Raw genomic sequence first — 230,686 nt, forward strand, 5'->3', positions numbered from 1 at the left:
GGGTGGTTCTGGCGATGCGGGAGACCGCGCTGTTCCGGGAGGACATGGAGGCGCTGCGGATGATCCCGCCCGCCTACTACGTCGGCGCCGTCGAGTCGATCCCGGCGATCGCGGAGAAGGTCCGGGCGCTGCTGGACGACGGTGCGGCGTACCGGCTCGACGACGGCACCGGGGACGTCTACTTCGACGTCTCCGCCGCGCCCCGGTTCGGTTACGAGTCCAACCTCTCCCGGGAGGAGATGCTCGGCTATTTCGCCGAGCGGGGCGGGGATCCGGACCGGGCCGGCAAGCGGGACCGGCTCGACCCGCTGCTCTGGCGTGGTGCCCGGGACGGCGAGCCGGCCTGGGAGGGCGGCCCGCTCGGCCCCGGCCGGCCGGGCTGGCACATCGAGTGCGCGGTGATCGCGATGGCGTTGCTCGGGGAGACCATCGACGTCCAGGGTGGCGGCAACGACCTGCTCTTTCCGCACCACGAGTGTTCCGCGGCGCACGCCGAGCGGCTGACCGGGGCGGAGCCGTTCGCCGGGCACTACGTACACGCCGGGATGATCGGCCTGGACGGCGAGAAGATGTCGAAGTCGAAGGGAAACCTGGTCTTCGTCTCCCGGCTCCGGGCCGACCACGTGGACCCGATGGCGGTCCGGCTGGCGTTGCTCGCCGGCCACTACCGCAGCGACCGGGAGTGGACCGACGACCTGCTCAAGGAGGGCACGAAGCGGCTGGCCCGGTGGCGGGAGGCCGCCGCGGCGCCGTCCGGGCCCGCCGGTCCGGACCTGCTGGCCGGGGTACGCGAGCGGCTCGCCGACGACCTGGACACGCCGGGCGCGCTGGCCCTGGTGGACCGTTGGGCGGATGCCGCGCTGGCCCGCTCCGGTGCCGACCCGGCCGCGCCGGACCTGATGGCCGCCACCGTCGACGCCCTGCTCGGCATCAAGCTGTAGCCGGCCTCGAAGGCCCCTCCCCGCCGTCGCCCCGGTGGGCCGTGGACGCGCTCTCGGCGTCGAGCGGTAGCCGCCGCGGACGCCGGCCCGCCGTCAGCCCCGGCGGCGGGGGGCGTTGACGCGGCCCGGACGGGACCTCGGGGCGCCGCTCAGCCGAGTACCAGTCCCGGGTCCGGGTCGGCCTCCGGCGCCGGGCCGGGGACCTGGTACCGCTCGGTCAGCGTGGTCATCGGGCCGGGCCAGGTCGCCTGGGCCACCTCGATCGGCCGGTGACTGGCGTCGTAGGCGACGTGCAGCAGGTGCAGCACGGGCGTGTCCGGCCGGATCTGGAGGATCTCCGCCTCCTCCCGGCTCGGCTGCCGGGCGCTGATCTGGTCGGTCGCCGACACGTAGCGCCGGCCGATCGCCTCCTCGGCCTCCTGGTAGAGCGGCCGGCCGTACGCCTCCATCCGTTCCAGGCTGGTGCCGGCGGCGTCGGCGGTGCGGAACCAGGAGGCGCCGACCTCCACCGGCACCTCCTCGGTGCGCACCAGGTGCCGCCGGACGATCAGCTCGGTGCCGTCCGGCACCCCGAACGCGTCGGCCACCTCGGGTGGGGCCGGTGCCCGGCCGACCTGCACCAACTGCTGCCGGTACCGGGCGGCCAGGTCGGCGTGGTAACCCCGGTGGCCGCCGTACCGGCCCCGGGAGAGGCGGTTGAGCCGGCGCCGGGTGCCCCGGACGTACGTCCCGGAACCCGGCTTGGTGATCAGCACGCCCTCCACCCGGAGCTGGTCGATGGCGCGCTGCACGGTCTGCTTGGCCACCCCGAACATCTCGGCGATGGCCGGGATGGACGGCAGCCGCTCACCGGCCGCCCAGTCACCCGCCCGGATCCGCGCCCGCAACTGCGTGGCGATCTGTCGGTGGGGGAACTCGGCCGCTCCCGGGTTGATCTGCACCGCTGCTCCCGTCCAGGTCGTGAGCCAAGAAAAACAACTAGGTTCCTAGGATGCCGTACCGAGTGTGCGCCGGGCAACCGGAAGGGCGGTCAACCACCGAAACCGAGTCCTTGTTCGGGACGGCCCATCGTCAGTGCCGGCACCCGTCTGCGGCGCTTCCTCCTGGCACACCGCTGCTCACCTGGACACCAGAGGCGCTACCGAGGGGTGATAGCGCCTCTGGTGTCCAGGTCGACGTGGCAGCTATCCGGTAGCGCCGGGAGCGGGGGCTGGGCGGTGGGTGGGTAGGGTGCGGCACGGGGTGTGGTGGTCAGCCGGGGACGCCACAGGTGGAAGCGGGACGGTGTCGCGGGCGGGCGTCACCCGTCCGAGAAAGTCACGCCGGAGTGGCCGGGCCGCCGGTCGGACCCGGTGGCTCGGCCGGCGGGGCAACCCGGGTCTACCAGGAGCCGGCGGTGGGGCCGGCCGAGCCGCCGCGACGGCGCAGGTACTTCTCGAACTCCTGGGCGATCTCGTCGCCGGTCAGCGGCTGGATGCCGGCGTCGCCGACCCGTTCCTCCAGCTCGCGGACGTACTCGCCGAGTTCGGCGTCCTGCTCGGCGGCGGTGCGGACCCGCTGCTCCCACTCGGCGGCCTCCTCGGCCAGGTCCGACATCGGGACGGGCAGGTCGAGCACCTCCTCGACCCGGTGCAGCAGGGCCAGCGTCGCCTTCGGGCAGGGCGGATTGTTGGCGTAGTGCGGCACGTGCACCCAGAACGACACGGCGTCGACCTCGGCCCGGGTGGCCGCGTCGTGCAGCACACCGACGATCCCGGTCGGGCCGTCGTAGCGGGTCGGGGTGAGCTGGTAGCGCTCGGCGGCGTCCTTGTCCGAGGCGCTGCCGCTGATCGGCAGTGGTCGGGTGTACGGCACGTCGGCCAGCAGCGCGCCGAGCAGCACGATCCGGTTGATCTCCAGGCTGTGGCAGAGCTCCAGCACCTGCTCGCAGAAGGTGCGCCAGCGCATGCTCGGCTCGATGCCCCGGATCAGCACCACGTCCCGGTCGGTACCGTCCGGGCTGGCCCTCATGAACCGGGTGGTCGGCCACTCGACCCGGCGGGTCTCGCCGTCGGCCATCGTGATCGTCGGTCGGCTCACCTGGAAGTCGTAGAACTCCTCGGGGTCGAGTTCGGTGATCTGGCGTGCCTGCCACACCTGTTCGAGGTGTTCGACCGCCGCGGTGGAGGCGTCGGCCGCGTCGTTCCAGCCCTCGAAGGCCGCGATCGCGACCGGCGAGCGCAGCACGGGCAGCCCGTCGAACTCGGTCACGCCCTACCCCCAGCGTGCGTGCCACGGCCGAGCCGGGCGGTCCGGTGCCGTGCGGTCGTGCCCGCGATGTGCCTGGTGCTGCCGTCCCTGTTGTCCCTCACGTCCGTCAGCCTACGTCCCTGACTCGGATGCGGCCCGCCGGCCGCGCCGGCTCGGCCGCCGGGGGAGCGCTCCGGGCGGTCAGCCGCCATCGGGTCGGCCCGGACATCCGGGACGGAAGGGGCGATCGTCCGACCGACGTACGTTGCGGAACGCTACGCCTACAACGGGTTGCCGGAAGGCCGTCCGGACTAGCCTGGAGCCGTGCCGACTCCGCTACGTGACGCGCTCGGCGACCGGGTGCTGGTCGCCGACGGCGCGATGGGGACGATGTTGCAGGCGGCCGAGCTGACCCTCGACGACTTCGAGGGCCACGAGGGGTGCAACGAGATACTCAACGTGACCCGCCCCGACGTCGTCCGGTCGGTCCACGAGGCGTACCTCGCCGCCGGGGCGGACTGTGTCGAGACGAACACCTTCGGCACCAACCTCTCCGCCCTGCGCGAGTACGGCATCGAGGACCGGATCACCGAGCTGGCCGAGGCCGGCGCCCGGCTGGCCCGGCAGGCCGCCGACGCGGCGGGCACCCCGGAGCGGCCCCGGTACGTGCTCGGCGCGATGGGGCCGGGGACCAAGCTGCCGACATTGGGACACCTGGGCTACCGGGAGCTGCGCGACGCGTACCGGCGCAACGCGGCCGGGCTGGTCGCCGGCGGCGTGGACGGGCTGATCGTGGAGACCTGCCAGGACCTGCTCCAGGTCAAGGCGGCGGTGGTCGGTGCCCGCCGGGCGCTGGCCGAGGCGGGCCGGGAACTGCCGGTGATCTGCCACGTCACGGTCGAGACCACCGGGACGATGCTGCTGGGCAGCGAGATCGGCGCGGCGCTGACCGCGCTGGAGCCGCTCGGCATCGACCTGATCGGCCTCAACTGCGCCACCGGGCCGGCCGAGATGACCGAACATCTGCGCTACCTGGCCCGGCACGCCCGGATCCCGCTGTCGGTGATGCCGAACGCCGGCCTGCCGGAGCTGACCGCCGACGGGGCCCGCTATCCGCTGACCCCGCAGGAGTTGGCGGACGCGCTCGCGGGGTTCGTGGCCGACTACGGGCTGTCCCTGGTCGGCGGCTGCTGCGGCACCACGCCTGCGCACATCCGGGCGGTGGTGGACCGGCTGGGTGGCGCGGTGGCGCCGCCCCGGACGCCGGAGCCGGAGCCCGGGGTGGCGAGCCTGTACCACCAGGTGCCGTTCGCCCAGGACGCCAGTGTGCTGATGGTCGGTGAGCGCACCAACGCCAACGGCTCCAAGGCGTTCCGGGAGGCGATGCTGGCCGGGGACTGGCAGGCGTGTGTGGAGATCGCCCGGAGCCAGGCCCGGGACGGGTCGCACCTGCTCGACCTCTGCGTCGACTACGTCGGCCGGGACGGCGTACGCGACATGCGGGAGATCGCCGGCCGGTTCGCCACCGCCTCCACCCTGCCGATCATGCTGGACTCGACCGAGCCGGCGGTGATCGAAGCCGGGCTGGAGATGCTCGGCGGCCGGTGCGTGGTCAACTCGGTGAACTTCGAGGACGGTGACGGCCCCGACTCCCGGTACGCCCGGGTGCTGCCGCTGGTCCGCGAGCACGGCGCCGCAGTGGTGGCACTGACCATCGACGAGGAGGGGCAGGCCCGGACGGCCGACTGGAAGGTACGGGTGGCGTCCCGGCTGGTCGACGACCTCACCGGCCGCTGGGGGATCGACGTGCGGGACATCCTGGTCGACTGCCTCACCTTCCCGATCGCCACCGGCCAGGAGGAGACCCGCCGGGACGGCATCGAGACGATCGAGGCGATCCGGGAGATCGCCCGCCGCTATCCCGGGGTCAACTTCACGCTCGGCGTCTCGAACGTCTCGTTCGGGCTGAACCCGGCGGCCCGGCAGGTGCTCAACTCGGTCTTCCTGCACGAGTGCGTGCAGGCCGGACTGACCAGCGCCATCGTGCACGCCAGCAAGATCCTGCCGATGGCCAGGATCCCGGACGAGCAGCGCGAGGCGGCGCTCGACCTGGTCTACGACCGGCGCCGGCCCGGCCACGATCCGGTGCAGCGGTTCATCGAACTCTTCGAGGGGGTGGACGCCGCCTCGGCCCGGGCCACCCGGGCGGAGGAGCTGGCCGCGCTGCCGGTCGACGAGCGGCTGAAGCGGCGGATCGTCGACGGCGAGCGCAACGGGCTGGAGGCCGACCTCGACGAGGCGCTGAGCACCCGGCCGGCGCTGGCCATCATCAACGAACTGCTGCTGGACGGGATGAAGGTGGTCGGCGAGCTGTTCGGCGCCGGCCAGATGCAGTTGCCCTTCGTACTCCAGTCGGCCGAGGTGATGAAGGCCGCGGTGGGCCATCTCGAACCGCACATGGAGAAGTCCGACGACGGCGGCAAGGGCCGGATCGTGCTCGCCACCGTCAAGGGCGACGTGCACGACATCGGCAAGAACCTGGTCGACATCATCCTGTCCAACAACGGCTACGAGGTGGTCAACCTCGGGATCAAGCAGCCGGTCGCGGCGATCCTGGAGGCCGCCGAGGAGCGGGCCGTGGACGCCATCGGGATGTCCGGCCTGCTGGTGAAGAGCACCGTGGTGATGAAGGAGAACCTGGCCGAGATGGCGTCCCGAGGGGTCGCCGGGCGCTGGCCGGTGCTGCTCGGCGGTGCGGCGCTGACCCGGTCGTACGTCGAGGACGACCTTCGGTCGACCTACCCGGGCGAGGTGCACTACGCCCGGGACGCCTTCGAGGGACTGTCCCTGATGGACCGGCTGATGGCGGCGAAGCGCGGCGGCGCCCCGGTGGTGGACGCCGAGCGGGAGGCGGCGCTGGCCGCCCGGCGGGCCCGTCGGGACCGGCAGCGGGCCCGGGCGACGGCGGCGCTGCCGGACCTCTCCGACGACTCGGTCCGCTCCGACGTGGCGACCGACGTCGCGGTGCCGGCACCGCCGTTCCTGGGCACCCGGGTCGTCAAGGGCATCCCGCTGGCCGACTACGCGGCCCTGCTCGACGAGCGGGCGACTTTCCTCGGCCAGTGGGGGCTGCGCGGTTCGCGCGGCGGCGCCGGGCCGAGCTACGAGGAACTGGTCGAGACCGAGGGCCGGCCCCGGCTGCGCTCCTGGCTCGACCGGCTCGCCGCCGACCGGGTGCTGGAGGCGGCGGTGGTCTACGGCTACTTCCCGGCCTACTCCGACGGCAACGACCTGGTGGTGCTCGACGAGCGGGGCGCCACCGTGCGGGCCCGGTTCAGCTTCCCCCGGCAGCGGCAGGAGCGCCGGCTCTGCCTCGCCGACTTCTTCCGGCCCCGGGGCGACCAGCTCGACGTCGTCGCGCTGCAACTGGTCACCGTCGGGCAGCCGATCAGCGAGTACGCCGCGAAGCTCTTCGCCGGTGACGAGTACCGGGACTACCTGGAGGTGCACGGGCTGTCGGTGCAGCTCACCGAGGCCCTCGCCGAGTACTGGCACCGCCGGATCAGGGCCGAGCTGACCCTGCCCGACGGCCGTACCGTGGCCGACGACGACCCGGACGACCTCGCCGGGCTGCTGCGCACCGACTACCGGGGCTGCCGGTACGCGTTCGGTTATCCGGCCTGCCCGGATCTGGAGGACCGGGCGAAGCTGGTCGAGCTGCTCGGCGCGGAGCGGATCGGGGTCCGGCTCTCCGAGGAGTTCCAGCTCGTACCGGAGCAGGCGACCGACGCCATCGTGGTGCACCATCCGGAGGCCAGCTACTTCAACGCCAGGTGACCGGCGGCGGAGAGACGCCCGGTGACCGGCGGAGGTAGCCCGGTAACCGGCGGAGGTAATTGCCGGCGAACCCCGGCGCACTCGGGAACGCCGTGGATAGCCTCCGGATGGAGGCCGAATCCGTCTCGTGTCCGGGCACGGTCGCCGCCGAGGGGGTGCCATGGCCACGTCGTTCACGCTGGACCGGCCGGGCGGGTCGGCGGCGGACGGGCTACCGGTCGCCTCCGCCGCCCAGCGGTGGATCCTCCGGGCGGTCGCGATCTGCGACGACCCGTGCCAGATCTGGTTCGTGGAGCGGATGACCGACCGGTCCGGTCCGGGGCTGCACGACGACGTCGAGGCGCTGATCGCCCGGGGTGCGCTCGCGGACTCGCCCGGCGGCCTGCGGCCCGGCTCGGTCGAGTTGCGCGATGCCGTACGCCGGGGCATCCCGCCGTCGTTGCTGGCCGCGCTGCACAACCGGGCGGCCGGCGTACTGGCCGACGAGGCGCGTGCGGCGGCCGCCGCCGAGCACCTGCTCCGGGTGCTGGAGGTGGCCGGGCGGGTCGACGTACCCCTGGTCTCCCGGCTGGTCGCCGATCCGGCGGTCGATTCGTCGACGGCGGCCGACCTGCTGCTCGCGGCCCGGGCCGGTCAGGATCCCGCGCTCGATCCGGAACTGCGCCGGGACTGGGCGCTGGCCGCGGTCGACCACCTGATGCTGGCCGGCCGGATCGAGCCGGCGCTGGCGATCCTGGGCGACGAGATCGCGGCCGACCGGGCCGGGGCCGGATACCGGGCGTTGCTGCTCGGCCGGCTCGGCGCCTGGTACGCGACCGGCCGGCCGTCGCTGGCCTTCGACTACCTGGACCGGGCCCTGGCCCAGCCCGACCTGCTGCCCGGGCACCGGAGCTGGTTGCTGAGCACGCTGGCCGCGGTGGCGGGCCGGCTCGGTCGGCCGAACCTGGAGTCGCTGCTGGCGGCGGCGGACCGGGCCCAGGCCGACGCGCCGAGCCCGGACGGCGAGATCCGGTTGGCGCTGGCCCGGGCCGGGAGCGCCCTGGCCGGCGGGGATCTGCCGGCCGCCCGGCAGGTGCTCGGTCAGGTCGACCCGAGCGCCCCGGCTGCCCGGGCACAGGCCGCCTTCCTGCGGGCTGAACGGATCGCCTGCCAGCTCGCCTGCGGCGAGTACGACGAGGCCGGCACCGCGCTGCGGTTCGCCGAGGTGGATCTGGGCAGCCTGGGCGGGGCGGCCCAGCCGATGCTGGCGGCGCTGGACTGCCGGCTCCGGGTGGCCGCGGGTGAACTTCCGGAGGCGTCGGCCCGGGCCGGCCTGGCGCTGCGGCGCTGTCCCGCCGGCCAACTCGCCGACGAGGTCCACGCCGAGCTGCTGGCGGTACGGGTGGAGGTGGCGTTCCGGCAGGGCGAGCCGGCGACCGCCCGCGAACTGCTGGCCGGGGTCGAGCCGCCGATGGACTGGCCCGACGCCGTGGCGTGGGTACGGCTGGCCGGTGCCGCCGCTTTCGACCCGGAGCCCGGCCGGCACGCCGGGTTGCTCCGGGCGGCCGTCGACACGCTGGCCCGGTCGGTACGCCCGCTGCTCCTGGTCCCGCAGCAGGCGCCGGCGCTGACCCGGGCCGCGTCGCTGCTCGGCGACCCGCACCGGGCACGGCAGCTCGCCGACCACCTGGTCCGGATCGCAGAGCGGGTGGACAGTGGACTGTGGTGGGGCGTCGCGCAGCACGTCGCCGGCCTGGTGGAGCAGGATCCGGTGCTGCTGCGCGACGCGGTGGCGCAGTTGCGTACCACCTCCGCCCGGCCGGTACTGGCCGACGCGCTGCACGACCTGGCCGGTACGCCGGGCACCGGGCGGGCGGAGGCCCGGCGGGCGGCCGAGGAGGCCGCCGCGCTGTTCGGCCGGCTCGGTGCGACCGGTGACCAGGAGCGGGCGGTCCGCCGCGGGCGAGCCCTGGTGGCGTCGGACCGCCGGCACCGGGCCGGCCGGCACGGCGCCGGGTTCGACGCGTTGACCGCCGCCGAGACCCGGGTCGCCGAACTGCTGGCCGGCGGGGCGACGAAGCAGCAGGCGGCGGCGAGCCTGTTCGTCTCCTTCCACACCGTCGACGCCCAGCTCCGCGCGGTGTACGCGAAACTGGGCGTGCGGAACCGGCTGGAACTGGCCCGCTTGTGGGCCGCCCGGGAGAACCCGACCCGGCCCACCCCGGCACCGTCCGAGTCGGCCGGGCCCACCCCGGCACCGTCCGAGTCGGCCGGGCCCACCCCGGCACCGTCCGAGTCGGCCGGGCCCACCCCGGCACCGTCCGAGTCGGCCGGGCCCACCCCGGCACCGTCCGAGTCGGCGGGGCGCGACTGATCCGGCCGGTGCGGTCCGGCCGGGCCCGGTGCGGCGCCGCCCCGGGTTAGGAGGCGATCGGCCGCTTCGTCCTCGGGATCGACTCGACCAGCGAGCGGGGCAGGTTGAGGGTGTCGGCGGCGACCTGCGGCGGGGTGTTCGCCATCCACTGGGCCAGCGAGATGTCCTCGAACCGCGGGTTGCGGAACATCTCCAGGAACACCAGCGGGTCGCTGCCGGTGTTCTCGATGTAGTGGCCGTAGGCGAACGGCACGTAGCCGACGTCGCCGGACCGGTAGTCGAAGGTCCGGTTCACCCCGGAGCTGGCGAAGACCCCCATCCGGCCGGAACCCGAGATGTAGTACTGCCACTCGTCGTCGGTGGGATGCCAGTGCAGTTCGCGCATCGCGCCCGGCTCGATCTCCACCAGTGCCGCGCAGATGGTGGTGGAGGCGGCGAAGTTCGTCACGTCGGCGATTCGTACCGTGCCGCCGTCGAAGCGCTCGGGCGCCTGGGCGTGCAGCCGGTGCCTGAAGGTACGCGGTACGTCCCCGGTGGGGCTGACCACCCGGTCCGAGTCGAGCGGGGGCGGTACCTGCCCCCGGAAGATGTACTTCTCCTTCTCCGGCAGGTCGGCGAGCTGCTCCGTACGCCAGCCGAAGTTCTTCGCGATCACCTCCTTCGGGGTGTGCGCGAAGAAGTCGCTGATCAGGAAGGTGCTGTTCTCCGAGAAGGCACCGTCGTCGAAGACGAGCAGGAACTCCACCCCGTCGTCGAGAGCCTGGATGTGGTGCGGCACCCCCTTGGGGAAGAACCACAGGTCGCCCTGGGAGACGTCGTCGAGGAAGTTGCGCCCCTCCTGGTCGACCGCGCCGATCCGGCAGCTTCCGGCCAGCACGTACGCCCACTCGGCCTGCTTGTGCCAGTGCAGCTCGCGGTAGGCGCCCGGTTCGAGGGCCATGTCGACCCCGGAGAGCGTGCTGGCGATCGGCAACTCCCGCTGGGTCACCTCGCGGGTCCAGCCGCCCTCCTCGATCCGGGTGTGCGCGTTGGAGAACGAGAACCTCAGGTTGGGCACCGTGCCCCGGTCGGTCGGTGGCGGTACCAGCAGGTCCGGGTTCTGCCGGTCCAGCCCGACGTTGCGGGGTCCGACGTCGAGGCCGCCCGCGGTACCGCGTTTCGGCTCGGGTAGGTCGTCGCGCGACGTTCGGCTCATACCAGTTCTTCCCTTCGTCGACTGATTTCCGGTGGTCGGGTCCGCTGCACGCGCTCGTGCTGCGGCGGCCGCGGGGCGGCCGTGCCGAGCAGAAGCGTCCGCACCAGCGGAGATCCGCCGTGCAGCCCGACGGCGGCCGGGACGGCGAGACAGGTCAGGGCCAGCACCACGACCGTCCAGAGTGGTGCGCCGGTCAACGCGGCACCGGCGGTCAGTACGGTGAGCGCCCCGAGGTTGCGCCGGGTCCGGCCGAGCGGAACGGTCATCAAGCTTCCTTTCGGATGGTCGCGCGGACGCACCCGGCCTTGCGGCGGCGGGCGCGGCCGCCGCTCGGAACCGGACGGAGCGCGGCGGGCCGCGCCGGGCGTGGTGGCCACGGCGCCGGGCGGTGGCCGCGATCCGGGGCCGGGCTCCGGCGGCGGGCTCAGTCGTCGGCGGTTCCGGCCGGAACCAACCCGGCCCGGCTGGTTCCGGCCGGGTTAGTTCCGGCCCGGCTGGTTCCGGCCCGTCCCGACGGGGCGTTGGTCGTCGTCACGCCTTCGGTCTAGCCGGGAAGCGCGGCGACAATCTCACGTGATCGCGGGAAATGCGGCCCGGCGCGGCATCCGGGCCGTCCGGTGCGCGACCTGTTCGACGTCGCCGTGGTCGATGCCGCCGTGGTCGGGCCGGCCGGTGCGCCGGGGGCCGACGCACTCCGCATGACCGGTACCGCGCCGTCCATACTTGTGGCGGGTCTCCGGCCGCTCACCGGGCAGGGTTTGGCCCGGTGCCCGCCCTGGGAAGTGTTCTGGTCCGTCGACCCGTGGGAGGCCGCGATGCGCCCGTTGCGCCGTACCGACCGGTTCTGGCCGCCGCTCGCGCTGATCGTGACGCTGGTCGTCGCGGGCGCCTGCTTCGCCGGCGGGACGGGCGAGGACGATCCGTCGGTGCCGGGCGATCAGGGTACGCCTGCCGCGAGCGGCAGCGCCGGGGCCGACGGCACCATGACGGTGGACGAGTTCGAGCGCGACATCGAGGGTGCGGTGCGGGTCGCCGAAGAGTACTGGACGGGGCGGTTCGAGGCGTCGGGGGAGCGGTTCCAACCGATCCGCCGGATCGTCACCTACCAGCGGGACGGCGAGGTCGACTGTGCCGGCCAGGGGCTGCCGCGCAACAACGCCGTCTACTGCTCGGCGGGCGACTTCATCGCGTACGACGTCAACTGGGCGGTCGCCGCGTTCCGGCAGGTCGGCGACGCGTTCCTGTACTACCTGCTCGGGCACGAGTACGCGCACGGCGTGCAGGTGCGGCTCGGCATCCGGTACGACTTCACCATCCAGCAGGAGTTGCAGGCAGACTGCATGGCCGGGGCGTACCTCGGGGATTCCGTGCGGGACCGGGCGTTGACGATCGAGGACGGCGACCTCGACGAGCTGGGCGCCGGGCTGCGGGCGGTCGCCGACGAGCCGGGCCAGCCGTGGTTCGCCGAGGGGGCGCACGGGACCGCGCAGCAGCGTACCGACGCCTTCTTCGCCGGCTACCAGGGCTCGCTGGACGCCTGCGACCTCGGCTGAGCGACCGGGCGGCCCGACCGGTACGACGCCCGGCCCGCCGGCCCGGCTGAGGCATCCGCCACACTTCCGGGCCGGTACCGGGAGATCGTCGGCCGGCGTTGGCAGGATCGGACCCGGCAGCTCGCGTCCGATCCGGGAGGAAGCCCTGAACAGCCAGCATCTCGCCGCAGTGCTCTTCGACATGGACGGCACGCTGGTGGACAGCGAGCGGTTGTGGGACATCGGGCTCCAGGAACTCGCCGCGCAGTACGGCGGCACGCTCTCCGACGCCGCCCGGCTCGCCATGGTCGGCACCGACATGGCCGTCTCGATGGAGATCCTGCACACCGACCTGGGCCAGCCGTGGCGGGACCCGGCGGTCAGCGCCGCCTGGGTCGATCGCCGGGTCGGCGAGCTGTTCCTGACCGACCTGAAGTGGCGGCCCGGGGCGCTGGCCCTGGTGACCGCGGTACGCGCCGCCGCGGTACCGGCCGCGCTGGTCACCTCCACCCGGCGCGCGGTGGTAGAGATCGCTTTGGAGACGCTCGGCCGGGACACCTTCGACGTGGTGGTCTGCGGTGACGAGGTGGCCGCCACCAAACCGGACCCGGAGCCGTACCTGACGGCGGCCCGGCTGCTGGACGTGCCGATCTCCCGCTGCGTGGCGATCGAGGACTCGCCGGCCGGGGTGGCCAGTGCGCTCGCCGCCGGAGCCGCCGTACTCGCCGTGCCGCACGCGGTGCCGATCGACCCGGCCGACGGGGTACGCCTGCTGGAGACGCTGACCGAAGTCGACCTGGACCTGCTCTCCGGCCTGCTGTCCGCGCTCGACCTTCCCCGCTGACCGCGCGTCCAGCCGGCACCCTGGGGCCTCGCCTATCCCGGCTCGACCTTCCCCGCTGACCGCGCGTCCAGCCGGCACCCCGGGTGCCGCCACGGCTCCCGACCCGCCGGATACCGTAGCCGGAACACGGCCGAAGCGGCGCCTGTGTCCCGGACGCGGCCGGTGGCGTCCAGCAACGGAACGCGCCCCGGCGGTGGCGTCCCGGAACAGAACGCGGCCGGGGGCGGCGCCCGTCCCGACGCCGCCCCCGGCCCTGCTGCCCACGGCCACCCCCACGGCCGTGGGCCGGCCCACTACTCGTGCGCGATCGCGCTGAGTACGTTCAGCCGGGCGGCGCGGATCGACGGCAGCACTGCCGCGATCACCCCGACCACGGCCGCCAGGCCGAGGAAGACGCCCATCTCGGTCCACGGCAGCACCAGGTTGGTGATGCCGTCCTCGCGCAGCGCCCGGACCACAGCGGCGCCGAGCCCGGTGCCGACCGCCACCCCGAGCAGGGCACCGAAGACCGAGATCACCACCGCCTCGACGGTGATCATCCGCATGGTCTGACCGCGCCGCAGCCCGATTGCCCGCAGCAGACCCAGCTCCCGGGTCCGCTCCAGCACCGACAGCGCCAGCGTGTTCACGATGCCGAGCACGGCGATCACGATCGCCAGCGCCAGCAGGATCTGGATCATCGTCAGCAGACCGTCGAGCTGGCCGGCCTGCTGCTCAATGAAGTCGGCCCGGTCGGCGACCGACACCTCGGGGCTGTCCGCGAGCAGCGTCTCGACCCGCGGCATCACCTCGTCGACCGAGGCGCCCGGCGCCAGCTTCAGGTACGCCTGCGTCGGCTGTGGCACCGCGAAGTCGGCCGCCGCCGAGGCCGGGACGACGAACCCGCCGAACAGGTCGGACTCGGCGTAGATGCCGCTCACCGTGTAGGTCCGGGCATCGCCCCGGGACAACTGCACCGGCAGGGTGTCGCCGACCGAGAGACCCCGGTCCTTCGCGGTCTTCGAGTCGACCATGAGCTGGTTGGGGCCGAGCGAGTCGATGCTGCCGGCGGTCGGGGTGGCCCGGTAGATCTCCCGCAGCGCGGGCACGCTGCTGGTCGCGGTGATCCAGCCCTGCTTGCCGCCGATGACCGCGCGGTCGCCGTACAGGCCGGCCACCATGGCCACGCCGGGCAGTCCGGCGGCCTGGTCCAGTACCGCCGGGTCGAAGCTCGGCGGCCGGGGACCGGTCTGCGCCCCGGAGATCACCAGCTCGGCCTGGATGGTGTCCTCGGCCAGCGCCGTGATGCTGCTCTTGGCCGAGTCGAGGATCACCGTCACGCCGGTGACCAGGGCGATCCCGACCATCAGCGCGGCGGCGGTGATCGCGGTACGGCGCGGGTTGCGACCCGAGTTCAGCCGGCCCAGCTTGCCCGGCACCGACCAGGAGAAGAGCCGGCCGAGCAGCCCGACCACCGGGCGGCTGATCAGCGGGGTCAGCAGGGCCACCCCGATGAAGGAGAGCAGCACGCCGCCGAGGATGGTCAACAGGGTGTTGCCCCCGGTGCCGCTGAGGCCGAGTGCCATCAGGGTGCCGCCGAGCGCGGCCACCACCGCACCGGCGGCCGAGATCTTCGTCAGCGGTCGGTCCGGCGTCGCCACGTCCTGCATGGCGGCCACCGGGGGGATCCGGGCAGCCCGCATCGCCGGGAGTACCGCCGCGATGACGGTGACGACCAGGCCGACCGCGAAGGAGCTGATCACCGCGGCCGGCGGTACGCCCAGCCCGGCCAGTTGCAGCCCACCGGCGGTCTGCCCGAAGACGTACGCCAGCAGCGCGCCCACGCCGATCCCGGCGCCGAGCCCGAGTACCGAGGCGACCAGGCCGATCGCGACGGCCTCGACCAGGACCGAGCCGATCACCTGGCGGCGGCCGGCGCCGATCGCCCGGAGCAGCGCAAGCTCTTTGGTGCGCTGGGCGACGATGATCGAGAACGTGTTCAGGATCAGGAAGATGCCGACGAAGAGGGCGACCCCGGCGAAGCCGAGCAGGATGTTGTTGAAGAAGGCGAGTCCCTCCTTCAGCCCGGCGGAGGCGTCCTCGGAGAGTTGTTCGCCGGTCCTGACCACGTAGCCGTCGCCGAGGGTGCCGGCAATGTCGTCGCGCAGCTTCGCCGGGTCGACCCCGTCGGCCGCCTTGACGCTGAGCTCGGAGAAGACACCGGGCTGGCCCAGCATCAGCTCCTGGGCGACCCGCTCGGTGAACGCCACCTCCTGGGCGCCGCCGAGGCTGTCCCGGTCACCGCTGTAGCCGTAGATGCCGACCACGGTGAACTCGCGCTTCGGTTGCAGGGTCAGGATGCCGACCCGGTCGCCGACGGCGAGCTTGGCCGCCTTGGCCACCCCCGCGTTGACGGCCACCTCGTTGTCGGCGGTGGGGCCCCGGCCCTCGCGCAGTTGGACCTGACCGCTCTCGCCGGTCCAGTTGGAGCCGATTTGGGGCGGGCCGACGGAGGTCAGCACCTTGCCGTTGCCGCCGATCACCCGGGCGCCGTCGGCCGCCGCCACACCGGTGGCGCTGGCCACCCCGGGCACCTTACGGACCTGCTCCAGGGTGCTGGCCGGGAAGGTGGCGGCGACCTCCATTCCCTCCATCTCGCTGACGTCGATCTTCGGCTTGGCGCTGACGCCGACGTCGGTGCCGGCGTACGCGTCGCTGAAGACGGTGTCGAAGGACCGGCCCAGGGTGTCGGTGAGGACGAAGGCGCCGGAGACGAACATCACGCCGAGCACGACGGCCAGGCCGGAGAGGACCAGCCGGACCTTGCGGGCGAGCAGGCTCTTCAGAGTGGCGCGCAGCATCAGAGCCCCGCCTCGGCGAGCCCGTCGAGCTTCTTCATCGTGTCCAGCACGGTCTCCGGGGTCGGTTCGATGAGTTCGGAGACGATCTGGCCGTCGGCGAGGAAGATCACCCGACCGGCGTAGGAGGCGGCCACCGGGTCGTGCGTGACCATCACGATGGTCTGCTGGTATTCGGCGACGGAGCGGCGCAGGAAGCCGAGTACCTCGGCGCCGGCCCGGGAGTCCAGGTTGCCGGTCGGCTCGTCGGCGAAGATCACCTCGGGTCGGGAGGCGAGTGCCCGGGCGCAGGCGACCCGCTGCTGCTGCCCGCCGGAGAGCTGGGCCGGGCGGTGGCCCAGCCGGTCCCGCAGCCCGACGGTGTCGATGACGGTGTCGAGCCATTCCTTGTCGGGTTTACGACCGGCGATCGAGAGCGGCAGCAGGATGTTTTCCAGCGCGGTCAAGGTGGGCAGCAGGTTGAACTGCTGAAAGATGAAGCCGACCTTGTCCCGGCGCAGTTTGGTGAGACCCGCGTCACCGAGTCCGGTTACGGCCGTGTCGCCGATATGTATCGTCCCCCGGGTTACCGAGTCGAGCCCGGCAAGGCAGTGCATCAGGGTCGACTTGCCGGATCCGGACGGTCCCATGATGGCGGTGAACCGGGCCCTTTCGAATTCCGCATTCACGCCGCGCAGCGCGACGACCTGTGCCTCCCCGCTGCCGTACACCTTCCACACGTCGTTGGCCCGGGCGGCCATCTGGGCACCTCGAGCTACCGTCGCGGTCACTTTCATCTCCCCCTAGACATTCTTGGTCCGGCCGGACCACCTGGTCCGGCCGGCAGCATCCATCGTCGGCGACCCGGGCAACCCCGGCGTCCGCCCCGCGACGGAGTTCGACGCGGAAAATTCGCTGCGGGTGCGCCCTGATACCGAATCAGGGTTGCCCCTGACTGATATGTGTCGGCGCCGTTAACTCCGCCGGTGTCGGCATCCCGGCGGGCCGGGGTTACGACTCGCCGGTGTTCGCCGATCTCTTTCGTTGCCCGGATCGGTTCGGCATTTCACGGTCCGATTCCTTATCGGGCGGATACGTTTGGTTGCGGCCCCGCTGTCCGGCTCCGGCCGGATCTCGGGGCGGGTCGTACCAGTGTGTCATGATCCGCTTGCGCTGTGCGTCGATCGCCGGAACGTCGATCCGGTCCGCTCCGCTGCCCCCGTTGTCGCGGTCATGTCATCCTCTCCGTCCGCCCGGGCGGCGGAACCTACGCCACCCTCGCCGTACCTGGGAAAAACGGTAGGCGCGGAAAGCCGGCGGGCCGTCGTGCGCCGGGATGGTCTTCGGGTACGCCCCGTGCCCCGGGCCGGTCCTCCGGCTGGACGACTCCACGGCCGGCGGGTCGTACGCCCTCCGGGCCGTCGGGCCTACTCCTCCAGGGTGGTGCGTTGGCCGCCGGCTACGCCTGCCGGACGGCCCGGCCGGAGCACGACTCAGGGTTGGTCGGGCCGGCCCGTCGGGAACGCCGTCGGTCGTGTGCGACCGACGGCGGGACGGTGAAGGGGTGCCGGGAGTTCCGGGATGACGCCGGTCCACGGCTGGAGCGCCACGGTCGCCACCGGCGCCGGGGTGGCGGTCGGCCGGCCGAGCCGGGCTCCGTCGCGCGGACGGCACCTCCACCGACCCGATCAAACCTCCACCGACCCGATCAGACCTTCACGACCCGACCAATCGGGACGGAGCGTGGTGGCGCCGTTACGCGCCGGGCCGGACCAACCCGGTCTCGTAGGCCAGCACCACCGCCTGGACCCGGTCGCGGAGGCCGAGCTTGGTCAGCACGTGCCCGACGTGGGTCTTGATGGTCGTCTCGCTGACCGACAGCACCCGGGCGATCTCCGCGTTGGAGAGCCCGCGGGCCACCTGGACCAGCACCTCCCGCTCCCGCTCGGTGAGCACGCCGATCGCCTTGGGCGGGGTGGCGTCCGGGTCGGGCAGGGTCTCGGCGAACCGGTCCAGCAGCCGCTTGAGGATCCGGGGCGCCACCACCGCCTCGCCGGCGGCGACGGTCCGGATGGCGGTGACCAGGTCCTCGGCGGGTACGTCCTTGGCCAGGAAGCCGCTCGCCCCGGCCCGCAGCGCACCGACGACGTACTCGTCGAGGTCGAAGGTGGTCAGGATGAGCACCCGGACCGGCAGCCGGGCGTCGATGATCGCCCGGGTGGCGGCGACACCGTCCATCCGGGGCATCCGGATATCCATCAGCACCACGTCGGGGAGCAGCCGCCGGGACAGGTCGACCGCCTCGACGCCGTCTCCTGCCTCGCCGACGATGTCCAGGTCGTCCTCCGCGCCCAGCACCATCCGGAACCCGGTACGCAGCAGCGGCTGGTCGTCGGCGAGCAGGACGCGTACCGGCCGGCCCGTCTCCCTGCCGTCACTCATGCCGGCACTCCGCTTCGCTGCGTGCCGTCATGAGGCTTGTCCGCACTGAGCTGGCTGATTCGCTCGCGACGCTCGCTCATGCCGGCACTCCGCTTCGCTGCGTGCCGTCATGAGGCTTGTCCGCACTGAGCTGGCTGATTCGCTCGCGACGCTCGCTCATGCCGCCCCCTTGTTGATCGGCGCGCCCAGTTGCTCCATCGGCATCTTGGCGTACACCCGGTAGCCGCCGCCGGGACGGGGCCCGGTGCGCAGGGTTCCACCGTAGAGGGCCATCCGTTCCCGCATTCCCACCAGGCCGTGCCCCAGCCGCCCGCTCTCCGGCGCCGGTCCCCGGCCGGTGTCCGCGACCTCGACGATCAGCCAGTAGACCCCGAAACTCAACCGCACCTGGGCGGTCGCCGCGCCGGCGTGCTTGAGGGTGTTGGTCAGTGCCTCCTGCACGATCCGGAACACGGTCAGCGCCACCCCGGGGTCCAGCGGGCCCGGCGTGCCGTCCACCCGCAGGGTCACCGGCAGGCCGGCCTCCCTCACCTGCTCCACCAGCGCCTCGATGCCGGCCAGCCCCGGTTGCGGGGACAGTTCGGCGGCCGGCTCGGCATCGGTACGCAGCACGTCCAGCAGCCGTCGCAACTCGCGCAGGGTCGTCCGGCTGGTCTCCTCGATGGTGCCCAGCGCACCGTCGGTGGCCGCCGGATCCCGGGACAGTACCCGGCGCGCCCCGGTGGCCAGTACGCCCATCACGCTGACGTGGTGCGCGACGACGTCGTGCAGCTCACGGGCGATCCGTCGGCGTTCGTCGGCGACGGCCTGGTCGGCCAGCGACCGCTGGTTCTCCTCGGCGACCCGGGCCCGCTCCTCCAGGGCCAGGATGGTGGCCCGCCGGGCGTGCACCGTACGGCCGACGAAGAAGCAGACCAGCGCGAGCAGTACCTGGGTGAAGACCAGGTACGCGGGGGAGGGTTCGGTGAAGTCGGGTGGTGGCGGCTCGACGAGGGCGACGGCCAGGGCCGGCCCCCAGAGCGCCCCGGCGGCCAACGCCGCCTGGCGAAGGGGCAGCAGCGCGGCGGTGGTGTAGGTCAGCAGCACGAAGGTGACCCCGACGGTGACCGGCTGCGCGTCGGCCAGTACCGAGGCGACGAAAATCGGGACGGCCAGCACTACCGCCGTCCACGGAGCCAACCGACGCAGGGCGATCGGGGCGGCGGAGAGGACGCTCCAGAACGCCGTTCCGGGCCACCCCCACGGGGCGACGCCCGGCGGCGCGGTGCCGACGAGTACCGCCTCCACCACGACGGCGGCGACCGCGAGCAGCCCGTCCCGGGCCAGCCATCTGCGCTGCCCGGGATCGAGCCGGATGCGCCGCCAGCTCCCCGGGATCCGGCCGGGGGCCGGCGTCGCGGGGGCATCGGTTCGGGTCATGCTGGCGACGCTAGCCGCTGTGTGGCGCGACAGGTCGTCGCCAGCGGCGACCCTGGGATCCTCCTTCAGGAGGATCCTTGCTCCTCCTGGACGGAGCCGACCCCGAGCCCCGGAGCCGCGTCCGTCCGGCCCGGCCCGTCCGGCTGGCGCGACCCGGTCGACTGGGTCGGCAGCGCCGGGACGCCCGATACGCTCGCCGGAGCCGGAGCCGGAGCCGGAGCCGGAGCCGGAGCCGGAGCCGGAGCCGGAGCCGGAGCCGGAGCCGGAGCCGGAGCCGGAGCCGACCGGGCGCCGGGCCGGGCCGGTGGCGGGATCGGAGCGGTCGGGTCGACCGGCGCGGTCGGTTCCGGGAACGGCGGGGGAGTGCCGCCGAAGGTCGGGCAGTGCGCCTGGTGACTGCACCAGTCGCAGAGCCGGCTCGGCTTGGGCCGGAAGTCGCGGGCCCGGGTGGCCTGCTCGATGGCCCGCCAGAGCGCCAGCACGGTGCGCTCGAACCGGGCCAGCTCCTCGGCGTCGGGGGTGTAGTCGCAGACCTCCGCGTCCTTCAGATAGAGCAGGCGCAGCACTTTGGGCACCACCCCCCGGGTGCGCCACAGCACCAGGGCGTAGAACTTGAGCTGGAACAGTGCCCGGGCCTCGAACGCCTCCCGGGGCGCGCCACCGGTCTTGTAGTCGACCACCCGCAGCGCGCCGTCGGGCGAGACGTCCAGCCGATCGATGTATCCCCGGATGAGCAGTTGGTCGTCCACCACCGTGGAGACCAGGGTCTCCCGCTCGGCCGGCTCCAGCCGACGCGGATCCTCCACCGTGAAGTAGCCGTCGAGCAGCTCGCGGGCCGAGGTCAGGAACTCGGCCGGACCGGCGAGGTCACCGGCGGTGAAGATCTCGGCCAGCTCCGCCTGCTCGGTCACCAGCCGGTCCCACTGCGGCGCCACCAGGTCACCGGCGGCGGCCGGCGTCCGCCGCTCGGCCGGTAGGTCGAAGAGACGTTCCAGCACCGCGTGCACCAGGGTGCCGCGAGCCTGCTCGACACTCGGCCGCTCCGGCAGCCGGTCGATGCTGCGGAACCGGTAGAGCAGGGGACAGGTCTTGAAGTCGGCCGCCCGGGACGGTGACAGCGATGCCGTGACCCGCGACGCGGCCGGGGTCTGGGTCGGGAGATCCGCCGGGGCGCCCGTGGCTGTCTGCGATGTCACCGTCTCCGCCGTCATGTCCGGAAGGCTATGTCACGGGTACGACCGAACCCGGCCCACCCGCCCCGCCATGCGTACCGGCGCCGATCGTCGACGGTCACCCCGGCCGAACCGGCGGGCCCACCCGACGGGATGTTCCGTAGCATCGGAGGAGATGGAGGGAAACTCGCGACCGCGACGCGGCGCTGACCGGCGGCCCGGCCTCACCGTCGGCCGGGTGTTCGGCGTCCCGGTCTACCTCAACCCGTCCATGCTGATCCTGGTGGCCCTGATCACCGTCATGTACGGCGAGTTCGCCCGGCAGCAGCTCGGGTTGTCGCAGCTCACCGGCTATCTCGTCGGGCTGGTTTTTGTGGTCCTGCTGCTCGGCTCGGTGCTGCTGCACGAGTTGGGGCACGCGCTGACCGCCCGTCGGTACGGGATCGGAGTGCGCGGCATCACCCTCGAACTGCTCGGCGGCTACACCGAGATGGAGCGGGACGCCCCGACACCCCGGGTGGACCTGCTCGTCTCGCTCGCCGGGCCGGCGGTCTCCCTGGTACTCGGGCTGGTGGGGGTCGGCGCCACGCTCGCCATTCCGGACGGCACCCTGGCCAACCAGTTCGCCTTCCAGTTCGCCGCCAGTAACGTGCTGGTCGGGCTCTTCAACATCCTGCCCGGACTGCCGCTGGACGGCGGTCGGGCGTTGCGGGCCGGGGTCTGGGCCGTCACCCGGGACCGGCACCTGGCCACCGAGGTGGCCGGCTGGGTCGGCCGGGCCGTGGCGATCGGCACCGCTGTGCTCTTCACGCTGCTGACCTGGCTCGGCGGGCTGCCATGGCTGGGCCTGGCGCTGGTGCTGCTGGTCGCGTTCACCCTCTGGCAGGGCGCCGGTCAGACGATCCGGGCAGCCCGGATCAGCCGCCGGTTCCCCCTCATCGACCTGGCCCGGCTGGCCCGGCCGGTCTTCTCGGTGCCGAGCGGCACGCCGCTGGCCGAGGCGCAGCGGCGCGGGGTGGACGCCGGGCAGCCCGGTTCGGCGCTCGGGGTCGCGGACTCGTCCGGCCGGCTGGTGGCGCTGGTCGACCGGACCGCCGCCGAGGCCGTACCGGTCGAGCGCCGGCCCTGGGTGGCGGTGGACACGGTGGCCCGGGGCGTGGACGGGGTGCCCAGTCTCGCCGTCGGGCTCGGCGGGGAGCAGGTGGTGCACGCGGTGCAGGCCCACCCGGGCGCGCAGTACCTGGTGACCTCAGGCGAAGATGTGGTCGGCGTTCTGCATATCGCCGACCTGGCGCAGCTCCTGGAGCCGAAACGGAAGATGACTCAGTGACCGCACAGCCCACCGCCGTTCCCGCCGTCCCGACCGCACCGGTGCCGGCGCGCCGAGGGCCGTTCCGCCCCGGTGACCGGGTCCAGCTCACCGACCCGAAGGGTCGGATGCACACCATCACGCTGGAGCCCGGGCGGTCTTTCCACACCCATCGCGGCGCGCTGGAGCACGACGCGTTGATCGGATTGCCGGACGGGAGCGTGGTCACCTCGACCGGCGGCACGGCCTACCTCGCGCTGCGGCCGCTGCTCGCGGACTACGTGCTCTCCATGCCGCGCGGTGCGCAGGTGATCTATCCCAAGGACGCGGCCCAGATCGTGACGATGGGCGACATCTTCCCCGGCGCGAAGGTCCTGGAGGCCGGTGTCGGGTCCGGCGCGCTCACCTGCTCGCTGCTCCGGGCCGTCGGCCCGGAGGGCGAACTGCATTCCTACGAACTGCGCGAGGACTTCTCCGAAATCGCCCGCAGAAATGTGGAATCCTTCTTCGGTGGACCGCATCCAGCCTGGAATCTCCGGGTGGGCGACGTGGCAGACTGCCAGGAGTCCGGTTTCGACCGGATTATCCTTGACCTCCTCACCCCCTGGGAGGCGCTCGACATGGTCGAACGCGCGCTGGTCCCGGGCGGGGTGTTCATCGGTTACGTCGCCACCACGCCCCAGCTCTCCGAGCTGGTCGAGGCGCTGCGCGAGCGGGGCGGGTTCACCGAGCCGCGGGCCTGGGAGTCGCTGGTCCGGGACTGGCACGCGGACGGGCTCGCCGTGCGCCCGGACCACCGCATGATCGCGCACACCGCCTTCCTCGTCTCCAGTCGCCGGCTCGCGCCCGGGGTCACCGCGCCGCCGCGCCGCCGCAAGCCCAGCAAGGGCGCCGAGGCGTACGCGCTGCGCCGCCAGGCGCGGCAGGAGGCCGAGGCGACCTCCGGGAGGGCTGCGGAGTGAACCCCTCCCGCCGGAGTCGACGCATCAGCGGGCGTGCCGAGCACGGCGAGGAGACGGCATGAGCGAGCGCAGTGAGCGAATCGGCCAGCTCGGTGCGGATCAGCCTCAGCTCGGCGCGGATGTGCCTCATGGCGGCACTGAGCGCAGCGGGGTGTCGGCATGAGCCGGCCGGCGTTCGGCGGGGGAGATCTGCCGGCCGTGTTCCCGGACTGGTCGCCGTACCGGGACCTGGAGTCGGCCGCCCGGGCGTACCTGCGCGATCCGGATGTCGCGATGGAGGCGCTGACCGGAGTGCTGAACGGCGCCTCGGTGCTCGGCTTCACCCTGGAGCGCTTCGTCAACGAGGTGAACGGGGTCTGGCAGGAGGTGGCGATCTGTGACGGCAGCCGGCTGATCCTCTGGCACGGCGAGGACGTGCCGCCCGACGACGGCCCGGCCGGTTCGATGACCTCGTCGTTGCGGGTGGTACCGGTCTCGACGGTCAGCGAGGTGGGCTGCCGGCGCCGGCTGAGCCGTACGCCGACCGGCCAGATCCGGGTCGACAGCATCGACGTGTACCTGCTGCTCAGCTCGCTCGACGAGGGCGTGCCGGGCGACGACGCGCAGGTGCCGCCCCGGCACGACGCGCTGCGGTTCGGCAAGACGCTCGACGACGGCGGCGCGGGGCAGATCGCCCGGCTGGAGGAGTTCGCCCGGCTGGTCGCCTCGGTGGTTGGCCGTCCCACCCTGTGAGCACCGTCGCCCTGAGAAACGTCCCGTGCTCGTCCGTGGGAAACCTCACGCCCTCGCCGTACCGGACCGTCCCGTCGCCGTCCTTCGCGTCCCGGAATCGTCCGGCCGGCCCGGCTGACCGTTTCCCGGTGCGCCCGGTGTCGGCGCGACGCACCGGGGCCATGCGTGGCGAGGTCGCCGGCGCCGCGACGTGCGGTAGCGCCGCGACGCCGGATCGGGAGCGTGGCGCCGTCAGAACGGCGCTACGGCATGGGAGTACCTGGTCAGCCGCGCCCCGGGGCGCCTGCTGGCAGCGCCGGACGCGGTCGCCGCAGACCCGCCCGGCCCGCCGCGACGGTACCCCGATCCATCGACATCGGCCCCACCGGTCGTTGACGACGTGATCAAGGTTCGGCGACGAGGGTGTTGCGTGGAACCGAATCAGCGTCATAGCGGTTAGTGTTAGGGCAGAACGTTCAAGCCCCCGGGGAGGTGGGACGTGGCACGCAGCGACGACGCGGACTCGCGCGCCGCACGGTGGGAGAAGGAGGCCCACGATCTCTCCACCCAGGTCGCGTTTCTTCAAGAGGAACTCGCTCTGGTGCGGCGCAAGTTGACCGAAAGCCCTCGACACGTCCGGCAGCTTGAGGAACGGCTGGCGGCGACACAGGCGCAGTTGGCTCGACTCACGGAGAACAACGAGCGGCTCGTGAACACCCTCAAGGAGGCACGCGCCCAGATCGTCACGCTCAAGGAGGAGATTGACCGGCTGGCGCAACCGCCCAGCGGTTATGGTGTCTTCCTGGCCCGGCACGACGACGGCACAGTCGACGTCTTCACGGGTGGTCGCAAGCTCCGGGTGGCGGTGTCACCCTCGCTCGACGTGGCGGAGCTGCGCCGTGGGCAGGAGGTCCTGCTCAACGACGCGCTCAACATCGTCGACGCGTTCGGCTACGAGCGGGTCGGCGAGGTCGTCATGCTCAAGGAGGTGCTGGACAGCCCTACCGGCGGTGCCGGCGACCGGGCACTGGTGATCTCCCACGCCGACGAGGAACGGATCGTCCACCTCGCGGAGACTCTCATCGGCGCGCCCCTGCGGGCCGGTGACTCGCTCATGATCGAGCCCCGCTCGGCGTACGCGTACGAGCGGATCCCGAAGAGCGAGGTCGAGGAGCTGGTCCTGGAGGAGGTGCCGGACGTCGACTACGGCGACATCGGCGGCCTGCAGGCCCAGATCGAGCAGATCCGCGACGCCGTCGAGTTGCCGTTCCTGCACGCCGACCTCTTCCGCGAGCACCAACTCCGGCCGCCGAAGGGCATCCTGCTCTACGGCCCGCCCGGCTGCGGCAAGACGCTGATCGCCAAGGCGGTGGCGAACTCGCTGGCCAAGAAGATCGCCGAGCGGCGGGGCGAGGAGAAGCACACCAGCTTCTTCCTCAACATCAAGGGCCCGGAGCTGCTCAACAAGTACGTCGGCGAGACCGAGCGGCACATCCGGCTGATCTTCCAGCGGGCTCGGGAAAAGGCCGGCGAGGGCACCCCGGTCATCGTGTTCTTCGACGAGATGGACTCGGTGTTCCGGACCCGGGGCTCCGGCGTCTCCTCCGACGTGGAGAACACCATCGTCCCGCAGCTGCTCAGCGAGATCGACGGTGTCGAGGGCCTGGAGAACGTGATCGTGATCGGCGCCTCCAACCGGGAGGACATGATCGACCCGGCGATCCTCCGCCCCGGCCGGCTCGACGTGAAGATCAAGATTGAGCGGCCGGACGCCGAGGCGGCCAAGGACATCTTCTCCAAGTACATCCTCACCGGGCTGCCGCTGCACCCGGACGACCTGACCGAACACGGCAACGACCCGCAGTCCACGGTCGCGGCCATGATCGAGGCGGTCGTGCTGCGGATGTACTCGGAGACCGAGGAGAACCGCTTCCTCGAGGTCACCTACGCCAACGGCGACAAGGAAGTCCTCTACTTCAAGGACTTCAACTCCGGCGCGATGATCCAGAACATCGTCGACCGGGGCAAGAAGATGGCGATCAAGGAGTTCCTCTCCTCCGGGCGCAAGGGGCTGCGGCTGCAGCACCTGCTCGACGCCTGCGTCGACGAGTTCCGGGAGAACGAGGACCTGCCCAACACCACCAATCCCGACGACTGGGCCCGGATCTCCGGCAAGAAGGGGGAGCGGATCGTCTACATCCGTACCCTCGTCTCCGGTGGCAAGGGCGCGGAGGCCGGTCGGTCCATCGAGACCGCGAGCAACACCGGCCAATACCTGTAACGGACGACGGCATCTGTGGGCGCCGCGGTAGCGGCGCCCACAGTGCTGTCCGGGATCCCACGGTGCGCCCCCGGAACCACCCGGAGCCGAATCGGGTCGAACGGGCGGTGAAGGCGTACCGTGGCCGTGTCGACACACCGGGCGAACAATCCGGCGGCGGCGCGGACTAGGCTCAACGACATGGGCAAGCGGAGCGAGGCGGCGGCATGAGCGAGCGTAGCGAGCGAATGATCAGGCTCAGGGCGGTCGTGCCTCATGGCGGCACGGAGCGAAGCGAGGCGGCGGCATGAGTGTCCGGCGGATCATGGGCACCGAGGTGGAGTACGGCATCTCCGTGCCCGGCCAGGCCGGAGCCAACCCGATGGTGACCTCCTCGCAGGTGGTGAACGCCTACGGCGCCCGTCCGGAGCTGGCCCGGGGCGGCCGGGCCCGCTGGGACTACGAGGAGGAGTCCCCGCTGCGGGACGCCCGGGGCTTCACCTACTCGGGCGCCGCCTACGACCCGGCGGAGGCACTGGCCGACGAGGACCTCGGGCTGGCCAACGTGATACTGACCAACGGCGCCCGGCTGTATGTCGACCACGCCCACCCGGAATACTCCACTCCTGAGGTGACCAACCCGCTGGACCTGGTCCGCTGGGACAAGGCGGGGGAGCGGGTGATGGCCGAGGCGTCCCGGCGGGCCGCCACCATTCCCGGCACCCACCCGATCCACCTCTACAAGAACAACACCGACAACAAGGGCGCCAGCTACGGCGCGCACGAGAACTACCTGATGCGCCGGCAGACGCCGTTCGCCGACATCGTCGCGTACCTGACACCGTTCTTCGTGACCCGGCAGATCGTCTGCGGTGCCGGCCGGGTCGGCATCGGCCAGGACGGCTCGCAGCCCGGCTTCCAGATCTCGCAACGGGCTGATTTCTTCGAGGTCGAGGTCGGCCTGGAGACGACGCTCAAGCGGCCGATCATCAACACCCGGGACGAGCCGCACGCGGACGCCGACAAATATCGCCGGCTGCACGTCATCATCGGCGACGCCAACCTGTCCGAGATCTCCACCTATCTCAAGGTCGGCACCACGGCGCTGGTGCTCACCATGATCGAGGAGAAGGCGCTCAGCCCGGACCTGGCCATCGCCGACCCGGTGGGTGAGCTGAAGGCGGTCAGCCACGACCCGTCGCTGTCGCACCGGCTCCGGCTGCGCGACGGCCGCCGGCTGACCGCGCTCGACCTGCAGTGGGCGTACTTCGAGCGGGCGCGTTCCTTTGTGGACGAGCGGTACGGCGACGACCTCGACCAGGACACCGTCGACGTGCTCGACCGCTGGGAGGGCATACTCGACCGGCTCGGCCGGGACCCGATGCTCTGCGCCGGCGAGCTGGACTGGGTGGCGAAGCTGCGGCTGCTGGAGGGCTACCGGGAGCGGGAGAAGCTCGGCTGGGCCTCGCACAAGCTGCAACTGGTCGACCTGCAGTACTCCGACGTACGCCCGGAGAAGGGCCTCTACCACCGGCTGGTCAGCCGGGGGTCGATGGCGACGCTGCTGCCCGAGGAGCTGACCCGGGCGGCGATGACCGAGCCGCCGGAGGACACCCGGGCCTACTTCCGGGGCCGCTGCCTCGCCCAGTACGCCTCCGAGGTGGTGGCGGCGAGCTGGGACTCGGTCATCTTCGACGTCGGCCGGGAGTCCCTGGTGCGGGTCCCGATGATGGAACCCGAGCGGGGCACCCGCAAGCATGTCGGCGCGTTGTTCGACCGGTGCGCGAGCGCCAAGGACCTGCTGGAGACGATCACCGGTGGCTGACGCCGGGCCACCCGCCGCCGGCAGCGGCGGTGCCGGAGGATTCGTCGTCCATCCGAGGTAAGTTTTCCCCAGGCGATCGTGGAGGAGGCAGCAGATATGGCTACCCGTGACACCGGCGGTCAGTCACAGTCCGGCAAGGCGCGCCGGGACGAGGAGGTCGACGAGGTCGCGACCGAGGCGAACCCGGAGGTCGCCGAGCGGCACGCGGAGATCACCGAGGACGTCGACGACCTGCTGGACGAGATCGACTCGGTGCTCGAGGAGAACGCCGAGGAGTTCGTCCGGGGCTACGTCCAGAAGGGCGGACAGTAGCCGTACCCGGGCCGGGTCGGACGTGGTCCACCCACGCCGAACCCGGCGCGGTGCGCGGCGGTACGCCTGTGCCGACGCACCGGCGTGGCGGCCGAGCGGGTAGCGCGGGCCCCGACCCAGGTGCCCGGGTGGTGACCGGCCGGCGAACCGGCGGCGGCCGGGGCGCACCGGGCCGTCGCCGTCGGGAGTGGCGCAACACGACGACGACGATCATCGCACCGGGGAGATCCGGGGGATACTCTGCTTCAACCGCAACGGTGGCCTCGCCCGGTTCCCGCGCTGACGCGGGGGATCCGGGCGACGTGATGAGACAGCTGAGAGGGAGCACGTGGCAGCGGCTTTTGATCCAACCGGGCGTCTACCAGACGTGTTCCTCAACGTGGGGACGTCCTCGTTCACCCAGTTCCTGAGCACGGCAGCCCCCGACCTGCTGCCCGGTCGCCGGCCGCTGCCGCCCGGGTCCGCCGGCGAGCTCGTTCCGCACGCCACCACCATCGTCGCGCTGACCACCGCGGACGGGGTGGTGATGGCCGGTGACCGGCGGGGCACCATGGGCAACCTGATCTCCAGCCGGGACATCCGCAAGGTGCACCCCGCCGACGAATACTCGCTGGTCGGCTTCGCCGGCACGGCGGGCATCGCCCTGGAGATGGTGCGACTCTTCCAGGTGGAGCTGGAGCACTACGAGAAGATCGAGGGAGCGATGCTCTCCCTCGACGGCAAGGCCAACCGGCTCGCCGCGATGATCCGCGGCAACCTCGGCGCGGCGATGCAGGGGCTCGCGGTGATTCCGCTCTTCGCCGGCTTCGACCTGGCGGCCACCGATCCGACCAAGGCCGGCCGGATCTTCAGCTTCGACGTGGCCGGCGGACCCTACGAGGAGACCGGCTACGACGGCATCGGCTCCGGCTCGCTCTTCGCGAAGGCGGCGCTGAAGAAGCGGTACCGCCCCGGGCTGAGCACCCCCGACGCCATCCGGATCGCCGTCGAGGCGCTCTACGACGCCGCCGACGACGACAGCGCCACCGGTGGCCCCGACCTGAGCCGCCGCATCTTCCCAGTGGTGATGACGGCCAGCGCGGAGGGCACCAACCGGCTCTCCGACGCCGAGGCGGCCGAGGTCGCCGAAGCGGTGGTCGCCGCCCGGATGGAGAACCCGGGCGGCTGACCGCCCCGCACCACCCGCAACCCGCCGTCGTCAGCAGAACCGGTTAGGAGAACCGCCGCCGTGGCCATGCAGTTCTACGCCTCACCCGAGCAGATCATGCGCGACCGCTCGGAGCTGGCCCGCAAGGGCATCGCGCGCGGGCGGAGCGCCGTGACGCTCAGCTACTCCGGCGGGGTGCTCTTCGTGGCGGAGAACCTCTCCAGCGCCCTGCACAAGGTCAGTGAGATCTACGACCGGGTCGCCTTCGCGGCGGTCGGCCGGTACAACGAGTTCGAGAACCTGCGCCGCGCGGGAGTGCGGATGGCGGACGCCATCGGGCTCAGCTTCGACCGGCGGGACGTCACCGGCCGGGCGCTGGCGAACGCGTACGCCCAGACCCTGGGTGCGATCTTCACCGAGCAGTCCAAGCCGTTCGAGGTGGAGATCTGCGTCGCCGAGGTGGGCAGCACGCCGGAGCAGGACGAGCTCTACCGGATCACCTACGACGGTTCGGTCAACGACGAGCCCGGCCGGATGGCGATGGGCGGGCAGGCGGAGGCGGTCACCGGGGCGCTGCGCGAGGAGCACCAGCCGGACATGTCGCTGGACGCTGCGGTCCGGCTGGCGGTCCGGGCGCTCGGCAGCGTCGGTGGCGAGGGCGGTGCGCCCCGGACCGTCGCCGCCAGCCAACTCGAGGTGGCGATCCTGGACCGGCGGCGGGTCGGCCGTACCTTCCGCCGGATCACCGGTGCCGCGCTGGTCTCGCTGCTGGACGGGGCGCCTGCCGAGGCCGACGGGGGCGAGGCGCCGCCGGCCGAGCCGAAGACTCCGGCCCCCGGCCCGGACAAGCCGGCCGAGTCCGCCGGCTCGGCCGACCTGGAGGGCAAGGCGAAGCCGGCCGGCGGTGACAAGTCGACCAACGGCGAGAAGAAGTCCGAGTAGGACTGCGCCGCTCCGGTCGCCGCCCCGACCGCGTCCGGTCAGGAGACCGGACGCGCACCTTGCCACTCGCCCAGTCGCGCCGCTAACGCGAGCCGGAGCGGATCCGGTCGTCGGCGGCGTGGCTCGGTCGGGCTGGCGGGCGGGCGTCGGCCAGCGTTCCGTCCGGTCGCAGCGCCTCGGCGAGCATCGCCCGCCAGTCCGCCATCGGGGCCAGCCCGGCCCGGGACCACCCGGCGTGCCCGAGCACGCTGTAACCGGGCCGGCGGGCCGGGCGGGGGAACCGGTCGCTGCCGACGGGACGGATCCGGTCCGCGTCGAGCCTGGTCCGGGCGAAGACCTCGCGGGCTAGGCCGTACCAGGTGGTCCGACCGCTCGCCGTGCCGTGGTAGATGCCGGCCGGTGCGGCGCCCCGGTGGGCGGTGGCGCCGAGGTCGGCCAGCCGCTCCGCGAGCGCGTACGACCACGTCGGCTGCCCGAGTTGGTCGTCCACCACGTCGAGGTGTGGGCGTTGGGTGGCCAGCCGGAGGATCGTGGTGACGAAGTTGGGGCCGTGTGCGCCGTACAGCCACGCGGTGCGTACGAGGTATCCGGTCTGCGGTAGCAGCCGGGCGACGGCGAGTTCCCCGGCGAGCTTGCTCCGCCCGTACGCGTTGACCGGCGCGGTCGGGGCGTCCTCCGGATAGGGCCGGTCGGCGTCGCCGGCGAAGACGTAGTCGGTGGAGATGTGCAGCAGCCGCGCGCCGGTCTCGGCACAGGCCGCCGCCAGGTTGGCCACCCCGGTGCCGTTGACGGCGGTGGCGGCCGCCTCCCGCTCCTCCGCGCCGTCCACGTCGGTCCAGGCGGCGGCGTTGACCACGATCCGGTGCCCGGCCACCGCCGCCCGTACCGCCACCGGGTCGGTCAGGTCGACCTCGGCCCGGGTGGCGGCGGTGACCCGCCCCGGGTGCCGGGCGGAGAGCACCGCCACCAGGTCCCGGCCCAGCATCCCGCCGGCCCCGGTCACCAACCAGCTCGGCGGCTCCGCGTCCCGGTGGGCGCCCGGCTGGACGCTCGGCGGCTCTGCGTCCCGGTGGGCGCCTGGCGGCTCTGCGTCCCGGTGGGCGCTCGGCGGCTCGGCGTCCGGCTGGACGCTCGGCGGCTCCGCATCCGGCTGCACGGTCACCGGACGTCCGGCCCGGGTCGCCCGATCTCCTCGCCGCTCAGCCGCGCCTTGAGCGGCTCCCACCACGCGCGGTTCTCCCGGTACCAGGTGACCGTCTCGGCCAGCCCGCGGTCGAGGTCGATCCGGGGCGCGTACCCGAGTTCCTCACTGATCTTGGTGATGTCCAGCGAGTAGCGGCGGTCGTGCCCCATCCGGTCGGCGACCGGCCTGACCCGGTCCCAGTCGGCGTCGCAGGCGGCGAGTAGCCGGGCGGTCAGCTCGCGGTTGGTCAGCTCGGTGCCGCCGCCGATGTGGTAGACCTCGCCCGGCCGCCCCTTGTCCTGCACCAGGGCGACCCCGACGCAGTGGTCGTGCACGTGCAGCCAGTCCCGGACGTTGCCGCCGTCGCCGTAGAGCGGCACGGTGCCGCCGTCGAGCAGGTTGGTGACGAAGAGCGGGATCACCTTCTCCGGGAACTGGTACGGCCCGTAGTTGTTGGAGCAGCGGGTCAGCACCACGTCCATCCCGTAGGTGCGGTGGTAGGCCAGGGCCAGCAGGTCGGAGCCGGCCTTGGCGGCCGAGTACGGCGAGTTCGGCGCCAGCGGGGTCGACTCGGTCCAGGATCCCTGCTCGATCGAGCCGTAGACCTCGTCGGTGGAGACGTGCACGAACCGGCCGGTACGGTGCCGCAGCGCCGCCTCCAGCAGGGTCTGCGTGCCGAGCACGTTGGTGGTGACGAACGGGGCGGCCCGGTGGATCGAGCGGTCGACGTGTGACTCGGCCGCGAAGTGCACGATCACGTCGTGGCCGGGAACCACCTCGTCGAGCACGATCGGGTCGCAGATGTCGCCGACCACCACCCGGAGCCGGGGGTCGGCGCGTACCGGATCGAGGTTGGCCAGGTTGCCGGAGTAGGTGAGCTTGTCCAGTACGGTGACCGCGTTCGGCGCGAGCCGGGGACCTGCGCCGGTCAGCAGCATACGTACGTATTCAGAACCGATAAATCCGGCTCCACCGGTCACGAGGATCCTCATGAATCGGAAAGTCTACGCGCCGTTTGCCGGTCGCACCGTCAGGCCGAGCTGTCGGCGAATTGACTCTCCAACGCGGCTACCACCGGTAGCCTGCGCGAATGCGTGGAATCCTGCTGGCGGGCGGCACCGGCTCGCGGCTGTGGCCGATCACCCAGGCCGTGTCGAAACAACTCATGCCGGTTTTCGACAAACCAATGATCTACTACCCGCTCTCCACGTTGGTCATGGCGGGAATACGGGAGATCCTCATCATCACCACTCCCGGCGACCAGGGGCAGTTCCGGCGACTTCTCGGCGACGGCTCCCAGTGGGGCCTCCGGTTGGAGTACGTCGCGCAGCCGAGTCCGGACGGAATCGCGCAGGCGTTCCTTCTCGGCGAGGAGTTCCTGGCCGGCGATTCGGTGGCGCTGATCCTCGGCGACAACATCTTCTACGGCGCCGGACTGGGCCGGAGCCTGGCCCGCAACGGCGACCCGGACGGTGGCCGGATCTTCGCCTATCCGGTGGCGAACTGCGAGGGTTACGGGATTGTCGAGTTCGATTCCGACGGGCGGGCGCTGTCGATCGAGGAGAAGCCGGAAAAACCCAAGTCCCGGTACGCCGTCCCGGGCCTCTACTTCTACGCCAACGACGTGGTGGAGGTCGCCAAGGGGCTGACCCCGAGCGACCGGGGCGAACTGGAGATCACGGCGGTCAACCAGACCTATCTGGCGGCGGGTCGGCTCCAGGTCACCGCGCTGGACCGGGGTACCGCCTGGCTGGACACCGGCACCTTCACCTCGCTGGTCCAGGCCGGCGAGTTCGTCCGGGTGATCGAGGAGCGGCAGGGCCTGAAGGTGGGCTGCATCGAGGAGGTGGTCTGGCGCAGCGGGCTGATCTCCGACGAGCAGCTCCGCGAGCTGGCCCAGCCGCTGAGCCGGAGCGGCTACGGCGAGTACCTCTTCGGCATCCTCGAGGATCCCGGCCGGTGACCGGTGCAGGACGATCGGCCGCCGGAGTTCCCCCACAACGCCACGGCCCGAGGCTGACCAACTCGGGCCTCGGGCGACTAATCTCCAATCATGGAGCGGCGAATCTTCGGCCTTGAAACCGAGTACGGTGTCACCTGCACCTACCGCGGCCAACGGCGGCTGTCCCCGGACGAGGTCGCCCGTTACCTCTTCCGCCGGGTGGTCTCCTGGGGGCGCTCGAGCAACGTCTTCCTGCGCAACGGTGCCCGGCTCTACCTCGACGTCGGGTCCCACCCGGAGTACGCCACCCCGGAGTGCGACTCGGTCTCCGACCTGGTGGCCCACGACCGGGCCGGCGAGCGGATCCTGGAGGGTCTGCTGGTCGACGCGGAGAAGCGGCTGCACGACGAGGGCATCGCGGGTGAGATCTACCTGTTCAAGAACAACACGGACTCGGCCGGCAACTCGTACGGCTGCCACGAGAACTACCTGGTCTCCCGGCACGGCGAGTTCGGTCGGCTGGCCGACGTGCTGATCCCCTTCCTGGTCACCCGGCAGTTGATCTGTGGCGCCGGCAAGGTGCTGCAGACCCCGCGTGGCGCCGTCTACTGCCTCTCCCAGCGTGCCGAGCACATCTGGGAGGGCGTCTCCTCGGCGACCACCCGCAGCCGGCCGATCATCAACACCCGGGACGAGCCGCACGCCGACGCCGAGCGCTACCGCCGGCTGCACGTCATCGTCGGCGACTCCAACATGAACGAGGTCACCACCCTGCTCAAGGTCGGCAGCGCGGACATCGTGCTGCGGATGATCGAGGCCGGGGTGGTGATGCGTGACCTGTCGCTGGAGAACCCGATCCGGGCGATCCGGGAGGTGTCGCACGACATCACCGGCCGGCGCAAGGTCCGGCTGGCCTCGAACAAGGAGATCAGCGCGCTGGAGATCCAGCAGGAATACCTGGCGAAGGCGACCGAGTTCGTCGAGCGGCGGGGCGGGGACCAGACCGCGAAGCGGGTGGTCGAGCTCTGGGGCCGGGTGCTGCGCGCGGTCGAGACCGGCGACCTGGAGCCGGTCTCCCGGGAGATCGACTGGGTGACCAAGCTCCGGCTCATCGAGCGCTACCAGCGCAAGAACGACCTGCCGCTGTCGCACCCCCGGATCGCCCAGATGGACCTGGCGTACCACGACCTGCGCCGGGGGCGTGGCCTCTACGGGCTGCTGGAGCGGCGCAAGCAGGTGGACCGGATCGCCACCGACCCGGAGATCTTCGAGGCGAAGGAGACCCCGCCGCAGACCACCCGGGCCCGGCTGCGCGGCGAGTTCATCCGGCACGCCCAGGAGAAGCGCCGGGACTTCACCGTCGACTGGGTGCACCTCAAGCTGAACGACCAGGCCCAGCGCACGGTGCTCTGCAAGGACCCGTTCCGGGCGTACGACGAGCGGGTGGAGCGGCTGATCGCGAGCATGTGAGGCCCGGCAGTTAGGCTTTCCCCCGCTATGACGCATCCAGACGGTCGCGACGACGACGAGCACCGGCGCCCCGAGACGATCCGGCAGAACCGGATCGAGCGGCGACGGGCGAAGATCCGGGAGGAGATCGAGCGCAACCGCCGGGGCGAGTACACCGTGCCCACCTGGGTGCTCACCCTCGCGCTCGTCCTGGTCGTGGCCGGCTGGCTGGCGCTGGTCTTCCTGAGCTGACCCCGACCCCGACCGGATTCGCCGAGCGCCCAGGCGCCGGGTCAGCGCAGGCCGGGTCAGCGCAGGCCGGGTCAGCGCAGGCCGGCGGCGTACCGGCCGGCGGCGGCCGCGGCCAGGAAGTAGGCGTGCTCCTCGGCCAGTCCCCGGCCCATCGTCGAGAGCGGGACCGGGCTGGCCCGTAGCGCCTCGTCGAGCCCGTGCACCGGTACCCGGACGACCCGGTGCCGCCGCGCCAGCGCCGCCACGGCCGGCTCGACCAGCGCGGCCAGCTCCGCCGGCAGCTCCGCCGGGAGTACCAGGTCGGCGGCGGCCAGCGCGACCCGGCCGTACGCGGTGACGCTGTGGTGCGACAGCCCCCGGTGCCGGTCCCGCGGGTCGGCACCGGAGATCCGCAGCGAGCCGACCGGCCGGCCGCCCAGCGCGGCGACCGCGTTGACCGCCTCGCCGACGGCGACCCCGGAGAAGCCCCACCGGGTGCCGGTGCCCAGGTTCCCCGGTCCCTGCGCCACGATCGCCACGTCGGCCCGCAGCACGTGCCGGGCGGCGAGCAGCCCGCTGTGCAGGTTCGTCGCCTCCAGGTCGCCCCCGAACGCCTGACCGACGGTGACCGTGCCGGCGAGTTCGGCGCGCAGGCCGTGCAGGGTGCGGGAGAACCAGGCCGGCAGCGCACCGCCGTCGGTCCACAGGTAGCCGATCCGGGCGTCGGGCGCGTCGGCCCGGATCCCCGCCACGATCGCCGGCAGCGCGGAGTGCAGGTCGGCGGTGACCACCGGCAGCCCGCCGAGGTCGTCGGCGTCGACCAGCGCCGCCCGGTGCGGGGAGGCCTCCTCGTCGACACCGAGCAGGATCGGTTGCAGCGGCGTGTAGCGGGCCTTGACCAGATGCCCGGCGTCCCGGGTGTCGACCGTCCGGGGCGGATCCGCCGGCAGCCGGTCCGGCAGCGCCACCACCAGGGCGTACCCGCCGGTGCCGAGCCCCATCAGCAGCGCACCCACGTTCAGCAGCACCCGGTCGCCCGGCTCGGGGGTGCCGACCAGTTCCGGGTACGCCAGCGCCCGTACCGGCGTCCCGTCGGACTGCCGGACGTCGAGTTCGACGGCGCCGTGCCAGCTCCGCCGGACCGCCGTGACCGTGCCGGACCGCCATCGCACCATGGCCGGCAGGGTAACCGGCTACGGCTTGCCGCTCCGGGTCGGGTCGAGGAAGACGTACCGGATCTGCGGGAGGAGGCTCTCCGAGGTGCCGTCCGGATCCGCCACACCGCCAGCCTGGGAGCCGGCCGGGGCGCCGCGCGGGTACCCGCTTCGTGATCCGACACTGCTAGCGTCTGTGTCGTGTCGCGGACCCGTACCGAACGCCTGGTCAACCTGGTGATCTGTTTGCTGTCCACCCGACGGTTCCTGACCGCCGCGCAGATCGCCGCGACCGTGCCGGGCTATGAGCATGATCCGGACGACCCACGTGACCACGAGGCCTTCCAGCGCAAGTTCGAGCGGGACAAGGCCGAGCTGCGTGAGCTGGGCGTACCGCTGGAGACCGGCACGGCCAGCGCCTTCGACGCCGAGCCGGGCTACCGGATCGCCCACCGGGAGTACGCGCTGCCGGACATCCCGCTGGAGCCCGACGAGGCGGCGGCGGTGGGCATCGCCGCGCGGCTCTGGCGGCACGCCGGGCTGGCCGCGGCGGCCTCCTCCGGGCTGGCGAAGCTCCGCGCCGCCGGTGTCGACGTCGACCCGCAGGCCACCCTCGGGGTGGAGCCGGTGGTCACCGTCGACCCGGCGTTCGGGCCGCTGACCGCCGCGGCCCGGGACCGGCGCACCGTCGGCTTCGACTACCGGGTACCCGACGGCGACGCTCCGACCAGCCGCCGGCTGCAACCCTGGGGCGTGGTCTGCTGGCGGGCCCGCTGGTACGTGGTCGGCCACGACCTCGACCGGGACGCGGCCCGCTGTTTCCGGCTCTCCCGGATCGTCGGCGGGGCGGTCCGGATGATCGGTAGGCCGGGTGCCTTCTCCCCGCCGGTCGGCGTCGACCTGATCAGCCACGTCGCCAAGTGGTCCGGTCCGGTGGAGCGCTCCGGCCGAGCCACCGTGCTGGTCGCACCGGGCCGCGCCGCCGGGCTGCGCAGGTGGGCCCGGGAGGTGATCAGCGGGCCCGACGGCGACCGCCTGGTCCTGCCGTACGCCGATGCCGAGTCGCTCGCCGGTAGGCTCGTCGGCTACGGTCCCGATGTCCGGGTGCTCGACCCGCCGGAGATCCGGGACGCCGTGATCCAGCGGCTCAAGGAGATCACCGCCCGGCACGACGAGATGGCGACCGCCCGGGCGTCGGGGTAACGCGGGGCGGACCGGGGTTGGGGCCCCGGGAACTGACCAGAGGGGGGAGCCGGCGTGACTCGTCCGGCGCAACGGTCCGGCGGCGCTGCGCGGACCTCGGCCGACCGGCTGGCCCGACTGCTGAACCTGGTGCCGTACCTGCTGGCACGGCCGGGGATCGAGCTGTCCGAGGCGGCGGCCGACCTCGGGGTGACCGAGCGACAGCTACGCGAGGACCTGGAACTGCTCTGGGTCTGCGGCCTGCCCGGGTACGGGCCGGGCGACCTGATCGACATGGCCTTCGACGGTGACCGGGTCACCATCACCTACGACGCGGGGATCGACCGCCCGCTGCGGCTCACCCCGGACGAGGCACTGGCACTGGTGGTCGCGCTGCGGATGCTCGCCGAGACGCCGGGGATGGCCAACCGGGACGCGATCGAACGCGCCCTCGCCAAGATCGAGAATGCGGCCGGCGAACTCGCCGACGCCCCCGTCGCGGTACGGATGCCGGGGGACAGCGACCGGGTCGCGGCGCTGCACGGTGCGGTGCAGCGGGGCCGGGCGCTCCGGATCACCTACTACGCCGCGACCCGGGACGAGACCACCGAGCGCACGGTCGACCCGATCCGGGTGCTGATGGTCGGCGGCCTGGCCTACCTCGAGGCATGGTGCCGGCGGGCGGAGTCGGTGCGGCTGTTCCGGGCCGACCGGATCGACGCGCTCGTCGAGCTGGACGAGCCGGCCGCACCGCCGCCACAGGCCCGGCTGCACGACCTCAGCGCCGGCATCTTCCGCCCCGACCAGGACCTGCCGCTGGTGACCCTGCGGGTCGGCCGGTCCAGCCGGTGGATCACCGAGTACTACCCGTGCGAGCGGGTCGAGCCGGATCCGGGTGCCGGCGACGCCGGCCGGGCCGGCCGGGAGTGGCTGGTCTCGCTGCGGGTCACCGACCTCGACTGGGCCCGGCGGTTCGTGCTGGGGCTCGGGCCGGACGTCACGGTGGTCGCCCCGGCGGAACTCGCCGACCAGGTACGCGACCGGGCCGCCGCCGCGCTCGACGCGTACGCCACGCTGCCCCCGGACGGCGCACCGGAGGCGGCTGCCCCGCGCCCGGGCGTCGAGCTGGTCCCGGGCGCCGATCCGGCGACCACGGCCGGAAGCCACTAGGCTGGCCGACGTGGTGAAGTGGATCGTGCTCGCGGCCGTCCTCGTCGGGCTCCTGGTGCTGGGGCTGGCGGTCCGCCGGGTGCTGACCCGGCTGCCGCGACTGCAGCGGGCCGCGCTGGTCATGCAACGCCGTCAGGAGCAGGCCGAGGACCTCCAGCGGGTGGCGCTGGCCGTGCAGGACCGGGCCGAGGCCATGCAGCAGCAGGTCGAGACGCTCCAGCAGCGGCTCGTGCTGATCCGCGCCAAGCGCGGCGGCGAAGAATAGCTACGGGGGAGACCAGCCTCGGCGGCGAGGGATAGTCCCTGCTCAGGGCCGTCGATCATGTGCTTGACGGATGCCCCGCGTTGGTCAAGACTTCACCAGCCGGCCGGAAAGTCACCAGCCTGGCGGGTGGCACTCCTCCCCGACGCACGTACGATGGGCCAGGACACACCCCTTCGCTGGACAAAACATCGAACTGGAGCTTCCATGGGCGCCCTCAAGCCGTGGCACATCATTGTTCTCGTGGTTGTGCTGATCCTGCTCTTCGGCGCGAAGCGGCTTCCGGACGCGGCTCGCTCGCTCGGTCGTTCGCTGCGGATCATCAAGGCCGAGACCAGGAGCCTTTCGGAGGACGACAAGGACCTGGCCGAGAAGGCCGACGCGCAGGCGGGTCGCCAGCCGCTGGCGGGTGACACCGTCCACCCGACCAGCGTGCACCAGCCCGGTTACCAGCCGCCAGCGGCGCCGGTCAACGACCCGGTGCAGCGCGTCCGCGACAACTGACCGGAGCCCGTCCCGTGGCCTTCGCCCTGCTGCGCCGGCGCGGTCCGAGCAAGTTCGAGCGAGCCGCCGACGGCTCGATGACGCTCATCGAGCACATCCGGGAGCTGCGCAACCGGCTGTTCTGGGCTTCGCTCGGGCTGCTCGTCGGCTTGATTGTCGGATGGTTCCTTGCCGAGCCGGTCTACAACATCCTCCGTCAGCCGTACTGCCGGCTCGACGGATCTACCGACGCTAACGGGGTCTGCCAGCAGTTCCTCATGCTCGGTCCGACGGACGGCCTGGTACTCAAGCTCAAGCTGGCGTTGTGGGTCGGCCTTGTGGTCGGCGCACCGGTGTGGCTCTACCAGCTCTGGGCGTTCGTCGCGCCGGGCCTGCACCGGCACGAGCGGAAGTGGGCGTACGTCTTCGTCGCGATTTCGGTCCCGCTCTTCGCGGCCGGCGCGACGCTGGCCTACATCGTGGTCGACCGGGGCCTCGAGTTCCTGATCGAGGCCGGCGTGGGCGATCTCGCCGCCGGGCTCGAGATGAGCCGGTACATCGCCTTCGTCACCAACATGATCCTGCTGTTCGGGCTGGGGTTCGAGTTTCCGCTGCTGCTGTTGATGCTCAACTTCACCGGCGTGGTCACCGCCCGCCGGCTGCTGAGCTGGTGGCGGGTCATCGTCTTCCTCAGCTTCGCCTTCGCGGCGATCGCCACGCCGGACCCGGGACCGTTCGGCATGACCCTGCTCGCCCTCTCACTGTCGCTGCTGTACTTCGTCGCCGTCGGGGTGGCGTTCATCAACGACCGGCGAAAGGGCCGTGGTAAGGAGATCTACGCCGGGCTGGACGACGACGAGGTCTCGCCGCTGAATCCGGATCCGGAGCCGGTCACCGCGGGCGAACCGGTCTCCGCAGGCGAACCGGTCGGCACGGTCGCCCCGATCGGCGAGCCGGACCCGATTGCCGCGCCGCAGCCGATCGAGCGGCGTTACGACGACATGACCTGAGTTCACCTGAGCTGTCGAAGGCGGCACGGCGGGCGGTACGGTGCTCGCCGTGACCGCCAACGATCAACTTCCCGGCTCCGTCGCTGCCGGTCGGCTGGCCGACGGCTACCTGGCGGTGCTGGCCAACCCGGCCGCCGGACGGGGCCGGTTCCGGGGACTGCTGCCGGCCGTACTCGACCGGCTCGGCACGGTGGGTCGGCCGGTGCGGCTGCTTGAGGCCGGCACCCCCGGGCAGGCGGACGCGGCCTGTCGGGCCGCGGTCGCGGACGGCGCCGCCGCCGTGGTGACGGTCGGCGGCGACGGCACGGTCCATCTGGCGCTCCAGGCGGTCGCCGGTACCGGCGTCGCCTTCGGCCCGGTCCCGGCGGGCACCGGAAACGACTTCGCGGCCGGCACCGGCTATCCGGCCGATCCGCTCGCCGCGGTCGACGCGATTGCCGCGGCGGCCGCCGCCGGCCGGACCCGTCCGGCGGACCTGGCCCGGATGACCGGCCCGGACGGGACGACCCGGTGGTACGGCGCGGTGCTGGCGGCCGGCTTCGACGCGCTGGTCAACGAGCGGGCCAATCGGATGTCCTGGCCGCGCGGGCCGCGCCGCTACGACCTGGCCATCCTGGTCGAGCTGGCCCGGCTGCGGCCCCGCCGCTACCTGCTCCGGCTGGACGGGGTGGCCCGGGAACTGGACGCGGTGCTGGTGGCGGTCGGCAACTGCCCCAGTTACGGCGGGGGGATGCGGATCTGCCCGACGGCCGACCCGACCGACGGGCTGCTCGACGTGGTCTACGCCGGCCCGATCGGCCGGACGACGCTGACCCGGATCAAGCCCCGGGTCTACCGGGGTACCCACCTGGCGCATCCGATGGTGCACACCCAGCGGGCCCGTACGGTCGAACTCGTCGCCGCGGACATCGTCGGGTACGCCGACGGTGAACGCGCACTGCCCCTTCCGGTGACCGTGACCGCGGTCCCCGGCGCCGTACGCCTGCTGCGCTGATCCGCCGCGCCAGGACACCCTTCCGGCCGGTCACCCGGGGGCGGCGGGGACGCGCCGGTCAGCGGCCGTTCGCGACCGCCAGGTCCACGGCGGCGGTCAGCCCGTTGACCTGCCCCGGCTCGGCCGCCGGCAGCACCAGCACCGCGCAACCGGCGCCTACCGCGCCGGCATCGGCGGGGGTGTCGCCGACCATCAGGGTCCGCTCCGGGTCGACGCCGAGCAGGCCGCAGGCCCGGTAGAAGATCGCCGGGTCCGGCTTGCAGCGCCCGACCTCGTAGGAGAGCACGAACGCGTCGACCAGTTCGGTCAGCTCCCAGGCGTCGAAGATCGGCCGGAGGTCGAAACCGATGTTGCTGACCACCGCCACCGGCACCTTGGCCGCGCGCAGCGCTTGCAGGGTCGCCCTGGTGTCGGCGTACGGGAGCCAGCCGTCCGGGACCACCAGGCGGTCGTACAGGGCCTCGGCGAGGCCGCTCACGCCGCTGTCGACCGTCTCGGCCAGTCCCACGAAGGCGGCCCGGTGGGCGGGGCCGTACAGGTCGCGTTCCGCCCACACCTCGGCCAGGTGCGGGGGGACCCGGGCCGGCAGGGGGCCACCGGCCCGGCCGGCGGTGACCAGGCGGTCGGCCAGCGCCGTCGCCCGGGCGCGGTCCAGCGTCGCCCCGCAGGCTGCGGCGGCGGCGGTCACCCAGGCGACCGGCTCCTCCACCTGGGCGAGGGTGCCGTGGAAGTCGAAGAGCACCGCGTCCACCGGGCGCCGGAGTGGCGCTCCGGGGGCGGGGTCGGAGGTTCCGGTCGACGTACGAGGCTTGGGCGGTTCGGCATGATCCGGCACGTCGTGCACCCTACCGACCGGCTCCCGGGGGGCCGCTCTACGGCCTGCCGACGTGCGACCACCCGGTACGCATTAATCTTGGGTTCATGTCGAGCCCCGCCGAGCGGTACGCAGCGGCGCGCCGCCGGGCCGCGCAGGCCAGCATGTTTCCCGCGCTTGACGAGTTCGCCCAGCAACTGGGGTTCGATCTCGACGACTTCCAGCGGGAGGCGTGCCAGGCGCTGGAGCGGGGCAGCGGTGTCCTGGTCTGCGCCCCGACCGGCGCCGGCAAGACCGTCGTCGGCGAGTTCGCCGTGCACCTGGCGCTGCGCACCGAGGCCGGGGCCGATCCGGGCGGACCGACCCGGAAGTGCTTCTACACGACTCCGATCAAGGCGCTGTCGAACCAGAAGTACCACGACCTGGTGGACCGGTACGGCTCCGACCAGGTGGGGCTGCTCACCGGGGACAATGCGATCAACGGTGACGCGCCGGTGGTGGTGATGACCACCGAGGTGCTGCGCAACATGCTCTACGCGGGCTCGTCGAGCCTGACCGGCCTGGCGTACGTGGTGATGGACGAGGTGCACTACCTCGCCGACCGGTTCCGGGGCGGGGTCTGGGAAGAGGTGATCATCCACCTGCCGGAGTCGGTGACCCTGGTCTCGCTCTCCGCGACGGTCTCCAACGCCGAGGAGTTCGCCGACTGGCTGGTCACCGTACGCGGTGAGACCGAGGTGGTGGTCAGCGAGCACCGCCCGGTGCCGCTCTGGCAGCACATGCTGGTCAACCGGCGGATGTTCGACCTGTTCCACGACGCCGACGCGGCCCGCAAACACGACGTGCACCCGGAACTGCTCCGCTACACCCGGGAGATGCTGCGCCGGCTCGAACTCGGCGACGGTCGTACGCACGGGCCGGGGTGGGGGCGTGGCGGGCCCCGGGGGCCACGCTGGCGCGGGCCGCTCCGGGCCGACATCGTCGAGCGGCTGGACCGGGAGGGGCTGCTGCCGGCGATCCTGTTCATCTTCAGCCGGGCCGGCTGCGACGCCGCCGTGCAGCAGTGCCTCGCCGCCGGGCTGCGGCTGACCACCCCGGACGAGCGGGCCGAGATCCGCCGGGTGGTGGAGAGCCGGATCACCAGCGTCCCCGGCGAGGATCTCGCCGTGCTGGGCTACTGGGAGTGGCTCGACGGCCTCGAACGCGGCCTCGCCGCCCACCACGCCGGGATGCTGCCGGCGTTCAAGGAGGTGGTCGAGGAGCTGTTCGTCCGTGGGCTGGTGAAGGCGGTCTTCGCCACCGAGACACTGGCGCTCGGGATCAACATGCCGGCCCGCTGCGTCGTGCTGGAACGGCTGGTGAAGTTCAACGGCGAGGCGCATGTCGACCTGACGCCGGGGGAGTACACCCAGCTCACCGGTCGGGCCGGGCGGCGGGGGATCGACGTCGAGGGGCACGCCGTCGTCGTCTGGTCGCCGGAGGTCGATCCCCGGCACGTGGCCGGGCTGGCCTCGACGCGTACCTATCCGCTGCGGTCCAGCTTCCGGCCGTCGTACAACATGGCGGTGAACCTGGTCGGGTCGGTGGGTGCCGCGCCCGCCCGGGAGCTGCTGGAGTCCTCGTTCGCGCAGTTCCAGGCGGACCGGTCGGTGGTCGGCCTGGCCCGGCAGGTGCAGCGCAACGTCGAGACCATCGAGGCGTACGGCGCGGAGGTGCGCTGCCACCACGGCGACTTCGACGAGTACTTCGGGCTGCGGTTGGCGATCGCCGACCGGGAGCAGGCGCTGGCCCGGCAGGGGCAGTCGCAGCGCCGGGCGGCCACCCTGGCCGCGCTGGAGCGGCTGCGGGTGGGTGACGTGATCCGGGTGCCGTCGGGCCGGCGGGCCGGACTGGCGGTGGTGCTCGATCCCGGCGTCGGTGGGTTCGGCGAGCCCCGCCCGCTGGTGCTGACCCAGGACCGCTGGGCCGGCCGGATCACCCCCGGCGACTTCACCACCCCGGCCGAGGTGCTGGCCCGGATCCGGGTACCGAAGCATTTCAACCACCGCTCGCCGGCTGCTCGGCGGGATCTGGCCGCGGCGGTCAGCGGTACCGGGCTGGACCGGCACGCCCGGCGCGGCGGCCGGTCCCGGGGCGGTGGCGGCGAGGACGAGCGGCTCAGCCAACTCCGTGCCGAGCTGCGCCGGCACCCCTGCCACGGCTGCCCGGACCGGGAGGAGCACGCCCGCTGGGCGGAGCGCCGCCGTCGCCTGGAGCGGGACACCGCCGAGCTGCGGCAGCGGGTCTCCGGGCGTACCGGATCGTTGACCCGGACCTTCGACCGGGTCTGCGGCATCCTCACCGCCCGCGGCTACCTCTCCGAGGCCGGTGAGGTCACCGACGCGGGCCGGATGCTCGGCCGGATCTGGACCGAGGCGGACCTGCTGGTGGCGGAGTGCCTGCGGCGCGGGGTCTGGGACGGGCTCTCCCCGGCGGAGCTGGCCTCGGCGGTCTCGGTGGTGGTCTACGAGGCGCGCCGGGACACCGACGAGCGCGCCTCGGTGCCCCGGGGGCCGGTGTCGGACGCCGTCGGCGAGACCCTGAAGATCTGGGCCGAGCTGGAGTCCGACGAGGCGGCCCGGGGGTTGGAGGTGACCCGGGAGCCCGATCTCGGCTTCGTCTGGCCGGTGTACCGGTGGGCCCGGGGCGAGGCGCTGGCGAAGGTACTGGCCAGCGGCCACAACCTGGACGGCGACATGCCGGCGGGTGACTTCGTGCGGTGGGCCCGCCAGGTGGTGGACCTGCTCGGGCAGGTCGCGGACTCGGCGGGTGCCTCGGTGGAGCTGCGCGGCACGGCGCGGCAGGCGATGGCGACGATCAATCGAGGCGTACTGGCCTACCACGGCGCGACCTGACAGCCGAGCGTCTCCGGCTCGGCCGTTCAGCCAGCCGTCGTGTTCCGTCAGGTCAGCCGGCACTCCTCCGGGGTTGATCTTTCCGGGCACCCTGCCCGGGGCCCTCCGGCCAGCAGAACCGCCCGAACCACCGTTGTGGCTGGTCGGACCCCAAGTGATCATCATCCGGGGGCGCGGAGCCGCCGTGCGACGGCGCGAGGAGATCACCGAGATGGCCACCATCCACCACTTCCAGTACGGCTGGGTCACGCCCGTGCTGAGCTACGGTCTCGCCGTCCTCGGCTCGTTCCTGGGGTTGCTCTGTGCGGTACGGGTCCGGGAGGCGACCACCCCGGGACGCCGGATCTGGTGGCTGGCGCTGGCCGCGTGGGCGATCGGCGGTACGGCCATCTGGACCATGCACTTCACCGCGATGCTCGGGTTCAGCGTCGCCGGTACCCCGATCCGGTACGACCTGCCGATGACGGTGGCGAGCGCACTGGTCGCGGTGCTCACCGTCGGGGTCGGCTTGGTCGTGGTGGTGTTCGGGCGGGTCGCCTGGCCGCGGATCCTGCTCGGCGGGCTGTTCGCCGGGCTCGGCGTGGCCGCCATGCACTACCTGGGCATGTCGGCGTTGCGGATGCGCGGGCGGATCGACTACGAGATCTCGCTGGTGGCGGTCTCGGTACTGATCGCGGTGGTCGCCGCGACCGCCGCGCTCTGGCTCGCCGTCAACGTACGCGGGACCCGGGCGGTGACCGGCGCCGCTTTCGTGATGGGGTTAGCGGTCAGCGGCATGCACTACACCGGGATGGCGGCGATGTCGGTGCACCCCCAGCCGTCCGCCCCGGCACCGACCGGCGCCAGTGGGGCGAGCCTGCTGCTGCCGATCATGCTGATCGTCATCTTCGTGGCGTTCGTGCTGTTCTACGCGCTGCTCGCCACCCCCACCGCGGACGACCGGGCCGCCTCGGCGTACCTGGCCGACCGCGCCGCCGAGCGGCTGGCCGCCGAGCGGCTGGCCGCCGAGCGGCTGACGGCCGAGCGGCGCGGCACGGAGCAGGCCACCGGGGGCGCGGCCGAGCGCTCCGCCCCGACCGCCGGCCCGGGCCGGCGCTTCAAGACCCGTCAGCCCTTCTGACCTTCCACGCCTCGGCGGGCCGCCCCACCCGACACCCCGGGTAGACGGCACCGGCATACGGCACGCCGGCGGACAACACCGGCCGGCACCTCCGGATCGGCGGCACCGGGCCACCGGCGGGACGCCTCAGGCGGGCACGGTGTTGCCGGCGAGGGCGTCGACCAGCCGGCGGCACGGGCCGGCGAGGTTCCACTGCTCGGCGAGCGCGAGCAGCCGGTCGGGGTCGGCCGGCGCCGCCGGCAGGGTGGGATCCAACGGCGGTAGCGGCACGTCCAGGGCCACCCGGACCACCGTCGGCGCGACGGCCAGGTAGTCCCGGGCGGCGTTCAGCTTGGTACGCAGCCCCGGCGCGAAGCCGGAGGACGGGTCGTCGAGCGCGGCGAGGATGCCGTCCAGGCTGCCGTACCGGTCGACGAGCCGGGCGGCGGTCTTCTCGCCGACGCCGGCCACCCCGGGCAGGCCGTCGCTGGGGTCGCCCCGCAGCGCGGCGAAGTCGGCGTACCCGGCGGCCGGCACGCCGTACTTGGTCCGGACGGCGGCGTCGTCGCAGTCCTCCAGTTTCGCCACCCCCCGGCCGCAGTAGAGCAGCCGTACCGGCCGGCTGTCGTCGATGAGCTGGAACAGGTCCCGGTCGCCGGAGGCCACCTCCACCGGTGCCGGCGAGGTCGCGGCCAGCGTGCCGAGTACGTCGTCGGCCTCGTAGCCGTCCACCCCGATCGCCGGGATGCCGATCGCGGCCAGCAGTTCGAGGATCAGCGGCACCTGTGGGGAGAGGGTGTCCGGCACCACCTCGCCGCCCTCCGGCGCCACCCGGTGCGCCTTGTACGACGGCAGCAGCGCCACCCGCCAGGCCGGGCGCCAGTCGTAGTCCAGCGCGCAGACCAGCCGGTCGGGCCGGCGGGTGCGGATCAGTGTCGCCAGCATGTCCAGGAAGCCCCGGACGGCGTTGACCGGGCTGCCGTCCGGCGCCTTGGCGGCCGATTCCGGGATGCCGAAGTAGGCCCGGAAGTAGAGGCTCGGTGCGTCGATGAGGAGCAGGGGGGGGCTGTCGTTCACCCGGACAGCCTGGCACAGCGCCGCCCGCTCCGGTCGCAGGCCCCGCGACGGCGGGTCGACGGCACCCGCTCCGACCGGTCGGGAGACGCTCCGCCACCGGGTCGGGGGCGACGGTGCCGCGGTGCGGCGACGGAAGCGGCCCGGATCCCACCGCTGGCGTACCAGCCGTCGGATCCGGGCCGCTTCTCGTGTCGCACGCTGCTGCGGTTGACCGGGGCAGGGCCGGTGGGTTCAGCGCCGGACCGGAGTCTGGCGCAGCAGCGGGAAGAGCGCGGCGGCGACCACGAGGTGCATCACGCCCAGCAGGATCTTGGTGTCCACGGTGGCCAGCTCGATGCCGAGCGGCACGAAGGACAGCGCCAGGACCACGGTGGCGAGGACGGCCCAGCTCTGCCGGGCCCGGCGGGTGAAGCGTTCGAGCAGGGCCAGAGTGCCCCAGCCCAGCAGCCCGAACACCGCGGTGATGACGGCGATCTCGGCCACGATCAGCGGGTGCGGCACCGGGTTGCCCGGGGCGGTGAGCACGAAGTCGGTGCCGAAGGCACGCCCGGCCAGGTAGATCACGCTGTTGACCAGCACTGCGGCGCCGACGGCACCGAGCCGGAGCCTGCGGACCCGACCCTTGCCGGCGGCGGCGGTGACGGTCGGGGTGATCGGCTGGGCGGTGGTCATGGTGGTCATCTCGGACTCCTCGGTCTGCGTCGAAGATCTGGTCCCCGGCTCCCCCTGGCGCCGGCCGTAGGAGAACCCTCCCACCGACAACTTTTCTTGTCAAGACACATCAGCTTGTCGGTCTCGGACCCCTTCTCTCATTCCGCCGGGACTTCGCCGGAACGCGGGCTCCGGGGCGCCGGGCGGAGATGTTTTCCGGACTGTCCCGCCGGTCGATCAGGCCCGAACGACCGTTAAGCTAAGGAGGTGGGTGACGAAGACCTCTATCCGCCGCACCGGCTGGCGGCAGCCCAGCAAGCCACTGCCGAAGCCGGCCTGGACGCCCTGCTCATCCCGCCGGGCTCCGACCTGCGCTACCTGACCGGCTACCACGCGCACGCCCTCGAACGGCTCACCTGCCTGGTGCTGCCGGCGAGCGGTACACCCACCCTCGTCGTACCGACCCTGGAGCGGCCGGCGGCCGAGGCGTCACCGGCGCCGCGCACGGGCGTACGCATCGTCGACCATCCGGACGGCACCGACCCGTACCCACTGGTGGTGCGGGCCCTCGGCGGCCCCGTCGGTGCGGTCGGGCTCGGCGACCGGATGTGGGCCGAGCAAGTGCTCGCGCTGCGCGCCGCGCTGCCCGGCACCGCACAGCGGCTCGCCGGCGAGGTGTTGCGGGGGCTGCGGCTGCGCAAGTCGCCGGCCGAGGTGGCGGCGCTGCGGGAGGCCGGCGCCGCGATCGACGCGGTACACGGCCGGATGGCCGAGTGGCTGCGCCCCGGCCGGACCGAGGCGCAGGTCGCCGCCGACATCTCGGTCGGGATCAGGGAGGCCGGCCACGCCACCGCCGACTTCGCGATCGTCGCCGCCGGCCCGAACGGGGCCAGTCCGCACCACGGCACCTCCGACCGGGTGATCCGGGTCGGCGAACCGGTGGTCGTCGACATCGGCGGGACCATGCCGTCCGGGTACTGCTCGGACTCCACCCGCTGCTACGTGGTCGGCACCCCGCCACCCCAGTTCACCGACTACTACCAGGTGCTGCACGCCGCCCAGCGGGCCGCGGTCGGCGCGGTACGACCCGGGGTCAGCGCGGCGGCGGTCGACTCGGTCGCCCGCGAGGTCATCGCGGACGCCGGCTACGGCGCCGCCTTCCTGCACCGCACCGGGCACGGGATCGGGCTGGACGGGCACGAGGACCCGTACCTGGTCGCCGGCAACGAGCTGCCGCTGGAGCCGGGGATGGCGTTCTCCGTCGAGCCGGGGATCTACCTGTCCGGCCGGCACGGCGCCCGGATCGAGGACATCGTGGTCTGCACCCCGGACGGGGTGGAGCGGCTCAACACGATCTCCCGGGAGTTGGTGCGACTATGACGGTCGACCGGATCCTGCCCACCGACGAGGCGTACGAGCTGCTCGACCTCGTCACCGAACTCGCCGACCGGGAACTCGCGCCCCGGGTGGCCGACTTCGAGCGGCGTGGCGTGTTTCCCCGCGAGCTGCTGCGTACCCTCGGCCGGGCCGGACTGCTCGGCCTGCCGTACCCCGAGGAGTACGGCGGCGCGGCGCAGCCGTACGAGGTCTACCTCCAGGTGCTGGAGATCCTGGCCAGCCGCTGGCTGGCGGTGGCCGAGGCGGTCAGCGTGCACACCCTGTCCTGCTACCCGGTGGCCACCTACGGCGGCGAACAGGTACGCAAGCTGCTGCCGGACATGATCGGCGGCGAGTTGCTGGGTGCGTACTGTCTCTCCGAGCCGCAGGGCGGCTCGGACGCGGCCGCCCTGACCACCCGGGCCAGGCGGGACGGCGACGACTACCTCGTCTCGGGCACCAAGGCCTGGATCACGCACGCCGGCAACGCCGACTTCTACAACATCTTCTGCCGTACCGGCGGTCCCGGCGCCCGGGGCATCTCCTGCCTGCTCGCCGACGCCGGCACCGCCGGAATCGTCCCGCAGACCCCGGAACGCACCATGGGGCTGCGCTCGTCGCCGATCGCGCAGATCGCCTTCGACGACGCCCGGGTCCCGGCCGACCGGCTGGTCGGTGCCGAGGGGGAGGGGTTCCGGATCGCACTGTCGGCGCTGGACAGCGGCCGGCTGGGCATCGCCGCCTGCGCCGTCGGGCTGGCCCAGGCGGCGCTGGACTACGCGGTCGGCTACGCCCGGCAGCGGAAACAGTTCGGCCAGCCGATCATCGACTTCCAGGGGCTGGGCTTCCTCCTGGCCGACCTGGCGACCCAGGTGTCGGCGGCCCGGGCGCTGACCCTGGCCGCGGCCCGGCTGCGGGACGCGGGGCGGCCGTACTCGACCGAGGCGGCCAAGGCGAAGCTCTTCGCCACCGACACCGCGATGCGGGTCACCACCGACGCGGTGCAGGTGCTCGGCGGCGCCGGCTACGTGGCGGACCATCCGGTCGAGCGGTACATGCGGGAGGCGAAGGTGTTGCAGATCGTCGAGGGGACCAACCAGATCCAACGACTGGTGATAGCCCGCTCGCTGACCCGCTGACCGCAGTGGTCCTGGCCCGCCGACCCGAGCCTTCCGTGGCCCGCCGGCCGGGCCCGCCGGCCGACGCCGGGGCCGCCCGCAGCTATCGACCTGATAACGTGCGGCGGCGACGCGGCCGGTTCGACGTCGTCCGGACCATCCTTTACCGGTAGGTTGCACGCCGTGGAGGAGACCGATCGGGCCATCGTGGCGGCTCTGGCCGCCGACGGCCGGCTGTCGTACACGGACCTGGCCGAGCGGGTGGGGCTGTCGGTGTCCGCGGTGCACCAGCGGGTCCGCCGGCTGGAGCAGCGTGGTGTGATCAAGGGGTACGCGGCGCGTATCGCGTTCGAGGCGATCGACCTGCCGTTGAGCGCGTTCGTGGCGATCCGGCCACTGGATCCGTCGCAGCCGGACGACGCACCGGACCGGCTGGCCCACCTGCCGGAGATCGACTCGTGCTACTCGGTGGCGGGGGAGGACTTCTACCTGCTGCTGGTCCGGGTGGCCAGTCCGGTGGACCTGGAGCGGGTGCTCCAGGAGATCCGTACCGCCGCGAACGTCACCACCAGGACCACCGTGGTGCTCTCCATCCCGTACGAGAGCCGCCCGCCGAAGCTGCCGGCGGAGTCGAAGCTCAGTTCGGAGCCGGGGACGGCTCGGCTGCGGGCGCTACCGCCCGACCCGGCGAGTTCCACCGCAGGATGACCGGTCGGCCGTGCTCGTAGCCGAGCGTGGAGAGCGTGCCGGTGTCCAGGCGCAGCCGTCCGCCGCCGCTGGCCGGTAGCCCGATCCAGCGCGCCCCGGCCACCCGCAGGCTGTGCCCGTGCGCCACCAGGGCCACGTCACCGGTGTCGAGCAGTGCCGTCGCCCGGGCCAGTACCCGGTCCAGCCGGGCACCGACCCGGTCCGGGGACTCACCGCCGGGGCAGCCGTCGGTCCAGAGCACCCAGTCCGGGCGTTCCCGTCGGATCTCGTCGGTGGTCAGCCCCTCGTACTCCCCGTAGTTCCACTCGCTGAGATCGTCGTCGACCTCGGTCACGCGCAGTCCGGCGAGTTCGGCGGTGCGCAGTGCCCGCCGCCGGGGGCTGGAGAGCACGGCGGCGAAGGTCCGCTCGCCGAGTTCGGCGGCTACCTCCCGGGCCTGCCGCTCGCCGTCCGGGGTCAGTTCCAGGTCGGTGTACGAGGTGTGCCGGTGACTGGCACTCCAGGTGGTCTCGCCGTGGCGGATGAGGATGATCTCGGCCATCCCTCCAGTCAACCACCTCGGCCAAATCCAGCCTTGACCTAGCATCCTAGGATGCCTTACGCGAGGTGGCACGCACCGCACGGCAACACTGAAGCACACGCCTACAGGGAGGGGCCTGTAACCTTTGAGCGCTTCTAAGGCCTTTGCGGCGATTAGGCAGGTTTCATTACACCCTCGTCGGGCAACTCACTTGCGGGCCAGCCGCCGTGAGCGGAGCCATCGAGGTGAGGAGTGCGACATGAGTGCCATGGACAAGATGCGCAACAAGGCGGAGGAGCTGAAGGGCGCCGCCAAGGAACGGATGGGCGACCGGAGCAACAACGAGCAGATGCGTGGCGAGGGCGCCTCCGAGCAGATGCAGGCCAAGGCGAAGCAGGCCGGCTCCAACGTGAAGGAAGCCGGCCGCGACGCCAAGCAGGCGTTCGACCGTTGACGATCGCCCGTGCTCAGTGAACCTTCGTCAACCCTGCTTGCGGTCCCTGGCGGCCGTGGGTGGAAGTCGGGGCGTACGCGTCGCGCTGTCCAGGTTGCGAAAGGTTCAGTGACCGGCCTGAGAGCCGTGCCGGGCCCACCAGGCCCGGCCGGCCTCGGGCAGGGTGTCGATCGGGTCGTAGTAGGCGTACCGCCGGTCCAGGGCGGTGAGGTCGTCCGACTCGATCGACGTACGGTAGTTTTTGGTCCAGTACGAGATGCCGCGTTCGCGGTCGTACTCGGTGACCATGTGCACCCAGCGCTTGCCCACGAAGGGCACGTCGCAGACGATCCGTGGGGTGGCGTAGCCGGGCAGGTAGCCCATCATGTCGTGCTGGAGCGCCTGGGCGTGCCAGACCGGTACCCGCCAGTGTTCGGCGTTCGGGATCATGTCGCACATGTAGAAGTAGTACGGCAGGATTCCCGCTTCCCCCTGAAGCGCGAAGCAGAGGTCGAGCAGGTCGCCGGTGGTCGCGTTGACGCCGCGCATCAGCACTCCCTGGTTGCGTACGTCGCGGACACCGACCTCCAGCGCGGTCTGGGCGGCCCGGGCGACCAGCGGGGTGAGCGACTGGGCGTGGTTCACGTGGGTGTGGATGGCGAGGTTGACGCCGCGCCGGGCGGCGGTCCGGGCGACCCGTTCGAGTCCCTCCACCACCTCGGGCTGGAGCCAGTGCTGGGGGAGTCCGGCGAGTGCCTTGGTGGCGAGCCGGATGTCCCGGATCGTCTCGATCCCCAGTAGCCGCATCAGGTACGACTCGAGGTTGCGCCACGGCACGTTGGCGACGTCACCGCCGGAGACCACCACGTCCCGGACGCCGGGGTGGGCGCGCAGGTAGTCGATGTGCGCGTCGTACCGGTCGACGGGCTTGAGGCGCAGCCGCAGCTTGTCGACGGTCGGGGTGGAGTTGCCGACCAGGTCCATCCGGGTGCAGTGCCCGCAGTACTGGGGGCAGGTGGAGAGCAGTTCGGCGAGGACCTTGGTGGGGTAGCGGTGGGTGAGACCCTCGGCGACCCACATGTCATGTTCGTGCAGGGAGTCGCGGGTGGCGTACGGGTGGGAGGGAAAGTCGGTGCGCCGGTCGGTGGCGAGCGGCAGCATGTAGCGACGGATCGGGTCGGCGCGGAAGGCGTCGGTGTCGATCGGGCCGTCCGGCACCATCGTGTTGAGCATCTGGGGCGGGACCAGCATGGACATGGTGGCCCGGGTGTCCTGGTCGGCGGTGAGGTCGGCGTAGCAGTTGTCGTCGACGGCCTCGCCGAGCACGGCGCGGAGCTGCTTGACGTTCTTGACGCAGTTGGCGCGCTGCCACTGGGCGGATTCCCACTGCTCCCGGCTCACCTGTCGCCAGCCGGGGAAGCGGGTCCAGTCGGGTTCGACCAGGGCGCGGCGGCGGTATTCGTACGGCTGGCCGGTGCTGGGCGCCTCGGCCGGGCCGGGGTGCGCCGGACCGCTGGGGTTGCGGGGGGCGAGCACGGCGGTTGCCGGTTCGACCTGGGTCACGGCGCCTCCTCCAGTTTCGGGTGCCGGTAAGCCTCGGAGCGGCCTGGACCTCGAACGCTACTGGAAGATTTCCCGCCTAGGAAATATCCTGCCGTAAGTTTTCCTGTTCATGGCGGGCTTTGAGGGCTGATGCCCCGTCGGACGGGCCGTCGGGAGGAGGCAGCGGTGGGAACGACGCCGGGAGGTGCGGCGGTCACGTCCGCGGTCGGGTTGCACCGGGTGCGGGAGCCGGCCGGGGTGTTGCCGCAGGCGGCGTACCGGCTGGACGCCCGGGGCGAGATCGCCGCCGACGAGGTCCGGATCCGGGTGGAGCGGCTGAACCTGGACGCGGCGAGTTTCCGGCAGTTGTCGGAGAAGCACGGCGGGGACGGGGCGGCGGTCCGGGCCGAGGTGCTGGAGATCATCCGTGAGCGCGGCAAGATGCACAATCCGGTCACCGGGTCCGGCGGGATGCTGGTCGGCACGGTCGCCGAGGTCGGTCCGGAGTCGCCGCTGCCGGTCAGGCCCGGTGACCGGGTGGCGACGCTGGTCTCGCTGACCCTGACCCCGCTGGCGGTCGCCGACGGGCTCGCCGGCTGGGACGGCCGCTCCGAGCAGGTGCCGTGCACCGGGCACGCGATCCTGTTCGCCCGGTCGATCGTGGCCGTACTTCCGGAGGACCTCGACCCCCGGCTGAGCCTGGCGGTCTTCGATGTCTGCGGTGCGCCGGCGCTGACCTCCCGCACGGTGCGCGGCTACCCGGCGTCCCGGGTGGCGGTGCTCGGCGGGGCCGGCAAGAGCGGCTCGCTGGCGCTGGCCGCCGCCCGGCAGGCGGGCGCCGGCCGGACCGTCGGGGTGGTGCCGGTGCCGGCCGAGCGGGACCGGCTGGTCGCCGCCGGGCTCGCCGACGAGGTGGTACTCGCCGACGCCCGGGACCCGGTGGGGTTGGCGGCGGCCGTGACGGCCGCGTTGGGCGGGCCGGCGGACGTCACGGTGGTCTGTGTCGACGTGCCCGGTTGTGAGCACGGTGCGATCCTGGCCACCGCCGACGGCGGGACGGTGATCTTCTTCTCGATGGCCACGAGTTTCGCCTCGGCGGCGCTCGGCGCGGAGGGGCTGGCAGCCGACGTGACGATGCTGATCGGCAACGGCTACGTGCCGGGGCACGCCGAGTACGCGCTGTCGCTGCTGCGTACGGTGCCCGGAGTGCGCGCGCTGTTCACGGACCGGCTCGCGGCAGACTGATGTCATGACGAACCCCTCGACTCTCTACCGTGGCGGCCGGTTGTACTGTCCGGCCGATCCGCAGGCCACCGCACTGCTGGTCCGGGACGGCCGGATCGACTGGCTCGGTGCCGACGCCGACGCCCCGGCCGCCGACCGGGTGGTGGACCTCGACGGCGGGCTGGTGACCCCGGCGTTCGTGGACGCGCACGTGCACGCCACCGACACCGGGCTGGCGCTGGCCGGGCTGGACCTGTCCGGGGCGCGGTCGGCCGCGGACGTCTGCGCGGCGGTCGCCGGGTTCGCGGCGGAGTTGCCGGCCGACGCGGTGGTGCTGGGGCACGGCTGGGACGAGTCGGGCTGGTCGGACCGGCGGATGCCGGAGGCGGCGGAGCTGGACCGGGCGGCCGGTGGCCGGCGGGTGTACCTGTCCCAGGCGTCGATCCATTCCGCGCTCTGCTCGTCGGCGCTGTTGGCGGCGGTGCCGGAGGTGGCCGGGGTTCCCGGCTACGACCCGGCCGGGTGGCTGCGCCGGGATGCCCACCACGTGGTGCGGGAGTTGGCGTTGGGTTCGGTGACCGAGGCCCAGCGCCGGGAGGCGCAGCGGCTGGCGTTGCGCCGGGCGGCGTCGTTGGGGATCGCGGCGGTGCACGAGTGCGGCGGTCCGGATATTGCCGGTGAGGCGGACTTCACCGGGCTGCTGTCGCTCTCCGGTGTCGACGGTCCGGAGGTGTACGGCTACTGGGGCGAGCTGATGGGTGCGCGGCGGGCCCGGGAGCTGGGTGCGGTCGGTGCCGGTGGGGACCTGTTCGCGGACGGGGCGCTGGGGGCGCGTACGGCGCACCTGTCGGTGCCGTACGACGACGGTGAGCCGGGGGCGTGCGGGCACGGCTACCTGACGGCGGAGCAGGTGCGGGACCATCTGCTGGACTGTGCGGCGCACGGGGTGCAGGGCGGCTTCCACGCGATCGGGGACGCGGCGATCGACACGGTGCTGTCCGGGTTCGCCGGTGCGGCGCAGGTGCTCGGGGTGGAGCGGTTGCGGGCGGCCCGGCACCGGGTCGAGCATGCCGAGATCATGAGCAAGCGGCTGATCGCCGGCTTCGTCGAGTACGGGATCGTGGCGAGCATGCAGCCGGCGTTCGACCGGTTGTGGGGCGGCGAGCGGCGGATGTACGCGTCGCGGCTGGGTGTGCGGCGGTCGCTGGAGTCGAATCCGATGGGTGCGATGCACGGGGTCGGGGTGACGCTGGCGTTCGGTTCGGATTCGCCGGTGACGCCGCTGGATCCGTGGGGTTCGGTGCGGGCGGCGGTGGCGCACTTCAACCCGGCGCAGCGGATGGGCGTGCGGGCGGCGTTCGCGGCGCACACCCGGGGTGGCTGGCGGGCGGTGCCGGCGGGTGCGGGTGGCCGGGATCCGCGGCTGACCGAGGGTGTGCTGGTGCCCGGGGCGGCGGCGACGTTCGCGGTCTGGTCGGTGCCGGCCGGGGTGGACGGTGGACTGCCGGTGCTGGTGTCGGCGAGCCCGGAGGAGCGTGGGCCGGACGATCCGACGCCGCTGCCGACGTGCCGCCGGACGGTGCTGCGCGGTTCGGTGATCTACGACGGGGAGGACGCGTCGTGACGGAACGGTGGAGGGTCGCCGATGGCGCCGGGTAGTGGGGCGGGCGGCAAGCTGGCGCTGGATCCGGCACTGGTCGGCCGGGCCCGGGAGTTGGCCCGGCGGGCGGGGCGGCCGGTGGTGGAGTTGGCCCGGGGGCACACGACCGTGTCGGTGGAACGGGCGGTGTTGCGGCTGGCCGGGGTGACCGGCGCGGATCCGGACGGGATTCCGTGGGTGAACCGGCTGGTCGACGCGGTGGTCGCGGACGTGGGGCTGGCGCACGGGGTGGCGGTGCCGGTCTTCGACGCGGTGCGGCGCGAGCTGGGTCCGGCGCCGGCCGGTTCGGACGTCGGGGCGGCGGTGACGCTGCTGGCCCAGAAGGCGGCGGCCGGGTCGGTCCGGTTCGAGGTGCCGGCGGGCCGGGCGGCGAGGTCGGCCCGGGCGGCGGCGCGGCGGTCGGTCGGCGCCGGGCTGCGCCGGATCGACCGCCGCCGGGCGGAGCGGGACCGGATGGTACGCCGGCACGGCGATCCGGGACCTATCGCTCCGGGTCGCGGCGCGGCGCCAGACGCGCCGAGCCAGGGCGGTCGCCGGCCGTGGATCTATCTGATCGTGGCGACCGGTGACATCTACGAGGACATTCCGCAGGCGCAGGCGGCGGCCCGTGCCGGGGCGGACGTCATCGCGGTGATCCGGTCGACGGGGCAGTCGCTGCTGGACTACGTGCCGGAGGGGGCGACCCGGGAGGGCTTCGCCGGCACGTACGCGACGCAGGAGAACTTCCGGCTGATGCGGGCGGCGCTGGACGAGTCCTCGAAGGAGCTGGGCCGGTACGTGCGGCTGACCAACTACGCCTCCGGGTTGTGCATGCCGGAGATGGCGGTGCTGGCCGGGCTGGAGCGGCTGGACATGATGCTCAACGACTCGATGTACGGGATCCTGTTCCGGGACATCAATCCGGTGCGGACCTTCGTGGACCAGCGGTTCTCCCGGCAGGTGCACGCCCGGGCCGGGATCGTCATCAACACCGGTGAGGACAACTACCTGACCACGGCGGACGCGGTCGACGAGGCGCACACGGTGACGGTGTCGCAACTGCTCAACGAGTACTTCGCGCACGAGGCGGGGTTGCCGGACGCGCAGTTGGGGCTGGGGCACGCGTTCGAGATCGACCCGGATCTGCCGGAGTCGTTCCGGCTGGAGTTGGCGCACGCGCTGCTGGCCCGGGAGTTGTTCCCGGACGCGCCGCTGAAGTGGATGCCGCCGACCCGGCACATGACCGGGGACGTGTTCCGGGGGAATCTGCTGGACGGCTTCTTCAACCTGGTCGGTGCGATGACCGGGCAGAGCATTCTGCTGGTCGGGATGATGACCGAGGCGGTGGTGACGCCGTGGCTGTCGGACCGGGACATCGCCCTGCAGAACGTCCGGTACGTGTTGGGCGCGGCCGGCGGGCTGCACGAGGATTTCGTGCCGGCGCCGGGCGGGTTCATCCAGCGGCGGGCGGCGACGGTGCTGGCCGAGGCGGTGGCGTTGCTGGAGCGGATCGCCGACGGCGGGCTGTTGCCGGCGATCGCGGACGGCACGTTCGGGATCACGAAGCGGCCGGCGGACCGGGGTCGGGGGCTGGACGGGGTGGCGGCGCACGCGGACGACTACTACAACCCGGCGACGGAGCTGCTGGAGGCGGGATCGTGAGCGGCGGTCCGGTGGTGCGGCCGTACGGGGACGCCACCGGGGACGGGATGGTGCAGGTGTCGTTCACCCTGCCGGTGCCGCACGACAAGCGGGCTGAGGGGGCGGCGCTACAACTGGCGGCGAAGATGGGGCTGGACCCGGCGATGCTGGTGCATGCCCGGCAGATGGGTGACGGGTTCACCTTCTTCGTCGTCTACGGCCGGGTGAACCATCTGGTGGACCTGTCGGCGGTGCGGGTGGTGGAGCGGGACTATCCGCTGTTGTCGGCGAAGGAGGTCAACGCCCTGATCCGGCGGCGGCTACGGCGCAAGCTGTCGGTGGTCGGTGCGTGCATCGGCACCGACGCGCACACGGTGGGGATCGACGCGATCCTGAACGTGAAGGGGATCGCCGGGGAGAAGGGCCTGGAGTACTACCGGGAGTTGCGGGTGACGAACCTGGGCGCCCAGGTGAGCGTGCCGGACCTGGTGGCGGCGGCCCGGGCGGAGCGGGCGGACGCGGTGTTGGTGTCGCAGGTGGTGACGCAGCGGGACGCGCACCTGCACAACACCCGGGAGATGTCGGCGGCCTTCCGGGAGGCGATGCCGGCGGGCCGGCGTCCGCTGCTGGTGGTCGGCGGTCCGCGGTTCGACGAGTTGATGACCGGGGAACTGGGCGTGGACCGGATCTTCGGCCGGGGTACCACGCCGGGCGAGGTGGCCAGCTATCTGGTGCACCGGCTGGTGGCCGGCGGCCCGGAGCGGGCGGCGGCGGGCGCGACGGCAACCTCGGGTGATCGGGATCGGTCACCGGGTCGGGGAGTGGAAGGGGTGGGCGGATGACCGACGGGGCGGCGGATCCACGGCTGGGGCTGACGGTGCTGCACCGCCGGTACGTGCCGTACTCGCACGCGCACTATGCCGGCAACCTGGTGGACGGGGCGTACGCGCTGGGTTTGTTCGGTGACGTGGCGACCGAGGTGTGCATCCGGACCGACGGCGACGAGGGGTTGTTCGCCGGCTATGCGGAAGTGCGGTTCCAGGCGCCGATCCGGGCCGGGGACGTGCTGGAGGTGGCGGCGACGGTGGTCCGGGTCGGCAGCCGCAGCCGGACGTGCGAGTTCGAGTGCCGGGTGGTGTGCCGGGGTCGGCCGGAACGGGGTGAGTCGGCGGCCGAGGTGCTCGATCCGCCACTGGTGGCGGTGACCGCCGTCGGCACGGTGGTGGTCCCGCCGGCCGGTCCGGCGGTACCGGCCGGTGGCGGGCCCTGGTAGCGGTGACCTCGTACGCGGTCTGCGCCGACGTCGGCTCCACCTGGACGAAGGTGGCGGTGGTGGATCTGGCCGACGGCACGTTGCTGGCCTCGGCGTCGGTGCGGACCACGGTCGGCACCGACGTGCTGCACGGGCTGGACGCGGCGGTGGCCGAGGCGACCGCCGGGCTGTCCGGGGCCGGATCGGCGCCCTGGTACGTCTGTTCGTCGGCCGGTGGCGGGCTGCGGCTGGCGGTGCTCGGCTACGAGGAGCTGATCACGGCCCGGGCCGGGCACCAGGTCGGGTTGTCGGCCGGCGCCCGGGTGGTGCACGTCGGAGCGGGTCGGCTCGACGGGGCGGGTTTGGCGGCGTTGCGGGCGGCCCGGCCGGACGTGCTGCTGCTGGTCGGTGGGACTGACGGCGGTGACGCGGAGGTGCTGTCCGCGAACGCCGGGCGGCTGGCCCGGGCGCGCTTTCGGGTGCCGGTGGTGGTGGCCGGCAACGCGGTGGCGGCTCCGGCGGTCCGGGATCTGCTGGCCGGGCGCGGCGTGCCGGTGACGGTGGCCGGCAACGTGCTGCCGTCGATCGGGGTACTGGCGGCCGGGCCGGCCCGGGCGGCGATCCGGGAGGTGTTCCTGCGGCACGTGATCGGCGGTAAGCGGCTCTCCCGGGGCGGCCGGTTCGCCCGGCTGGTCCGGGCGGCGACCCCGGACGCGGTGTTGACCGGGGTGGAGTCGCTCGCCGACCGGCTCGGCGGTGATCTGCTGGTGGTCGATGTCGGCGGGGCCACCACCGACGTGTACTCGGTGCTGGTGCCGGACGAGCGGGCCGGTGGTCCGGGGCGGCCGGCGGCCGGGACGCTGTGGCGGGCCCGGACCGTCGAGGGTGATCTGGGGATGCGGTGGAGCGCGCCCGGGGTGGTGCGCGCGGCGGTGGCGGAGCGGCTGCTGTCCCCGGGCGAGGAGGGCCCGTTGGCGGCGGTGGCGGCGACGCTGGCGGCCGAACCGGGCCGGTTGGTGGCGACGGCGGGGGAGCGGGCGGCCGAGCGGCGGATCGCGGCCCTGGCCGCCGTGGTGGCGGTACGCCGGCACGCCCGGGGCGGGGGTGCGGCCGGGCAGCCGGGGCGGGACCTGCGGGACGTCCGGCTGCTGGTCGGCTCCGGCGGGGTGTTCCGGCACGCCGGTCCGGTGGTCGCGGCCGGGCTGCTCGACGGGGTGTCGACCGATCATGCCGGCGGCTGGCCGCTGCCCCGGTCGGCCCGTACGGTGGTCGACGTCACGTACGTGCTGGCGGCGGCCGGACTGTTGGCGCAGCCGCATCCGGTGGCGGCGGCCGGGCTGCTGCACCGGCACCTGCTGGCCGGCTGAGTCGGCTAGCTGAGTCGGCTACCGGGCGGTGTCCGACGGGCCGGCTCACCGGCTACCGGGCGGTGTCCGGCGGGCGAACGGGAGACGAACCGGGGGCGGCGCGGCGCGGCGGATCCCGACACGCCGCCCGAACCGGACGACTGGCCGGGGGCGGTTGACAGTGCCTGGGGGGTACCACGTACCGTCTTTGAGTCCTACAACGGGAAGCGGCTGTTGTTCGCTTCGTCCCTTCGTCCGCTGGCCGAGCGACATGTGTTCGTGTCGTCGCAACGGCCAGGTCCAGCGGGCGGGGGTCGGCGGGGCGGCGCGAACCGGCTGCGGTTACCGGTGCTCGGGCAGGGTGGTGCAGGCGGCCAGTAGACAACGGCCTGACGGGAACAGCCAGTTCACGTCCGGTCGGTCCGAAGGTCGTGTGGCAATGCCCTACCGCACCGGCCGGGGAGGGCCTGGGAGCATCGGGGCGCGGCTTGTCGGCCGCGCCCCGATTTTCGTTCCGGTGCGTCGGCCGCTGTCGCCTTTCGGCTGGTGCCGGCCGCTGTCGCTGCCACGCCGGCACCCGGTCCGGGCGGCCTTTCGACTGGTTCGGTGGGTTCACGCCGTCGGGATTCGATCCGGGAGCGTCGCGGCTGCCGGTCCGGGTGGCCGGGCCGGTAGCCTTCGGCAGGTGGTCTCACCGGCGCCGGGGCCGGTGGCGTTCGAGAAGACGTGAGGCGCGCGTGACAGTGGTGACGGCCGAGCCGACCGAGACTGCCGAGAGCGGGGACCGGCCCGCCGAGCCGGCCGGAAGACCCCTGCCGCGGTGGCTGGCGCTGCCGGCCGCGCTCGGCGCCGGGCTGGTGCTGCTGCTGGCGTTCCCGCCGTACGGGGTGTGGTGGCTGGCGCCGGTCGGGGTGGCGCTGCTGTCGGTGGCGGTGCACCGGCGGCGGATGCCGGCCGGGTTCGGGCTCGGCGCCCTGGCCGGGCTGGCGCTGTTCCTGCCGATGCTGAGCTGGACGAATCTCTACACCGGTAACGTGCCGTGGCTGCTGTTGTCCGGGTTGCAGGCGGCCTATCTGGGGCTGCTGGGGCTGGCGCTGGCGTTCACCGGTCCGCTGGTGGACCGGTTCCGCTGGTCGTGGCCGCTGGTCACCGGGGTGCTGTGGGTGGCGCAGGAGGCGTTGCGCGACCGGACCCCGTTCGGCGGGTTCCCGTGGGGGCGGCTGGCGTTCAGCCAGGGTGACTCGCCGATGCTGCGGCTGGCGGCGTACGGGGGTGCCCCGCTGGTCACCTTCGCGGTGGCGGTGGTCGGCGGGCTGCTGGTGGTGGCGGTGTGGCGGCCGTGGCGGGGGCTCCCGGTGGCCGGCTGGCTGCGCGGGGCCGGGTTCGTCGCCGGGGCGGCGGCCCTGGTGGCGGGCGGTCTGCTGGTGCCGCTGGCCGGGGCCGGCTCGGATACCGCCCGGGTGGCGATCGTGCAGGGCAACGTGCCCCGGATGGGGCTCGACTTCAACGCCCAGCGGCAGGCGGTGCTGGACAACCACGTCGACGCCACCATCGAGTTGGCCGGCCAGGTCGCGCGGGGCGAGGCGGAGCGGCCCGACCTGGTGGTGTGGCCGGAGAACTCCAGCGACGTCGACCCGACCCGCAACGCGTCGGCGGGGCGGCGCATCTCGGATGCGGCGAACGCGATCGGCGCGCCGATCCTGGTCGGCGCGGTGCTGCTCGGTCCGGACGAGGGGCAGGTGCGCAACGCGGGGCTGGTGTGGCTGCCGGGTACCGGCCTGGACGGGTCGCAGATGTACGTCAAGCGGCATCCGGTGCCCTTCGCCGAGTACGTGCCGCTGCGGGACATCGCCCGGATGGTCAGCAAGGAGGTCGACCGGGTTCGCAACGACTTCGTGGCCGGCACCGAACCGGGGGTGCTGCGGGTCGGCGGGGTGACGCTGGGCGACGTGATCTGTTTCGAGGTCGCCTACGACGAGGTGGTCCGGGACACCGTGACCGGTGGTGCGCAGGTGCTGGTCGTGCAGACCAACAACGCGACGTTCAACGTGGCGGAGGCCGAGCAGCAGTTGGCGATGGTGCGGCTGCGGGCGGTGGAGCACGGCCGGGAGGCGCTGATGGCGTCGACGGTCGGTGTTTCCGGGTTCGTCGGGGCCGATGGGCGGGTAACCGGGGCGACCGGGTTCAACACCAGGGCGGTGGTGACCCGGCAGATGCACCTCGGGGAGGCCCGTACGGTCGCCACCCGGGTCGGCCTGTGGCCGGAGGTGGTGCTGCTGGCCATGGCTGTGGCGGCGCTCGCCGCCGCGACGCTGACCCGTCGGCGTCCGCTTCCCGGGGTCGGTACGGCGACGGCCGGCGACCCGGCGGATGCGGAGGAGCGGTGAACGAGTCGAACGGATCGGACGGGGACGGCTATCCGGGGGTGGGCCGGGTGCTGGTGGTGGTGCCCACCTACAACGAGGCCGACAACATCGGGGTGATCGTCGACCGGGTGCACCGGGTGGCGCCGTCGGTGGAGATCCTGGTCGTCGACGACAACAGTCCGGACGGCACCGGGGCGATCGCGGACCGGATGGCGGAAGCGGATCCCCGCGTGCACGTCCTGCACCGGCCCGGCAAACAGGGCCTGGGTGCCGCGTACGTGGCCGGGTTCGGGTGGGCGGCCGAGCACGGCTACGACGCGGTGGCGGAGATGGACGCCGACGGCTCGCACGCCCCGGAGGAACTGCCCCGGCTGCTGGACGCGGCCCGGGACGCGGACGTGGTGATCGGGTCCCGGTGGACGCCGGGCGGTCAGGTGGTGAACTGGCCGTGGCACCGGCAGTTGCTGTCCCGGGGCGGCAACCTCTACACCCGGGTGGCGTTGGGGATGCCGCTGTCCGACGCGACCGGCGGGTACCGGGTGTACCGGGTGCCGGCGCTGGCCCGGCTGGACCTCGACTCGGTCGCCTCGCAGGGGTACTCGTTCCAGGTGGAGCTCTCCTGGCGGGCGCACCGGGCCGGGCTGCGTACGGTCGAGGTGCCGATCACGTTCGCCGAGCGGGAGCGGGGGACGAGCAAGATGAGTCCGGTGATCGTCGGCGAGGCGTTGTGGCGGGTCACGCTCTGGTCAATGGCGGACCGGCGGGTGGCGCCGGGCCGGTCGCGCCGGGACGGTACCGGCGACCAGCGGCTCCGCTGGCCGTGACCGGTGGCGTGTCATGCTGGACGTACGGGGTTTGTGGGCCCGACATCCGGATGGGGTGACATGCGCCGAGGGTTGAGGATCGTGCCACTGGCACTGCTGCTGACCGGGATCGTGGAGGTCGCGGTCTTCGTGCTGCTCGGGCGGTGGATCGGGTTCGGCTGGGCGGTCCTGCTGGTGCTCGCCGCCTCGCTGCTGGGGCTGGCCCTGCTGCGCCGGGAGGGGATGCGGGCCTGGCGGGGGCTGCGGGCCGCGGTCGAGGCTGGCCGTCCGCCGGGCAGCGAGGTCAGCGACGGGCTGGTGGGCCTGCTCGCCGGACTGCTGCTCGCGATTCCCGGCCTGGTCACCGGGGTGGTCGGGCTGTTGCTGACGGTGCCGCTGCTGCGCCGGCTGGTGCGGGGGCAGGTGCAGCGGGTGGCCGAGCGGCGGGTCTCCGCCGAGGTCGCCGGTGACCTGTTCGGGCCGCGCCGGGTGCGGGTCCGGCGGGGCCAGCCGCGACCGGAGGCACGCCCGGAGCCCGCCGACACGGCGCCTCCGCCGGCCGCCCCGGGTGGGGCGATCGAGGGCGAGATCGTGGAGCCGCGCCGGCCCTGACGGTCGGTGACCAGGCGCGTCGACGGCCGGGTGAGCCCTCGCCGACGTGCGCCGGGCTTGCGGCCAGTGGTGGTGCCGCGACGGCACCGCAGTGGTGGACGGCCGAGGGGTGCGGCCGGGACGTGTCGGCGGCCTCGGGGTGGCGCCGGAGACACCACCGCCCCCACGGCGACGCCGTGAGGGCGGTGCTGTGCTGGCTGCCGCGACCGGTCAGGCCCGGCCGCGCCGGGTCCGGACCTCTTCGAGCCGTTCGGCGAGAATGCTCTCCAGTTCGGCGATCGAGCGACGCTCCAGCAGCATGTCCCAGTGGGTACGCGGCGGCTTGGCCTTCTTCTGCTCCGGCTCGCTGCCGTCGACCAGCCGGGCGACGCTGCCGTCGAACTTGCATTCCCAGGTCATCGGCACTTCGGCATCGACGGCGAAGGGCACCTCGAACTGGTGGCCCTTGGCGCAGAGGTACTCTCGGGTCTGTCGCGGGGCAAGCTCGGTGTTGCGGTCGGACTCGTAGCTGACTGCTCCCAGACGGCTCCCGCGCAGCATGCGCTCGCCCATGATCGGCTTTCCCCTCGGTCGTGGTGCGTGTTCTTATCGGTGTAACGACAGGTGCCGGGTGGGCGATTCCCGCCGCCCGGCAGAAACGTACAAGTGGTCAAACGCTCCGAGCGTAGCCGGATCTCCTAAACGGTGATCGAGATCACCGGTGTCGGCGGAGAATTGCCGGGATATGTCGTCTTGCTCCGGCTGTCCGGTCCGGCCCGGCCGCACCGGGACCGGAACCCGTCGGTCACGGCTCGGGTGCCGGTCCGGCGGGGCGGGATCCGGCGGCTGCCGGACGGCCGGTCGACGCGTCGGCGACGGCCCGGGCGCTGAGTCCGGCCAGCGCGGCGGCGAGGTCGCTGACCTGGGTGGAGAGCTGACCGGCCCGGGCCAGGGCCGCGTCCCGGTCGGCTTCCGCCGCCGACAGGCGTACCGTCAGCGCGTCGAGCCGGGCCTGCACGGCGGTCGCGGTGTCCCGCGCGGCCCGCAGCTCGGCCCGGGTCCGCTCCAGGTCGGCAGTCGCGGCGGCGGCCGTGGACCGGGCCCCGGCGGCGTCGGCGGCCGCCCGCTCGGCCTCGGCCCGGAACCGGGCCGCCTCCCCGGCCGCGCTCTCGGCGGCGGCGCGGGCCTCGGCCGCCGCCGCCCGGAACCGTTCCGCCTGGCCGACCGCCTCGGCGGCCGACCGGGCCGCCCGCTCCGACTCGGCCCGGGCCGAGTCGCGGTCCCGGGTCGCCTCGGCGAGTTCCCGGGTCAGCTCGGCCAGCCGCCGCCGGTCGGCGTCCGCCTCGGTGCGCAGCGCCCGCAGTTCCCGGCGGGTCGCGTCGCGGTCCTGCTCGGCCTGGGTACGCAGCGCGGTGGCGGCGCTGGCCGCCTGCTGGGCCGCGTCCCGGGCGGCGAGCGCGGCGGCGGTCTCGGCGCTGGCCCGCTCGGCGGTGCGGGCGGCCCGCTCGGACTCGGACCGGGCGGCGGCCCGGTCGGTGGCGGCCGCGCTGGCCGCCTGTTGCGCCTGGTGCAGGGTGACCGCCGCCGTTTCGGCGTCCCGGCGCGCCTCGTCCCGTTCGGTCTGCGCCGCCGCGATCTGGTGGGCCGCCTCGGCCCGCACCTCGGCGAGCCGGCGTTCCACTCCGGCCGGGGACAGTTCGGCGTGCAGCGCTTCGGCCAGCGCCTCGGTGACCTGGTCGAGCCGGTCGACGACCTCCCAGGTGCGGGCCACCTGTCCGGCCAGCCCGGGTGCGTTGCGGTGCCGCATCCGCTGGTTGCGGGAGGCCCGCTGGCACGCGCCGTCGTTGTCCCGGCAGTACCGGAACGGCCGGCCCGCTGCCGCCCGCTGCGGTACCGGCCGTCCACAGTGGGCACAGGGCCGGGTCTCCGTCGGCGGCTCCGAGGTGGGGTTCTGCTCGTCCATCGCCGGGGAAGTCTAGTGCGGCCCGTCCCCGGCGGCGGCGGGCGGCCGGCCGGGTAAATGCGGTGCCCCGGCCGGCCGAAAGCGGCGATACTGGCGCCTCGTCGGGCCGGTGCGGGACCCGGCCGTCGCGCAAGGGCGTAGAGGCCCGGTGGAGGAGTCGGATGGCACCGCGGCAACACCCCGACTGGTGGCTCGACGAGCTGGCGCACGCCGGACCCGAGCACCTCGACCCGGCGTACGTCGACGGCTACGACCGCAAGGCCGGTCACGACCCCGGCGCCGACCTGGAGATACTGCGCCGGCACGGGCTGGACGGCGACGCCACGCTGGTCGACCTCGGCGCCGGTACCGGCCGGCTCACCCTGGCCGCCGCGGCGCGTTGCCGGCGGGTGGTCGCGGTGGACGTCTCGGTGGCGATGCTGGCCCGGCTGCGGGCCGGCGCCGAGCGGGCCGGGCTGGACAACGTCGAGGTCGTCCGGGCCGGCTTCCTCAGTTACGCCCACCAGGGCCCGCCGGCCGACCTCGTCTACAGCCGGCACGCGCTGCACCAGCTACCGGACTTCTGGAAGGCGGTCGCGCTGACCCGGGTCGCCGGCATGCTGCGGCCGGGCGGGATCCTGCTGCTGCGTGACCTGATCTACACCTTCGAGCCGGCGCAGGCGGCGGAGCAGTTCGAGACCTGGTTGGCCGGCGCGGCCGGGTCGACCGCCGACGGTTGGACCCGGGCCGAACTCGCCACCCACATCCGCACCGAGCACAGCACCTTCAGTTGGCTGCTGGAACCGATGCTGGCCAGGGCCGGGTTCCGGATCGTCGAGGCGAACCCGAGCCGCGACCCGGCCACGTACGCCAGCTACGTCTGCGTCCGGACCTGACGTCGCGATCACAGGCGATGCCGGGACCGGCCCGGGGTGGTCAGCGCCGCTCGGGCTTTGCCGAGCGGGCCATCAGCTCCTTCACCGCGACCCGCGGCGACTTTCCGCCGCGCACGATGTCGACGACCATCTCGGCGATCGGCATCTCGACGTCGTGCCGGCGGGCGAGGTCCAGCACCGACTCGCAGGAGGTGACGCCCTCCGCCGTCTGCCGGGTCGCCGCGACCGTCTCGGCGACCGTCATGCCCCGGCCGAGGTTGGTGCCGAAGGTCTGGTTGCGGGACAGCGGCGAGGAGCAGGTGGCGACCAGGTCGCCCATGCCGGCCAGGCCGGCGAAGGAGAGCGGGTCGGCGCCCATCGCCAGCCCGAGCCGGGTGGTCTCGGCCAGGCCACGGGTGATCAGCGACGCCTTGGTGTTGTCGCCGAGGCCGAGACCACCGGCGATGCCGACCGCCAGCCCGATGACGTTCTTGACCGCGCCGCCGATCTCGCAGCCGACCACGTCGGTGTTGGTGTAGGGGCGGTAGTAGCCGGTGTGGCAGGCGGTCTGGAGCCGCCGGGCGACCACCTCGTCGCGGCAGGCGACGACGCTGGCGGCGGGCTGGCGCCGGACGATCTCCGGGGCGAGGTTGGGGCCGGAGACCACCGCGACCCGGTCCGGTCCGGCGCCGGTGACCTCCGCGACGACCTGGCTCATCAGCTTGGCGGTGCCGAGTTCGACGCCCTTCATCAGGCTGACCAGGACACTGTCCGCGGCGATCAGCGGTGCCCAGGCGGTGAGGTTGGCCCGCAGGGTCTGCGACGGCACCGCGAGCACCACGAACGCGGCGCCCTCGGCGGCCTCCGCCGGATCGGCGGTGGCGGTGATGCCGGCCGGCAGCGGGATGCCGGGGAAGTAGTCGGGGTTGGTGCCGGTGCGGTTGACGGCGTCGACCAGGTCGGGGCGCCGTCCCCACAGGGTGACCCGACAGCCGGCGTCGGCGAGGATCATCGCGAACGCGGTGCCCCAGGAGCCGGCGCCGAACACGGCCATACGGGTGGTCACCGGGGGGCCTCCCTCTTCCTGCGCCGTCCGTGCGCGGCGCGGGTCCGGTCGTAGCGTACGGGGCTGCCGGGTTCGGCCCGTACGGCTGCGCGGGTCGACGGTGGTGCGCCGGGTCGACGTACGCCGGTCATCCGGTGCCGGCGGGCAGATCCGGGGTGGTGCCGCCGGTCCGGGCGACGGGGTCGCCGCCGACCGGGCCGTGGCGGTTCTGGCCGGGCGGGTCCTGGCGGGCCAGGTCGTGGCGGTCGTCGCCGGGCGGGGCCGGTGTGGGGCCGAACAGCAGCCCGAGGTGGGCGTCGAGGGCGGCGACCGCCTGCTCGTCGGAGTAGTGCCGGCCGAGGAGGTGGATGCCGAGCCCGTCGACCAGGGCCAGCAGGCCGGTGGCCGCGTGCACCGGGTCGATCCGAGGTGCCGTCCCGGCGGTCGCCTGTACGGCCCGGATCTGGTCGGCGATGAAGGCCCGCATCTCGTCGGCGCTTCCCCGCAGCCCTTCGGCGATGGCCGGCTTGACGGCGGTGTAGGCGAGGAAGGCGAGGGTGACGTGCCCCTCGAGCCGTCGGGGCTCGTCCAGCGGCAAGATCTGGATCATCAGCGTCCGGACGAGTTCGGCGGGGTTGAGGACCCGACCGGCGGCGGTCACCTCGGCGGTGATCCGCTGCACCGCATCGCGCATCACCATGTCGAGGGCGAAGGTCATCATCTCGTCCTTGGTGCGGAAGTAGTGCTGCACCATGCCGGTCGACACCCCGGCCTCGGCCGCCACGTGCCGGAGGCTGACCGCCTCCAGGCCCTGGGTGGCGGCGAGTCGCATCAGGGCGTCGGCGAGTTGCCGGCGGCGGGCGACGTGATCGGCTCTCCTGGGCACCCCGCCACTTTACATTGCAGTCGTATTGACACGGGGTCGCCGAGCCGATTACATTTCAGTCGTATTGCAAAAGAGGGGAGTCCCTGGTGAACGTGATCACGCTGGCTGAGGCGTCCGCCGGCACGGCGGAACTGGTCGGCGGCAAGGCCGCCGGGCTCGGCGAGCTGATCAAGCTCGGCGAGCGGGTGCCGGAGGGCTTCTGCCTGACCACCGCCGCCCACGACCGGGGCGTGATCCCGGAGGCCGAGGTGGCGGCGGCGTACCGGGCGCTGGGGGGTGGGCCGGTCGCGGTCCGGTCCAGCGCCACCGCCGAGGACCTGCCGTACGCGAGCTTCGCCGGCCAGCAGGACACCTTCCTCGGGGTCACCGGGGCCGACGCACTGCAGGACGCCATCGCCAAGTGCTGGAGTTCGCTGCACACCGAGCGGGCCGTCGCCTACCGCGAGGCCAACGACATCGACGGGCGGACCGTCCGGATGGCGGTGGTGGTGCAGCGCATGGTCGAGGCGAAGGTCGCCGGAGTGCTCTTCACCGCCAACCCGCTCACCGGCTGCCGCACCGAGACGGTGGTCGACGCCGCCCCCGGGCTCGGCACCGCCGTGGTCGACGGCACCGCCCCGGCCGACCACTACGTCCTGGACGGCACCCGGTACGACGACCGCGGCTGCCTCACCCCCGCCCAGCTCGCCGAGCTGCACCGGGCCGGCGAGCGGATCCAGGCCCACTTCGGCACGCCGCAGGACGTCGAGTGGGCGATCGACTCCGACGGCACGCTGTGGCTGCTCCAGTCCCGGCCGATCACCACACTCTTCCCGCTGCCGCCGCCGACCGACCGGCCACAGCCCCGGATCTACCTGGAGTTCGGGCACGTCCAGGGGATGCTCCGCCCGGTCACCCCGATGGGGATGTCCGCGCTGCGGGTGATCCTGGCCGGCATGCTCGGCTCCTTCGGCATCAAGGCCGAGATCGTCGACATCGGCGGCCGCCTCTACGGCGACCTGACCGACCTGGTCCGCGACCCGGCGACCCGCAAACGACTGGTGAAGCTGATGGCGGTGGACTTCGGCCCGCGCGCCCAGGCGGTGGTAGCACACCTGCTCACCGACCCCCGGTTCGCGCCCGTGCCCACCGTCCGGTCCCGCCCGGCCGGGGGTCTCGGCCCGGCGCTGCGTACCGCGCCACGGGCGATCGCCGGGATCGTGGCCGCACTGGCCCGGCCCGAGGCGGCCCGGGTCCGGCTCTTCGAGGAGATCGACCAACTCCGGCAGCGGGCCGCCGCCGAGCCGGCCGGACTGCGTACCGCGGCCGAACGCCTGGACTTCGTCGAGGCCCAGGACCCGTCGACCCGGTACGACCGGATCGTCTGGCCGGTCGTCGCCGGCATCCTGACCGCCGCCCTGCCGGCCGAACTGCTCAAGGGGATCGCCAGCCAGGCCGAGATCCACGCCGTGCTCGGCGGCATGCCGCACAACGTCACCATCGAGATGGACCTGGCGCTGTGGCGGCTCGCCGAGCGGGCCGGCGCACACCGCGACCTGCTCTGCACGACACCGCCGGAGGAACTCGCCGCGCGGTACCGGGCCGGCACCCTGCCGGAGATCGGACTGGCCGCGTTCCTCGACACGTACGGGCACCGGGCCGCCGCCGAGGTCGACCTCGGGGTACCCCGCTGGGCCGAGGACCCGACCCCGGTCTTCGCCTCGATCGCGAACTACCTGCGGGTCACCGACCCGGAGCAGGCGCCCGACCGGCGGTTCGCCCGGGCCGCCGCCGAAGCCGAAGTGGCGCTCGCCGCGCTCGTCCGCCGGGTCCGTCGCCGCCGACCGGTCCGGGGCCGGCTCGCCGGGTTCCTGCTGCGCCGGGCGCGGGTGCTGGCCGGGCTGCGGGAGGCCGGCAAGTTCGCCGGGCTGTATCCGCTGCGGGAGAACCGCCGGCAACTGCTGCTGGTCGGTGCGGAACTGGCCGACGGCGGGCGGTTGGCGCAGGCCGACGACATCATGTTCCTGACCATCCCGGAGGCACGTGCCGCCGTGTCCGACGGGATCGACCAGCGGGCGCTGGTCGCGCAGCGCCGGGCGACGTACCGGCGGGAACTGCGCCGCCGGCACGTACCGGTCGCGGTGCTCTCCGACGGCACCGACGTCGAGGCCGCGCTCGCCCCGGCCACCGCCGCCGCAACCGACGCCCTGCGCGGCGTCGGTGCCGCCCCGGGCACGGCGACCGGCCCGGCCCGGGTGGTGCACGACCCGGCGACCGCACGCATCGAGCCCGGCGAGATCCTCGTCGCCCCGACCACCGATCCCGGCTGGACGCCGCTGTTCCTGACCGCCGGCGGACTGGTGACCGAGACCGGCGCGCCGATGGCGCACGGCCCGACCGTGGCCCGCGAGTACGGCATCCCCGCCGTCATCTGCGTCCCCGGCGCCACCGATACGATCAGAACCGGTCAGGTCATCACCGTCGACGGCGCCGCCGGGACGGTGACGGTGGACCGGGGACGGTAGGCGATCGACGCCGTCCCATCCGGACCAGACGTTGGTCAGCATGCACCCGGCCGGTCGCCGTAGGAGAGGGGTCCACTCTGGACGACGAGCCGACGACGGTGCGGCGGCCGGTGCGGCGGGGCTGGGGCGTCGACGCGCGCGGCCGGTCGGCCTGGCGACGCGGGTGGCTGCCTGCGGCCCTGGCACTGCTGGTCGGGGTGCTGCTGACCGGCCACGCCCTGCTGCCCAACCGGATCGGCCGGCTGGGCAGCCTGCTGGAGACCTTCCTGCCCTGGCTGGGAGCCGCCGTCCCGGTACTGCTGCTGCCGGCGCTGCTGCGCCGCTCGGTGGCCGCCCTGCTCGCACTGGCGCTGCCCGTCACCGCCTGGCTCGGGCTGTTCGGCGCGGCGCTGCTGCCCGGGGACCCAGGGGACGGTTCCGACGGAGGCATCACGGTGGTCCAGCACAACGTCAGCGACACCAACCCCGACCCGGCGGGCACGGCCGGCGCGCTGGCCCGGGTCCGGGCCGACCTGGTCGGGATACAGGAGCTGACCGCACCGGCGATGTCGGCGTACGCGGCGGTGCTGGGCCGGGACTATCCGTACCGTTCGGTGCACGGCACCGTCGGTCTCTGGTCACGCCACCCGCTGCTGGACGACCGGCCGCTGGACATCAGACCGGCCGGGTTCGGCCCGGACTGGAACCGGGGGCTGCGGGCCACCGCCCGGATGCCCGGCGGCGACGTCGCCGTCTACGTGGCGCACCTGCCGTCGGTCCGGTTCGGTCTGCCGGACGGTTTCGGCACCGCCCGGCGCGACGAGAGTGCCGGGCTGCTGGCCAGGGCGATCGACGCCGAACCGCTGGCCACGGTGATCCTGCTCGGCGACCTCAACAGCACCGTGCACGACCGGGGGTTGGCGCCGGTCAGGGAGCTGCTGCCGTCGACCGCCCCGGCCTTTCCGTTCAGTTGGCCGGCGGCGTTGCCGGTCGCCCGGATCGACCAGGTGATGGCCCGCTCGGTGACCGTCGCCGACCTGTGGACACTGCCGGCCACCGGCAGCGATCACCTGCCGATCGCCGCCCGCCTCGGCCGGTGAACCCGGCGCGGCAGAGCGGGACCGGCCGGCTCGGCGCAGTCGCGCTGCTGGTCGGCGGCGGCGCTCTGGTGCCCGAGTGGGCCGGGGCCCGCCGCGCCGAGCAGCCAGCGGGTCGGCCCGCCGTCGACGGCGATCGCGGCATGCCGTCGTCCCGGTCCGCCGGCGGGGTACGTCCCGGGCCACGCCCCGGGTCGGCCGGCTCAGCCCAGCCAGCGGACGTGCCGGAGGACTTCCCCGGCGATCTCGGGTACGGGTCGGCGATCCGTGTCCACGCGCCGGTCGCCGAGCGCGGCATCCTCCAGGGCTTCGGCGTCGGCCGTCGCCTCGTCGGCGGCCTGGCGCAGCCGTGCCGCCGGCTGCCCCGACAGGTCGTCGCCGGCGATCTGCGGGCCCTGACCCTGGCCCCGGAGCATGATCCGCTCGGTCAGCGAGTCGCGGCCGGCGTGCAGCCGACACAGCGTGATCCGCACGGACGGCAGCGCTTCCCGGTACGTCCGCACGGCGTCGGCGTCGCCGACCGGACCGACCACGATCATGCGCCGCAGACCGGTGGCCCGGTAGGTCTGCCACACGGCGGCGAGATTGCTTGCCCGCAGCGGATGGTTGCGCGGCGGTGGGACGCCGGCCGGGCGGTAGAATCCGATCTGGTCGAGGTCGACGAACGCGGTGTGGACTCCGGCCCTGCGGACGGTCGTGTAGATCTCCCAGCCCACCGTGGACTTGCCGACCCCGGTCGCGCCGCAGAGCCACAGGATCTCGCCCGGCCCGGCAGGGTAGCTGGGGTAGGGCCCGGGCGGCTCCGCCAGCGGTGCCGTACCCGGGCTGGTCAGCGCCGGCCAGCCGCCGGTTTCGCCCAGTACCAGCTTGAGTACCTCGGTGATGCTCCGCCCCGTCGTGTCGAGGCAGAGGCCGGTCGGATGGTTGCGGTCCAGGGCCTCCGCGTACTCCAGCACCCGGTCTGCGGCCTCGTCCCCGGCCCGGCCCCGGCCGGCCAGCCGCTGCCGCAGCTCGTGCGGCTCGCAGCGCAGCCGGCACGCCGTGAGCGCCGCGTGCGGAAGCAGGTCGACGTCGATCCCACGGACGGCGTCGACGACCCCCGAGGCGACGAGGCAGCGGGCGCCGGCGGCCCGGACGTTCGCCGCCACCCGGTTGAGGTTGCGGGCCTGCCGCCGGTGCCGACCCGGGTCGGAGGCCGGCTCCGGGGCCCAGTTCTCCGGCGTCGGCGGGGCGTAGCACATGCCCAACTGGTCGAGGTCGACGTAGCCGGTGGGGATCCGGCGGGAGAGCTGGGTGAACAGCTCCCAGCCGATCGTGGACTTCCCGACGGCGGGCGGCCCGTAGAGCCACAGCACCGGCAACGGGGGCGCACTCATCGGCGGGCTCGCCGACCCGTCGACAACGGCGACACCAGGGCCCGGGTCATGGTCGGAAGTATCCTGACCGCTCGCGGCCAGGTCGACCGAATATCCGGTACGCCGCCAGCGTCGTCGTACCCGGGGGCGGCCGCGCCTGCGCCGTCCACGGTGGACGGCTCGTGGCCGGGCCGGAGCGGCTGCCGGGCGCGGCCTGCCGGCGCCGGTCAGGGACGGCGGTGGTGGGTGCCGGTGGTGTAGCCGCTGTTCGGCGCGCTCACCGACCGGCGGCCCATGCCCTGGCTGCTGCCGGGCGGTGTCGCCAGCCCGCTCGTCGGAGCCGTCGCCGACGCCACCTCCCTGCGGACCGCCCTCGGCCCGCTGATCGCGTTGCCCGCGGTGGGCTGGCTCCTGCCTGACCGAGCCCGGCCGGCTCGAAGCGGGCAGCGCCCGGGCGACGACGCCCGCGCGGCAGATGCCCGCGACCGGGAGCGCGTCCCGCCACTGACCGACCTGAGCTGCCTGCCGTTTTGAGGCTTTTACCGCACTGCCCTGCTGATTTCGCGGATAAGTTTCAACTCGCCAGTTCAACGATAGTGTTAAAGGCTATGACCACCGGTATCGAAGACACCGCGCATGTCGTTGACGCTGCCTCTGTCATGCGGCTGCTCCCGGCCCGGCCGCGGCTGCTCGCCCTGGGCGAGCCCGCCCACGGTGAGGACGTTCTGCTCGACCTGCGAAACGAGCTCTTCCGGCAACTCGTCGAGCGAGAGGGCTACCAGACGATCGCCATCGAGAGCGACTGCCTGATGGGTCTGGTCGTGGACGACTACGTCACCTCGGGCAGGGGCACCCTCGACGAGGTCATGGCGCGCGGTTTCAGCCACGGGTTCGGCGCGTCCGCAGCCAACCGCGAGTTGGTGAGCTGGATGCGCGCGTACAACGACGGACGGTCCGGGCCCGAGCGGCTGCGCTTCGCCGGTGTCGAGGGTCCGCTGGAAATCACCGGCGCCGCGAGCCCTCGGCAGGCCCTCACCGCACTCCACGCCTACCTCGCCGCCCGGGTCGACGCCGACCTGCTTCCCTGCAGCGCGGCAACGCTCGACCGCCTGCTCGGCGCCGACGACCGGTGGACCAATCCCGCCGCCATGACGGACCCGTCCCAGTCGGTGGGGCAGACGCCCGAGGCCAAACGGCTGCGGCTGCTCGCCGACGACCTGGTAGCCCTGCTCGACACGCAGACGCCACATCTGGTCGCGGCGTCCCTACAGGACGACTGGGACCGGGCAGGCATGTACGGTCGCACCGCCACCGGGCTGTTGCGGTACCACTTCTGGATGGCCGACACGTCACCGAGCCGCATCGCGCGGCTGCTGGGCGTGCGGGCCTCGATGATGGCGGCCAACCTGCTCGCCATCGCCGAGCGGGGCCCGGCGCTGGTGAACGCCAACAACGGGCATCTGCAACGGAACAAGGGCAGGATGCGAATGGGCGGCCTGCCGGTGGAATGGTGGAGCGCCGGGGCGATCGTCAGCGCCCGGCTGGGCGAGGGATACGCCGTCCTGGCCACGGCCCTCGGCACGATCCGCCACCGCGGTGTGCAGACACCACCCCCGGACACCGTCGAGGGGCTCCTGTACGCACTCCTGGAGGACCGATACGTCGTCGACGCCCGCCGGCTGGCCGTCGCCCTCGGCGACGTGACGCCCGCGCCCCGCGTGTCCCCCTGGTTCGGCTACTCCCCGCTCGACCCGGCCCACCTGGCCAGCAATGACGGGATCGTGTTCGTCAAGGACGCCCCCGAGGGGCAGACATGGTGGCCGGTGGCGTGATCCTCGACAGGTCGTCGACGTCCCGTCGGCGACCGGCGTCGCCGACTACTCGCCGGTGGCTTCAGCGGTCGGGCGGGAGGCGGTAGACGGAGACGTGGGACCGGGATTCGGCGGTGAACTCGGAGCCGGTCCAGTCCGCGTACCTGGACTCCAACTCGAAGCCGGCGAGCTGTGCCATGAGATCCAGTTCGGCGGGCCAGACATAGCGGTGCGGACTGCGGAACACGCGTGCGTGCCGACCGTCGTCGAACCAGAAGTGGTGCGACACCACCTGCTGCCGCAGCAGGTCGTAGGTGTCCAGACCGACGTAGCCGGTTGCGGTCCCGAAGACCACCGCCTGCTGACCCGGCGGGAGCTGGCGCAGCTCAGGCACCCATAGCTCGATGACGAACCGACCACCGGGCAGCAGGTGGCGGGCGGCGTTGCGGAAGCAGGCGACCTGCTCGGCCTGGGAGAGCAGGTTCGAGATGCCGTTGTAGACGAGGTAGACGAGGGTGTACTTGCCACCGGTGGCGGCGGTGGCCATGTCTCCGACCACCACCGGGATCCTCGTCTCGTCGACCTTGGTACGCAGTTGCTCCACCATCGGACGGGACAGCTCGATGCCGGTGACCGGTACGCCGCGCTCGGCGAGCGGAACGGCTACCCGCCCGGTGCCGATGGCGAACTCCAGCGCCGGTCCGGCACCGGCAAGTTCGGCGAGGCGGTCCACGACGGGCCCGAGTACCTCGGGTGCGAACATCCCCCTGCCGGGAGTGTCGTAACCCTGGGCGGCGTCGGCGTCCCAGATCTCCTCCTGTCGCATCTGGCCACAATCGTGACCCGGCCCGTGTGCCGTCCACCGAATTTGCCGGAGTTGCCGCCCGGCTGGACGAGCCACGGACGCCGGTACGAAACGCGTCACCAGGTCCACACCGAACTGGTCGTGCAGGCTGATGCAGGGATTGCCTGTTGAGCCGACGCCCGATCGGGAGAAGGCGCTGGTCACCGGGTGTAGCCGCTCAGCGACATCGACGCGGCGCTGGCCGCCGCGGCGGCCCGGACGGGCCTCAAGGTGGTCGTCCACCCCCAGGGCTGAGGCGCGCCCGTCAGGGATCGACCGTCAGGCAACCGTCAGGTTCGCCGACGCCGGACCGTCAGGCACGGACGGTGTGCTGAGGCTCCTCGACCCACGACCACGGGAGTCTGCCGTCATGGCCGCACTGCTCTACCGGCTCGGCGCTTGGACCTGTCGGCGCCGCCGGACCGTCCTGGTGGCCTGGCTGGCCGTTCTCGTCGCCGCCGGGGCCCTCGCCGGCACTGCCGGCGGCTCGTACGAGGACGACTTCTCGATACCCGGCTCGCGCGCCCAGCGGACCCTGGACACCGTCGCCGAGCAGTTCCCCGCCTCGTCGGGCACCTCCGCGCAGGTGGTGTTCGTCGCGCCCGCCGGCCACCAGGTCACCGAGCACCGAGCCGTCATCGAGCGGACCCTCGCCGCCGCCGCGAAGGCGCCGCAGGTGGCCGGGGTGGTGGACCCGTTCGCCGCGAAGACGGTCTCGCCGGACGGTCGCGTCGCCCTGGCCATCGTGGACTATCAGCAGAAGCGCGCCCGGCTGGAGGGCGGCTCCCTCGAAGCGCTGGAGGACGTGTTCCGACCGGCCCGCGAGGCCGGGCTGCGGGTGGAGGTCGGCGGGCCGGCGTACGCCGACAGCTCCGGCGAGGGTGGCCAGGGCACCGAGACCGCCGGCGTGCTGATCGCGCTGGTCGTCCTCGTCATCACCTTCGGTTCCCTGGTGGCGGCCGGGCTGCCTCTGCTCACCGCCCTGCTCGGGGTCGGCGCCACGGTCGCCGGCCTGGCCACGGCCGCGGGCATGCTGACGCTGCCGACGACCGCGCCGGCCCTGGCCCTCATGCTCGGGCTGGCGGTCGGCATCGACTACGCGCTGTTCATCGTCGCGCGGCACCGGTCGCAGTTGGCCTCCGGCATGCCCGTGGCCGAGTCCACGGCCCGTGCGATCGGTACGGCCGGCACCGCGGTGGTGTTCGCCGGCCTCACCGTGGTCATCGCCCTGGCCGGGCTGACCGTCGTCCGGATACCGTTTCTGACCGCGATGGGACTGGCTGCGGCCGCCGCCGTGATCGTCGCGGTGCTGGTCGCGATCACCCTGATCCCGGCTGTGCTGGGCTTCGCCGGGGGCCGGCTGCGCCCGAAGCCCGGCTCGCGGGCCGTTCGGCGCGAGGCCGCGGATGCCCGGCCCACCATGGGCGTGCGCTGGGTCCGGCTGGTCACCCGCCGGCCGCTGGTCACGACCGTCGCCGTCGTCGCGGCGCTCGGCGTCGTGGCCGTACCGGTGCCGGGGTTGCGGCTCGCGCTCACCGACAGCGGTTCCGCTCCGGCGGCCAGCACGCAGCGGCAGGCGTACGACCTGACAGCCGCCGCGTTCGGACCGGGCTTCAACGGCCCGCTGCTGGTCCTGGCCGACCTGAGGAACGAAGGCGACAAGCAGTCCGCCGCCACGGCGCTGGCCGAGCGACTCGGCGCGGTCGACGGAGTTGCCGCCGCCGGCCGCCCGCAACTGTCCACCAGCGGCCGGTACGCGCTGCTGACGGTGATCCCCGAGACCGGGCCGCAGGACGAACGTACCGAGCAACTGGTGACCGGCATCGAGGCCGCGGGCGGGGAGTCGGTGTCGGTCACCGGCGTGACCGCCATCGGCATCGACATCTCCGAGCTGCTGAGCGCCTCGCTCGTACCCTTCGCGCTGGTCGTCGTAGGTCTGGCCTTTCTGCTGCTGATGGTGGCCTTCCGGTCGCTGGTGGTGCCGCTGAAGGCGACACTGGGCTTCCTGCTGTCGGTCGGTGCGACGCTGGGCGCGGTGGTCGCGGTGTTCCAGTGGGGGTGGCTCGCCGATCTGATCGGGGTCTCGCGAACGGGGCCGGTGATCAGCTTCATGCCGATCATCCTCATGGCGGTGCTGTTCGGCCTGGCGATGGACTACGAGGTCTTCCTGGTCAGCCGCATGCACGAGGAGTACGCCCAGAGCGGCGACCCGCAACGCGCGGTCGCCCAGGGGTTCCGGGCCTCGGCACGCGTGGTCGCGGCGGCCGCCCTGATCATGACTTCGGTCTTCGCCAGCTTCATCCCGGACGGCGACGCCACGCTGAGGCCCATCGCCTTCGCGCTCACGGTGGGTGTCCTGCTGGATGCGTTCCTGATCCGGATGACGCTCGTGCCGGCGGTGCTGGCGCTGACCCGGCACCGCGCCTGGTGGCTGCCGCGGTGGCTCGACCGGGTGCTGCCGAACCTGGATGTGGAGGGCAGGCAGCTCGACCGGCGCTCTTCCGTCGTGATGGTGAGATAGACAACGTGGACCGCATTCTGGTGGTGGACGACGATCCGGGGCTGCGGGAGCTGCTGCTGTCCGCGCTGCGGTTCGCGGGGTTCGAGGTCGAGACGGCCGGCGACGTGCCGGCCGCCCTGGCCGCGGTCGAGGCGCGCACGCCCGACGCGATCGTGCTGGACGTGATGCTGCCCGGCACGGACGGCTTCGACCTGCTGCACCTGCTGCGCTCGCGGGGCGTCCACCTGCCGGTGATGTTCCTGACCGCCCGCCACGAGGTGGACGACCGGGTGCGTGGACTACGTCTGGGCGGCGACGACTACCTCAGCAAGCCGTTCAACGTGGTGGAGCTCGCCGCGCGGCTGGAGGCGCTGCTGCGGCGTTCCCGCCGCGTGCCGCCGGCGGTGCCGGAGGGAGTGCTGCGCTGCGGCGACCTGGAGATGGACGAGGCCCGGCATGTGGTGACCCGGGGCGGGCGTCCGGTCGAGCTGTCCCCCACCGAGTTCCGGCTGCTGCGCTACCTGCTGGCCAACACCGGTCGGGTGGTCTCCAAGGCGCAGATCCTGGACCACGTCTGGCAGTACGACTTCGGCGGCGACGCGGGCGTGGTCGAGCGTTTCGTCTCGAACCTGCGTCGCAAGATCGACTTCGGTGGGCCGTCGCTGATCCACACCGTGCGGGGATTCGGGTACAGCCTGCGGCCGGTGCAGCAGTGAACCGGTCCTCCCGGTGGCGGCTGGCCCTCATCGCGCTGTTCGCCGGACCGGAGGCCGCAGCGATCACCGCCGCGGTCCAGAAGGCGTTCGACGCCCGCCGACGGGCCGAGGACCGGTTGCGCAGTTTCGTCGCCGACGCCAGCCATGAGCTGCGTACGCCACTGGCGACCATGCACGGCTGGATCGACCTGTACGTCCAGGGCGGGCTGCGCGACCCCGACGAACTCGACCACGCCATGGAACGGATGCAGGCCGAGGTGGACCGGATGCGGCTGCTCGTCGACGAACTGGCGCTGCTGGCCCACCTCGACGGGGCGCGGCCGCTGGACCGCGGGTCGGTGGACGTGGTGCCGTTGGCCGGCGAGGTGGTGGACGACGCCCGGGTGGTCAGCGCCGACCGGGCCATCACCCTGGAAGGCGTGGCGGAAGCGGTGGTCGACGGGGACGGCCCGCGCATCCAGCAGGTGCTACGCAACCTCGTCGGCAACGCGGTACAGCACACCCCGCCCGGCACGCCGGTCACCGTCACCGTCACCGCCGAGGACGGCGAAGTGGTGATCGCGGTACGCGACGAGGGCGACGGAATCGCGCCGGAACATCTGCCGCACGTGTTCGAGCGCTTCTACCGCGCCGACCCCAGCCGCAGCCGCGACGGCGGTGGCTCGTCGGGGCTGGGTCTGGCCATCGTCGAGGCGATCGTGGCCGCGCACGGTGGCCGGGCCGGGGTGACCTCGGTGCCCGGGCAGGGCACCACCGTACGGGTCACGTTCCCGGCGACAGCTCGCCCTGCCCGACCGGACCGCTCTGCTGGACCGGCGCGACCGGCCCCGCCCGGTACCGCGCACTGAGCTCGGTCATCGCAGCCGGGCCAGCAGTGGGGTGGCGGCGTCCTCCCTTCTGCCACCGCCGGTCGTGGTGGGGCTCTTGCGCGTTCTGCGCCGGGGTGTGGCTTGCGCGTCCGGTACCGGCATGGGTTTCGGGGTGTAGCCGGGCTGGCCGGGTGGTCCGCCCGGCTACGTCCCGGCTAGTCCCCGGCCATCACGGTGAAGGTGAATCCGGCGGTTGTCGGGCGGCGCAGCGGAATGTCGCACTTGATCCGCCGCAGCACCTCGGGCCTGCTCAGGCCGAGCCCTTGCGCGATGAGCCGATCCGGGCGCACCGGTACCGGATCCTCGAAGAGGACCTCTAACTGGACCGGCCACGCCTCGTCGCGCCGTACCGACGGGGTGTCCAGCCGCCAGGCCCCCGTCCAGTCCAGGGCGAAGCGGCTACGCCGGGCGAGCAACGGATCCAACAACCTGGACGCCACCAGTTCCGGATCGTTGACACGGTAGCCGTGCAGCTCGGCCGGATCGAAGGAACTGACCGGCGTTCGCTCGTGCACCGTGAGCTTGCTCGTCCGATCGCAGGATACGCAGCGGACCAGCAGCCACACGTCCAGCAGCTTGCGGTTGGCGTTGACGCGGAACCTGCCCTCGCCGGTGGTGGCCGACTCCGACCGGCAGTCCACGCACCGCAACGACAGTAGAGGCAGCCTCGTCCGACGGACGACCCAGGGCAGCACGGTATGAGGTGGTGAAGACATGGTCTCTCCAGACCTGACACGAGGCCGTTTGTGCGCGGCCTCAAACGCTGGATGACCGGGCGCGCATGGGCAGCCCGGCAGAGCCGACGGGGACGCCGGCTACAAGTGAGCGCAAGAAGGTGTCAGGTCTAGAGAGCAGGCGGGGTCACGCGGGTTTGTCCTCTGTCCTCACCGGGATGGGGCTGGGGGGCAACCTACGGGAACGCGGAACGAAGGCTCAAACGGTTTTCGACGAGACTTCGTCAGCGCTACCGGGACGCCTCAGCGGGAAGGGGTCGTCGAGGCCCGGCCGGCCGTCCCGGGTCCACGTCGACGTTTCTTACCGGCGCCCAGACAACCCAGGGGTGGGCGGGGTCACTGGATATTGCCGGATTGTCATTACTGGTAATTCATTAATCCCCGTAGCCGGGACCGGAGGGGCGGCCGGAGCGACCGGGACGCGGAACATCATAATGACAGTTCTTTACCGTAAGCGATTAGTCTGGTGTAAGGCGCTTCTCTCTGCGGCCGTACCCGATGTTGATCGTCGGCGGGCCGTCAGCGGTTTCACCCTGGGGGCGGACGCCCGCCGTGCGTCGGCGTCGGCGTTCTCCCGTCCGCCGCACCGTCCAGCGCTACTACCGGCTAGCTGCCTGGACCGACCGTCGAACCGGACCCGGCGTCGGTCTGATCCCCGGTCCGGGGCGCCGCCGACATGGGCACCGTCGGTAGCTGCCCCACCGTCCGGGGTGTTGGTCCGCCGGACGGCCGCCCTTCCCACCGACGTGCTGGTGTCGCTCAACAGAAGCGCCCGGAGGCGGCGAACCCCGGATCCCGCGGCCGGCGTCAATCCATTGCGCGGCCGTAGCTGGCGCGGCCCTCGGCAACCTGGCGTGCTTGCCGTTCGCGCCACCGCTTCTGCGCGTCGCCGTTGCAGCGGCGGCAGACCTTGCGGTAGCGGCCGGTACGGGTGTCGATCTCGCGGTCGTGCCCGTTGCGGCACCGAGGTTGCTGCTTGCGGCTACGACAGTTCTCGGCGTGACTGAGCTGACGCAGATGGGTCGGCTCGATACAGTCCGGCACACCGCAAACGTGGTCGACTTCCCACTCGGGACTGTAGTCGCCGACGAAGACGACGTATGCGGCGATGTGGGCCCATGCCCGACCCGCGATCTTCTGGTGAACGCCCCGCTGGCTACCGTAGCCGCGCACGATGAGGCAGCCGTCGGCCATGCGCACCGAGCGGTCCAACAAGTAGGTCCGGAGCGTTTCCTCGGTGAAGTGGCGGGACAAGCCTCTGATCTGGGAGAGCACGCCGGGAGGATAGCGGGCAGCTCCGATCTTCCCCGTGGCCGGCGGCGATACCCCCGCTGTCCTGGCCCGACCGGCGGCCACCGAGGATGGCGTTCTGCCGGGCGCGCCTCGGCACAAATCCGCGTGGTAGCTGAGAGCCTTCCTCGCATGCTGTCTTCCGAAGTCGTACGCCGCAGGTCGAGCAGCCCCGCGCTGGCAGCCGCCGGGCCCGCCGACTTCACCGAAGCCTGGCTGGACAACCGGCGGCTGTCCGAGCACACCCGCGACGCGTACCGGCGAGACGTCGCCGGCTGGCTGAGCTGGTGCGGGAGCCGAGACCTCGATCCGCTGCGGGCCACCTTCCTCGACGTCAACGCGTACGCCCGTCAGTTGGAGGCGACGCTGGGGCGCCGCAGTGGCCGCCCGCTCACCCCGGCCACCGTCGCCCGCCGCCTCTCCGCCTTGTCGAGCTGGTACGAGTTCCTGGTCAAGCTGCACGCCGTCGAAACCAATCCGGTGGCCGCCGCCGACCGCCCGCGGATCGACCGGGACCACTCCGCCACCGTCGGGTTGACCCCCGACGAGGTCGATGCGCTGCTGGCCGCGGCCGAGGCCGACACTGGACCGACCGCCGTCCGGAACCGGGCCACCATCGCCCTGCTGGCCGATCTGGGGCTGCGGGTCGGCGAGTTGATCTCACTGGACCTGACCGACCTGGGTACCGAGCGTGGACATCGCAGCATCCGCTTCGTCGGCAAGGGCGGCAAGGTCCGTCGCCGCGCCCTCACCCCCGGCACCGCGTATGCGGTGGACGCCTATCTGGCCGCCCGGGCCGCGGCGCAGGGGCTGAGTGTGCCGGAGTTGACCGGTCCGCTGCTGGTCACCGGTACCGGTGCCCGGCTGGACCGGAACGCGGTGTTCCGGCTGGTCCGCCGACTCGCCAGGGCAGCGGGCATTCACGCCTGGGCGAGGCTGTCGCCGCACTCGCTGCGGCACGCGTTCGCCACCACCGCCCGCGCCGAAGGGGTGTCCCTGGAAGACGTGCAGGACGCGATGGGACACGCGGACCCGCGTACGACCCGTCGCTACGACCGAGACCGGCACAACCTCGACCGTGATCCCGCGTACGTCATCTGGGCGGCCCGTGCCCGCCGGAGCGGCCGACGGAACGGGACCGGTGCGGCGAACGTCTCCTGAGGCGCTGGTTCGTCACCGAGAGCAGCCACGATCGTCGCCGGCGATGCGGCGGGCGTCGCCTGGATACTCGCTTGCGTGTGGGTCCACTGCCCAGCATCGTCAACACGGTGAGCGACGTACCCGAGCGGTGGACCCAGGCCAGCGTCTACCCCGACATGTGGACGGATCCCGACGAGGATCCCCGAAACAACGACGGGGTCAGCCCGGACGGTGAGTTGGCGACGCTGCAGGACTTCCTGACGAACTACCGACTGACCCTGAGGATGAAGTGCGAGGGGTTGGACCCGGAGCAACTGGCTCGTCGGTCGGTTCCTCCGTCGACCATGTCGTTGCTCGGACTTCTCCGCCATCTGGCCGAGGTGGAACGGGACTGGCGTAACTGGATCCGGCCAGAGAACCCCGCACCGAAACTGTACGGAGCGAATGACGCGGATTTCGACGGAGCCGTCGCTGAGCAGGCGGTAGTCGACAGCGCATTCGCCGATCTCGCCCGCGAGCAGGCGGCCACCGACACCGCGTTGGCCGCGCATCCGGATCTGGGTGAGCGGGTCGGGAAGGAGAGCTTCGCCGTCCGCGAACTGTGGGTCCACCGGATCGAGGAGTACGCCCGACACTGCGGGCACGCCGATCTGCTACGTGAACGCATCGACGGCCGAGTCGGGCAGTAGAGCCCTTCGGCGGCTTTGCCACGAGCTGTCGCACGGCGGCCGCGGAACTGCTGCTCGGCCAGACCGGCGCGCGTCCGGTGGCGGGGACGCGCATCTCGACGCCGCACCGACACGTACTGCACCGTTCTGCTGGACGGTCTCCATCCGGCGACGGCCTGACGGACGACGACCACCGGCCTCACCGGTCGTTCCGGGGACGGTCAGCGGACCCGAGCACGTGGGCGTTGATCGCGGTAACGAGGGGCCCCAACTCGCTGATCTCGACAACGTCGACCCCGCCCCCGCGCAGGGTCTCCACGCCGTCGCAGTCGGCGAAGAGGAGCGGCTCCCGCAGGGCCAGCACCACCCGCGCGACGCCGGCATCGAGTAGCAGGTCGGTGCAGGGATCCGGCCGTGACCTGCGGGCGGTACACGGCTCCATCGAGGTGTAGATCGTCGCCTCGGACAGGTCCAGGTCGGCGCGGCCGGCGAGCTTGGCCAGAGCGGCTTCCTCCGCGTGGTAGTGCGGATCGGTCTCCCCGGTGTACCCGGTGGCGAGCGCGATGCCGTGCCGGTCGACGATGATCGCGCCGACGGCGTAGTGGGTCGGCGAGAGTGGCGAGAGACGAGACAGTTCGATGGCCGCCCTGAGCCATCGCCGATCCTGTGCGGTGACGCCGTTCATGCCCGCCCATAACGATCCGTCCCGGTCCGTCGCCCACGCCGGGCCGACCAGGTCACCCGAGCCGCCGACGGTCACCACGTCGGCGACGAGGTGCCGATGTCCCGTACCTGCGACGCACGCCCCAACCTCCCGAGCCCTTCGGTGTCCGGCCACCCCGCACTCCGTACGCCCCGGCCGGGGTCGGGGGAGGGGCCTCCGGTTCGATTCGCACACCGCACGGTGGAAGAAGACGACGACGCCATCATGAACGAGATCGCCCGCCGGATGGTCGCCGGGGCGTATGTCCGACGAGGATCAACAGCACGCCGCCGACGCCCGCCAGCACTCGCAGCGGATCGGGCCGAGCAGACCGTCGCGACGTACGAGCCGATCGGGCGGCCGCCCCGGACCGCGACCGTGGCCGGTATGCGGTCCGGGGCGGCCGCTCAGACGTCGCGGCGGCGTACCACGATCAGGGCGACGACGATCGCGACCACCGGCCAGGCGGCGTAGACGATCCACGACCCGGCGACGTCGGGCCGGTAGAAACCGTCACCCGGCGGCGGTACCCACATCGCGGTCAACCGTTGCCATGCCGTGAGCACCATCGCGTGGTTGATCTCGGCGGTCCACCGCGTCCGGATCGAGAAGAACTGCGGCAGCATCAGCAGGGTGAAGATGCCGGTGACCATCGTGGTGGGGGCGTGCCGGATCAGGACTCCGAGGCCCAGTCCGATCAGCGCGCAGACCGTGGGAAGCAGCGCGGACGCGGCCAGGGCGCGCAGCGCGACCGGTTCGGTGATCGATATCGCCGCGTCCCGCCCACTCAGGATGGCCTGGGAGACCGTGAACGCGCCGGTCGCGGCGAGGGTGCCGGCCACCGTCCAGAGCACGGTCACCACGACCGCCTTGGCCAGCAGCACCGAGCCGCGGGCCGGCACCGCGACGGTGGTGGTGCGGATGAGGCCGCTGCCGTACTCGCCGACCACCACGATCGCGCCCGCGCTGATCGCGACGAGGGCCAGCGTCCAGTAGCCCATCAGCGGAAACGCGTCGGAGAGCGCGAACATCGGCTCTCGCTGCGTCTCCGGGCTCATGCTCGGGAAGTCGCGGTAGTCGTCGAGCGCCTCCATCGTGGCGGTGCCGACGACGAAGAGCGTGCTGAGCAGCAGCGTCCAGGGTGTCGAGCGCAGCGACCAGACCTTGATCCACTCGGCGGCGAGCAGGTCACGGAACCGGGCAGGTGGCGCGGCGAGCGCTTCGGCCCGGCGCGCCGGAGTCGGTGCCGAGGTGTCGGTGTCGGTGCTCATCGGGGCTGCCCCGCCAGGTATTCGACGCGGTCGGCGGTGAGTTCCAGGTAGGCGTCCTCCAGTGAGGCGGTCCGGGTGGCCAGTTCGTGCAGGACGAGCCGGTGGTCGAAGGCGAGGGTGCCGATCTGTTCGGCCAGCAGCCCGGTGACGGTCAGCGTGGGTACCTCGGAATCGATCCTCTCCTGCGCCTCCACCCGCGCCCCGGCGGCGGTCAGCAGCGCGGTGAGTTCGACGGCCCGTGGGGTACGCACCAGCACGCTGCGCCGGCCGCTGCCGGCGGCGAAGCCGGCCAGCGACTCGGCGGCGACCAGCCGGCCCCGGCCGATCACGACGAGTTGGTCGGCGGTGTTCTCCATCTCGGTCATCAGGTGGCTGGAGAGGAAGACCGTCCGGCCCTCGGCGGCCAGCCGGCGGAACAGGTGCCGGACCCAGCGCACCCCCTCGGGGTCCATCCCGTTGATCGGCTCGTCGAAGAGCAGCACCGGCGGGTCGCCGAGCAGTGCCGTCGCGATGCCGAGTCGCTGCTTCATGCCGAGGGAGAACCCGCCGACGCGCTGCCGGGCCACCTCGGCAAGGCCCACCTCCCGGAGCACCTCGTCCACCCGGCGCGGCGGGATGCCGTTGCTGCGAGCCAGGGCGAACAAATGTGCCCGGGCGCTGCGTCCGCCGTGCACGTGGTTCGCGTCGAGCAGGGCACCGACGTGCCGCAGCCCGCGCCGGTGGGTCCGGAACGGCACGCCGCCGACCGTGGCGGTGCCCCGGGTCGGCGCGTCCAGGCCGAGGATCATCCGCAGCGTGGTGGTCTTGCCCGCACCGTTCGGACCGAGGAAGCCGGTGACGTGCCCGGGCCGTACCGTGAAGGAGAGAGCGTCGACGGCGGTCTTGCGACCGTATCGCTTGGTCAGGTCGTTGACTTCGATCACGACCGCAACGCTGCCGAATCGGGCGGCCCGGGACATCGGGCCGGCGGCGGCAACCGTCCGGGCGGCGCCAGCCTGCGGGATTACGTCCGTGGACGGATGCCGCGCCGGCCGGCCGGTGGCTAGTCTCGCCGCGTGGACGCCACCCCGCACCTGCTCCGGCCACCGCTGCGGCACCGCCTGCCGGCGGGGCTGCGGACGGCGCTGGTCTGGTGCGGAATCGCCGCGTTCCCCGTGCTACTGGTCCTTACCGTGACAATCGTCTCAGACGGTCCCGACCGCTATTACAGCATCCTGGAGACGATCCCCCGGTACGCGCTGCCGGCCCTGGTGATGGCGCTGCCCGCCGTCCTGCTGCGGCGCAGCCCGCTGGCGACCCTGGCGCTGATGCTGTTCGGGTCGGCGGCGATGACGGTGATGATCCACTCGTGGTACCAGGACTACCTGGCCGACCTCCGGTATCTGCAACTGCTGGCGATCAACCTGGTCGTCGGGTTCGTCGCGGCGACCAGGTCCCGTCGACTCTCGGTGACCGTCGCCGTACTGACGCTCTGCGCCGAGATCATGATCGGCTACCTGGACCTCGGCGACAATGCCGTCTTCCAGCCGGAGATCCCCACCCTGGGAATGCTGGCCACCTGGATGATCGGCAACTCGGTGCGGGCCCGGCGGCGGTACGCCGAGGCGCTGCGGTCGCAGGCCACCACCCAGGCGGTCACCGCCGAACGGCTGCGGATCGCCCGCGAACTGCACGACATGGTGGCGCACAGCATCGGCATCATCGCGATCCAGGCCGGGGTGGGTAGCCGGGTGATCCAGACGCAGCCGGCCGAGGCCGGCGCCGCGCTGCGGGCGATCGAGACGACCAGCCGGGAGACCCTTGCCGGCCTGCGCCGGGTGCTCGGCGGGCTGCGTCAGGCGGACCCGTCCGACCCGGCGCCCCGGGATCCGGCGCCCGGGCTTGCCGACCTCGACCGGCTGGCCGAGGCGACGGCGGAGGCCGGGGTCCGGGTCGAGCTGTGCCGGCGGGGGGAGCGGCGTCCGCTGCCCGCCGACATCGAGCTGTCCGCGTACCGGATCGTGCAGGAGGCGGTGACCAACGTCGTCCGGCACGCCGGTACGCGACGGTGCCGGGTCACCCTCGACTACCGGGAGCACGACCTGCACGTCGAGATCGTCGACGAGGGGCGCGGCGGGCCGGTCGCGGCCAGCGGGTTCGGGATCGCCGGGATGCGGGAGCGGGTCGCTCTGCTGCACGGCGACTTCGCGGCCGGACCGGTCCCCGGCGGCGGTTTCCGGGTGGCGGCCCGGCTGCCGCTGCCGGAGACCCGGGCGGTGCCGGCATGAGCGTCCGGGTACTGCTCGTCGACGACCAGCCGCTGGTCCGCTCCGGGCTGCGGGTCCTCATCGCCGACACCCCCGACCTGTCGGTGGTCGGCGAGGCGGGCACGGGTGCGGAGGCCGTCGAGCTGGCCCGGGCCGTCCGGCCCGACGTGGTGGTGATGGACATCCGGATGCCCGGCATGGACGGTATCGAGGCGACCCGGCAGATCGTGGCCGGTGACGGAGCGACCCGGGTACTCGTGCTGACCACCTTCGACGAGGACGAGCACGTCTACGGCGCACTCCGGGCCGGTGCCAGCGGTTTCCTGGTCAAGGACATGGCCGTGGACGACATCCTCGGGGCGGTCCGGGTGGTCGCCGCCGGTGACGCTCTGATCGCACCGAGCGTGACCCGCCGGCTGATCGCGGGCTTCGTCGAGGCCGCCCCGCCGGCCGCCCGTCGGGTACGCCCGGTCGCCGGGATCACCGAGCGGGAGCGGGAGGTGCTGACCCTGATCGGGCAGGGCCGCTCGAACAGCGAGATCGCCGAGGAGCTGTTCATCACGATGGCGACGACCAAGTCGCATGTGGCCCGGCTGCTGACCAAACTCGACGCCCGGGACCGGGTACAGCTCGTGATCATCGCGTACGAGCTGGGGCTGGTCGCGCCGGCCCGCTGACCGGTCCCCGGTGCCGCCCCGACACACCCGCGCGGATACCTCCGCCGACACCACCGGGCGTACCATCGCGGACATGGCGGACAAGGTCACGCTCAGCCTGAACCCGGACACGCTCGCCCGAGCCCGTGCCGCGGCGAAGCAGGACGGCCTGTCCCTGTCGGCCTGGATCGACCGTGCGGCCCGCAAGGAGGCGCTTCGCGCCGCGGCTCGGCAGCACGAGGCGTGGCTGGCCGCCAATCCGGAGGTCCGAGACGAACTCGACGCCTTCGACCGCTACGCCGACCGGGTCGACGCGGGCTGGTCCGATCTGGCCGGCGCCGCGTGAACCGGGGCGAGATCTGGACCGTCGGCGACCGTACCCAGCAGGCCAGACACCGGGTCATCGTGCTCTCCGGCGAGGGGCACAACGACCGGCCGTCCACCTCCCCGTACTGTGCCCCGATCGTCCGGCAGCGCCGCAGCAGCGAACTTCCGCCGTTCGTGGTGCCGCTGGCCGAGACGGATCCGGTCACCGGGGTCGTGGTGGTGAACCGGCTGCGCCGGGTTCCGGCGGCGGTGGCGGTGGAGCGGGTGGGGATGGCGACCGGCGCGAGCATGGCCCGGATCGGCGAGGCGCTGCGGGACCTGTTCGAGCTGTGACCGCCAGGGCGGGCCACTTGTTCGGTCAGAGCGTCGGGGGGCGCTCGGCGGCGAGCATGACCCGGCGCAGCAGGTCGGAGAGGGTACGCCGCTCGTCCGCGGTCAGCGCGCCGAGCAGCCTGTACTCCTCGTCGCCGAGGATGTCCATCGCGCCGAGCCAGGCGGCCCGGCCCTGCTCGGTCAGCTCGATGTCGACCCGGCGCCGGTCGGTGGCCGACGGTGTCCGCCGGACGAAGCCGCGGGCGACCAGGGCGTCGATCCGGGCGGTGACCGAGGGCGGCGCCAGGTTGAGGTCGTCGGCGAGCTGGGACGGCACCGCCCGACCGTGCCGGCCGGCGAGCGCGTGCAGGGTGTCGAACTCCGGCCGCTGGAGGTCGAAGTCGACCAGCGACTTCTCCCGGACCCGGCGCAGGTGCTGGGCCAGCAGTTTCGCCCGGGTCACCGTGCCCTCCACGTCCGGGTCGAGGTCGGGTAGCACGGGCAGCCAGCGCGCGACGTGCCCGTCGGTCCAGTCCTCCTGGTGCTCCACGCCACGATCCTACGTCGAAGCGGAATTATTCGTTGACGAAAGATTCGGCTTCGAAATAACCTCCGAGCCGTGACCCACCCGCTCCGGCTGCGCGCCTTCCAGTTGCTCTTCCTCGGCCGTACGCTCTCCGCACTCGGCGACGCCGTCGTGCCGGCCGCGCTCGCCCTCGCCGTGCTGCGAACCACCGGTTCCAGCTCCGCCCTGGCCCTGGTACTCGGCTGTGCGATGGTGCCGAGACTGCTGCTGCTCCCCCTCGGCGGGGTACTCGCCGACCGGCTCGATCCCCGGATCGTGGCCATCGGCAGCGACCTGGTCCGCTGCGCCGCCCAGGTCTTCGTCGGTGTCGAACTGCTCGGCGGCGATCCGACCCTGCTGTCGATCGCCGTCGCCTCGGCGGTCGGTGGGGTCGCGTCCGCCTTCGCGATGCCCACCACCTCACCGCTGGTCGCGGGGGTGGTCGACGCGTCCGGCCGGCAGCGGGCCAACGCGGCGCTGGGCGCCGCCCGCAGCGTCACCGGCCTGGCCGGACCGGCGCTGGCCGGCGCGTTGATCTGGGCCGCCGGCCCCGGCTGGGCGTTCGTGCTCGACGGCGCCAGCTTCGCGGTCAGCGCCGCCCTGCTGGCCGTGCTCCGGGTACGCCGGACCCCGGTGCAGCGCCGCCCACTCCTCGCCGACCTGCGCGAGGGCTGGTCCGAGGTCCGCTCCCGCGACTGGTACTGGAGCAGCCTGGTGGCGCACGCGGTCTGGAACGGCGTGGCGGCGGTGCTGGTCACGCTCGGCCCGGCGGTGGCGATCGACCGGCTGGGCGGCGAGGGCGTCTGGGTACTGGTCCTCGAGGCGGGTGCGGTCGGTCTGCTGGTCGGCTCCCTGCTGGCCGGACGGGCCCGGCTGCGCCGGCCGATCCTGGTGGCCAACCTGGGCCTGGCCACGTACGCGCTGCCGCTCACCCTCTTCGCGGTGGCCGCTCCAGCCTGGACCGTGGTGGTCTCGTACGGCGTCGCGCTGGCCGCCCTCGGCTTCCTCAACCCGATCTGGCAGACCGTCGTCCAAGCGGAGATCCCGCCGCACGTGCTGGCCCGGGTCACCTCCTACGACTGGCTGCTCTCGCTCGCCGCGATGCCCCTCGGGTACGCGCTCGCGCCGCTCGCCGCCGACGCCTGGTCGCCCACCGTGCCACTGGCGCTGGCCGCCGTCGCAGTCGCGGTGGCCTGCCTCGGCACCGCCGCGGTCCCCGGGGTGCGGCGCCCGGTCGGCACCGGCCCGCAAGCCGCTCCGGAACCGGCGTCGGTCGCGGCGGTCCGCTGACCGGTCGCCCCGCGCCACCTGCCCGGAGCGGGGAAAACCGCTGGACGCGCCGGCCAGACTGACCGGGTGGGAGACATCCTGACCCTGGGCTGGACGGTCCGCGCCGAGCCCGTCGACGGACCGGTGGCCCGTGCCCTGCTCCGTGACTACTACACCGAGATCGTCGGCCGGTACCATCACCGGCCGACCGACGACGCCGAAATCGACCAGGTGCTGGCGGACGAGCCGAGCGACGACCTGACCCCGCCGACCGGGCTGTTCCTGGTCGGCTGGTACGACGGCGAGCCGGCCGGCTGCGCCGGGGTACGGCTGGGTGACCTGCCGTACGCCGAGGTGACCCGGGTGTTCGTCCGGGCCGGCGCGCGACGGCGCGGGGGCGGGGCACGGCTGCTCGCCGCCGTGGAGGAGGCAGCGGCGGCGTACGGGGCAACGACGATGCGGCTGGCCGCCCCGGCACGACCTGGTGGAGGCCCGGGCGCTGTACGCCAGGCACGGCTACCGGGAGGTGCCGGCCTACGCGGTCTCGCCGTACGCCGACCACTGGTTCGAGAAGCGGCTCGGTTGACGTCGCGTGGTCGGGGTTGACGCCGGAGCCGTGGGCGCGGTAATAAGGAGGAGAACTTGAGTCACCTCGACTCAACTTAACCTTCGGCCAGGAGAACCGAGGAGGATCGACGATGTTGATGCGTACCGACCCATTCCGCGAGATCGACCGGATCGCCGAGCACTTCTTCGGCACCACCAGCCGCCCGGCGGTCATGCACCTGGACGCCTACCGCGACGGCGACTACTTCTACGCGGCCTTCGACCTGCCCGGCGTCGACCCGGAGAGCATCGAGTGCACGGTGGAGCGCAACGTGCTCACCGTCCGCGCCGAGCGGCGCCGGCCGACCGGCGACAAGGTGGAACTCGTCGCCGCGGAACGTCCGATGGGGATCTTCACCCGGCAGCTCTTCCTCGGCGACACCCTCGACACGGACAAGCTCGAGGCGGGCTACGAGAGCGGCGTGCTGACCCTGCGCATTCCGGTGGCCGAGCGGGCCAAGCCGCGTCGGGTCGAGGTCACCGTCTCCGGTGCCGGCCCGCGCCAGATCAACTCCTGATTCCCCGCGTACCACCGACGCGCGCCCGTCCGGTCGACACCTGGACCGGCGCGCGTCGGCCGTCCCGGGCGGCGGCCTGGCCGGGCATGCCGGCCAGGAACAGCGCCAGCGCCTCGTCGGTGGTCGGCCCGGTCCGGTAGCCGTCGAACGACCGGCAGCCGCCGGCCGGATCCCGGTCGGCGACGGGTACTCCGGCCGCGCCGAGCGACTCGACGTCCCGGTGGACCGTCCGGACCGACGCCTGCAGCGCGGCGGGAAGCTCCTGCGCCGTCATCCGCCCGGGCCGACAACAGCAGGAGCGGTGAGACCAGTCGGCCGGCGCGCACCCGTGCACGATTATCCCGGTATTTCCGAGAGTTGGAGATCGCCGGGCGCGTCTTCGAGGTCTCGGGCGAATGGTCTGAAAAACTTTCTCGCGTGTCCCGATCCACCCTGGTTCGCCGGACGACACCCCGATCGGTGTCGATGCCCGCCCCGGCCGACTTCACCGAGGCATGGCTGCGTAACCGTCGGTTGTCCGAGCACACCCGGGCCGCGTACCGGCGGGACATCGCCGGCTGGCTCGGCTGGTGCGGCGGCCGGGCACTCGACCCGCTCGGCGCGACATTCCTGGACGTCAACACGTACGCCCGGGAGCTGGAGTCGAGCGTCGATCCGCGCAGCGGTCGCCCGCTGACCGCGGCCACGGTGGCCCGGAAGCTCTCCGCGCTGTCCAGTTGGTACACGTTCCTCGGCAAGCTCGGGGCGGTGCCGGGCAATCCGGTCTCCGCTGCCGACCGGCCCCGGGTCGACCGGGACCACTCCGCCACCGTGGGCCTGACCTCGGATGAGGTCGACGCCCTGCTCGCCGCCGCCGAGGCCGACACCGGCCCCACCGCGCTGCGCAACCGGGTGGTGCTGGCCCTCCTCGCCGACCTCGGGCTCCGGGTCGGCGAACTGGTCTCGCTGGACCTGACCGACCTGGGCCAGGAGCGGGGGCACCGCAGCGTGCGGTTCGTCGGCAAGGGCGGCCGGGCCCGCCGCCGGGCGCTGACCCCGGGTTCGGCGTACGCGGTGGACGCCTACCTGGCCGCCCGCGCGATCGTGGCCGGGCGGCCGGTGGAGCAGTTGACCGGCGCGCTGCTGGTGACCGCCACCGGCAACCGGCTCGACCGGCACGCCGTGTTCCGGCTGGTCCGCCGGCTGGCCCGGGCGGCGGGCATTCCGGCCTGGGAGCGGCTCTCCCCGCACTCGCTGCGGCACGCCTTCGCCACCTCGGCCCGGGCCGAGGGGGTACCGCTGGAGGACGTGCAGGACGCGATGGGACACGCCGACCCGCGCACCACCCGCCGGTACGACCGGGACCGGCACAACCTGGACCGGGATCCGGCGTACGCGATCTGGGCGGCCCGGGCCCGCCGCCGGAACTGACGCGCCGGGCATTCAGGTCCGCCTGCTCAAGCGCCTTCCGAGCCCCGGGGGCGGTCTTGAACCGGACCTCGGGAGTCCTGGTCCTGGGCCCGCAGGCAGCCGCGGAACGGCTGCCCGGCCGGATCGGTGAGCACCCGCCACCGGTCATCTCCCAGCCGGGCGCCCGGGAGTAGAACTCGGCGTGCCCGCGGGGATCCGGGCTGTCCGGGTTGACCATGACGAGGTCGCCGATCTTTTCCGTGCCGGCCAGCCTGCCCGCCGTACCTGACACCTCCTGTCAGGTACGGCGACCGGGTCCGCGCGCCGCCGGTCTGCCGGGCCCGGGGCGGTTCAGCAGAGCAGGTCCAGTTCGTGGTGTGCCTCCGCCGCGATGTCCGCGCCGCGCAGCCAGCGCCGCCCCCAGAGCCGGGCGGCCACCTCCGCCGTCTCGTCGCCGCCGGCCGCCTGCTCGACCAGCAGGGCGGTGGCCAGCGCGTACGCCATCCGCAGCGCCAGCCCGCGCGCCCCGGCCAGCACCGCGACCGACTCCGGGGTCACCTCGGCGAGCGAGTTCCGCAGTTCCGCCGTCGTACCGGCGAGCGCGTCGGCCAGCGCCGGGTGCAGCCGTCGGGCGGTGTCGGTGGCGGCGTCCAACCGGGCCAGCAGTGGGGTGGCGGCGTCCTCCCGGAGCACCGCCCGGAGCACGTCCAGCGCGAGCACGTTGGTGGTGCCCTCCCAGATCGGCAGCACCTGGGCGTCCCGCAGCAGCCGGGGCACCCCGGTGTCCTCCACGTATCCGGCGCCGCCGAAGCACTCGACGTACTCGCTGGCCGAGGAGACCGCCAGCCGTCCGGTGGCGAGTTTGGCCAACGGCGCCACGATCCGCAGCTCGGCCGCGGCGGCCGGATCCGCGCCCACCTCGACCCGGCCGAGCAGCACGAACGCGTGCCCGGCCAGCGCGAACGCCCCGGCGGCGTCCACCGCCAGGGTGCCCAGGGTGGCCCGGTGCAGCGGTGCGGTGATCAACCGTCCGCCGGCCACCTGGCGGGCGTCGGCGTACGCCAGGGCGTACCCGAGTCCCCGGCGCATGCCGGCCGCGGCCGCCGCCGCGTTGTGTAGCCGGGTCACCACGACCAGGGTCATCGCCCGGCTCAGACCCGGCACGGACGGGTCACCCAGCGGCCAGGCGTACGCGTCGCGCAGCCCGATCTCGGCGGTCGGCAGTGCCCGGGTACCGAGCTTGTCCTTGAGCCGGTGCACGGTGATCCCCGGCGCCGGGGCGTCCCGCTCGGCACCCGGCCCGGCCAGCGGCGAGTCGGCGGCGTAGCGGGGGATCAGGAACGGCACCAGCACCCGGCTGCCCGCCCCGGCGTCCTCCGGGCGGGCCAGCGCGACCGCCAGCTCCGCGTCGGCGGCCGAACAGAACCACTTCTCGCCGGTGAGCCGCCAGGAGCCGTCGGCGGCGGGCCGGCCGGTGGTGGTCGACCGGGCCAGGTCGGAGCCGCCCTGCGACTCGGTCATCCACTGCCCGCTGCTGACCGCCGTCGCCGGGTCGGTGGCGGTGAGCCGGGGCAGCCAGGCGTCCCGGAGCGCCGGATCGACCTCGGGGCGGGCGAGCAGCGCGGCGGCGCCGTCGCTCATCGCCACCGGGCAGGAGAAGGTGGCCGACTCCGGACCGTACAGGTGCAGCAGGGCGTACTGGACGACCCGGGCCGCCGCTCCCCAGGTGCTCCGGGCCTGCACCAGGTACGGCAGCGCGACCACGGCGTGCCGGGCGGCCGCCGCGCGCTGGGCCTGCCAGCCGGCGGAGGTTTCGATCCGGTCGATCCGGGCTCCCCACGGACCGTAGCGGACCAGGGTCGGCGGGTGCGCCTCCGCGTCGGCGTGCGCGGCCCGCAGCGGACCGGTGACGTCGGTGGCGAGCGCGGCCAGCCGGTCCGCCGCGGCGGCGTGCCCGTCCGGGCCGAGCTGGTGGTCCAGCCAGGACCGCAGCAGCCGGTCGCTGAGGTACGGGTCGGCGGGTGGCGGGACCGACTGGACGTAGCGCTGCATGGTCGTCGTCCTCGGGGGGCGAGGGCCGGCCGGCGGGCCGGCGAAGCTGGCGGGGGATGGTCCCGACCGTAGACCACGGCGGCCGGTGGCGCCGACCGAGCCGATCATGGTCGGCGGGTGCCGACCCGGCCGGTTCGGCACCCGCCGGACGCGGCGGCTATCTACCGTCGGTGGCATGGGCTACGAGCTGTCCGGCGGGCGCGGGGGACGGCGACCGCGCCGGCTCCGGGGCGTGCTGTCGGTGGTCGCGGTCGGCCTCTTCGTCTGCTGTGTGGGCGCGGCCGGCCTCGGGGCCTGGAACTACCAGCACGTCCGGCAGTCCTCCGGTGCGGCCCAGCAGGCTGCGGAGGCGTTCCTGCAGGACGTGACCAGCGGCGACGCGGGCGGCGCCTACGACCGGCTCTGCGTCGACACCCGCGAGCGGTGGAGCCGGGACGAGTTCGAGCGGCAGCTCTCGGTGCCACCGACGATCACCCGGTACGCCATCGACGACGTCACCGTCGCCAGCGACCGGGGCCAGCTCCGGGCGACCGCGACGGCGAAGCTGACCCGCCGCTCCGGTGCGGTGGACCGGCGGGAGATGCCGATGATCAAGGACGGCGACGAGTGGCGGGTCTGCGGCGACCCGTTCTGACCCCGGTCGGGCGGGCCGGCTCCGGCGTCAGCGGCTCTCGCCCAGGTCGCCGGAGCGGAAGTGTCGCCGGCAGAGCACCTGGTAGCGCACCTCGGCCGCCTCGACGGTGTCGCCGATGACCACCTGCTCGCCCTGCCGGGCCACCGCGCCGCCGACCACCCGGGCGTTGAGCTGCCCCGGGCGTCCACACCAGCAGAGCACCTCGACCTGGATCCGGGACACCTCGTCGGCGAGTTCGAACAGCCGCTGCGCCGCCGGGAACAGGCAGGACCGGAAGTCGCTGGCCAGGCCGAACGCGAAAACGTCCACGTCGTAGCAGTCGACCAGCTCGGCCATCTGCTCGACGTGCCGCACGGTGTAGAAGCAGGCTTCGTCGCAGATCAGGTAGTCGAGCCGGTCACCCTCGGCCCACCGGCCCCTGACGAGTTCACAGAGGTCGAGGTCTTCGGTGACCTCGATGGCCTCGTGCGCCAGGCCGATCCGGGTGGTGATCTGCGGGCCGAGGGAACGGTCGATCCTGGTCAGCACCAGACCACGCCGACCCTGCCGGGCGTGGTTGTAGTTCATCTGCAGGGCCATGGTCGACTTGCCACAGTCCATCGGTCCCCAGAAGAACTTCAGGGCGGCGCCCTGACGTAACCGGCCGTCGCCGGCGGCGAAGCACGCCTGGGCGAGCGCGGACTCGTCGCCGGCGGACAGGGTCGGGCTGGTGCGGCTGTCGTCGGTCACGGTCGGGGAGCCTAAGCCACCAGGTGTTTCCGGTTCGACCCGCCGTGTCGTTGACCACTCTGGTCGGCCGGCGGTCCGCCAGGCCGCAATTCAACCTGTCGGACCGGGACTCAGCCCGGGCCGGAATCCCCGTTCGGCAGCCGGCGGGTGATCCCGGCCCGCTCGTCCGCCGGGAGCGCCGGCACGAGGTGCTGGTCGACGAGGCGCCGCAGGCCGGCGGCGAGGGCGGGGTCGCCCTGCACCAGGTTCCGCAACCGGCGCTGCCAGGTGTCGGCGAGGGCGCGTTCCAGGGCGGGGTCGCCGGCCTGGCGGGCGGCGAGCACCTCGGCGCGTACCTCGGTCAGGTCGGCGGCCACGTCGTCCGCCTCCCCGGGCCGGACCTGCCGCCAGAAGGCCACCACCTCGGCCCGGGCCGCCGGCCAGCCGGCATCGGCCATCGCGCCGACCAGTGCCATACCGGCCGTCACCTCGATCGGCTCCATTCCGCGCCTCCTGCCCACGTGCCGCCCCGGGCCCACCCTAGGCCAGATCGTGCCGCCGGTCGGCCCGGTCGCCCAGCTCGTGCGGGCCGACCGGGCCGACGTGGCAGCCGGTGGGCCGCGGCGGTGCACTGCCGGTCAGAGCCGTTCCGGCGGGGTGTTGCCGGCGGCGACGATCGCCCGCCGGATCGGCACGGCGGCCAGCAGCACGAACCCGATCACGAAGAACGCCAGCAGCGAGATGATCGCCACCCGGTAGCTCTCGGTCATCCCGTACGCCAGCCCGAACAACAAGGGCCCGAGCCAGCTCGTACCCTTGTCGGAGATCTCGTACAGCCCGAAGTACTCGGCCTCCTTGCCCTTCGGGATCAACTGGCTGAACAGCGACCGGCTCAGCGCCTGGCTGCCGCCGAGCACGATGCCGATCCCGCCGCCGAGCAGCACGAACGGCAGCGCCTGGTTGGCCGGCAGCCGGAACGCGACCGCCAGCACGACGGTCCAGAGCACCAGGCTGATCAGGATCGTCTTCCAGGCACCGAGCCGCTTCGCCAGCGCGCCCATCCCGAGCGCGCCGAAGAAGGCGAGGAACTGCACCATCAGGATGGTCGGCACCAGGACGTCGTCGGAGAGTTTCAGCTCCTCGGTGCCGTACACCGCCGACAGCGAGATCACCGTCTGGATGCCGTCGTTGTAGACCAGGTAGGCGACCAGGAAGAACAACGTCAACGGGTACGCCTTGAGGCTGCGCAGGGTGTGCCAGAGCTGGCGGAACCCGTCGAGCAGTACCGGTCCCTGTGCCGGGCCGGCGACCGGCGGCCGGTTGCGCAGCCGGATCAGCGGGATGGTGGTGAACGCCGCCCACCAGATGCCCGCCGACACCATGCTGTACCGGGCGACCTCGCCGGTGTCCATCCCGAGCGAGTCCTTGAACAGCACCGCCGCGACGTTGATCGCCAGCAGCAGTCCGCCGCCGATGTAGCCGATCGCCCAGCCGATGCTGGAGACGCTGTCACGTTCCTCCGGCCCGGCTATCTGCGGAAGGAACGAGTAGTAGACGACGATGCTCGCCCCGTAGGAGATGTTGGCGACCAGGAACAGCCCGGCGCCGAGCAGGTAGCGGTCGCCGGTCAGGAACAGCAGCCCGACGGTGGCCGCCGAACCGATGTAGGCGAAGAGCGCCAGCATCTCCTTCTTGCGCGGTGACCGGTCGGCGACCGCACCGACCAGCGGCAGCACGAAGACGGTCAGGAACACCGACAGCGACACCATGTACGGGAAGAGCGAGCCGGGCGCGATGTCGATGCCGAGCAGGCTGACCCGCCCGCCCCGGCACGGGTCGTCCGAGGCGCAGCCGGCGGCCGCCTTGGCGATCGAGGTCAGGTACGGGCCGAGGAAGACGGTGATCACCGTCGTGTTGAAGGCCGAGTTCGCCCAGTCGTAGAAGTACCAGCCGACCCGCTCGTGCCGGGTGCTGGGTGGCGCGTCCGGCGCCGTCGCGGGGATGGTCTCGGCCATGTCGGTCCTTCGGTATCGGGGGTCGGGCGGGCCTGGTCCGGCCGACCTACCGATCGGACGGCCAGTGACCGCGGCTCTGGTACGCCTCGCGCAGCACGTCGACGTGATCGGTCATGATGCCATCCACACCGAGGTCGAGTAACTCGTTCATCTCGGTGATGTCGTCGATGGTCCAGACGTGCACCTGGAGACCGAGCCGGTGCACGTAGTCGACGAACCGCCGATCGACCACCTTGACCCCGCGGTAGCGGACCGGCACCTGGGCGGCGACCACCGTCGGCGGCAGCATCAGCCGCCGGTTGGCCAGCGAGGCGAGCCGTACCCGGGCCACCCCGCGCAGCCCGAGCGAGGTGGCGATCTTCGGCCCGGCCAGGATCCGCAGCCGGGCCAGCCGGGAGTCGCTGAACGAGGCGAGCAGCACCCGGTCGCCGGCCCCGGCCCGGTCGACGGTACGCACGGTGGGCGCGACCGCGCCGTCGGCCTTCACGTCGACGTTGAACCGGATCTGCGGCCAGGCGCCGAGTACGTCGTCGAGCCGGGGTACCGCCGCCGCCCCGCCGACCCGGATCGTCTTCAGGTCCGCCCAGCGCAGTCCGGCGATCCGGCCGTGCTCCCCGGTCATCCGGTGCAGGGTCGCGTCGTGGAAGACCACCGGCACCTCGTCGGCGGTGGCGTGCACGTCGGTCTCGACGTACCGGTAGCCGAGCCGGACCGCCCGGGCGAACGCCTCGGTGGTGTTCTCGTCGCCGCGCGCGGCGCCGCCCCGGTGCGCGAACGCCAGCGGTGTCGGCGCGTCGAGGTAGGCGAAGTCCCGGATCACGGTGCGAGTATGCCCGGCCCGGTTGGCCGTGCGGTGACCGGAGGGCGGCGCTTCGCCCCGCCCGACGGGAACTCTTGCCAGCAGTGAACCGTTGTCGACCCGGGACGGCGCCCCGATCTCCGCCGGTGGCCGGCACGGGCCGGGCGGGGAGGCAGAGCAGGGTTCAGTAGGGTCTCGCCATGCGGCTGCTCGCCATCGACTTCGGCACCTCCAACACCGTCGCCGTGGTGCGGGGCGCCGACGGCCCGGCCCGGCCGCTGCTCTTCGACGGCAGCCCGCTGCTGCCCTCGGCGGTCTGCCTCGACCCGGCCGGCACGCCGCTGACCGGCCGGGACGCGTTCCGGGCGGCCCGGCTCGACCCGGCCCGGTTCGAGCCGGCACCGAAACGGCGGATCGACGACGGGGCGGTGCTGCTCGGCGACCGGGAGGTGCCGGTCACCGAGCTGGTCGGCGCGGTGCTGCGGCGGGTCTCGGCCGAGGCGTACCGGCAGCTCGGCGGGGTCGACGAGGTCCGGCTCACCCATCCGGCCCGGTGGGGGGAGCGCCGTCGCAACGTGCTGGTCGCCGCCGCCCGCGCCGCCGGGCTGCCCCCGCCCCGGCTGGTCGCCGAGCCGGTCGCGGCGGCGGCCTACTATCCGGCGGTACTCGGCACGGTGCTGCCGCCCGGCCGGGCGCTGGCCGTCTACGACCTGGGCGGCGGCACCTTCGACGCCGCCGTGGTCCGTCGCACCGCCGACGGCTTCGACGTGCTGGCCGAGTCCGGCCTGACCGATCTGGGCGGGCTGGACTTCGACCAGGCCCTCGTCGAGCACCTCGGCCGGGGCTACGCCGGCGGCCGGACCGAGCTGTGGCACGGCCTGCTGAGCCCGGCCGACGCGGGGCAGCGCCGGGCGCGGGAACTGCTCTACGACGACGTCCGGGCGGCCAAGGAACTGCTGTCCCGGGCCACCAGTGCCGAGCTGCACCTGCCGGCGCTGGACCTGCGGGCGCATCTGACCCGGGACGAGTTGGAGTCGCTGATCCGCCGGCAGCTGCAACAGACGGTGAACTGCCTGGCCCGGACGATCGCCGCTGCCCGGCTGGACCCGGCCGACCTGGTCGGGATCTTCCTGGTCGGCGGCTCCAGCCGGATTCCGCTGGCCGCCCGGCTGATCCACGCCGAGTTGGGCGTCGCCCCGACCACCCTGGAGCAGCCGGAGACGGTGGTCGCCGAGGGAGCCCTCCGGTTCGACGACCCACCGGCCCGGCCCGCACCGGTGCTGTCGCCCGGACCGGCCCTGGGCGGGTCGGCTCCGGCCCCGGTCGGGTCGGCTCGTGATGGATCGGCTCCGGCCCGGGCCGTGACGCGGCTCCGGCCGGCGCCCGCCCAGCCCGAACGGCCGGCTCCGGCCCGGCCCGGTCAGCCCGGGGCGCAGCCGGCCGGCCGGTTCTGGACCGGGACGACCGGACTGGTCTGGACCGGGACGCTGGCCCTGCTGGTGGTCGCCGCGCTCGTCGTGCTGGTCGCGGTCGTCACCGCCGGATCCGGCTGACCCGGGGACAGGCCGGGACGCGACCGGGTCGGCGGTCCGCCCCCGTGCCGGAGGACGGACCGCCGACCCGTCGGGTTGGCGCGGTCAGCCGCGATTTGCGGTCAGGCCGGAGACTCGGTGCGGGCGCCGGCCCACTGGGTGTGGAAGCTGCCCTCGGCGTCGACCCGCTGGTAGGTGTGGGCACCGAAGTTGTCCCGCAGGCCCTGGATCAGCGCGGCCGGCAGCCGGTCCCGCCGCAGCCCGTCGTAGTAGGAGAGCGAGGAGCCGAAGGCGGGGGCGGGCACGCCGGCCTGGGCGGCGTAGCTGACCACCCGCCGCCAGCTGGCGACGCTCTCCGCGACCCCCTGCACGAAGTACGGCGCCACCAGCAGCGTCGGCAACTGCGGGTCGGCGTCGTACGCCTCCCGGATGCGGTTGAGGAACCGGGCCCGGATGATGCAGCCGCCCCGCCAGATGGTGGCCAGCGCCGCCGGGTCGATGTCCCAGCCGTACTCCTGGCTGCCGGCCCGGATCTGGTCGAAGCCCTGCGCGTAGGCGACGATCTTCGAGGCGTACAGCGCCTTGCGGACGTCCTCCACGAACGCGTCCCGGTCCACCTCACCGGTCGGCGCCTCACCGCTGGCGTCGGCGTACGCCCGGGCCGCGGCGGCCCGCTGGTCGGCGTGCCCGGACAGCGAGCGGGCGAACGTCGCCTCGGCGATCCCGGTGATCGGCACGCCCAGGTCGAGCGCGCTCTGCACCGTCCACCGGCCGGTGCCCTTCTGCTCGGCCTGGTCGAGGACGATGTCGACGAACGCCTTGCCGGTGCCGGCGTCCACGTGCCCGAGCACGTCGGCGGTGATCTCGATCAGGAACGACTCCAGGTCACCCTCGTTCCAGCCGGCGAAGATCTTGCCGATCTCGGCCGGTGTCGCACCCAGCCGCTCCCGGAGCAGGTCGTACGCCTCGGCGATGAGCTGCATGTCGGCGTACTCGATGCCGTTGTGCACCATCTTCACGAAGTGCCCGGCACCGTCCGGCCCGATGTGTGCGCAGCACGCCACCCCGTCGACCTGGGCGGCGATCGACTCGAAGATCGGCCCGAGCTTGCGGTACGCCTCGACCGAGCCACCCGGCATGATGCTCGGGCCGAGCAGCGCACCCTCCTCGCCGCCGGAGACACCGGTGCCGACGAAGTGCAGCCCGTGCTCGCGCAGCGTCTCCTCCCGCCGCCGGGTGTCGGCGAAGTGGGCGTTACCGCAGTCGATCACGATGTCATCGGGTTCGAGCAGCGGGATCAGCTCGTCGATGACGGCGTCGGTGGGTCGGCCCGCCTTCACCATCACGATGACGGCGCGGGGCCGCTCCAGCGAGGCGACGAAGTCGGCCAGCGACTCGCTCGGCACGAACGTCCCCTCGTCCCCGTGCTCGGCGACCAGGCTCCGGGTCCGCTCCGGCGACCGGTTGTGCACCGCCACCCGGTGACCGTGCCGGGCCAGGTTCCGGGCCAGGTTGCGGCCCATCACCGCCAGCCCGGTCACCCCGATCTGGGCCGTGGCGCCGGTACCGCCACTCGTCGTCTCCGCCATCTTGCCGCTCGCTTCCTTCTGGGCCAGGTACGGCCGGTTGCCAGTTCCCGTGCCGGCGTCGGAGGAGCGCGCGGAATCCCGCAGCAGGGCGGAAGGCCCGGTGTTCCTCAGCGCTCGTCCGGCAACCAGAACCGGGCAAGCGTACTCGTCGCCGGGTCGTCGGAGGCGGTCAGCGCCGACCACGGGTCGCCGTCGGCCGGTAGTTCCTCGCCGGCGTACCCGGCCAACTCGTCCGGGGCGACCGTCGTGGCGTCCGGTTCGGACAGCGGCGGCGGCACCGTGGCGTCCGGCTGGCCGAGCAGGGCGGGATCGGTCCACGGGAAGCCGTCGACCGGCTCCGGCGGTGCGCCGAGGTCGGGCAGCTCGGTCGACTCCCACCAGGCCGGTCCGGTGTCGGCGTACGGGTCGAGGTCCGGGTCGGCGCCGACCGGCGGGTCCGCCGCGCCGAAGCCCTCCTCGGCGGGTACCTCGGAATAGCCGTCCGGCCCGAACCCCGACTCCTCCGCCGGGTACGGGTCCGCCTCGGCGTACGGGTCGGCGGTCGGCAGGTCGTCGTAGCCGAGCGGTATCGGCGGGTCGCCGGGCGCCCCGGACAGGTCGCCGGGATCCGGGTCGGCGGCACCGAACCCCTCGACCGGGAAGCCGCCGTCGTCGGGCTGGTCCGGGGTCAGGTCACCGAAGTCCTCACCTTCCGGGCCGCCGAACTCCGGCTGGTCGGCGGACCAGCCGCCCCAGTAGTCAGTCATGCTCCCGCCCTCGTGCGTCGGTGGCCGGGGCCAGCACCCGGGCCCGGACCAGCACCTCGTCGACCTGCTTGACCCGGGCCCGGACCGTCTCCCGCTCCGCCTGCGTCGCGGCCCGGCGCCGGGCCCGCACGGCGCTGTCCTCGGCCGCCGCCGCGTCGATCTCCGCGATCCGCTCGTCGAGCTGCCGCAGCCGGCGCTCGATCGCGTCGTCCAGGGCGAGGGTCAGCGCGTACTGCAGGTCGGTGAACCGGTTGGTGATCTCGTCCGACAGCGCGGCCCGGGCGTCGGCGACCACCTCCCGCAGCCACACCCGGGCCTGCTGCCGGTCGGTGTGCACCCGGCGCCGGTACAGGATGAAGCCACCGGCGGCGAGCCCCAGGCCGAGCCCGGCGAACGGGATCAGCAGGCTGCCGCCGACCAATGCGCCCGCGCCGAGCGCCGAGGCGCCGGCCATCGCGCCCCGGCCGGCCAGGAACGCCATCGACCCGGCCGACATCGCGATCATCATGTTGTCCGGGCCGCCGCCGTCCCGGCGTGGCTTGCTGGCCAGCGCGTGCCGCAGGGTCGCGTTGAGCCGCCCCAGCACGAACCGCAGCTCCTCCGGCTGGAACACCTCGGCGAGTACCCGCTCGCCGACCTGCCGGAACCGCACCTCCAGATCGTCGGAGAGCCGCACCGACAGCGCGTGCAACCCCTCGTCGACCTGCTGCGGCAGCCCCTTGAGCTCCTCGCCCCGGGCCTTGTCGATCCGGTTCAGGAACTCCTCCTGGAGGGTGCCGACGTAACCCCGGAGCAGCCCGGTCGCCTCCACCCGGGCCCGCTGCGTCTCGGTGCTCAACGCCAGCGACCACTGCCGCGACTCGGTACGCTTCCGCGCCGCCAGCGCCGCCCGGTCCTGCTTGATCCGGGCCAGGTCCGCCGGATCGGGGTCGGCGGCCCGCAGCCGGTCGCCGAGTTCCAGGTCGTACCGGACCAGTTCGCTGCGGACCGTACGCAGCAGGTTCGCCTGCCGCAGCAGGTGCCCCCGAGCGGCCACCCCGATCAGGGCGTGCTGCAACTCGGCGATCCGGGACTCCCGGATCAGCTCACCGGCCGCCTCCGCCGGCATCGTCCGGGCCAGCTCGGCCAGCCGGGCCGAGACCGGAAACCACGACGCGCCGCCGAACCGGGGGGCGTGGGCCTGCAACTGCGCCCGGTTGTCGGCCAGGATCGTCCGCCAGCCCGGGTACGCGTCTGTCTTGGTCAGCGCGAAGACCACCAGGTTGACCCGCTTGCTCGCCTCGATCAGGAAGTCGAGTTCCGGCTGGGCGAACGGGGCGGCGGCGTCGACCACGAAGAGCAGGGCGGTGGCCCGGGCCGCCGCGTCCAACGCGATCTGGGCGTGCGCCGGATCCAGCCCGCCGGTGCCCGGGGTGTCGACCAGGCTGAGATATTGCAGCAGCGGCGCCGGATGGGTCACCTCGATGTGCCGGGGTGGACGCTGGTCGTCCGGCAGCCGGCCCAGCGGGGTGGCCCAGTCCCGCAGGTCGGACAGGCGCAGCGGCAGCGGCTCGCCCCGACCCGGCAGGAAGGCCCGGGCGCCGGCCTCCGGCCCGGGCACGAACTCCAGATAGCAGCAGGTGGCGACCGCGACGTCGACCGGCGACAGCCCGGGCACCCCGACCAGCGCGTTGACCAGAGAACTCTTGCCGCGTTTCGTCTCGCCGACCACCACGATCGAGGGGCGGGTCACCACCTGGCGGCGCAGCAGGTCGACCTCGGCGGCGGCGTCCGGGGCGACCTTGCGCAGGAACGCCAGCCCGCCGTCGACCGCCCCGCCCAGCGCCGCGCCGAGCGCCGCCTCCGGGTTCCCGCCGCCACGCTGGGCCGGGGCGGCGGCACCCGACCCGGTGGCGGTACGGCTGGCGGTCACCGCGGGCTCCCCTCGGCGCGTACCCGCTGGGAGAGCAGGAAGAAGCCGCGGTGCGCCACCTGGGCCACCCGGGACTGCGCCGGGCTCGCCCCGGCGACCGCGTACACCCGCCACCGGGTGGCGGCCTCCAGCGCCGCCCGGGCCAACTGCTCCGGCGCGGCGGCCGGCAGGCTCAGGATCCATCGGGGGTCGGTGGAGAGCGCCAGCCGGGTCAGCTCCTGCTCCATCGGCTCCGGCAGCTCCACCGAGCCGGAGCTGACCAGCTGGGCCACCTCCAGCAGCCGCAGGCGGTGGTATTCCGGCTGTTGCAGCACCTGCTCGATCGCGTCCCGCAGCAGTTCCCGCTCCTCGGGCCGGGGAGCGTGGCTGGCCAGCTTCTCCAGGGTGGAGAGCCCCCAGCCGGCCTTGATCGCGTCGGTACGCCACCGGAACGCCTGGTCGAGGGTGTTGCGCAGCCGGGGGAACCCGGACGCCTGGAACAGCAGCCGCACCAGGTCGCCACTGGCGAGCTGCGGCTGGGCGGCGAACTGGGCGATGGCGAAGCCGATGCCGTACAGGTCGAGCAGCCGCAACAGCCGCTCCCGCTGCTCCCGGGGAACCGGGCAGTCCCGGGACGTGAACAGGTCGACCGAGGCGAGCAGCACCGCCCGCTCGCCGGCCGGCAGCCGGGCCATCGTCCGCAGCGCCTCGCAGTCGGCGGCGGTCAGCCGGCCGGCCTCGGTCGTCTCGGCCAGCAGCCCGACGATCGGCACCACCTCGGAGACCACCCGGCGCAGCACACCGGTCTGGTCGGCGGCCAGCGGGCCGGCCACCGGCCACGGGTCGGCCGCACCGCCGACCAGCTTGTCCACCTTGTTGAACAGGCCGAGCGAGTTGATCGGGTTGCTGGCCAGCCGGGCCGAGACCGACCGGAACGCCTCCAGCGCCGCCACGTCGTCGTCCCGGACCGACTGGGTGAAGACGTAGACGATCGCCTCGGCACCGGCGATCGCGCCGGCCGAGTCGTCGTCGATGTTGTCGTCGAACGGGGCGGCCGCGGCCTCGAACAGGAACCGGCGGGCACCCGCGCTGACCGAGGTGTTCGTCGAGGCGAGCCCCGGGGTGTCCAGCACGGTCAGGTCGCGCAGGTGGTCGCTGGTCAGCGTGACGTCGACGTAGGAGATCTCGGCGCGCGGCACGCCGAGCCGCTGCGGGATCATGCCGGCGTCGTCCAGCGGCAGGCTGAGCCGGCTGCCGTCCCGGCGTACCACGTCGACCCGGTCGGCGGTGCCGTAGCGGAACTGGGTGACGATCCGGGTGCACTCGCCGACCTCGGTCGGTGCCACCCGCCGGCCGATCAGCGCGTTGACCAGCGTCGACTTGCCGGCCTTGAGCCGACCGGCGATCGCCACCCGCAGCGGCTCGTCGAGCCGGCGGCGTACCCCCGACACCTGGGTTCCGGTAGCGGCGCCGAGTCGGGGACCGACCTCGTCACAGAGGCCGGCGACCCGGGCGCTGAGCGGACCTGCTCCCATCGCTCGTCAGCCGGCGGTGCGGTCGGCGACAATGGCAGGAACCCGGCGGTGGGGCACGTTCATCTCGTCTGCTGTCCTTCCGACACGACGGCGGGGGCGGGCTGCCCCTGCCGGACATCACACTACGAATATCCTGCCGGCGCAGGATCCCATGTTCGTGCCACCGTCTTCCACGGTGGTCAGGCGTCGACCCGGGCGGGGGAGGGACAGTGCGGCACGCGTCGGTCGGTGATCTGCCCGACCAGTTCCGGCCAGCCGACCTGCCGGGCGACGGGCCGGTCGGCGATCGGGCCCCGGACGTCGTCGCGGCCGGCTCCGGCCTGCTCACCACCCCCGGCCTGGTGGTGCTGCACAGTGGACCCGGTGGCGGGCGCAGCACCGCGCTGCACCGGCTCGGCGCCGCGTTCCGGGGGCCGGTCTTCGCCGGTGGCGGCCTGGCCAGCCTGCCCGGTGAACCGGCGTTCGCGCTGGCCCGCGCGGTCCGGGTCCGGCTGCCCGGGCACGATCCGGCACTGCTCGCCGAGGCGGTCCGGTCCCGGGTACGCGGCGGCCTGCTGCTGTTGGACGACCTCCAGTGGGTCGATCCGGCCACCCTCGCCGCCCTGGTGCCGCTGGCCGCACACTGCCGGATCGCGGTCGCGCTGCGTACCCCGCACCGGCTGCCGCCGGCGGCGGTGGCGGCGCTGCGGGCCGTCGCGGCGGGCTGGCTCGCGGTGCCGCCGCTGACCGTGGAGTCGGCGACCCTGCTGGCCGGGCGGATCGCCCCCGGCCTGGGCCCGTCGACCGTCGCCGACGTGGTCCGGCGGGCCGGCGGGGTGCCGCTGGCGGTGGTGACCCTGGCCCGGCAGGTGGCCGCGCAGCGGGCGGCCGGAGCGCCCCGACCCGGCGGCAGCGGCGAGCGGCGTCCGGAGCCGGTGCCGGCGGACCGCGACGTGGACCAGGTCGGCTACGCGGTGGCGGCGGCGCTGGCCGACCTCACCCGGCCGGCGCGTACCACGATGGCCGCACTCGGGCTGCTCGGCCGGCCGGCACCGGCGGGCGTGCTCGGTGCCGGGGTCGACGAACTGGACGCCGCCGGCCTGGTCACCGTCGAGCAGGACGGCGCCGCGCTGGTCGCCCCGGTGTCGCCGTACGTCGCCGAGGTCGCCGCCGGGCTGCTCGACGAGACCGGCCGGCAGGCGCTGCACCGGCGTCTGGCCGAGCTGGTACCACCGGCCGAGGCGGCCCGGCACCTGGCGGCGGCCGGTGACGGCGCGGCGGCGTACCGGCGGGCGCTGGACGTGGCGGCCGACGCCGACGCCGCCGGTCTCCGCGCCGAGCTGCTGCTGCTCGCCTGCGCGCTGCCCGGCGTCGAGCCGGAGCCGGCGGTCCGGGTCGACGCCGCCCGGGCCGCGCTGGCCTGCGGCCGACCCCGGGCCGCCGCCCGGGTGCTCAGCACCGGCACACCGCTCGGCGTCGACCCGGACCTGCTGCGGGCGGAGGCACTGGTCCAGCTCGCCGACCTGGCCGGCGCCCGGTCGGCGGTGGCCCGGGTACCGGACTCGGCCACCCCCGAGCAGCTCGCCGCCCGGGACCGGATCATGCTCCTCGCCCAGCTCGACGCCGACCCGACCGAGGCGACCCGGGCGGCGGCCCGGATCACCGCCCTGCACGGCCCGGAACCGGCGCATCCGGGCCTGCGGGCCGCGCTGGCGGCGGTACGCGCCGCGAACCGCGCCCCGGGCTGGGAGTCGACGCTGGCCTCGGCCGCCGCCGCGGCGGGTACGGCCGGTGATCCGCTTTCCGCCCGGTGGAGCGCCTGGCTACTGGTCGAGACGCTGCTCGCCGACGGCCGGCTCGGCGAGGCCGGGCAGGCCGCCGAGGCGGCCGAACACGCCTGCGCGGCCGACCTCGCCTACAGCTGGCAGACCCGGTTCCTGGCCGCCCGGCTGTGGTGCGCGGCGCTGCGCGGCGGCCTGCCCGCACTCGACTCCGGCCCGGCACTCGACTCCGACGAGGCGCTGCGCCGGGCGGCCGACCTGACCGACCGGACCCTGCCCCGGCTGGCCCGGGGCTACGCGGTGGCCGCCGCCAGCCTGGTCGAGGCCGACGGCGGCCTGCTCGGCCCGGCCCGGTCCCGGCTGGCGGCCGCCACCGGCGGCTCCACCGGCGCCGACGCGCTGCTCGACTGGGTGAGCCGGGAGGCGGCCTGGCTGGACGGCCAGCCGGACCGGGCCGGCGGAGCATCCTCCGGCGGCCCGCCGCTGATCGACGGGCTGCGCCAGATCACCGCCCGCTGGGCGGCGTACGACGGCGCGGATGCCGGCCCCGGTCCGGCGCTGCCCGGCGGTGCGGTGACCGGAGTTCCGCCGGAGCCTGCGCCGGTGTGGCAGACCCTCGCCGCCTGGGACACCCCGGGCGGCGACCCGGCCGGCTTCACCCGGGCCGCCGACGGCTGGCGGGACCTGGCGGTCCGCGAGGAGGTGCGCTGCCTGCTCGCCGCCGGCCTGCACGAACCGGACCCGGCCCGGAGCGTCCCGCTGCTGCTGACCGCCGAGGAACGCGCCGACCGCGCCGGGCTGGTCGTACTGCTCGGCCGGATCCGCCGGGCACTGCGTCGGCACGCGGTACGCCGCGACATCCGGGGTGCCCGCGCCGACGGCGACCTCACCGACCGGGAACGTGAGGTGCTCCGGCTGGTCGCGGCCGGCGAACCGACCCGACGTATCGCCGGTCAACTGGGTATATCCGCGGAGACGGTGGAGACCCACGTCCGGTCCGGGATGCGCAAGCTGGGCGCCCGCACCCGTACCGAGGCCGCGGCCCTCGCCCTGGAGGCGCTGTGACTGGTGCTGGAGGTGCAGCGATGACCGACCCGCCGCGCTACGTCGTACCATCGGCGACCGACGCGACCACGGTGCTGCGCCGACTGGCCCGGGACGGGTGGGCGACCCGGGAGGGGTTCGCCGTCGCCGAGCCCGGCTGGGACCTGGCGGCCGCCCGGCTGGTGCTGTTCGGCCGGGTACCGGACGCCGACACGGTCCGGCTGGCGGTGCTGGCCGCGGCCCGCGGCGCCGGGGTGGTGGCCATCGTGGACCCGGCCGGCGAGGTCGGCCGGGCGCTCGTCGACGACCTGAGCCGGCTCGGGCCGGTGCACCGGGATCCGGACGAGGTGCCGGAGTCCGACACCGAGTCGGTGGTGAGCCGGCTGATCCCCGAGCAGCGGGCGCTGCTGGAGCGGCTCGCCGACGGCGAGACCATCGCCGCCGCGGCGGCGGCGGAGTTCCTGTCGCTGCGGACCGCGAACCGGCGGATCGCCCAGGCCCGCGAGGCGCTCGGGGTGCGAACCACCCGGGAGGCCGTCCTCGCCTACCTGCGACAGCGCCGCTCCGGCTGACGGGCGCGGATGAGGTGCGACTGCCACTTGATCAACAGAACGGTCGGAACATAAAGAACGGAATACCAGCATCCTCAGCGATGCGCTTGTCCTCATCCGAGTCCCCGACGTACCCGGCACGGCACACTGGCCGGGAGGTGATCGCATCAGCGAGGAGGCGGCACTTGTCCAGGCGTCCTGATAGGAACTCTCTCCCGACGACCTGCATCTCATTGAATATGTGGGCCGGAAGCGATCTGCGCAAAATGCCGGACGTCGACTGAACCGTGCCTCGCGTGATGACAGCTATTTCAGCAATTTCGGACACTGCCACAATGGCTCGCACGATATCCGCATCTAGGATTAGCCGGGCTGTAAGGACTTCCACGAACGCACGCTTCTCGACTGCCACTTGTACGGGATCTGCATCGAGGCTAAGTGCCCGGATAATTCGCCAGGCCATTTCAACGGAGTCCTTTCCCTCATGAAGCGAGGCACGAACGATATGCCGCACCCGCCTTTCTGCCACTCGATCGACGATGTCAAGTGTCAACAGGAAGGACCGGACGTGGATCGGCTCGAAGTCGAGCAGGGTACCACCAAAGTCGAAGCCGCAGAGCTCGAGACCTTCAGCACGAATCCACGCCACAAGCTCGGCTGAGGATCGCAACGCTGTTGTCACGACGAAGGGGGTCGCGTCAGCGCGGAGCATCGCCCCGATAAGGGCGGCCGCCTTGCAACGAACACCACGGTGCTTACCTCCTCCGCTCGATGGCCCGTCCATCCTCACACACATCTGCTGTTACCTGAGGAACTGGCGGGAGGGGCCTAGCGGCGCACCGGCGAAAAGTCATTGAGCCCGCCAGCGGTTATCCCTCTCCTAAACCACACTCCGGACGGATCCACCCGTAACCACGCAAGCCGGCCCGGCTCATACTTGTGGGCTGCGCCGCCACACAATGGACCTTGGCTTCAAGAACTCCGCCGATGGCCGCTCCGCAGTCGATCTTCAAAGGGACATGACATCAGTGATCCAGACCCTGGCGCCGGAGGCCTGAGGGCCCATCTCCCTTCCTCGGTCTTCCAGCGCCGGACGTGGCAGCGGGCGGACCACGCCCGTGCCCAACTTGTCGATCAATCGCAGTCACACGTGCGTTGAACCCCGACCACTGCCGCCGCAGCCAGGCGGAGAAACGAGATCCGAGTAATCAAGATCCTAAGTTGAGGGCGAGTCGGCTCACTGACACGGTGTGTATGTGGGGTGCGTCACGTATAGTCGAACCATGTATCGGTCAGACAATCCTTCGGCTACGACAATTGTTTTTGACTGGTCGGGAACGCTCGTAGACGAGATTGATGCCACGGCGGCAGCGCACGTTAGCGCCATCGCGTTGCTCGGAGGCGCATTACTGACGCCCGGTCAGTGGAAAGAGCGTGTCGGTATGCGATGGATCGACCTTTACAAGGAGCAGAGCGTGCCGGCGAAAAAGCTCAAATATGCGGCACGTACCTTTGAGTACGAGTATCGCAAACGCCTTGATCAGGTCCGACCGACCGAAGGTGCGGCACAAACACTGGCAGAACTGCACGGGCTGGGCATCAGTATGGCAGTCCTCAGTAATCAGCTCCGATCCTGCGTTGTATCTGCGGCAAGGCGATACGGATGGACGAAATATTTCTGCACGATCATGGCCGCCAGAGGGACAGAGGCACCGAAGGCGGACCCTATCGCGTTGTGGGAAATCCTTCGAAGGACGGGGTCCGAACCGGCCAGGACCATCATCGTAGATGATATGACCGAAGGCATTGCCCTCGGCCGCACCGTGGGTCTCGTAACTGTGGGAATTAATTCAGTGCTAGGACGCGACCTCGGGCGCGCTGATTTCCGCATATCCAGCCTTCGTGACCTGACCGAACTCGCACCTCTCGGTGGGACACGGGCCCGGATGGAGCACGAACCGACCGCAACCAGGGAATACCGTAGATATTACGAGCAACGCGAGGCCGATAAATCCACGGGAGACATCCAGAGGATTCCCGGTTGGTATCACGCGGAGAACCAAGCTTTTGTGGACTGGCTGGTACCCATCGTTCAGGCTCAGGCCGGCACGGGCCGTGTAGCAATTGACGTGGGCTCAGGCGCCTCGAGCCACACCCGTGCGCTGATTTCCCGGGGTTTTGACCTGGCCATCCGTGTTGACCTTTCCGCAAATGCCCTCAGGAGGTCGCAGGACTTGATCGAAGCCTCCGGGAGGATACTCGATGTACAGGGTGATGCCGCCCACATCCCCATCAAAACCGGCGCTAGCGATTTCACTCTGTGTGCCGAGGTCCTGGAGCATGTAATTTCACCCACTCAGGTGCTGAGGGAGTTGGAACGCATAACTCGTCCTGGCGGCTGGCTCGTTATTGCGGTTCCAAATTCAACCGCCGGGACTCACATCTTCTTCCGAAGCCTACAACGCAAGAGCTATCACGCGGGACATGTTCGGGAGTACAGGTGGGAGACGATATCGCCAGCGATCGAGGCTGCCGGATTCGCTGTGCACCGGGTACAGTCACGTTGGCTCTTCTGCTACTGGGCATTCTTCTCCCTTGAGCGGGGACGCAATGCTGGAGTGATAAATCGTGCCTTACGAAGGTGGCCGCATTTGGATCGACTCACGCGACGTGTCGTCCATCGCGCCATGTTAATCGAAAACACCATCGCCGGCCGGTGGGCACGACGAGGACTAGGCTTGGTAGTAATTGCCCAGAAGAGGTCTCTCGCTCAAGGGAATAGCGAATGAGCCTCGCGGACATCATCGTACCGATTGTCATTGCCGCCCTGGGGCTCATATATTTGGCACTCTTCGGCCAAAAGTCGGTGGCCGACTGGAACAGATCCCGACGTTCTAGGCGGGCGACGGCACGGTCGAATCGCGCTGTGCACTCCGACCCTCGACCTCTAGAAAACCTACCCGCACCCGACTTCACAAACTTCGTGGGACGCACAGAGGAGCAGGCGAAGATCCATCAGCTACTTCGCCCATATCCGCAGTCTCAACATTCGATTGTATCCATTGACGGCATAGGCGGAAGCGGCAAATCAGCCCTAGCGCTGGTCGTCGCACGGCACTACGTCGATACATTCAGGTCCCTCTTACCCGAAGAGCGTTTTGGTGCAGTCATCTGGACTTCGGCGAAGGAGGAGTTGCTCGCAGCAGAAGGCCCTCGTCCCAGGCCGTCTCGACACCGTACCCTAAGTGACATTCTTGATACGATCGGCATTACCTTAGGGCGAGAGGATATTACGAGATCTAGTGATGACCACAAACTTGAGGCAGCAAAATCAGCTCTAAAAAAGCAGCGGACGCTCATAATTGTGGACAACCTCGAAACAATCGACGACGAGACAGTGTACTCGTTCCTCAGGGAGTTGCCGGCACCGACCAAGGCGATCGTCACAACAAGGTATAAGATTGACGTCGCCGTTGCGATAGCCTTGGACATTCTAAGTGAAGAAGATGCCGCAACCCTGCTCGAGCAGCAATTCTCGGAACACACCGAGAAACTGTCTCAATACGATGAGGCCAGAATACTTCGTCGCTCAGGTAGGCTTCCCCTTGCGATCGTTTGGTCGGCTGCGCAAATTAGGTTGGGCATGCCAGCCGACGAGGTGCTTGACGACAATGGCAGCCAAGATCCGTTAGCGGAGTTTTCTTTCGCTGGACTATGGGCGACGCTGCAAAGTCAGCCGAACGCAGCTAAGACAATAAGAGCAATAGCCACACTTCCACTACCCTCCACGACAGAGATGTTGGCGAACTGTACGCAGATCTCCGTTGACGAAAGTCGCGAGGCACTCTTTCATCTAAGCCGATTGGCGCTGGTGCAGCGCAAAGAGGATGCCTGGACCGTCCATCCGTTGGTGAAGCGCTACACCCTTGACCGGGTGGGCGAGGACTCGGAGCCGTTGCTCGAGCGAGCTGCCGACTACGTTATTCGGAAGCTCGAACGATCGATTGGAGATGAGCGGGTCAAGGCAATCGCAGTCGCCGAATACGCGAGAATTGACGCAGATCGGCCGAATATTGTATTCCTAATTGAGTGGTGTTACAGTAGAGGAGACATGCAACGCACGAAGGATATCGTCGCCGGCCTGGGTTACTATCTGCACGCGCGCGGTCTTTGGAGTGACGCCGTACGTGCGTGGGAGCTGGGCTCGCTCGCCGCAGAGCAGAGCGACGACTCAACACTTCAGTCGCGGTTCCTGACCTACCTTGGTTATATGGCGTTCTTCATGCAGAACGCGGCCCGCGCCCAGTTCTACCATGCGCAGGCGGCGCGCCTGGTTGATTCAACGTCAGCAAACTACCAGCATGCAAGTTTGCTGCGACTTCAGGCATACATTGTCCGCGAGAACGGGGACAGGGTCGAAGCGCTCAACTTGTTCGGGAGGGGCTTGCAAGAAATGCGAGCCTGCGAAAATGCGCACGGAATCTGCCGGCTGTTGAACGACATGGCTGAGACACTTATATTGTCTGGCCAATTTACGGAGGCAGAATCGGTGGCGCAGGAGGCGCTCGCGCGAGCCGACAGGAGCGGGGAACTGATTGAGCGCGTCCGGGCTATTCGTTTACTCTCCGTGCACTCTCGAAAAGTTGGCAATCTGGCGAGGTCGAAGGTGTACGCGATCGAGAGCCGCGACGATGCGCTGGCCTCGGGATGGTGGGAGGACGCCGGTCTTGCGACGCTTGAGCTTGCCAGGTACTCGGCGGAAGTAGGTTTGGTCGAGGAAGCGATAATTCACTCGACTGAAGCCGATTCCTACTTTGAACGCATTGGAGACGCCCGAGGACGTGCCGAAGCGTCTCGTTTGCTGGCCCAACTCAGTCAAAAGGGTCGGTTCGTTGACTTCCCCCGTCTTCGTATCCCCCTGCCGCGCTCGTCCGACAAGACGAACGACAAGACGGAGAAGAGCTAGTGCCTCGTCATGCAGTCTTGAACGGGTAGTCGGGGTGGCGGATCTTGGAACCGGTGGCGAATGCGGTTTTCGGTCGGGCGTGTTGGTTTCGCCAGCGGATGTAGTCGCCGATGGCGGCGTCCTGTTCGGCGTGGGTGCGGTGGTCGGTGCCGTTGAGGGCGAAGTACCGCACCGCGGCGAACTCGGCCTCGATCCAGTTCAGCCAGAAAGCGTAGATGGCACCAGGTCAACGCGGTTGGTCGCGCACCAGACGCGGATCTCGGGATGTTTGTGTTGGGGAGAAGTTGTCGACGATCAGGTAGAGGCGTTGGTCGGGCCAGCGGCGCAGGGTATTGAGGAAGTCGAGGAACTCCCGCCGCCACCTCCCACGGCTCAACATGTTGGGAGACAGCCGCCCGATAAATTCCTCCGAACCGACGGATTACACGATCAACCTCCAAAGACGAGGTACTAGCCTCTGCGTTGCCACCACCGCGAAGCGGCGGATCGCCCAGCCCGCGAGGCGCTCGGGGTGCGGACCGCCCGGGAGGTATTCCCGCCTACTTGCGGCAGCGCCGTTCCAACTGACGGGTGTGGGCTGCACTTCTCATCCTCGGCATGGCGGCGCACGCGCCCCGGCTTCCCCCAGCGCCCGCGGCGGACTGCAGGAGGACCGGAAACGGTTCACTCGTGGTCGGCAGGGTTCGGGGCACGAGTCCCGGGCGGTAGGCCGCTGAGACTCAGACGCAGCCCCAGCGCTCCTGGACCTGGATCGTGACCGGGACGCTCTGCGTCTGCAGCCCGTCCGACGCCGTCAGCACCGGCTGGTACACCCCGAACGGTAGCGGCGGCAGGGTCATCGCGATCAGATTGAGCGCGGTGTGACCGTCGCTCGATCCGGGCGGGATCGGCGCGTGCGGCAGGCTCGTGGTCGTGCCGGCGGGCAGGTTGCGGGCTCCGACCTCGATGGGGGTCGACCACTCTCCGTCGATGGTGATCCAGAAGTACGTCCACCAGGACTCGCCGGCCGGGATGCAGATGCGCTGGCCGATGTTCGTCAGCTGCCAGCCGCCCTCCGGCGTGGTGGTACCCGCCGCAGCGGCGGGCTGGCCGGCGATCAGCGCCAGGGTCAGAGCGGTGACCAGCCCGAGCGCCAACCGAGCGGCGCCGAAGGTCGATCGCAACATCGAAACCTCCCAAAGCTCGTTCGACGGGCGGCTCACACCCGGCATCGTCGTCACTCGAATCGCCGCCCTGAACCCGGCAGCCTACGGTTGTCGTCTCAGAGAGACATCAGAAGCAGCCGAAGCCGCCGAGAAGTCGCCTGTTGATAACTTTCGCGACATGACACAGGGACGTGGATTCTTACTCAAGAAAGCGGCCTTCGCGCTGGCCTTGGCCGCTGCGTTTTCTGCCGGCGTGGCGGTGCCTGCGGGCCCGGCGCTGGCCCAGCCGGCTCCGGTACCGGCGGAGCAGGCTCGGGCTGCGGTGGTGGAGCCGCTCGTCACCGGATGCAACGGGAACCTACCGAGCGGATGGCAGTACAGGTCGTCGTTCCGGTACTGCGCGGAGTGCAGGTTCGCCGGCGAGGCATGGGAATACACCGGAAACTACCTGGCCCACTGCCAGACGTACGGGGATGGTTATCGGCTGTGGACGCTCTGCACCGCCTGCCGGAGCGACGAGTCGACACCGGGTTGGCGGCCGGTTCTGTCGGCACAGTACGAGCACCGATCCCACCACCGCACCGGACATTCTCAGCAAGGGTGAGCGACACGGCTTGCTGAGAGCACCGTCGACCTGCTCCGGATCCGCGTGACCGGCGCGGTTCGCTTCCCGCTCGCCGATGCCTAAATGGCTGGCCGGGAATTGCCGCGCTGCGTACCGTTTTCGATCACCAGGTTGGTCGTCGTCGGGGGTGGATCATGCGGGTGCCGTACCCTCGCACCCCGCACCTGCCCTGGTCGCCCGGGGTGGCCGCCGACGACCTGCGGGTCGGGGACCTGTCCGGCCTGCGCGGCCGGGAGGTGGTGGTGACCGAGAAACTCGACGGCGAGAACACCACCCTCTACCGGGACGGCCTGCACGCCCGCTCGCTGGACTCGGCGCATCATCCGTCCCGGGCCTGGTTGAAGGCACTGCACGGCCGGATCGCCGCCGGGTTGCCGGCCGGGTGGCGGATCTGCGGGGAGAACGTCTACGCCCGGCACTCGATCGGCTACCAGGATCTGGCGAGCTGGTTCTACGCCTTCTCGGTCTGGGCCGGTGACCACTGCCTGGACTGGGACCGGACGGTCCGGTTCACCCGGCGGCTCGGCCTGCCGGTGCCGCCGGTGCTGTGGCGGGGCACCTTCGACGAACGGGCCCTGCGTACGCTGCGGCTCGACCCGGCCCGGCAGGAGGGTTACGTGGTCCGGACCGTCGACGGCTTTACCCGCGCCGAGTTCGCCGCCCGGGTCGCGAAGTGGGTACGCCGGGACCACGTACGCACCGACGCGCACTGGATGTTGGCTCCGGTGCTGCCCAACGGGCTCGGCCCGCACGCCCCGCTCTGGGAGGTGCGGTCGGGCGGCCGGGCGGACGTACCCGCGCTGCTCGCCGCCACCCTCGGCGGCACCGGCACCGGAAACGACGACACCGCGGGTGACGGCGGGACGGTCGAGCGGGCCGAGGAGGTCGTCGCCGACGTCCTGGCCCGGCTCGACCTGCTGGACCGCCGCGGTGACCCGCGCCTGGCCGGGGTGCTGGCGGCCCTCTTCGCCCAGCCCCGCCGGCCGGGGCTGGCGGCCCGCCTGGTCGCTCCGCTCGGCATGCCGCTGGCGCGCCGAATCAACGACCTGGTGGAGCTGCACACCGGCCCGCACCGGCCGTTTCCCGACGAGGCGCGCCGGGCCGGCCTGGTCCGGCTCGCCGACGCGGTCGACGTCGGCGTGCTGCACGCCGTCGCCGCCGCGGTGCTGACCGGCCGCGACGACGCCGGCAGCGCCGAGGCGCGGGAGCAGGTCGCCTGGTCGGAACTGCACGCCGACGAGGCCGGCCTGCTCGCCGAGGCGCCGCTGCGCCCGCTGCGGGCCGAGCTGCGTACGGCGCTGCGCGGGTGTGACCCGGAGGCGGCGGACCGGTGCTGGGCCGAGGCCCGCCAGGCGTACGCGGACGGCCGGATCGGCACGCCGGAGCAGGCGCCGGCGGCAACCTGGCGGTGGCGGTCGGGGCGCTTTCCCCGGCTCGTGCTGACGGTCGGGCCGGCCGGCAGCGGCAAGAGCAGCTTCGCGCGGCGCCTGCCGGGCGTGGCCGGGATCGTCTCCCTCGACGAGCTGCGCCAGGCCCGGGGGTCCCGCGCCGACCAGCGGGCGAACGCCGAGGTGTTGCGGGCCGGCCTGGACCGGCTCGACACCCTGCTGGCCGCCGGCGGGACGGTCGTCTGGGACGCGACCGCGCTGAACCGGCAGCAGCGGTCCCTGGTGCACGCCGTGGCCCGCCGCCGCGACGCGCTGACCACGCACGCGGTGCTGCTGGTTCCGGACGACGTGCTGGCCCGGCGCAACGCCGACCGGGCGTACCCGGTGCCGCCGGAGGTGCTCGCCGGCCAGCTCCGCCGGTTCCGGCCGCCGCTGCCGGGGGAGGCGCACCGCACCTGGTACGTCGGGCCGGACGGCACGGTCGGCGACGTCGCCGGCAGCCTCGCCGACGAGGAGCCGGAGAACCCGGCCGACGGTGCGCCGGTGCGCGACGGTGAGCCCGTGTGTGGCGAGGTGGGGTGAGCATGCGGACCAGCGAGGAGATCTACCACCGGATCCGCTGGGATCCGCGTTTCGACCCGGCCCGGTTCGTGCTCGGGGTCAACGTCCGGGGCACCGCCCCGAAACGGGTGCCGCTGCCCGCGTTCACTCCGGGCGGCGACATCCCGTGGCACCGGGTGCTGTTCATCGAGGCGGACGGCGAGGTGGTCTGGGACCGGGCCGCCGGTCTGGACCGGATCGACTCGGCTCCGGTGGGCCGCAGCCGGCGACCCCGGCTGCTCCGGGCACCGTCCTTCACCGCCGGCACGCCGTTCCGCTGGTCGGCCGGACCGGATGGCCGGACCGGCGTACCGGCCGCCGGCTGGCGTGCCGCGCCCGCGCCGGCCGGCACCGCATCGCTGCCCGGCCCGGCCCGGCTGCGGGTGCTGACCTGGAACACCCTCTGGGACCGGTACGACAGCGACCGGATCGACACCGCCCGGCGCCGGCCGCTGCTGCTGGCCGCGCTCGAACACGCCGACGCGGACGTGATCGCCCTGCAGGAGGTCGAAGCCGGCCTGCTGCACCTGCTGCTGAGCGCCCCGTGGGTCCGCGCCGGCTACACCCTGGGCACCGACCCGACCGGTCGGGACGTCGACGACACCGGGCTGCTGCTGCTCAGCCGGCTGCCGGTCCGGGAGGCGGGCCGGCACCCGCTCGGCCCGCACAAGGCGGTCGCGGCGATCACCGTGGAGTCGGCCGCCGGGCCGCTGGTGGTGGCCGGTACCCACCTGACCAGCGACCACGCCGACGGCGGGGCGGCCCGACGGCAGGTCGAACTGGCCCGGCTCGCCGAGGCGCTGGCCGGGATCGACGGCCCGGTGGTGCTGGTCGGCGACTTCAACGACGGCGGACGTGGCCCCGGCGTCCTGCCCGAGGTACGGGACGCCTGGTCCGAGCTGCACGGGCCGGCCGACCGGACGCCGACCTTCGATCCGCTGGCCAACCCGTTGGCGGCCGTCTCGTCGCTGTCCGGCCGGGCGGGCCGACTCGACCGGGTACTGCTGCGCGGCACCGGACTGCGGGCCGAGGCCGCCGCCCTGCTCGGCACCGCCCCGGCCTCCGTCGACGGCCTGTTCGTCTCGGACCACTACGGCGTCACCGTGGACGTCGTCGTCGACGGCTCGACCGACCCGTCCGGCGAGCCGGCCCGACCCGCCGGGGTCGAGCCGGAGAGCGTGCACCCGCCCCCGGCGCCCGGGCACTGCGGCACCGCACCGGCCGACCCCGGTCTGCGCACCGCACCGGCCGGCTCCGGCGTACCGGAGCAGTCGCCTGCGGACCCGCTGACCCGGCGGGTGGTGTCGCGGCTGCGAGACGCCCTGCCGGAGGCGGTGTTGCACGTCGTCGGATCGCGGCGGCTCGGCTGCGCCCTGCCCGGCGCCGACCTGGACCTGGTGCTGGCGCTGCCGGGCGTGGTCGAGATGTCGGCGGTCGAGGCCCGGGTGCGGGCCGCGCTGCCGGCCGCGACGGGGCTGCGTCAGGTGCGCGGCGCCCGGGTGCCGGGCCTGCGGCTGCGCGTCGACGACCGGGACGTCGACCTGGTGGTGGTCGCCACCGGGGACGTGCCGGCGACGGCGGCGGTGTCCCGCCGGGCCGTGCTGGACACGGCGGCGGCGGTCGCGCTGAGCGCGGTCAGCGACGCCGAGGAACTGCTCGCGGCGGTACGCGGGCACCGGTCCGCGTTCGTCGGGCTGGCCCGGCAGGTGAAGGCGTGGGCGCGGGTACGCGGGCTCGACTCGGCGCCGTTCGGCGGGCTGCCCGGGCTGGCCTGGACGGTGTTGGCCGCCCGCACGGTACGCCAGGCCGGCGACCTCTCCGCGGTCCCGCTGCTGCGGCAGTTCTTCGCCGACTGGGCGGCCTGGGACTGGCGCGAGCCGATCGCCCTGCACCCGTCGCCGGCCGGTCCCGCCGAACCGGACGGCTCGGTGGCCCCGGTCGATGCCGGCACCGATCCACCGGTGCAGATCATGACGCCCAGCGCGCCGGTCCGGTCCTGCTCGGGGCAGGTGTCCGCGGCCGGTCGGGACCTGCTGACCCGGGAGCTCTATGCCGGGTGGGAACTCCTCGACGCGGCGGGAGCCGCCCCGGAGCCGCCCCCCGAGGTGTTGTCGCCACCGCCGCTGCACCGCCGGCACGCCGCCTGGGCGGTGCTGACCGTACGGGCGGTCCGGGGCGAGGCGTTCAGCGTGACGCTCGGCCGGGTCCGGGGCCGGGTTCGGGCCCTGCTCACCGCCGTGGAGCGGGCCGGGGCAGCGGAGCCGCACGCCTGGCCGCGCCCGTTCGAGCGGACCCCGGAGCTGACCCGGTACGCGATCGGCCTCGGCCCGACGCCACCGGATCCGGTCCGGCTCGCCGAGGCGGCCGCGCCCTGGACGGCGGGACTGCCCGGTGCCACCGTCGACTGGCTGCCCGGCGGCGACGTGCCGACCCTGCGGTGAGCCGCGCGCACCGAACCCGGGCACGGTGCTCCCGACGCCGGGAACACCGTGCCCGGCTCAGCCGCCGGCCGCGTCGTCGAGGCGGGGACGGCGGTGCTGGCGCCGGGCTTCGGTGGGCCGGGTCGGGTCGACGTACCGGGGCCGGTCGGGTTCGTCGGGGCGCAGCGGTGCCAGGGCGACGGTGAGCGCCTCGATGATCGCGTCGGTGGCCCGGGCGGCGGCGCCGGGGCTGGTCGGGTCGATTCCGGTCAGGTCGACGGGCGGGCCGAAGTGCACCCGGATCACCGGCCGGCGGAGCATCGCCCGGCCGACCGCCCGGAGCATGCCGGCCGGTGCGGCGTACGGCAGCACCTCGTGCGCGCCCCACTGGGCGACGGGCACCACCGTGGCGCCACTGGCGAAGGCGAGCCGGGCGGTGCCGGTCTTGCCCCGCTCGGGCCACATGCCGGGGTCGAGCCCCATCCGCCCCTCCGGATAGACCAGCACCACCGAGCCCTGGGCGACGGCCGACGCCGCGTGCTCCAGGGCGAGTCCGACGGTCGGGGTACGCCGGTCCACCCGGATGTGTCCGCTGGCCCGCATCGCGGAGCCGACGATCGGGGCCCGGAAGACCCCGCCGGTGGCCATGATCCGGGGCGCGATCCGGCGTACCCGGCAGGCGGCGGTCAGCACCACCGGGTCGAACGGGTTGAGGTGGTTGGCGGCCAGGATCAGCGGGCCGTGCCGCAGGTTGTCGGGCACGTCGCCGGTGACCCGCAGCCGGGCGAGCAGCCCGACCACGCCCCGGGCGAGGACCTGGAGGAAGAGCCAGAAGCGAGGGGCGCGCCAGGGCGCGGCGGTGGTGGTCTCCATCAGCGGTCGATCGTCGCACGCGCCGGCCGTCCGGGAGGCCCGGGGCCGGGGGTGTCGCGCCGGCCGGGACGCGGTGCACCGCCGCCGGCTCACGAGTCCGGCGATCCGGCGGAGGCGCCCGCCGGACGTGATCGACCTCCCAGCGCCACCGTCTACGACGACAGGTAGTATTTACTACGTCCGGTAGTAAATACCTGGGGGTTTGCCGTGGACGCGCTCGACGTCGCCCGGTGGCAGTTCGGTGTCACCACCGTCTACCACTTCCTCTTCGTACCGCTGACCATCGGGCTGTCGGTGCTCGTGGCGATCCTGCAGACCCGCTGGCATCGCACCGGGGAGCTGCGCTACCTGCGGTTGACCAAGTTCTACGGCAAGCTCTTCCTGATCAACTTCGCGATGGGTGTGGTCACCGGCATCGTGCAGGAGTTCCAGTTCGGGATGAACTGGAGCGACTACTCCCGCTTCGTCGGCGACGTCTTCGGCGCCCCGCTGGCGATCGAGGCGCTGCTCGCGTTCTTCCTCGAATCCACCTTCCTCGGCCTGTGGATCTTCGGTTGGGACCGGCTGCCCCGACGGATTCACCTGGCCACCATCTGGGCCGCCGCGCTCGGCTCGACGCTGAGCGCGTACTTCATCCTGGCCGCGAACTCCTGGATGCAGAACCCGGTCGGCTACCGGATCAACCCCGACACCGGCCGCGCCGAACTCACCGACATCGTCGCCGTACTCACCAACAAGGTCACCCTGGTCACCTTCCCGCACACCCTCGCCGGCTGCTTCCTGGTCGCCGGGGCACTGATGGTCTCGATCGCCCTCTGGCACCTGCGCCGCCCGACCGGCAAGGCCGGCAAGCAGGCCGCCGAGCGGCAGAGCCCGGCAGCGGGGGAGGACCGGGCCGCGTTCCGGTTCGCCGCCCGATTCGGCGCCTGGGTCACCCTCGCCGCCGCGGTCGCCGTCGTGATCACCGGCGACCTGCAAGGCAAGATCATGACGCAGGTGCAGCCGATGAAGATGGCCGCCGCCGAGGCGCTCTACACCACCGAGCAGCCCGCCTCGTTCTCCGTACTCACCGTCGGCAGCCTGGACGGCAGCCGGGAACTCTTCGCCATCAAGATCCCGTACCTGCTCTCCGTGCTCGGCACCGGCGACCCGAACGGGCAGGTCCGGGGGATCAACGACCTCCAGGCCCAGTACGTCGCCCAGTACGGCCCCGGCAGCTACACCCCGGTCATCCCGGTCACCTACTGGAGCTTCCGATTCATGATCGGCTTCGGGTTGGCCGCCGCCGCGATCGCCGCGTGGGTGCTCTGGGCGCAGCGCCGCGGCCGTACCCCGAACTCCCGCTGGCTGGTCCGGGCCGGCCTGGTCATGCCGGTCCTGCCGCTCGCCGCGAACTGCTTCGGCTGGATCTTCACCGAGATGGGCCGGCAGCCGTGGGTCGTCTTCGGCGAGATGCTCACCCGCGACGGCGTCTCCCGCAGCGTCTCGCTGGCCGAGGTCCTCACCTCGTTCACCGCCTTCACCCTGGTCTACGCCGCCCTCGCCGTCGTCGAGGTCCGGCTGCTGATCCGGTACGCCCGCGCCGGCCTGCCGGACACCGCACCGCCCGCCGAACCCGATCCCGACACCGACGACGAGAACCGCCCCCTCGCCTTCGCCTACTGACCCGGCGCCCGCCCGCCGCACCCGCAGCCCGCCCACGACCGACCCGACCGGAGTCCACGATGGACCTGTCCACCTTCTGGTTCCTGCTCATCGCCGTGCTCTTCACCGGCTACTTCATCCTGGAGGGCTTCGACTTCGGCGTCGGCATCCTGCTGCCCGTGCTCGGCCGCGACGACCGGGAACGCCGGGTGCTGATCAACACCATCGGGCCGGTCTGGGACGGCAACGAGGTCTGGCTGATCACCGCCGCCGGCGGCCTCTTCGCCGCCTTCCCCGGCTGGTACGCCAGCCTCTTCTCCGGCTTCTACCTGCCGTTCCTGCTCGTGCTGCTCGCCCTGATCTTCCGAGGCGTCGCCTTCGAGTACCGACACAAGCGCCCGGAGGCAGCCTGGAAGGCCCGCTGGGATCTCGCCATCTTCCTCGGCTCGCTGATCCCCGCCGCGCTGTGGGGAGTCGTCCTCGGCAACCTGCTGCGCGGCGTACCACTGGACGCCCGGCACGACTACACCGGCGGACTGCTCGATTTGCTCAACCCGTACGCGCTGCTCGGCGGGGTGACCACGACGGCGCTGTTCGTCACGCACGGCGCCGTCTTCCTCGCGCTCAAGACCACCGGCGAGATCCGGGCCCGGGCCGGCCGGCTCGCCGCCCGGGCGGCCACGGCCACCGCCGCGGTCACGGCCGCGTTCCTGGCCGTCGGCCTGACCATCCGGCACACCCCGGCCGCCGTCGGGCTCGCCGTGGCCGCCGCGCTCGCCCTGGCCGGGGCGCTGGCCGCCACCCGGGCACGCCGGGAGGGCTGGGCCTTCGTCGGCACCGCCGCCGCGATCGGGCTGACCGTCGCCGCCCTGTTCGCCGCGCTGTTCCCGACCGTGCTGCCGTCCACCACCGACCCGGCCGGCACCCTCACCGTCGACAACGCCGCCTCCAGCGCCTACACCCTGAAGGTGATGACCTGGGTGGCCGCACTCTTCGCCCCCGTCGTCGTCGCCTACCAGGGCTGGACCTACTGGGTGTTCCGCAAGCGGATCGGAGTCGCCAACATCCCCCGCTGACCATCCCGCCCCGCCATCCGGAGTTGTACCGGCGACTTGAGACTTGACCGGCCGCCAACCGGCACGACCCGCGCCCACACGCACGCCAAGCCTCAAAAAGGACTTCAATGAAACAATTGAAGCGAAAGGCTCGTACAGGGCATCGACCTTCCGCAACTCCGGAGGCCCCCGATGGCACAACTTCCGATCCGGTACATCCGGGTCGCCGACGTCACCCGGATCACCCCGAAAATGGCCCGGATCACCTTCACCGGCGACGACCTCGCCGACCTGCACCTCGCCGGCCCCGACCAGCAGGTGAAGCTCTACTTCCCGAGACCGGGCCAGCACCGCCCCCGACTACCGGCCCCCGACCCCGACCTCTGGCGCTGGTACGCCGGCTTCGCCGACATCCCCGCACCCGTTCGCCCCTGGACCCGCAGCTACACCATCCGATCCCACCACCCGCACGGCAACCTGATCGACATCGACTTCACCCTGCACGAGCACGCCGGCCCCGCCACCCGATGGGCCGAATCCGCCACCCCCGGCGACACCCTCGGCATGTTCGGCCCGTCACCGGTCTTCGCCCGCCCCGTCCCGATCGGCAGCAGCGACTGGATGCTGCTGGCCGGTGACGAGTCGGCGCTGCCGGCGATCGGCACCATCGTCGAGGCGCTCCCCGCCGGCACCCGCGCGCACGCCTTCGTCGAGATCCCCGACCGGGCCGAGGAACAACACCTCGACACCCCGGCCGACCTCACCCTGCACTGGCTGCACCGCGGCGACCCGCCGGCCGCACACGGCAGCCGCCTGCTCGACGCCGTACGCGCCGCGACCTTCCCGGCCGGCTCGGTCTTCGCCTGGCTGGCCGGCGAGGCCGGCACCGTACGCGCCCTGCGGCGACACCTCGTCGACGACCGTGGCCTACCGAAACAGTCGATCGACTTCACCGGCTACTGGCGGCGCCACCTCACCCAGGACGACGACCCGACCGACGAGGACCTCGCCGAGGCACGCGAACGCCTCGCCGACGCCGAGGACGCCACCCGGACCCGGTGACCCGCACGGCGGGCGCCGGCAGCCACCCCGGCGCCCGCCCGGCAGACCCGACCCGCTGGGCGGAACCGGCACCCGTCCGGGCGGCGCCACCCGGGTCCCGCATCCACCCTCCCGGTCCCGTCGCCTCCATAGACGCCGCGGGAAGCCGCGAGGGTTACCGCCACCACCACCGAACTCGACCCGGCTTCCGACCCCGCCACCACCATGCTCAGCCCGGACCGGCCATGTCAGCCGAGATTGGCCACCCTCGGCCCGGACCGGCCACCGTCAGCCGAGATCGACCACCGGATACAGCGGATAACCTTCCAGCAGCTCCGCGGCCTGCCCCGCCACCCGCTCGGCAACCGTCCGATCCAACACGTACCGGGCCTTGGACGGCGCACCGTCCGGCCCGACCCCCGGCCGGGTCTGCGTCAACACCGTGTGCAGCAACCCGGCGACCTCGTCCATCTCGGCCACCCCGAGCCCCCGACTGGTCAACGCCGGCGTACCGAGCCGCACCCCCGACGTGTACCAGGCGCCGAACGGATCACGCGGTACCGAATTCCGGTTCGTCACGATGCCGGCATCCAACAACGCCGCCTCCGCCTGCCGCCCCGTCAACCCGTACCCCGACACGTCCACCAGCAGCAGATGATTGTCCGTACCACCGGTCACCAGCTTGGCCCCCCGCCGCACCAACCCCTCCGCCAGCGCCACCGCGTTCTCCACCACCCGGCCCGCGTAGGCCGCGAACTCCGGCCGCCGCGCCTCCGCCAACGCGACGGCCTTCCCGGCCATCACATGCGGCAGCGGGCCGCCGAGCACCATCGGGCAGCCCCGGTCCACCTGGTCGGCCAGCTCCGGCCCGCACAGCACCATGCCGCCGCGCGGGCCCCGCAACGACTTGTGCGTCGTCGTGGTCACCAGATGCGCGTACGGGACCGGATCGAAGTCACCGGTGAACACCTTCCCGGCGACCAGCCCGGCGAAGTGCGCCATGTCGACCAGCAGCGTCGCACCGACCTCGTCGGCGATCTCCCGCATCAGCCGGAAGTTCACCCGCCGCGGGTACGCCGAATAGCCGGCCATCAGGATCAGCGGCCGGAACTCCCGGGCGACCCGGCGCAGCTCGTCGTAGTCCAGCAGCCCGGTCTCCGGATCGGTGCCGTAACTACGCTGGTCGAACATCTTGCCGGAGATGTTCGGCCGGAAACCGTGCGTCAGATGCCCACCCGCGTCCAACGACATGCCCAACATCCGCTGGTCACCCAGCTCCCGCCGCAACACCGCCCAGTCCTGGTCGGTCAGCTCGTTCACGTGCCGGACCCCGGCCCGCCGCAACGCCGGCGACTCCACCCGGTCGGCCAGCACCGCCCAGAACGCCACCAGGTTCGCGTCGATCCCCGAATGCGGCTGCACGTACGCGTGCGCCGCCCCGAACAACTCCCGGGCATGCTCCGCCGCGATCGACTCCACCGTGTCGACGTTGCGGCAGCCGGCGTAGAACCGGCGGCCGATCGTACCCTCCGCGTACTTGTCGCTGAGCCAGTTACCCATCGCCAGCAGCACCGCCGGGGACGCGTAGTTCTCCGAGGCGATCAACTTCAACGACTCGCGCTGGTCGGCCAGCTCCGCCCCGATCGCGTCGGCGATCCGGGGCTCGACCGCACGCACCACGTCCAACGCCGCGCCGAACGCGACAGACTCCGTGGACCTCGTGCCGAGCGGGGACACCTGGTTGGCCATGGAAACCTCCTGGGCAGGGGAAAATTGGCCCAGGCGCACGGCACACGTCACTCGACGGGACCGCTTCCCGATGGTTGACCCCATCCCAGCACGCCAGTCACGGTCCGGGCCGAGCGTACCAACCCGCCCGGCCCGCAGCGACCAACCACGCCAACCGCCAACCCGATCCGACCGCCAGCCCCGGCCGGCGCCGCGAGCACGACCAGCCGGGGCTCCGCGTCGCCCAGATCTCCAGGGTGGACGCGTCGACGCGACGCGGGACGCCTCGGCTCAGCCCGCGTCGCGCAGCTCCGCCAACCGCGCCTCGATCTCCGCCAGCTCGGCCCGCAACTTCTCCGCCTGCTGCTCGGCCTCCCGCCGCTCCACCGCCATGATCTGCTCCACCGCCTCGTGCACCCCGGGAACATCGATCAGCGCCACCATCTTCAACGCCTCGGCCGGCTTGATCACGTACGGCTTCGCCAGCGACTTCGTGCCCTGCGTCGCCGCCAGCGTCCACTCGCCCTCCGCGTACGTCAGGGTGACCGTCAACCCCGCCGGACCCTTCGGCTTCACCGCCTTCGTCGCCCGACGGGCCGGCTTCGCCTCGCCCTCGCCCTCGCCGTCGGACGGACGGGCCGGGGGAGTGTCCACTGCGGTCACTGTTGCCTCCTCGCGGGGCGCCGGAACCGGCTCCCTGACAATCTTGAACTCTGGTTCGGCGACCGGCTCGGGCTCCGGCTTGACCGCCACCCGCCGGGTCGCACCCTTCGGCGCGACAGCCAGATCGGTGGGGGAGAAGGGCAACTCGTCCCGGCCGAACCGGACCACCACCCACTCCTCGGACACCTCCGGATCGGTCAACTCCACCACCTGACCGAGCTGACCGGCGATCTGCCCCGCCGCCTCGGTGAACATCACCTTCGGCTTGCGACCACCTGCCAACGCGTCCCTGATCTGCTGCAACTCCTCGGTGGACAACCCCTGTTCGGCGGTACGCGCGGCAGCCATCGGATCCCTCTTCCGTACACCTGTTTGATTCATGACTTACTACCAGGCCGGCCCGACAACGTCGAGACGGACACACCGGTCCGAGATCAACAAAACCGCCGCCCGGTCCCGCCCACCTCCGCCGCGCCCACACCTGGCAGGATCGCCAGCTACCGGACCCGCGCGGCCAACCCGCGACAACCGCACCCCCCGCGCGCCGGCACACCCCGGCCCCGACCCGGCAGCCGGGAACGGCGACGACCGAGGGGAGAGGCCCATGACGCCGCTGACGGTGGTGACCGGCGGCAGCCGGGGAATCGGCGCCGCGACCGTACGACAACTCGCCACCGCCGGACACGACGTCGTCTTCTGCTACCGCCGCGACACCGAAGCCGCCGACGCCGTACTCCGCGACATCGCCGCCGCCGGACGCCAGGGCCTGGCCGTCCACGCCGACACCACCGACCCCGACCAGGTGCTACGACTCTTCGACGAGGCCGGGAAACTCGGCGAACCCACCGGCCTGGTCAACAACGCCGGCGTGACCAGCCCGATCGGCCCGTTCCAGGACCTGACCGTCACCGACCTGCGCCGCGTCGTCGACGTCAACCTCATCGGCTACGTCCTCTGCGCCCAGCAGGCCGCCCGCCGGTTCGGCTCCGGCGGGGCGATCGTCAACGTCTCCTCGGCGGCGGCCACCCTCGGCAGCCCCGGCGAATACGTGCACTACGCCGCCGTCAAAGCCGCCACCGACACCCTCACCGTCGGACTGGCCAAGGAACTCGCCCCCCGAGGCATCCGGGTCAACGCCGTCTCACCCGGCATCATCGACACCGAGATCCACACCATCTCCGGGGTACCCGACCGGGCCCGGCGGGCCGCCGGCCGGGTACCGCTCGGCCGCGCCGGCCGGGCCGACGAGGTCGCCGCCGCGATCGTCTGGCTGCTCGGCGACGCCGCCTCCTACACCACCGGCGCGGTACTCCGGGTCGCCGGCGGCCTGTAGCCCCGTCCCGTGCGGAAACGTGGCGGCACGCCGTACCCGATTCCGGCGGGCGCCCCGCCGGACGGCCGTCTCGGCAAGACGTCCTGGTGAAGGCGCCAGCCGCGCTGGGCAATGTCGGCCGCTTATGGCACGATTCCGCAGGTGAGCAGCACACCCGCCGAGGCACAGCACCTCCGCGACCTGGTGCGGCTGCGTCGGGTCCGCGACCGGATCGACCGGGAGCACGCGCAGCCGCTGGACGTCGAGGCGCTCGCCCGCGGCGTGAACATGTCCGCCGGGCACCTCAGCCGCCAGTTCCGGCTCGCCTACGGCGAGTCGCCGTACGCCTATCTGATGACCCGGCGCATCGAGCGCGCCATGGCACTGCTGCGCCGCGGCGACCTCACCGTCACCGAAGTCTGTTTCGCGGTCGGCTGCCAGTCGCTGGGCACCTTCAGCACCCGGTTCACCGAGCTGGTCGGTGTACCGCCGAGCACCTACCGGGCCCAGACGGCTCACGCGACCGCGGAGATGCCACCGTGCATCGCGAAACAGGTGACCAGACCGATCAGGAATCGAGAAGCGCGGGTCAGCCAGCCGCAACTAGCGTGATGGCCATGGACATCAGCATTCACGCGGCCTTCCTCCCGCACACCGACCCGGACGCCGCACTGGCCTTCTACCGCGACGCCCTCGGCTTCGAGGTCCGCAACGACGTCGGATACCAGGGGATGCGCTGGATCACGGTCGGCCCCGTCAAACAGCCCGAGACCTCCATCGTCCTGCACCCGCCGGCCGCCGACCCCGGCATCACCGACGACGAGCGGCGCACCGTCCTCGAGATGATCGCCAAGGGCACCTACACCGCCATCACCCTCGCCACCGACGACCTCGACGGCGTCTTCGACCGGCTCCAGGCCAGCGGCGCCGACGTCGTCCAGGAGCCGACCGAGCAGCCGTACGGGATCCGCGACTGCGCCTTCCGCGACCCCGCCGGCAACCTGATCCGGATCAACCAGCTCCGCTGACCCGGCCGGCGTCACTCGGGCCGGCGCCCCCGGCGGTGCCTCCGACCCGGGTGGACCCGCGTACCGTGGTCGCGACCACGGATCAGAGGAAACCAGACAAACGACACCAATCCGGTCAGACGGTGCCAGGCGACGCCGCCGGAGACCGCGAGGCGGCCCGCCCACGAAGGGAAGACACGGAAGCATGGCCACAAGCACGGACACCCCACCGCCCGCGCCACACGTCGCCGACAGCCACGACCTGATCCGCGTGCACGGTGCCCGGGAGAACAACCTCAAGGACGTCAGCGTCGAGATCCCCAAGCGCCGGCTGACGGTCTTCACCGGAGTCTCCGGCTCCGGCAAGAGCTCGCTGGTGTTCAGTACGATCGCCGCAGAGTCGCAGCGCATGATCAACGAGACGTACAGCGCCTTCGTGCAGGGCTTCATGCCCACCCTGGCCCGGCCCGAAGTCGACGTACTCGACGGGCTGACCACCGCGATCATCGTCGACCAGGAGCGGATGGGCGCCGACCCCCGCTCCACCGTCGGCACCGCCACCGACGCCAACGCCATGCTGCGGATCCTCTTCAGCCGGCTGGGGGAGCCACACATCGGCTCGCCCAGCGCCTTCTCCTTCAACGTCGCCTCGGTCCGCGCGAGCGGTGCGATCACGGTCGCCGGCAAGACCACGAAACAGACCTACACCCGCACCGGCGGCATGTGCCCCCGCTGCGAAGGCCGGGGCAGGGTCTCCGACATCGACCTCACCCAGCTCTACGACGACTCCAAGTCGATCGCCGAGGGCGCCTTCACCATCCCCGGCTGGAAGTCGGACAGCTGGTGGACCGTACGCACCTACGCCGAGTCGGGCTTCCTCGACCCGCACAAACCAATCCGCGAGTTCACCAAGCGGGAAATGCAGGACTTCCTCTACCGGGAGCCGACCAAGGTGAAGGTCGAAGGCGCCAACCTCACCTACGAAGGGCTGATCCCCAAAATCCAGAAGTCCTTCCTCTCCAAGGACCGGGAGGGGATGCAGCCGCACATCCGGGCCTTCGTGGACCGCGCCGTCACCTTCACCACCTGCCCCGAATGCAGCGGCACCCGGCTCAGCGAGGCCGCCCGGTCGTCCCGGATCAAGGGCGTGAACATCGCCGAGGCGTGCGCGATGCAGATCAGCGACCTGGCCCAGTGGATCCGCGACCTCGACGAACCGTCGGTGGCGCCGCTGCTCGCCTCGCTACGGCAGACCCTCGACTCGTTCGTGGAGATCGGGCTCGGCTACCTCTCGCTCGACCGGCCGTCCGGCACCCTGTCCGGCGGCGAGGCGCAGCGCACCAAGATGATCCGCCACCTCGGCTCCTCGCTCACCGACGTCACCTACGTCTTCGACGAGCCCACCATCGGCCTGCACCCGCACGACATCCAGCGGATGAACAACCTGCTGCTACGGCTACGCGACAAGGGCAACACCGTACTCGTCGTGGAGCACAAGCCGGAGACCATCGCCATCGCCGACCACGTCGTCGACCTCGGCCCCGGCGCCGGAACGGCGGGCGGCACCGTCTGCTTCGAGGGCACCGTCGAGGGACTACGGGCCAGCGGCACCATCACCGGCCGCCATCTCGACGACCGCGCCACCCTCAAGGAGACGGTGCGCAAGCCCACCGGCCGGCTTCCGATCCGCGGCGCCACCGCCAACAACCTGCGCGACATCGACGTCGACATCCCGCTCGGAGTGCTGGTCGTCGTCACCGGCGTCGCCGGCTCCGGCAAGAGCACCCTCGTACACGGGTCGATCCCGGCCGGCGCGGGCGTGGTCTCGATCGACCAGGGCGCGATCCGCGGTTCGCGACGGAGCAACCCGGCGACCTACACCGGGCTGCTCGACCCGATCCGCAAAGCGTTCGCGAAGGCCAACGGGGTGAAGCCGGCGCTGTTCAGCGCCAACTCCGAAGGCGCCTGCCCCAACTGCAACGGTGCCGGCGTCATCTACACCGACCTGGCCATGATGGCCGGCGTCGCCACCACCTGCGAGGAGTGCGAAGGAAAGCGGTTCGAGGCATCGGTACTCGAATACCACCTCGGCGGCCGCGACATCAGCGAGGTGCTCGCGATGTCGGTGACCGAGGCCGAGGAGTTCTTCGGCACCGGCGAGGCGCGTACCCCGGCCGCGCACGCCATTCTGCACCGGCTCGCCGACGTCGGGCTCGGCTACCTCAGCCTCGGCCAACCGCTCACCACGCTCTCCGGTGGCGAGCGGCAGCGGCTCAAGCTGGCCACCCACATGGCGGAGAAGGGCGGCGTCTACGTCCTCGACGAGCCGACCGCCGGCCTCCACCTCGCCGACGTCGAGCAACTGCTCGGCCTGCTCGACCGGCTCGTCGACTCCGGCAAGTCGGTCATCGTCGTGGAGCACCACCAGGCGGTCATGGCACACGCCGACTGGATCATCGACCTCGGCCCCGGAGCCGGTCACGACGGCGGCCGGATCGTCTTCGAGGGCACACCCGCCGACCTCGTCGCGGCCCGCTCCACCCTCACCGGACAGCACCTCGCGGCCTACGTCGGCCGCTGACCGGGGCGGGGCCGACACCGAGCCAGCCGCCGGCGTCGATGCCCGGTCGGAGCGGGGCCGGCCGCTCCGGACCAGCCGGTGTCGGTTCAGAACCGGGGGCTTCTCGGTTCTTGAGCTGCGGTGGCCCAAGTTGGTGAGGTTCCTTGAAGAGGAATGATTCTCATCATCTTGGGCCAGGTGCAGGTTTCTTGGTGCCGTGCCAGGGCCTCAACCCGCTGCGGTGATCGGAGGCCGTGCTCCAACAACAGAAGTAGAATTGCTCCATGGTGGGACCGCTGAACCTGCTGGCCCTGGAACTCAACGCGGTGACCCATTGCAACCTCTCCTGTGTCGCCTGCAGCCATTCGAGTCCGGTCTCGGCCGTCAGCTTCGCCCGAGTCGCGACCGTCTTGCGGGACTTCAGCGCGTTCGCCCGGGTGACCACGCCTCGTTACGTCCGTGTCGTCGGTGGCGAGCCGCTGCTGCATCCCGATCTGACCGGCGTTCTCGCGGCGATTCGGGAAGCGATGCCGGGGGCGACGATTCGCCTCTACACCAACGGGACCCGCATCCGATCCGCTCCGGTCGGCTGGCTGCGGCTCGTCGACGAACTGCTGGTGTCGGTCTATCCCCGAGCCGCGATCACCGACACCCAGCTCCGCTCTTTGGCGCGTCTCTGTGCCGACAGCGACACGACCCTCCTGGTCGAGCGGTTCTTCGCGTTCCGGGCAAGTGTCCCTGAGCGCCGGTTGACCGACGCCGAGGCACGCGACGTCTTCGAGACCTGTCAGATGGCCCACGCCAAGAGCTGTCATGTGGTTCAGGACGGCCATGTCTACCTCTGCCCGCCGTCGGCGCCCTCCTCGATCGGAGAGCATGCGCTGCCGTCGTGTCCGATCCTGCCGACCGAGACGTTGGGCGAGAGGTTGCGTGCCTTTCTCGGACGTCCAGCGCCGATCGAGCTGTGCTACTCGTGCCTCGGCACGGTCGGAACCCGCGCGGCGCACACGATGGCACCGCGCCGGGATTGGGCCGCGCTCAGCCACCACGGTCGCGTCGATTATCCTCATCTGCGGACACTCCGGGCGAGCCCGGACTCCGACAATTTCTGTTCCACAGCCGAATCGTGGATGGCCGACCCCTAGGACCTTCGATTGCCCGATCTGACGTGGCCGAACGTCGAGACGCTGAATGCCGCGCTGGCCGCCGGAATCCGGGCGGCGAATCTTCGTGTGAACCACATCGTCGCGATCTCGCGGGGAGGCTTCGTTCCGGCCCGGTTGCTCGCCACCGCGCTTGGTGTACGCCGCTTGAGCAGCATCGGAGTGTCGTACGAGGACGCCGGCCGAATGACGCCGACCATGTGGGCGCCACCCGCAGGCCTGCTCGCCGCGGACCGCGTCCTGCTGGTGGAGGACGCCATCGAGAGCGGGCGCAGTGCGATGTACGCCGCCGAGCAGATCCGCCCTCGCGTCGAGGCGCTCTTCACCGCCGCGTATCTTCGCCGCCCCGACTCGATCGCTCACCTGGACTTCGTCGTCGAGGTGAGCGCTCAGCTTCCGCGTTTCCCCTGGGAATGATCGCTCAGCGCAGCTTGTGCCGTGCCCATCCGCTCCCGGAGATCGGCCAGCACGGTCACATTGTTGCGTTCCTGGACCACCGGTAGCGCGGCGTTCCAGGCGGACAGCGCTTCGGCTGGCTTGTGCAGCAGCCACAGCGCCTTTCCGAGTTCGATGTGGGCCATCGCGGTCCACCACCGGTCGGCGACCCGCTCCAGAATCGGCATCGCCGTTCCGAGCGCTCGCATCGCCCGCCGCCCGTCACCCGAGTCCGCGTACGCCCGGGCCAGATGAACCTGGGCCACGGCACCCCGCCGCTCGTCGCCGAGCCGGGTCATCACGGCCAGGCTGTCGGAGAGCCTTCGCAGCGCGGCCGGATAGCGCTCCTGCCCACGGTAGACGTCGCCGATCCAGATGCCGGCGTTCGCCTCCCACCAGTCGTCGCCGACCCGCCGGAACACAGGCAAGCTGAGGCCGAACTCCTGAAGCGACTCGTCGTACGCATGCTGCAGGTGGTAGATGTCCGCGATGTTGGCCGTCACGTACGCCCACGCGTGATCGTCACCCACCTCGGCGTAGATCCGGCGTGCCTCCTCGAAGAAGGGCAGCGCCGCCTCGATCTCGCCGAGTTGATGGACCTTACCGATGGCGCAGAGGCAGGCCGCCCTGATCGAGGGGATGTCATTCTCCTGGGCGAGATCCCGGGCCTGTTCGAACTCGCTCATCGCCGTCGTCCAGTCGCCGAGGAGGTGGTGCACCCGGCCGAGCTGGAAGAGGAAGAAGACCTGCTCGGCGGGGGAGGCTGCGGCCGAGCGTCCGACCATGGCCAGCGTCTCCCACTCACGCCAGTGCGACCACTCCTCGCAGAACGCGATCAGGGCGGAGGCCAGCGCGGTCACGTCGCCGCGCTGGCCGACGGCCAGCAGTTGGTCGGTAAGAAGCAGCAGGCTCGCCAGCTCCGTCTCGCACCAGAGCCGCGCCCGCTCGGCCGACTCGAGCGGCACCGGCGGCGCCTGCCGCGGGTCCGGCAAGGTCAGGACGGGGAAGATGTCGTGCCGCGGGGCAGCGCTGCGGATCAGCGCGTCGGCCGCCCGTGCCATCACCACGTACGTCCGCCCCACGGTTTCGACAGCGGCCGCGGCGACCTCGCTGTGATCCGTCCGTTCGGCGAGCTTCTCCCGGGAGAACTCCCGGAGCAGGTCGTGGTAGCCGTACCGGCTCTGACCGACCTTGTCCGGCCCGAGAAACTCGATCATCTCTTCCCGCATCAGCTCGCTGCGGCCGGTCAGCGCGGCGTTCCCGGCGCGGGTGTCGAGCTGAGCGAGCATCCATTCGGGGAACGTCTTGACGGTGACGGCGCCCAAGGTCGCGAAGAGCCGGCGTGCCGATTCGGACAGCGCCACGAAGCTGATCTCGAGCGTCGACCGCACGGCGCGCTGGCCGTCATCGAGGGTCGAGAGCAGGGTCTGCTGGGCGAGGAGATGCTCCACGACGTCCTCGACCCGGCGAGCCGGGTCGGCCGCCAGCCGGGCGCCGAGAATCCGGATCGCCAGTGGTAGGTACGAAGCCAGGGCGACCAGCCGCCGGGCCGCCTCCAGCTCCTGATCTGCCCGTCTCCGGCCGATGATGCTGCGGAGCAGGTCGAGGGCCTCCTGCTCGGTGAGCACATCGAGCCGCAGCGCGGTGATGCCGTCCAGCCCCGCCATCCGGGCCCGGCTCGTGATCAGCACCACGCTTGTCGACACGCCCGGCAGCAACGGCTGCACCTGGGCCTCGGACTGAGCGTTGTCCAGAAGGACCAGCATCCGCCGACGAGCGAGTATGGACCGGAACAGCCGGGACCGGTCGGTCAACGACTGGGGTATCGCGTCCGCGCTGACGCCGAGCTCCCGCAGCAGCGAGTCGAGCACGTCATGCGGATCCAGCGCCTCCGCCTCCGGCCCGCGCAGATTCACATAGATTTGACCGCTGGGAAAGGAATGGGCGACCAAATGGGCCACGTGCACGGCCAAGACGGTCTTCCCCACACCGCCCTGCCCGGCGATGGTGGTCACCAGGACGGCGCTGCGGTTCCCGGAAGCCTTCACCAACGCTCGGGACAGAGCCCGGACCTGCTCGTTGCGTCCCGTGAAATCGAGAAGATCCCGAGGTAGCTGGCTCGGCACGGTCTCTCGCCTACTTTCCGGCTTGCTCCTGCTCTCCAGCGAAAGCACGATCTGGACGGCGGTGAGCAACCCGACTACCACCGCGGCCATGACACCGACGACCATCCGCGTCGTCGGGGGCAACCCCGACGACCCGGCGAAGAGCGAGAGGTAGGCACCCGTCGCCGCTACCGAGGTGATAGCCGTGAATCGCAGAATAACGGGCGTGCTCACCCGAGTCCGCCACTGTCGTCTGGCTGTCATCCCTTCCGCCCACGCCCCGTCCACCACTGGTCGGCCCCAGCCCTGGGCCCATCCGCCCGTCCGGGCGTGACCCCATACATCCATAGATCGCTGTTGATTGCAAGATGTCACGGGTGGGCGCTAGGCGTACGCGAAACGGCGGCTACGCCGGCCGGAGCCGGGCGTGACCCGGTCCGACCGAGATACGGCGTGAGCCTGCCGTAGCGGGCCGTTCCCCGTTATCTGAAGCCGCGATCGCCGACCACCTCGTCGCGCACGGCCTGGTCCTCGAGATGCTCACCGGGCCCCTGCCCGGCATCTACGGCCCCAGCGGGCCCGGCCGGATCCTGTTCTTGTACTTCGCCGCGCTGCTCGACCCGATCGACCCCGTCTGGCCGCCAGAATCCAGGGGCCGTCCCTCGACCGGCTCGAATAGCCGCTCCTCGGCCTCGCGCTGGGAGCGCGCCGCCCTCCAAGATCACCCTTAGCGCCAGTTTCCGTTCCGATGTTCCTTCCGCCGCCTATTCGACCTGATGCGAGTACGCGGCGGTCTGCATGTGGATGCGCCGGAGTTCGCACTGCTGGTCGCGTGAGCAGTGGCACCGCCGACTGTAGACCTCGTGGATGCGACCCTCCCGCAGAGGTTTGTGGAACCGCATCGCTGACCTGCATGCTTCACAAGCGGGTCGCATTAGATGCGAGATTTTTGCATCTAATGCGATGGCGGGAGGTCACTGTTAGGGGAGGGGAGCACGCCGTGCCGGGGTCGGCGGCCCTGCAACTGGTCGACGGCGTCCGGCTGGATCGGCGAGTGCGAGAAGCGGTGCAGGTGGTTCACGAGACGAGTTCGGGGAGTACGGCGTGCTTTACGTACGCCACGGCAAGGCGATGAAGGGCTCGCCGCCGAAGCGAGGCAGCGTGCTGACGGCCTGGTCCTGGGCGCCGGAAATCCTCGCCGAGTGGGTCAAGGATATCCGGCCGCTTCTGGCCGTCGAGGGGGACTCAGCATCCCGACCGTTGCCGGCCGCCTCGCCGCACTACGCCAACTCGTACTTCAAGCACCGGCCCCCGGTCGTCGCCCAAGCCGCCGGCTTCCACCACGCCACCGAACGACACCACGCCGGTTCCCGCTCTGGACCGCGAGGTCGATAAGGTACATTATGTCAACTAGTGGTTCCGGGGCCCCTCCACCGGGGGCGAGACGCCGGCCGAGCGGCGACCACCCCGATCCGCAACCGGGTCGGGGTGGCAAAGCCTGGAAATCCATGGCATGCGGGCGCCGGGCGGCGCCGGCTACCTGGTACGGGACCCGATCGCGCACCCAGCCCGGCCGAACTCGCCTTGACGCGAGGTTGGCCGGGCTGCGGCTGGCCGGGCGCTGGAGCGACTGGTGACGTACTCCCGTCGCCGGTGAGAGCCGCGGCCACGACTCGATCTGACCGCAGCAGAAACCACATCCGGGGCCGAACCTGCCGCTCCTCGTCCCCCTCTCCCGGTTCGGTGGGCCGAGCTGGAGCGGCTCGGGAGCAACGTCTGCCAAGATCGCCGACTGGCCGAATTGTCGGAAATCATGCATAATATTCGTTATGCAGGACAAAGAGGACTTTCTGCTACTCCCCCTGGTCGAGCAGTTCCTGACCTCCCGCGCCACCCGCAAGCCTTCCCCGCACACGCTGGCGGCGTACCGCCGGGACCTGCTGGCAATCGCCCGGCTGGTCGCCGACCACCACACCACTCCCCTCCCCCTGGCGGCCCTGCCGATCCGTGCAGCGACCACGCGGTCGCTGCGGGCGGCCTTCGCCCGGTTCGCCGCTCCCCGGGCCGCCGCCTCGATCTACCGGGCCTGGTCCACCTGGAACGGCTTCTTCGACTTCCTGGTCGCCGAGCAGGTGGTGACCGGCAATCCGATGCCCGCCGTGGACAAGCCCCGGGTGCCCCCTGCCCCGCCGAAGCCGCTGCGCGGCGCGCGTACGCCGGAGCAGTTGCTGGCCGGAGTCGTCCGGCCAGACCAGCGGCAGCGTGATCCGTGGCCGGAGCGGGACCTCGCGGTGCTGGCCCTGGCGCTCTGTGCGGGGCTACGCCTGGCCGAGTTGCTGGCGCTGCGGGCGGGTTCGCTGGTCGGCCGGGACGGCGAGCGCCGGGTCGAGGTGACCGGCAAGGGCAGCCGGTCCCGGATGATTCCGGTGGAGCCGGAGCTCGACCGGGTGATCGGGGACTATCTGGAGAGTCGACGCCGCCGGTTCGGCTCCCGTACGGTCGGGCCGGACTCGGCGCTGCTGGTCGACCGGCAGGGTGCGCCGCTGCGCCGGGGTGGCCTGCAGTATCTGGTGGAGTCCTGCTACCGGCGGGCGGGGATCGCCGACCGGGTGCCGCCGGGAGCGCGGCTGCACGCGCTGCGGCACACCTTCGCGACCCGGTTGGCCGAGGACGGGGCGAGTGCGCCGGAGATCATGCGGCTGCTGGGGCACGCGAGCCTGGCGACGAGTCAGAGTTACATCGAGGTGACCGCCGAGCAGGAGCGGGCGGCGGTGCGGTCGAACCGGACCAACCGTTCGCTGGGCACGCTGTTGTCGGAGTGGTCGGGTGCCGGCGATTCCGCTTAACGGGGTGCGGCGGTGGGCAGGCCGGAGACGTTGAGGACGAGGGTCCGGCGGTCGGCGGTGACGACTCCGACCAGGTGGTCGTCAATCGCCACCTGTTCGGGTCTCTTGTCGCCGACGGCGAACCGGTTGGTGCCCTGCCCGACGGTGGTGTCCTCGACCTGTAGGTGCCAGCGCGGCGGTGAGCCGCCGACGGTGCTGAGCAGCAGTCGGCCGTCGGCGGTGGCCTCGAGGCTGGCGGACTCGGGGAGTTCAAGTTTCTGTGCGTCGCCGCTGGTGCCGTTGACGAGTCGGGGGTCGCTGATCGTGTCGAAGGTGCCGCGTCCGGTGACCAGCATGTCGCCGTGGGCGTACCAGTTCTCGTCGGAGTGTTCGACGGTGGCGCTCCAGCGCTGTTTGCCGGTGCCGGTGTCGAGGGCGATGACCCGGTGGTCGACGCTGTTGGTGATGGCGACGCAGACGAGCTTGGACGCGCAGGGTTTGATCCGTTCGACGCGGTCGCCGGCGGCGAGCGGCACCTTCCATTTGAACCTGAGGTTGGGTACGGCGTAGGCGGCGAGGACGTGGTCGTCACCGGTGGTCTTGCCGATCACCGCGTTGTCGTGGGCGGTCCAGAGGTCGGCTTCGAGTGGTAGTTTGCCGCTCCCCCGGACTTTTCCGGTCTTGGCGTCGAGTACGTAGCCGCGGTCGTTGGCGGAGTCGAGTTCGACGATGGTGCTGCTTCCGCCGGGTGCGTCGTTGAGGGTGCCGGCGACGGCGGGCAGGGCGCCCGGGGCGGGTGTGCCGGGTGTGGTCCACTGCCGTACCGGCTCGGCCCGGTGTTCGCCGGAGGTGAGCAGGTCGGGTTCGCCGGCCTTGCTCCACACCTGTCGGCCGGTGCGCAGGTTGATGCGGCTGATCGCGACGTCGTCGGAGCTGCCGAGGGTTTCGACGACGGCGTCGGTGCCGTAGTAGGCGACGTCGACGCGGTCGGGCCAGACACGTTGCCAGAGGACTTTGCCGTCTTTGCCGGAGAGTACGGCGCGGACGTTCTCGCCGCCGTTGGTGACGGAGTCCTCGCCGTCGACGATGATCAGGTCTTCGACGGCGGTGAGTCGTAGGTCGGTGGGTTCGATCGGCAGGGTCGCCGTCCACCGGGGTGGGCCGGCGGAGGCTGTCAGGGCCACGACTTCGGTGCTGCGGTTTCCGGCGACGGCGGAGATCACGTCGGTGCCGCGTACGGTGACGGCGGCCGCACCCCGGCGGGTGCTGACGTATGCGTTGACCTGGTCGAGGGTCCCGGCGGGTGTGGCGCTGGAGCCGAGGATGCCGAGGCCGGTGATCTGGTTGTTCAGCCATTCGCCGCCGACAACGACGGTGCTGACGCAGCCGGCGACGGCGAGGAACGCGGTGGTGGTGACCAGGAGGCGGCGGATCCGTCGGCGGCGCGGGTTGGCCGGTGACGCGGGCCGGGGGGTGGCCGGTCGCGGTGCCGGGGCGGGTGGCTGTGCGAGTCGCCCCGCGGGCGGCACGGGTGGCGCCGGGGGTGGCGGAACGGGGCGCGGTGGGACGGGGGCGCCGCTGGTCGGGTATCCCGGCGGGCCGCTGGTCGGGTACCCGGGCGGGGTGGCCGGCTGTCGCGGTTCGGGTCCGGTGTGGTGGACGGCCCCGTACGCGACGGGGAGTTCGGGTTGTTCGGGGACGGTGGGGGCGATGCCGAGCCGGGCGTGCAGGCGGCTGGCGACCAGGGGCAGCCGGCTGGATCCGCCGACGAGCAGCAGGCTGTTGAGGTGTCGGGCCTCGATGCCGGCCCGGTCGAGGGTACGGCGGGTCTCGTCGACGGCGCGGGCGACGAGTGGTCCGGCGATCCGGTCGAGTTCGTCGCGGGTGAGGTGCAGTGGGTCGTCGCGGCCGGGCACCTGGACGGGGGCGCTGGCGGTGCGGGAGAGCATCTCCTTGGCGGCGCGGACCTCGGCCCAGAATGCCTGCCGGTCGCGGCGTTCGGCGGGGGTTTCGGGGTGGCGTAGTCGTCGCCACTGTTCGGGGTCGCGGAGTTCGACGAGTTGGCCGAGGTGGGCGACGAGGGCGTCGTCGATGTCGAGGCCGCCGAGATCGTCGAGGCCGCCGGTGGCGAGGACGCGCAGGCCGGTGGGGTCGCGGCGGACGACGGCGACGTCGAGGGTGCCGCCGCCGAAGTCGAAGATGCCGATGCTGCCGCCGACGGGGATCTGCTGGTGAAGGATCTGGGCGCAGTAGGTGGCGGCGGCGACGGGTTCGTCGAGGAGTCGGACGGTGCCGAGACCGGCGTCGGCGGCGGCGGTGCGTAGCAGGGTGCGGCGGGGTTGGCCCCAGTCGGCGGGACAGGTGAGGACGGTGGCGCCGGTGGGGTCGATTCCGGCGGTACGGGCTTCGTCGGCGACCCGGCGCAGGGTGGCGGTGAGGAGTCGTTCGACGGGTACCTCGTCGGTGCCGAGCAGCAGGGTGCCGTCGTCGACCCGACGTTTCGGGTGTGGTTCGTACCGTTGTGGGTCGGTGCGGCCGAGCCGGACGGCGTCGCGTCCGGTGTGCACGGTGCCGTCGGGGGTGAGGTGGCCGGCGGAGGCGAGTAGCGGGGTGCCGTCGAAGATGAGGGCCCGGGCCGGTTGGTGGTGGTCGCGGCGGACCACGGCGACGGTGTGGGTGGTGCCGAGGTCTATGGCGAGCCGGACCGGCTGGTCCACCGATGTCACCTCCGGGTGCGGCGGGCGCGGCGGGGTGGGCCGCCGCGTGCGGATGCTACTTCCCGCCGTGCTGCTGGCGGGGCGGGGGTGCCGCCGGTCCGGGGGTGTGGGAGGCGTTCGACCGGCTCGGTGTGTCCGGAGCGACGGTGTCGGGGCGGGCGGCCGGAACTCGCCGGCCGGGCGCGCGGGTGGGTGTCGCCGGCAGGACGGACACCGTCGTCGACGCGGCCGGGTGGGGAGGGGCGGGCCTTCTGGAGCCTTGTCGTGCAGGGTTAGGCTTCGGCGCATGCCGAGGTGGCGATGGCACGGCCGGGCGGCGGACGTGGCCCTGCCGCTGGTGGTCGCCCTGGTCGGTGTCGTCGGCCTGGCGGTGCAGTCGGCCGGCGTCGACGCCGCCGTCGACTGGGTGGCGCTGCTGGCGGTGCTGGCCTCCTCCGGTGCGTTGTACGTCCGCCGCCGCTTTCCGGTGCCGGTGGCCGTGGTGGCGCTGTTCGCGGTCGGTCTGTACGGGGAGTTGCTGCAGCGGCCTGGTCCGATCATGTTGGTGTTCGTCGTGGCGCTCTACACCGTCGTCGACGAGGGGCATCTCGCGGTTGCGATCGGGCTCGGTCTCGCCTCGGTGGTTGCTTTCGCCGTGGCGGACAGTTACCACCGGCCGGCCGGCGGTGGTAACGGGGCGACGTTGCTGCACGCCGGTTGGCTGGTCGCGGTCATCGTCGGGGTGACCCGTAACCGTCGGGCCTATGTCGCGGAGGCGCGGGCCCGGGTGCTCGCCGCCGAGCAGGGCAAGGAGGAGGAGGCCCGGCGTCGGGCCACCGAGGAGCGGTTGCGTATCGCCCGGGAGTTGCACGACGTGCTGGGCCACCACCTGTCGCTGATCAACGTGCAGGCCAGTGCGGCGTTGCACCGTCCGGATCCCGCCCGGTCCACCGAGGCGCTCACTGCGATCAAGCAGACGAGCAAGGAGATGTTGGGTGAGTTGCGTACGACGTTGGGCGTTCTGCGGCAGGAGGGCGGGGCGCCGTCCGTGCCCGGTCTGGACCGTCTCGGCGATCTGGTGGTGACGGCCGGGCGGTCCGGGTTGGCGGTCCGTACCGAGCTGGCCGCGGTCCGGTCGCTGCCGCCGGAGGTCGATCTGGCGGCGTACCGGATCGTGCAGGAGGCGCTCACCAACGTGACCCGGCACGCGGGCGCGACCGCTGCGGTGGTGCGGGTGCGGTCCGACCGCGACGGGGTGCTGGTGGAGGTGCAGGACGACGGCACCGGTGGGCCGGGGGTGCCCGGTAACGGGATTCTGGGCATGGGTGAGCGGGCTAGGGCGCTGGGCGGGTCGCTGACCGCCGGCCCTGGGCCGGACGGCGGCTTCCGGGTGTGCGCCCGGCTGCCGTTGCGGCCCGGCCCGGTGCCGGCGGGCCCGGGAGCTGCGGCATGATCCGGTTGCTGCTCGCCGACGACCAGACCCTGGTACGCGCCGGGTTCCGGTCCATCCTGGACGGCGAGGACGGTTTCGAGGTGGTCGGTGAGGCCGCCGACGGTGCCGAGGCGGTGCGGCTCGCCTGGCAGTTGCGGCCGGATGTCGCGCTGATGGATATCCGGATGCCCGGGCTGGACGGGCTGGCGGCGACCCGGGAGATCGTCGCGAGTTCCGATGTCCGGGTGATCATCCTGACCACGTTCGATCTGGACGACTACGTCTACGGCGCGTTGCGGGCCGGTGCGAGCGGTTTTCTGGTGAAGGACACCGAGCCGGCGGAGCTGATCCACGGGGTGCGGGTGGTGGCCCGGGGTGACGCGCTGATCGCGCCGTCGATCACCCGTCGGCTGATCTCCGAGTTCGCCGCCCGGGTCAGGCATCCGGATCCAGGGCCGCGGCTGCGTGCGCTGACCGAGCGGGAGCGGGAGGTGATGGTGCTGGTCGCCGCCGGCCTGTCCAATGACGAGATCGCGGCGCGGCTGGTGGTGAGCCCGGCGACCGCGAAGACGCACGTCAGCCGGATCATGACCAAGACCCAGGTCCGGGACCGGGCCCAGTTGGTGATCCTCGCGTACGAGTCCGGGCTGAGTATCCCCGGCTGGCTCGCCCGCTCCTGACCGCAGCCTCGGGGACGCCGCCGGCGGTCCGCAGCCGCCGCCGAGCGGGCCTGTTCCGGCCAGATGGGCTCTGCTCCGCCGGGACACGGGTGGCTGGGGTTGGGCCGGCGCACGGCACTGACCCGGCACGGTGGCCGGGTCAGTGGGTCTCGCGAGTCAGCCGGTGCGGCGGGAGCGGGTCAGCGCCAGCCCGCCGAGGGCCATGCTGACCAGTCCGAGTGCCACGGCGACGACGGCCCCGCCGAGCCCGTTGCCGGTGCCGATGCTTCCGTCGGAGGTGGCCGCCACCACCCCGCCGATGACCACCCCGACCAGTCCGAGTGCCAGGGCGACCGTGGCTCCGCGACGCCCGGAGCCGGTGCCGATGCGTCCGGCGGCGCGGGCCCGGGCGAGCCCGCCGACGACGACGCCGGCCAGCCCCAGCAGTCCGGCCAGGAGGGACCCGATCCGGCCGGAGCTCATGGTGTAGACGGTGGCGGCGGCGGGCTGGCCGGCGACGTGCGCGGCCGCCGGTGCGGCGAGCCAGAGCCCTCCGAGCAGGGCGGCTGTGGCGGCGGCAAGCAGGTGACGGACGGACATCGGGGATTTCCTTCCCTCGCACGACGGGTACCTGCCGGCAGCGTATGTACCGGCGTGGTCCCGGGTCGTCATGCCGGGGTTGCCGGTGGGCGTACCACCCGGGTCGTACGTGCGTCCGGCGTCGTGCCGCCGGGGCGGTATCCACCGGCTTCCGGGGTGGTCCGGGTCGGCTCGGGAGACGGCCCACCCGTGGTTTCCGGACCAGAAGCAACTCCAGCGCTGGTCAAGGGCAGGATGGAGTCCCGAGTTCCGGACGTTACGTTCGCCCGGGGGCGTGACCAGGCTGGAGTTGCTTTCGCCGAAACGACGGCGAGGCCGGGAGGGGTCCCGGCGTGGAGGTGGTACACCAGCAGGGTCGACAAGCACACATGAGAGGGGCGTCGGATGCTCGGGCGACTGGGAGTGGTGAGCCTCGCGGTGTCGGTGCTGGCCGGGCTGGTGGCCCTCGCCGGCTGCTCCGAAGGTCCATCCGGGCCGGGCGGTGCGGGGTCGCCGACGGGCTCGCCGAGCTCGGCGCCCGATCCGGCGGTGCTCGACTGGGTCGGCAAAGCCTGCACCGCCCACGATTCGCTGCTGAACCTGCCGAGAACCTCGCTGACCATCGACAGCGCCTTCTCGGAGAGGGAGCGACCCGAGCTGGTCCGGCACCTCGCCGCGCTGCGCGACAGGTTCCAGGCGGCGCGGACCACGCTCGACGGACTGCGGCCGGCGCCGGTCCCCGGCGGTGACGACCTGATCGCCGTCGAACTGGCGCCGCTCGACAAGTCCCTCGCTGAGCTCAACGAGTTTGTGGAGAACGCCAGGGTGTTCCCGTCCGACGGCATGGAGGCGGTGTTCGCCCTGGCGCAGGTCGAGGCCGTCACGTTCGAGCGGGACACGGCCGGGGTACGCCGGGTGCTCGACACGAACCCCGTGCTGGCCGCCGCGTACCGGCAGAACGACGAGTGCCTGGTTCCCGAGCCGACGTCCTCCTGACCGGTTCCTCAGCCGGAGGGATCTCCTGCGGCCCGGGTCGTCCGTCCGGCGGCCCGGCTGGACCTGGCGCCAGTGGTGCCGCACCGACCATCAGAAAAAACCTCGACGAGGCACCAATATCAGCGGTATTGGACCTGGTAGGCACACCCGCATGTACCGCTCGTGCATTCATGGCAAGGTGAGCGCCCGTGGGCGAGACGCGGTTACCGGAAAACGGTGGCTGAGCCGGACGGGCCCGGGCTTTTACGAGCGGTCGGGTTTCGCGGGCGCCTATATCCTCAGTTCGTCACCGTTCCATCGTTGTCATGATGAGGAGACTGGCTATGCCGGATCCACAGCAGGATGCTGGCCCACCCACCCGAGTCGCTACCTCGCGCCCGAGCCCCCCGTGGCCGGTCGTGGTCGCCGGACTGCTGGGCTTGACCGCGACGGCAGTGTGGTTGGTGGGCACCTACTTCTTCTGGTACTACGAACCCGCCATGCCTGCTGCGGGGAGCCTGGTCTTCGGCATAGCGATCGTCCTGGCGTGCCGGGGTGGCCGCGTGGCCCGCATCGTGGCCACCATCGCCGGCGTACTCGAGAGCGTCATGTATGGCCCGGGCGGTCTGGTTGCCGCGGCGCTTTGCCTGGTAAGTCTTGTCCTGCTGTACGTGCCGCGAAGCAATGTCTACTTCCGCCGCCGCGATGAGGTGCCCCGGGTTGGTTGGCGACTCCCGCCCGGGCAGGCAGGGCGATCCTGAGGCTACGCGAGGCAAGGTAGCCGGGTGGCAGAGGAGTGTGCCGCCCGCGACGTGGTGACGCCGACACGCCACCCGGTGGCGACGCTCGTCGAAGCCGCTGTCGCATCGGCCGGGGCTTGGCGATTCCGTCTTGATCCTGTATGGGTGTAGGTCGGCAGCCGCTTCGGCACCTGGGTACAGAGGTCGGCCGGACATGCCCTGGAGGATCAATAGATGGAACCGCTGGCGACCTTTACGGGCCGGACGCCTGGCTTCCGCAGCGCCAGGATATCGGTGTACCCAGACCGGATCGAGTGGGTAAGGCCAGGCCGGAACTGGATAGCGAACGTCCTGCTGACGCTCTTGGCGCTGTATACGGTCGGCCTGTCACTACTGTTCCCCTCCGCCTGGCCCAGGTGGTGGAATCGGAGCCGCCAGATGCTGCCTGTTCAGGATGTGCGAGCAGTTGCCAGCCGAGATTCCGGACGACGCCACACCGCCGTGTTCGTATCGCTCGACGGGCAGACGGTTTTCTTCCGCCTGCCCGTGGACGACGCTTTGAGGTTCAGGCAGTTGATTCAGGAGTTGTCCCATCCGTAGTTGCCGGACCAAGAACAACATCAAGGATCAGCGGTGTCGACGACGGTTGGGGTCGTCGTTCTCGACGGTGATCCCGGCGGCGCTGTCCTCGCCAAGCTCGTAGAGCATCCGCCGCAGACGGGTCTACCGGATGGCCGGCCCGGTCGGGAGTCAGGCGAGGTCGACGACGAGCGGCCGGTGGTCGGAGATGGTGGCGATCGGGGCGTCGACGGCGGTGACCGCGGGCAGCGGGTGCCCGTCGCGCGGGTCGGCGAGGATGTGGTCGAGTTGGACCCGCGGTTGCCTGGCCGGGTAGGTGGGGCGGCGGGCCAGCGAGCGCCAGCCGGAGGCGAGGGTGGCGAGTCCGGCCGGCAGGTTGAGGTCGCCGAGCAGGATCCGGGGCGGGGGCAGGGTACGCAGGGCGCGGACGACCTGGCGCAGTTGCCGGATGTTCCAGCCGGGTACGAAGGAGAGGTGGGTGGCGGCGGCGGTGATCGGCCCGTACGGGGTGTCGAGGATGGCGGTGAGGACGACTCGGGGTTCGTCGCGGAGCAGGATGATGCGGCCGCGTGGGCCGGGGTCGATCACCGGGGAGCGTACGGGTATCGGGGCGAGGCGGGTGACCTGCCAGGAGCGGACCGGGTAGCGGCTGATCAGCCCGATGCCGTAGAGGGGTTCGCCGTGGCCGTCGTCGTCGTGGGTCAGTGGCCGGAGCCGTTCGCCGGGGGTGCCGACGATGGCGGCGGCGAACCGGTGTTCGGGGGCGTTCATCGCGCTCGCGGCGATGGCGGTGAGGTCGAGGTGGTTGCTGCGGGACTGGTCCCGGTCGACCTCCTGGAGGGCCAGGATGTCGGCGTCGAGGGTGGCGACCGCGGTGGCGAGCCGGGTCTCGTCGACGAGGCCGTCGTGTGGGGATCGGCCATGCAGCACGTTGAAGGTTGCCAGGCGCACCTGCACACCTTACGGCGGGATGTGCGACAGTTTCGGCGTGATCTTCAAAGCGCTGTGTTGTTCCGCGCTGGTGTTCGTGGCGCTGGGGGCGGCCGGCATCTGGTTGCGGCGGCGGCGGGACCGCTGACGGTCACCGGTCGGGGGTGGCGAACCGTCCGGCGCGGATTTCCCGGAGGGCGCGGCGTCGGGTGTCGCCGCGCAGGGTGTCGACGTAGAGGCGGCCGGCGAGGTGGTCGGTTTCGTGCTGGAGGGCACGGGCGAGGAAACCGCTGCCGGCGATGGTGACGGGTTCGCCGTACTGGTCGAAGCCGTGTGCGGTGGCGTGCATGGCGCGCGGGGTCGGGAAGTAGAGGCCGGGGACGGAGAGGCAGCCCTCGTCGTCGTCCTGCGTTTCGGCGGAGAGTTCGAGGGTGGGGTTGACCAGGTGGCCGCGGTGCCCGTCGGCGTCGTAGACGAAGACCTGGGCGCTGATGCCGATCTGCGGTGCGGCGACTCCGGCTCGGCCGGGTGCGCCGAGGAGGGTGTCCATCAGGTCGGTGACCAGGTCGCGTAGTTCGGCGTCGAAGCTGGTGACCGGTTCGGACGGGGTGCGGAGCACGGGGTCTCCGATGATCCGGATGGGCCGCATCGTCATGACCGGAACCCTATCGGTTCGTTACCCGCCCGGCCGCCCCGGCGCGCTCGGCGACGGCGTGGCCGGCCGGTCCGGGGGTGCGGGCGGACACGACCCGAAGGGTTTCCCGTACGTCATACGGTATAATGGCCGGGCCGGTGAGCGGGAGGCGCCCCGCCGGGCGGTGGTTCCGGGTCGGGGCGGCTGGCGGACGAGGGGGTAGGACCGGAGATGCGGCCGAACGCGACGTCGGAATCCGGGAGCGTGTCCCGGACCCGACGGTCCCGGGACACGCGTCTCGCCGGCCCGGACGACCGGTGGCCGGCGGGCTGCGCGGTGGTGTTCGAGCCGGCCGATCCGCCCCGCACCGGTGTGCTGGCGTTCTGGCGGCCGGACGGCGCTCCGCTGCCGGACGACGGCCCGGGCCGGGGCGGTGAGCTGACGGTCGCCGTGCCGGACACCGCCGGAGTGCGGGCCCGGGTGGTGCCGGCGCGCCGGCTGCCGGTCGGCGACGCCCTGCCGCTGCTGCTGGCCGACCCTGCCCCGGCCGATCCAGCCCTGGCGTACTGGGCGGCGGCGACCGTGCTGGCCCTGCACCTGGTGGCCCGGCGCCGGATCCTGCCGACGGTGTCACCGGCCGGTTTCGACGCCTGGACGGTCGGGGCGCTGGACGCGGCCGACGCGGGCCGGATCCGGGAACTCGCGGCGGCGATGCCCGCCCGGGCCCGGGCGAATCCGGCCCCGGCGGACGGGGCGACACCGGACGGCCCGATCCTGCCGGACGCGGCCGGCCTGCTGCGCGGGTTCCTCGACGCGGTCGCCGACACCCTGCCCCGGTCCCCCGCCGCCCGGCATGCCGCCGGCACCGACGCGTTCGCCGCGACGGCGCCGCAGCCGGTACCCCGGCTGCGCGGCTGGGCGGAGGAGGTCCGCGCCGGTCTCGACTCCGGGGTACGCGTCGCGGTGCGACTGGAGCCGATCGACGGCGACTTCACCCGGCCCGGACTGCGGGCGGTGGTGCAGGTGCACAGCCTCGTCGACCCGGCGCTGGTGGTCGACGCCGCCGCGCTGTGGCAGGGCGACGTCGCCGGGTTCGGGCCCCGGGCCCGGCTCGACACCACGCTGGCGATCCGCCGCGCCGCCGGAGTCTGGCCGCCGCTGCGGCACCTGCTCGACACCGCCGTCCCGGACGAACTCCTGCTCACCGACGAGGAGGTCACCGAACTGGTCGACGCCGCCGGTCGGCTCGGCGCGGTCGGGGTGGCGGTGCACTGGCCCCGGGAGCTGACCGCCGGGCTGACCTCCCGGGCGGTGCTCGGCGCCGCCGACGAGCCGCCGTCGGACCTGGCCGCCCTCTTCGGCGGTGACGGGCTGCTCCAGGTCGACTGGCAGCTCGCCCTCGGCGGGCGGCCACTGACCGCCGACGAGCTGGACCTGCTCGCCGAGGCGCACCGGCCGGTGGTCCGGCTGCGCGACCAGTGGGTACTCGTCGACCCGGAGCTGGCCGCCCGGGCCCGCAAGCCGGGGCTGCCGCCGGTCGGCGCGATCGAGGCGCTCGGCGCCGCGCTGACCGGGACGGTCGACGTCGACGGGCGGCCGGTGGAGGTCGACGCCACCGGCTGGCTGGACGGGCTGCGGCGCCGGATCGCCGACCCGGAGCCGGCCGCCGGGGCCGACCCGGCGCGGGTCGGGGTGCCGGCCGGGCTGACCGGCACGCTCCGGGACTACCAGTTACGCGGGCTGCGCTGGCTGGCCCGGATGACGGAGCTGGGGCTGGGCGGCTGCCTCGCCGACGACATGGGGCTCGGCAAGACGGTCACGCTGATCGCGCTGCACCTGCACCGGCAGGCGGATCCGGCGACCGCCGGCCCGACCCTGGTGGTCTGCCCCGCCTCGCTGCTGGGCAACTGGGAACGCGAGATCGGCCGGTTCGCCCCCGGCACCCCGGTACGCCGTTTCCACGGCGGCCGGCGCAGCCTGGACGCGCTGACCGACGGGTTCCTGCTCACCACGTACGGGACGATGCGCTCCGACGTCGACCGGCTCGCCGCCGTACGGTGGGGCCTGGTCGTCGCCGACGAGGCGCAGCACGTGAAGAACCGCGCCTCGGGTACCGCCCGGGCGCTGCGCCGGGTCCCGGCCGCCGCCCGGGTCGCCCTCACCGGCACCCCGGTGGAGAACAACCTGACCGAGCTGTGGGCGATCCTGGACTGGACCACCCCCGGGCTGCTCGGCCCGCTGCCCCGGTTCCGGGCCAGGTGGGCGGCGCCGATCGAGTCCGGTCGGGATCCGGCGGCGGCGGGACGGCTGGCCCGGCTGATCGCGCCGTTCCTGCTGCGCCGCCGCAAGTCGGATCCGGGGATCGCGCCGGAGCTACCGCCGAAGACCGTGACCGACCATCCGGTCGGGTTGACCGGCGAGCAGGCCGGCCTCTACGAGGCGGTGGTCCGCGAGACGTTGGCGCGGATCCGGGACAGCACCGGGATGGCGCGCCGGGGCCTGGTGCTGGAGCTGCTGACCTCGTTGAAGCAGGTCTGCAACCATCCGGCGCAGTACCTGCGGGAGGCACGGCCCCGGCTGGCCGGCCGCTCCGGCAAGCTGGAACTGCTCGACGAACTGGTCGACACGATCCTCGCCGAGCACGGCGCGGTGCTGGTCTTCACCCAGTACGTCGCGATGGCCCGGCTGATCGAGCGGCACCTCGCCGACCGGGGCGTACCGGCCCAACTGCTGCACGGCGGCACCCCGGTGGCCCGCCGCGACGAGCAGGTACGCCGGTTCCAGGCCGGTGAGGTGCCGGTCTTCCTGCTGTCGCTGCGGGCGGCCGGGACGGGGTTGAACCTGACCCGGGCCGACCACGTGGTGCACTACGACCGGTGGTGGAACCCGGCCGTCGAGGAGCAGGCCACCGACCGGGCGTACCGGATCGGGCAGACCCGGCCGGTGCAGGTGCACCGGCTGGTCACCGAGGGGACGGTCGAGGACCGGATCGCCGCCCTGCTCGCCGTCAAGCGGGACCTCGCCGACGCGGTGCTCACCGGTGGCGAGGCCGCGTTGACCGAACTCTCCGACGCCGAACTGGCGTCCCTGGTCGAGTTGCGCGGGCCGGCATGACGGGATCGTCGACCGGGCGCGGTACGCCGGCTTCGGGCCGGCCGTGGAAGGTGGGGGCCGATGAGCGGCGACGACCGGGTCCGGGGCTTTCCGGCGTTCCCGCCGGGGCGGCGTGCCCGGACCAGCCGCTCCTGGTGGGGGGACGCCTGGATCCGCGCCCTGGAGGACACCTCGCTGGATCAGACCCTGCTGCGCCGGGGGCGGCGGTCGGCGTCGGCCGGGCACGTCGGCTCGATCACCGTCAGCCCGGGCCGGATCGCGGCGGAGGTGCACGACGGGGTGCGGGACCTGCCGTACCGGACCCGGGTCTTCGTGGAGCCGATGACCGACGCGCAGTGGTCCCGGTTCTCCGACCAGGTGGCGGCGAAGGCCGGGCACATCGCCGCGCTGCTGGACGGGGAGATGCCGCGCGACCTGGCGTCGTCGGCCGACGACGCCGGGATCGCCCTGCTGCCCGGGCTCGGCGACCTGCAGCCGGAGTGCGACTGCCCGGAGTGGGCCGCGGCGGCGTGCCGGCACGCCGCCGCGCTCTGCTACCAGGTGGCCTGGCTGCTCGACGCCGACCCGTTCCTGCTGCTGCTGATCCGGGGCCGGGGCGCCCGGGAGGTTCTCGCCGAGCTGCGCCGCCGGGCCCACCGGCCGGCCGCGGCGCCGCCGTCGGCGGCGCCGGCCGGTCGACCCGGCGCCGGGGTGCCGGCCGCGCGGGCGTACGCCCGGCCGGATCCGCCGCTGCCCGCCCCGCCGCCACCGCCGGAGTCCGGGGTGCCCGGGCCGGCGCTGCCGGACGCGCCGGGGATCGCGGCGGAGGTGCTGCGCGGGCTGGTCGACAACGCCGCCGTCCGGGCCGCCGCGCTGCTTCGGGTCGCCCCGGACGGCGACGGCCCGCCGCCGGCGCTGCCGGAGCGGGTGGACGCGGTCCGGCTCGCCGTCGGGGCCGGCGGTCCGGTGCTGGCCCGGCTGCGGCGGGCCGGCGGCCGTACCGCCCGGGAGTTCAGCCGGGCGGTACGGGCCTGGGAGTACGGCGGCCACGCCGGCCTTTCGGTGCTGGACGAGCCGTGGACCCCGCCGCCGGTACGGGTGGCCCGGGCCCGGGCCGACCTGACCGCAGGCTGGGCCGGTGACGACCCGCCGGAGCCGCAGGTGTGGCGCAACCGGTGGACGTTTCCCCGGCACCGGGCCCAGTTGCGGTACGGCCGCGACGGCCGCTGGTACCCGTACCGGGAGCGGGCCGACGGCGACTGGTGGCCGGCCGGGGTACCCCGCGACGACCCGGCCGACGCGCTGGCCGACCTGCTCGGCGACTGACCGACCCGCCGGTCGCCCGGGATCGGCCGGACGGGGACGCCGCCGGCTCCGGCGAGCCGGACGACGACGCCTCCGGCGAGGCAGGACGGGGACGCCGCCGGTGCTGACGACCTCGGACGGCGGCGGTCGGCGGAGCCGACGCGGGACGGGGGCCTCGCCGGCCCCGTCGTGGGCGCCCGTGCCGGGGGTGGTCAGCGGGGCCGGTGGTGGCCGGCCAGGATGGCCCGGACCGGGCCGGACTTGGCGGCCGCCTCGGCGACCTCGGCCGCCGGGTCGCTGCCCCAGGTGATGCCGCCGCCGGCCCAGACGTGCACCCGGTCGGCGTCGACCGCGACGGTCCGGATGGTCAGCCCCAGGTCGATCCGGTCCGGGCCGATCCAGCCCAGCCCGCCCATGCTGGCGCCCCGGCCCACCGGTTCGAGGGCGGCGATCTGGGCCAGCGCGGCGAGCTTGGGCGCGCCGGTGACCGACCCGCCGGGGCAGACCGCGCGGAGCAGGTCGGCCAGGCCCCGCCCGTCGGCGAGGGTGGCCGAGACGGTCGACTCGGCCTGCCACAGGTCGGACCAGCGCCGGATGGCGTAGAGCTGGTCGACCCGGACGGTGCCGGTGCGGGCGATCCGGGCCAGGTCGTTGCGCTCCAGGTCGACGATCATGACGTGCTCGGCGCGTTCCTTGGCGGACTCCAGCAGCTCCCGCCGCCCGGGGCCGGTCGCCGGCCGGGTGCCCTTGATCGGCCGGGTGTGTACCGTACCGTCGGTCACCTCGACCAGGGTTTCCGGTGAGGCGCAGCCGATCGCCCAGCCGGCGCCGGTGAGCACGCCGCCGTACCGGGCGCCGGGCAGCCGGGCCAGCCGGTGCAGCGCCGGCAGCGGGTCTCCGGTGTACCGGGCGTAGCCGTGTCCGACGACGTTGACCTGGTAGATGTCGCCGGCCGCGATGGCTTCCCGGGCCTGCCGTACCGCGTCGGCGTGCCGCTGCGGCGTCCAGCTCTCGGTCCACGGGCCGAGCTGCCAGTCGTCGGCCCGGTGCCGCCGGAGCGGACCGCCGGCCGGGACGGTGCCGTGCCGGTAGACCACCGCGACCAGGTCGGGGACGGCGGGTGCCGGGCTGGCCGGGCCGGTCGCCGCGCCGACCATCCGGGCTCCGGCGGCGGCGGAGACGAAGACGGCGGCGCCGCAGACCGTGCCGGCCGGGCCGTCCGGCGGATGGACGCCGGGGCGGGCCAGGTCGCGGACCGGGAGGCCGTGTCCGGCGAGGAACTCCTCCAGCAGCGTGGCGGGGTCGTCCGGGCCGTCGGCCCGGCATTGAAGCCGGTCGTGCTCCACGAGCCGGGGTACGCAGCCCGCCGGCGCTCCGGGCGGGGCGAATGGGAGCGCTTCCACGACGTACGGGTGGATCTGCCTCATCCGAAAAGTGGATTTCCTCGGTCAGAGACGGATACCCGCTCGTCATCACTGGGCGTAGGGGGGTACCGTCCGTCACTGGTCATGTGAACCATGCCACAGCGCCCCCATAGTCCGGAGAACCCGATGTGCCAGCACGAACCGACCTGCCCCTCCGCTGAAGCAACCGACCGGGAAGCGGCCCGGGTCCTCGCCTGCTTCCGTGAGCAGGGGTGGAGCCTGCTCTGCAATGGCGTCATCCTCTTCGAGGACACCGGCGAACTGCTGCCCGACGGCAGCACCATAGCGCCGCACCGTGGTCCGGCCCGGCACGCCCTGGTCGGCTGATTCATCACTTAAAGTGATCGACCGGCGCCGGATTCGCCGGCCGATCACCCGTTGTCAGTTCTCGAACGCGTCCGGCGGCGGGCAGGCGCAGACCAGATTGCGGTCTCCGTAGGCGCCGTCGATCCGGCGTACCGGCGGCCAGTACTTCGCCCGCCGGTCGACCCCGCCCGGATAGCCGGCCACCGACCGCGGGTACGGGTGCGGCCACTCGTCGCCGGTCACCATCGCCGCGGTGTGCGGCGCGTTGGCGAGCGGGTTGTCCCCCTTCGGCCAGTCCCCCGCACCGACCTTGTCGATCTCCGCCCGGATCGCGATCATCGCGTCGCAGAACCGGTCGAGTTCGGCCAGGTCCTCGCTCTCGGTCGGCTCCACCATCAGGGTGCCGGCGACCGGGAACGACATCGTCGGGGCGTGGAAGCCGTAGTCGATCAGCCGCTTCGCCACGTCGTCCACGCTGACCCCGGTCGCCCTGGTCAGCGGCCGCAGGTCGAGGATGCACTCGTGCGCGACCAGGCCCTTGTTGCCGGCGTAGAGCACCGGGTAGTGGGCGCGCAGCCGGGCCGCGACGTAGTTGGCGGCCAGTACCGCCACCCCGGTCGCCCGGCGCAGCCCGTCCGGCCCCATCAGCCGCAGGTACGCCCACGGGATCGGCAGGATCCCGGCCGAGCCGTACCGGGCCGCCGAGACCGCCGGCCGGGCCGCCCCGGCGGAGCCGAGCGGGTCGCCGGGCAGGTACGCCGCCAGGTGTGCCCGGACCGCCACCGGACCGACCCCGGGACCGCCGCCGCCGTGCGGGATGCAGAACGTCTTGTGCAGGTTCAGGTGCGACACGTCGGCGCCGAACCGGCCCGGCTTGGCGTACCCGAGCAGGGCGTTGAGGTTGGCGCCGTCGACGTACACCTGGCCGCCGGCGTCGTGCACCTTCGCGCAGAGCGCGGCGATGCCGCCCTCGTACACCCCGTGGGTGGAGGGGTAGGTGACCATGATCGCGGCGAGGGTGTCCCGGTGCGCCTCGATCTTGCGGTCCAGGTCGGCCAGGTCGACGTCGCCGTCGGGGTCGCAGCCGACGACCACCACCCGCATCCCGGCCATCACCGCGCTGGCCGCGTTGGTGCCGTGCGCCGAGGACGGGATCAGGCAGACGTCCCGGTGCGCCTCGCCCCGGTCGCGGTGGTAGGCGCGGATCGCCAGCAGTCCGGCGAGTTCGCCCTGCGAGCCGGCGTTCGGCTGGACGCTGACCGCGTCGTAGCCGGTCACCTCGGCGAGCCAGCCCTCCAGGGCGGCGACCAGGTCGCGGTAGCCGGCGGTCTGCTCGTCCGGGGCGAACGGGTGCACGTCGGCGAACTCCGGCCAGCTCACCGGCTCCATCTCGGTGGTGGCGTTCAGCTTCATGGTGCAGGAGCCGAGCGGGATCATGCCCCGGTCCAGCGCGTAGTCGAGGTCGGCGAGCCGGCGCAGGTAGCGGAGCATCGCCGTCTCGGAGTGGTGCGACCGGAAGACCGGGTGGGTCAGGTAGTCGCTGGTGCGGGCGAGGCCGGCCGGCAACGCGGACGCCGGCTGCCCGGTGGCCGGGGCCACGGTCTGGCCGGTGACGGCACCGAAGGCGTCCCGGACGGTCGCCAGGTGCGCCTCGGTGGTGGTCTCGTCGCAGGCGATCCCGACCTGGTCGGCGTCGACCAGCCGCAGGTTGACCCCGCGCCGCGCGGCCTCGGCGACCACCTCGGCGGCCCGGCCCGGGAACCGGGCCAGCACGGTGTCGAAGAACGCCTCGTGCACCACCTCGACGGCGTCGAGGGTGCGCAGCCCGGCGGCGAGGGTGGCGGCCCGCCGGTGGGTCCGTTCGGCGATCGCCCGCAGTCCGGCCGGGCCGTGGTAGACGGCGTACATGCTGGCCATCACGGCGAGCAGCACCTGTGCGGTGCAGATGTTGCTGGTCGCCTTCTCCCGGCGGATGTGCTGTTCCCGGGTCTGCAACGCCAGCCGGTAGGCGGGGTCGCCGGCCGCGTCCCGGGAGACCCCGACCAGCCGGCCGGGCAGCATCCGCTCCAGGCCGGCCCGGACCGCCAGGTAGCCGGCGTGCGGGCCGCCGAAGCCCATCGGTACGCCGAACCGCTGGGTGGTGCCGGCGGCGATGTCGGCGCCGATCTCGCCGGGTGCGCGGAGCAGGGTCAGCGCGAGCAGGTCGGCGGCGACCGTCACCAGTGCCCCGGCGCCGTGCGCGGCCTCGACCAGCCCGGTGTGGTCGCGGACCGCGCCGGAGGCGCCCGGGTACTGCAGGTGCAGGCCGAAGAACTCCGCCGGCAGCGGCTCGGTGGAAAGGTCGAGCACGCGCACCTCGATGCCGAGCGGCTCGGCCCGGGTGGCCAGTACGGCGAGGGTCTGCGGCAGGGTGTCGGCGTCGACGACGTACACCTGGCTCTTGTTCTTGCCGGCGCGGCGGGCGAGGGTCATCGCCTCGGCCGCGGCGGTGCCCTCGTCGAGCATGGAGGCGTTCGCGGTGGCCAGCCCGGTCAGGTCGGTGACCATGGTCTGGAAGTTCAGCAGCGCCTCCAGCCGGCCCTGGCTGATCTCCGGCTGGTACGGCGTGTACGCGGTGTACCAGGCCGGGTTCTCCAGCACGTTGCGGCGGATCACCGCCGGGGTGTGGGTGCCGGAGTAGCCGAGGCCGATCATGGAGACGGCGACGGTGTTCCGGGCGGCCAGCGCGCGCAGTTCGGCGGCGACCTCCTCCTCGGTGGCGGCCGGCGGCAGGTCGAGGTTGCCGGTCCAGCGGATCACCTCGGGGATCGCGGCGTCCATCAGGTCGTCGATCGAGTGGTAGCCGACGGTCTCCAGCATCCGGCGTTCGGCGTCGGCGTCGGGGCCGATGTGCCGGTCGGCGAACTGCCCGCCGTCACGGGTGGGGTACTGCGCTGTGGTCATGGGGACACTCCCGGGCGAGGTCGACGCTGCAACCTCCCCCTCTGTCACGCTCCGCGACGTCGCGGGCGCTCCACAGTCGCCTGCCCGCGGGCTCCTTTTGCCTGAGAGGTTCCGGGGAGGATTTGCCCCTTCGGCGCCGCCCCACGCTGCCGGGCGGTCTCTCGCTCGCGAGTGTTGTCGGCGTTGGCAACGGTACCAGTGACCGGATTTCCTCCTGGTTTCGGCCGTTCCCCGTTGATCGCCGTCAGCGCCGGCCGACCTGGCGGAGCGGTCGCCGCTCTTCCGGCCCGCCGGCATCGGCAGAACCGGTTAAGTGGCGTCGCACCGGCCACCGTTCCGGCCCGCTTTCAGGTCTCGCCGTGCGTGCCCGGCCCGGCGCTCCGGTACCCGATGGAATCGCTTTCCATCTATTGACTCTGAACCGGTTCGGTGTTGTCATCGATCTCACCTGCCCCGGACGCCAGGTGGCAACCCGTCCGAAATCCCTCGACCCGGGAGGCAACGATGCGCCCCATCCTCGCCCGCCGGCTGCTCGCCGCGCTGGCCACGGCGACGCTGGCCGTCGGTGTGACCGCCGGTTGCGGCGACGACGGCGACCGGTCCACCGGCGCCGAGGGCAAGATCATCAATGTCTTCTCCGGGGCGAACGCCGGGTTCGTGCCCAACTTCAACCCGTTCTCCCAGAACAGTGTCGCCGGCACGATGAGCGTGCTTTACGAGTCGCTGCTCTACTTCAACGCCGCCCGCGCCGACGACGTGCAACCACAGCTCGCCACCGGCTACGAGTTCGCCGACGACGGCCGGCGGCTGAACTTCACCATCCGGGAGGGGGTGACCTGGAGCGACGGGAAGCCGTTCTCGGCCGAGGACGTCGCGTTCACCTTCAACCTGATCCGGGACAACCCGAAGCTCAACCAGAACGGCCTGCCGATCGTCGAGGCGGTCGCCGCCGACCCCACGCACGTCTCGGTCACGTTCAGCCAGGGCGTCTACACCCGGCTCAACCTGATCGCCGGCCGGACCTGGATCGTGCCCAAGCACCTCTGGTCGAGCATCGCCGACCCGTCCGCCTTCACCAACGAGAAGCCGGTCGGCACCGGCGCGTTCACGCTGGCCTCGTTCAGCCAGCAGAACTACGTCTTCGAGCGCAACCCCAGCTACTGGGAGGCCGGCAAGCCGAAGATCAAGGGGATGCGGTTCCACCAGTTCGCCAGCGCGGACAGCGCGATCGCGGCGCTCGCCGCCGGGCAGCTCGACTGGGCCGGGTCGTTCATCGCCGACATCGAGAAGCAGTACGTGAGCAAGGACCCGGAGCACAACAAGTACCTCAACGAGTCGCAGCTCTACCTGACCAACCTGATCCCGAACCTGGACCGGGCACCGTTCGACAGCGCCGCGGTGCGCAAGGCGGTCAGCCTGGCCCTGGACCGCGACCAGATCATCCGGCTGGCCTTCTCCGGGTACGGCAAGGAGGCCAGCCCGGCCCAGCTGCCCCGGCCGCTCTGGGACGACTACATCAAACCGGAGTACAAGGACCGCAAGCTGGAGTTCGACCCGGCCCGGGCCGAGCAGACCCTCCAGCAGGACGGCTGGGCCAAGGGCGCCGACGGGGTCTACGCCAAGGCCGGCCGGCGACTCTCCTTCACCGTCAAGGTGGTGCAGGGCTACAACGACTACATCTCCGCGCTCCAGATCATGACCCAGTCGCTGAAGTCGGTCGGGATCGAGATGAAGACCCAGGAGGTGTCGTTCACCGCCTTCTCCACCGACCAGCAGACCGGCGACTTCGACGTGATCATCACCAATCTCTACAGCGAGGGCACCGCGTACTCCTGGTACAGCCGGGCGTTCTCCAGCAAGCGGACCGCCCCGCTGGGCCAGCAGGCCGGCTCCAACTACGGCCGGTTCCGCAACGCGGCGGTCGACGCCGCCCTGCTGGTGATGGAGACCACCCCGCCGGACCAGCGGGACGCGATCAGGGAACAACTGTTCAAGATCCAGGATGTGATCGTCGAGGAGCTGCCGTACATCCCGATCCAGCAGTCCGCCTCGCTGATCGAGTACCGCACCGAGAACCTCGGCAACTTCCCCACCGAGCAGAACCACTACGCGCTGACCACCCCGTACAACGGGCCGGACATGGGGATCGTGGCCAAGAACCTCACCCCGGCCGGCTGAGCCGCCCGATGCGGTACCTGCGGCGCAAGGCGCTGTTCTATCTGGTCGCGGTCTGGGCGGCGGTCACCCTCAACTTCCTCATCCCCCGGCTGATCAAGGGCAACCCGGTCGACGCCGTACTGGCCAAGACCCAGAACATGACCCCGATGTCGCCGGAGGCCCGCCGCGCCCTGGAGTTGCAGTTCGGGGTCTCCGACGACCCGCTGTGGCAGCAGTACCTCGGCTATCTCGGCAACCTGCTGCGCGGCGAGTTCGGCCTCTCCGTCGCCTACTACCCGACCCCGGTGTCCAAGGTGCTCAGCCAGAGCCTGCCGTGGACGGTGGTGATGGTCGGCATCGCCACCGTGCTCAGCGTGCTGCTCGGGATCACCCTCGGCACCCTCGCCGGCTGGCGCCGCGGCACCTGGCTGGACGCGCTGGTGCCGACCACCACCTTCCTGGCCGCCATCCCGTACTTCTGGCTCGCCCTGGTGCTGCTCTACCTGCTCGGCGGGGTCCTCGGCTGGTTTCCGCTGAACAGCGGCTACAGCTACGAGACCACCATCGGGTTCAACTGGCCGTTCCTGCGCAGCGCGATCTACCACGGCATCCTGCCGGCAGCCTCGATCGTGCTCGCCTCGGTCGCCGGCTGGCTGCTCGGGATGCGCAACATGATGGTCTCCACGATGGCCGAGGACTACGTGCTGACCGCCGAGGCGAAGGGGCTGCGTCCGCGCCGGATCATGATCCAGTACGCGGCACGCAACGCCGTACTGCCCAGCGTCGCCGGGTTCGCCATCACCCTCGGCTTCGTGGTCAGCGGCTCCATCGCCACCGAGATCGTCTTCTCCTATCCCGGCGTCGGGATGAGCCTGGTCGCCGCGGTCGCCAACGCCGACTATCCACTGCTGCAGGGCATCTTCCTGGTCATCTCGCTGGCCGTGCTCGGCGCCAACTTCGTCGTCGACCTGCTCTATGCGGTGATCGACCCCCGTACCCGGCAGGCCGGCTGATGGCGACCATCGAGACCCAGCGCGACGTGACCGGCGACGTCGTCCCCGGGGTGGTGGTGCCGACCCGGCGACCCCGCTGGCGCGGGCTGCTGCGCTCCCGCAAACTCGCCGCCGGGCTGGCCATCGTCGGCTTCTTCGCCCTAGTCGCCCTGGTCGGCCCGCTGCTGGTCGACGACCCGAACCTGGTCAGCGACGACCGGCTGCTCGCCCCCTCCGCCGAACACCTGCTCGGCACCACCACCACCGGCCAGGACGTGTTCCGGCAACTCGTCGTCGCCACCCGCGGCTCGATGCTGGTCGGCCTGGTCGTCGGGCTGCTCGCCACCGTCGTCTCGGTGCTGGTCGGCGTCCTCGGCGGCTACGCCGGCGGGCACGCCGACGAGAGCCTCTCGCTGGTCAGCAACGTCTTCCTGGTGCTGCCCGGCCTGCCGCTGGTGGTCCTGATCACCGACTACGTGCAGACCCGGGGCGCCCTCGCGATCGCCCTGATCGTCTCGATCACCGCGTGGGCCGGCTCCGCCCGGGTACTGCGGGCCCAAACCCTGTCGCTGCGCTCCCGCGACTACGTCGACGCCGCCCGGGTCAGCGGCGAACCCGGCTGGCGGATCGTCACCTTCGAGATCCTGCCCAACCTGCTGCCGCTGATCGCCGCCCAGTTCGTCTTCGCGGTCATCGGCGGCATCCTCACCGAGGCCGCGCTGGCCTTCCTCGGCCTCGGCGGCGCCGGCTCGTGGGGCACGATGCTCTACTTCGCGCAGAACTCGCAGGCGCTGTCCCAGGGCGCCTGGTGGTGGTTCGTGCCGCCCGGGCTCTGCATCGCACTGGTCGGCGCCGGACTCGCACTGATCAACTTCAGTCTCGACGAACTGATCAACCCGAGGCTGCGGGTCACCCGCCGCCCCCGACGGACCGGACCGGCATGACCCTCGACACCACAGACCCACCGGCGGTCACCGGCACCGACGTGGTGCTCTCGGTCCGCGACCTGAGCGTCGTCTACGACGGCGCCGACCCGGTCCGGGCGGTCCGCGACGTCAGCTTCGACCTGGCCCGCGGCGAGGTGCTCGGCATCGCCGGCGAGAGTGGTTGCGGCAAGTCCACCCTCGCGTACGCGATCACCCGGCTGCTCAAGCCACCCGGCCGACTCGCCGCAGGCAGGGTCGTCTTCCACCCCGCCGACGGCCCGCCGGTCGACCTGTCGACGCTGCACGGCGAGGCGCTGCGCCGGTTCCGCTGGAACCGGGTCGCGATGGTGTTCCAGGGGGCGATGAACGCCCTCAACCCGGTGCTGTCGGTACGCCGGCAACTCGCCGACGTCTTCACCGCGCACCGCCCCGAACTGCGCCGCGCCGACCGGGAACAGCGCTGCCGGGAACTGCTCGACCTGGTCGGGATCGGCCCGGAACGGCTCTCGGCGTATCCGCACGAACTCTCCGGCGGGATGCGTCAGCGGGTGCTGATCGCGATGGCGATGGCGTTGCGCCCGGACGTGGTGGTGATGGACGAGCCGACCACCGCGCTGGACGTGGTGGTGCAGCGCGACATCCTGGAGGAGATCGACCGGCTACGGGCCCGGTTCGGTTTCGCGGTCGTCTTCATCACCCACGACCTCTCCCTGCTGCTGGAGATCAGCGACCGGCTCGCCGTCATGTACGGCGGCCGGATCGTCGAGTACGGCCCCGCCGCCGACCTGCACGCCGCGCCGGCCCACCCGTACACGGTCGGGCTGCTGCGCTCCTTCCCGAGCCTGCGGGGCGACCGGGCGGTACTGCACGGCATCCCCGGCAGCCCGCCCGACCTGTCCCGCCCGGTCGCCGGCTGCGCGTTCACCGCCCGCTGCCCGTACGTCTTCGACGCCTGCCACCGCACCGACCCGCCGCTGAAGGTCGCCGGCACCACCCGGGCCGCCTGCCTGCACTACGACCCGGTACTGCGCCCGGGCGGCCCACCGGCGGCGCTGCGGGCCGGCCGGTTCGACCCCACCGCCCCGGCGCCGGAGCCCGGGCCGCCACCCCACCCCGACGTACGCCCCGCCGACCCGACGCCGCCGGAGGACCCGGGCGGTGCACCGCCGGTCGAGAAGCGCGCGGCGCCGCGGCCGGTCGAGAACGGCGGGACGCCGGGGCCGGTCGAGAAGGGCGGGACGCCGGGGACCGGACCGGAGCCGTCGACCGGAGGGGGCGGCCGGTGACCACGCTGACGGTCAGCCACCTGAGCAAGCACTTCCCGCTGCGGGACGGGCGGCACCGCCGCACCCTGCGGGCGGTCGACGACGTCTCCTTCGAACTGCGCTCCGGGCAGACGGTGGCGCTGGTCGGCGAGAGCGGCAGCGGCAAGTCGACGATCGCCCGGATGCTGGTCCGGCTGACCCGGCCGACCGCCGGGGAGATCCGCCTCGACGGCACCCCGCTGACCGCCGACCGCCGGGCGGTCCGCCGCTACCGCCGGGACGTGCAGATGGTGTTCCAGGACCCGTTCGGGTCGCTGAACCCGGCACACACCGTCGGATACCACCTGGACCGGCCGCTGCGACTGCACGGGGTCGCCCGGTCCGGCGGCGACGTCCGGGCGGCCGTGCGCGACCTGCTCACCCGGGTCAACCTCACCCCCGCCGACCAGGTCGCCCGCCGGCTGCCGCACGAACTGTCCGGCGGGCAGCGGCAGCGGGTCGCGATCGCCCGTGCCCTGGCGCCCCGGCCCCGGATCCTGCTCGCCGACGAGCCGGTGTCGATGCTCGACGTGTCGATCCGGCTGGAGATCCTCAACCTGATCGACCGACTCAAGCGGGAGGAGGAACTGGCCGTCCTGTACGTCACCCACGACCTCGCCACCGCCCGCTACTTCGCCTCGTCGATCATGGTGTTGTACCGGGGGCAGGTGGTGGAGTCCGGCCCCAGCGACGAGGTGATCCTCCGGCCGGCGCACCCGTACACCCAGCTACTGGCGTCGGCGGCACCCGACCCGGGCCGCCCGCGTACCGCCGCACCGGGCGGGATGCGGGCGCTGCGCGGCGGGCAGCAGACCACCACCGACCGCGGCGGCTGCCTGTTCCGGGACCGCTGCCCGGCCGCGATGGAGGTCTGCCGCACCGAGGTGCCGGAGTTCCCGGTCGCCGCCGGGCACATGGCCCGGTGCTGGCTGCGCCGGCCCGACGCGGGTTAGGGCCGGACGGTCCCTAGCCGCCGGTCGGGGCGGCATCGGGTACCGTCACCGACACCCGGCCGTCGGCGAGCTGGTAGAACATGCCGACCACGTCGCACCGGCCGGCGGCGACCGCGTCGGAGAGTTCGGTACCCGACCGGGTGATCAGCTCGACGGTGTGCCGGGTGTGCAACGCGGCGATCCCGGCGTCGTCGGTGATTTGTCGCGCCTGGGCGGCCTCGACGCTCGGGGTGACCCGTTCGACGATGGCGCCCAGCTCCCGGCCCGGCAGCCGGGCACCGTCCCGGGCCGCCCGGGTGGCCTGGATCGCCCCGCACGAGTCGTGGCCGAGGACGACGACCAGCGGCGCCCCGAGCACCACCACCCCGTACTCGATGCTGGCGGTCACCTCCGGGCCGACGATGTGCCCGGCGGTGCGGACCACGAACAGGTCGCCGAGCCCTCGATCGAAGATGATCTCGGCGGCGAGGCGGGAGTCGGAACAGCCGAACACCACCGCGAACGGCCGCTGCGCCGCCGCGACCACCGCCCGGTGCTCGGCGTCCTGGTGCGGATGGATCCGGGTACCCGCCACGAACCGCTCGTTACCGGCGAGCAGCTCGTCGAGCGCCTCGCTGGGAGTGGCCGGCCGGTGGTCCAGGTATGCCATGACGTCCCCTTTCGACGGCACCACCACAGGTGGTGAAGCGAGGTCGGCGCCTTCGGCGACCCGATGCGTACCGATCAGATATCACGGAACACCGCACCGGCCCAGCCGAACCTGGCCAAACGGTGATCTACGGAACAACGGCCGGTGCTCCGGACCGGGCAAGCCCGGGTACGAACAGGCTACGGCCCCGTCCCCCGCCCCGACCGGCCGCCACGCGGCCCCGCCCTCCCGCCTGCGCGTGCGGTCCGTCTCGGCCACGGGTGAGGCGCCGGGCGGTGACCTCCGCGCGGTCCAGCGGGACCCAGGTTCAATAGGGTGGCAGACGTGACCTACCTTGCCGCGGGCGACCGCTACGACTCGATGACCTACCGCCGGGCCGGCCGCAGCGGCCTGCGACTGCCCGCCATCTCGCTCGGCCTCTGGCACAACTTCGGTGACGAACGGCCGTGGCAGCAGCAGCGGGAGATCTGCCGCCGGGCGTTCGACCTCGGGGTGACCCACTTCGACCTGGCCAACAACTACGGCCCGCCGCCCGGCTCCGCCGAGGAGAACTTCGGCCGGACCCTCGCCGCCGACCTCGCCCCGTACCGCGACGAGTTGGTCATCTCCACCAAGGCCGGCTACCACATGTGGCCCGGCCCGTACGGCGAATGGGGCTCCCGCAAGTACCTGGTCTCGTCACTGGACCAGTCGCTGCGCCGGATGGGCCTCGACTACGTCGACATCTTCTACCACCACCGGCCTGACCCGGACACCCCGCTGGAGGAGACGATGGCGGCGCTGGACGCCGTCGTCCGGGCCGGCAAGGCCCTCTACGTCGGGCTGTCGAACTACACCTCCGAGCAGACCCGGCAGGCCGCCGCGATCCTGGAACGGCTCGGTACGCCGCTGCTGATCTCCCAGCCGTCGTACTCGATGATCAACCGGTGGATCGAGGCGGACCGGCTGCTCGACACCCTGGAAGAGGTCGGCGCCGGCTGCATCGCCTACAGCCCGCTCGCCCAGGGCGTACTCACCGACCGCTACCTAAGCGGCATCCCGGCCGACTCCCGGATCCGCACCAGCATCTTCCTCAACGAGAGCGACCTGGACGACACCACCATGACGACCGTACGGGCGCTGCACGCCATCGCCGAGCGGCGCGGCCAGTCCCTGGCCCAGCTCGCGCTCGCCTGGGCGCTGCGGGACTCCCGGATGACCAGCCTGATCATCGGCGCGAGCAGCGTCGCCCAGCTCGAGACGAACGTGGCCACGCTGGACAACCTGATCCTGACCGACAGCGAACTCGCCGAGATCGGCGGTCACCTGACCGTCGGTTGAGCGCACCTCACGGCACAGTCCGGCCGGGGACGGCGGGAACCACCCAACGGTCGCCCCCGGACCGGACCGATCTACGACACCGGCTCGGACTCGGACGCGGCCGCTTCGACAGCGGGGTCCCGCCGGCAGTGTTGAGCCAACCGGATCCGGCCCGGCCCCCGGGCACCCCGTACACCGACAACCGCTCGGGATTCATGTGCGCGGCGGACCGACCGTCCGGTCGAGGGTGTGGCTGCACGGCAGCAGGACCTGCCGCTCGTATTCACCGGCCGGATCGGTGAGCAGTGCGGTGAGCAGGCGTACGGCCCAGGCGCCCATCGCGTTCCGGGGGATGTGCATGGCGGCCCACGGCTGGCCGCCCACCTCGCCGTTGGGATCGTCGACCAGCAGGACGACCGAGACGTCCTCGGGGATGCGCAGGCCGCGGAGGCTGATGATGGCGTGCAGCACCCGTAGCAGGCTGACCGATTCGACGAGGATGGCGGTGGTGGCGGCGGCGAGGGAGTCGTCGAGCCACTGCGCGGTGAGTTCGTCCGGGTTGACGTACGCCGGGGTGGGTACCGGCAGCCCGAACCGGTCCAGGGCGGCGGCGAAGCCGTCCCACCGGTCGGCCTGCGGTTCGTACCGGGAGCTTTCGCCGAGGTACCCGAACGACCGGTGGCCGAGGGCGACCAGGTCGTCGACGATCCGGCCGGTCGCGGCGCGGTAGTCGCCACCGACGTAACAGATCTCGACGCCGGGGACCTCCCTGTGTCCGATGTAGACGAACTGGTGGCCGTCGGCGGCGAGCCGGGCGAGGTCGTCGAGGTGTGCCCGGTGGCCGAGGATCAGGCTGCCGGCCGCCTGGCCGAGTCCGTTCACCCCGTTGCGGTAGATCCGGCGGATCCCGCCCTCGTCCCGGGCCGCGGTGAAGAGCACCAGGTTGCAGCCCTCGATGCCGGCCTGCTCCTCGATGCCCTGGAGGAACTCGAAGTAGTAGTCGCCGATGCTGGTGGGGAAGATCGGTTCGAAGGTGTGTACGCCCAGCAGGAGCGGGGTGTTGCGGCTCTGTGTGGCGGTGCGCTGATGCGGGCTGGTGGTGTAGCGCAGCCGACGGGCGGCGGTCAGCACGCGGCGCTGCGTTTCCGGAGAGATGCGGCTGAGGTCACCCGCGCCGCGCAGCACCTGGGAGACGGTGGACTGGGAGACACCGGCCTCGCGGGCGATGTCGGCCTGCCGCGAGCCCTGTCCGCGCCTCATGCCCGTACCTCCTGCTCGGGTGGCCAGGTGAGTACCGAGCCGGTCCGCACGAGTTCCTTGCGCAGTGTCTCGTAGTCGACGTCCCGTACGCCGCCCCGCGCGCCGACCGCCTGGGCGGCGGCGCAGCCGGCTGCCTCGCCGATCATCATGAAGACCGGCTCCATCCGGACCGAGGCGAAGGCCACGTGCGACGCGGAGACCGCCGAGGCGACGAGGAGATTCTCGCACTCGCCGGCCCTCGGCACGATCGACCGGTACGGGATGCCGAACGGCGCGGTGAGTGGATGCTGGACGTTGCCCTCGTTGCGCGGCTGCCCGTCGACGACGACCCGCTTGGCGTTGTGCGAGTCCATCACGTACGAGGCGAGCGCGATCGGATCGGCGGGCCGGGACCGTCCGGCGGCGTCGTGCTGGGTGACGACGTAGTCGGCGACCATCCGGCGGGCCTCGCGGATGTAGAGCTGGTGCGGCCAGTGTCCGGTGCTGGTGAACTCGGCCGGGGACAGCCCGTACGCCCGGGTGGCCGCCCGGATCGGCGCGGGCAGCCGCGGGTCGTTGGCCAGGAAGTACAGCAGGCCGGCCTGGTAGCGGACGTGGTCCTGGAAGATCTCCTCCCGGCGGGGGTAGGCCGCTCCCGGCCAGTTGGTGTTGGCCCCGATGTGGTCCGAGGAGACCGCACCGTGGTTGTTCATGTCGTAGACGTCGCCGCGCACCGGGGTGGTGCGCCCGTAGAGTTCGAAGACGCCGGCCTCGATGTACCGGCGCAGCAGTTCGTACCGGTCCGGGTGGTAGCCGTCGGGGCGGGGGTAGCGGACCCGACCGGCGCTGGTCGTGATGTGCAGCCGGAAGTTGTACGCCTGGAGGCGCCGGTCGCCGGCGCCGATCTCGCCGTGGTCGTCCGGGCTGATCCCGGGCAGCAGGCCGCTGTCCGGGTGGCCCGGCCGCAGGTAGGGGTCGACGGGGCGGCTGAACTGGTGGTTGGTGCTGGGCTGCACGCCGGCGAGGGGTTCGCGGTAGGTGGTCGACGCCTCGCGGCCGACGGTGTGGGTGACCCGGGCGGCCGCCATCAGGTCGCCCTCGTAGGAGGCGTCGACGTAGACCCGGGCGCGGTGCCGCCCGCCGTCGTCGGTACGCAGCTCGACGATCCGACCGGATTGCACGACGACGTCACTGAGGTGCTGGCGGCGGCGGATCCGCACGCCGGTGTCGGCGAGCCAGCGTTCGAAGATCTCCTCGGCCACCCGGGCCTCGACCCGCCAGTGCGGGTCGGGCGCGTGGTAGGCGGCGGCGACGTCGGCGTAGAAGGCCCTGGCCAGCCCGCCGACGGTTTCCGGCCGGCCGACGTCGGTCTCGCCGAGGCCACCGGCGGACATGCCGCCCACATGGTCGTCGAAGGCGAGCAGGAGCACCGTCATGCCGTCCCGGGCGGCGCGCACCGCCGCCGTGACGCCGCCGGAGGTCGCACCGTAGACGACCACGTCGGCCTCGGTCGGCGTGCCCTGGGCGGGCGGCGCGGGCAGGTGGTAGCGCAGGCCGGGCAGCGCTGGTGCTGCTGTCATGACTGGGTTTCTAACAGCTCGATCGCAGATCGCAAATAGCTAATATTTGCTAATTTGAAGATGCCGAACCGTCACCGAAACAGCAGCTCAGCAACGATTGACATCCACCTGACGGAGAGATGTAACGTAGCCGCAATCTTCGAGCGGTGACCATTGCCAATATATTAGCAGCGCCGCCGCAGACGCGTACCCCATCGGAAGGGAAGCGGGCGAGCATGAGCAAGACGACCGGGCTGGAAACCGATCTCCTGGTGGTCGGCGGCGGCCTCGGCGGCGTCGCGGCGGCACTGACCGCCGCCCGACTGGGCCGCCGGGTCATCCTCACCGAGGAGACGGACTGGCTGGGCGGACAGCTCACGGCGCAGGCCGTGCCGTCCGACGAGCATCCGTGGATCGAGACCGAACACATCTCGCCCGGCTACCGACAGCTGCGCGACGGCATCCGCGCCTACTACAAGCGGAACTACCCGCTGCGCCCGGAAGCGCTCGCCGACCCGACCCTCAACCCGGGGCTGGGTAACGTGAGCCGGCTCTGCCACGAGCCCCGGGTCGGCGTCGCCGTCATCGACGAGTTGCTCGCCGGCTACCGGTCCGCCGGCCGGATCACCGTGCTCTACGAGCACGAGCCGGTCTCGGCGGCCACCGACGGCGACCGGATCACCGCGGTGACCCTGCGCGACCGGCGCAGCGGCGAGCTGCGGACCGTCACCGCCGCCCTGGTCGCCGACGCCACCGAACTCGGCGACCTGCTGGAACTGGCCGACGTCGAGCACGTGCTGGGCGCCGAGGCACAGGACGAGACCGGCGAGCCGTTCGCCGCGCCCGAGGCGGACTGGACCGACCAGCAGGCGATCACCTGGTGCTTCCCGCTCGAATACCGGCCCGGCGAGGAACACGTCGTCGACCGTCCGGCCTCGTACGACCACTGGAAGACCCATGTCGACCCGTTCTGGCCGGGCCCACAACTCTCCTGGATGAAGATCGACATCCACACGAACGCGGGCAAGGAGAACCGCATCTTCGAGGGCGACCTGGACGCCGTACGCGTGCCCGACCTGTGGCACTTCCGGCGCATCCGGGCCCGCAGCCAGTTCCGCCCCGACCTCGTCGACACCGATATCAGCCTGGTGAACTGGCCCAATATCGACTACTGGGAGGCGCCGCTGGTCGGTCCGGGCATCGACGGGCACGCCCGCGAGCGGGCACTGCAACGCTGCCGGGAACTTTCCCTGTCCTACCTGCACTGGATGCAGACCGAGGCGCCCCGCCCGGACGGCGGGCAGGGCTACCCCGGCCTCAAGCTGCGGCCCGACCTCACCGGCACCGACGACGGACTGGCCAAGACGGTCTACATCCGCGAGTCGCGCCGGATCCGGGCCCGGTTCACCGTGCTCGAACAGCACGTCGCGGTCGTGGACCGGCCGGAGGACGCCGGGGCCGTCCAGTTCGCCGACGCGGTCGGCGTAGGCCACTACAACATCGACCTACACCCCAGCACCGCCGGCGTCAACTACGTCAACCTGGAGTGCTACCCGTTCCAGATCCCGCTCGGCGCGCTCGTCCCGGTCCGGATGCGCAACCTCCTGCCCGCCTGCAAGAACATCGGCACCACGCACATCACCAACGGCTGCTACCGGCTGCACCCCGTCGAGTGGAGCATCGGCGAGGCGGTCGGGGCGCTGGCGGCGTACTGCCTGTCCCGCGACACCGAGCCGCACGCCGTGCACGACTCAGCCAAGCTGACCGAGGACTACCAGACACTGCTCACCCAGACCCTGGGCATCCCGATCGCCTGGCCGGACGACATCCGGCGAACCCGCCCGTCACGGGCCGCCCGGAGCGCCACACCGCTGCTCGCGCTCCCCGAACGCCGGGTGAAGAAGGCGGCGAACCAGGTGGCCGGGGCAGCACCTCCGGTGGCGGCGCGGCAGCCGGGTCCGGCGGGCCAGGCGGCGGAGCCGGCCACCCCGGCGGGACGGTGACGGTCATGCGGGTACCCGACACCACCACCGCTGCCCCCACCGCTCCGGCGCCGGTGGACGTGGTGATCTACGGCGCCACCCTGGCCGGCATCATGGCCGCCCTGCGGCTGCGCCTGCGGGGCCTGTCCAGCGTGGTCCTCGAACCGACCGGGCACGTCGGCGGCATCGTCGCCGGCGGGCTGGTCAAGACCGACGCCCCCAACGTGACCGAGGCGCTCGGCGGGCTGACGTCGAGCCGGTTCTTCGCCGGGATCGGCGCCGCCTACGGCGACGACGGGCCCCGGTACCGGTTCGAACCCAAGGTGGCCGAACGGGTCGCCCGGGACCTGCTGGCCGAGGCGCGGGCCACGGTCCTGCTGCACCACCGGCTGCACGGGCCGGCCGACGTCGAGGTCTCCGGCCGGCGGCTGCGGGCGGTGCGTACCGCGCAGGGCTGGCAGCGAGCCAGCTTCTTCATCGACGCCTCCTACGAGGGTGACCTGATGGCGGCCGCAGGTGTGCCCTACACCGTCGGGCGGGAGCCGAAGGCCCGGTACGACGAGCCGCTGGCCGGGTTCCAGCCGGTGCAGGCGTACCGGCGGCGCAGCTTCCGGCCCAACGACCGCTACCCGGTCGGCCCGGCACCGAAGCTCCACGCCGGTGAGGGCGACGAGAAGACCCAGGCGTACAACTTCCGCGGCGTGCTGTCGACCAACGACGATCGGCTGGCGTTCCCGAAGCCCGCCGGCTACGACCCCGAGCACTACCGCTACCTGGCGCAACTGCTGCGGCAGCGCGGCATCCCCGGGCTGTCGTCGATCGTCACCGAGACCGCACTGCTGCCCGGCGGCAAGTACCAGACCAACCAGGCGCTCTTCATCGGCTTCGACCTGCCCGGCGCGTCCTGGGACTATCCGGACGGTAGCTGGCGGCGGCGCGACGAGATCATCGCCGAGCAGGTGCGCTGGCACCAGGGGATGCTCTACTGGCTCGCCAACGACCCGTCGCTGCCGGAGAGTTTCCGCGCCGACGCCCGCCGCTTCGGCCTGCCGCCGGACGAGTTCACCGACAGCCCGCACGGTACCGGCTTCCCGCACGCCCTCTACGTCCGCGAGGCGCGCCGGATGGTCGGCGCGCACGTACTGACCCAGCACGACCTGCTCAGCCCGAACAACACCAAGGCGACCCCGGTGTGCTGCTGGAAGTACGGCATGGACAGCCACATCGTGCAGTACTACGCCGAGGGCGACGACACCATCGTCGGCGAGGGCACCCTGAGTGGCACCGAGTTCAACCCGCCGGTGGACCTGTACCAGATGCCGGCGGAGGTACTGTTCCCGGCGCGCGGCGGGCTGGAGAACATCGCCGTTCCGCTCTGCTTCTCGGCCAGTCACGTGGGCTACACCTCGCCCCGGATGGAACCGAACTACGGCATGCTCGGCGAGGCGAGCGGCGAACTGGCGGCGCAGTCGCTGCGCACCGGCCGGTCGGTGCAGGACTACGACCACACCGACCTCGCCACCGCCCTCCGGGAGCACGGCAGCGTGCTGACCCTGCCCGGACTGGAGCCGGAAACATGCTCCCGCTGACCATCGCCACCCCCGGCGTCGAGCTGCCGGCGTTCCAGCCCGGCCCGCTCAACGCGTCGACCGGCTGGCGGCCGCACCGGGTCGAGCTGCCGCTGCGGATCGAGCCCGGCGACATTCCGGCGTACGGCGCCGTGCTGCGCCTGGCGTTCACCGCCGGCCACGGGCCCTGCCCCGACCTCCTGCTGGAGCTCGACGGTACGCACCGTGGCCTGTTCCACCCCCTGGTACGCCGCGACGACCGGTCGGAGGTCTACCGGCACGGCCCGATCGCCGGCGACGTCCTGCTCGAGGTGCCGCTGCCGGCGGCCTGGCTCACCCCCGGCGACCACCTCCTGGCGGTCACCACCACCCTCGACGGACCGGCCGCCACCGGCCCCGTCCCGGCCGACACCGACCGGCCCCGCCATCGCGAGCAGTTCGGCAACCACTTCGGCAGCGGCATCACCTGGCAGGAGCTGACCCTGGTCCCGGCCACGGCGCCCGCCCTCGATGCGCTCGGCGTGGCGCTCGACGCGACGCCGCTCTACGTCGAGCACGACGGCGCCCTGCACGAGCTGCTCGAACTCACCGTCACCGTCCCGCCGGGCGCGACCTGGCCGGCCCGGGCCGAGGTACGTCTCGCCGGGCGGACCCACGAGCTGGACCTGACCCGCGCCGGGCGGACCTTCGGGCAGGTGCGGATGCGATTTCCGGTACCGGAGTTCACCGGTCCCGCACCGGCGACGGTCGCCGTCGACGACGGGCCGGAGACCCGGGTCGTGGTGCACCCGGCCCGCAGGTGGACCCTGCACCTCATTCCGCACGTCCACCTGGACGTCGGCTACACCGACGTCCAGGGCAAGGTCCTGGAGCTGCACAGCCGCAACCTGGACCGGGCGGTCGAGGCGCTGGACCGGGATCCGGACTTCGCCTTCTCCGTCGACGGCTCCCTGGTCGTGACGCAGTACCTGGCCACCCGCTCACCGCAGCGGGCGCAGCGGGTGCTGGCGGCGCTGCGCTCGGAACGACTCGCCGTGAACGCCTTCCACAGTCTGTTCCTGTCCGGAGTGGCCAGTCTGGAGGAGATCTACCGTGCCGCGTACGCCGCCGGGCGGCTGCGCGACGAGCACGGCGTCCCGGTCCGGTACGCCAACCTCACCGACGTCCCCTCGTACAGCGCGGCGCTGCCGTCGATCCTGACGGCGCTGCACATCGAGGCGTTCGTCGGCATCGAGAACCACCACCGGGGCGGCAACGCCGAAAGCGACGAGCAGCACCTGGCCAGCCCGGTGATGTGGGAGGGCGTCGACGGATCCCGGGTGCTCACCCACTTCTCCGACACGTACTCCCAGCTCCGGTTCATGGCCGGCGATCCGCAGACGGTCCCCGGCGCCGCGCACGCCTTCTGCCGGCTGCTGGGCCGCTACGAGCGGACCGACTACCTGCCGCACGACCTGGCGGTGATCGGCACCCACGCGGACAACGAGGACCTGGCCGACGGCGACGCCGGCTTCGCCGCCCGCTGGAACGAGCGGTACGCGTACCCCCGGATGCGGGTCTCCACGATGGCCGGCTATCTCGCGGCGGTCCGCCCGCTCGCCGACCGGCTCCCGGTGTGGCGCGGGGACGGGGGCAGCTACTGGGAGGACGGTGTCGGTACCGGAGCCACGGTCAGCGCCGAGCACCGCCGGGCGCAGACGGCGCTGCCCGCGGCCGAGGGGCTGGCCGCGCTGGTCGCGCTCGCCGACCCCGGCTACCGGCCGCACCGGGCGGCGCTGGACGCCGCCTGGGAGGGCGCGCTGATCGGCTGCGAACACACCTGGACCTGGGCGCACGCCAACGCCCACCCGCACGGCCACCAGGTCGGCGACCAGCTCGACTGGAAACGGCACCAGGTACACACCGCGCACCGCACCGCCGTCGACGAGGCCAACCGGGCACTCAGCCAGCTCGGCGAGCTGGTCGGCACGCGCGGACCCACCCTGCTCGTGCACAACCCGCTGGGCTGGCGGCGCGACGTGGAGGTCGAGGTGGAAACCCTGCACGGGCCGCCGACGCTGCCCGGCGGTGAACCCCTCGGGGCGGAACCGCTCGCCGACTGCAACGGGCTGCGTCGGCTCCGGGTCACCGTGCCGGAGGTACCCGGATTCGGCTACCGGGCGGTGCCGCTGGGCGGCGCGCGGACGCTCGCCCCCGGCGAAGAGGACGGTGCGGCGGCCGGTGGTACCGCCGGGACCGGCGAGTCACCGGACTGGGGGCCGGTGCCGGCCACGCTGGTGGCCGACCGGTGGCTGGTCTCCCTCGATCCGGCCACCGGCGCGGTCCTCGGCCTGGTCCACCGGCCCAGCGGGCGCGACCTGCTGGACCGGGCCGGGCCGTGGCGGTTGGGTCAGGTGCTCTACGCGCTCGACGGTCCGGTCGAGCTGACCCGCGGCGACGTCGACCGGCCGGGCGAGCAGTCGTGGACGCCGCCGCTGCCGCGGCTGCGGAGCGGCACCCCGGACAGCCCGTGGCACAGCGGCAGCCCGCACCGGCACGAGCCACAACCGCGCAGCTCCCTGCTCGGTCGGCGGCCGAAGGCGGATCCGCCGGCGCTGGTCGTGCACGCCGCCGAGATGCGGCCGGTCGGGCTGCGCCGGACCTACGACGGGTGGCGGTTGCGGACCGTCGGCCGGGCGCCGAGCCTGCCGCGCGTCGAGGTCGACGTGCTGCTGCGCGACGGCGACGACCGCGTCGACGTCACCGTCTCGTTCGACAAGGAGCCGGTGCTGGCCAAGGAGGCCGTCTACGTCGCCTTCCCGTTCGTGGCCACCGACCCGGTCTTCCGGTACGACCGGCAGCAGGGCTGGATCAACCCGGCGGTCGACCATGCGCCGGGCGCCTGCCACGACTGGTTCACCAGCCAGTACGGCGTCGTGGTGGCGGACGGCGTCGGGCCGGCCATTGCCTGGTCCTCGGCCGACGCGCCGCTCTGGACCGCCGGGGACATCGTCCGGGGCGCCTGGTTCGAGCGCTTCGCACCCGCCTCGGCCGCGATCTTCTCCTGGGTGCTGAACAACTACTGGCCCACCAACACGCCGCCGCAGCAGGAGGGAAACCTGGCCCTGCGGTACGCCTTCACGCCGCTGCCGGAGTTCGACCCGGTCACCGCCGGCCGGTTCGGCCGGGAGGTCCGGGCTGCGGCGGTCGCCACCGAGATCACCTGGCTGGACAAGTTCGACCTCGACCCGAGGCCGCTGGCCGAACCGGCCGGTGCGCTGCTCGACCTGGACCTGCCGGAGACCGTACACGCCACCGTGGCCCAGCCCCGGTCCGGCGACGGGCTGCTGGTACGCCTCCAGGACCTCAGCGGTCGGGCCCGCACCGTACGGCTGCGGAACCCGGCGGGTGGGCGCGGCGAGGCCACGCTCTGCCACGCCGACGAGCGGCCGGTGGCCACCCTGCCCCCGGACGCCGACGGTCGCTTCGCGGTACGCCTCGACGCGTGGCAGGTCGCCACGCTGACCCTCCCCGGCGGTGCGTCCCCGGCCGCCGGCCCCCATGACGCCGCTGCACCCCCGAAGGAGTAACCATGCGCAACGTCCAGGTGAGCCGACGCCGGTTCCTGGCGATGACCGGCGGCGCGGCCGCCGTGGCGGCCGGCTCCGGCCTGCTCGCGGCCTGCGGCAGCTCGACCACGCCGACCACCGGCGGTGCCGGTAGTGTCACGTTCCCGGACTATCTCCCCTACACCGGCGTCCAGGCGGATCTGCCCGCCACCGCCGACGGGGTGATGGCCGGCTTCTACCGGTACCCGACCGACCTCGTCACCGCGTTCTCCGGCAAGCCGGGCGAGGGCGCGGGCACCGTGTCGGTGCTGACCAACATCCTGACGCCGGTGCCGCCGGCCGCCGGGTCCAACGCCTACTGGCAGGAGCTCGACAACCGGCTCGGCGCCACCCTCGACATCACGATGACCCGGCAGGTCGACTACCTCAGCAAGCTCTCCACCGTCATCGCGGGCGGGGACCTGCCGGACATGACCCTGATCTCCGCCCGGCTGGCGAACCGGGCCGACGTGCTCACCCGGCTCTGCGCCGACATCTCGGAGTTCGTCTCCGGCTCCGCGATCAAGCAGTACCCGTTCCTGGCCAACATCCCGACCGACGCGTGGCAGGCCACCGCCTATGGCGGCGGGATCTACGCCGTGCCGATCCCGCGCGCCGTCGTCGGGACCATCATGTTCGCCCGGGCCGACCTGATCCGCGACAGGGGTCTCAACCCGAATCCGGCGAGTTACCAGGAGTTCCTGGCGCTGGCCCGGGGACTGACCGACGCCCGCGCCAACCGCTGGGCGTTCGGCACCGCGAAGCAGGTCGTCACCTTCGTCGGCACCATGCTCGGCGTGCCGAACGTGTGGCGCGAGGAGGGCGGCAGGTTCACCTCGGAGTACGAGACCGAGGAGCGCAAGGAGGCCCTCGCCCGGACCGCCGACATGGTCAAGGGCGGGCTGTTCCACCCCGACGCGATGGGCGGGAAGCTGCAACTGCGGGACCTGTTCGGCAACGGCACTCTCGCCTTCAACCCCGACGGGTACGCCGCCTGGGACACGCTCGCCGACACGTACCGGGTCGAGGTCGGCGCGGTGCCGGCGCCCAGGTACGACGGCGGCGGCGTGGCCCGGCACCGGGCGGGTACCACGGCGTTCGCGATCACCGCCTTCAAGCAGGCCGACAAGGGCCGCATCCAGCAACTGCTGCGCATCTGCGACTGGCTGGCCGCGCCGGTCGGCACCACCGAGTACATGTTCCGCAAGTTCGGCGTCGAGGGCAGCCACTACACGGTGCAGGACGGCAGGCCGGTCCTCACCGACAAGGGCAAGGTCGAGGTCAAGCTGCCCCTGGAGTACGTCGCGGACGCCCCGCACGTGCTCGGCCCCGGCGACCGGACCCGGATCGACGCCCAGCGGGCGTACCAGGAGAAGGTGGTCCCGAGCATCCTGCGCAACCCCGCCGAGGGCCGCTATTCGGCCACCGCCGTCGACAAGGCCGGCGCGATGAGCAAGATTATCGACGACGCCGAGCTGGACATCGTCGCCGGTCGCAAGCCGGTCAGCTCCTGGGACGAGGCGGTTGCCCAGTGGCGACGGGCCGGCGGCGACGCCGCCCGCGCCGAGTACGAGAAGGCGCTGGCCGAGCAGTCCTGACCAGCCGATCGCGGCAGGAGGAGGAGAGGCGATGGCATCGACCGAGCTTGCCCCGGGTGCGGTGGCTCCGGCCGCCCCCGGCGCGACGGGTCCACCCGGGGCGCCGCCACCGGACCGGCCCCGCCGGCGGCCGTCGGCGCGGCAGCGGCTGCGCCGCGACGGCTTCCTGTTCCTGCTCGGCCTGCCCGGGCTGGCGCTGATCCTGCTGTTCCACTACGTCCCGCTCGCCGGCAACGTCATCGCCTTCAAGGACTACCGGCCGTACCTGACGATCTGGGAGGCGCCCTGGGTCGGCCTGGCCAACTTCCAGGTCATCTACACCGCCGACCCGGCGTTCCTCAACGCGCTGACCAACACGCTGATCATCTCGCTGCTCCAGATCATCGTGGTCTTCCCGATCCCGATCGCCGTCGCGTTGCTGCTCAACAGCCTGCTCTCGGAACGGCTCAAGCGCGTCGTGCAGTCGGTGCTGTACCTGCCGCACTTCATGTCCTGGGTCGTGGTCGTCGCCCTGTTCCAGCAGCTCCTCGGCAACGCCGGGCTCTACAACACCTGGGCCCGCACCCACGACCTGCCGCTGCTACACCTGATCGGCAACCCCGACCTGTTCCTCACCCTGATCACGTCGCAGGCGATCTGGAAGGACGCCGGTTGGGGCACCATCATCTTCCTGGCCGCGATCTCCCGGGTCGACCTGGAACTCTACGAGTCGGTCGCGGTCGACGGCGGTGGGCGGCTGCGCCAGCTCTGGCACGTCACCCTGCCGGCGATCCGGTCCGTCATCGTCCTGCTGCTCATCCTGAGGCTCGGTGACGTGTTGACCGTCGGCTTCGAGCAGATCATCCTCCAGCAGGCCGCCGTCGGCCAGGACGCCTCCGAGGTGCTCGACACGTACGTCTACAACCGCGGCATTATCGACGGTGACTTCGGCATGGCGGCGGCGGTCGGCCTGGTCAAGGGCGTGGTCGGGCTCGCGCTGGTGCTCGCCGCCAACAAGATCGCGCACCTGTTCGGGGAGAGGGGGATCTACTCCCGATGGTGACCACAACCGCCGCCCGCGGCCGCCGCCGGTTGGTCAACGGCATGGCACCCCCGCATCCCGCCGTACGCGGCCTCAAGGGCATCGTGCTGGCTCTGTGCTGCGCCGTGGTGATCGTCCCGTTCCTCAGTGTCGTCGCCACCTCTCTGGCCGACCAGGAACAGATCACCCGGGCCGGCGGCTACGTCCTGTGGCCGCAGGACCCGACGTTCGACGCCTACGCCGCGATCTTCCGGGGCGGGGTGGTCACCCGGGCCACCCTCGTCTCGATCGGTGTCACGCTGGTCGGGTCGCTGCTGTCGGTGGCCGTGGTGGCGCTGCTGGCGTACTCGCTGTCCCGGCCGGGCAGCTTCGGCAGCCGTCCGGTGCTGATGCTCGTGCTGGTCACCCTGCTCTTCAACGCGGGCATGATCCCCAACTACCTGCTGATCAAGCAGCTCGGCCTGATCGACTCGTGGTGGGCGCTGATCCTGCCGCCACTGGTATCCGCGTTCCAGGTGATCATCGTGCGCGCGTTCTTCCTGGAGGTGCCGAAGGAGATCGTCGACGCCGCGCGCATCGACGGCGCGGGCGAGCTGCAGATCCTCACCCGGATCATGCTGCCGCTGTCCAAGGCGGTGCTCGCGGTGGTGGCGCTGTTCCAGGCCGTGGCCTACTGGAGCGCCTTCTTCAACGCGTTGCTGTACCTCAACTCCACCGAGAAGTGGCCGCTGCAACTGGTGCTGCGCACCTATGTGGTGGACAACGCCGCGATCGGCACCGACCTGCCGGGCGAGGTGGTCCCACCGCAGCAGTCCCTGCAGATGGCCATCCTGGTCGTCTCGCTCGTCCCGATCCTGCTCGTCTACCCGTTCCTGCAGAAGCATTTCGCCAAGGGAGTGGTCATCGGAGCCGTCAAGGGCTGACCGCTCCCGTCCCCCACCCGTACCCCGGCCGTGGCCGGCGTTGCCGCCGGTCGCGCGGTGGTGCGCGCCCGCCGCCCCGGGGGCCACGCCGACAACAGGAGGCCCGAGATGCCCGACCGTCCCGACCCGACCGGCACGCCATTCGCCGGTACCCGCCGCCGCGCCCTGGCCACCCTCGGTTTCGCCGGTCTCACCCTGACCGGGGGCCAGGCCGTCGCCACCGCCGCGCATGCCGCGCCGCCGAAGTCTCCCCGGGCCGCGGCCGACGACATCGCCAGCGTCGAGCAGTTGCGCGGCACGCCCGGCCAGACCGACGGCCAGCAGGTGCACCTGCTCGGCTACCACGCCGACGCGCCCGGCGTCGGCGGCGGCCCGCTGCACTGGGATGCGGACAGCACCGAACCCGACAACGGGGGCACCGTCTTCGCCGTCGCCGGGACCGCCACCGGCCGGTGGAAGCGGCCGCACACCACCCGCCTCGACCTGGCCTGGTTCGGCTGCACCGGAGCGGGGGTGGACGACGACTCGGCGCGGGTGCAGGCCGCCGTCGACACGCTGCGCACGGGCGGCGTCATCGAGGCCGGTCCCGGCAAGATCCGCCTGGAGCGCACCATCCGGGTACGCGACGTGCCGGTCACCTTCTCCGGCGCCGGCCCGACCGACAACGACGACTACGCCACCCAGTACGTTGTCGCGACCGGCGCCGGGCACGGGTTCCTGCTCACCAACGTGTCCGGCGGCGGGCTGCGCGACCTCGTGGTACGCGGCGACGGCCTGACCGGCGGCAGCCTGGTCGCCACCGAGGCGGTCGACGGCGGCCGCAACTACATGGTGTCGTTCGTCAACGTCCGGTTCAAGAACGGCTACACCGGTACGACCCTGCGCTCCTGCAACACCATCCGGTTCCGCAACTGCGTCTGGAACGGGTTCACCGGCCCGTACGTCATCCTGCTCAACGGGGTGGGCAACACGTCCCGGGCCGACCCGGTGGAGTTCGTACAGTGCGGCATCGCCGCCGGCTCCGGCAACACCACCACCGACAACCTGGTCATCGACGGCCTCGGCGGGTCGATCAAGTTCTTCGCGACCGCGGTGCTGTTCGGCCGGCACGGGCTGTGGCTGAAGAACACCACCGGCGGGTCCTACCCGAAGTTCGTCTACTTCGAGGGCGGCGGTTTCGAGAACGGCCACGGCACACCGGTGCTGCTCGACGCCGGCGCGCACGCCCAGTTCACCAACGTCTACATCTCGGCCGACAACGAGCACGACAACGTCCGGATAAATCCTGGCTTCACCGGCATGGCCACCTTCACCGGGTGCGTCATCCGGGGCTCCGGGCGCAACGGCCTGGACATCGCCGCCACCCGGGTCACCGTCACCGGCTGCATCATCGGCAACAACGGCCGTACCGCACATCCCACCTTCGCCCGCGTGATCAGCGGCATCACGGCGGGCCCCGGAGGCCGGGCCCGGGTCACCACCGCCGTCGAACACGGCTGGGAGACCGGCGACCGGATCACCATCTCCGGCGCGACCGGCAGCACCGAGCCCAACGGCACGTGGCGGATCGAGGTGGTCAGCCCGACGCAGTTCGACCTGCCGGTCACCGTCGCGCACGCCTACGCCGGCGGGGGCAGCGGCTACCGGCACGGTGCCGGCATCAACATCCGCTCCGGTGCCAGCCGGGTCGTCATCGTCGGCAACGCCGTCGGCTCGCTCGCCGACGGCATCAACCGGCAGGACTACGGCGTGGTCGACGAGGCCGGTGACGTGCTGGTCGCCGAGAACGACCTCAACGGCAACCTGGTCGGCCCGTATCTGCTCGCCGGGACGTCCACCGGGCAGGCCCGGTACACCGGCAACAAGGGTGTCGAGCAGATCGACGGTTGGCTGGCAGCCCGGGTGACCGGTCCGGTGGCCGACGGACTGTACGACTTCGGCAACCTGCTCTATCTCGCCGGGCAGCGCATCCGGGTGGTCAAGGTGACGCGTAGGCTCGCGGCCGGCGCCTGCGCCGTGCGGTTGGACGCGGACGGGGAGTCCGCGGGCGGTAACGCCGTCGGCGTGACCACCGCCGTGCAGACCACCGCACTCGTCGCGCCGTTCACCGTCGACGGCAGCGGCGACGCGCCGCGACTGCAGGTCCGCGTCCTCGACGCGGCCGCCGCCAGCGGCCTGGAGGTGCAGTTCGGGTACCAGTTGCTCAGCTGATCCGCGGTTGGCTGCCTCCCCGGCCGGGGAGGCAGCCAACCACCAGTGCCATCCAGTCGGCGGGCCGCGATCTCGGCCGACCGTCAGCCGCAGCGGGTGTTTCAGATGAGATGGTGGGTGAGACGCCGCCGGAGGACGACCGTGGTGATGCCGCCGAGCGCCAGCAGCGATGCGGTCTCGATAGAGCAGCCGCGCATGATCCAGGACCGCCGACCGGACGCAGGCTGCGACGTATACCGGTTCGGCGGTCTGCGCGTGCAGTTGGTCGTGAAGCCGGCCAGTCGGCAAGCACAGCGGCCACCCGAACGGGCCCTGCGCGAGGTCACGGAACTCGCGAGGTCACGAAACTCGCGAAGACAAGGAAAGGAACTGGTTGCGGAACGTACGGTTCCGGGCGCGACGGGTCGCCGGATCAGGCGTCACCCCGTCGCCTGGCCGGCGACCCCCCACGGTCGCCGGCACACCACCCAGGCCCGGCCCACCCGGTCACAGGCCGACGGGCCGGGCCGGCAGCCTACATCTGCCGAGGCTGCTCCGGACGCGGCGACAACGCCGGCCGCCCCGACGCCTGCGGCCCGGCCGCGACCGCCCCACCGGCCTCCCGGACGATCCGATCCATGGTCCGGGCCAGATGCTCACTGCCGTCGTCGAGATGCCGGGCCGCCGCCTGCATGTGCGAGATCATCATCTCGCCGAAGATCCGCAGCGCCTCCCGGGTCGCGACCGTGTCGTCGAAACTCGACCCGGCCGACGCCCGATAGTCCTGCACCGCCCGCTCCGCCTCGTTCCGGGCATCCTCGGCCGCCGCCCGCAGGTAGTTCTCGTACTGCACCCGGGCGTACTCGGCGACCCGGCGCGCGTAGTCGTGCGCCTGGGCGATGATCTGCTCGGCCTCCCGCTGCGCCGCCGAGAGCAGGTTGACCTCCTTCGCCCCCGGCAACTGCGGCCGGTTGCTGGCACTCGGCAACACCCCGTGCCGGTGCAGCTCCACATGGTCGTGCAGCCGCTGGTTCTCCGCCCGCAGATCCGCCAACTGGGTCGCCAACAGGTCCAACTCGTCGGCCACCTGGTGCCGGAACCGGTCGACGTCGCGGTCGTCGTAGCCGCGCCGGGTGAACGACGACGTGCTGAACTCCCACCGCCGGACCCGGTCCGCGGTCATCCGCACCCGGGGACTCGGACCCGACAGCGCCGTGGCGCGGTCGTACTCGCTGATCGGGCTGGCGCTCACTGCGTACCTCCGTCTGCCGGCCTATGCTCCTGCACCTCGCCGATCCGCCGCCCGGGCGCATACCACTGCCCACCCAGCGCCTCGTAGTGCAGCTGCCCGGCGTGGTAACCCGCCTGCGCCAGTCCGGTGACCGCGCCCGACACCATCGGATCGGACCCGCAGACGAAGACGTGCCGGTTGCGCCAGTCGCCGTCGGCGAGGGCGCGGTCCACCACCTGGACGAACTCTCCGGGGCGTGACGGGTCGGCGTTGACCACGTACGTCACCCGCAACCATGGATACGACGCCACCAGCTTCTCGGTCGCGTCGACGTCGTAGAACTCGGTACGGGACCGGGCGCCGACGTACGCGTCGACCCGCCGACCGCCGCCCTCGGCCGCCACCTGCTCCACCAGCGCCTTCAACGGCGCCCAGCCGGTGCCGTTGGCCAGCAGCAGCAGGTCGCCACCGCCGGACGCCTGGCGCAACGTCAGCCGCTCCCCCACCGGGGCCGCCAGATGCACCTGGTCACCGACGCTGGTGCCGTACACCAGCCGGGAACTCACCGCCCCACCCGGCGCCGCCCGCACGTGCAGCTCGATCGTGCCGTCGGTGCGGGGCGCGTTGCCGGGCGAGTAGTACCGCCACGCCCGGGTCGCCGGACTCGACACCCCGACCGACTGGCCCGCCTCGAACGGCAGCAGGTACTGCGGCCGCAGCGTCAGCACCGCGATGTCGAACGTCCGCGGCTCGTGCGCGACGACCTCGCCGACCCACCACGGTGGGCTGACGTTCTCCGCCGCCGTCGCGCCGTCGGTCATCACCTTCGCGACCAGTCCGTACGCCGCCGTCCAGTCCTTGGCCAGATCCTCGGTCCAGTGCTCGCCGAGGAAATGCGCCAGGGTGGCCAGCAGCGCCTCCCCGACCGCCGGATAGTGCTCCGGCCGGACCGCGAACTTGCGGTGGTCGGCGCCGAGGGAGGAGAGGAAGCCGACGAGCTGGTCCACCTGGTCCACGTTGGACACGATGTGGCCCAGCGCGGTGACCAGCCGGTCCCGCTGGCCGGCCATGTTCGTCGGGAACATCTGCCGGACGTCGGGATGCGCCAGGAACAGGGTCGAGTAGAAGTAGAGCGGCACCTGGTCGCCATGTCCGGCGACCAGGTGCCAGCTCTGCTTGAGACGAGCGACGTCCACGGTCAGACGCCCGCGGAGGTGCCGCTCGCCACCACCTGGTCGCGCACCGAACCCAGCGTCGCCCGCACGTCGTCCAGGATGTCGTCCGGCACGCCGAGCCCGGTCAGGGTGTCGATCAGGTGCACACCGACGAGGGCGTAGTGCTCGTCCGGGATCTTCAGCGGCTGGTGCGCCTCGGCCAGGCCCCGGCCGGCGTAGTTGTTCGGCCCGCCGAGCACCACGGTCAGCATCAACACCATGTGCCGCCGCTGCTCCTCCATGTTCACCGAGGTGAAATAGCCGGCCAGCTCCGGGTCGGCCAGCACCCGGTCGTAGAACAGCCGCACGGCCGCCTTGACCGACTCCGCCCCGCCGATCCGCTCGTAGTGCGTCACGCGGGCTGCTGCACCGTTACCGGTGGTCGTGGCGCCGTCCGCGGGGGACGACACGGCGCTGTCATGTGGATCCGTCACGGTCTTCCTTCCGGCGCGAGGGGGATCGCGCGGCGTGTGGGGGCGAAACACCAACAGTGCCGGCCGTCGGGCGGATGGCCGACGGGTGACACTGGGTGGGGACACTACCGCGCCCACCCGTTCTGTGTCATCCAACCCGAATCGGTGTCATCCATACCCAACCGGCTCGGCAATCGTCGAGCTCGATCCAATCCGGACCATCATCCCCATCGGACGCCGCCCCGGCCACCCCGGTCACGCTGCGCGACGAACCACTCCATCGCCCGCACCGTCAGCCGGCCAACGCGTCCCGGACCCCCGGCTCAGCCGGGCCCAGGAACACCGGATCCCGCCCGCTGAGCACGTCGTAGACCGCCTTCACCGCCGCGAAGTGCTCCCGGAACCCGCCCCACCGCCAGGCCCGCTCGAACCGGCGTACCGAGTCGTCGCCGACACCGACCGCGTCCAGACCGACCCGCCGGCACACCGTGACCGCCCGCTCGATGTGGAAGCTCTGGGTGACCACAATGGTCCGATCGACCCCGAAGACCCGACGGGCCCGTGAACACGAGTCGTAGGTGTCGAACCCGGCATGGTCCTGCACCACCAACCGGGCCGGCACACCCCGCTCCACCAGCCAGCGGCGCATCGCGCCCGGCTCGTCGTACGCCCAGCTCCGGTGGTCGCCGGAGACCAGGATCGCCCGGACCTTGCCCGCCGCCAGCAGCTCCTTCGCCAACTCCAGACGCGCGGCCAGGAACGGCGCCGGGGTGCCGTCCGGATACACCCGGGCACCCAGCACCAACGCGACCGGCGCCGCCGGAACATCGGCCGGCGCGTACACGTGCTCCCGCGCCGACTGCCGCACCCACACCACGCTGCCGACCACCGACACCGGCAACAGCAGCAGCACGACCAGGGCCCCGAGCACGAACCGGCGACGCCAGCGACGCCCGGCGACCCGACGCGGACGATCGGAGCCGGACGACTCCGGCGACGAAGCAGACGGCATACCGCCAAGTATGCGATAACGATCAAGGGGGCGGGCGGCGGCAACCCGAGCCACGCACCTTCCCGGCGCCGGGCCGGTACACCTCGACAACCCCGACCCGGACGGACCGGCCCGGCGCCGGGTCAGCCCGCGCGCCGCCGGGCCCGCCGGGCCGCCAACTCGTCGCCGGCCTCCACCGCGGCCGGCTCCGGCGTCTCCCCCGCCAACGGCGTCTCCCCGGCCGGCTCCGCCGGCAGATGCGACAGCGAGCCCTGGACCTCCTTGAACGCCCCACCGATGGCGATCCCGAACACCCCCTGCCCACCCTGCAACAGGTCGACGACCTCCTCCGGAGACCGACACTCGTAGACCGTCGTCCCATCCGAGATCAGCGTGATACCGGCCAGGTCCGCCACCCCGCGCGAGCGCAGCGCGTCGATCGCCCGCCGGATGTTCTGCAACGAGACCCCCGCGTCCAGCAGCCGCTTGACCACCTTCAGCACCACCAGGTCCCGGAACGAGTAGAGCCGCTGCGTCCCCGACCCCGAGGCATCCCGCACGCTCGGCACCACCAGCGCCGTACGCGCCCAGTAGTCCAACTGCCGGTAGCTGATCCCGACGGCGTGGCACGCCGTCACACCCCGATAGCCGACCGAACCATCCTCCACCGCCGCCCCGCCGGCCGGGTGATCCTCCGCTACCCCAGGAGGCCCCTGGACGTGCCGCTGATCCATACCCTGGGGATTCGACCTACCCGGATCAGGGTCCTGTGGCTCATGCATCGGACAACCTCCCCGCCCGTGCGGTGACACGTCGTTTCCGGGACGTGCACCCCTCGACAGGCCCAACCCTATAGCCCGGCTGGAGGGTTGCCCCGCAGGAAATGCCGCGACACGCCGCACACGGGGATCACCGCAGGGTTACCCCAGGACGAATCGATCGTTACCCGACCGGCAGAAGCACGACCCGCCGTCCGCGCCGTCGCCACGGTGCCGCAGTCAGCCGGCGAAGTCCTCCGGGCGGACCTGCTCCAGGAACTCCCGGAACTTCTCCACCTCGTCCTCCTGCTCATCCGGGATGATGATCCCGGCCTCGGTGAGCACCTGCTCCGCACAGCGGATCGGCGCACCCACCCGCAACGCCAACGCGATCGAGTCCGACGGCCGGGCCGACACCCGCAGACCGTCCCCGATCAGCAGATCGGCGTAGAAGACGTTCTCCTTCAACTCCACGATCTCCACCGCCCGCAGCGGCGCCTGCAACGCGGAGAGGATGTCCCGCAGCAGGTCGTGGGTCAGCGGCCGGGCCGGCTTGACCCCCTGCTGCTCGTAGGCGATCGCGGTAGCCTCCACCGCCCCGATCCAGATCGGCAGATAGCGGTCGCCCTCGACCTCTCTGAGCAGGACGATCGGCTGGTTGGTGGGTAGCTCCACCCGAACCCCGACCACGCTCAGCTCGCGCACCGCCGCCTCCGTGTCGCCGTCGTCTCTTCCCCACCAGCGTCCTGCGGCGGCCGATGCTACCCGCCGCCGGGGCCGGTATGCCCCTTCCCTGCACGGTACACGGGCTCGGATGACACCGCCCCACCCGCAACCGCCGCACCGCACGGGTTACCCCGGGAAGCGTACGCCACGCCCGCCGCCGCAGATCTTTCCTACCGGCCGAGTGCGCCAGGCCACACCCGGCAAGCCACCGGACAACCACCCCAGGGCGGCACATCCGCCGCCCTGGGAGGTCACCGGCCCAACGTCCCGCGCAGCCCCACCCGGACCAGCGCCGCGTGCAGCCGCTGCGACAGGCCGACCAGCTCCCGCGCCGCCTCCGCCGCCCGCGCCCGGGCCGCCGGATCGTTCTGCCGGGCCAACGGCGACACCAACTGGGCGAACAACCCCACCTCGCGATCCGCCGCCGTCCGGTAACCCCGCAGATGCCGGGGCTCCAACCCGTACGCCGCCAACCCCGCCACCGCCTGCGCAATCACCAGCGCGTCCGTGTCGTACCAGCCGGGCGGCTGCGACACCACCAGACCCATCCGCTCCAACTCGGCCAGCAACGCCTCACCGAGCCCACTGCGGGACAGCAACTCGGTCCGGTCCAGCCGGGTCTCCGCCGACTCACCGACCGCAGCGGCCGGCTCCCGACCCGGCACCTCGCCGTCCGGCCCCACCGCCACCAGCGACGGCCGATGCCGCTCCGGACCCGACAACCCGTCCCGAGCCGCCTCCGCGAGCTGCTCCCGGATCACCCGCAACGGCAGGTACTGGTCACGCTGCGCGGTCAACACGAACCGCAACCGCGCCACGTCGTCCCAGCTGTACTTGCGGTAACCCGCCGGCGTGCGTTGCGGCTCGACCAGACCCTCGGACTCAAGAAAGCGCAGCTTGGAGATCGTCGTGTCGGGAAACTCCACCCGAAGCTGCGCCAGCACCTCACCGATACTCATCAGTGAGCCCTTGTCGACCTCCCCCTGCGGTCCGTCGTGGCCGCGGGTGGAAGTCGAGGGGTGCGCGCCGCGCAGTTCAGGTGGAAAAAGGTTCGGTGGCTGGCCCCGAGCGGCCGTCCCCGGCCCGGGAACAGCCGCCGCCGCACTCTCGCTCACCCCCGGACGGCCCCCTCCTCCGGACGCGGACCGGCGATGAAGACCAGCCGGAACTTCCCGACCTGGACCTCGTCGCCGTTGCTCAGCGTCGCTGCCTCTACCCGCTCCCGGTTCACGTACGTCCCGTTCAGGCTGCCCACGTCCCGGACGGTGAACGTGCCACCGTCCCGGTGGAACTCGGCATGCCGCCGGGACACCGTGACGTCGTCCAGGAAGATGTCACTGTCCGGGTGCCGGCCACTCGTCGTCACATCGTGATCCAGCAGGAACCGGGCGCCGGCATTCGGACCACGCCGAACCACCAGCAACGCCATACCCGGAGGCAGCGAACCTGACATCCGGCTCGGCACGACGTCGGTCTCGGGCCCCTCCAACATCTCGTCGAGAGAACCAAGGTTCAGCGTCGATGTGACGTCGAGTGGGGGGAACTCGTCGTCTGGGCGCGTCATTGGGACCACCTCACGGATCTGTTCGGTCGGCGTCGGGTGTTACGGGTCTGGCCGCCGGGCGCCCTCAGGGCCCAGCGGCTGGCTCCCCCGTGCCCGGGAAGGCATTTCCGCAACGCGCAACTATTGGTTCTCGGTCGACTGGGCGAGCCTAGCCAGCGCCGAAATACAGGGCAACCAGACGCGCGGACACAACCACGCGACGGCGTCACCACGATCAGCTCTCGGTCAGCTCCCGATAAGCCTCGGCGGTCAACAAACCAGCCACCGCCGACGCGTCACTGGGCGCGATCTCGACCAGCCAACCCGAGCCGTACGGGTCGGTGTTGATCACCTCAGGGGTATCCGTGAGCTGCTCGTTCCGCGCCACCACCGTACCGGTCAACGGGGCGTAGATCTCCGAGACGCTCTTGGTCGACTCGACCTCGCCGAACGATTCGCCGGCCTGCACCGTCACACCCTCGTCGGGAAGCTGGACATAAACGATGTCGCCCAGCGCGTCCTGCGCGAAGTGGGTGATGCCCACCCGCACCGGTCCGCTGCCGTCGCCAGCCACCCACTCGTGCTCGGCGGTGTACCGCAGGTCCTCAGGAATCACCAGACGCGTCCTTCTTCGTCGCACAGCCAATAACCGGGACGCCGTGTCGCCGCCCCGACCGCGCCCGGTCAGGAGACCGGACGCGCATGTTGCAGATCCTTCGGCGGGCTGAGGGCCGTCACGTCGACCACCTCCCGCTCCTGGATCGCCACGTTACCGCCGTCCCCGCTGACCGACGCCACCACCCCGCCCGGGATGTTCAGTGCGGTTTGCATCGTCTTCGGATCGCCGATCACCGAGATCATGTACGGTCCGGTCAACCGCCGTCCACTCACCGAGATACCGCCGTCCGCGTCGAGGAAGTACGTCGACGCGATGATCCGCACCGTGGCACCGTCACCGCCGGAGATCTGCATCGCCTCCGCCCCCGCGCCCCGCAGCTCCTGCACCGCGTCCAACACCCGCGACGCCGCGATCGGCTTGCTCACCGGCATGAAGCTGACCGTCAACCCCGGCCCCCGGGCCGGCAACGTCCCCGCCAGGATGCCCAACTCGTCGGCCCGCCGGGTCGCCTCGTCCAACGCCGCCTGCCGCCCCTCGGCACCGGAGTTCAACTGCCGCTGGCTCTCCTCCAGCGCCGCGATGTCCTGCCGGACCCGCTCCTCCTGCGCGTCCAGGTCCGACAGGATCCGCACCAGGTCCTCCTGGCGGGTCGTCTCCAGCGACGCGTCCGTGGAGTTGGTCCGCAACTGCACCGCCAGGGTGAACCCCAGCAGCGCCAGCAGCACCCCGATCATCGCGTTCGCCGCGGTCAGCCGGGGCAGCAGCCGGCGAACCGCCGACACCGGGCCGACCGGCTCCGGCGCCGGGATCGGCACCGTCTCGTCGTCTCCCGGCAACGGCACCGTCGGCCCGTCGTCCGTCGACAGCCGCACTGTGGGCCCGTCGTCCGCCGAGACCGTACTCCGGTCGGCGTCCGGCTCCGCCCCACCGTCCGGCTCCGCCACAGCCGGCCGGTTCGCGGCGGCGTCCGGCGACTCCGGCGTACCCGGGGGCTGGTCCGCCGGCGAACCACCCGGCACCGCACCCACGGCCGCCTCGTCCGGACTGTTCTGCTCGCTCGCTCCCGCCATCGCCGTCGAACCTACGCCCGGAACAGGTGCCGGCGAATGGCCGCCACGTTCCCGAAGATCCGGACCCCGAGCACCACCACGACACCGGTGGACAACTGCCCACCGACGCCGAGCTGGTCACCCAGGTAGACGATGAGCCCGGCGACCAGCACGTTCGAGATGAACGAGATCACGAACTGCTTGTCGTCGAAAATGCCGTCGAGCTTGGCCCGCACCCCGCCGAACACCGCGTCCAAGGCCGCCACCACGGCGATCGGCAGGTACGGCTGGAGCGCCGACGGAACCGTCGGATCCAGCCAGACGCCGAGCAACACCCCGGCGAGCAATGCGAGCACAGCGATCATCGGCCGCCTCCATGCGGACTCGGGGACCCCCCGCCACTCGCCGACGACCCGGACGGCGTCGGGGTGGGCTCGGGCGAGGGTGTGGCGTAGCGCAGCCGCGGCTCCGTCGCGGCCGGCAGAGTCAGATCGTCGACCCGACGGAACTCGAACGACATCCCGTGCTCCTCGGAGACGCTGTCCAGCAACCGCGCCGCCGCGCTGTCCCGGAACCGCCGCTCCAACTGGCCGGGACCGATCGCGGACACCTCGTACGGGCCGATCACCGGTTTGAAGTCGACCAGAATCGCGCCACCCGCAGCCCGGATCGTCGAGGTGGCGGTCAGCCGCTGCCCGTTGATCGAGACCGCCTCCGCCCCGCCGCTCCACAACGCGTTCGCGATGTCCTGGAGGTCCCGGTCGAGCACCCGGCCGAGATTCGTCCCGCCGGCACCGGTGACCGCGTCCGGCTCCTCGGGCGCGTCCGCGACCCGCACCACCAGACCGTCACCGCGGACCCGGCCCAGCCCGGTGGCCGCCTCCAGATTCCGCAGGTTCGCCGCCGCGCTGCCGGACAGCGCCGCGTCCCGCTGCCGGAGCACCTCGGCACGCAGCCGGTCGGCCCGCTCGGTCAGCGCGGCGGTCTCGGCCTCCCGCTGCTTGATCTGGCTCACCAGGCCGGCCCGCGCCTTGCTGCGACTCGGCTCCGCCGCCACCGTCTGGCGGTAGGCCATCGCGAGCAGCAGCCCCAGCACGACCAGGGTCACCAGGGTCACCGCCCGGGGCGTCGACCGGCGCCACCCGGTGGCCGGAGCCGAGCGCCGGCGCCGCTCGGCCGCGTCGGCGTAACCGGGGTCGAGCGGGTTCTGGAACAGCTCGGTGAGGAAATCGGCCGCGTACGTCCGCTTGCCCTGCCCGGTCATCCCACCTCCGCCCGTGCCGCCCGGATCAGCCGGCCCGCCTGGATCAGGTAGAGCCCGCCGGCCAGCCAGTACAGGCCCAGTCCCCACAGTGCCAGCCCCCAGCCGATCGCCCCGGCGGCGGTAGCCGCCCCGGGCACCGTAGCCGCGAGCAGCAGTACCGGAAAAGCGGCCAGTAGGACGAACGTCGCCGTCTTGCCCAGATAGTGCACCGGCGGGGGGCGGAAGCCGAAAAGGCGCAGCACGCCCAGATTGGCGGTCATCACGACATCCCGGGCCAGCAGCGCGACGGTGAACTGCCACGGCACCACGTCGCGCACGGTCAGCGCGACCAGGGTGGCCAGGATGTAGAGCCGGTCGGCGACCGGGTCGAGCAGCTCGCCGAGCCGGCTGACCTGGCGCAGTCGCCGGGCGACGAAGCCGTCCACCCAGTCGCTCATGCCACCGACGGCGAGGACGACCACGGCGGCCGCGTCCGCCTCGGCGACCAGGAAGAGGTAGAGGAAGAGCGGTACGCCGAGCAGCCGGACGAAACTGATCAGGTTGGGGACGGTGAGGATCCGCCCCGTCGAGCCGGCAGGCCCGGCGGCGGCGTCACCGGTTGGCTGGGCGTCATCCGCCCGCGCCGGCCGACGCGACACCGAACCTCCCTCTGCGCCACGGCCCGGCGTCCGCACGATGGCGGAGGACGGTCCAGAACCGGTGCGCGCTCCGGCCGACCTCTCCCCCGGGAACGGTGACGCATTCCGGACGAGTGACGGCACCTGACGCAGCCCCGGTTACGGCGTATTCGGCTCCCGTGGCTGCTCAATTGCCGTGCCACTATATCCGGCCCGATTTTGGCGCGGCCGTCCGTGTCCGGCGTCCTCTGTTTTTGCTGGCTTCCTGTGACTGGGCGCACGTCCCGTAAGGCATCCTAGGACGCTAGTTCGGGAGCTGGAACCGGCGACCACGAGCAGGCGCGGCCAAGCGGGATCGAAGACGGCTCTGGCGCTGGCCGGGCTGGACCTGTCCGGGGCGCGCAGAGGTGGATCGGCTGCTCAGCCGCTCAGGCCGGCCCGGCCGAAGAGTACGGCGTACCCGGACGGGAGCTGGGTCAGCACGTCGTTGAGCTCACCGCCGGAGATGGCCTCGGCCACGGTGCACAGCACCGCGCTGGCGTCCCACTCGGCGGTCCGGGCCGTCGCCCCCGCCCCGGTGGCGACCCGGCCCAGGAACTCCCGTGCGCCGAACGCACCCGCGACGCCCTGCCCGGCCGAGATCAGGGTCGCGGCCAGCGGGCCGGGCAACTGGGCAGCCAGATCCTCCGCCTCGTCCGGGTGCAGCCGCTGGGCAAGGATGCCGAGCACCAGGTGGGTCACCCGTTCCGCCTCCGCCGAATCGGCGTACTCGCCGCGGTCGCGCACCTTGGCGACGAACTCGTCGTACCGCACTCCCCCACCCCCTAGCCAGCCTCCGGTACGCCGATACCCGCCGGCACGCCGTTGATGCGTTCCGGCGGGTATCGGCGACGGAGTCGGTACGGGTCAGACCCGGGTGACCCGTACCGCGTCGGCGATCACGTATCCGGTGGCGCCGCTCCACCGGCTCACCCCGACCACGTTCTTGTCGCCGGCGGTCAGCGTGAAGGTGCCCAGCGAGCGCCACGTCCCGCCGCCGGTGCTCTGGTCCACCACCACCGTCTGGTTGCCGCTCTTGGCCAGCACGATGTACGGGGTGGCGGTGTTGTAACCGGCGATGCCCGGGTACCAGGCGTCGATCCGGTACGTCCCCTCGGCCGGGATGTTCACCTTGTAGTACGCCACGTCGCTGATCGCGGCCGGGTCGGCGTACCGGTAGTCCGCACCGTACCGCTCGGTGGAGTACGCCGAGGTGAGCCAGTTGGCGCTGGCGGTGAACCGGCCGCTGGTGGTGTTGTCGACGATCGCGCTGAAGGCCGGCGGCGGGGTGGTGCCCCCGTCGAGCGCGTCGGCGACGTCGGCGCGCAGTTGCGGGAGCATGCCGTAGAGCACGTTGCCGGGGCAGGCGGTGGCCACGTAGTCCCGGTGGCCGTAGATCCGCGACGCGGCGATGCCGTACTGGTCGCAGATGTACGCGCAGAACTGCACCAGGCTGTCGTAGAGCGCGGCCGTCGGGGTGGCGCTGGTGTAGGTGCCCTCGTTCTCGATCCCGATGCCCTTGTCGTTCTGGCCCGGGCAGTGCGCGCCGACCACCATGCCGCTGCCGGCACGCAGCCGGGACAGGCTGTTGTGCCGGCCCTCCATGATGTAGCCGCCACGGCTGATGGTGAAGTGCTGTCCCGAGTCGGACCAGCCGTTGCCGTCCATGTGGAAGTTCTGGATGCTGCGGGCCATCGCGTACGCGTGCGCCTGGGTGTAGTTGGTGGTGTTCGAGCCGGCGGTGTGGTGGATCACGATCTTGTCCGGCGAGGACGAGATCACGCTGAGCGAGCCCGGCGACCGGGCCCCCCAGGTGGCGCAGCTGGCGATGGTGGGTACGGGCACCGCGAGCGCGTCGGCCTCGTCGGGCGCGGCCAGCGCCGGTGGCGCGCCGGCGATCGACAGGCCGCCGGTCGCGGCGCCGACACCGAGGAAGACCGCGCCGCGTACGACGTCACGGCGAGACAGGGGGTTGCCGGTCACGTGGACCTCCAGGTGAACGGGGGTTGAAGGTTTCTTTGATGACGGCGGGAGAGATTGAAGGAATTCTTACCAGAGGATCGACGTCCGCCGCTAGACCTGTCTCTTCGCGTTATCCGCGATCCGTCGACCGACGCGGCGCGGACGACGTCTCGCGCCCGTCCCTCCCCCGCGACGCCCGGCCGGCCGGAATCAGCCGACCGGGGCGGCCTCGTCGGATGCGGGCACCTCGTGGTGGATCCGGCCGGACAGCGCCGACAGCGGGTTGCCGGTGCCGCCCCAGCGCCCGGCGACCACCTCGGCGGCGATGCTCACCGCGGTCTCCTCCGGGGTACGCGCGCCCAGGTCGAGTCCGAGCGGAGAGGAGAGCCGCCCCAGTTCCTCCGGGGAGAGACCGGCCGCCCGCAGCCGGGCCAACCGGTCGTCGTGGGTCCGCCGGGAGCCCATCGCGCCGACGTAGCCGAGCGGCAGCCGCAGCGCCACCTCCAGCACCGGCACGTCGAACTTCGGATCGTGGGTCAGTACGCAGACCACGGTCCGCCCGTCCAGCCGGCCGGCCTCCGCCTCGGCCCGCAGGTAGCGGTGCGGCCAGTCGACCACCACCTCGTGCGCGTCCGGCAGCCGGCGGGAGGTGGCGAAGACCGGCCGGGCGTCACAGACCGTCACCCGGTAGCCGAGGAACGCGCCGATCCGGGCCAGCGCGGCGGCGAAGTCGATCGCGCCGAACACGATCATGCGGGGCGGGGCGGCGTACGCCGCGACGAAGAGCAGCAGGTCGTCGCCGCGACGCTGGCCGTGGTAGCCGTACCGGAGCGTGCCGGTGCGGCCGGTGGCGAGCAGGCCCCGGCTGTCGTCGGTGGCCGCCGCGTCCAGCCGGTCGGTGCCGAGCGAGCCGGCGGTGCGGTCCGGCCAGACCACCAGCCGCCGGCCGAGCCGCCCGGCCGAATCGGACTCGCCGGCCGACACGCAGGTGACCACCGCGACCGGCGCACCGGTCCGGATCGAGGCCGCCACCTCGGCGAACTCGCCGAACCCGGCCGGGTCGACCCGTTCGACGTAGACGTCCAGCAGGCCCCCGCAGGTCAGGCCCACCGCGAACGCGTCGTCGTCGGTCACGCCGTAGCGTTGCAGGGCCGGTCGACCGGTGGCGGTCACCTGCCGGGTCAGCTCGTAGACCGCACCCTCGACACAGCCGCCGGAGACGCTGCCGACCGCGGCGCCGTCCGGGCCGACCAGCATGGTGGCGCCGGCCTGCCGGGGCGCGGAACGCCAGGTCGCGACGACCGTCGCCATCCCGACCGGCTCACCCGCCCGCCACCACCGGTCCAGTTCGTCCAGCACGTCACGCATGACCCGCTCACCCGTACCCGTTCCGCCTGCTCCGTTGGCCGGCAACGACCCACCTGCGGTGCTCCCGCACGGTTACCGGGCAACCTGGCACCATCCGTCGATCGTCCCATATGTCCGATCACCTGCGCCGGCCCATCCCGGACCGCGACTGCGAGATTACGCGGGCGCCGAACGCCCTCCCGGTAGGTCACTCTCCGTGAATGGCCCGGACCCGGGCGGGTAGACCAGCCGGGACGGCGCCGACACGACGGGAGGCACCCCATGCCAGGACCACGACCCGGCAGCAACGCGTACGACGTGGAGCGGGCGCGGCTGCGCAAGCGGATCGACGACTCCGGTCGCCGGACCAACGACGGCAAGGCCGACGACACCGCGAACCGGTATCTCCAGGAGGACCGCGGGCGGCGGGGATTCGTCCGGGGTGAACGGGGGCTCGGTCCGAAGGGTGAACGCGGCCCGGGCGAGCCGAAGTGACCGGACAGGGGGTCCTCGCCGGCCTGCTGGACCGGCCGGCGACCGGGCGGTCCGGTGACCGACGCGGTGGACGGGGCGATCGCCGGCGCGGTCGGCAGTGTGGCGCTGAACGTGGTCACGTACCTCGACATGGCCCTGCGGGGCCGGCCGGCCAGCAGCAGCCCGGAGGATAGCGCCCAGCGGCTGGCCGAGATGCTGCACATCGGTCTGGGGCCCGAGGACCGGGCGGCGAACCGCCGCTCGGGCCTCGGGCCCCTGCTCGGCTACGCGACCGGCGTACTCTCCGGGGCCGCGCTCACCGTTATCGGGCTGCGCCGTCTTCCCGGACCGGTGGCGGCCGGGCTCTTCGGCGCCGGCGTGATGCTGGCGTCGGACGGTGCGTTGACAGCCCTGGGCAGCACCGATCCACGCCGGTGGAGCCGGACGGACTGGCTGTCCGACATGGTGCCGCACCTGGCGTACGGGCTGGCCGCCGTCGCGACGCTCGGGCAGCTACGTCACGCCCGGTGCCGAGGGTGACACCGCTGCGCGGGATCCCGCACCGGGCCCCCGCCGTCCGGGTCACTCGACCGGGCGTGCCTCGCTGCGGCCCGCGGCCTTCCGGTCGGGATCCTCGGCAACGGGCCGGGCCGACGGACCGTACGGAGACACCTGCTCGGGCGGGACCCGCCGGCCGTCGCCACCCCGGACCCGGGTCGGGTCACCCGGGCGCGGACCCTTGCTGTCCTGCACCGTCGGGTTCAGCTCGTTGCGGCGCATCTCCGGCTGCTGCACGTTCGTCATCGCCGTCCCCTTCCGCCGTCGTACTCCCTCGCTGGTGGGCGCCGGCCGGCGGTGGTCGCCGACCGGCGGGGTGCCCCGGGGGTTCGCAACCGCCCGTTCGGCGAGCGCGTCACGCACACCCGGGTACCCGACGTGGGGTTACCCGGTGCGGGTGGCGCCATTCGGTCGGCCGCGCCGGTGCATGGACCCGCTGCGCGGGTAACCGGACGGAATGAACCGTGACCGCGCACTGGTGCGGGTACTGCTGGACCGGCAGGGCCGCACGTACGCCGAGGAGGCGGGCATCCGGCTGGCCGACCGGCCCGGCCCGCTCTACCAGCTCTTGGTGCTGACCACGCTGCTCAGCACCCGGATCCGGGCGGGTGTGGCGGTCGCCGCCGCCCGCGAACTCTTCGCCGTCGGCTGCCGTACCCCACAGGGCACGGACGCGCTGAGCTGGCAGGACCGGGTGGACGCGCTGGGCCGGGGGCACTACCGCCGCTACGACGAGCGGACCGCGACGATGCTGGGCAACGGGGCACGGCTGTGCCTGGAACGCTGGAACGGCGACCTGCGCCGGTTGCACCGGGAGGCCGGTGGTGACCCGAGCGCGCTCCGCCGCGAACTGACCCGGTTTCCCGGAATCGGGCCGACCGGGGCGGACATCTTCCTCCGGGAGGCACAGGCGGTCTGGCCGGACGTCCGCCCGTACGCCGACCGCCGGGCGGTGAACGCGGCCGGTCGGCTCGGTCTGCCGTCCACACCGGACAAGCTGGCCAGGCTGGTCGGCGGCGCCGACTTTCCGCGGCTGGCCTCCGCACTGGTCCGGGTCTCGCTCGGTCAGCAGTCGATCGGCGAGCTGACCAGGGCGGCCGCCGGCCGCTGACCGGCCCGCACCGCAGGCGGAGATCCGGCGGTCAGCTCACCGGTTTGCCCGAGGTCGGTCTGGTCAGATACCACACGGTCAGTCCGGCCGCGACCGCCAGCAGCAGGACGGTGTTGGTGACCCTGCCTTCCTCCTCCCCGGTGCTGCCGAAGTAGATGACGGCGAGCGCGGCGCCGACCGACAACAGGGTCCGTAGTCCCTTGTTTTTCACGCAAATCATACTAATTACGGCAGAGCGTTCTCTTCCGGGAATCGGCCAACCACCCCGATCCGGTGACCCCGCCGGGTCGCCCGGGCCGGCGGTCGGGTACCGGCTGCGACGTCGGTCGGCCGGGGCCGAGACATCCGCGGTTACCGATGGACGTACAGTTCCGCCGTGACCGAAATCCGGACCACCGTCGAGCTGCGCCATCCCCCGGAGCGGGTCTGGCGGGCCCTCACCGACCGCGAGCTGCTGCCGAAGTGGTTCGCCTCGATCGAACCACGACCCACGTCGATCAGCCGGTTCGAGTTGCGCCCCGTGGACCTGCCCGAACTCGGCGAGCTGATCGTCATCGAGCTGATCGAGGTCGACCGGCCACACCGGATGGTGCTGCGCTGGCCGGAGGAGGGCCAGCCGACCCGGTTGGAGTGCGAGCTGACACCCACCGCGGAGGGCTGCCGGCTGACCGTCGTGCAGAGCGGCGAGGAGGAGCCCTGGCTGCCGGCCGACCCGGCCCGGCGCGAGGAGTGCTACCAGGTGCTGCTCGACACCCGGCTGCCCGCCGTACTCGACTGGTTGGCGTTCCGCGAGGTGGACCTCCCTGGGCCGACCCAGATCATCAGTGCCGTGCCGGCCGGGCGGGCCGGGCCGGGTCGGCGGTCACGGCGCCGACTCGGCGCCGGGCTGGCGGTGCTGGCCCTGGCGGTCGGCGTGGTGGTCGTGGTCGCCGGCCTGGCTCGTGGCCGGGGCGGCGACTCGCCGTCCGGAGCGGCGGCCACCGTCGCCAGCGCCGCGCCGAGCACGCCACCGGGTACGACCGCTCCGGTCGGCCGGACCCCGGCCAGCGGTGTCACCCCGGTCCAGCCCAGCCATACCGCCCGGCCCGGCGCGACCCCGCGCCGGACGTCGCCGGCCGCCACCGCCAACCCGCCCAGGCCGGGCCAGCCGAGGCTGACCGCCCAGTACAGCACGCTGTCGAGCCGGCTCCTCGGCTATCAGGGCGAGGTGGTGGTGACCAACGACGGCGAGGCGACCGCGACCCGGTGGACGGTGGTGATCACCCTGGCCGGCGGTGCCCAGGTGGCGAGCGTCACCGGGGCGGAGAGCTACCGGCAGGAGGAGCAGCAGGTCACCTTCACCGGCGCCCCGCTCGCCGCCAACGGCTCGGCGACGATCCGGTTCGACGTGGAGCGCGCCGGCGCGCTCGCCCAGAAGCAGCCGAGGAGCTGTGCCGTGGGCGACCAGCCGTGTGCGGGACTGTGACGACGGGTCAGTGAATTTCTTCGACCTGAACCGCGCGGCGCTCACGCGCCGGGTCCGACCCTGCGGTCCGTGGGACCGCAGGGTCGGTGGAAAGGTTCAGTAGAGCAGGTACGGCCGGCGTCGGCGGTCGAACTCCGCCAACTCGGCCGACCAGGCTCCGACCACGTCCGACACGTCGGCACCGGCGTCGATCATCGTACGCAGCCGGGTGGAGCCGGTCAGCTTGTCGATCCAGTACGGCCGGGCGGTGTCCCAGGTGTCCGCCCGCCAGGCGAACGCCGGATATTTGCGGGACTCGACCAGCAGCGCCACCCCGGTGCGCACCGGGTCGAACCGGGCCGGGTCGGTGACCTTCACCTCCACCCCCGCGCAGAGCTTGTTGAGCAGGTCCGGCTTCTGCCCGGCAGCGGTCGGCGAGAAGTACGCCTCCCGGAACTCGACCCCGGGCAGGTCCCGGGCGACCAGCCGGTCCACCAGGTGGTAGTCGAACTCGGTGGCCAGGCCGCCGATCAGCTCGAACGGCCGGGTGGTGCCCCGCCCCTCGGTCATCGACGCGACCCCCTCGAACATGCAGGTGCCGGGATAGACCAGCGCGGTGTCCGGGGTCGGCATGTTCGGGCTGGGCAGCACCCACGGCACGCCGGTGTCGACGGCGAAGTCGCCGCGCCGCCAGCCCCGGCACCTGACCACCGTCAGGTCGACCGGCCGGCCCGCCTCCGCCGGCAGGAACTCGCCGTTGTAGAACCGGGCCAGCTCACCGACAGTCATGCCGTGCTGCTGCACGATCTCCTTCTTGCCGACGCCCGAGGTGAACGGCGTGGTCATCATCGGCCCGTACGCCCGCCCGCCGATCGGGTTCGGCCGGTCGAGTACGACGTACCGGCGGCCGAGCCGGGCGGCGGCGACCATGGAGTCGTAGAGGGTCCAGATGTAGGTGTAGAAGCGGGCGCCCACGTCCTGGATGTCGAAGACCACGGTGTCGACACCGGCCTGGGTGATCAGTTCGCCCCACTTCGCCTGCGAGGCGCCGTACGCGTCGTAGACGGTGATGCCGGTCCGGGCGTCGATGCCGGTCCCCTCGCTGCCGCCGGCCTGTGCGGAGCCCCGGAACCCGTGCTCCGGCCCGAACGCGGCGGTGAGCCGCACCCGGCCGGAGGCGTGCATCAGGTCGACCAGGTGGCGGTAGCGGGCGTCCACGCCGGTCGGGTTGGACAGCACCCCGACCCGCTGGCCGGCGAGGACCGTGAACCTGGAGTCGACCAGCACGTCCAGGCCGGTGCTGACCCGCCGGCCGTGCCCGCCCGCCCCGGAGCGGTCCGCCCCGGTGTCCGGAGCGGCGGAGGCGGTGGCGCCACCGAGGGTGCCGGCCGTCGCGCCCATGGCGCTCACGGCGGCGGTGCTGGCGAGGAACCTTCTGCGTTGCACGACGGCCTCCCGGGGGCGGGGCTGCGGGCAGGGGACGTGTCGGAAGTTACCTACATCACAATGGTTGGTCAAGAAGGAAAACTACGACAGCGGACTCAGAGCTCCTCCGCCTCCAGGTCACCGAGTTCGATGTTCTGGATCATCAGCCACCGGGCCAGCGCCGGCATGCCGTACAGCCACAGGGGTGCGGACTCGGTGGTGCCGTTGGTGGCGTAGATGGCGAACCGCAGGTCGGGAGCGTGGATCGCCTCGATCCGCCAGCGATGGTTCTTGTCCCGCCAGATGGCGGATGGGTCCATGCCCCTCACCGTAGTGCCGGCTCCGGTACCGTTCGCCGAGTTTTGTCGTACGCCGGGTGTTGGCTCTGGCGATCGGGGCGCCGGGCCAACGGCTGGCAGGTGCCCGGCGGATCGGGAGGGGACGGCATGGCCGACTACGACTGGCTCGACGACCACGGCCTCCGCGAGGCGTTCTGCCTGACGTTCGTCCGGGACCCGGACGAGGAGGCGGTGTTGCGTCGGTTCGGCGTCGAGCCGGCCAGCCTTCGATCGTTGACCGGCCTCGCCGAGGCCACCGAACTGCCGTTCGACCACCTCGTGCTGGCCGGCCGGCTCGACGGCTGGGTCTTCGTACTGGAGGAGAACGGCTTCGAGGGGAGCCGGACCGAGGTGCTGCGGGCCGTCTCCGGCGGTACCGAGGCGGTGTCGGTCTACACCAACGTCAACGGCAACCAGCGGTTCGCGTACGCCGTGGACGGCGTACTGCGCACCGGGTTCGACCCGAGTTCGCCGGTACGCCGCTGGGGCGAGGCACCGGACGCCCTGGTCCCGCTGATGCGTCAGGTCGGCCTGCCGGAGCACGGCGACGCCGGCTGGTCCAGCGCCGGGCTCGACGCGGGGCTGCGCCTCGCCGATCTGGTCAGCGGCGTGCACCTCGAGGCCGACCGGCTGGCCGGGCCACTGAGCACCGGCCGGCTGGTGCCCCTGCTCCGGGATCCGCCCGCGCTGCCGACCTGGATGCTGCGCGAGGACCACGAGTTGCTGACCGCGATCACCTCCGCCCCGCCCGACCTGCTGCGCCGGGTGGTGGCGGCCGAGGCGCTGCGGCGCGCCGACGAAGCGGGGATCGCCACCGAGCCGGTGGTGGCCGACGCGCTGGTCCAGGTGGACCGGGGCGGGACGCGGATCGTGCCGGACGACTCGGCGCTCGGCCTGCTGCTGCGCGAGTTGGCCTGCCGGGCCGGCGTCGCCGGCACCTCGCTGGCGCTGCCGACCCAGCGGGGCCGGATGACGGACGCGCAGCGCCAGCAGGCGTTCCGCCGGCACGCCGCCGGGCGGGCGGTGCAGGCGGCGCTCTTCCCGGACCCGGTGCGGGCCGCGTACGAGGTGCTCGGTTGGGTGGCGCCGGCCCGCGATCCGGCCCGGGTCGCCCGCCGTGCGCGGTTCCTTGCCGAGTTGCGGGGCTGACCACGCGCCCTCGGAGTGCGCGACCTGGGCCCGCTCACTCCGGGGTGTGCCGGCCCGGCCGCTGTCCCGAGCCAGCGTCGGACCCGCCCCGTATGCTGTACGGTGGCTCGTTGTCGTACACCATACGGGAAATAGGGGGAGCGCGTGGCGGCCGACGACATCGTCATCACCGGGGCCCGGGAGAACAACCTCAGGAACGTCTCGCTGCGGGTGCCGAAACACAAGCTGGTCGTCTTCACCGGCGTCTCCGGCTCCGGCAAGTCTTCCATCGTCTTCGACACCATCGCCGCGGAGGCGCAGCGCCAGCTCAACGAAACCTTCACCGCCTTCGCCCGGACCTTCCTCCCCCGCTACGGCCAGCCAGACGTGGACACCATCGAGAACCTCTCCGCGGCCATCGTGGTCGACCAGAAGCGGCTCGGCGGTGGCTCCCGGTCGACGGTCGGCACCATCACCGACATCTACTCGCTGCTGCGGCTTCTCTACTCCCGGGTCGGCAAGCCACACGTCGGCTACTCCAACGCGTTCTCCTTCAACGACCCGCAGGGGATGTGCCCGGAGTGCGAGGGCCTGGGCAAGTCGGTCCAGCTCGACCTCGACGCCTTCCTGGACCGGTCGAGGTCGCTGAACGAGGGCGCCCTGCTGCATCCCGACTTCGCCAGGACCGGCTGGTTCTGGAAGATGTACGCCGCCTCCGGCTTCTTCGACCTGGACAAACCGCTGGCCGACTACTCCGAGCAGGAGTGGCAGACCCTGCTGTACGGCGACGGCAAGGTCCCGCTGGAGTGGCAGGGCACCACCATCAACTCCAGCTACGAGGGCGTGGTCACCAAGTTCACCCGGCTCTACATCCGCAAGGACGCGGCGGAGATGTCCGAGCGCAACCGGGCGATCTTCCTGCGGTTCGTCACCGAGCAGACCTGCCCGCTCTGCCGGGGCGCCCGGCTCAGCCAGGCGGCGCTGGGCAGCGAGATCGACGGCTACAACATCGCCCAGTTGGCCGCGATGGAAGCCACCGAACTCGTCGCGGTGCTGCGGACCTTCACCGACCCGCTCGGCGCGACCGTGCTGGAGAGCCTGCTCGACCGGGTCGGCAACCTGGTCGATATCGGTCTCGGCTATCTGAGCCTGAGCCGGCCGACCGACACCCTCTCCGGCGGCGAGTCCCAGCGGATCAAGATGGTGCGGCATCTGAGCAGCAGCCTCGTCGACATGATGTACATCTTCGACGAGCCGAGCGTCGGCCTGCACGCCCGGGACGTCGAGCGACTCAACCGGCTGCTGGTGAAGCTGCGCGACAAGGGCAACACCGTGCTGGTGGTCGAGCACGACCGGGACGTCATCGAGATCGCCGACCATGTGATCGACATCGGCCCGTCCGGTGGTGCGGGCGGCGGTGAGGTGCTGTTCGGCGGCACCGTCGACGAGTTGCGCGGCGCGGACACCCCGACCGGGCGCTATCTGGAGCACCGGCTGCCGCTCAAGACCGACTACCGGCAGCCGACCGGGCACCTGACCGTGACCGCGGCCGAGGTGCACAATCTGCGGAACGTCACGGTGGACATCCCGACCGGGATGCTGGTGGTGGTCACCGGGGTCGCCGGGTCCGGCAAGAGCACGTTGATCAACAACGTCTTCGTCGGGCAGCACCCCGAGGCGATCGTGATCGACCAGTCCGCCGTCGGCGCCTCGATCCGGTCCAGCCCGGCGACGTACACCGGGCTGCTCGACCCGATCCGGCAGCTCTTCTCCAAGGCCAACGGCGTACCGGCCGGGCTGTTCAGCTTCAACTCCAAGGGTGCCTGCCCGAACTGCCAGGGGCTCGGCGTGATCTACACCGACCTGGCCTTCATGGACGGGCTCAAGTCGGTCTGCGAGGTCTGCGAGGGGCGCCGGTTCAGCGAGGACGTACTCGAGCACAAGCTGCGCGGCAAGTCGATCAGCGACGTGCTGCGGATGCCGGCCTCGGAGGCCCTGGAGTTCTTCCCCGAGAAGAAGCTGCGGACGATCCTCCAGGCGGTCAACGACGTCGGGCTCGGCTACCTTCAGCTCGGCCAGCCGCTGAGCACCCTCTCCGGTGGCGAGTGCCAGCGGATCAAGCTCGCCACCGAACTGCACAAGGGCGGCACCATCTACGTGATGGACGAGCCGACGACCGGCCTGCACATGTCCGACATCCAGCACCTGCTCGACATCGTCGAGCGGCTGGTCGGCGGCGGAAACTCGGTCGTCGTCATCGAGCACAACCTCGACGTGATCAAGAACGCCGACTGGATCATCGACCTCGGACCGGAGGGCGGCAGCCAGGGCGGCACGGTGCTGTTCGAGGGCACCCCGGCGCAACTGCTCGACGCCCGCAACTCCTACACCGCCGAGTACCTCCGGCGCGATGTCGGGGCACCCGCACCGGCCTGAGCGGTCGGGCCGGGCCGGGCCAGCGGTGGCAGCGAACCGCCGCAGTTCGTGCCGACGTCTGCTGGCACGGTCCCCCGCCGTACCGGGTGTTGCCGCGCGCCGGCCGCCCCGTCGCGGTGAAGCCGGGAACCGGACCGCCCCGCCGTGGTACGACTGCTTCGACGGTGGGGCGTGACGGGTCCGCCCAGGTCAGGGCGCTGGGCGGCGGCCGCGTGCGGCGGGTTGGGGGAACAGGCGGTCGATGGCGACAGGCAGACACTCCACGCTGATCCGCGATCCGGGTCAGCCGCAGCGGGCCACTCCGGTGGAGCTCTTCTACGATCTCGTCTTCGTCTTCATGCTGGCCCGGCTGGCCGAAGCGTTGCTCATGAATCTGCACCCGCTCGGGGCCTACCAGACGTTTCTGCTGCTGCTGGCGATCTGGTGGGTGTGGTCGTACACCAACCTGACCACCGACACCCTGGACTCGCGGCGGCCGGCCGTACAACTGGTGGTCATCACGATCATGCTCGGCAGCCTGCTGATCTCGACCGCGCTGCCCGAGGCGTTCGACGGTCGGGCCCTGCTCTTCGCCTCCGCGTACGTCGGGATCCACCTGTTCCGCAGCACGATCCTCGCGGTGATCCTGCGGGGCCACCGGCTACGGAACCGGCCGCTGCGCGGGATCTTCTGGTTCAGTCTCTCCGGCGCGCTCTGGTTCGGCGGGGTCTTCGTCTCCGGCACACCACGGCTGCTGCTCTGGTCGGCGGCCCTGGCCATGGAGTACCTGGGGCCGGTGGTGCGCTGGCCCACCCCGAGGATCGGACGTTCGCCGGCCTGGGAGTGGAACACCGCCGGTGAGCACCTCGCCGAGCGGTACCGCCAGTTCATCATCATCGCCCTCGGCGAAACCGTGGTGATCACCGCCCGGACCGTGCGGAGCACCGACTACTCGCCGAAACAGGCCGTCGCCGTGCTGATCTCGTTCGCCACCACGGTGCTGCTCTGGTGGATCTACTTCTACCGGGCCAGGGAGAAGCTCGGCAGCGCGATCACCGGCTCGGCCGACCCGGCCCGGGAGACCAAATGGGCCGGGTACGCCCACCTGATCATGGTGGCCGGCGTCGTCCTGACCACGGTCAGCGACGAGCTGATCATCCGGCACCCGATGGAGGACACCCCGGGGGGCTGGGTCGCGGTGATCGTCGGTGGTCCGGTGCTCTTCCTCGCCGGCCGGATCCTGCTCGGGCACGAGGTGTTCGTCCGGGTGTCCCGACCGTGGCTGGTCGGGATCGGTGTGCTGATCCTGATCGCGCCGACGATGGTCCTGCTGCCGCCGTTGCTCGTCTCCGTGGCCGTCATGCTCGTCCTGCTCGGAGTCGTCGTCGCCGACGCGGTGACCGTCCGGGAACCGCGCGGCACCCCGGGCATCACCTAGGACCGAATGCCGGGGCGACCGGCTCCGCACCCGAGCGGCAACGGCACACTGTCAGCCAGATCTCCGGCAACGCCGACCGCGCCCGGTTCGACCGGCCCGGCGGCTGCGGCGGTCGCGGCTGCCGCGGCCCGGCGGTCGCGGCTGCCCGGCCACCGCCACCGGTCGCCGGGCAGCTCACGGGTCCGGACCGCTCCGCACCGGCAGCCGGACGGCGAACTGGGCGCCCTGGCCGGGGTGGCTGCGGGCCTCGATCGTGCCGCCGTGGCCGGTGACGACCTCGCGCAGCAGCGCCAACCCGAGGCCGGTGTGTCGCTTCTCGGCGCCCACGCCGCTGTGGAACCGGTCGAAGATTCGGTCGGCCGGATCGAAGCCCTCACCGGTGTCGACCACCATCAGCTCGGCGACGTCGTCCCGGCGGCGCACCGTCACGTCGATCCGCCCGTGTGCGGGCGTGTGCCGCAGGGCGTTCGTCAGAAGTTCACTGATCACCCGGCGCAGTGCCGACTCCACCCCGGGCACCGGAACCGGCACGTCGGGACGGCTGAGGGTGAGCGTCACGCCCTGTTCGGCGGCGCGGTCGGTCTCGGCGACGACCGCCGCCTCGGCGAGCGCGGCCAGGTCCACCGCAGTGGTGGCCGGCCGGTCGTCCGGCATGGCCGCCAGCCGGGCGGAGAGCAGCAGGTCGTTGACGACCTCGCCGAGCCGCCTGCTGGTGCCGACCAGCCGGTCCAGCTCCGACCGGTAGTTGGCCGGAACGCCGGTCGAGCCGGCCCGCCGGGCCAGCACCTGTGCCCTGGTGTGCAGTTGCGCGATGGGCGTACGCAGCTCGTGGCTGACGTCGGCGATGAACCGGCGCTGCCGGGCGAGTGCCTCGGCGAGCGGCGCGACGGTGAGTCGGCCCACGACCAACCCGCTGACGACCGCGGCGAGCAGCCCGACCAGCTCCGCGACGGCGAGGGCGAGGAGCAGATGGCGGCGGTCGGCGAGCTGGTACCGGGCGTCGAAGATCGCCTGCACCACGTCCTCGCCACGGGGTTCGGTGAGGACGAAGTAGACGGTGCCGTTGCGCTCGATCCTGTCGGTGGCCGGGGTCCGGGTGGCGGCGGTCGCGGTCATCGCGGCCGTGAGGGGGAACCCGGCCGGCGCGGGTACGGCGCCGGAGACGAGCTGGCCGTCGTGCAGCAGGAACAGCCAGGTGCACCCGGGTGGCCCGGACGGATCGCCGCGGACGGCGGTGTAGGCGAGTTCCCGCTGGATCTGGCGCTCCTGGCCGCGTACCAGCATGCCGTAGGAGACGGCGCCGACCAGCGAGACCAGGACGGTCACCGCGAGTCCGACCAGCAGGCCGACCCGCCGACGGGCCCGGGCGACCACCGCCCGCTCCGCCGCCATCCACGAGAGCCCTGCCGGCGCCGCCGGCCGCCGGGCCCTCACAGCTCGCCGAGCCGGTAGCCGAGGCCGTGCACGGTACGGATCGCCGCCCGGCCGAGCTTACGGCGCAGGTAGTAGACGTAGGTGTCCACGATGGACGACGCGGCGGCCTCGTCGAACACCCGGCGGCGCAGCTCGGCCCGGGAGTGCACCGCCCGTGGGCGTACGGCGAGCACCCGGAGCAGCTCGAATTCCCGGGCGGAGAGAGCCACCCGGGATCCGTCGGAGAGCACCACGTCCCGCAGCCCGAGGTCGAGCCGGCCGGCACCGATCGGCAGCGCCTCGGCGCCGTCCGAGGTACGCCGGCAGAGGGCCCTGATCCGGGCACTCAGCTCGTCGAGGTCGAACGGCTTGATCATGTAGTCGTCGGCGCCCGCGTCCAGGCCGGCGACCCGGTCGTCGACCGTGCCGAGCGCGGTGAGCAGCAGGGCGCGGGCGCCGACCGCGCGGGAGCGCAGCCGGGCCAGCAGGTGCAGCCCGTCGAGCGCCGGCAGCAACCGGTCGATCACCATGACGTCGTAGCGCCGGGTGAGCCCGAGATGCAGGCCGCGCTGGCCGTCCGGGGCCACGTCGACCAGGTATCCCTCGTCGGCCAGGACCTCGGTGAGCAGTTCCGCCAGTTCCCTGTCGTCCTCGACCAGGAGCAGGCGGCGTACGGTGGGTGACGCCTCGCTTGCCTGTAGCACAGGCTGAGAATCCCACACCCACCGACATACATAGACTGTGATAGATATCTCTATGCCGTGTCGGCCACCGGTTGAACCGCCGGCACCGGATCCTTCGTGGCAACCGGAATGGGGTTCCGAGCCTCGCGCCGGTCGATCCAGCTCAGCAGTGGCGTGGTCATCAGCGTGGTGACCAGCGCGACCAGCACCAGGGCGGTGAAGAGGGTCGCGTTGACGATCCCGGCCGCCATGCCGACGTTGATCGCGATCAGCTGCATCAGCCCGCGGGCGTTCATCAGTACGCCGATCCGCACCGCGACGCCCTTCGGCTCACCCCGGAGCCGGGCCGCCGCCCAGCAGGCGCCGAACTTGCCGACGACGGCGACCGCGACACAGCCGAGCGCGAAGAACAGCACCGAGGGTTGGCTGAGCAGCCCGAATTCGGTGTGCAGCCCGGAGTAGGTGAAGAAGAGCGGAAGGAAGACGATCTGGCAGACCGGGGTGACGGTGGCAACCATCCGATCCGTGCGGGCGCGGTGCGGCATCACCGCGCCGACCGAGAAGGCGCCGAAGACCGCGTACAGGCCGATCTCGTCGGTGTACCAGGCGACCACGAAGAGCAGTGCCACCAGGCCGAGCAGTCGGGACTGGTCACCGAGCCGGTCGCTGCCGACCAGCGCCGCGGCCACCCGCCGGCCCACCGACCAGAGCAGCAGCCCGAACAGGATCGCGCCGGCGACCGTGACGAGTGCCGGGCCGGGCCGGCCGGTGGCGGTGGCGAGGACGACGGCGAGCAGGATCCAGGCGACCGCGTCGTCCAGCGCGCCACTGGCCAGGGCGAGCGACCCGTGCCGAGTGCCCTCCTGCCCGCGTTCGGTGATGATCCGGGCGAGCATCGGAAAGGCGGTGATGGCGAGGGCGACCCCGACGAAGGCGGCGGAGACCCCGACCGAGGTGCCCGGGGCGAGCACCGGCACGTCTCCCGCGGTGGCGAGCACCAGCAGTACGCCGAGGCCGAGCGGCGCGAGTACCCCGGCCAGCGACACCGCGCCGGCGGTACCGGCCAGTCCGGTCACCGGGTGCGAGGTAAACGCGTAGCCCGCCTGGAACATGAAGATGACCAGACCGACCTGACCGACGATGTAGAGCACCGGATAGAGCTGCTCCGGAAAGAGTGCGTCCTGCACGGCCGGGGCCAGCAGCCCGAGCAGCGACGGCCCGAGCAGGACGCCGGCCAGCATCTCGCTCACCACCGGCGGCTGGCCGACCTTGCCGAGCAGCCACGTCGTCGCCCGGCAGACCAGCAGGATGGCCGCGACGGCGATGAAGAACCGTGGCGCCAGCTCGACGGGATTCATGCCGTCCCGCCTTCCCCGGTGTCCGCTGTGGACCCGACCTCGATCATGGCCGAACCTCCTCGAAGTAGCTGGTGCAGAGTCGTACGCGTCGCGCGTCGACCACCATCCAGGTGCCCAGGACCAGTTGGACGAGGCTGCGCCACACGTCGGCCCAGCGGTCCGTCCACCGCATCCACCACCGCCGCACGCCCCCGGGCGACGGTGCCCCGGGCGGGACCAGGAGGCAGGGGCCGCGGCTGGGCAGCGAGCGGGTGTGCCGCGCGGTGGAGACCAGGGCGTACCGGCGCAACACCTCCCGGGTGACCGCGCGCATCATCACCGGGGCGACGCCACGGGCCGGACAGGCCCGGTTGGCGGTGACGCCGAACGGGACGAAGTGCGCGTCGCCCCGGCGCAGGGTCAGCCAGCGGGCGGGGTCGAAGGTGTCGTCGGCGGCCGGCCCGGTGCGCTGGAAGGCGAGATAGTTGAAGAGCAGGACGGAGCCGGCCGGGATGGTGACCCCCGGCTCGACCTCGATCGGGCCGGAGGTGATCCGGTGTGCCACGCCGAAGAGCGGGTGCACCCGCAGCGCCTCGTCGATCACCCGGTCCAGCGCCCGGTCGCCCTCGCCGTCGAGGTCGTCGAGGGTCGCGATCAGGTCCCGCTGGGCCGACGGGTGTTGGGCGAGGGCCAGCAGGAGGTGCGCCATCGCCTCGGACATCTGCACGACGGCGGTGTTGAAGAAGGTGCCCTGGAGATACCAGGTCGTCTCCTCGGCGGTGAACGGCTCCGGCAGGGTGACCGGTGCCGTGCCGGCCTCGACCCGGGCCCGCAGATGGCGGGTGAGCCGGTCCCGCCGGTCCAGGTGCCGCAGCCCGCAGCACTTGAGCGCGGTGACCACGTCGTCGGCGTTGGCCACGATCAGCGCCCGGACGTCGGGCGGGCACGCCTCGGCGAAGACGAGTTCGTGGTAGACCTCGGCCCAGATCGGCATCATCAGGTCGCGCAGCCGCACCTGGCTGGTCCGGCCGGCCGGCAGTTCGTCGAGGACACGTCGGGCCGCCGCCCCGGCCAGCTCGGCCGACCGGTGCTGCGACACCGCCAGCACCCGCCGGGTCGTCCGGGCGACCGTGCGGTAGCGCTCGCCCGGCTCCAGGTGCTCCTGGTGCATCTGCGGCCCGGGCGCCAGCCAGTACCAGAACAGGTCGGAGAGCCCGGCCCCCCGGCTGCGCCCGTCCGCCGCCGGGTCCGAGTACACCCGTTCGAAGTGCTCCGGGCCGACCAGCGGGCCGGGCACCGGGATGCCCTCGACGCCGTTCACCCGGACGAAGATCCATTCGCGGAGCCGGACCACGGCCGGTGGCAACCACCGCGGCAGCGTCCACGCCACCGCCGCCACCAGGACGCCCGCCGCGTACCACGGAAACCCGGGAAGCCGGCTCATCGCGGCACCCGCGTCGCGATCATGTCCGGAGCGAGGTCGGTGGGGCGGACCGCGCCGGCCAGCGTCATGGCCCGGACGAGGTCGGCGCGGAGCAGGTCGAGGAGCTGGCGTACCCCGGACTCGCCCCGGGCCGCGAGACCCCAGACGACCGGCCGGCCGACCCCGACCGCGACCGCGCCGAGCGCCAGCGCGGTGAGGATGTCGGTGCCCCGGCGGATCCCGCCGTCGAGCAGTACCGGAATCCGCCCCTCGACCGCCTCGACGACCGCCCGCAGCGCGTCGATGCTCGCCGGTACCCCGTCCAGTTGTCGCCCGCCGTGGTTGGAGACCAGCACGGCGTCGACCCCGTGCGCGACGGCGAGCCGGGCGTCGGCCGGGTGCAGGATTCCCTTCAGCACCACGGGCAGCCGGGTCGTCCCGCGCAGCCACTCGATCCGGGCCCAGTCGAGGTCGGCGTCCAGCACGATGTCCCGGACCCGCCCGGTCTCCGGGTCCCGCATGTTCTCGCAGCGGAGCCCGGACGGCAGGTCGAGGAAACCGTTGCGCAGGTCGCGCTCGCGGCGCCCGAGCACCGGCGAGTCGACGGTGACCACCAGGGCGCGGCAGCCGGCGGCCTCCACCCGCCGGATCACCGACTCGGTGAAGCCGAGATCCGGTTGCGGATAGAGCTGGAACCACAGCCGCGCCGGCCGGCCGGCCGGGTCCGTCGCCCCGGCGACCGCCTCGATCGGCGCGGTGGCCGCCATGCTGACCACCATCACGGTGCCGGCCGCCGCGACCGCCCGGGCGCTCGCCACCTCCCCGTCGGGGTGGGCCAGCCGGTGGAAGGCGGTCGGTGACACCAACACCGGCATCGCGAGCGTCTCGCCGAGCAGGTCGGTACGGAGGTCACGCGCGCCCCCGCCGCGCAGCACCCGGGGCAGGATCCGGTACGCATCGAACGCCGTCTCGTTGGCCCGCAGCGTACGCTCGTCGCCGGATCCGCCGGCGAAGAAGTCCCGGTGCACCGGGTCGAGCCGGCGGTGTGCCTCCGTCCACAGGTCGTCGACGTTGAGCAGGGGGCCCGCGCCGGCCGTGGGTGTGCGGCGCGGGCCCGCCTGGTCCGTGACCGGGGGCATGGCGGTCAGCCCACGGTGCCCGAGAGGCAGCGGTCCAGGAAGGCGACGAGCGGCCTGCGGTGCACGTCCGGCCGGTTCCACCGGTTCTCCAGGTTCTCCGCCAGGTGGTGCACCGCCGCCACCCGGCCCCGGTGGTGGTGCCGGACCACCGGGTGCAGGTATGCCGCGTCGTGCGCCTGGCCGGCCACGTCCTGGGCGATCCGACTCACCGAGATGTCGAACGGGTCGACCTGGTCGTGCTGCGGGCCGTACTCCAGCGTGACGACGAAGGCGTGTTCGACCGGATGGTCGGCGGTGTCGAGCCCGGTGTCGACGAGGTAGTCGACCGGCACCTCCTCGTGGTAGCGGGCGTCCGTCCCGGCCACGGTCAGCACGTCGGCGAGTACCCCGAACTGCTGCCAGAGGGCGGAGCTGCGGTTGACCCGTTCGATGATCGCGTCGGCGGCCGCGTCGGCGGTCGCGTCGACCTTCTCGGCCGGCCACGGGTTGTCGTGGTAGCGCCGTTCGAGGATGCGGTGCAGGGCCCGGACCCCGTACCGGAAGCCGTGGATGAAACCACTGGTCGACCGCTTGAAGTCCCGCTGCTGGGAGAGGGTGCCGGCGAAGAAGAGGTCCGGTACGTTCACCGACTCCCACTGCGCGGTCTGGGCCGGAAACCGGTCGTTGATGGCGAGCGCCGGACGGCAGCCGTCGGCGAAGACGGACGGGTCGAACCGGAAGCCGGTGCAGGCCAGTACCCGGTCGTAGCGCAGTTCCTTGGTGACCTCGTTGGCCCGGGAGAAGCTGAAGGTGACCCGGTAGCCGTCCGCGTCCCGCTCGATGTCGCGCACGTGCCCGTCGAGGATCGCGTTCGCCGACTTGAGCTGGTAGGTGTCGAGGAAGTTGTTGTTCACCGCCCGCAGGTGTCCGACGTAGTGCGTGCGCCACGCCATCCGCACCGAACTCGGCCCGGCGACGTGGATCAGCGTGGTGGTCTCCATCAGGGCGTCGGCGGTCTCGAAGGCGGAGTTGCCCTTCCCTATGATCAGCACCCGCTGGTCGAGGAAGTCCCGCGGGTCGACCGGCATCTCGTCGTACCGCTCCGCGTGCGCGATGCCGGGGATCGCCGGGACGTACGGCTGGGAGACCCCGGTCGCCACGACGACCCGGTGGGCGCGGTGCGTGGTACCCGTCTGGTCGGTGACCGCGAAACCGCCGTCCGCGACCCGGGCGACCCGGACCACCCGGCTGCGGTACCGGACCCGGACCCCGGTGGCCGCCGCGAAGTCCGCCAGGTAGCGGAGCAGCACGTCGGCGTCCGGGAAGTAGCGCTCGGTGTACCGGGTGAACCGCAGCGCCGGGTCGTCGCTGAGCAGCGAGTTCCAGTCCAGCCGCAGGTTGAGTTCCGGGTCGTCGGAGCCGGTGTGCGGCTTGTTGATGGAGATGAGCTGGCGATGCCGTGGAAAACGGGTGAAGAAGGCGCCCGGGACGTCGGCCGCCTCCAGCACCAGGTAGTCCCGCCGGCCGTCCCGTTGGAACAGGGCCGCGAGCTGTAGTCCGGCCGGCCCCGCCCCGATGATCAGATAGTCGAGCATCTCTGCGGTCACGGGGGAAACGTACGAAGGAGAACTCAGAGAAAAATCAGTTCGCCGGCTCGGCCGGCGCCTCCGGCGGTTCGGTCAACAGGTCGAGCAGGTCGGCGGCCCGGACGACGTCCGCGTCGAGCGGCCGGTCCGGGTCGATCGGCGGCACCAGCGCGACGAGGCGGTCCAGCGCGGCGGCACAGCCGGGGGCGGTGGGGGTACGCGCGCCGACGTGCAGAGCCTGGCGCAGCCCGACCGCGAGCGTGCCGCAGACCAGCCGGAGCAGCCGGGCCTGGTCCACCGCCCGGAGCGCGGCCTGGGTACCGAACGGCACGACGTCCTGGTTGTGCAGGTTGGTCGGCAGGCTCTGCATGCTGGCCGGGGTGGCGGCCCGGCGGATTTCCGCCACCATCGCGGTGGCGGCCAACTGCGCGCCCTGCAAACCGTGCTGCCGGCCGGGTCCGGCTGCCAGCATCGGTGGAAGTCCCCCGTTGCGGGCCGGGTCGACCAGCAGGTCGAGTTGGCGCTCGACCAGGTTGCCGAGTTGGGCGGCGACCATCGCCAGCACGTCGGCCGCGAAGGCGGCGGGCTGGCCGAAGAAGTTCCCGCCGTGCAGCACCAGGTCGTCGTCCGGGAAGAACAGCGGATTGTCGCTCACGCCGCGCAGGTCCGCCGCCACCACACCGTCGACGTAGCGCAGCGCGTCCTCGGCCGCGCCGAGCAGTTGCGGGGTGCAGCGGATGCTGTACGCCTCCTGGAGCGGGCGGGCACCGGACGGCACCGCACCGGCGAGGTACCCGCGCATCCGCCCGGCGACGTCGACGGCGCCGGGGTGCCCGTACGCGGCCAGCAGCCGGGGGTGCGGGAACTGGTCGGGGTCGCAGCCGAGCAGGTCGACGAGGAGGCAGGTCAGCAGTTGGGCGGCCCGGTGCGCGCGGCGGATGTCGTCCAGGGCGAGCGCGGTGGCGGCGGTGGTCAGCGAGGTGCCGTTGACCAGTGCCAGGGCGTCCCGCCCGTCGAGGGCGAGCGGGGTCAGGCCGGCCCTGTCCAGCGCCTCGGCCGCCGGCACGCGCCGGCCGTCCAGATAGGCCCAGCCCCGGCCGCGCAGCGCCTGGGTGGCGTAGGCGAGCGGGATCAGGTCGCCGCTGGCCCCGACCGAGCCGAGGCGGGGCATCGCCGGCGCGAACGTCGTCGCCAGCATCGCGGCGAGCCCCTCGACGACCCGCACCGAAACCCCGGAGACGCCCTGGGCGAGCGACCAGACCCGGACCAGCATCGCGGCCCGGCTGACCGCCGGATCGATGTCCGGGCCCTGACCGGCGCCGAGATGGGCCAGCGTGTTGTCGCACTGGTCGGCCTCGTCGTCCCGACCGGCGAACCCGACCAGCGCACCGAATCCGGTGGTGGCGCCGTACACCGGGCGGTCGTCGCCGAGCACCGCCCGCAGGTGGTCGCGGGAGCGCCGCAGCCGGTCGCGTACCGGGGTGGTGATGTCGACGCGGATCTCGGCGGCGGCACGGCGCAGGTCCGTTTCCCGCAGCGGCCGCGTCAGGTCGATGGGACGGATCGCCTTGCGGGCCTGGATCGTCATCGGGCCGACCGTAGCCGGGCAATCTCAGAGCGGTCTGAGACATCTCTGATTACCGGTGGCTACCGTCCCGCGCATGACGCACGACTACCTGATCATCGGGGCCGGGCCTGCGGGACTGCAACTCGCCGCCCTGCTCGAACGCGACGGTCATGACTACGTCGTGCTGGAGGCCGGCGCCGCACCGGGCACGTTCTTCAGCACCTATCCGCGACATCGCCGGCTGATCTCCATCAACAAGGTCTACACCGGCTCCGACGACCCGGAGTTCAACCTGCGGACGGACTGGAACTCGCTGCTCAGCGACGATCCCGACCTGCTGTTCGGCCGGTACAGCCAACGGTACTTCCCGGACGCGGACGACCTGGTGCGCTATCTCGCCGACTTCGCCACGGCGACCGGGGTACGGGTCGAGTACCGGACCACGGTGGTCCGGGTGAGCCGCGACGGTGACGGGTTCCACGCGCTCGACGCCGACGGCCGCACCTGGCGGGGTCGCCGCCTGGTGGTGGCGACCGGGGTGTCCCAGCTCCACCTGCCGCCGATCGAGGGGATCGAGACCGCCGAGCGGTACGACACGGTCAGCGTCGACCCGCGCGACTTCGTCAACCAGCGGGTCATGGTCATCGGCAAGGGCAACTCCGGATTCGAGACCGCCGACGCCCTGGTGGAGACCGCCGCCGTCGTGCACGTCGCCGGGCCGCACTCGGTCCGGTTCGCCTGGCAGACGCACTACGTCGGACACCTGCGGGCGGTGAACAACAACTTCCTCGACACGTACCAGCTCAAGTCGCAGAACGCCGTCCTGGACGGCACGGTCGAGAGCATCCACCGGCGCCCGGAGGGCGGCTACCTCGTACGGTTCCGGTACGCCCGCACGGTCGAGGCGATCCGGGAGATCGAGTACGACCGGGTGATCGCCTGCACCGGCTTCCGCTTCGACGCGAGTGTCTTCGACGACACCTGCCGGCCGCGACTGGTGATCAACGACCGCTTCCCGGAGCAGACGCCGGGCTACGAGTCGACCTCCGTACCCGACCTGTACTTCGCCGGCACGCTCACCCAGCAACGCGACTTCAAGCGGTCGACCAGCGGATTCATCCACGGCTTCCGGTACGGCGTCCGGGCGCTGCACCGGATCCTCAACTCCCGCTACCACCAGGTCGGGTGGCCTGCCGTGGAGTTGGCGGCGACCCCGGAGGCGATCACCGACGCGATCATCGCCCGGATCAACCGCTCGTCCGCGCTGTGGCAGCAGTTCGGCGTGCTCGGTGACGTCGTGACGGTACGCGGGGACAGCGCGTACCTCCACGAGGAGGTGCCGGTGGCGTACCTCGCCGACGGCGGGCTCGGTCCCGGTGCCTCGTCCGCCTTCGTCGTCACGCTGGAGTACGGGGCGGACCACGACGCGGTGGACCCGTTCGACGTCTCGATCCCCCGGGTCGCGGAGAACGACCCGCACGCCGCGCACCGGGCCAGCTATCTGCACCCGGTGGTGCGGCACTACCGGGACGGGACGGTGCTGGCGGTGCACCACCTGGCGGAGAACCTGGAAAACCAGTGGAACCTGCCCACCGTGCACCAGCAGCCGCTGGCCGCGTTCCTGAAGGAACGCCTGGCCGACGGCGAGGTCGGCACCGAGCACCTGACCGACGGCGGATTCGTCGCCGAGCACCTGACCGACGGCGAAGTCGTCCCCGAGCGCCTGACCGACGGCGGGAACGCCGAGGAGGTCCGGGTCGATGCCGGGAGCTGAGCCGAGCTATCCGCAGGCGGTTCTGGACCTGCTCGGCACCGGCCGGGACCGCCCGGTCTTCGAGCACGGCCCGCGTACCGTCACCGCCGACGAGCTGGCGGACCTGGTCGGCCGGATCAGCGCGGGCCTGCGGGAGGCGGGGGTCGGCCCGGGCGACGGGGTGGCGGTGGTGCTCGGCGTCTCGCCGGAGGCGTTCGCCGCGATCGTCGCGGTGCAGGTGGTGGGTGCCCGGATGGCCGGGGTACGTCCCGGGCTCACCCCCGGCCAGCTCCGGCACCTGCTCAGCCATCAGATCACGGCGGTGCTGGTCGACCCGTCGACCGCGACCCCGCAACTCCGGTCGGCCGCCGCCGGCCGCCCCCTGCTGGCGGTCGGCCCGGTCGACGGGGTACCCGAGCTGACCGCCACCCGGGCGTACCCGCGTACGCCGGTCCCGGCCGGACGCCCGCACGACGTCGGTCGGGTCATCTACACCAGCGGCAGCACCGGCAACCCGAAGGGCTGCCTCCAGACGTACGCCGCACTCGGTGCCGCCTGGGCACCGTACCCGGACCGGTGGCCTCCGGCGATCCGCGACCTCGCCGCGAACCTCGACCGCTACCTGGTCTTCGGCTCACTCAGCAGCCAGGTGATGCTGGAGTACGGCATCCTCACCCTGGCCGCCGGCGGGACCATGGTGGTCGCCGAGCCGCCCCGTGGCACCGAGCCGTTCTTCCCCGCCGCGATCGTCCGGCACCGGGCCACCGCCAGCGTGATCACCGTGCCCCGGCTGGCGAAGCTGGTCGCGATCCAGCGCGCCGCACCGGTCGACCTCGGCACGCTGCGCGCCCTGCTGGTCTCGGGCTCCCCGCTCGGCCCGGCCCGGCTCGCCGAGGCGCTCTCGGTGCTCGGGCCGGTCGTCTACCACGGCTACGGCCAGACCGAGACCGGCATGATCTCCATGCTGACCCCGGCGGAGCCGACCACCGCGCCGGCCGCTCTCGCCTCGGTGGGCCGGCCACCGGCCGCCGTCGAGGTGCAGGTCCGGGACGGGGACGGCCGACCGGTACCGACCGGGGTCGAGGGGGAACTCTTCGTCCGCACCCCGGCGCAGGCGAGCGGGTACTGGGCCGACCCGGCGGAGACGGCCGAGGTGTTCGTCGACGGCTGGGTACGCACCCGCGACCTCGCACGGCTGGACGCCGACGGATACCTGCACCTGCTGGGGCGGGCCCGGGACGTCGTCATCGTGAACGCCGACCTCCAGTACGCCGGGCCGATCGAACGTGTCCTGGCCAGCCATCCCGACGTGGCCGAGGCGTACGTGGTGGCCGCGCCCGACGAGGAGACCGGCGAGGCGGTACACGCCTTCGTCGTCCCCGCGCCGGACCGGCGGCCTGAACCGGACGTGCTGCGCGACCTCGTCCGGGAGCGGCTCGGTGCGGCGAGCAGCCCCCGACACGTCACCTTCATCGCCGAGGTTCCCGTCTCCGCGGCCGGCAAGCCCGACAAGCGACGCCTGCTGGCCGACCGGCGACCGGCGCTGCCCTGACCCGCGGCTGCCGCAGATGCTCTTGGCGAGTGCGTGACCAGTGGGGCGCTCTCGGCGGGTCGGCGGGGTCGGGAATCGGCGGTGGGCTCAGCGGTCGCCCGGTCCGGAGAGCATGATCCGGGCGTCGTCGGGGAGCCGGCGGGTGGCGCCGCGCCGGTCCAGCAGTTCGAGCAGGGGCACGGCGACCCGCCGGGTCGTACCGAGGGCCTGCCGGGCGGTGCTGAGGGTGAACGGCTGCGGCAGCGCGGCGAGGACCCGGATCGCCCGCTCGGGGGCGTCCGGCAGCAGTACGACGTTGTCGGCGAGCTTGAGCAGCGCGCCGGCCCGTACCGCCGCGCCGATCTCCCGGTGGCCGAGTCCGAACTCGGCGAGCCGGGCCGCCTCCGGGGCGACGAACGGCCGCTCGGCCAGCTCCGCACCGACCCGCCGTACCGCCCGGGCGACCTGCTCGGGCAGGGCGCCGGTCGCCCCGCCCCGGCCGATCCGGCCGTCGCGGGCCAGCAGCGGCGCCTCGACCAGGGCCTCGACCAGGGCCCGGTCCGGCAGCTCCAGCAGACGGCGGGCGGTCTCGACCGGTACGCCCGGCTCCAGCGGATGCGCCTGCGCCCACCGGGTCACCTCGGCGACGAGTCGCCGCCGCAGCTCCCGCCAGCGCACCGGATCGGCGTGCCACTCCCCGGCCACCGGTGCGGTGCGCACGGTCACGCCCATCCGCTCCAGCTCGGACCGCCGGGCCAGGCCGCGCCGGGCCAGCTCCCCGGACTCGTCGGGACGGCCGTCCAACCCGGCCAGCACCGCCGCCCGGTCGGCCGCCGCACCCCGCCGGCCCAACCTGGGCGGTACGACGTCGAGCACCGTCACCCCGCCGGCCACGTGCCGCCGGCCGGGATCCCGCAGCAGCGCCCGGTCACCGATGCGCAGCGGCAGCGGCCGGTCCAGCCGCAGCCGGGCGGTGTCGGCGCCGAGCGGGCGTACCCGGGCGGTCACCGCGGCCGAGCCGACGTGCAGGGTGACCTCCGCCGGCAGCTCGGCCACCGGGTCGCCGACCAGCCGGACGTCGACCAGGTCGGTCTGCTGGAACCGTCCCGGGGTGAGCAGCGCGTCGCCCCGGCCGACCTGTTCCCGGGACACCCCGCGCAGGTTGACCGCGACCCGGGCCACCCCGGCAACCTCGGACACCTGGGTACCCAGGGTCTGTAGGCCCCGGATCCGGACCCGCTGCCCGGTGCCGGTCAGCTCCAGCTCGTCGCCGGTACGCAGGGTCCCCGCGCCGAGGGTGCCGGTCAGCACCGTGCCGCTGCCCCTGATGGTGAACGCCCGGTCCACCCAGAGCCGTACCGGGGCGCTCGGCTCAGGCACCGGCAGCCGGGCGGCGAGCCGGTCCAGGGCGGCGCGCAGCTCCGGCAGCCCGGCGCCGGTGGTCGCGCTGACCGCGACCGTCTCGACCTTGCCGAGCGAGGTGGCCGCGATCTCGACGAGCGCCAGTTCGGTGGCGGCGGCGGGATCGGCCAGGTCGGTCCGGGTCACCACCAGCAGCCCGTCCCGGACCCCGAGCGCGTCCAGCGCGGCCAGGTGCTCGGCGGACTGCGGCATCCAGCCCTCGTCGGCGGCGACCACGAACAGCGCGGCCGGGGCCGGGCCGATCCCGGCGAGCATGTTCGGGACGAACCGCTGGTGTCCGGGTACGTCGACGAACGCCAGCACCGTCCCGGACGGCAGCGCGGTCCAGGCGAAGCCGAGGTCGATGGTCATGCCCCGGCGCCGCTCCTCCGCCCAGCGGTCCGGCTCCATCCCGGTCAGCGCCCGGACCAGGGTGGACTTGCCGTGGTCGACGTGTCCGGCGGTGGCGACGACCTGCACGTCAGCTCTCCCGCCATCCCATGGGCACCCGGGCGACGGCGGCCCGCACCGCCTCGTCCCGGTCGACGGGTACGCAGCGCAGGTCGAGCAGCAGCCGGCCCCGCTCCAGCCGGCCGAGTACCGGCGGGTCGCCGAGGCGCAGCGGTTCGGCGTACCCCTCGGGGAGGGCGAGGGCCCACGAGTCGAGGGTGACCTCGGGCGCCCCGCCGCCGCCGACCACGGCGTCGTGCGGGACCACCTCGGCCTTCACGCCGTCGGCGGCGAGCTGGTCGCGGAGCCGTTCGGTGCGCAGCCGCAGCGCGGCCGGGCTGGCCCGCAGCGCCCGCCAGGTCGGCGTCTCCGGACCGGTCAGGGTCGCCTCCAGGGCGGCCAGGGTCAGTTTGTCCACCCGCAGCGCCCGGGCCAGCGGGTGCCGGCGGAGCAGCTCGACCAGCTCGGCGTCGCCGAGCAGCAGCCCGGCCTGCGGGCCGCCGAGCAGCTTGTCGCCGCTTGCGGTGACCAGTGCCGCGCCGGCCCGCAGCGCCGAGGCGGCGTCCGGCTCGTCGGGCAGCAGCGGGTCCGGCGCCAGCAGTCCGGAGCCGATGTCCACCACCACCGGTACGCCGAGGGCGGCCAACTCGTCGACCGGTACGGCGGCGGTGAAGCCCCGCACGACGAAGTTCGACGGGTGCACCTTGAGTACGAACGCGGTACCCGGCCCGACCGCCGCCGCGTAGTCGGCCAGCCCGGTCCGGTTGGTGGTGCCCACCTCCCGCAGCGTCGCGCCGGTGCTGGCCAGCAGGTCCGGCAGCCGGAACCCGTCGCCGATCTCCACCAGCTCGCCCCGGCTGACCACGATCTCCCGACCGGCCGGCCCGCCGCCCGGCGCCGCAGTCCCGTCCGTCCGGCGCATCGCGGTGAGCGCGGTCGCGACCAGGGCGAGCGCGGCGGCACCGTTGTTGACCACGTGCACCGCGCCGGCCGCCGGCACCGCGGCGGCGAGTGCGGCCAGCGCACCCCGGCCCCGCCGGGCCCGCCGCCCGGTCCGCAGGTCGAGTTCCACGTCGGTGTGTCCGGCCGCCGCCACCACCGCGTCGACGGCCGCCGCCGACAGCGGTGCCCGGCCGAGGTTGGTGTGCAGCACCACCCCGGTGGCGTTCAGCACCGGGCGCAGCCCGGCGGCGGTCTCCGGCAGCGCGGCCAGGGTGGCCGGGACGACCTCCTCCGGCGGGATCTCGCCGCGCCGGACCCGGTCCTGGGCGGCGCCGAGTGCAATCTTGAGCCGGGCCCGCCCGAGGGTGGCCTCGGCGGCGGCCAGCCGGGGATCGGCGAGCAGAACGTCGGTGCGTGGCACCCGCCGCCGAGGATCGACCGCCCCGTTCATCCCCACCCCACTGTCGAAACCCTTTCACCGGCACTTAACCACACCTGATCTCCAGCCGCCGGGGAAGTCCCACCGCGCAGCGCTGTGACCGGCCGCACACGCCGGCCGCGACAATCGACGGCTGCGACCGGCCGGCGGCGGATGGCACAGTGGTCCGGTGACGACCACGGAACGCCACCGGCTCACCCAGTACGCGCACGGCGGCGGCTGCGCCTGCAAGATCCCGCCCGGGGAGCTGGAGGAGGTGGTCGCCGGTCTGGTCGGTACGTCCGCGCCGGCCGGGCCGGGCGAACTGCTGGTCGGGCTCGACGACGGCGACGACGCGGCGGTGGTCCGGCTGGAGTCGGGTACCGCGGTGGTGGCGACCGCCGACTTCTTCACCCCGGTGGTCGACGACCCGTACGACTGGGGCCGGATCGCCGCCGCCAACGCCCTCTCCGACGTCTACGCGATGGGCGGTACCCCGGTGGTCGCGGTGAACCTGCTGGCCTGGCCCCGGGAGGTGCTGCCACTGACGCTCGCCGCCGAGGTGCTGCGCGGCGGGCTGGACGTGGCCCGAGAGGCGGGCTGCCACGTCGCCGGCGGGCACAGCGTGGACGACCCCGAGCCGAAGTACGGGATGGCGGTCACCGGGATCGCCGATCCGGAGCGGCTGATCCGCAACGACGCCGGCCGGGCCGGACTGCCGCTGACCCTGACCAAGCCGCTCGGCGTCGGGGTGCTCAACTCCCGGCACAAGCAGACCGGCGAGGTGTTTCCGCAGGCGGTGGCAGCGATGACCGAGCTGAACCGGGCAGCCTCGGCGGCGGCGGTGTCGGCCGGGATCCGGTGTGGCACCGACGTGACCGGCTTCGGGCTCCTCGGCCACCTGCACAAGCTGGCCCGGGCCTCCGGGCTGACCGCCCGGGTGGACGCGTCGGCCGTACCGTATCTGGACGGGGCCCGGGCGGCGCTGGCCGACGGTTTCGTCAGCGGCGGCACCCGGCGGAACCTGGCCTGGGTGCGCCCGCAGCTCGAGGCCGCCGGGGTCACCGAGGACGAGTTGCTGCTGCTGGCCGACGCGCAGACCTCCGGTGGCCTGCTGGTCGCCGGCGAGCTGCCCGGCCATCCGGTGATCGGCGAACTGCTGCCGGCCCGGAACGACGGGCGGACCCTGGTCGTCGCGGGCTGAGAACGGTGGTGACGGACTGAGAAGACGGGACGGGTCCCCGGGATCGTCGATCCCGGGGACCCGGACGGTGCAACCCGCTGCTACTGCTGCTTACTTGGCGCCAGCGGTGAGCGGGGCCAGCTTCGGGTCGTTGGCGTACGCCTCGACCACGTTCTTCTTGGTGACGATCAGCGGCTCCAGCAGGTTGGCCGGAACCACCTTGACACCGTTGTTGTAGGACTCGGTGTCGTTGGTCTTCGGGTCGTTACCGGCCTGGAGGGCCTTGACCATCTCGATGGTCTCCTTGACCAGGTTCCGGGTGTCCTTGTTGATGGTCGAGTACTGCTCGCCGGCCACGATCGACTTGACCGACTCCACCTCGGAGTCCTGGCCGGTGACCACCGGCAGCGGCTTGCCGGCACCCTTGACCGAGGTCAGGATCGCCCGGGCCAGGGTGTCGTTCGGGGAGAGGACGCCGTCCAGCGTCTTGCTGCTGTAGGTCGAGGTGAGCAGCGAGTCCATCCGCCGCTGGGCGTTCTCGGCCTTCCAGCCGTCGGTGGCGGTCTGCTTGATGTCCTTCTGACCCGACCCGACCACCACGTTGCCGGCGTCGATCTCCTTCTTCAGCACGTCCATCGCACCGTCGAAGAAGACACCCGAGTTGTTGTCGTCCGGCGAGCCGGAGAAGAGCTCGATGTTGTACGGCCCGTTCGGCTTCTTCGCCTTCATGCCCTCCAGCAGCGCCTGGCCCTGGAGCTGGCCGACCTTGAAGTTGTCGTACGCGACGTAGTAGTCGACGTCCTTGCTGTTCTTGATCAGCCGGTCGTAGGCGATGACGGTGGCACCGGCCTGCTTGGCCTGCTCGACCTGGGTGGTGAGCTGCGCGGCGTCGGTCGCGCCGATGACGATCACCTTGGCGCCCTTGGTGACCATCGCCGAGATCTGCGCCTGCTGGTCGGCGACGGTGCTGGTGGCGCCGGCGTACTGCACGTCGGACTGGAAACCAGCCTCCTTGAGCCCGTTGGTGAACAGGTCACCGGCGAGCACCCAGTTCTCGGAGGTCTTGGCCGGCAGCGCCACACCGATCAGCGAGTTGGCGGCGAAGCCCTTCTCGGCTCCGGCCTCGTCGCCGCCGCCGTCCGACCGCTCGGAGCAGGCCGTGAGGGCCAGCAGGGCGATGGCGCCGGCGGCGACACCCCTGGCTAGGAATCTACGCATTGCAGGTTGCCCTTCTTGACAAGGTGGTGGGGGGTGGGGCGGAGGTTTTCCGCCCCACCGGCGGTGACCGTCAGCCGGCCACCGGAGTCTTGGCGGGCTCCTGACCCGTCTCGACGCTGGGCGTGGGCGCCGGCCCGGTGGGTGTCTCCCGGCGGAAGGGGCGGGTCACCGATCCGATGATCGAGAAACGCCCGCGGTTCTTGTTGTAGACGTCGAGGGCGACGGCCAGCAGCAGAACCAGACCCTTGATGATCTGTACCCGGTCCGAGCCGACACCCATCAGCTGGAGACCGTTGTTGAGCACCGCCATCACCAGGCCACCGACGATCGACCCGCTGATGGTGCCGAGGCCGCCGGAGACGGCCGCGCCGCCGATGAAGACCGCGGCGATGGCGTCCAGCTCCCAGCCGATGCCGTCCTGCGGCCCGGAGGCGGCCGACCGGGCCACGAAGATCATGCCGGCCAGCGCGGCCAGGATCGACATGTTCATCATGACCAGGAAGTTGACCCGCTTGAGCTTGACGCCGGAGAGTTCCGCGGCCCGGGAGTTGCCGCCGACCGCGTAGATGTGCCGGCCGCCGGCGGTGTTCCGGGTGACGAAGGAGTAGAACACCACCAGGACGCCGAGGATGATGCCGGAGACCGGGAAGCTGGTCCCGACCCGGCCGCCGGCGAACCGGAAGGCCGCGTACAGGATCACCGCGACCGGCACGGCGACCCGGATCAGCGAGATCCACATCGGTGCCACGTCGGCGTCCATCTCCCGCCGGGTACGCCGGACCTTCCACTCCCGGACCACCACGGCGACCGCGACGAGCAGCCCGAGCAGCAGCGTGAGGTTGTTGTAGCCGGTGTTCGGGCCGACCTCGGGCAGGAAGCCGGCGCCGATCACCTTGAAGCCCTCCGGCACCGGGATGGTGTCGGCGCTGCCGATGAACTGGTTGCCGCCCCGGAAGAGCATCATCCCGGCCAGGGTGACGATGAAGGCCGGCACCCCGATGTAGGCCACCCAGAAGCCCTGCCAGACGCCGATCGCGGCGCCGACCAGCAGGCCGAACAGGATCGCCACCGGCCAGGGCAGCGACCAGTCCTGCATGGCCCGGGCCACCACGATGCCGACGAAGGCGGCGATCGAGCCGACCGACAGGTCGATGTGGCCGGCGACGATGACCATCAGCATCCCGATGGCCAGGATCAGGATGTACGAGTACTGGCTGACCAGCGAGATCAGGTTGCTCGAGTTCAGCGTCAGCCCGTCGGTCAGGATCTGGAACAGCAGGACGATCGCCACCAACGTGAAGATCATCCCGAACTGCCGGGCGTTGGATGTCGTCCCCGCGAACAGGGACTTCTGGAGTTCCTTTATGCGACTCACCGGATCTGCGCCTTCTTCGCTGAGGTCATCTGCTTCATGAGGAGTTCCGGATCGGCGTCCCGCCGTTCGATGTTGCCGGTGATGGTGCCCTCGAAGACCGTGTAGATGCGGTCGCAGAGGCCGATCAGCTCCGGCAGCTCCGAGGAGATGACGATGACGCCCTTCCCCTGGTCGGCGAGCTGCTGGATGATGCCGTAGATCTCGTACTTGGCGCCGACGTCGATGCCCCGGGTCGGCTCATCGAGGATGAGCAGGTCCGGGTCGGTGAACATCCACTTGGCCAGCACCACCTTCTGCTGGTTGCCGCCGGAGAGCTTGGTGACGCCCTCGTCGACGTTCGGGGCCTTGACCCGCAGGCTCTTGCGGTAGCCCTCGGCCGCCTGGTATTCGCGTACCGGGTCGACCACACCGTGTTCGGTGATCTTCGAGAGCTTGGCGGAGACCACCGAGGTCTTGATGTCGTCGAGCAGGTTCAGGCCGAGCGACTTGCGGTCCTCGCTGACGTACGCCAGGCCGTGCTTGATGGCGTCGGCCACCGACTTCAGCACGATCTCCTGCCCGTCCTTGAAGATCTGGCCGCCCTGGTAGACCCCGTACGAGCGACCGAAGACGCTCATCGCCAGCTCGGTACGGCCGGCGCCCATCAGCCCGGCGAACCCGACGATCTCGCCCCGCCGGACGGTGAAGCTGGAGCCCTTGGCCACCATTCGGTCGGCCGAGATGGGGTGCCGGACCGTCCAGTCCCGCACCTCGAAGAAGACCTCGCCGATCTTCGGGGTGTGGTCGGGGAACCGGCTGTGCAGCTCCCGGCCGACCATGCCCCGGACGATCCGGTCCTCGTCCACCCCGTCCGCCTTGACGTCCAGGGTCTCGATGGTCCTGCCGTCCCGCAGGATGGTGATCGAGTCGGCGATCTCGGCGATCTCGTTGAGCTTGTGCGAGATGATGATCGAGGTGATGCCGCGCTGCTTGAAGCCGCGCAGCAGGTCCAGCAGGTGCTGCGAGTCGGACTCGTTCAGTGCGGCGGTCGGCTCGTCCAGGATGAGCAGCTTGACGTCCTTGGCGAAGGCCTTCGCGATCTCGACGAGCTGCTGCTTGCCCACGCCGATGTCCTTGATCAGCGTGTCCGGGTCCTCCCGCAACCCGACCCGGGCCATCAACTCCAGGGCCTGCCGGTTCGCGCTCTTCCAGTCGATCGCACCGCCGCGCTGAGGCTCGTTGCCGAGGAAGATGTTCTCGGTGATCGACATCCCGGGCACCAGGGCGAGTTCCTGGTGGATGATCACGATGCCGGCCTGCTCGCTGGCCCGGATGTCGGAGAACCGGCTCTCCTCGCCGCGATAGACGATCTCCCCGGAGTAGCTGCCGTACGGGTACACCCCGCTGAGCACCTTCATCAGGGTCGACTTGCCGGCGCCGTTCTCGCCCGCGATCGCATGGATCTCGCCGCGCCGGACCACCAGGTTGACGTCGGAGAGCGCCTTGACCCCCGGGAACTCCTTGGTGATCGCGCGCATCTCCAGCAGCACGGGAGCGTCACTCATCGCCGACGCCCCCCGGTCCGGGCCGGTACGGCGGGCCGGCGGGGGGCAGCCGGAGCCGGCCGCCCGTCGTCGGGGCGCCAGAGGGAACCGCGCGCGTCCAGCGGCTGGTCGCCGCGCCGCGTCATCAACATCATTGTTGCCTCCGGGCAGGTCGTCAGACCGGCTGACATACTTTTGTTGCCTGGAGGAACTTATTGGAAAGCGAGGAAGTTTCGCAAGATTTCGTGACCTGGTCTTGACAAATTCACAGGGTCCCGGCTCATTGGCCGGCGCCGTGGTTCACTGCGGGCATCGAGCGTCCGCAACCGGAGACGATCACGCGGTTCGACCGGAACGTCCGGAGAAAGCGCCGGATGTGCTGCACAAGCACTGGACGTCGGTTCCCCGCCCGGCTCGTCCGGGGCGGCCCGACGGTCGCGGAAAGTCCGGTCCCGCTCCCCCTCCGAGCCCGCTCACCATACGCCCGGCAACACCGGCCGCCGCCAGCCCGGGCCGGCGAAACGTGCGGCCCGTCACGCCGGGGCGCCCGCCGACCGCCGGTGCCGTCCCGATAGGTCGCCGGCCGATCGTCGGGAGCAGGTGCCGGTCACGGGCCGGTGACCTCGTCGTCCGGCCGGGCGGCACCGGCTCGGGACGGCAGCCGGGTGATCGGCGGCAGTACCAGGGCGACCACCGCGATCACCGCGAGGACCGTGAACGGCAGGGTGTAGGAGTTGCCGCTGGCCTCGAAGAGCGTCGCGGTCAACAGCGGTCCGGCCACCCCGCCGATGCTCCAGGCCACGATCATCGCCCCGTAGACCGCACCGGCGTGCGGGGTGCCGAAGTAGTCGGCGGCGGTCGCCGGCATGGTGCCGAACCCACCGCCGTAGGCGAGGTAGATCAACGCGGCGAGCACCGCGAAGAAGGCGAAGCCGGCCGCGTGCGGCAGGATGAAGAAGCACACCGCCTGGAGCGCCAGCATCCCGCCGAAGGCCACCATCCGGCCGGTCTGGTCCGACAGCCACGCCCAGCAGAGCCGCCCGGCGCCGTTGAAGAGCCCGAGCACCGCGACCAGGGTGGCGGCGGTGGCCGACCCGACCCCGGTGATCGCCTGCGCGGCGTCGGCGGCCTGCGAGATGAAGGCGATGCCGCAGGTCACGTTGAGCGCCAGGATCGCGGTGAGCAGGTACCACTGCGGGGTCCGCAGCGCCTCGGCGAGGGTGTAGACCCGGGTACCGGCCGGCACCCGGCCGGTGGTCACCGGGCGGTACCCGGGCACCTGGTAGCCCGGCGGCGGATTGCGGAAGAACGAGGCGCCGAGCAGTACCGCGACCAGGTACGCGATGCCCAGTGGCAGGAAGACGCTGGGCTTGTCGGTGGTGTTGCCCAGCAGCGCCTTCGCCACCGGGGCGGTGATCACGGCGCCGAAGCCGAACCCGGCCACCGCGATCCCGGTGATCAGACCCCGGTGGTCCGGAAACCATTTGCTGAGCATCGCGATCGGGGTGATGTACGCGGCGCCGAGCCCGATCCCGCCGAGCACACCGTAGGTCAGCACCAGCAGCCAGAGCTGGTCGGCGTCGGAGACCAGCGAGGCGAGGATGTTGCCGACCGCGTACAGCACGCCGCCGCCGAGCGCGACCGGCCGGGGACCGCGCCGGTCCTGCACCCGGCCACCGAGCAGGCTGCCGATGAAGATCGTGCCGATCGCCACCTCGAACGGCAGCACCGCCTCGGCCTTGCTCCAGCCGAACGCCTGCTGCAACGGCTGATTGAAGACGCTCCAGGCGTACACGGCGCCGAGGGCGAGCTGCACCAGCACGGCGGCCACCACCAGACCCCACCGGCCCGTCGTCGGGCTGCGCCGTCCCCGTACGCGTTCGACTGTCCCTGCCATGAGCGTGACCCCCGTCTCGGCTCATGGACGGCACCCGCTCGTGGCTACGGGCCGGCGCCGGCCCCCCGTCTCGCCCGCCGCTCCCGCTGCGGCAGCACCGTGTACTTCGGGTCCCGGGCGGAGGCCACCCCGGCCTCGAACACCCCGAACCGGGTCAGCAGCGAGGAGGCGAGCAGGGCCGCGCCGGAGAGCACCGCGAGGGTCCGGTTGCCCCGGGCCAGCAGCGCGCCGGCGGTACCGGCGGCCAGCAGCAACTGCCCGCCGCGGATCAGCCGGGCCGGCCGGCCGGTCCGGTACGGCTCGCCGGTCAGCCCCATCCGGGCGATCCGGCGCTCGGCGAACGTCTCGACCACCGCGCCGGCCACCGCCAGCCGGGCCGCCGGGCCGCTCTGCGCGGCCGGCGCGGCGACCAGCCCGGCGCCCGCGCCGGCCACCAGCGCGCTGCCGCCGAAAATGAACGGCAGGTCCGGGTACGCGTCGTGCCAGGCCGGCATCGCGGTGTCGGCGAGCAGCACCCCGGTGTACGTGGCCAGCCCCGGTGCCGCCGCCGCCGCGACCAGTCCGGCGACCCGGCCGGCCGGAGGCAGCAGC

Annotated in this window: 193 protein-coding genes, 2 pseudogenes and 2 riboswitches (2 of these 197 running past the window's edge); of the genes and pseudogenes, 106 read left to right on the plus strand and 89 right to left on the minus strand. The window is 72.4% G+C overall.

What is annotated here, in order from left to right; translation table 11 throughout:
- Positions 1–941, plus strand: the 3' portion of a protein-coding gene (gene mshC, locus ACQEVC_RS30480; RefSeq protein WP_432884342.1) for a cysteine--1-D-myo-inosityl 2-amino-2-deoxy-alpha-D-glucopyranoside ligase. Its footprint begins 298 nt before the window's first position; 941 of the gene's 1,239 nt are visible here — the last part of the coding sequence; its start codon lies off the left edge, out of view; its stop codon occupies positions 939–941.
- Positions 942–1,090: 149 nt separating this feature from the next.
- Here the strand turns inward: mshC and ACQEVC_RS30485 are convergent, their stop codons facing one another.
- Both ACQEVC_RS30485 and ACQEVC_RS30490 read right to left on the minus strand, forming a co-directional pair.
- Complete coding sequence (locus tag ACQEVC_RS30485) at positions 1,091–1,882, minus strand: GntR family transcriptional regulator (RefSeq protein ID WP_432884346.1); 792 nt, start codon at positions 1,880–1,882, stop codon at positions 1,091–1,093.
- A 439-nt stretch (positions 1,883–2,321) separates the two neighbouring features.
- A complete protein-coding gene (locus ACQEVC_RS30490) occupies positions 2,322–3,191 on the minus strand; it encodes a PAC2 family protein (protein ID WP_318397196.1) in 870 nt (289 codons plus the stop codon).
- A gap of 303 nt (positions 3,192–3,494) precedes the next feature.
- Between ACQEVC_RS30490 and metH the strand changes: the two genes are divergently transcribed.
- Positions 3,495–7,007 (plus strand): methionine synthase, encoded by a 3,513-nt coding sequence (gene metH / locus ACQEVC_RS30495; protein ID WP_432884350.1) that lies wholly within the window; start codon positions 3,495–3,497, stop codon positions 7,005–7,007.
- 160 nt (positions 7,008–7,167) lie between these two features.
- Complete coding sequence (locus ACQEVC_RS30500; protein WP_432884353.1) at positions 7,168–9,360, plus strand: LuxR C-terminal-related transcriptional regulator; 2,193 nt, start codon at positions 7,168–7,170, stop codon at positions 9,358–9,360.
- A gap of 46 nt (positions 9,361–9,406) precedes the next feature.
- Here the strand turns inward: ACQEVC_RS30500 and ACQEVC_RS30505 are convergent, their stop codons facing one another.
- Together ACQEVC_RS30505 and ACQEVC_RS30510 are read right to left on the minus strand one after the other, a co-directional pair.
- Entirely contained in the window at positions 9,407–10,555 is a 1,149-nt protein-coding gene (locus ACQEVC_RS30505) for an oxalate decarboxylase family bicupin (RefSeq protein WP_432884356.1), read from the minus strand.
- On the minus strand, positions 10,552–10,821 hold the full coding sequence (locus tag ACQEVC_RS30510) for a hypothetical protein (protein ID WP_432884359.1): 270 nt from the start codon (positions 10,819–10,821) through the stop codon (positions 10,552–10,554). Before ACQEVC_RS30510 ends, ACQEVC_RS30505 begins: the two co-directional genes overlap by 4 nt.
- A 351-nt stretch (positions 10,822–11,172) precedes the next feature.
- Here ACQEVC_RS30510 and ACQEVC_RS30515 point away from each other — a divergent pair, with 351 nt between their 5' ends.
- Both ACQEVC_RS30515 and ACQEVC_RS30520 read left to right on the plus strand, forming a co-directional pair.
- A complete protein-coding gene (locus ACQEVC_RS30515) occupies positions 11,173–12,108 on the plus strand; it encodes a neutral zinc metallopeptidase (RefSeq protein ID WP_432884362.1) in 936 nt (311 codons plus the stop codon).
- Positions 12,109–12,277: 169 nt separating this feature from the next.
- On the plus strand, positions 12,278–12,931 hold the full coding sequence (locus ACQEVC_RS30520) for an HAD family hydrolase (RefSeq protein WP_432884364.1): 654 nt from the start codon (positions 12,278–12,280) through the stop codon (positions 12,929–12,931).
- Positions 12,932–13,224: 293 nt separating this feature from the next.
- On the opposite strand, the gene ACQEVC_RS30525 is transcribed toward ACQEVC_RS30520, so the two are convergent.
- The 5 genes and pseudogenes from ACQEVC_RS30525 to ACQEVC_RS30545 all read right to left on the minus strand — a co-directional run.
- Positions 13,225–15,771, minus strand: a complete 2,547-nt coding sequence (locus ACQEVC_RS30525; protein ID WP_432884367.1) for an ABC transporter permease — start codon at positions 15,769–15,771, stop codon at positions 13,225–13,227.
- Positions 15,771–16,538, minus strand: a complete 768-nt coding sequence (locus ACQEVC_RS30530; RefSeq protein WP_318397188.1) for an ABC transporter ATP-binding protein — start codon at positions 16,536–16,538, stop codon at positions 15,771–15,773. The genes ACQEVC_RS30525 and ACQEVC_RS30530 overlap by 1 nt, the downstream gene beginning before the upstream one ends.
- 964 nt (positions 16,539–17,502) lie before the next feature.
- Entirely contained in the window at positions 17,503–18,189 is a 687-nt protein-coding gene (locus ACQEVC_RS30535) for a response regulator (protein ID WP_432884371.1), read from the minus strand.
- Between the two features lie 156 nt (positions 18,190–18,345).
- Positions 18,346–19,608: a sensor histidine kinase gene (locus ACQEVC_RS30540; protein WP_432884373.1), complete on the minus strand. Its 1,263-nt coding sequence runs from the start codon at positions 19,606–19,608 to the stop codon at positions 18,346–18,348.
- Positions 19,609–19,868: 260 nt separating this feature from the next.
- Positions 19,869–20,819: pseudogene (locus tag ACQEVC_RS30545) on the minus strand (RecB family exonuclease); the annotation flags it as partial.
- A 136-nt stretch (positions 20,820–20,955) separates the two neighbouring features.
- Between ACQEVC_RS30545 and ACQEVC_RS30550 the strand changes: the two are divergent.
- From ACQEVC_RS30550 to prcA, 8 genes are all read left to right on the plus strand, one after another.
- A complete protein-coding gene (locus tag ACQEVC_RS30550) occupies positions 20,956–22,110 on the plus strand; it encodes a site-2 protease family protein (protein WP_432884375.1) in 1,155 nt (384 codons plus the stop codon).
- Positions 22,107–23,051: a tRNA (adenine-N1)-methyltransferase gene (locus ACQEVC_RS30555; protein ID WP_432884378.1), complete on the plus strand. Its 945-nt coding sequence runs from the start codon at positions 22,107–22,109 to the stop codon at positions 23,049–23,051. Before ACQEVC_RS30550 ends, ACQEVC_RS30555 begins: the two co-directional genes overlap by 4 nt.
- Before the next feature lie 159 nt (positions 23,052–23,210).
- Positions 23,211–23,783, plus strand: coding sequence for a hypothetical protein (locus tag ACQEVC_RS30560; protein ID WP_318397182.1), 573 nt, complete (start codon positions 23,211–23,213; stop codon positions 23,781–23,783).
- Between the two features lie 478 nt (positions 23,784–24,261).
- Positions 24,262–26,043, plus strand: a complete 1,782-nt coding sequence (gene arc, locus ACQEVC_RS30565) for a proteasome ATPase (RefSeq protein ID WP_318397181.1) — start codon at positions 24,262–24,264, stop codon at positions 26,041–26,043.
- 286 nt (positions 26,044–26,329) lie between these two features.
- Positions 26,330–27,847: a depupylase/deamidase Dop gene (dop, locus tag ACQEVC_RS30570; RefSeq protein WP_432884382.1), complete on the plus strand. Its 1,518-nt coding sequence runs from the start codon at positions 26,330–26,332 to the stop codon at positions 27,845–27,847.
- A gap of 96 nt (positions 27,848–27,943) precedes the next feature.
- On the plus strand, positions 27,944–28,159 hold the full coding sequence (locus ACQEVC_RS30575) for a ubiquitin-like protein Pup (RefSeq protein ID WP_101366062.1): 216 nt from the start codon (positions 27,944–27,946) through the stop codon (positions 28,157–28,159).
- 328 nt (positions 28,160–28,487) lie between these two features.
- Positions 28,488–29,327 (plus strand): proteasome subunit beta, encoded by an 840-nt coding sequence (prcB, locus tag ACQEVC_RS30580; RefSeq protein ID WP_432884385.1) that lies wholly within the window; start codon positions 28,488–28,490, stop codon positions 29,325–29,327.
- A gap of 60 nt (positions 29,328–29,387) precedes the next feature.
- Complete coding sequence (gene prcA, locus ACQEVC_RS30585; protein WP_432884388.1) at positions 29,388–30,248, plus strand: proteasome subunit alpha; 861 nt, start codon at positions 29,388–29,390, stop codon at positions 30,246–30,248.
- 82 nt (positions 30,249–30,330) lie between these two features.
- Here prcA and rfbD read toward each other — a convergent pair whose 3' ends face one another.
- Positions 30,331–31,233, minus strand: a complete 903-nt coding sequence (gene rfbD, locus ACQEVC_RS30590; RefSeq protein WP_432891774.1) for a dTDP-4-dehydrorhamnose reductase — start codon at positions 31,231–31,233, stop codon at positions 30,331–30,333.
- Between the two features lie 173 nt (positions 31,234–31,406).
- On the minus strand, positions 31,407–32,423 hold the full coding sequence (gene rfbB, locus ACQEVC_RS30595) for a dTDP-glucose 4,6-dehydratase (RefSeq protein WP_432884390.1): 1,017 nt from the start codon (positions 32,421–32,423) through the stop codon (positions 31,407–31,409).
- A gap of 98 nt (positions 32,424–32,521) precedes the next feature.
- On the opposite strand from rfbB, the gene rfbA reads away from it, so the two are divergent.
- The 3 genes from rfbA to ACQEVC_RS30610 all read left to right on the plus strand — a co-directional run bounded on the left by rfbA (position 32,522) and on the right by ACQEVC_RS30610 (position 35,074).
- Positions 32,522–33,394 carry a glucose-1-phosphate thymidylyltransferase RfbA gene (rfbA, locus tag ACQEVC_RS30600; RefSeq protein ID WP_432884393.1) on the plus strand — a complete coding sequence of 291 codons (873 nt, stop codon included), beginning with the start codon at positions 32,522–32,524 and terminating at the stop codon, positions 33,392–33,394.
- Positions 33,395–33,484: 90 nt separating this feature from the next.
- Positions 33,485–34,843, plus strand: coding sequence for a Pup--protein ligase (gene pafA / locus ACQEVC_RS30605; RefSeq protein WP_318397176.1), 1,359 nt, complete (start codon positions 33,485–33,487; stop codon positions 34,841–34,843).
- Between the two features lie 27 nt (positions 34,844–34,870).
- Entirely contained in the window at positions 34,871–35,074 is a 204-nt protein-coding gene (locus tag ACQEVC_RS30610) for a hypothetical protein (RefSeq protein WP_318397175.1), read from the plus strand.
- 71 nt (positions 35,075–35,145) lie between these two features.
- On the opposite strand, the gene ACQEVC_RS30615 is transcribed toward ACQEVC_RS30610, so the two are convergent.
- Positions 35,146–36,228: a DUF3866 family protein gene (locus ACQEVC_RS30615; RefSeq protein ID WP_432884397.1), complete on the minus strand. Its 1,083-nt coding sequence runs from the start codon at positions 36,226–36,228 to the stop codon at positions 35,146–35,148.
- A gap of 180 nt (positions 36,229–36,408) precedes the next feature.
- Between ACQEVC_RS30615 and ACQEVC_RS30620 the strand changes: the two genes are divergently transcribed.
- The 6 genes from ACQEVC_RS30620 (at position 36,409) to ACQEVC_RS30645 (ending at position 41,308) form a co-directional block, all read left to right on the plus strand.
- Complete coding sequence (locus ACQEVC_RS30620) at positions 36,409–37,410, plus strand: helix-turn-helix transcriptional regulator (RefSeq protein WP_318397173.1); 1,002 nt, start codon at positions 36,409–36,411, stop codon at positions 37,408–37,410.
- Between the two features lie 54 nt (positions 37,411–37,464).
- Positions 37,465–38,559 carry a helix-turn-helix transcriptional regulator gene (locus tag ACQEVC_RS30625; RefSeq protein ID WP_432884401.1) on the plus strand — a complete coding sequence of 365 codons (1,095 nt, stop codon included), beginning with the start codon at positions 37,465–37,467 and terminating at the stop codon, positions 38,557–38,559.
- A 10-nt stretch (positions 38,560–38,569) separates the two neighbouring features.
- A complete protein-coding gene (locus tag ACQEVC_RS30630) occupies positions 38,570–38,824 on the plus strand; it encodes a hypothetical protein (protein ID WP_432884403.1) in 255 nt (84 codons plus the stop codon).
- 204 nt (positions 38,825–39,028) lie between these two features.
- A complete protein-coding gene (gene tatA / locus ACQEVC_RS30635) occupies positions 39,029–39,325 on the plus strand; it encodes a Sec-independent protein translocase subunit TatA (protein WP_432884405.1) in 297 nt (98 codons plus the stop codon).
- A 14-nt stretch (positions 39,326–39,339) separates the two neighbouring features.
- Positions 39,340–40,314, plus strand: a complete 975-nt coding sequence (tatC, locus tag ACQEVC_RS30640) for a twin-arginine translocase subunit TatC (protein WP_432884408.1) — start codon at positions 39,340–39,342, stop codon at positions 40,312–40,314.
- Positions 40,315–40,363: 49 nt separating this feature from the next.
- Positions 40,364–41,308, plus strand: a complete 945-nt coding sequence (locus ACQEVC_RS30645) for a diacylglycerol kinase family protein (protein ID WP_432884411.1) — start codon at positions 40,364–40,366, stop codon at positions 41,306–41,308.
- A gap of 58 nt (positions 41,309–41,366) precedes the next feature.
- On the opposite strand, the gene ACQEVC_RS30650 is transcribed toward ACQEVC_RS30645, so the two are convergent.
- Positions 41,367–42,143 carry an HAD family hydrolase gene (locus ACQEVC_RS30650; protein ID WP_432884414.1) on the minus strand — a complete coding sequence of 259 codons (777 nt, stop codon included), beginning with the start codon at positions 42,141–42,143 and terminating at the stop codon, positions 41,367–41,369.
- 86 nt (positions 42,144–42,229) lie between these two features.
- Between ACQEVC_RS30650 and ACQEVC_RS30655 the strand changes: the two genes are divergently transcribed.
- Positions 42,230–45,016: a DEAD/DEAH box helicase gene (locus ACQEVC_RS30655; RefSeq protein WP_432884417.1), complete on the plus strand. Its 2,787-nt coding sequence runs from the start codon at positions 42,230–42,232 to the stop codon at positions 45,014–45,016.
- 184 nt (positions 45,017–45,200) lie between these two features.
- Entirely contained in the window at positions 45,201–46,136 is a 936-nt protein-coding gene (locus tag ACQEVC_RS30660; RefSeq protein WP_432884420.1) for an MHYT domain-containing protein, read from the plus strand.
- A 126-nt stretch (positions 46,137–46,262) separates the two neighbouring features.
- Here the strand turns inward: ACQEVC_RS30660 and ACQEVC_RS30665 are convergent, their stop codons facing one another.
- Together ACQEVC_RS30665 and ACQEVC_RS30670 are read right to left on the minus strand one after the other, a co-directional pair.
- Positions 46,263–47,192, minus strand: a complete 930-nt coding sequence (locus tag ACQEVC_RS30665; RefSeq protein WP_432884422.1) for a 5'-3' exonuclease — start codon at positions 47,190–47,192, stop codon at positions 46,263–46,265.
- 231 nt (positions 47,193–47,423) lie between these two features.
- A complete protein-coding gene (locus tag ACQEVC_RS30670; protein WP_432884425.1) occupies positions 47,424–47,873 on the minus strand; it encodes a DUF6069 family protein in 450 nt (149 codons plus the stop codon).
- 237 nt (positions 47,874–48,110) lie between these two features.
- Between ACQEVC_RS30670 and ACQEVC_RS30675 the strand changes: the two genes are divergently transcribed.
- The 3 genes from ACQEVC_RS30675 (at position 48,111) to ACQEVC_RS30685 (ending at position 51,046) form a co-directional block, all read left to right on the plus strand.
- Positions 48,111–49,223 carry a M24 family metallopeptidase gene (locus ACQEVC_RS30675; protein ID WP_432884428.1) on the plus strand — a complete coding sequence of 371 codons (1,113 nt, stop codon included), beginning with the start codon at positions 48,111–48,113 and terminating at the stop codon, positions 49,221–49,223.
- Positions 49,220–50,359: an acyl-CoA dehydrogenase family protein gene (locus ACQEVC_RS30680; RefSeq protein WP_432884431.1), complete on the plus strand. Its 1,140-nt coding sequence runs from the start codon at positions 49,220–49,222 to the stop codon at positions 50,357–50,359. Before ACQEVC_RS30675 ends, ACQEVC_RS30680 begins: the two co-directional genes overlap by 4 nt.
- Before the next feature lie 162 nt (positions 50,360–50,521).
- On the plus strand, positions 50,522–51,046 hold the full coding sequence (locus ACQEVC_RS30685; protein ID WP_432884434.1) for an Lrp/AsnC family transcriptional regulator: 525 nt from the start codon (positions 50,522–50,524) through the stop codon (positions 51,044–51,046).
- On the opposite strand, the gene ACQEVC_RS30690 is transcribed toward ACQEVC_RS30685, so the two are convergent.
- Positions 50,976–51,587 carry a histidine phosphatase family protein gene (locus ACQEVC_RS30690; RefSeq protein WP_432884437.1) on the minus strand — a complete coding sequence of 204 codons (612 nt, stop codon included), beginning with the start codon at positions 51,585–51,587 and terminating at the stop codon, positions 50,976–50,978. The two genes, ACQEVC_RS30685 and ACQEVC_RS30690, sit on opposite strands and share 71 nt — an antisense overlap.
- A 238-nt stretch (positions 51,588–51,825) precedes the next feature.
- Here ACQEVC_RS30690 and ACQEVC_RS30695 point away from each other — a divergent pair, with 238 nt between their 5' ends.
- Positions 51,826–52,020, plus strand: coding sequence for a CsbD family protein (locus ACQEVC_RS30695; RefSeq protein WP_318397160.1), 195 nt, complete (start codon positions 51,826–51,828; stop codon positions 52,018–52,020).
- Positions 52,021–52,125: 105 nt separating this feature from the next.
- Here the strand turns inward: ACQEVC_RS30695 and ACQEVC_RS30700 are convergent, their stop codons facing one another.
- Positions 52,126–53,535: a KamA family radical SAM protein gene (locus ACQEVC_RS30700; protein ID WP_432891777.1), complete on the minus strand. Its 1,410-nt coding sequence runs from the start codon at positions 53,533–53,535 to the stop codon at positions 52,126–52,128.
- 264 nt (positions 53,536–53,799) lie between these two features.
- Between ACQEVC_RS30700 and ACQEVC_RS30705 the strand changes: the two genes are divergently transcribed.
- The 9 genes and pseudogenes from ACQEVC_RS30705 (at position 53,800) to ACQEVC_RS30745 (ending at position 64,424) form a co-directional block, all read left to right on the plus strand.
- Entirely contained in the window at positions 53,800–54,786 is a 987-nt protein-coding gene (locus ACQEVC_RS30705) for a zinc-binding alcohol dehydrogenase (RefSeq protein WP_432891780.1), read from the plus strand.
- Positions 54,787–54,790: 4 nt separating this feature from the next.
- The gene (locus tag ACQEVC_RS30710) at positions 54,791–56,389 is read left to right on the plus strand and encodes an amidohydrolase (protein ID WP_432884441.1); all 1,599 of its coding nucleotides are present in this window, start codon (positions 54,791–54,793) and stop codon (positions 56,387–56,389) included.
- Positions 56,390–56,410: 21 nt separating this feature from the next.
- Positions 56,411–58,066: a lysine 5,6-aminomutase subunit alpha gene (locus ACQEVC_RS30715; RefSeq protein WP_432884443.1), complete on the plus strand. Its 1,656-nt coding sequence runs from the start codon at positions 56,411–56,413 to the stop codon at positions 58,064–58,066.
- Positions 58,063–58,791, plus strand: a pseudogene (locus tag ACQEVC_RS30720) (OAM dimerization domain-containing protein); the annotation flags it as partial. The gene ACQEVC_RS30715 and the pseudogene ACQEVC_RS30720, both read left to right, overlap by 4 nt.
- Positions 58,792–58,883: 92 nt before the next feature.
- Positions 58,884–59,318, plus strand: a complete 435-nt coding sequence (locus ACQEVC_RS30725; RefSeq protein WP_432884445.1) for a hotdog domain-containing protein — start codon at positions 58,884–58,886, stop codon at positions 59,316–59,318.
- 2 nt (positions 59,319–59,320) lie between these two features.
- Positions 59,321–60,664, plus strand: coding sequence for a glutamate mutase L (locus tag ACQEVC_RS30730; protein ID WP_432884447.1), 1,344 nt, complete (start codon positions 59,321–59,323; stop codon positions 60,662–60,664).
- Positions 60,665–61,389: 725 nt separating this feature from the next.
- Positions 61,390–63,030 (plus strand): apolipoprotein N-acyltransferase, encoded by a 1,641-nt coding sequence (gene lnt / locus ACQEVC_RS30735; protein ID WP_432891782.1) that lies wholly within the window; start codon positions 61,390–61,392, stop codon positions 63,028–63,030.
- Positions 63,027–63,833, plus strand: coding sequence for a polyprenol monophosphomannose synthase (locus ACQEVC_RS30740; RefSeq protein ID WP_432884450.1), 807 nt, complete (start codon positions 63,027–63,029; stop codon positions 63,831–63,833). The genes lnt and ACQEVC_RS30740 overlap by 4 nt, the downstream gene beginning before the upstream one ends.
- Before the next feature lie 60 nt (positions 63,834–63,893).
- The gene (locus ACQEVC_RS30745) at positions 63,894–64,424 is read left to right on the plus strand and encodes an FxsA family protein (protein ID WP_432884453.1); all 531 of its coding nucleotides are present in this window, start codon (positions 63,894–63,896) and stop codon (positions 64,422–64,424) included.
- Positions 64,425–64,634: 210 nt separating this feature from the next.
- Here ACQEVC_RS30745 and ACQEVC_RS30750 read toward each other — a convergent pair whose 3' ends face one another.
- Both ACQEVC_RS30750 and ACQEVC_RS30755 read right to left on the minus strand, forming a co-directional pair.
- Positions 64,635–64,976 carry an RNA polymerase-binding protein RbpA gene (locus tag ACQEVC_RS30750; protein ID WP_101366032.1) on the minus strand — a complete coding sequence of 114 codons (342 nt, stop codon included), beginning with the start codon at positions 64,974–64,976 and terminating at the stop codon, positions 64,635–64,637.
- Positions 64,977–65,208: 232 nt separating this feature from the next.
- Entirely contained in the window at positions 65,209–66,366 is a 1,158-nt protein-coding gene (locus ACQEVC_RS30755) for a hypothetical protein (RefSeq protein ID WP_432884456.1), read from the minus strand.
- Between the two features lie 161 nt (positions 66,367–66,527).
- Between ACQEVC_RS30755 and ACQEVC_RS30760 the strand changes: the two genes are divergently transcribed.
- Complete coding sequence (locus tag ACQEVC_RS30760; RefSeq protein WP_432884458.1) at positions 66,528–67,241, plus strand: class I SAM-dependent methyltransferase; 714 nt, start codon at positions 66,528–66,530, stop codon at positions 67,239–67,241.
- Between the two features lie 40 nt (positions 67,242–67,281).
- On the opposite strand, the gene ACQEVC_RS30765 is transcribed toward ACQEVC_RS30760, so the two are convergent.
- On the minus strand, positions 67,282–68,286 hold the full coding sequence (locus tag ACQEVC_RS30765) for an NAD(P)H-dependent glycerol-3-phosphate dehydrogenase (RefSeq protein ID WP_432884461.1): 1,005 nt from the start codon (positions 68,284–68,286) through the stop codon (positions 67,282–67,284).
- A 127-nt stretch (positions 68,287–68,413) separates the two neighbouring features.
- A complete protein-coding gene (locus ACQEVC_RS30770; protein WP_432884463.1) occupies positions 68,414–69,151 on the minus strand; it encodes a TetR/AcrR family transcriptional regulator in 738 nt (245 codons plus the stop codon).
- A gap of 86 nt (positions 69,152–69,237) precedes the next feature.
- Between ACQEVC_RS30770 and ACQEVC_RS30775 the strand changes: the two genes are divergently transcribed.
- Both ACQEVC_RS30775 and ACQEVC_RS30780 read left to right on the plus strand, forming a co-directional pair.
- Positions 69,238–71,655, plus strand: coding sequence for a PEP/pyruvate-binding domain-containing protein (locus tag ACQEVC_RS30775; RefSeq protein WP_432884466.1), 2,418 nt, complete (start codon positions 69,238–69,240; stop codon positions 71,653–71,655).
- Between the two features lie 110 nt (positions 71,656–71,765).
- A complete protein-coding gene (locus ACQEVC_RS30780) occupies positions 71,766–72,734 on the plus strand; it encodes an endonuclease/exonuclease/phosphatase family protein (protein WP_432891785.1) in 969 nt (322 codons plus the stop codon).
- A 200-nt stretch (positions 72,735–72,934) separates the two neighbouring features.
- Here ACQEVC_RS30780 and ACQEVC_RS30785 read toward each other — a convergent pair whose 3' ends face one another.
- Positions 72,935–74,107 (minus strand): hypothetical protein, encoded by a 1,173-nt coding sequence (locus tag ACQEVC_RS30785; protein WP_432884469.1) that lies wholly within the window; start codon positions 74,105–74,107, stop codon positions 72,935–72,937.
- A 273-nt stretch (positions 74,108–74,380) separates the two neighbouring features.
- Between ACQEVC_RS30785 and ACQEVC_RS30790 the strand changes: the two genes are divergently transcribed.
- The gene (locus tag ACQEVC_RS30790) at positions 74,381–74,620 is read left to right on the plus strand and encodes a hypothetical protein (RefSeq protein WP_432884472.1); all 240 of its coding nucleotides are present in this window, start codon (positions 74,381–74,383) and stop codon (positions 74,618–74,620) included.
- A gap of 125 nt (positions 74,621–74,745) precedes the next feature.
- Positions 74,746–75,918, plus strand: a complete 1,173-nt coding sequence (locus tag ACQEVC_RS30795; RefSeq protein ID WP_432884475.1) for an erythromycin esterase family protein — start codon at positions 74,746–74,748, stop codon at positions 75,916–75,918.
- Between the two features lie 61 nt (positions 75,919–75,979).
- Here ACQEVC_RS30795 and ACQEVC_RS30800 read toward each other — a convergent pair whose 3' ends face one another.
- Positions 75,980–76,723 carry a class I SAM-dependent DNA methyltransferase gene (locus tag ACQEVC_RS30800; protein WP_432884479.1) on the minus strand — a complete coding sequence of 248 codons (744 nt, stop codon included), beginning with the start codon at positions 76,721–76,723 and terminating at the stop codon, positions 75,980–75,982.
- Positions 76,724–77,111: 388 nt separating this feature from the next.
- Between ACQEVC_RS30800 and ACQEVC_RS30805 the strand changes: the two genes are divergently transcribed.
- From ACQEVC_RS30805 to ACQEVC_RS30815, 3 genes are read left to right on the plus strand one after another with little or no spacing between them, the layout of a single operon-like run.
- Entirely contained in the window at positions 77,112–79,262 is a 2,151-nt protein-coding gene (locus tag ACQEVC_RS30805) for an MMPL family transporter (protein WP_432884482.1), read from the plus strand.
- Between the two features lie 5 nt (positions 79,263–79,267).
- Entirely contained in the window at positions 79,268–79,957 is a 690-nt protein-coding gene (locus tag ACQEVC_RS30810; RefSeq protein WP_432884486.1) for a response regulator transcription factor, read from the plus strand.
- Positions 79,954–80,805, plus strand: coding sequence for a sensor histidine kinase (locus ACQEVC_RS30815; RefSeq protein WP_432884489.1), 852 nt, complete (start codon positions 79,954–79,956; stop codon positions 80,803–80,805). Before ACQEVC_RS30810 ends, ACQEVC_RS30815 begins: the two co-directional genes overlap by 4 nt.
- Before the next feature lie 176 nt (positions 80,806–80,981).
- On the opposite strand, the gene ACQEVC_RS30820 is transcribed toward ACQEVC_RS30815, so the two are convergent.
- Both ACQEVC_RS30820 and ACQEVC_RS30825 read right to left on the minus strand, forming a co-directional pair.
- Positions 80,982–81,467 carry a DUF1062 domain-containing protein gene (locus ACQEVC_RS30820; protein ID WP_432884492.1) on the minus strand — a complete coding sequence of 162 codons (486 nt, stop codon included), beginning with the start codon at positions 81,465–81,467 and terminating at the stop codon, positions 80,982–80,984.
- A 900-nt stretch (positions 81,468–82,367) separates the two neighbouring features.
- The gene (locus ACQEVC_RS30825) at positions 82,368–82,835 is read right to left on the minus strand and encodes an HNH endonuclease (protein WP_432884494.1); all 468 of its coding nucleotides are present in this window, start codon (positions 82,833–82,835) and stop codon (positions 82,368–82,370) included.
- Positions 82,836–82,982: 147 nt separating this feature from the next.
- Between ACQEVC_RS30825 and ACQEVC_RS30830 the strand changes: the two genes are divergently transcribed.
- Positions 82,983–84,011 carry a tyrosine-type recombinase/integrase gene (locus ACQEVC_RS30830; protein ID WP_432884497.1) on the plus strand — a complete coding sequence of 343 codons (1,029 nt, stop codon included), beginning with the start codon at positions 82,983–82,985 and terminating at the stop codon, positions 84,009–84,011.
- Positions 84,012–84,118: 107 nt separating this feature from the next.
- On the plus strand, positions 84,119–84,679 hold the full coding sequence (locus ACQEVC_RS30835) for a DinB family protein (protein WP_432884499.1): 561 nt from the start codon (positions 84,119–84,121) through the stop codon (positions 84,677–84,679).
- Between the two features lie 178 nt (positions 84,680–84,857).
- Here ACQEVC_RS30835 and ACQEVC_RS30840 read toward each other — a convergent pair whose 3' ends face one another.
- From ACQEVC_RS30840 to ACQEVC_RS30850, 3 genes are all read right to left on the minus strand, one after another.
- Positions 84,858–85,343, minus strand: a complete 486-nt coding sequence (locus ACQEVC_RS30840) for a dCMP deaminase (RefSeq protein ID WP_432891788.1) — start codon at positions 85,341–85,343, stop codon at positions 84,858–84,860.
- 425 nt (positions 85,344–85,768) lie between these two features.
- A complete protein-coding gene (locus tag ACQEVC_RS30845; protein ID WP_432884502.1) occupies positions 85,769–86,632 on the minus strand; it encodes a hypothetical protein in 864 nt (287 codons plus the stop codon).
- Positions 86,629–87,591: an ABC transporter ATP-binding protein gene (locus tag ACQEVC_RS30850; RefSeq protein WP_432891791.1), complete on the minus strand. Its 963-nt coding sequence runs from the start codon at positions 87,589–87,591 to the stop codon at positions 86,629–86,631. The genes ACQEVC_RS30845 and ACQEVC_RS30850 overlap by 4 nt, the downstream gene beginning before the upstream one ends.
- Positions 87,592–87,687: 96 nt before the next feature.
- Between ACQEVC_RS30850 and ACQEVC_RS30855 the strand changes: the two genes are divergently transcribed.
- From ACQEVC_RS30855 to ACQEVC_RS30870, 4 genes are all read left to right on the plus strand, one after another.
- Positions 87,688–88,899, plus strand: a complete 1,212-nt coding sequence (locus tag ACQEVC_RS30855; protein WP_432884505.1) for a sensor histidine kinase — start codon at positions 87,688–87,690, stop codon at positions 88,897–88,899.
- The gene (locus ACQEVC_RS30860; RefSeq protein WP_432884507.1) at positions 88,896–89,555 is read left to right on the plus strand and encodes a response regulator; all 660 of its coding nucleotides are present in this window, start codon (positions 88,896–88,898) and stop codon (positions 89,553–89,555) included. Before ACQEVC_RS30855 ends, ACQEVC_RS30860 begins: the two co-directional genes overlap by 4 nt.
- 73 nt (positions 89,556–89,628) lie before the next feature.
- Complete coding sequence (locus tag ACQEVC_RS30865) at positions 89,629–89,880, plus strand: hypothetical protein (RefSeq protein WP_432884509.1); 252 nt, start codon at positions 89,629–89,631, stop codon at positions 89,878–89,880.
- Positions 89,877–90,194, plus strand: coding sequence for a type II toxin-antitoxin system PemK/MazF family toxin (locus ACQEVC_RS30870; protein WP_432884511.1), 318 nt, complete (start codon positions 89,877–89,879; stop codon positions 90,192–90,194). Before ACQEVC_RS30865 ends, ACQEVC_RS30870 begins: the two co-directional genes overlap by 4 nt.
- Positions 90,195–90,219: 25 nt before the next feature.
- Here the strand turns inward: ACQEVC_RS30870 and ACQEVC_RS30875 are convergent, their stop codons facing one another.
- Positions 90,220–90,723, minus strand: coding sequence for a MarR family winged helix-turn-helix transcriptional regulator (locus ACQEVC_RS30875; protein WP_346260724.1), 504 nt, complete (start codon positions 90,721–90,723; stop codon positions 90,220–90,222).
- 69 nt (positions 90,724–90,792) lie between these two features.
- Between ACQEVC_RS30875 and ACQEVC_RS30880 the strand changes: the two genes are divergently transcribed.
- The 3 genes from ACQEVC_RS30880 (at position 90,793) to ACQEVC_RS30890 (ending at position 93,131) form a co-directional block, all read left to right on the plus strand.
- Positions 90,793–92,028 (plus strand): MFS transporter, encoded by a 1,236-nt coding sequence (locus tag ACQEVC_RS30880; RefSeq protein ID WP_432884514.1) that lies wholly within the window; start codon positions 90,793–90,795, stop codon positions 92,026–92,028.
- A 66-nt stretch (positions 92,029–92,094) separates the two neighbouring features.
- A complete protein-coding gene (locus ACQEVC_RS30885) occupies positions 92,095–92,613 on the plus strand; it encodes a GNAT family N-acetyltransferase (RefSeq protein ID WP_432884517.1) in 519 nt (172 codons plus the stop codon).
- Between the two features lie 92 nt (positions 92,614–92,705).
- The gene (locus ACQEVC_RS30890) at positions 92,706–93,131 is read left to right on the plus strand and encodes an Hsp20/alpha crystallin family protein (protein ID WP_432884520.1); all 426 of its coding nucleotides are present in this window, start codon (positions 92,706–92,708) and stop codon (positions 93,129–93,131) included.
- On the opposite strand, the gene ACQEVC_RS30895 is transcribed toward ACQEVC_RS30890, so the two are convergent.
- The gene (locus tag ACQEVC_RS30895; RefSeq protein ID WP_432884521.1) at positions 93,121–93,405 is read right to left on the minus strand and encodes a hypothetical protein; all 285 of its coding nucleotides are present in this window, start codon (positions 93,403–93,405) and stop codon (positions 93,121–93,123) included. The two genes, ACQEVC_RS30890 and ACQEVC_RS30895, sit on opposite strands and share 11 nt — an antisense overlap.
- A gap of 191 nt (positions 93,406–93,596) precedes the next feature.
- Between ACQEVC_RS30895 and ACQEVC_RS30900 the strand changes: the two genes are divergently transcribed.
- Positions 93,597–94,541, plus strand: coding sequence for a tyrosine-type recombinase/integrase (locus ACQEVC_RS30900; protein WP_432891794.1), 945 nt, complete (start codon positions 93,597–93,599; stop codon positions 94,539–94,541).
- Between the two features lie 330 nt (positions 94,542–94,871).
- Here ACQEVC_RS30900 and ACQEVC_RS30905 read toward each other — a convergent pair whose 3' ends face one another.
- Positions 94,872–96,572 carry an acyl-CoA dehydrogenase family protein gene (locus tag ACQEVC_RS30905; RefSeq protein ID WP_432884524.1) on the minus strand — a complete coding sequence of 567 codons (1,701 nt, stop codon included), beginning with the start codon at positions 96,570–96,572 and terminating at the stop codon, positions 94,872–94,874.
- Positions 96,573–96,747: 175 nt separating this feature from the next.
- Between ACQEVC_RS30905 and ACQEVC_RS30910 the strand changes: the two genes are divergently transcribed.
- Positions 96,748–97,206, plus strand: a complete 459-nt coding sequence (locus ACQEVC_RS30910; protein ID WP_432884527.1) for an Rv0361 family membrane protein — start codon at positions 96,748–96,750, stop codon at positions 97,204–97,206.
- A 27-nt stretch (positions 97,207–97,233) separates the two neighbouring features.
- On the opposite strand, the gene ACQEVC_RS30915 is transcribed toward ACQEVC_RS30910, so the two are convergent.
- The 4 genes from ACQEVC_RS30915 to ACQEVC_RS30930 form a co-directional block, all read right to left on the minus strand.
- On the minus strand, positions 97,234–97,905 hold the full coding sequence (locus ACQEVC_RS30915) for a thymidine kinase (protein WP_412102808.1): 672 nt from the start codon (positions 97,903–97,905) through the stop codon (positions 97,234–97,236).
- A 140-nt stretch (positions 97,906–98,045) separates the two neighbouring features.
- Positions 98,046–98,417 carry a hypothetical protein gene (locus ACQEVC_RS30920; RefSeq protein ID WP_432884529.1) on the minus strand — a complete coding sequence of 124 codons (372 nt, stop codon included), beginning with the start codon at positions 98,415–98,417 and terminating at the stop codon, positions 98,046–98,048.
- 135 nt (positions 98,418–98,552) lie between these two features.
- Positions 98,553–99,929 carry an MFS transporter gene (locus ACQEVC_RS30925; RefSeq protein WP_432884531.1) on the minus strand — a complete coding sequence of 459 codons (1,377 nt, stop codon included), beginning with the start codon at positions 99,927–99,929 and terminating at the stop codon, positions 98,553–98,555.
- Positions 99,930–99,975: 46 nt separating this feature from the next.
- Complete coding sequence (locus ACQEVC_RS30930) at positions 99,976–100,749, minus strand: glycerophosphodiester phosphodiesterase (protein WP_432884533.1); 774 nt, start codon at positions 100,747–100,749, stop codon at positions 99,976–99,978.
- 179 nt (positions 100,750–100,928) lie between these two features.
- Between ACQEVC_RS30930 and ACQEVC_RS30935 the strand changes: the two genes are divergently transcribed.
- The gene (locus ACQEVC_RS30935) at positions 100,929–102,281 is read left to right on the plus strand and encodes an Hsp70 family protein (protein ID WP_432884536.1); all 1,353 of its coding nucleotides are present in this window, start codon (positions 100,929–100,931) and stop codon (positions 102,279–102,281) included.
- A 101-nt stretch (positions 102,282–102,382) separates the two neighbouring features.
- Here the strand turns inward: ACQEVC_RS30935 and gndA are convergent, their stop codons facing one another.
- The 4 genes from gndA to ACQEVC_RS30955 form a co-directional block, all read right to left on the minus strand.
- Positions 102,383–103,849 carry an NADP-dependent phosphogluconate dehydrogenase gene (gene gndA, locus ACQEVC_RS30940; RefSeq protein WP_432884539.1) on the minus strand — a complete coding sequence of 489 codons (1,467 nt, stop codon included), beginning with the start codon at positions 103,847–103,849 and terminating at the stop codon, positions 102,383–102,385.
- 107 nt (positions 103,850–103,956) lie between these two features.
- Positions 103,957–104,595: a hypothetical protein gene (locus ACQEVC_RS30945; protein ID WP_432884542.1), complete on the minus strand. Its 639-nt coding sequence runs from the start codon at positions 104,593–104,595 to the stop codon at positions 103,957–103,959.
- The gene (locus ACQEVC_RS30950) at positions 104,588–106,507 is read right to left on the minus strand and encodes a dynamin family protein (RefSeq protein ID WP_432884544.1); all 1,920 of its coding nucleotides are present in this window, start codon (positions 106,505–106,507) and stop codon (positions 104,588–104,590) included. Before ACQEVC_RS30950 ends, ACQEVC_RS30945 begins: the two co-directional genes overlap by 8 nt.
- Positions 106,504–108,021: a dynamin family protein gene (locus ACQEVC_RS30955; protein WP_432884547.1), complete on the minus strand. Its 1,518-nt coding sequence runs from the start codon at positions 108,019–108,021 to the stop codon at positions 106,504–106,506. Before ACQEVC_RS30955 ends, ACQEVC_RS30950 begins: the two co-directional genes overlap by 4 nt.
- Positions 108,022–108,230: 209 nt before the next feature.
- On the opposite strand from ACQEVC_RS30955, the gene ACQEVC_RS30960 reads away from it, so the two are divergent.
- Positions 108,231–110,846: a LuxR C-terminal-related transcriptional regulator gene (locus ACQEVC_RS30960; RefSeq protein ID WP_432884550.1), complete on the plus strand. Its 2,616-nt coding sequence runs from the start codon at positions 108,231–108,233 to the stop codon at positions 110,844–110,846.
- Between the two features lie 20 nt (positions 110,847–110,866).
- Positions 110,867–111,397: a LuxR family transcriptional regulator gene (locus ACQEVC_RS30965; RefSeq protein ID WP_432884553.1), complete on the plus strand. Its 531-nt coding sequence runs from the start codon at positions 110,867–110,869 to the stop codon at positions 111,395–111,397.
- A gap of 31 nt (positions 111,398–111,428) precedes the next feature.
- On the opposite strand, the gene ACQEVC_RS30970 is transcribed toward ACQEVC_RS30965, so the two are convergent.
- Entirely contained in the window at positions 111,429–112,166 is a 738-nt protein-coding gene (locus ACQEVC_RS30970) for a hypothetical protein (RefSeq protein ID WP_432884555.1), read from the minus strand.
- Positions 112,167–112,659: 493 nt separating this feature from the next.
- On the opposite strand from ACQEVC_RS30970, the gene ACQEVC_RS30975 reads away from it, so the two are divergent.
- Both ACQEVC_RS30975 and ACQEVC_RS30980 read left to right on the plus strand, forming a co-directional pair.
- The gene (locus tag ACQEVC_RS30975; RefSeq protein ID WP_432884558.1) at positions 112,660–114,165 is read left to right on the plus strand and encodes an HAD hydrolase-like protein; all 1,506 of its coding nucleotides are present in this window, start codon (positions 112,660–112,662) and stop codon (positions 114,163–114,165) included.
- On the plus strand, positions 114,162–116,342 hold the full coding sequence (locus ACQEVC_RS30980; protein WP_432884560.1) for an AAA family ATPase: 2,181 nt from the start codon (positions 114,162–114,164) through the stop codon (positions 116,340–116,342). Before ACQEVC_RS30975 ends, ACQEVC_RS30980 begins: the two co-directional genes overlap by 4 nt.
- A 7-nt stretch (positions 116,343–116,349) precedes the next feature.
- Here ACQEVC_RS30980 and ACQEVC_RS30985 read toward each other — a convergent pair whose 3' ends face one another.
- Together ACQEVC_RS30985 and ACQEVC_RS30990 are read right to left on the minus strand one after the other, a co-directional pair.
- Positions 116,350–116,559 (minus strand): transposase, encoded by a 210-nt coding sequence (locus ACQEVC_RS30985; RefSeq protein WP_432891796.1) that lies wholly within the window; start codon positions 116,557–116,559, stop codon positions 116,350–116,352.
- Positions 116,560–117,061: 502 nt separating this feature from the next.
- Positions 117,062–117,508, minus strand: coding sequence for a DUF5980 family protein (locus ACQEVC_RS30990; protein ID WP_432884563.1), 447 nt, complete (start codon positions 117,506–117,508; stop codon positions 117,062–117,064).
- Here ACQEVC_RS30990 and ACQEVC_RS30995 point away from each other — a divergent pair.
- The 3 genes from ACQEVC_RS30995 (at position 117,459) to ACQEVC_RS31005 (ending at position 122,541) form a co-directional block, all read left to right on the plus strand.
- Positions 117,459–118,091: a hypothetical protein gene (locus tag ACQEVC_RS30995; protein WP_432884566.1), complete on the plus strand. Its 633-nt coding sequence runs from the start codon at positions 117,459–117,461 to the stop codon at positions 118,089–118,091. The genes ACQEVC_RS30990 and ACQEVC_RS30995 overlap by 50 nt on opposite strands.
- A 161-nt stretch (positions 118,092–118,252) precedes the next feature.
- On the plus strand, positions 118,253–120,082 hold the full coding sequence (locus ACQEVC_RS31000) for an RNA ligase family protein (protein ID WP_432884569.1): 1,830 nt from the start codon (positions 118,253–118,255) through the stop codon (positions 120,080–120,082).
- A gap of 2 nt (positions 120,083–120,084) precedes the next feature.
- On the plus strand, positions 120,085–122,541 hold the full coding sequence (locus ACQEVC_RS31005; RefSeq protein WP_432884571.1) for a poly(A) polymerase: 2,457 nt from the start codon (positions 120,085–120,087) through the stop codon (positions 122,539–122,541).
- A gap of 57 nt (positions 122,542–122,598) precedes the next feature.
- Here ACQEVC_RS31005 and ACQEVC_RS31010 read toward each other — a convergent pair whose 3' ends face one another.
- Positions 122,599–123,393: a lysophospholipid acyltransferase family protein gene (locus tag ACQEVC_RS31010; RefSeq protein ID WP_432884573.1), complete on the minus strand. Its 795-nt coding sequence runs from the start codon at positions 123,391–123,393 to the stop codon at positions 122,599–122,601.
- Between the two features lie 207 nt (positions 123,394–123,600).
- On the opposite strand from ACQEVC_RS31010, the gene ACQEVC_RS31015 reads away from it, so the two are divergent.
- From ACQEVC_RS31015 to ACQEVC_RS31025, 3 genes are all read left to right on the plus strand, one after another.
- Entirely contained in the window at positions 123,601–125,058 is a 1,458-nt protein-coding gene (locus ACQEVC_RS31015; RefSeq protein ID WP_432884576.1) for a cytochrome ubiquinol oxidase subunit I, read from the plus strand.
- 59 nt (positions 125,059–125,117) lie between these two features.
- Positions 125,118–126,113 carry a cytochrome d ubiquinol oxidase subunit II gene (gene cydB / locus ACQEVC_RS31020; RefSeq protein WP_432884579.1) on the plus strand — a complete coding sequence of 332 codons (996 nt, stop codon included), beginning with the start codon at positions 125,118–125,120 and terminating at the stop codon, positions 126,111–126,113.
- Between the two features lie 171 nt (positions 126,114–126,284).
- Complete coding sequence (locus ACQEVC_RS31025; protein WP_432884581.1) at positions 126,285–127,154, plus strand: siderophore-interacting protein; 870 nt, start codon at positions 126,285–126,287, stop codon at positions 127,152–127,154.
- Between the two features lie 267 nt (positions 127,155–127,421).
- Here ACQEVC_RS31025 and ACQEVC_RS31030 read toward each other — a convergent pair whose 3' ends face one another.
- Both ACQEVC_RS31030 and ACQEVC_RS31035 read right to left on the minus strand, forming a co-directional pair.
- Entirely contained in the window at positions 127,422–128,882 is a 1,461-nt protein-coding gene (locus ACQEVC_RS31030; RefSeq protein WP_432884584.1) for a glycine hydroxymethyltransferase, read from the minus strand.
- Between the two features lie 20 nt (positions 128,883–128,902).
- Positions 128,903–128,993, minus strand: a riboswitch (ZMP/ZTP riboswitch).
- Between the two features lie 159 nt (positions 128,994–129,152).
- Positions 129,153–129,872 carry a hypothetical protein gene (locus ACQEVC_RS31035; RefSeq protein ID WP_432884587.1) on the minus strand — a complete coding sequence of 240 codons (720 nt, stop codon included), beginning with the start codon at positions 129,870–129,872 and terminating at the stop codon, positions 129,153–129,155.
- A 256-nt stretch (positions 129,873–130,128) separates the two neighbouring features.
- On the opposite strand from ACQEVC_RS31035, the gene ACQEVC_RS31040 reads away from it, so the two are divergent.
- The 6 genes from ACQEVC_RS31040 (at position 130,129) to ACQEVC_RS31065 (ending at position 135,983) form a co-directional block, all read left to right on the plus strand.
- Positions 130,129–130,857 carry an SDR family oxidoreductase gene (locus ACQEVC_RS31040; RefSeq protein WP_432884590.1) on the plus strand — a complete coding sequence of 243 codons (729 nt, stop codon included), beginning with the start codon at positions 130,129–130,131 and terminating at the stop codon, positions 130,855–130,857.
- Positions 130,858–130,968: 111 nt separating this feature from the next.
- Positions 130,969–131,448 carry a helix-turn-helix transcriptional regulator gene (locus ACQEVC_RS31045; RefSeq protein WP_432884593.1) on the plus strand — a complete coding sequence of 160 codons (480 nt, stop codon included), beginning with the start codon at positions 130,969–130,971 and terminating at the stop codon, positions 131,446–131,448.
- Positions 131,449–131,453: 5 nt separating this feature from the next.
- A complete protein-coding gene (locus tag ACQEVC_RS31050; protein ID WP_432884596.1) occupies positions 131,454–131,864 on the plus strand; it encodes a VOC family protein in 411 nt (136 codons plus the stop codon).
- Positions 131,865–132,048: 184 nt separating this feature from the next.
- Positions 132,049–134,424: an ATP-binding cassette domain-containing protein gene (locus ACQEVC_RS31055; RefSeq protein ID WP_432884599.1), complete on the plus strand. Its 2,376-nt coding sequence runs from the start codon at positions 132,049–132,051 to the stop codon at positions 134,422–134,424.
- Between the two features lie 263 nt (positions 134,425–134,687).
- Positions 134,688–135,548: a radical SAM protein gene (locus ACQEVC_RS31060; RefSeq protein ID WP_432884601.1), complete on the plus strand. Its 861-nt coding sequence runs from the start codon at positions 134,688–134,690 to the stop codon at positions 135,546–135,548.
- Between the two features lie 9 nt (positions 135,549–135,557).
- A complete protein-coding gene (locus ACQEVC_RS31065) occupies positions 135,558–135,983 on the plus strand; it encodes a phosphoribosyltransferase (RefSeq protein WP_432884603.1) in 426 nt (141 codons plus the stop codon).
- Here the strand turns inward: ACQEVC_RS31065 and ACQEVC_RS31070 are convergent.
- Positions 135,956–138,454 (minus strand): tetratricopeptide repeat protein, encoded by a 2,499-nt coding sequence (locus tag ACQEVC_RS31070; protein ID WP_432884605.1) that lies wholly within the window; start codon positions 138,452–138,454, stop codon positions 135,956–135,958. The two genes, ACQEVC_RS31065 and ACQEVC_RS31070, sit on opposite strands and share 28 nt — an antisense overlap.
- A gap of 756 nt (positions 138,455–139,210) precedes the next feature.
- Between ACQEVC_RS31070 and ACQEVC_RS31075 the strand changes: the two genes are divergently transcribed.
- Complete coding sequence (locus ACQEVC_RS31075) at positions 139,211–139,501, plus strand: hypothetical protein (protein ID WP_432884608.1); 291 nt, start codon at positions 139,211–139,213, stop codon at positions 139,499–139,501.
- 434 nt (positions 139,502–139,935) lie between these two features.
- Positions 139,936–140,952, plus strand: coding sequence for a tyrosine-type recombinase/integrase (locus tag ACQEVC_RS31080; protein ID WP_432884610.1), 1,017 nt, complete (start codon positions 139,936–139,938; stop codon positions 140,950–140,952).
- On the opposite strand, the gene ACQEVC_RS31085 is transcribed toward ACQEVC_RS31080, so the two are convergent.
- Positions 140,949–143,648 carry an Hsp70 family protein gene (locus tag ACQEVC_RS31085; protein WP_432884613.1) on the minus strand — a complete coding sequence of 900 codons (2,700 nt, stop codon included), beginning with the start codon at positions 143,646–143,648 and terminating at the stop codon, positions 140,949–140,951. The genes ACQEVC_RS31080 and ACQEVC_RS31085 overlap by 4 nt on opposite strands.
- 286 nt (positions 143,649–143,934) lie before the next feature.
- Here ACQEVC_RS31085 and ACQEVC_RS31090 point away from each other — a divergent pair, with 286 nt between their 5' ends.
- Entirely contained in the window at positions 143,935–145,080 is a 1,146-nt protein-coding gene (locus tag ACQEVC_RS31090) for a sensor histidine kinase (protein ID WP_432884616.1), read from the plus strand.
- Positions 145,077–145,739 carry a response regulator gene (locus tag ACQEVC_RS31095; protein ID WP_432884618.1) on the plus strand — a complete coding sequence of 221 codons (663 nt, stop codon included), beginning with the start codon at positions 145,077–145,079 and terminating at the stop codon, positions 145,737–145,739. The genes ACQEVC_RS31090 and ACQEVC_RS31095 overlap by 4 nt, the downstream gene beginning before the upstream one ends.
- A 156-nt stretch (positions 145,740–145,895) precedes the next feature.
- On the opposite strand, the gene ACQEVC_RS31100 is transcribed toward ACQEVC_RS31095, so the two are convergent.
- On the minus strand, positions 145,896–146,318 hold the full coding sequence (locus ACQEVC_RS31100) for a DUF6223 family protein (RefSeq protein ID WP_432884621.1): 423 nt from the start codon (positions 146,316–146,318) through the stop codon (positions 145,896–145,898).
- Positions 146,319–146,702: 384 nt separating this feature from the next.
- On the opposite strand from ACQEVC_RS31100, the gene ACQEVC_RS31105 reads away from it, so the two are divergent.
- From ACQEVC_RS31105 to ACQEVC_RS31115, 3 genes are all read left to right on the plus strand, one after another.
- The gene (locus tag ACQEVC_RS31105) at positions 146,703–147,293 is read left to right on the plus strand and encodes a hypothetical protein (protein ID WP_432884624.1); all 591 of its coding nucleotides are present in this window, start codon (positions 146,703–146,705) and stop codon (positions 147,291–147,293) included.
- Positions 147,294–147,691: 398 nt separating this feature from the next.
- Positions 147,692–148,033 carry a hypothetical protein gene (locus ACQEVC_RS31110; protein WP_432884626.1) on the plus strand — a complete coding sequence of 114 codons (342 nt, stop codon included), beginning with the start codon at positions 147,692–147,694 and terminating at the stop codon, positions 148,031–148,033.
- Between the two features lie 213 nt (positions 148,034–148,246).
- Entirely contained in the window at positions 148,247–148,612 is a 366-nt protein-coding gene (locus ACQEVC_RS31115) for a hypothetical protein (RefSeq protein WP_432884629.1), read from the plus strand.
- Between the two features lie 150 nt (positions 148,613–148,762).
- On the opposite strand, the gene ACQEVC_RS31120 is transcribed toward ACQEVC_RS31115, so the two are convergent.
- Together ACQEVC_RS31120 and def are read right to left on the minus strand one after the other, a co-directional pair.
- Positions 148,763–149,542 (minus strand): endonuclease/exonuclease/phosphatase family protein, encoded by a 780-nt coding sequence (locus ACQEVC_RS31120; RefSeq protein ID WP_432884632.1) that lies wholly within the window; start codon positions 149,540–149,542, stop codon positions 148,763–148,765.
- Between the two features lie 130 nt (positions 149,543–149,672).
- A complete protein-coding gene (gene def, locus ACQEVC_RS31125) occupies positions 149,673–150,176 on the minus strand; it encodes a peptide deformylase (protein WP_432884634.1) in 504 nt (167 codons plus the stop codon).
- 243 nt (positions 150,177–150,419) lie between these two features.
- On the opposite strand from def, the gene ACQEVC_RS31130 reads away from it, so the two are divergent.
- A complete protein-coding gene (locus ACQEVC_RS31130) occupies positions 150,420–153,269 on the plus strand; it encodes a DEAD/DEAH box helicase (protein ID WP_432884637.1) in 2,850 nt (949 codons plus the stop codon).
- Positions 153,270–153,329: 60 nt separating this feature from the next.
- Entirely contained in the window at positions 153,330–154,574 is a 1,245-nt protein-coding gene (locus tag ACQEVC_RS31135; RefSeq protein WP_432884640.1) for an SWIM zinc finger family protein, read from the plus strand.
- Between the two features lie 191 nt (positions 154,575–154,765).
- Here the strand turns inward: ACQEVC_RS31135 and ACQEVC_RS31140 are convergent, their stop codons facing one another.
- Complete coding sequence (locus ACQEVC_RS31140) at positions 154,766–155,980, minus strand: chorismate-binding protein (protein ID WP_432884643.1); 1,215 nt, start codon at positions 155,978–155,980, stop codon at positions 154,766–154,768.
- A 123-nt stretch (positions 155,981–156,103) separates the two neighbouring features.
- Between ACQEVC_RS31140 and ACQEVC_RS31145 the strand changes: the two genes are divergently transcribed.
- On the plus strand, positions 156,104–156,304 hold the full coding sequence (locus tag ACQEVC_RS31145) for a DUF5999 family protein (RefSeq protein WP_101365960.1): 201 nt from the start codon (positions 156,104–156,106) through the stop codon (positions 156,302–156,304).
- Positions 156,305–156,358: 54 nt separating this feature from the next.
- Here the strand turns inward: ACQEVC_RS31145 and gcvP are convergent, their stop codons facing one another.
- Positions 156,359–159,226: an aminomethyl-transferring glycine dehydrogenase gene (gcvP, locus tag ACQEVC_RS31150; RefSeq protein WP_432884646.1), complete on the minus strand. Its 2,868-nt coding sequence runs from the start codon at positions 159,224–159,226 to the stop codon at positions 156,359–156,361.
- A 79-nt stretch (positions 159,227–159,305) separates the two neighbouring features.
- Positions 159,306–159,402: riboswitch (glycine riboswitch) on the minus strand.
- A gap of 328 nt (positions 159,403–159,730) precedes the next feature.
- Here gcvP and ACQEVC_RS31155 point away from each other — a divergent pair.
- From ACQEVC_RS31155 to ACQEVC_RS31175, 5 genes are read left to right on the plus strand one after another with little or no spacing between them, the layout of a single operon-like run.
- Positions 159,731–161,404, plus strand: coding sequence for an ABC transporter substrate-binding protein (locus ACQEVC_RS31155; RefSeq protein ID WP_432884649.1), 1,674 nt, complete (start codon positions 159,731–159,733; stop codon positions 161,402–161,404).
- A gap of 8 nt (positions 161,405–161,412) precedes the next feature.
- Positions 161,413–162,396, plus strand: a complete 984-nt coding sequence (locus tag ACQEVC_RS31160; protein WP_318397089.1) for an ABC transporter permease — start codon at positions 161,413–161,415, stop codon at positions 162,394–162,396.
- Entirely contained in the window at positions 162,396–163,319 is a 924-nt protein-coding gene (locus ACQEVC_RS31165) for an ABC transporter permease (RefSeq protein WP_432884652.1), read from the plus strand. Before ACQEVC_RS31160 ends, ACQEVC_RS31165 begins: the two co-directional genes overlap by 1 nt.
- On the plus strand, positions 163,316–164,587 hold the full coding sequence (locus ACQEVC_RS31170; RefSeq protein WP_432884655.1) for an ABC transporter ATP-binding protein: 1,272 nt from the start codon (positions 163,316–163,318) through the stop codon (positions 164,585–164,587). Before ACQEVC_RS31165 ends, ACQEVC_RS31170 begins: the two co-directional genes overlap by 4 nt.
- Positions 164,584–165,558 carry an ABC transporter ATP-binding protein gene (locus ACQEVC_RS31175; RefSeq protein ID WP_432884657.1) on the plus strand — a complete coding sequence of 325 codons (975 nt, stop codon included), beginning with the start codon at positions 164,584–164,586 and terminating at the stop codon, positions 165,556–165,558. Before ACQEVC_RS31170 ends, ACQEVC_RS31175 begins: the two co-directional genes overlap by 4 nt.
- A gap of 13 nt (positions 165,559–165,571) precedes the next feature.
- On the opposite strand, the gene ACQEVC_RS31180 is transcribed toward ACQEVC_RS31175, so the two are convergent.
- Positions 165,572–166,207, minus strand: a complete 636-nt coding sequence (locus ACQEVC_RS31180) for a carbonic anhydrase (RefSeq protein ID WP_432884660.1) — start codon at positions 166,205–166,207, stop codon at positions 165,572–165,574.
- A gap of 324 nt (positions 166,208–166,531) precedes the next feature.
- Between ACQEVC_RS31180 and mgrA the strand changes: the two genes are divergently transcribed.
- Positions 166,532–167,527 carry an L-glyceraldehyde 3-phosphate reductase gene (mgrA, locus tag ACQEVC_RS31185; protein ID WP_432884662.1) on the plus strand — a complete coding sequence of 332 codons (996 nt, stop codon included), beginning with the start codon at positions 166,532–166,534 and terminating at the stop codon, positions 167,525–167,527.
- Between the two features lie 192 nt (positions 167,528–167,719).
- Here mgrA and ACQEVC_RS31190 read toward each other — a convergent pair whose 3' ends face one another.
- A complete protein-coding gene (locus tag ACQEVC_RS31190) occupies positions 167,720–168,766 on the minus strand; it encodes a LacI family DNA-binding transcriptional regulator (protein WP_432884664.1) in 1,047 nt (348 codons plus the stop codon).
- A complete protein-coding gene (locus tag ACQEVC_RS31195; protein WP_432884667.1) occupies positions 168,763–170,325 on the minus strand; it encodes an FAD-dependent oxidoreductase in 1,563 nt (520 codons plus the stop codon). Before ACQEVC_RS31195 ends, ACQEVC_RS31190 begins: the two co-directional genes overlap by 4 nt.
- A 215-nt stretch (positions 170,326–170,540) precedes the next feature.
- Here ACQEVC_RS31195 and ACQEVC_RS31200 point away from each other — a divergent pair, with 215 nt between their 5' ends.
- From ACQEVC_RS31200 to ACQEVC_RS31230, 7 genes are all read left to right on the plus strand, one after another.
- On the plus strand, positions 170,541–172,307 hold the full coding sequence (locus tag ACQEVC_RS31200; RefSeq protein ID WP_432884670.1) for an FAD-dependent oxidoreductase: 1,767 nt from the start codon (positions 170,541–170,543) through the stop codon (positions 172,305–172,307).
- Positions 172,308–172,312: 5 nt separating this feature from the next.
- Entirely contained in the window at positions 172,313–173,875 is a 1,563-nt protein-coding gene (locus ACQEVC_RS31205; protein WP_432884673.1) for an FAD-dependent oxidoreductase, read from the plus strand.
- Positions 173,863–177,423: a hypothetical protein gene (locus ACQEVC_RS31210; protein ID WP_432884676.1), complete on the plus strand. Its 3,561-nt coding sequence runs from the start codon at positions 173,863–173,865 to the stop codon at positions 177,421–177,423. Before ACQEVC_RS31205 ends, ACQEVC_RS31210 begins: the two co-directional genes overlap by 13 nt.
- Positions 177,424–177,425: 2 nt before the next feature.
- Positions 177,426–179,039 carry an extracellular solute-binding protein gene (locus ACQEVC_RS31215; protein ID WP_432884678.1) on the plus strand — a complete coding sequence of 538 codons (1,614 nt, stop codon included), beginning with the start codon at positions 177,426–177,428 and terminating at the stop codon, positions 179,037–179,039.
- 31 nt (positions 179,040–179,070) lie between these two features.
- The gene (locus tag ACQEVC_RS31220; RefSeq protein ID WP_432884681.1) at positions 179,071–180,081 is read left to right on the plus strand and encodes an ABC transporter permease; all 1,011 of its coding nucleotides are present in this window, start codon (positions 179,071–179,073) and stop codon (positions 180,079–180,081) included.
- A complete protein-coding gene (locus ACQEVC_RS31225) occupies positions 180,075–180,983 on the plus strand; it encodes a carbohydrate ABC transporter permease (protein ID WP_432884684.1) in 909 nt (302 codons plus the stop codon). The genes ACQEVC_RS31220 and ACQEVC_RS31225 overlap by 7 nt, the downstream gene beginning before the upstream one ends.
- A 108-nt stretch (positions 180,984–181,091) precedes the next feature.
- The gene (locus ACQEVC_RS31230) at positions 181,092–183,194 is read left to right on the plus strand and encodes a hypothetical protein (protein ID WP_432884687.1); all 2,103 of its coding nucleotides are present in this window, start codon (positions 181,092–181,094) and stop codon (positions 183,192–183,194) included.
- A gap of 514 nt (positions 183,195–183,708) precedes the next feature.
- On the opposite strand, the gene ACQEVC_RS31235 is transcribed toward ACQEVC_RS31230, so the two are convergent.
- The 16 genes from ACQEVC_RS31235 to ACQEVC_RS31310 form a co-directional block, all read right to left on the minus strand.
- Positions 183,709–184,425, minus strand: coding sequence for a DivIVA domain-containing protein (locus ACQEVC_RS31235; protein ID WP_432884690.1), 717 nt, complete (start codon positions 184,423–184,425; stop codon positions 183,709–183,711).
- Entirely contained in the window at positions 184,422–185,600 is a 1,179-nt protein-coding gene (locus ACQEVC_RS31240; protein ID WP_432884693.1) for a globin domain-containing protein, read from the minus strand. Before ACQEVC_RS31240 ends, ACQEVC_RS31235 begins: the two co-directional genes overlap by 4 nt.
- 2 nt (positions 185,601–185,602) lie before the next feature.
- Complete coding sequence (locus ACQEVC_RS31245) at positions 185,603–185,974, minus strand: group I truncated hemoglobin (RefSeq protein ID WP_432884696.1); 372 nt, start codon at positions 185,972–185,974, stop codon at positions 185,603–185,605.
- Positions 185,975–186,323: 349 nt separating this feature from the next.
- Positions 186,324–187,043 carry a SanA/YdcF family protein gene (locus ACQEVC_RS31250; RefSeq protein ID WP_432884699.1) on the minus strand — a complete coding sequence of 240 codons (720 nt, stop codon included), beginning with the start codon at positions 187,041–187,043 and terminating at the stop codon, positions 186,324–186,326.
- A 122-nt stretch (positions 187,044–187,165) separates the two neighbouring features.
- Entirely contained in the window at positions 187,166–187,804 is a 639-nt protein-coding gene (locus ACQEVC_RS31255) for a MerR family transcriptional regulator (protein ID WP_432884701.1), read from the minus strand.
- A 216-nt stretch (positions 187,805–188,020) separates the two neighbouring features.
- A complete protein-coding gene (locus tag ACQEVC_RS31260) occupies positions 188,021–188,485 on the minus strand; it encodes a bifunctional nuclease family protein (RefSeq protein ID WP_318397067.1) in 465 nt (154 codons plus the stop codon).
- A gap of 272 nt (positions 188,486–188,757) precedes the next feature.
- Positions 188,758–189,465: a transcriptional regulator FtsR gene (ftsR, locus tag ACQEVC_RS31265; protein ID WP_432884705.1), complete on the minus strand. Its 708-nt coding sequence runs from the start codon at positions 189,463–189,465 to the stop codon at positions 188,758–188,760.
- Between the two features lie 152 nt (positions 189,466–189,617).
- Complete coding sequence (gene odhI, locus ACQEVC_RS31270; protein ID WP_101365931.1) at positions 189,618–190,070, minus strand: oxoglutarate dehydrogenase inhibitor Odhl; 453 nt, start codon at positions 190,068–190,070, stop codon at positions 189,618–189,620.
- Between the two features lie 214 nt (positions 190,071–190,284).
- The gene (gene gcvH, locus ACQEVC_RS31275; protein ID WP_432884708.1) at positions 190,285–190,665 is read right to left on the minus strand and encodes a glycine cleavage system protein GcvH; all 381 of its coding nucleotides are present in this window, start codon (positions 190,663–190,665) and stop codon (positions 190,285–190,287) included.
- 68 nt (positions 190,666–190,733) lie between these two features.
- Complete coding sequence (locus tag ACQEVC_RS31280; protein WP_432884711.1) at positions 190,734–191,738, minus strand: DUF881 domain-containing protein; 1,005 nt, start codon at positions 191,736–191,738, stop codon at positions 190,734–190,736.
- A gap of 11 nt (positions 191,739–191,749) precedes the next feature.
- Entirely contained in the window at positions 191,750–192,082 is a 333-nt protein-coding gene (locus ACQEVC_RS31285) for a small basic family protein (protein ID WP_203866211.1), read from the minus strand.
- Positions 192,079–192,981, minus strand: coding sequence for a DUF881 domain-containing protein (locus ACQEVC_RS31290; protein WP_432884715.1), 903 nt, complete (start codon positions 192,979–192,981; stop codon positions 192,079–192,081). Before ACQEVC_RS31290 ends, ACQEVC_RS31285 begins: the two co-directional genes overlap by 4 nt.
- Complete coding sequence (locus ACQEVC_RS31295; protein ID WP_432884717.1) at positions 192,978–193,619, minus strand: CDP-alcohol phosphatidyltransferase family protein; 642 nt, start codon at positions 193,617–193,619, stop codon at positions 192,978–192,980. The genes ACQEVC_RS31290 and ACQEVC_RS31295 overlap by 4 nt, the downstream gene beginning before the upstream one ends.
- 399 nt (positions 193,620–194,018) lie before the next feature.
- Entirely contained in the window at positions 194,019–194,411 is a 393-nt protein-coding gene (locus ACQEVC_RS31300; RefSeq protein WP_432884720.1) for a DUF2267 domain-containing protein, read from the minus strand.
- Positions 194,412–194,504: 93 nt separating this feature from the next.
- A complete protein-coding gene (locus ACQEVC_RS31305) occupies positions 194,505–195,620 on the minus strand; it encodes an N-acetylmuramoyl-L-alanine amidase (RefSeq protein ID WP_432884723.1) in 1,116 nt (371 codons plus the stop codon).
- Between the two features lie 189 nt (positions 195,621–195,809).
- On the minus strand, positions 195,810–196,967 hold the full coding sequence (locus ACQEVC_RS31310) for an XdhC family protein (protein WP_432884726.1): 1,158 nt from the start codon (positions 196,965–196,967) through the stop codon (positions 195,810–195,812).
- A 261-nt stretch (positions 196,968–197,228) separates the two neighbouring features.
- On the opposite strand from ACQEVC_RS31310, the gene ACQEVC_RS31315 reads away from it, so the two are divergent.
- Together ACQEVC_RS31315 and ACQEVC_RS31320 are read left to right on the plus strand one after the other, a co-directional pair.
- Positions 197,229–197,441: a phosphatidylethanolamine-binding protein gene (locus ACQEVC_RS31315; RefSeq protein ID WP_346262018.1), complete on the plus strand. Its 213-nt coding sequence runs from the start codon at positions 197,229–197,231 to the stop codon at positions 197,439–197,441.
- Positions 197,442–197,495: 54 nt separating this feature from the next.
- Complete coding sequence (locus ACQEVC_RS31320) at positions 197,496–197,960, plus strand: hypothetical protein (RefSeq protein WP_432884729.1); 465 nt, start codon at positions 197,496–197,498, stop codon at positions 197,958–197,960.
- A gap of 42 nt (positions 197,961–198,002) precedes the next feature.
- Here the strand turns inward: ACQEVC_RS31320 and ACQEVC_RS31325 are convergent, their stop codons facing one another.
- A complete protein-coding gene (locus ACQEVC_RS31325) occupies positions 198,003–198,224 on the minus strand; it encodes a hypothetical protein (RefSeq protein ID WP_432884731.1) in 222 nt (73 codons plus the stop codon).
- A 211-nt stretch (positions 198,225–198,435) separates the two neighbouring features.
- On the opposite strand from ACQEVC_RS31325, the gene ACQEVC_RS31330 reads away from it, so the two are divergent.
- Positions 198,436–199,089, plus strand: a complete 654-nt coding sequence (locus tag ACQEVC_RS31330; RefSeq protein ID WP_432884734.1) for a hypothetical protein — start codon at positions 198,436–198,438, stop codon at positions 199,087–199,089.
- Positions 199,090–199,120: 31 nt separating this feature from the next.
- On the opposite strand, the gene ACQEVC_RS31335 is transcribed toward ACQEVC_RS31330, so the two are convergent.
- On the minus strand, positions 199,121–199,300 hold the full coding sequence (locus ACQEVC_RS31335; RefSeq protein WP_412102798.1) for a hypothetical protein: 180 nt from the start codon (positions 199,298–199,300) through the stop codon (positions 199,121–199,123).
- Between the two features lie 165 nt (positions 199,301–199,465).
- On the opposite strand from ACQEVC_RS31335, the gene ACQEVC_RS31340 reads away from it, so the two are divergent.
- Positions 199,466–200,554, plus strand: a complete 1,089-nt coding sequence (locus ACQEVC_RS31340) for an SRPBCC domain-containing protein (RefSeq protein WP_432884736.1) — start codon at positions 199,466–199,468, stop codon at positions 200,552–200,554.
- A gap of 96 nt (positions 200,555–200,650) precedes the next feature.
- On the opposite strand, the gene ACQEVC_RS31345 is transcribed toward ACQEVC_RS31340, so the two are convergent.
- Positions 200,651–201,979, minus strand: a complete 1,329-nt coding sequence (locus ACQEVC_RS31345) for an exo-beta-N-acetylmuramidase NamZ domain-containing protein (protein ID WP_432884738.1) — start codon at positions 201,977–201,979, stop codon at positions 200,651–200,653.
- A 95-nt stretch (positions 201,980–202,074) separates the two neighbouring features.
- Positions 202,075–202,278 carry a hypothetical protein gene (locus ACQEVC_RS31350; protein WP_130462943.1) on the minus strand — a complete coding sequence of 68 codons (204 nt, stop codon included), beginning with the start codon at positions 202,276–202,278 and terminating at the stop codon, positions 202,075–202,077.
- A 126-nt stretch (positions 202,279–202,404) separates the two neighbouring features.
- Between ACQEVC_RS31350 and ACQEVC_RS31355 the strand changes: the two genes are divergently transcribed.
- The 3 genes from ACQEVC_RS31355 to ACQEVC_RS31365 all read left to right on the plus strand — a co-directional run bounded on the left by ACQEVC_RS31355 (position 202,405) and on the right by ACQEVC_RS31365 (position 207,277).
- On the plus strand, positions 202,405–203,445 hold the full coding sequence (locus ACQEVC_RS31355; RefSeq protein WP_432884741.1) for a DUF6461 domain-containing protein: 1,041 nt from the start codon (positions 202,405–202,407) through the stop codon (positions 203,443–203,445).
- Positions 203,446–203,589: 144 nt separating this feature from the next.
- Positions 203,590–205,860, plus strand: a complete 2,271-nt coding sequence (locus tag ACQEVC_RS31360) for an ATP-binding cassette domain-containing protein (RefSeq protein WP_432884743.1) — start codon at positions 203,590–203,592, stop codon at positions 205,858–205,860.
- Positions 205,861–206,101: 241 nt separating this feature from the next.
- Complete coding sequence (locus ACQEVC_RS31365) at positions 206,102–207,277, plus strand: low temperature requirement protein A (RefSeq protein WP_432884745.1); 1,176 nt, start codon at positions 206,102–206,104, stop codon at positions 207,275–207,277.
- Between the two features lie 174 nt (positions 207,278–207,451).
- Here the strand turns inward: ACQEVC_RS31365 and ACQEVC_RS31370 are convergent, their stop codons facing one another.
- From ACQEVC_RS31370 to ACQEVC_RS31400, 7 genes are read right to left on the minus strand one after another with little or no spacing between them, the layout of a single operon-like run.
- On the minus strand, positions 207,452–208,669 hold the full coding sequence (locus tag ACQEVC_RS31370) for a sensor histidine kinase (RefSeq protein WP_432884748.1): 1,218 nt from the start codon (positions 208,667–208,669) through the stop codon (positions 207,452–207,454).
- 38 nt (positions 208,670–208,707) lie between these two features.
- A complete protein-coding gene (locus ACQEVC_RS31375; protein WP_318397049.1) occupies positions 208,708–209,394 on the minus strand; it encodes a response regulator transcription factor in 687 nt (228 codons plus the stop codon).
- A gap of 50 nt (positions 209,395–209,444) precedes the next feature.
- The gene (locus ACQEVC_RS31380; RefSeq protein WP_432884751.1) at positions 209,445–210,731 is read right to left on the minus strand and encodes a cation:proton antiporter; all 1,287 of its coding nucleotides are present in this window, start codon (positions 210,729–210,731) and stop codon (positions 209,445–209,447) included.
- Between the two features lie 43 nt (positions 210,732–210,774).
- The gene (locus ACQEVC_RS31385; protein WP_432884754.1) at positions 210,775–212,154 is read right to left on the minus strand and encodes a cytochrome P450; all 1,380 of its coding nucleotides are present in this window, start codon (positions 212,152–212,154) and stop codon (positions 210,775–210,777) included.
- The gene (locus ACQEVC_RS31390; RefSeq protein WP_432884758.1) at positions 212,151–213,272 is read right to left on the minus strand and encodes an alpha-hydroxy acid oxidase; all 1,122 of its coding nucleotides are present in this window, start codon (positions 213,270–213,272) and stop codon (positions 212,151–212,153) included. Before ACQEVC_RS31390 ends, ACQEVC_RS31385 begins: the two co-directional genes overlap by 4 nt.
- A 5-nt stretch (positions 213,273–213,277) precedes the next feature.
- The gene (locus tag ACQEVC_RS31395) at positions 213,278–214,858 is read right to left on the minus strand and encodes an FAD-dependent oxidoreductase (RefSeq protein ID WP_432884759.1); all 1,581 of its coding nucleotides are present in this window, start codon (positions 214,856–214,858) and stop codon (positions 213,278–213,280) included.
- A gap of 34 nt (positions 214,859–214,892) precedes the next feature.
- Positions 214,893–216,425 carry an aromatic amino acid ammonia-lyase gene (locus tag ACQEVC_RS31400; protein WP_432884762.1) on the minus strand — a complete coding sequence of 511 codons (1,533 nt, stop codon included), beginning with the start codon at positions 216,423–216,425 and terminating at the stop codon, positions 214,893–214,895.
- A 73-nt stretch (positions 216,426–216,498) separates the two neighbouring features.
- Here ACQEVC_RS31400 and ACQEVC_RS31405 point away from each other — a divergent pair, with 73 nt between their 5' ends.
- Positions 216,499–218,178, plus strand: a complete 1,680-nt coding sequence (locus tag ACQEVC_RS31405) for an NAD(P)-binding domain-containing protein (RefSeq protein WP_432884764.1) — start codon at positions 216,499–216,501, stop codon at positions 218,176–218,178.
- A complete protein-coding gene (locus tag ACQEVC_RS31410; protein WP_432884767.1) occupies positions 218,165–219,709 on the plus strand; it encodes a class I adenylate-forming enzyme family protein in 1,545 nt (514 codons plus the stop codon). Before ACQEVC_RS31405 ends, ACQEVC_RS31410 begins: the two co-directional genes overlap by 14 nt.
- 87 nt (positions 219,710–219,796) lie before the next feature.
- On the opposite strand, the gene selB is transcribed toward ACQEVC_RS31410, so the two are convergent.
- Positions 219,797–221,569 (minus strand): selenocysteine-specific translation elongation factor, encoded by a 1,773-nt coding sequence (selB, locus tag ACQEVC_RS31415; protein WP_432884769.1) that lies wholly within the window; start codon positions 221,567–221,569, stop codon positions 219,797–219,799.
- Between the two features lies 1 nt (position 221,570).
- Positions 221,571–222,932: an L-seryl-tRNA(Sec) selenium transferase gene (selA, locus tag ACQEVC_RS31420; RefSeq protein ID WP_432884771.1), complete on the minus strand. Its 1,362-nt coding sequence runs from the start codon at positions 222,930–222,932 to the stop codon at positions 221,571–221,573.
- 157 nt (positions 222,933–223,089) lie between these two features.
- On the opposite strand from selA, the gene selD reads away from it, so the two are divergent.
- Positions 223,090–224,103, plus strand: a complete 1,014-nt coding sequence (gene selD / locus ACQEVC_RS31425) for a selenide, water dikinase SelD (RefSeq protein WP_432884773.1) — start codon at positions 223,090–223,092, stop codon at positions 224,101–224,103.
- Between the two features lie 90 nt (positions 224,104–224,193).
- Here selD and ACQEVC_RS31430 read toward each other — a convergent pair whose 3' ends face one another.
- The 5 genes from ACQEVC_RS31430 to nrfD form a co-directional block, all read right to left on the minus strand.
- Positions 224,194–225,300: a substrate-binding domain-containing protein gene (locus ACQEVC_RS31430; RefSeq protein WP_432884776.1), complete on the minus strand. Its 1,107-nt coding sequence runs from the start codon at positions 225,298–225,300 to the stop codon at positions 224,194–224,196.
- A gap of 70 nt (positions 225,301–225,370) precedes the next feature.
- Positions 225,371–226,675: a multiple monosaccharide ABC transporter permease gene (gene mmsB, locus ACQEVC_RS31435; RefSeq protein ID WP_432884779.1), complete on the minus strand. Its 1,305-nt coding sequence runs from the start codon at positions 226,673–226,675 to the stop codon at positions 225,371–225,373.
- Positions 226,672–228,219, minus strand: a complete 1,548-nt coding sequence (gene mmsA / locus ACQEVC_RS31440; protein ID WP_432884782.1) for a multiple monosaccharide ABC transporter ATP-binding protein — start codon at positions 228,217–228,219, stop codon at positions 226,672–226,674. Before mmsA ends, mmsB begins: the two co-directional genes overlap by 4 nt.
- A 586-nt stretch (positions 228,220–228,805) precedes the next feature.
- Entirely contained in the window at positions 228,806–230,095 is a 1,290-nt protein-coding gene (locus ACQEVC_RS31445; protein ID WP_432884784.1) for an L-lactate MFS transporter, read from the minus strand.
- A gap of 44 nt (positions 230,096–230,139) precedes the next feature.
- Positions 230,140–230,686, minus strand: the end of a protein-coding gene (gene nrfD / locus ACQEVC_RS31450; protein WP_432884786.1) for an NrfD/PsrC family molybdoenzyme membrane anchor subunit. Its footprint extends 548 nt past the window's final position; only the last 547 of its 1,095 coding nucleotides appear in the window; its start codon lies off the right edge, out of view; the stop codon is at positions 230,140–230,142.

Source organism: Plantactinospora sp. CA-294935 (assembly GCF_050936445.1).
Taxonomy (GTDB): Bacteria; Actinomycetota; Actinomycetes; order Mycobacteriales; family Micromonosporaceae; genus Plantactinospora.

Excerpts from the sequence above, each read along its gene's own strand:
- rfbA (WP_432884393.1), top strand. The coding sequence starts at position 32,522 with ATGCGTGGAATCCTGCTGGCGGGCGGCACCGGCTCGCGGCTGTGGCCG.
- ACQEVC_RS31410 (WP_432884767.1), top strand. The coding sequence starts at position 218,165 with ATGCCGGGAGCTGAGCCGAGCTATCCGCAGGCGGTTCTGGACCTGCTC.
- ACQEVC_RS30850 (WP_432891791.1), bottom strand. The coding sequence starts at position 87,591 with ATGTCCCGGGCCGCCCGATTCGGCAGCGTTGCGGTCGTGATCGAAGTC.
- ACQEVC_RS30690 (WP_432884437.1), bottom strand. The coding sequence starts at position 51,587 with ATGGCCGAGATCATCCTCATCCGCCACGGCGAGACCACCTGGAGTGCC.
- odhI (WP_101365931.1), bottom strand. The coding sequence starts at position 190,070 with ATGACGCGCCCAGACGACGAGTTCCCCCCACTCGACGTCACATCGACG.
- ACQEVC_RS30615 (WP_432884397.1), bottom strand. The coding sequence starts at position 36,228 with ATGGTGCGATGGCGGTCCGGCACGGTCACGGCGGTCCGGCGGAGCTGG.
- ACQEVC_RS30830 (WP_432884497.1), top strand. The coding sequence starts at position 82,983 with ATGCTGTCTTCCGAAGTCGTACGCCGCAGGTCGAGCAGCCCCGCGCTG.
- ACQEVC_RS30505 (WP_432884356.1), bottom strand. The coding sequence starts at position 10,555 with ATGAGCCGAACGTCGCGCGACGACCTACCCGAGCCGAAACGCGGTACC.
- ACQEVC_RS30655 (WP_432884417.1), top strand. The coding sequence starts at position 42,230 with ATGTCGAGCCCCGCCGAGCGGTACGCAGCGGCGCGCCGCCGGGCCGCG.
- ACQEVC_RS31385 (WP_432884754.1), bottom strand. The coding sequence starts at position 212,154 with ATGAGCCGGCTTCCCGGGTTTCCGTGGTACGCGGCGGGCGTCCTGGTG.
- ACQEVC_RS31350 (WP_130462943.1), bottom strand. The coding sequence starts at position 202,278 with ATGGACCCATCCGCCATCTGGCGGGACAAGAACCATCGCTGGCGGATC.
- ACQEVC_RS31400 (WP_432884762.1), bottom strand. The coding sequence starts at position 216,425 with ATGACGATCCAGGCCCGCAAGGCGATCCGTCCCATCGACCTGACGCGG.
- ACQEVC_RS31405 (WP_432884764.1), top strand. The coding sequence starts at position 216,499 with ATGACGCACGACTACCTGATCATCGGGGCCGGGCCTGCGGGACTGCAA.
- ACQEVC_RS30745 (WP_432884453.1), top strand. The coding sequence starts at position 63,894 with ATGCGCCGAGGGTTGAGGATCGTGCCACTGGCACTGCTGCTGACCGGG.
- ACQEVC_RS31050 (WP_432884596.1), top strand. The coding sequence starts at position 131,454 with ATGGACATCAGCATTCACGCGGCCTTCCTCCCGCACACCGACCCGGAC.
- ACQEVC_RS30845 (WP_432884502.1), bottom strand. The coding sequence starts at position 86,632 with ATGAGCACCGACACCGACACCTCGGCACCGACTCCGGCGCGCCGGGCC.
- ACQEVC_RS31010 (WP_432884573.1), bottom strand. The coding sequence starts at position 123,393 with ATGGAGACCACCACCGCCGCGCCCTGGCGCGCCCCTCGCTTCTGGCTC.
- ACQEVC_RS31155 (WP_432884649.1), top strand. The coding sequence starts at position 159,731 with ATGCGCCCCATCCTCGCCCGCCGGCTGCTCGCCGCGCTGGCCACGGCG.
- ACQEVC_RS31285 (WP_203866211.1), bottom strand. The coding sequence starts at position 192,082 with ATGATCGCTGTGCTCGCATTGCTCGCCGGGGTGTTGCTCGGCGTCTGG.
- ACQEVC_RS31200 (WP_432884670.1), top strand. The coding sequence starts at position 170,541 with ATGAGCAAGACGACCGGGCTGGAAACCGATCTCCTGGTGGTCGGCGGC.
- ACQEVC_RS30990 (WP_432884563.1), bottom strand. The coding sequence starts at position 117,508 with ATGTTGCGATCGACCTTCGGCGCCGCTCGGTTGGCGCTCGGGCTGGTC.
- ftsR (WP_432884705.1), bottom strand. The coding sequence starts at position 189,465 with ATGAGTATCGGTGAGGTGCTGGCGCAGCTTCGGGTGGAGTTTCCCGAC.
- ACQEVC_RS31290 (WP_432884715.1), bottom strand. The coding sequence starts at position 192,981 with ATGACCGGGCAGGGCAAGCGGACGTACGCGGCCGATTTCCTCACCGAG.
- ACQEVC_RS30540 (WP_432884373.1), bottom strand. The coding sequence starts at position 19,608 with ATGACCCGAACCGATGCCCCCGCGACGCCGGCCCCCGGCCGGATCCCG.
- ACQEVC_RS31365 (WP_432884745.1), top strand. The coding sequence starts at position 206,102 with ATGGCGACAGGCAGACACTCCACGCTGATCCGCGATCCGGGTCAGCCG.
- ACQEVC_RS31165 (WP_432884652.1), top strand. The coding sequence starts at position 162,396 with ATGGCGACCATCGAGACCCAGCGCGACGTGACCGGCGACGTCGTCCCC.
- ACQEVC_RS30500 (WP_432884353.1), top strand. The coding sequence starts at position 7,168 with ATGGCCACGTCGTTCACGCTGGACCGGCCGGGCGGGTCGGCGGCGGAC.
- ACQEVC_RS31115 (WP_432884629.1), top strand. The coding sequence starts at position 148,247 with ATGGAACCGCTGGCGACCTTTACGGGCCGGACGCCTGGCTTCCGCAGC.
- ACQEVC_RS31170 (WP_432884655.1), top strand. The coding sequence starts at position 163,316 with ATGACCCTCGACACCACAGACCCACCGGCGGTCACCGGCACCGACGTG.
- ACQEVC_RS31180 (WP_432884660.1), bottom strand. The coding sequence starts at position 166,207 with ATGGCATACCTGGACCACCGGCCGGCCACTCCCAGCGAGGCGCTCGAC.
- cydB (WP_432884579.1), top strand. The coding sequence starts at position 125,118 with ATGGACCTGTCCACCTTCTGGTTCCTGCTCATCGCCGTGCTCTTCACC.
- gndA (WP_432884539.1), bottom strand. The coding sequence starts at position 103,849 with ATGGCGGAGACGACGAGTGGCGGTACCGGCGCCACGGCCCAGATCGGG.
- ACQEVC_RS30975 (WP_432884558.1), top strand. The coding sequence starts at position 112,660 with ATGTATCGGTCAGACAATCCTTCGGCTACGACAATTGTTTTTGACTGG.
- ACQEVC_RS30795 (WP_432884475.1), top strand. The coding sequence starts at position 74,746 with ATGCGGCTGCTCCCGGCCCGGCCGCGGCTGCTCGCCCTGGGCGAGCCC.
- ACQEVC_RS31390 (WP_432884758.1), bottom strand. The coding sequence starts at position 213,272 with ATGCCCCCGGTCACGGACCAGGCGGGCCCGCGCCGCACACCCACGGCC.
- ACQEVC_RS31220 (WP_432884681.1), top strand. The coding sequence starts at position 179,071 with ATGGCATCGACCGAGCTTGCCCCGGGTGCGGTGGCTCCGGCCGCCCCC.
- ACQEVC_RS30805 (WP_432884482.1), top strand. The coding sequence starts at position 77,112 with ATGGCCGCACTGCTCTACCGGCTCGGCGCTTGGACCTGTCGGCGCCGC.
- ACQEVC_RS30525 (WP_432884367.1), bottom strand. The coding sequence starts at position 15,771 with ATGCTGCGCGCCACTCTGAAGAGCCTGCTCGCCCGCAAGGTCCGGCTG.
- ACQEVC_RS30980 (WP_432884560.1), top strand. The coding sequence starts at position 114,162 with ATGAGCCTCGCGGACATCATCGTACCGATTGTCATTGCCGCCCTGGGG.
- ACQEVC_RS31135 (WP_432884640.1), top strand. The coding sequence starts at position 153,330 with ATGAGCGGCGACGACCGGGTCCGGGGCTTTCCGGCGTTCCCGCCGGGG.
- ACQEVC_RS31255 (WP_432884701.1), bottom strand. The coding sequence starts at position 187,804 with ATGCATGAGCCACAGGACCCTGATCCGGGTAGGTCGAATCCCCAGGGT.
- ACQEVC_RS30695 (WP_318397160.1), top strand. The coding sequence starts at position 51,826 with ATGAGTGCCATGGACAAGATGCGCAACAAGGCGGAGGAGCTGAAGGGC.
- ACQEVC_RS30680 (WP_432884431.1), top strand. The coding sequence starts at position 49,220 with ATGACGGTCGACCGGATCCTGCCCACCGACGAGGCGTACGAGCTGCTC.
- ACQEVC_RS30945 (WP_432884542.1), bottom strand. The coding sequence starts at position 104,595 with ATGACTGACTACTGGGGCGGCTGGTCCGCCGACCAGCCGGAGTTCGGC.
- selA (WP_432884771.1), bottom strand. The coding sequence starts at position 222,932 with ATGAACGGGGCGGTCGATCCTCGGCGGCGGGTGCCACGCACCGACGTT.
- ACQEVC_RS31140 (WP_432884643.1), bottom strand. The coding sequence starts at position 155,980 with ATGAGGCAGATCCACCCGTACGTCGTGGAAGCGCTCCCATTCGCCCCG.
- ACQEVC_RS31380 (WP_432884751.1), bottom strand. The coding sequence starts at position 210,731 with ATGAATCCCGTCGAGCTGGCGCCACGGTTCTTCATCGCCGTCGCGGCC.
- ACQEVC_RS30670 (WP_432884425.1), bottom strand. The coding sequence starts at position 47,873 with ATGACCACCATGACCACCGCCCAGCCGATCACCCCGACCGTCACCGCC.
- ACQEVC_RS31215 (WP_432884678.1), top strand. The coding sequence starts at position 177,426 with ATGCGCAACGTCCAGGTGAGCCGACGCCGGTTCCTGGCGATGACCGGC.
- rfbB (WP_432884390.1), bottom strand. The coding sequence starts at position 32,423 with ATGAGGATCCTCGTGACCGGTGGAGCCGGATTTATCGGTTCTGAATAC.
- ACQEVC_RS31105 (WP_432884624.1), top strand. The coding sequence starts at position 146,703 with ATGCTCGGGCGACTGGGAGTGGTGAGCCTCGCGGTGTCGGTGCTGGCC.
- ACQEVC_RS30790 (WP_432884472.1), top strand. The coding sequence starts at position 74,381 with ATGCCCTGGCTGCTGCCGGGCGGTGTCGCCAGCCCGCTCGTCGGAGCC.
- ACQEVC_RS31035 (WP_432884587.1), bottom strand. The coding sequence starts at position 129,872 with ATGGCTGCCGCGCGTACCGCCGAACAGGGGTTGTCCACCGAGGAGTTG.
- ACQEVC_RS30510 (WP_432884359.1), bottom strand. The coding sequence starts at position 10,821 with ATGACCGTTCCGCTCGGCCGGACCCGGCGCAACCTCGGGGCGCTCACC.
- ACQEVC_RS30965 (WP_432884553.1), top strand. The coding sequence starts at position 110,867 with ATGACCGACCCGCCGCGCTACGTCGTACCATCGGCGACCGACGCGACC.
- ACQEVC_RS30715 (WP_432884443.1), top strand. The coding sequence starts at position 56,411 with ATGGCGCCGGGTAGTGGGGCGGGCGGCAAGCTGGCGCTGGATCCGGCA.
- ACQEVC_RS30860 (WP_432884507.1), top strand. The coding sequence starts at position 88,896 with ATGAGCGTCCGGGTACTGCTCGTCGACGACCAGCCGCTGGTCCGCTCC.
- ACQEVC_RS30955 (WP_432884547.1), bottom strand. The coding sequence starts at position 108,021 with ATGGGAGCAGGTCCGCTCAGCGCCCGGGTCGCCGGCCTCTGTGACGAG.
- ACQEVC_RS30710 (WP_432884441.1), top strand. The coding sequence starts at position 54,791 with ATGACGAACCCCTCGACTCTCTACCGTGGCGGCCGGTTGTACTGTCCG.
- rfbD (WP_432891774.1), bottom strand. The coding sequence starts at position 31,233 with ATGCTGGGCCGGGACCTGGTGGCGGTGCTCTCCGCCCGGCACCCGGGG.
- ACQEVC_RS31190 (WP_432884664.1), bottom strand. The coding sequence starts at position 168,766 with ATGAGGCGCGGACAGGGCTCGCGGCAGGCCGACATCGCCCGCGAGGCC.
- ACQEVC_RS31040 (WP_432884590.1), top strand. The coding sequence starts at position 130,129 with ATGACGCCGCTGACGGTGGTGACCGGCGGCAGCCGGGGAATCGGCGCC.
- ACQEVC_RS31225 (WP_432884684.1), top strand. The coding sequence starts at position 180,075 with ATGGTGACCACAACCGCCGCCCGCGGCCGCCGCCGGTTGGTCAACGGC.
- ACQEVC_RS31310 (WP_432884726.1), bottom strand. The coding sequence starts at position 196,967 with ATGCGTGACGTGCTGGACGAACTGGACCGGTGGTGGCGGGCGGGTGAG.
- ACQEVC_RS31070 (WP_432884605.1), bottom strand. The coding sequence starts at position 138,454 with ATGGATGTATGGGGTCACGCCCGGACGGGCGGATGGGCCCAGGGCTGG.
- ACQEVC_RS31355 (WP_432884741.1), top strand. The coding sequence starts at position 202,405 with ATGGCCGACTACGACTGGCTCGACGACCACGGCCTCCGCGAGGCGTTC.
- ACQEVC_RS30800 (WP_432884479.1), bottom strand. The coding sequence starts at position 76,723 with ATGCGACAGGAGGAGATCTGGGACGCCGACGCCGCCCAGGGTTACGAC.
- ACQEVC_RS30535 (WP_432884371.1), bottom strand. The coding sequence starts at position 18,189 with ATGAGTGACGGCAGGGAGACGGGCCGGCCGGTACGCGTCCTGCTCGCC.
- ACQEVC_RS31315 (WP_346262018.1), top strand. The coding sequence starts at position 197,229 with ATGCCAGGACCACGACCCGGCAGCAACGCGTACGACGTGGAGCGGGCG.
- ACQEVC_RS31280 (WP_432884711.1), bottom strand. The coding sequence starts at position 191,738 with ATGGCGGGAGCGAGCGAGCAGAACAGTCCGGACGAGGCGGCCGTGGGT.
- ACQEVC_RS30760 (WP_432884458.1), top strand. The coding sequence starts at position 66,528 with ATGGCACCGCGGCAACACCCCGACTGGTGGCTCGACGAGCTGGCGCAC.
- ACQEVC_RS31210 (WP_432884676.1), top strand. The coding sequence starts at position 173,863 with ATGCTCCCGCTGACCATCGCCACCCCCGGCGTCGAGCTGCCGGCGTTC.
- ACQEVC_RS31325 (WP_432884731.1), bottom strand. The coding sequence starts at position 198,224 with ATGACGAACGTGCAGCAGCCGGAGATGCGCCGCAACGAGCTGAACCCG.
- ACQEVC_RS31195 (WP_432884667.1), bottom strand. The coding sequence starts at position 170,325 with ATGACAGCAGCACCAGCGCTGCCCGGCCTGCGCTACCACCTGCCCGCG.
- ACQEVC_RS31230 (WP_432884687.1), top strand. The coding sequence starts at position 181,092 with ATGCCCGACCGTCCCGACCCGACCGGCACGCCATTCGCCGGTACCCGC.
- ACQEVC_RS31045 (WP_432884593.1), top strand. The coding sequence starts at position 130,969 with ATGTCGGCCGCTTATGGCACGATTCCGCAGGTGAGCAGCACACCCGCC.
- tatA (WP_432884405.1), top strand. The coding sequence starts at position 39,029 with ATGGGCGCCCTCAAGCCGTGGCACATCATTGTTCTCGTGGTTGTGCTG.
- mmsA (WP_432884782.1), bottom strand. The coding sequence starts at position 228,219 with ATGAGTGACGCTCCCGTGCTGCTGGAGATGCGCGCGATCACCAAGGAG.
- dop (WP_432884382.1), top strand. The coding sequence starts at position 26,330 with ATGAGTGTCCGGCGGATCATGGGCACCGAGGTGGAGTACGGCATCTCC.
- ACQEVC_RS30900 (WP_432891794.1), top strand. The coding sequence starts at position 93,597 with ATGCCCGCCCCGGCCGACTTCACCGAGGCATGGCTGCGTAACCGTCGG.
- ACQEVC_RS30865 (WP_432884509.1), top strand. The coding sequence starts at position 89,629 with ATGGCGGACAAGGTCACGCTCAGCCTGAACCCGGACACGCTCGCCCGA.
- ACQEVC_RS31160 (WP_318397089.1), top strand. The coding sequence starts at position 161,413 with ATGCGGTACCTGCGGCGCAAGGCGCTGTTCTATCTGGTCGCGGTCTGG.
- ACQEVC_RS30785 (WP_432884469.1), bottom strand. The coding sequence starts at position 74,107 with ATGAGTGCGCCCCCGTTGCCGGTGCTGTGGCTCTACGGGCCGCCCGCC.
- ACQEVC_RS31370 (WP_432884748.1), bottom strand. The coding sequence starts at position 208,669 with ATGGCGGCGGAGCGGGCGGTGGTCGCCCGGGCCCGTCGGCGGGTCGGC.
- ACQEVC_RS30905 (WP_432884524.1), bottom strand. The coding sequence starts at position 96,572 with ATGCAGCGCTACGTCCAGTCGGTCCCGCCACCCGCCGACCCGTACCTC.
- ACQEVC_RS30840 (WP_432891788.1), bottom strand. The coding sequence starts at position 85,343 with ATGAACGGCGTCACCGCACAGGATCGGCGATGGCTCAGGGCGGCCATC.
- ACQEVC_RS31055 (WP_432884599.1), top strand. The coding sequence starts at position 132,049 with ATGGCCACAAGCACGGACACCCCACCGCCCGCGCCACACGTCGCCGAC.
- ACQEVC_RS30560 (WP_318397182.1), top strand. The coding sequence starts at position 23,211 with ATGAGCCGGCCGGCGTTCGGCGGGGGAGATCTGCCGGCCGTGTTCCCG.
- gcvP (WP_432884646.1), bottom strand. The coding sequence starts at position 159,226 with ATGACCACAGCGCAGTACCCCACCCGTGACGGCGGGCAGTTCGCCGAC.
- ACQEVC_RS30750 (WP_101366032.1), bottom strand. The coding sequence starts at position 64,976 with ATGGGCGAGCGCATGCTGCGCGGGAGCCGTCTGGGAGCAGTCAGCTAC.
- ACQEVC_RS31060 (WP_432884601.1), top strand. The coding sequence starts at position 134,688 with ATGGTGGGACCGCTGAACCTGCTGGCCCTGGAACTCAACGCGGTGACC.
- ACQEVC_RS30910 (WP_432884527.1), top strand. The coding sequence starts at position 96,748 with ATGGGCTACGAGCTGTCCGGCGGGCGCGGGGGACGGCGACCGCGCCGG.
- ACQEVC_RS30925 (WP_432884531.1), bottom strand. The coding sequence starts at position 99,929 with ATGGCCGAGACCATCCCCGCGACGGCGCCGGACGCGCCACCCAGCACC.
- ACQEVC_RS30550 (WP_432884375.1), top strand. The coding sequence starts at position 20,956 with ATGGAGGGAAACTCGCGACCGCGACGCGGCGCTGACCGGCGGCCCGGC.
- ACQEVC_RS31095 (WP_432884618.1), top strand. The coding sequence starts at position 145,077 with ATGATCCGGTTGCTGCTCGCCGACGACCAGACCCTGGTACGCGCCGGG.
- ACQEVC_RS31080 (WP_432884610.1), top strand. The coding sequence starts at position 139,936 with ATGCAGGACAAAGAGGACTTTCTGCTACTCCCCCTGGTCGAGCAGTTC.
- ACQEVC_RS31005 (WP_432884571.1), top strand. The coding sequence starts at position 120,085 with ATGCGGACCAGCGAGGAGATCTACCACCGGATCCGCTGGGATCCGCGT.
- ACQEVC_RS31330 (WP_432884734.1), top strand. The coding sequence starts at position 198,436 with ATGAACCGTGACCGCGCACTGGTGCGGGTACTGCTGGACCGGCAGGGC.
- pafA (WP_318397176.1), top strand. The coding sequence starts at position 33,485 with ATGGAGCGGCGAATCTTCGGCCTTGAAACCGAGTACGGTGTCACCTGC.
- ACQEVC_RS31025 (WP_432884581.1), top strand. The coding sequence starts at position 126,285 with ATGGCACAACTTCCGATCCGGTACATCCGGGTCGCCGACGTCACCCGG.
- ACQEVC_RS30895 (WP_432884521.1), bottom strand. The coding sequence starts at position 93,405 with ATGACGGCGCAGGAGCTTCCCGCCGCGCTGCAGGCGTCGGTCCGGACG.
- ACQEVC_RS30755 (WP_432884456.1), bottom strand. The coding sequence starts at position 66,366 with ATGGACGAGCAGAACCCCACCTCGGAGCCGCCGACGGAGACCCGGCCC.
- ACQEVC_RS30890 (WP_432884520.1), top strand. The coding sequence starts at position 92,706 with ATGTTGATGCGTACCGACCCATTCCGCGAGATCGACCGGATCGCCGAG.
- ACQEVC_RS31030 (WP_432884584.1), bottom strand. The coding sequence starts at position 128,882 with ATGGCCAACCAGGTGTCCCCGCTCGGCACGAGGTCCACGGAGTCTGTC.
- ACQEVC_RS31145 (WP_101365960.1), top strand. The coding sequence starts at position 156,104 with ATGTGCCAGCACGAACCGACCTGCCCCTCCGCTGAAGCAACCGACCGG.
- ACQEVC_RS30935 (WP_432884536.1), top strand. The coding sequence starts at position 100,929 with ATGCGGCTGCTCGCCATCGACTTCGGCACCTCCAACACCGTCGCCGTG.
- ACQEVC_RS31100 (WP_432884621.1), bottom strand. The coding sequence starts at position 146,318 with ATGTCCGTCCGTCACCTGCTTGCCGCCGCCACAGCCGCCCTGCTCGGA.
- ACQEVC_RS30575 (WP_101366062.1), top strand. The coding sequence starts at position 27,944 with ATGGCTACCCGTGACACCGGCGGTCAGTCACAGTCCGGCAAGGCGCGC.
- def (WP_432884634.1), bottom strand. The coding sequence starts at position 150,176 with ATGACGATGCGGCCCATCCGGATCATCGGAGACCCCGTGCTCCGCACC.
- ACQEVC_RS30725 (WP_432884445.1), top strand. The coding sequence starts at position 58,884 with ATGACCGACGGGGCGGCGGATCCACGGCTGGGGCTGACGGTGCTGCAC.
- ACQEVC_RS31430 (WP_432884776.1), bottom strand. The coding sequence starts at position 225,300 with ATGCGTAGATTCCTAGCCAGGGGTGTCGCCGCCGGCGCCATCGCCCTG.
- ACQEVC_RS30920 (WP_432884529.1), bottom strand. The coding sequence starts at position 98,417 with ATGGAGCCGATCGAGGTGACGGCCGGTATGGCACTGGTCGGCGCGATG.
- ACQEVC_RS31090 (WP_432884616.1), top strand. The coding sequence starts at position 143,935 with ATGCCGAGGTGGCGATGGCACGGCCGGGCGGCGGACGTGGCCCTGCCG.
- ACQEVC_RS31445 (WP_432884784.1), bottom strand. The coding sequence starts at position 230,095 with ATGGCAGGGACAGTCGAACGCGTACGGGGACGGCGCAGCCCGACGACG.
- ACQEVC_RS30610 (WP_318397175.1), top strand. The coding sequence starts at position 34,871 with ATGACGCATCCAGACGGTCGCGACGACGACGAGCACCGGCGCCCCGAG.
- ACQEVC_RS31250 (WP_432884699.1), bottom strand. The coding sequence starts at position 187,043 with ATGCCGTCTGCTTCGTCGCCGGAGTCGTCCGGCTCCGATCGTCCGCGT.
- ACQEVC_RS31205 (WP_432884673.1), top strand. The coding sequence starts at position 172,313 with ATGCGGGTACCCGACACCACCACCGCTGCCCCCACCGCTCCGGCGCCG.